We start from the raw sequence: 230,686 nt of genomic DNA, 5'->3' as shown, positions 1-230,686 counted from the left end.
ATTGCCGGCCTCGATGCGATGGATGGCGCTCTGGGAGGTGTTGAGCAGTTCTGCCAGCTGGTGCTGGGTGAGACCACGCTGCTTGCGGGCATCACGGATGAGGCGTCCAACGGATGCAGGGCTGACGTTGTCCACGGGAGATTCCTTTCGACGGATCGCGGGGACTCTCAGTAACCCCTCCACGATATATCACATGCGAGATGAACCAAGGTGACGCGCGGTACAAATGCGTCACCGCACAGCACAAACCAGCTCACAGCAGAACTGCACACAAGTGATACGAGTGACACATGAGTGGCCGATCTCACACTAAAGTTGTTCCCATGAGCTCACACTTTGACGTCGTCGTCCTCGGAGCCGGCCCTGGTGGCTATGTCGCCGCCATCCGCGCCGCACAGCTTGGCAAGAAGACCGCAATCATCGAGAAGGAGTACTGGGGCGGCGTGTGCCTCAACGTCGGGTGCATCCCCACCAAGTCGCTCCTGCGCAACGCCGAACTCGCCAACATCGTCACCAAGCAGGCCAGCACCTTCGGCATCTCAGGTGATGTCACCGTTGACTTCGGCAAGGCCTACTCCCGCTCCCGTGACGTGTCCGGCCGCATGGTGAATGGCATCCACTACCTCATGAAGAAGAACAAGGTCACCGAGTACCACGGCTGGGGCGAGTTCACTGGGCCCAGGGGGATCGTCGTCAAGGACGACGGGGGAGCGGTGAGTGAGGAACTCACCTTCGACAGCTGCATCATCGCCTCCGGCTCGTCGGTGAAGACGCTGCCGGGCACCCAGCTGTCCGAACGGGTCGTCACCTATCGCGAGCAGATCCTCTCCGACGAGGTCCCCGAGTCGATCATCATTGCCGGCTCCGGTGCCATCGGCACAGAGTTCGCCTACGTTCTGGCCAACTACGGAGCCAAGGTGACGATCGTGGAATACCTGGATCGCATGGTCCCCAACGAGGATCCCGAGGTCTCCAAGGAGCTCACCCGCGCCTACAAGAGGATGGGTGTGAAGGTCATGGCGTCCACCAAGGTGGACGCCATTGACGACTCCGGTGACAAGGTCAAGGTCACCGTCTCCCCGGCCAAGAGCGGCGATGCGCAGGTGCTGGAGGCCGACCGCGTCCTGCAGGCCGTCGGATTCGCCCCACGCACCGAGGGATTCGGGCTGGAGACCACCGGGGTCAAGCTCACCGAGCGCGGCGCCATCGCCGTGGACGACTTCATGCGCACCAATGTCGACGGCATCTATGCCATCGGTGACTGCACGGCAAAGCTCATGCTGGCCCACACTGCCGAGGCCCAGGGTGTCGTCGCCGCCGAGACCATCGCGGGTGCCGAGACCATGCCGATCAACTACGACATGATCCCGCGCGTCACCTACTGCCAGCCACAGATCGCGTCGTTCGGATACACCGAGCAGCAGGCCAGGGACAAGGGCTACGACGTCAAGGTCAACAAGTTCCCGTTCTCCGCCAACGGCAAGGCCTGGGGAGTGGGGGACGGATCGGGATTCGTCAAGGTCGTTGCCGACGCCCGCCACAACGAGCTGCTGGGCGCCACGATCATCGGTCACGACGTCTCCGACCTCATCCCGGTACTCACTCTGGCACAGATGTGGGACATCACCACCGAGGAGGTGGGACGCAACATCTTCCCGCACCCGTCGATGTCCGAGGCCATCAAGGACGCTGTCGAGGGCATTGCCGGTGAGATGATCAACATCTGATCCCCGGCCCCCCAAGCGACAATCGCCGGGGCAACAATCCCCGGGGACGACAATTGCGGCAATCCCGGAGCGGCAATCGTGGACGGCACACGCAGCCACCACGTGCCACGGTCTGCCTTGCGGTCCGGGCCTATACCAAGAGGTCTCGGAACCAACCGATCGTGATGGGTTGGACGAAATCGAGGGCCTACCCATACCAAGGGGTCTCGGACGTGCCGACAGACCCTCGTTCCCGCACTGGTCAGCGGTGCTCACCACTCGTCAGATGCGGTTCCCGCGAGCAGGGCCAGGGGGAGTGTCTTCCGGCGCCTGCCGTACGTTCCCGGGTCAAGGCCTGTCATGTGAGTTGTCCGCTCTGGCAACCTGGCCAACCCGAGGGCCTCATCCGGCTCGGCACCAGCTCAGACGGATTCGCGTTGCACCGCAGATCGTGCGGTGTCGGCAGGTAGGGGAACCAGGAACTCCTTCGGGTGACGTACTCGCCATGCCTGCACGATGAGCAGCATGAAGGGGGCACCGAGGTTGGTCTCGATGAGGGAGTCGATGACGAGTGGACGCCAGGACAACGGCCGGATGCCCGACATCATCAGCACGGCCTCCCAGGTGAGTTGGATGCCGACGCCGATGGCCAGTGCCGAGCGAATCGAATGACGCTCGTCCGGGTGGCGCAGGTTGTGCAACGCGAGCCATCCGTATCCCACGAGCACGAGAACGACCATGGCACCGTGATAACCGCTGACATGACGTGCAATCTGCACGCTGTGGGAGGAATCACCAAGTCCTTGGCTGACCAGAGCGCTGGTGAGCCAGCCGGTGGGGAAGAGGATCGACCACTCCCAACGGTTCTCCGGCTCGTCGAACCAGAGCCACATCCACGCCATGTTCGTGATGCCGTAGCTGAACGACAACCAGAACTCCAGCGGCAGGACCCCCATTCCGACCACGCTGCGGGTTCCAAGCATCCGGTAGAAAAACCCGTAGTCGACGATGAAGTAGAGCAGGCCACCGAGCAGCCCAACGACGAGAGCCGCACGTCGGCGTGTCCGCGCCAGTATGCAGAGGAAGGCCAGCAACAGTATGACGTCGATCCAGATGTAGAGAACGTTGAAGGATCGCGCGACCAGATAGTCACTCACCACGTGACCACAGGCCCTTGAAAGTCAAAATGCACCCCAACAATGTATCCCGATCGTCATCGAAACCGGTACTGCGGCATGGCCGGGATGCGTCCGGTCGCACGCTTCGACGCGCTCGATCCACATCTGCGTGCGTCGGTGCCGGGGCGATAGGAGTCACACGTCAAACCCACGTTGGCGCAGGTTCTGCCCCGAAACGCCCTGTCCTGGCCAGAAATGCCCTGTCCTGACCCGAAATACCCAGTCGCTCATAGAATGGGACAAGCCGTGGTCGTCATCGTCACCACGTCATGACGACCACGACCGACGGTCATCGGTTGGTTTGACCAGAGGCCGCCAGCGAGACCACACAGACCACCAACACAGGGGAGGAGCACATCATGGAGATTGTGGACAACGGACCCGAGCCCAACGTCTTCGATCTGGAGACTGCCACCGAGGAGAACACCAATTACCGCACGACGGCGTGGACCGGCAAGTACCTGCAGGTGACGCTCATGTCGATCCCGGTGGGGGAGTCCATCGGTTGGGAGGTGCACCCCGAGACCGATCAGTTCCTGCGTCTGGACGGCGGCACGGGCAAGTGCATTCTGGGCCCCAACGAGAACCAGGATGAGGCCACCGTCGTGCAGGACGTCAGCGACGGCTGGGCCGTGCAGGTGCCGGCCGGTACGTGGCACGACATCGTCAACACCGGCGACGAGCCGATGCAGGTCTATGCGGTGTACGCGCCGAGCCACCACGCCAAGGGCATCGTCCACGAGACCGCTGCCGACGCCGAGGCGGACGAGAAGTCCGGCAAGGACACCCCGCCGGAGTGGACCATCCAGCCCAAGTGAGTCATCTGGAGCCACCCCTGTGTCCCGGAAGGTAGCGGACAACAGGTGTGGAACCCGCAAGGCGGTGTCGTGCTGCAGCACGACACCGCCTTGCATCGCTCATACCAGGTAAGCGCTCCAGGACTCATCCGCAATCGCCGGTGGGACGCATGCCCCGGTGATCTGGAGTCATGGTTGACGATGCTCCGGCAATGGAGATGTTCTCCGCAGCCACATGGAGATCACGAATCCGACGGCGACCAACGCCCCGGTGAACTCGACGACCCGTGACCACCCTCCGGCCGACCATGCGATCCCGGCGATGAATCCGGCAACCGACGAGCCCAGGTAGTACATGAAGGTGTAGAGGGCCGATGCCTGACCGGCCCCCGGACCGCTTGCAGCTGCGCGCGTCACCACCCACCCGGTCGCGACACCGTGGCACCCGAAGAATCCCATCGTGAACAGGGCCAGTCCCACGATGACGAGGGCCAAGGGTCGGGCAAGGCTGATCAACAGCCCGGCGAGCATGAGGACGAGCGTCAACGGAACCACGGCACGGTGACCGTACCGGTCAGCGAATCGACCGGCTCGAGACGAGGACACCGAGCCCAGCAGATAGATGAGGAAGACCAGCCCGGCCGCCCCGGCCGACAGTTGGTACGGTGCGGCCGCGAGTCGGAAGCCCATGGCGTTGTAGACCGCGACGAAGGCACCCATCGACAGGAACGGAAGCACGTAGAGCGCCAGGAGCACCCGATCCGAGAGCACCCGCCGGGTCATGGTCCACAGCACTCGGTGATCCAACGGGACGGCGACGAAATGCCGCGAGGGCGGCAGGGTGGCACGCACGAAGATCGCACACACCAACCCGAGCACGCCGATGCCGGCAACGGCCAGACGCCATCCGCCGACGTCGGCCAGCGCTCCGGCCACCAGACGTCCACTCATCCCGCCCAGGGCGGTGCCACCGATGTACTGTCCGGTGGCTCGTGCCATGGCGCTGGGAGCGACTTCCTCACGCAGATACGCGACGGCCACCGCCGGGAGCCCGGCCACGGCGAACCCCAACAGACCACGCAAAGCCAACAGCGAACCCCATGTCGGTGCTGCGGCGCACGCGACGACCATCACCGAGGCCCCGAACAACGAGATCATCATGACCTTGGTGCGCCCGATGACCTCACTCATCGGGCCGACGAAGAGCAGCGCGATTCCCAGGGTGAGGGTCGTCACGCTCACCGACAGCGCAGCTGACCCGGCAGTGACACCGAAATGCGTACTGAGCAGGGGGAGCAGTGGTTGAGTCGTGTAGAGCTCGGCGAACGTCGCCAGACCGGCAGCGAACAGGGCCCACGTCACACGTCTGTATCCACGAGTACCTGGCTGGAACCGTTCGTCACTGCTCATGACGGGTCACGTTAGTACCCGCCGACCAGCAAGGACAACGGATCTTCTCCGGGAACGTCGAGTCACTTGGCCGCAGCCCGGAAATCTTCCCAGGTGGTACTGACGAAGTCGATGAACGCGTCGCGAATCTCGGGGCGTGCATAGTAGGCGTCGAAGAGTTGTGCATTGCGATTGCCACGGCTGGCAATGAGGTCGTCCACCTCGTCGGCCAGGGCAAGCCGGTAGTGTTCCCGGTCGTTGCCCTCGGCAATGATGCGCAGGTCCTCTCGACGCATGATATCCATGCGGGTCTGCTCGAAGACGAGTTTGTCGGACTCGTCGAGATCGGCACCAAATTTCTCGTTCATCACCTCGATGAGTGCCGAGAGCTTGTCGGTGACCGGTTCGGTCTTGCTGCCCAGCCCCTCACCCGGCAGGGCGGTGCCCGGTGTCTGGTCGCCAGCCTCGAGCTGGATGTCGGTTTCCCCAGTGACGCTCATGCGCAGGTGTGTGAGTAGCACCTCCTTGCTGAGCTGCGGCATCGGATCGTGCTCGCCAGTGGGAAGTTGGGTGAGCAGGAGCTTGCCGTAGAGGTAGAGCCTTTCCAGCGATGGGTCGATGAACGGCATCACCTGGGATAGGAAGCTGTAGGCGCGGCAGAAGTGGTTGAGTTTTGCTCGAAACTCCTCGGCTTCTTCATTATCGAGCTTCATCCAGCGGCCTTGGGCGAACTCGAGATTGCGGTACACCTCGCCCTGGCGTGCCGGATCGTCACTGAGTAGGGCGGTGACCGCAGCGTCCATCTCCGATTCGGAGAGCACCTGCGCGGCCCACAGATCGCCACTCAGGTTGTACAGAGCGTTTGGGTCGGTCTTCTCCGCCACGGTTTCCTCGTAGAAGGGCTGGAATGCCTTTTGAATCTCCTCGGCGGTGTTGGCGAAGTCGAGGACGAAGGTGTCTTCCTTGCCCGACGCGGTACGGTTGAGACGCGACAAGGTCTGGACAGACTTGACCCCGGCAAGCTTCTTGTCGACGTACATGGTGTGCAGCAGCGGTTCGTCGAATCCGGTCTGGTACTTCTCGGCCACCACGAGCACCTGGTAGTCATCACCGTGGAACTTCTCGGGAAGTTCTGACGCGGAGAACCCGTTGATCTCGGCCTCGGTCCACTGCTTCTCTGGCACGTCGGGATCGCTCACCGCGCCACTGAACGCCACCAGGGCACGAATCGGCCTTGGTCTTCACCGCGTGCAGTCTGCTACTCGCCTTGGTTGTCCGATAAGATACATTATGACATTTTACGCCTACGAACTGCGTGTCCGCTGACCATTGCTTCCCCGAACGCCCTTCCTTGGAGTCGCGGCACGAAATCTCCCATCAGCCACAATCTCCTCACAGACTCATCGGCGTCGTGCGCGTACCGTGAGGCCAGCAACCACGGCGTGGCCCCGAAAAGGCCGAGGGCTCAAGACCAGGAGCCTCGCCAACAGCTGCACCAGCACTGACTCATGGCCGGTACCGATCGACGCTCCACCGTGTCGATCGGCCATACCTCTTGAGCCGGTGTCGAGCCAGGCGTGACCACACCTGTTGCTGAAACTGCAGGGTGAGGTACCCGGCAAGGGTCATTCCCACCAGGCTGACGGCCAGCTGTACCAGTGAGCCGCGTATCTCGTCCCATTCCCCCAGTGCCAGCGCGACGCCGATGTTGGCTGCCGCCGGGATCGTCGTCACCGAGATGAACACACCACTCAACCCACCGGTACGTGACGACGTCAACGCCAGGACACCGACGATTCCCGCGATGAGAGCCACGGCCAGTGACCATCGATCCGGGTGGTAGATGAATGACGTGGCCTGCCGGTTCGCACGGATGGAGCTTGCCGAGAGCCACCCCATGACGGATCCGAGTTTGGTCACCAAAGCCGTCACGAGGGTGCTCACCACGAAACCCATCGCCAGAGCTCGTGCGGCCAGGGCAAACAGGTGTGGGCGGCGTCTCACCAGCGCCAGGGCGAGAGCCACCACGGCCCCGAACTCCGGGCCGAGCACCATGGCCCCCACGGTGAGAATCTGGGAGTCGGTGATGATCGCGATACCGGCAAGCAACGTCGACAGGATGAATGTACTGATGAACGTCCAGTTGAGTTCGGACTCGTCGTAGGCACGTTTGATGATCGTCGGCCAGACCATGGCGTCGGCCTCCGAGCCCGGTGTGGTGAGTTCAGCCACCAGACCTGGCTCTGAGATCCACGTCTCGGACTCATTGAGTGCAATGAGCCCGGTCTCCCCCACGCCAAGGTTGCGAATGGCGTCAATAACGGGATCAGCCGATTCTCGAGTGACCCCAGCCACGATGACGTTGCCAGGTGGCTCGACGACGACACCACGGTAGACCTGCGGAAAGGTGACCCCCTCGGCCTGCGACAGGAGGCGCAGTACATCATCGGTGTCTTCCTCGGTGGTGACCACCCGCAACTGCATCATGGCGTCATCTTGGCACAGATGTCACAGCCCACCACACAAGATCGCGACCAGAGCTGCATCCCACCACGTCCGCATCGTCGGATCGCCGACGCGCCCATCTGCCAAGCCTCCTTTTCATCAGGTGGCACATGACTTGAGACGTACCGATGAAAACTGATCCTCCGCTTCCTCCCCCACTTCGGAAACAGCATTCACCGTGACGCATCATCGTGCACGGATGATCTATGTACGCCTGTCACGAGACGAACGAATATTCACCCTCTGGTATGAAATGTATCCACCGGGATCGAAAAATATTCTCATCACCTCTTTCTGGCTAGGTGTTTCGCCATAGGAACCACTCCCCTGCCATTAATATGGCGACGTCATCACACACGAAGTCGTTCACCGGCACTGGCGCGAGCGACATGAGGAAGACAAGGAGAGAACGATGGCGTTCAACCTCAGGGACAGGGACCTGCTGTCACTCAACAACCACTCGGCACGCGAGGTGCACTACCTGCTCGACCTGGCTCGAGACCTCAAACGGGCCAAGTACGCCGGCATCGAGCAACCGCAGCTCACCGGCAAGAACATCGCCCTCATCTTCGAGAAGGCCTCCACCCGCACTCGTTGCGCCTTCGAGGTCGCCGCCCACGACCAGGGCGCCCACGTCACCTACCTGGGCCCCAGCGGATCACACATCGGCCACAAGGAGTCCATGAAGGACACCGCCCGTGTGCTCGGACGCATGTACGACGCCATCGAGTACCGTGGCTTCTCCCAGAAGGACGTGCAGACCCTCGCCGACCACTCCGGCGTACCGGTCTTCAACGGCCTCACCGACGAGTACCACCCCACCCAGATGCTCGCCGACATCCTCACCATCCAGGAACACACCTCCAAGCCCCTGCCCGAGGTGAAGTTCGCCTACCTCGGTGACGGCCGCAACAACATGGCCAACTCCCTGCTGCTCATCTGCAGCAAACTCGGTATGGACGTGCGCATCGTCACCCCCGACTCCCTGCGTCCCACCGATGAGATCCTCGCCATGGCCGCTGACAATGCCAAGGTCTCCGGTGCCCGGGTGAGTGTCACCGCCGATGTCGACGAAGGCGTCAAGGACGTCGACTTCGTGTGCACCGACGTGTGGGTGTCGATGGGTGAGCCCGTCGAGTCCTGGGCCGAGCGGATCGACATCCTACTGCCCTACCAGATCAACTCGAAGTTGCTGGAGCGCACCGGCAATCCAGACGTCCTGTTCATGCACTGCCTGCCGGCCTTCCACAACTGCGAGACCGAGGTCGGCCGCGAGGTCGCGGAGCGGTACCCGCAGCTGGCCAACGGCATCGAGGTCACCGAGGACGTCTTCGAGTCGTCTGCCAACATCGCCTTCGAGGAGGCCGAGAACCGCATGCACAGCATCAAGGCAGTCCTCGTCTCCTCCTTGTCCTGACGTGGAGATGCGAAGATGAGAATCACCCTTGCGCTGGGCGGCAACGCCCTGCTGCGTCGCGGCCAGACCCTCAGTGCAGACAATCAGCGCAGCAACGTCATCGTCGCTGCTGAACGTATTGCCCGGATCGCCGCCGCCAATGACCTCGTCATCACGCACGGAAACGGTCCACAGGTGGGTCTGCTCGCCCTGCAGAACAACGCCTACACCGACGTGCCCATGTATCCCATGGACGTGCTGGGCGCCGAAAGTCAGGCCATGGTCGGCTACATGGTCGTGCAGGAGCTGCGCAACAAGCTTCCCGACCGCGACTTCGTCTCCTTGGTGACGACCTCGCTCGTCAACGAGGACGACCCGGCCTTCGCCAATCCCACGAAGTTCATCGGCCCTGTGTACACCGAGCAGGAGGCCAGCGCCAAGGCCGAGGAGTTCGGGTGGACGGTCAAGCCGGACGGCGAGTACTGGCGTCGGGTCGTGGCCAGCCCCGATCCGCTCAAGATCGTCGAGGCGGAGTCGATCCGGGCAGTCGTCGACGCCGGGATCATCCCGGTCTGCTGCGGAGGCGGTGGCGTTCCGGTGATCCGGGATTCCTCGACCGGTCTGTACACCGGAGCGCAGGCCGTCATCGACAAGGATCTGTGTGCGGCGATCCTCGCCCGGGAAACCGGCGCCGAGCTGTTGGTCATCGCCACCGACGTGGACGGCGTCTACACCGACTGGGGAACGCCCCGGCAACGACGTATCGACCATGCGAAGCCGTCCGACCTCGAGAGGTCACGGTTTGCCGATGGCTCCATGGGGCCAAAGGTGCGCGCCGCCTGCCGGTTCGTCCGCAGGACCGGGCAGCGTGCCGTCATCGGCTCCCTGGAGGACATCGGCGACATCGTCGCTGGACGGGCCGGCACGCTCATCGAGCCCTGATTCTCCACATGAGTGAGCCCTGGTGGTTGAGCCCGGTGGTCCAGGGACGTGCAGCCAGCTGGATGCCGTCCTAGGGCCACCAGCCTCCCAGGCCACCTCGACCTGGGATCGTCATCCCCAGGCAACAGCCCGAAACGGACCCGAACACTACCGAATCCACCACCTTATAATTACTCAGTATTTGTATATCTCCGCCCTCACCACGGCGGAGACCACCGGTGGCATGCGTCACCAGCCAGACCGAAGGAACCGACGATGGAGTCGAGCACGACAGCTCCTCATGACGATCAGGATGCCTCTGCAGACACGATGACCAGCAGCAAGACGACACTCCTGAGCAGCCACCTGCAACAGCAAGACACTGCCAGCCTGCCGAAAGGATCCGGGGGACAGTCACCCGACACCGAGGTGCCCGCCCCCGCAGACCATCCGGAGGTCACTCATCACAGACGTGGTCTGCGCGTCCCCTCGGCATTCACCATCCTCTTCGTCCTGACGATCCTCGCCGTCATCGCCACCTGGCTGGTCCCAGCAGGCAGCTACTCCAAACTGGCCTATGAAACCGGTGCCTCCCAGCTGCAGATCACCGATCCACACGGCAGGACGAGTTCGGTGCCCGCAACCCAGGGGTCCTTGGACAGATTGCACGTGAGGATCCCCATCGAGTCCTTCACCAGCGGAGCCATCACCAAGCCGGTGTCCATCCCCGGCACCTACCAGCGTCTGGAGCAACACCCCGCTGGAGTCTCCGACATCGTCACGGGCATGGTCAACGGCACGATCGACGCCGTGGACATCATCGTCTTCATCCTCGTGCTCGGTGGCATGATTGGCGTCGTGCGCGCCACGGGGGCCTTCGAGACCGGTCTGCTGCGGCTGACGAAGGTGACCAAGGGGCACGAGTTCATCCTCGTACTGGCCGTGAGCCTGCTCATGATTCTCGGCGGGTCCACCTGCGGCCTGGAGGAGGAGGCGGTGGCCTTCTACCCCATCATCGCGCCGATATTCATCCTCATGGGTTATGACTCCATCGTCGTGGTCGGCGCCATCTTCCTCGCCGGGTCGGTGGGGACATGTTTCTCCACGATCAACCCGTTCTCCTCGGCCATCGCGACCAACTCCGCAGGCATCCCGCTCACCGACGGCATGAACTGGCGTCTCATCGGCTTGGCCGGAGGAGCCGTCGCCGTCGTGTGCTACCTGCGCTGGTACTGCCGCAGGGTGCAGGAGGATCCCACCTTCTCCTACACCTTGGAGGACCGGGAGAGCTTTGACAAGCAGTGGGGCATGGACGTCACCGACGAGACGGTTGGCAGGTTCACCTGGCGACGCAAGGTGAGCCTCATCCTCTTCATCGCCGCCTTCCCCCTCATGGTGGTCGGAGTCATCAACTGGGGCTGGTGGTTCCCCCAGATGGCAGCGTCCTTCCTGGCACTCACGATCATCATCATGCTGCTCAGCCGCACCGGCAGTGAGAAACTCAGTGAGAAACAGTTGGTCGACGCATTCTCCGACGGTTCGTCGAGCCTGGTCGCCGTCTCCCTCATCATCGGACTGGCTCGGGGCATCAACCTCATCCTGGAGCAGGGATTCATCTCTGACACCATGCTGCAAGCCTCGACGTCCTTGGTCACCGGCATGCCCGGCCCGGCCTTCGTCCTGACCCTGCTCGTGGTGTTCTTCGTGCTGGGATTCGTCGTGCCGTCCTCCTCGGGCCTGGCAGTACTTGCCATGCCGATCATGGCTCCTCTGGCCGACACCGTGAATCTGCCTCGCTCCATCGTCGTGTGTGCCTACCAGTGGGGCCAGTACGCCATGCTGTTCCTGGCACCGACCGGCCTGGTCATGGCAACCCTGCAGATGCTCGACATCAAGTACTCGCACTGGCTGCGATTCGTGTGGCCCATGGTCGTCTTTGTCCTGGTGTGGGGCGGTGGGTTGTTGGTTGCCCAGTCGCTCATGGTCTGACGCGTGGTTCGCAGGGGTCGTCGGTCACGACGATGCGGCAAGCCTCACAAAACTTCGACCAGCTGAGCCGGCAGGTACCATGACTGCATTGAGGGGTATGGAGGTGTCATGGCGCAGACGTCACGCAGGCAGCGTCACTACCAGATCGTCAACATACTGAGGCACCAGGATGTCCACTCCCAGACCGTCCTACGTGACATGCTTGCCAAGCAGGGGATCGACGTGAGTCAGGCGACTCTGTCCCGCGATCTGTTCCAACTGCAGGTGATGCGCACGGTGGACGCCGATGGGGCACTCACCTACCGGGTCCCCGAGCAGACCGGCTCCCGTCCCGGTCCCCACGACCCGTTCAACGGTGCCCCCGGAACCTTGGATCGGGTGTGTCGCAGTTTCCTGCTGCAGGTGACCCGCCCCTCCTGGCAGGTACTGCTCAAATGCACCGCTGGAGCAGGCAATCTGGTCGGTTCAGCACTTGACAGCACGGACATCCCCGGCGTGGTGGGGTGCGTGTCAGGAAACGACACCGTCGTCGTGTACTGCGATGACGAGATGGCAGCCCAGAACGTTGAGCAGTGGTTCACCTCCCTCATGACAAGTACTGGTGAACAGCTGTGAGGCATTCCACGTCGTGCCCGTCGCGGCGTGTCCCAGCGGGCCCGTGCCAATGCCGCCACCGGGCCTCGTTGAGCGATGTGGCAGGCTGGACACAGTCGTATGACGGCACCTGGCGTACAACGGCACTGGGGTCAGCTGGCGAGGCATCTGCGCCGTACCACCATGGCCCGCGGACAGGAGGCTGTCCCACCGGTGGGGAATGTCTCCACCGACAGGTACGTTGGGTCATCATGCGCCATGACTGTTCGGGAGGCTGCGTATGAATCTCAGTGATGATCTGTTCACGTGGAACCCTGGCATGCCCGATTCCGTCGAGCCTGCTGCCACCCTCGTCGTCGCCGTCACCGGCTTCAGCGACGTCGGTCACGTGCAGCACGTCCTGACGACGAATCTGGAGGCGGAGCTGCCTCATCAGGTTCTCGGCGAGTTCGACCTGGACGATCTGCTCGACCACCGCGACTCACGTGCTCCGATCATCTTCGACACCGATCATTTCGAGGGATATCAACGTCCTGGTCTGACTCTCAGTGAGTTCACCGACGAGAACGGGGAACGTTTCCTGCTCCTCACTGGACCGGAGCCGGCACTGCGCTGGGAGGGCCTCACTCGTCGCATCATCGATCTCATCGAGGAACTGGGCATTCGCCAGACGATCATCACCGATTCCATCCCCATGGCCACCCCTCACACGCGCCCGGTACAGATCACCCGGTGGGCCTCACGACCTGAGATGTTGGTCGGCAATGTCCCCAATTTCGGCAAGTACCAGATGCCTGCCTCATTCCCGGCCGTGCTGTCACAGCGGCTGGCCGAGACCGGTCACGACTACGTGGGTCTGGCCGCCAGTGTGCCCCACTACCTCAGTGAGATGGACTATCCAGATGCCACTCGCACCCTCATCGGGGCCATTCACCAGGTGACGGGTCTGTGCCTGCCGACCCACGGCCTGGCGGTGGCTGCCGGGGCGATTCGTGCCGAGCTTGCCAACCAGGTTGCCCAGTCCGAGGAACTCGGCCAGATGCTCTCCGCCCTGGAGCAGCAGTACGACTCAGCCACCGCGGAACAACCAGCACTCGAGTCCCGTCATGTCGACGTCCCCAGCGCCGATGCCATCGGAGCCGAGGTGGAGGACTTCCTGCGCTCCATCGACGATCCCTCCGACGAGTCTGACGAGACCGCCACCACTGCGGCCACCGACGATGCGGACTCCGATGGTGACGACAACTCGGCCGAGGACTCCCATGCCCACCCCACCCAGGGACCTGCTCCATCGCAGGTCCCGGATCGTCGCAGTGAGTCAGACGACGGTTCACAGATCGACAGGGACGTGGACGCGCAGGCACGTCGAGGCCGAATGACGTCGGACTCGGACAGCGACGACAGCACGTACCACCCACGTCGAGGTACCACGGAATGAGAAGGTTCCGCTGAATCGATGACATCGGGTCCACTGCCCAGCCACAACAGAGGACCAATGGCTCCTGCATCGGATGTCCGAGCCAACCGCCTTCCTTCTCATCCTTGGAGAGGACCGGTTGCCGACCCTGCCAAGGAGCTATCGTCAACGACATGGACGCAGTCATCGATCTGGGGATCGATTTCGGAACGACGAACACCGTCGTTGCTGCCGTGGAACACGGAAACTACCCCGTCCTGTCCTTCAGTGACTCCGACGGGGATCTCCACGTGCACTTGCCCAGCCTGACCGCCTGGGCCGGAGGACGACTGGTGCACGGCTACCAGGCACGAGAGGCCATGGCTGCCGGGGCTCCCGGCATCCGGTCGCTCAAGCGACTGCTCAGTTCTCCGACGACCACCGTGTCGTCCACGGTACGGATGGGCTCACGGCTGTTCCCCATCATGCAGGTACTCACCGACTACCTGTCGTTCGTGGTCGACGAGGTACGCCAGACGACGGGCGTGCACCACCTGCGTGCTGTCATCGGTGTACCGGCCCATGCCCACACCGGGCAACGATTCATGACCCTCGAGGCATTCCGCGAGGCGGGCGTGGAGGTCATGGGCATCGTCAACGAGCCATCGGCAGCCGGCTTGGAGTACGCCCTGCGCCAGGCCCGTACCCTCAAACTCCCGGCGTACCCAGGTACTCATCTTCGACCTGGGCGGCGGCACCTTCGACGCCTCGCTGGTGGACATGGCGGGGACCCACGGCAGGGTCATCGATTCGGTGGGCAGCAACGATCTCGGTGGTGACGACTTCGACCACGTCCTCGTCGATCTGGTACGTCCGATGCTGCACCATCCCGCTCCGCCCGAACCGGTTCTGGTGGAGGCATGCCGTCTGGCCAAGGAGGCGATTCGACCGCAGTCCCGCAACGTCATGGTCGATCTGCCGGACGAGGCGGTGCGCATCCCCGTGCGCGATTTCGAGTCGTCATGCCGTGGCCTCATCGACAAGGCCCTGGACGTCATGGAACCACTGACCCACGAACTCACCGAGGACCAGTCCCACAGCGAACTCGCTGGAATACATCTGGTCGGCGGCGGATCCTGCCTGCCGTTCGTCGCCAGACGGGTCCGAGAGGACTTCGGCCGACGGGTGCACCGGTCGGCCCAACCCACCGCGGCCACCGCCGTCGGTCTGGCGATGGCAGCCGACCCGAGCTCGCCCTACAGCATCCGGGATCGGCTCTCCCGCGGATTCGGGGTGTTTCGGGAGAGTCAGGACGGCGCCAAGGTGAGTTTCGACGTCCTGCTCGACCAGTCCACCCCGATCCATCACCCCGTCGTCATCCGCAGGCACTATCAGGCTCGCCACAATCTGGGGGTCTATCGTTTCGTGGAGTGCCAGCAGACCCATGGCGGCGCACCGGTGGGTGACATGACACCGTTCGCCACCATCATCGTTCCCCTGGACGCGCAGATGCAGTCCGGGGAACGTCCCCTGGACCCCACCGACGTGCACATCGTCGGTGACGGCCACTGGGTCGAGGAGGAGTACACCGTTGCACCCACTGGTATCGTTCAGGTGACAATTACCGACCTGGATACCCGGTGGTCCGTCACAACCTTCATGGGCGCCGACCGCCCGAATGTGAGTAGTCTGTGACCGATGCCCGAACTCGCCTGAGCAGATTCGGATCAAAACTCATCACCTTCCACCCCGCTCCGGGTGCCAACGTCAATGCCCTCATCGACGTCATCCCGGTCATCGCAGCGCTGGTGTCGGTGTCCGCCATCCACGGCCCTCGCCACGGCCTCATCGGAATGCTGGGGGCCATGGGTGGGCTGTCGGGAAAACAGTCTCCACCACGTACTCGGCTGAGGATCCTCCTGGGTGTCGGTGTCGCCCTCATGATCTCCCAGACGATCGGCATCAGTCTGAGCAGCTTTCCCGTCCTGTTGCCAGCAGCCCTGGGAATCTGGTCCTTCGTCATGATCTTCGTGTGGAATGCCCTGCACCTGGGGCCGCCCGGCCCGCTCAACGTGCTGTTCGCAGCTGCTCTGGCCTCGTACTATGCCGCCGAGGGAATGACATACGCCGACATCATGCCTGCCACTGCAGCAAGTTTCCTCCTCGCTGCGGCAACCTCGATGATCGTCATTCTCGTCAACCCGGTTCGGCCGGCCCGACGCGCCGTCAGCAAGGCTATGGAGGCCGTTGATCTCTATGCCAACCCGGAACAGGACGCCACTCCCGCCGATCTGGCACGGCTACGATCCGAGGCGCACAACTCGGTTCACGCAGCATGGTGGATCCTCAACGACGGCGTGTGGCCACAGGATCCCAGGGCACTTGGCAGGCCCTGGATGTACCGACTGTGGAAGCGAATGAGCATGGCATGGGAAGGACTGCGTGCGGACCTGCTCAGCGCACACATCACTTTGACGACGACCCTGCATGCCCAGTCGTTCCCCAGCGCCGAGGCCAGTGACATGCGTGCCAATGTGCGATACACCCCGATGGGTCGTCCGCCGTGGCGGTATCTGTTGCGCACCTCCCTGGAACGCGGGTCACGTCCACTCATGGTGGCCCTGCGCGCGGCCACCGGCGTCCTCGTCGCAGCGATGGCCATGGAGATCGTGCCGTTCGGCCGTCCCTACTGGGCAGTCCTGAGCGTGCTCATCATCGTCCAGATGGACTTCACCCGGGCCGACATGACGGTGCGCGCCGTGCTGCGCGTCATCGGCACGTCGATCGGCCTGCTGGGATACCTCGCCATCATGCTGGTCCAGCCCACGCCATGGATGCGCATCGGCATCGTCGCCGTCGCCCTGTGGACCATGAACGCCCTCATCCCGCGCCAGTACGGCATTGCATCGATATTCATCACGATCTTCGCCCTCATGATGTTGCCGATATCCGGCGAGCAGCAGGCACTGACGGTGGCCGTGGCGCGTATCGAGGAGACCATCGTGGGTCTGGTGACTGCCATAGGCGTCATCCACGTCGTGGGCAAACGAGCCCCGGTGCTGCTGGTGCGAAGTCAGTATCGACGCACCTTGCGTTCCCTCATGCCAGTACTGCGCGACCTCGAATCCGGTACGTCGACGACGGTCACCGGCATGGAGCACCGCAACGAGATGGTCCATGAGCTCATCCAGGCATCCGCCGTGCTCTCGGCCACCCGCCCCGACTCCCCCGAGATCCTCAAGAACTGGTCCATGGTCGACCGGGCCGTCACCGAGTTCGGCTACGACGTGTTGGCACACTGCTGGCATCTCGGCGATCGCCCGGTCCGATGGGCACGGCGGATCAGTTCCGAGATCACTCTGCTGCTGGCCAGTCTGCCGCCGGTGAACGACCAACGAGTCGACCCGGCAAGGGTGAAGTCCATGGTCGAGGAGATCCACCACCAGCTGCCGCCGATGAGGACGTGCTGAGGGCCGGACCCGATCGTCTTCGGCCCCGACAACTGGTCACCTCAGAATGGCCTGACGGCCAAGGGTGCCCTCCAGCATCTGGCGGTACTCCACTCGTCTTGCCCGGGCATTGATGGCTCGGATCTGCTCCATCCGGCCTTGCGCATCGATCTCCTTGCATGCCGCGGCATTGCGGGTATCGGCCATGAACTCCGACAACACCTCGATCCCCTGCCGTGAGCGACGAATGTCCTCCGCCTGCTTGGCATCCAGACGTGCTGCATACCACTCGGAGGAGACGACCGATTCACGGGTGAACCTCTCCCGCAGTCGTGGGTCATCGAGGGTGAGCCCCTCGGCGCTCTCACCGTGGGCCATGATCTCCAGCAGCGCCTTAAGCGGCGGGACCGCCAGACGTGCCGTGTCGTCGTCGAAGTAGGCCTGGGCAACCCTGGCATGCGTCGTGGCGATGGTACGCACCGAATCGGCGAAGATCTTCTCGTCCTGCAGCTCGGGACGCAGCATCTCGTCGGTGAAGATCGTGTCGGGATGCATGAAGATGCGCCCGAAGTAGCGCTTCATGAAGTGATCGGTCATCCGATAGCCCAGTCGCGAGGCAGGGATGAGGTCACCGTCGAGCTCATAGTCCTCGAGCTTCTCCAGATACCCACCAGCGATGAGCGTACCGGCATCGCGTTCTGCAGGTGTCATGCGGGCAAAGACCTCTGGCACGAGCAGTGAGATGTCATGGGCCACCCGAACGTTCGGCCCGATGAAACCGGCCGACGACAGCCACCCGTCATGTCCTCCCAGCACGAAGGAGAGGAACGACGCATTGAGGTCGTAGACCGCGGGCATCGCATTGAAGGGCGCCTTGGTGAGCGCTCCCTCCGAACCGGCTCCAGTGGTCGAGGGGCTCTTGCCGGTCATCGACGAGATGAACTCCATGAAGAGCTCGGGAAGTTCCATGTAGTGCAGTGGATTGTAGGCACACAGGGCCGGGATGCGCCCCTCCGGGGGATTGTTGCGACGCCCGGCTGCAACGACATCGACCGGCAGGGGCAGATCCTCATGCGTGGGCACCCGGTGGTGCAGGTGGCTCGCCAGGTCCGCCAGCTGCGTCTGACGCGGTTTGGCAATGTCGGGCCGTTTCTGCAGATAACGTGGATTGCGCGACGGCACCCCGTCGATGAGGCGCGGATTGGCACTCGACACGGCAAATGCCGGAGTCGATCCGGGCTCGGCGTGCGCGAAGTCCGACAGGAATGTCGCCATGGGATCGGTGAACTCGGAGAAATGGACGACGTCGTCGCACATCTGCCGAACCTCGTCACGAGTGAGAGGTTGATAGTTGGAGATGAAGAGGTCATCACCAGACATGTCCATCTCGGTCTGGGAGTCATAGCCACGAACGATGGCGTCATCGGGACGCTGGAACAGCAGCAGCTCACAATTCCTGACGAGTTTGCGTGACAATCCTGTCGGACCCGTGGTGAGTCCGGGTGGGGTGACCACGGAGGCAGTCATGTCATCCTCGGTCTGCACCTTGACAGCTGGTGCATAGTCGTGACGCAACGAGAACAGCCGCCATGCACCGTCGGCGTCGAACCCGACGCGCAACATGTTGACGTGAATCTTCTGGCCATCCAACCGCACCATGTTCCCGTGTCGGCCATTGGTAGGCGCCACCGAGAAGTGTGATCGCCAGTCCGATCCCCATTCGGGGCGGTAATAGCGTTTCACGGTGAAGACGAGTTCCTTGCGGAACGGCGGAATGGATTCGATCCACGAATTGTACTCATCGGTGAAGTCCGATGATGCCGTGAGCAGCTTGATGACCGAACCCACCGATCGCTCCGGTGAGAGGATGGGGCGATGATCCGTGCCACTGAGCTGGGGATCCTTGAACCTCATGGAGAAGTCGCGATGCAGGATCTCGTCAACGGCATCCATGTCGGCATCGAAATCGGGACAGTACGCATTGCCGGCAAGGAATGCGTCACGAATCTCCTTGGAGATCTCGGATTTTCCGCCACCGGAAACCGTGCACGGCTTGTGCAGACTCGTCGATCTCCCCTCGGTGGCGACGAGCGTCCACAGTCGCTCGGTTCGGTCGAACCTCATGCGGGTGCGAAAACCGGCTGGATCGATGTAATCGGTGCCGGCCCGAAGGGCGATGGAGTGTTCCTGCGCCGGCTCGCCATCAGCAGCATCATGGTGCCAGCTGACGTTGCCCGTGGCGAGGCTGAACCGAGCCCCAGCCGGGACCAGGATGACGTCGTCAATCGTCGTGCACCTGGCCCATCCGCCCTCCTGGGGCTCGAAGACACCCGGGTTGCTGGCGATGACATCGCTCACCGACACCTCGGAATCGCCACCGGGGGCGACGAATTCCTGACCCTCGTCGTAGGAGACGTAGGCACGAGCGCCTCCGGAGTGTTCCTCCTCCCCGGCCCCGAAAAGATTGGCCGAGTAGGAGATCTGGGTCTTGACCTCCTTCTTGCAGTAGCCGAAGTAGTTGTCGGCGATGATCGTGACGATGACACCGGACTCGTCGCGGGCGCACAGCTTGAACGGTTTGCCGTCGTTGTACAGCTGATCGGGATCGTGCCAGCACATTCCGTCACGACGCTGCCGGTCGGTGGCCTCGGACACGTGGGGCAGGCCGAGTTCCTTCATCGTCACACGATTCAGATGGGGTGCGAGGACGACGCAACCGGTGTGTCCGGTCCACGAGGAGGGGTGCAGGGCCGGGTCGTTGACGGGCAGCAGTGGGTCTCCGGCGTTGCCGAAGACCGTCTCGACGAAGTCGAGGTTCGAGACCAGGCCACCGGGGACGAAGAATCGGATCTCCATGCGCCGTTCGGTGACCATGCCGGGCACCTCGGGGACGACGAGTGGACGCAGGTACAGCGAGGCGTAGGCATGTGCCTGGTGCTCGGGGTCTTGATCGGCCGAGTAGGGCAGCAGAGTGTCCTCCTCGGGAGCCTGGAATGCCTTGCCGAGCAGCGCGGCGAAGACGTCAGCTGGAACGGCCTTCTTGTCATCCGGGATGGGCAGGCCTCCCTCGGCGATGTGGAAGACACCAGCAGTGGTACGTCGATCATTGCGAGGATTGTGCAGCACACCGTTAGCGACTCGGAAACTTTCCACCAGCTCGGAGTGGAACTCGTCGCCATCAACGGGCAGGCTCAGGGTACGTGCCAGGCCGGACTCATCGAGAACGAGGGTGGTGTCTGGGAGGCTCGGGTGTTCGGAACAGTCCCTGAGATATCGGTCGAGGAAGGCCTGAACGCGTCGATCTGCTGGGCACCGCTGCTCGGAGAGCTCCCGCCGCAGTTCACGTTGTCGGGCCAGAACCGGGGCGACCACCTTGATCTCCTCCGATGAGGTGTTCATCGGCAGGGGCAGGCCGATCAGGGCGAGTCGAAGATTTACCGAATCTGCCATCATCATTGTTGACATGACCAATTCATAGCGTATTTTCCTACTTGCCGGAGCTTTTTCATCATGGCAGGCATGATTCGTGATCGTTTCCCCACGATCCGTCAGGGAATCGACACGGCAGTCGGCTGGCCCTCTTCCCCGTTCATTGATGCCCTTACACAGTTGCGCGACGGGCCACCATATCGCACAGTGGGGAGAGTGAGTTACACCGTTCTGTCCCCCGATCACGTCGTCGAGTCGACCCTGGAGATCAAGAAATCGGTGTTCCTCACCACCGTGACCCGGGTGGAGACCGAGGAACAGGCACGGGAATTCATCGAACAACGGCGCCGCACCAATCGCACTGCCAGGCACCATGTCAGCGCGTTCGTCCTGGACCCGCTGCGCACCACCCAACGTTCCAGCGACGACGGCGAACCCGCCGGAACCGCAGGTGTGCCCACCCTGGAGGCCCTCACGAAATTCGTCGCCCCACAGCTCGGAAGTGATGGCCCAGCTGATCTGTCCGACGTCGTCGCGGTCACCACTCGCTGGTTCGGCGGCGTCAAATTGGGGGCGGGCGGGCTGGTACGCGCCTATTCCGATGCGATTTCCCGCGCTCTTGGCCAGGCCCAGCTGCTGCGGCGTCGTCAGGCTGATCTGTACGAGCTGAGCATCGATCTCGCCTCGGTCGGCTGGCAGGAGGCGGCCCTGCGCAACGCAGGTGTGAGTGTCGTCGACGTCACGTACCAGGCTGATGCGGCGCTCCTCACGGTTGCCGTGGCGGCAACACCCGACAGCCGAACGGCCTGTGAACAGGAAATGAGCGGAATCCTCTCCCAACAGGTGAGGTGTGAACCTGCCGGGTCACAGTGGCACGACCATCAGTTCTGAGTACCACCTTCTGGGACCACCTGTCCTGAACACCGAGGGCGACACCACGTGACGCTGCACCAGGCGGGGCATGATCGTGACCTCGCCACGTGTGGATCACCACTGGCCAGTTCCGTATCGCGACGTACTGGGGTGCGCCAACGTCCGTGCCGTATCGTGGGTTGCATGAACGAGCGCGCTCCCGTGGTGGCGATTGTCTACAATCCCACCAAGTTCAACGACAGCACGCAGTGGAAAAAGTCTGCCCACCAGATCTGTCAGCAGGAGGGGTGGGCCGATCCCCTTCTGCTGGCAACGACCCGGGACGATCCGGGGCAAGGCATGACTCGAGAAGCCGTACGGCAGGATGTGGATCTCGTCTGCGCTGCCGGTGGCGACGGAACGGTTCGGCAGGTCGCCACCGTCCTGGCCGGGACCAGAACGCCGATGGGGATCATCGGCATGGGCACTGGAAACATCCTGGCGCGCAACCTCGATCTTCCCATCAACGATTTCGACAAGGGGCTGCGCACGGCGCTACGCGGTCGCAGACGCACCATCGACCTGGGATGGGTGAGCTTCGATGGTGCCACCGAGCAATGCTTCACGGCCATCATCGGCATGGGATTCGATGCCGACACCATGGCGAACACATCGGAGGCCGGAAAGGCCGAGTACGGATGGATCGCCTACATCGTTGCTGCCCTGCGCTACCTGGTGCAGCCCGGTTTTCGAGCAACCGTCACCATTGACGGTGAGGTGTGTGAGGCGCAGCGCGCTCGCAGCATCCTGCTGTGCAACTGTGGGCTGTTGCCCGCCGGGATCCGTCTGGTTCCCAGCGCCCGCATCGACGACGCGCGCCTGGACTCCCTGGCCCTGGCACCACACGGAGTGGTTGGTTGGCTGGCAGTTGCGGCAAAGGTCATCACGCGCAGTCGTCTCGGGGGCCGCTTGGTGCGCCACCACCCCTGCCGCACAGCCGAGGTGCGCGCCTCCTCCCCGGTACTGGCCGAGGTGGATGGCGACACCTACGGCAAGGTACGCCGCATGTCGGTGCGAGTACAGCCCATGGCGCTCCAGGTGAGAGCAGCCGTGTGATCTCACCGCGACCGGGAGTCACCGCCTCCTGGCAAGCGTGCACCCTCACATGTGGCGAATTCACGCGTGGCGGATGGGTGTTCCCCGGGCAATGGTGCCCTCATGCGGCGGGCACGCCACCGGACAGTTCGGCAACGACGGCTCGGGCAAGGTCCCGATCATGGCGAGCAGCTTGGGCCAGGAATGCCGGGAAATCGGTGACGGCCGTACCATCGGCCCGATCCGAGAGCACCCGTACCACGGCAAAGGGCATGCGAAGATGGCTGGCAGCCTGTGCCAGTGCCGCCCCCTCCATCTCCACGGCAAGCGCATCGAAGGTGTCGTGGATCCAACGCACCTTGGCCGGATCACCGATGAATTGATCCCCACTGGCAATCGTCCCGGAAACCACCCGCCGACGAGCGTCGAAGACCCGTGCCGCACACCCCATGAGGACGGAGTGCAGCCGTTCGTCGGGCTGCCAGCTGCGGGGTTCCCCCGGTACCACACCGATGGGGTCGTCGAATGCCGTGCCATCGGCGTCATGCTGGACGAATCTGTTGCCCACGACGACGTCACCAATGTCCAGATCGGGGCCAGCCGCACCCGCGACGCCCGTGAAGATGATGCAGGAAGCACCATTCTGGGCCAAGGCACTGGCTGCCAGGGCAGCATTGACCTTGCCGACACCGCACTGTGCCAGTAGGACGTCGGTGCCATCCAGCCGGCCACCCACCAGTGGACAGGGCCCCTCGATGGGGTGGGCATCGACGAGACAGGACTGAATGAGTTCGACCTCCGACTCCATCGCTCCCATGAGCCCAATGGGCCCGGACAGTTTCCTCTGCCCGTCTGGTCCACTTCCCGTCACTTCAATCTCCATTCCTGCAGGAACATCTTCTCGCCAAGCCTTCACGGATCAGCCCTTGATCCACACACATTCCCCGGCTCAGCGAAATGGTTCGGGATCCCCGGCCCCTTCACGGGTGATGACAGCCGTACCGGAGCTGAAGTCAACCACGGTCGTCGGGTCGAGGCCACAGTCACCGGAGTCGAGTACCGAGTCGACCCGACCGTCCAGGGCCTCCTTCACCTGCCATCCGTCGGTCATCGGCAGTTCCTCATCCGGCAGGATGAGGGTGGATGAGACGATCGGCTCTCCCAGGATGTCCATGAGGGCCAGGGCAGTGACATGTTCGGGCACCCGCACACCAACCGTGTGTTTCTTGGGATGCAGCATCACCTTGGGGACGTCTCGGGTGGCCCGCAGAATGAACGTGTAGCGTCCCGGAACTGCTGCCTTGACGGCACGGAACACCCAGTTCTCCATCTGGACGTACTGGCCCACCTGAGCGAATTCGCTCATGACGAGGGTGAAGTGGTGCTTCTCGGACAGCTGACGAATCTCCCTGATGCGTTCCAGAGCAGCCTTGTTGCCCAATCGGCATCCAAAGGCATAGCCCGAATCGGTCGGGTAGGCGATGAGACCACCGTCCCGAAGGGTGTCGACCACTTGGTTCAGCGAGCGTCGTTGCGGGTTGTCCGGGTGCACCGGATAGTACTTGGCCATGAAGTCCATCCTAGGCAGATGCACGGTGTGCCGGAGTCCTTCCGGGATCAACTCCTCATCTGCGGGCGAACGAACACGTGGCATCCCCCCGACCCGTCACATGATCCATGCCGACCACGTTCAGTACGATCGTTTCCCGCGGTTCGTCCACGTGCACCGTGAGCCCGTCCCCGGAGGTGGTCACCGTCATCGTCGAATCAGGCTCGAGCATTCCCTGAGCGGTGCTGCGCGCGACCGAGCTGGCCAACTCACCGGCCGGATGACCCACCAGCATGGGTCCTGATGCTCGTTCACACCCGGCACGAGAGGCTGCCGATGCCACTGTCACGGCGTGTCTGGCTGCCCGGGCCTTGACCGCCCCGTCAACGGCCAGACCTCCCATGAGCAGCACCAGGGGCAGGATGAGTGTCATGGCCACCGAGAAGGAAGCGCCACGCGAGGAGTCACCACTGGTCATGGCACCAGCTCACACGCTCACGATGCAGCGACGGAAGATGCATTGCGGAAAATACTCCTACTGTTCACCTACAAGTAAAACCATGTGCAATTTTGTTCATCTGGATAGGCTGTGCATCACACGGTTCCAGGCCGTTGTATGTGCCGTACGAGAAAGGTCACGTCACCATGACCAAGGTCAAGAAGGTCGCCCTGCTCACTGCGGGTGGTTTCGCCCCCTGTCTGTCAACAGCCATCGCCGGACTCATCGAGGAATACACCCAGGTGGCCCCCGAGGCGGAGATCATCGCCTACCGTCACGGCTATGAGGGGCTCCTCAAGGGTGACTACCTGACCATCACCGAGGAGGTGCGTCGCAACGCCGACATCCTCACCCGGTTCGGCGGCTCCCCCATCGGAAGCTCGCGCGTCAAACTCACCAACACCGCCGATCTCGTCGACCGTGGTCTGGTCGACGAGGGGGACGATCCGCTCAAGGTGGCCTCCGAGCGCCTCATCGCCGACGGGGTGGACGTACTGCACACCATTGGCGGCGACGACACCAACACCACTGCCGCAGATCTTGCCGCATACCTCGCCGACAACGACCACGGGCTGACCGTTGTCGGACTTCCCAAGACGATCGACAACGACGTCGTACCGATCAAACAGTCCTTGGGCGCATGGACCGCCGCCGAGCAGGGATCCAGGTTTGCACAGAACATCGTCGGTGAGCACAACTCCGGCTCGCGAATGCTCATCATTCACGAGATCATGGGCCGCAACTGTGGTTGGCTCGCCGCGGCAACGGCTGCCGAGTACCACGCCTGGGTCGGTGAACAGCAGTGGCTCCCCGAGATCGGGCTGAGCAAGGAGGCTTGGGACGTCCACGCGGTGTACGTCCCGGAATCCCCACTCGACCTGGATGCCGAGGCCGAACGACTGGGCACGATCATGGACGAGGTCGGCAATGTGACGATCTTCCTGTCCGAAGGTGCCGGTCTGGAAGCCGTCGTCGGCGAAATGGAACGCCATGGCGAGGAGGTGCCACGCGACCCGTTCGGCCACGTCAAGATGGACGAGATCAATCCGGGCACCTGGTTCGCCAAGCAGTTCGCCGCCAAACTTGATGCCCGCAAGGTCATGGTGCAGAAGTCCGGGTACTTCTCCCGTTCGGCTGCGTCGAACCAGGCAGACATCGATCTCATCTTCCAGTGCACCAAGCTCGCCGTCGAGTGTGCCCTGAGCGGCCGGTCCGGCGTCATCGGCCAGGATGAGGAGAATGGCGACGAGCTCACCAGCATTGCCTTCGACCGGATCAAGGGTGGAAAACCCTTTGACACGAGCACCGAGTGGTTCACCACACTGTTGAGCGAGATCGGCCAGGCCTGACGCCCGCCCTCCGGGGTCCGTGCGTCGAAGGACCCCGGTTCGTGCGTTCTGCACGTCGGAACCGAACCGGGGGGCGTCGGCAGGTTCACCGATTGAAGATGCTCATGATGGCCGACGCCGCAGCAGCACCTGCACCGAGCACTCCCCCGACCTTCTTGGCCTTGCCCTCGTGTGTGGTCTGTTTGCGTGCAGCACCATGAAGTGTGATGTCGTAGCGAGGCAGCTCGGCGAACCAGATGGCGTCGTTCGCCTGCGTTCGCATGACGACGTTGGGGGCCACCATGATCTGCTGCGCCGCGCTACGGAGCTGATTCATCTGCGGTCGTGGCGCCGTACCAATCGTCACACGCACGGTCGACGCCAGTCCTGATTCACCGGCGACCATGCGTACGTCGGAGTGCAGGGCGGATCGGGTGACCGCCGAGGAGGTTGGCTCAGGCTTCTCCCCCCTCTGCTTGGCCTCCTCACGCAGTCGCTTCTCCTGCTGTTTCTGGGCGCGACTGATGAATGCTGCGTCCCAGTGGCCCGGGACCGTCCACACCTCCGGATCGCCCACCAGAGGCTGGTCACAGTCATTCCACTCCCATGCCACGGCTGGCTGATTGGACGTCGCCGTCCACGCCGAGATGAGCAGGATGAGCCGTGCCATGAGATTGAAGACCAACATGATGATGATGACTGATCCGAAGGCCTGCACGGCACGGTTGGAGGAGAAGGCCTTGACCAGGTACCCAGCGCCGATCTGGAGCAGGCCGAAGAGAAAACCAGCCACCAGGGAGCCGCGCATGATCGCCGGCCAGTTGCGTCTGCCCTTGGGCAGCGCCGTGAAGAGGAACATGAAGAGGATCCAGCCGGCGATCGTCGAGGCGACGATCGCCGCCAGGATCATGAACACCTCATGGCCCCTGATCGATCCGAGATGGGTCACTCCGGCGATCCATTCGGCAGCCAATGAACCGAACTGTGAGGTGGCAATCGTGAGGCCAAGGGTGATGAGCAGCCCGAAGAAGGTCAGCGCATCCTCCAGCTTCGACCAAAAGAACCCGCGATTGTCGTTGACCATGTCGAAATCGGGTTCCCACTCGGCGCGCACTCCGCGGCGCAGGTTGCCGATCCATCCTGTTCCGGCCCACAACGCAGTGATCATCGTCACGGCAAGCGTCCACCCAGAACCTGTGGTGGCCAGCGAGGTGTCGATGATCTCGGACACCGAGAGGTCTCCCCCACCAGGTGCCAAGGTCTGTTCGATCGCCTTCTTGACCGCATCGAGCAGATCGGGACGGGTGTGGGTGAGCAGGAGGGAGAGGATGGAGAAGGCCAGGGCAATGACCGGAATCATGGACAGAACCGTGAAGTACGTGATGGAGGCAGCGATGTGATTGCCCATCCGCCGGTTGAACCTGGTGATGGCACGCAGCACATGTGCCACCCATGGAGTGGCCTGGATCTTGGTTAGGTTCACGTCAACTCCCCTCGGAGCTGATCTTCTCATGACTCGATGGATTCGTCAGGTCACTTGTTCACCAACAGGTGAGCCACTGCAGTCACCTCGGCCCGGTGACCTCCTTGGTCAGGACGATCGGAGCGTTGGCGTTCAGGAGACTCGGCGCGCCTTGCGGCGCTGTGCCAACTCGTCAACGACGTGATCGGGGCACTCGCCGCCGACCCGCTCGACGGGGAGCTGGGAAAGACTGCCCTGCACGTCCCGCCACACTCCTCCCAGGGAGATGGCGAAGATGCCCTGTCCGCCCTGCAGCAGGTCAAGAACCTCACTGTCACTGGTGCATTCGTAGACCGACACGCCGTCACTCATGAGGGTGACCTCGGTGAGATCCTCCACTCCGTTGGAACGCAGATGATCGATGGCAATCCGAATCTGCTGCAGGGACACTCCCGCATCGAGCAGACGTTTGATGACCTTGAGCATGAGAATGTCGCGGAACGAGTAGAGACGCTGGGACCCCGATCCGCGCGCGCTCCTGATCTCCGGACGTACCAGGCCAGTACGAGCCCAGTAATCCAGCTGACGGTAGGTGATCCCAGCAGCTCCGGAGGCCACCGGGCCACGGAACCCGATCCCCTCGGGCACTGGTGAGAAGTCACCAGCGAAGAGCACGTCCTGGGTGCGCCGGGGAGCTGGCTCACACGATTCAGAAGCGCTCATGGTTGTCCATCCTCACTGGTTGCGCATCGACCACATGGATCGTTCCTGCACTGATGAACTTATGGTGTCGGCGTGTCCTGATCCTCAACGCCACGCCGTTCGGAGGAGGAGAAAAACAGGAAATCGCTCTGACTACGTATTATGGTGTACATGAAGGTCAACTACAGGTGGAGGGTTGGCACTGCGGCCGAACCGAACGGGGCATTGCACTTCAGTCGTCGAAATCGTCCGGGGAGACCTGGTCGAGGAACTGCCGAAACTCCTCGACCTCGTCCTGGGGATCGGCATCCAGGATGATCCCCACCTCGTCGATGAGCTCCTCGGGGCACTGAAGCTGCACCCCGATGCGCTGTGACAAGGCCACCAGATCGGATGGTCGGGCGTCGAAAACGGTGTCGCCGATCTGCATCTGTGCGAGCCACACTCCCTCATCGATTCCGGTGATGGTGAATGCCGGTGGATCGTCGACCATGTGCAGCAGCACACGTGCCATGAGGTCATGGGTGAGTGGTCTGTCAGGCTGTGTCTCATCAAGTCCCTGCGCTATGGCTCCGGCCTCCACGGCACCGATCCAGATCGGTAGGCACCGCGATCCTCCCTCCTCCCGGAGCAACAGGATTGGTGTGTTCGACACCTCGTCCAGCCGAATCCCCTCTATCAGCAGGCTCACCATGACTCCACCGTAGTTCACTGTGCCGACCAGTACTCCAGAAGGTCGTAGACCATTGCCGTGTGCGCGTGCATCATGAGTTGGGTGACCTCTGAGGCAGCCTTTGACGACTTCTTGGGTTGCCGGGCCAGTGGGATGAGGCTCTGCTCGATGAGCCCGGCTTCCTGTTCGGCAGCCTGTCGAACGGCACGCAGGTGACGGCTGTCCATTCCATAGGCGCTGAGTCGACGTGCAGCCACGCACACCACCAAGGCCTCCTGGCCGTACCAGCTCTGACCACGTTTGGGGCGTACGAGTTGATGACGCTCCAGCTCCAGCAGGAAGGCCTCGGTGATCCCACTGGCACGGATGAGCTGGCGTCGAGTCAACTGCACCGGACCCTTGGGGCGTTCGATCTTCACATTAGGAGCTGTGCTGCCCTCCAACGGGGTCGGCACGCTCGACGAGGGACTGGGTGGCTGCTTGCCGCGGTCGATGAGCTCGAGATTCTCCCGGATCACCTTGAGTGGGAGGAATCGGTCACGTTGGCAGGTGAGGATGTAACGCAACCGTTGAATGTCATCCTCGGAGTATTTGCGATATCCCGACGGCGCACGTTCCGGGCTGAGCAACCCCTCCGACTCCAGATATCGGATCTTGGAGATCGACAGGTCAGGATACTCCGGGGTGAGCAGGCGCATGACCTGCCCGATGGTCCGGACCTTCTCGACCATTACAGACGCCCATGCCCGCCAGTGTGGAAGATCATCCGGAACTTCCCGATCTGCACCTCGTCGCCGTCTCGCAAGGCAGCCGTGCCATCGACGAGCGTGCGATTGACGTAGGTGCCGTTGAGGCTGCTCTGGTCCTCGACGAAGACCTTGCCGTCCCGACGGATGAATTTCACGTGATGTCGGGAGACGGTGATGTCGTTGAGGAAGATGTCGGAATGGGTGGATCGCCCAGCCGTCGTCACGTCGTGATCCAGGAGGAATCGGGCGCCCAGGTTGGGGCCGCGTTCGACGACGAGCATGGCATTGCCCTCGGGCAGGGCGGCAATGGCATCCACGACGTCGGAAGGCAGTTCCTGATTGTCCGCACTGACCTCGTCGCCGATCATCGGGATGACGCCAGTGGCGTCACCACCCACCTCGGCGGGCACACCGAGCCGATGGCCACACCGGGAGCAGAAGTTGGCGTCGACGCTGTTGTCGTGTTGGCACACCGGACACACATTCGACATGGACTTGTCATGCTCGCTCATGGCTCACCTCTGGAGATCGTGCAGTGGTGACGCAACGGGAAATCCCTGATCGTCACTGAGGTATTCGAAAACTACTGTAGTGGTAACTACCGTACTGGAGTGGCAAAAGACATTGGTGTCGGCTTCACAACGGCAGAAATGGTCAGCGAATCCGACGGCGTGATGCTCACCGAACCACCGACCTGCGCAGATTCCACCTGGGACACCAGTCCACCACGAAACTTCGCGCCCTCGGTGAGTGCGTGTGGTTCACCGAGCACGGTGAGGGTCATGGGGCGTTTCACCTTTTTCCCCGACACGACGAGCCCATTGGCGTCCCGGCCAAACCATGTGTTGGCCACCACTCGAATGTCCGAGTTGACGGCAATGGCCTCGGCGCCGGCATCCCGCAGCTCCTCGACGGCGTTGAGGAGCAGGTCGGAGGTGACCTTGTCACGCGGATCATGAATGGTGATCGTCACCCCGGGACCACTCACCGGGGTCGTACCGGACATCACCTGCAACCGGTGCTGTTCCTCGGTGGCCTGTTTCTCGGCAATCTTGTGGGAGTCCGCGCCCGACTGCAGCTGACGTTTGGTCTCGCGCAGATCGGCGATTTCGGAGTCAAGCTGCCGCGAGGAGGTGGACAGTCGATCCAGCACCGTGATGAGGTCAGACCTGCTCATCGCGGCATACTCGTCCTGGGCACTACGATGGCGCACCTGCGTGACGAGCACCATGGAGAACAGGCACAGGATGAGGGCCACGGCGATCTGTCCCTTCGCCGGCCGGGCCAGATCGTGACGCAGCTGTTGCCAGGAGATGTGGTGCCGGTGCGGCTCAGGCATGGAACACCTCCCGTCGAATGGCTGCCGCATTGGTGAAGATCCGGATTCCCAGTACGACGACCACCGCGGTCGACAGTTGCGAACCCACCCCGATGAGGTCACCCACCCACACGATGAGTCCGGCAATGAGCACGTTGGAGATGAACGAGATGATGAACACCCGATCGGAGAACGTGTGGGCCAGGTAGGCGCGCAACGCGCCGAACAGTGCGTCCATGGCGGCGACGATCATGATGGGCAGGTACGGCTGCAAGGCCGGGGACAGATCTGGATGGAGCACCAGGCCAAGAATCACGCCCACAACCAGTCCTAGAATTGCGAGCATCGCGGTTCCTTTCGCCTGTCCATCACGTCACGACCCAATTGTGGCTCGTCAAAAACCTACCGCGGTTCACTGTAGGACACGGACACATTGTGCGATTCGGGAAGAGTCACCGCGTCGAGCGTCTCCATCTGGTAACGAACCCGGAAATTGTCGGAATGGTACTGCAGGATGGTTCCACCATCGGTCTGGGCGAACTGGCCCGGCAGGGTCTGCGCCGGACCAATGACCTTGATGACGTAGGGAGCCGAGATCGACGCGTAGTTGACGGTGATCGCCGATCCAGCGGTGCGGATGGCTGTCTTGCTCGACAGACGGCGGTCGTTGATGGCGATGGCCTCCGCCCCACTGCCCCACAAGCCATTGACCACCCGTCGCAGATCGGTGTCGGTGAGTCTCCCCTCCTCCGACGAGGCCTTGGAGTCATCCACCGTGATCTTCACCCCGGGACCGCTCACCCTGCTGACCGCCGCCGCATCGGCCTGCTTGGACTGGTGATCGGCAGCAGCAGACCACGTACCCGCCCGGACCCTCATGCGATGCACCTCACCCTCCAGCTCGGAGATCTGACGTTGCTGATCGGCCTGATGAGCCTGTGCCGCCTCCACCCGTCTCACCAGATCGCCACGTTCCGCCGCCGTGACCGGCTGCTGCAGGGCCGTGGTGCGCCATGCCGTGCCCAACCCCAGTCCGGCAATGAGCAGTACTGCGATGGTTCCCACGTGCAGACGGCGGCGACGTCTGCGATCAAGAGCGGCCGGGCCGGAGACGGTGGATCCGTTCTCCTGAGTGTGGGGGGCGGGCTTCCCATGGTCGTCCTGGTCGTGTCGTCGCTCGGCCTGGGCTGCTCGTGTCTCGGCCTGCGTCACAGCGGCATAGCTGGGATCGACGGCCTGCTCGCGAATCTCACGCAGCAGATCCATCGTCCAGTCCGCACGCCGACCCGATGTGGGGTCGATGGGTACCTGATCCTCCTCATCCGTCATGGCCGCCACATCACTTCCTGTGCACCGGGGTGGATCCGGACGTGGACGCAGGTTGTTGCGAGCTCAGCGGTGGCAGGGTCTGAACCAGGTGAATGGCTTGACGGACGTAGAGGATTCCAGCCCACCAGTACAGCCCGGTGCCCCACAGGGCGAAGGCCCAGCCGATGATCCGGGCAATCGTCCACCCACCTCCCATGTGGCCGAGCAGCACCAGGGGGAAGGAGTACAGCAGGCAGAACGTGGCTGCCTTGCCGACGAAGTGCACCGGCAGCGAGGTGAATCCACGGCTGTGCAGGCTTGGCACCAGACACAGCAGCATGAGGTCACGAGCTGCCAGGGCGACGACGATCCACAGCGGCACCACGCCACGCACCAGCAGGGCGACGACGATGGCGAAGATGTAGAGGCGATCCGCAATGGGGTCGAGCATCTGCCCCACCCGCGACACCTGATGCCACCGGCGGGCGATCTTGCCGTCAAGCAGATCGGTGAGCCCGGCAATTGCCAGCACGACCACTGCCCAGACGTCTGCTCGTGGCCCCACGATGAGCCAGATGAACAGCGGTACCCCCAGTAGTCGGATCACTGAGAGCACGTTGGGGACCGTCCAGAAGGCGTCCGTGTCGTAGGTCGCACCAGTCTGTTCGATCTCGTCGGTCACGTCTTCCACCCTAAGCGCTTTGTCCAGCTGGATCTGTGTTCGGAACGTTCGTGTCGCACGTCGATGGCACGCAGATACCGCGCAACGACCTGAGGTGCCACGACGTCCCAGTCGAAGTCCCGGGCCCGTCGCACCCCTGCCTGCTCCGCACCAAGCCCACGGGCACGTCGCTGCAACGCGGCACCAATCGCTGCGGCCAGGGCATCGGCGTCTCCCACCGGCACCAGGGCTCCGAGAACGCCGTCGCGAGTGGTGAGCACCTCACGGAACCCGGGCAGATCACTGGCCACCACGTCGGCCCCAGCTGCCAGGGCCTCCACGAGAACGATCCCGAACGACTCGCCCCCGGTGTTGGGGGCGACGTAGACATCGGCCCTGCCAAGCATCTTGTCACGTTCTGCATCGGGAAGTGGGCCGGTGAACCGTAGACCGGTGCCATGCGGAGGCACCCCCGGCCCCACGACAACGGGGTCGAGACGAGGAAACTCATGACGAACCTGGTCGATGGCGGCCGCGAAATGTTCGAATCCCTTGCGTGACTCGTCGAAGCGCCCCAGAAACATGACGGTGGGGCGTCCGCTGCGCCACGGTGACCCAGCTGGATCGTGTGACGTGCCCGCAGCAGAGGTGGACAGGCGGCGTATCCGTGACACATCGACCCCGTTGCCGATGATGGTGGGCTCCACCCCCCAACACCGACGTGCGGTGGCTGCAGCAGCTGCGGAGACGGCGATGGCATCGTCGATGCGTGCGATGGACGACGGGGCCACCTTGCGAGCAGCACGAATCATCGGGGTGTCGACGGTTGCGGCGTGAAAGGTCGCCACCAGAGGACAATCGGCATTCCACAAGGTCAGCAGCGAGCTCGACGGAGTCATCGGCTCGTGCACGTGCAGGACGTCGAAGCTGTGCGCGTCGAGCCAGGCACGCACACGCATGGCGGTCCTCACACCGAATCCCACTCGTGCCACCGACCCGTTGACCGTGACGGCAACCGTGCGTCCCGACGAGGTGAAGCACTCGGTCGGGAGCCCGAACCCCTCCAGACGATCCCGTCCAGGGTGTCCCGGTCCCAGGATGTGGACGATGTGGCCGTGGCTGCGCAACCAACCGGCCAGCCCCAGAACGTGATTCTGCACTCCCCCGGGGTAGGAGAAGTTGTAGGGGCAGACCAGACCGATCCGCAACCAGCTGTGAGCGTGCAGGCAGGGGGTGTCAGGAACCTGCCGGGAATCTGGACCGTGTCGCGCAGGTCTGGAATGGGTGCAGCGTGTGGGCTGGCGTCCCGAGGCCATCAAGCCCTCACCCCCGGGACGAACGGCTGCATCATGTGCCAGTCGACGACATGACGACGAATGTGGGGGGCGAACCAGTCGGCGAGCTGTTGCGTGGTGCGCCGAACCTGGTCATGAAGTGGCCGTGGCCCAAGATCCAGCGGGTCCGAGAGATCGATGTGCATCGTCGTGGTGCTGTCGTAGTGGCAGCACACCCCCACCAGGGCAGCCCCGGTCGTGGCAGCCAGCAGGGCCGGGCCAGCAGGCATGGTGGCAGGAACCGGACCATCCGGCGTCTGCCAGACGATCGGGACGCCGCGTCCAGTGAGATCGCGATCGGCGACCAGACAGACGGTGCGTCCCTCGGCGATGTCGTCACGCAGCAGATTGACGAGACCGTGCCGTTCATGTCCACGAATCCTCATCCCCAGCTGCTCCCGTGTGCGGCAGAACAACTCGAACTGTGCCCTCGGAAGATTCTCCGCGACGGAACTCGGGGAGAAGCCGCGTCTGGCCACCCAAGCCCCGGCCAAGTCCCAGGACCCCATGTGCGGCAGGGCCAGAACTGCCCCACGCGACAGGTACTCGCTGCGCAACCGGTCGAACTGCTCAGCATCGACATGGACCGAGCGGTCGATGTGATCGGTGGACCACCGTGGAAGTTGCATCGAGGTCATGAGGGTACGGATCCACGAGTCAACGGCCCGGGCCGTGCACCTGCTGCTCGGGATGGCTCCGGTCATGGCTTGGGCGTTGAGCTGCCACTGCCGTACACCGGTCACCGGATGGTGGGCGAGCACGGTGCCCACGACTCGCGAGAGTGGCTGCCACACCGGTGCTGGCACCGGGGCGAGCCCAGACATGAGCCTGGCTCGTACCGTCCGGTCCCCGTGCTGGGAGGACTCGCGATGCCGGATCCGCACGGCTGGCGTCATCTCATGACTCCGACTGCCGTTTCACGGCCGTCATGCGTTGTCCCACGGTGATGGCGCCGGCAACGGTGAGGTAGCACAGCCCCACCGGAAGTGCCCAGCAGAACCAGTGCGCAAGGACGCCGACTCGTGCCAGTCCAGTGATCTCCACGGCAACCAAGCTGATGAGCAGCCGATCCGCCCGGGTGGCGATGCCCATCTTGGCGTCCATGGACAATGATTCCGCCTTGGCTCGCACGTATGACGTGACCAAGCTGAGGATGAGCGCCGCCAGAGCCACCCCGCACCACAGCGTGCTGTGGCCGGGACCTGCGTAGTACAGCGCGATCCCGGCAAAGACCGCCCCGTCCCCGAACCGGTCGAGGGTGGAGTCGAGGAAGGAACCCCACTGGGAGGTACGACCGAGCTGACGAGCCATGTTGCCGTCAAGGGAGTCGGAGAAGATGAAGAGTGTGATGAGCAGGGCCCCCTGCCACAGCCACCCCTGCGGCAGGCAGACCAGTGCCATGACGACCGCACCGATGGTACCGATCCACGTGACCATGTCGGGGGTGACGTGCATGGCAAGCAGGCCGGAGGCCAGTGGTCGCATGACCTTCTGCCACCCCTGACGGAACCGCTCAAGCATACTTCTCCCAGGCGTCGGCAAGAAGATCGCGCCCGTCGGACAACAACTGTGGTACGGCACGTACACCGGCCACGATGGGCAGGAAGTTCGTGTCACCCACCCAGCGAGGCAGGACGTGCTGGTGCAGGTGCGCGGCGATTCCCGCTCCCCCGGCAGCTCCCTGGTTCATGCCGATGTTGAATCCCTGCGGATGGCTCACGTCGGTGAGCACCCGGATGGCCGTGCGCGTGAGCTCGGCCATCTCGGCAACCTCCTCGTCGGTGGCGTCGATGTAGCCGGAGATGTGCCGATACGGGCACACCAACATGTGCCCCGGACCGTACGGGTAGAGGTTCATGATGACGTAGCAGGTCGCACCGCGATGGATGATGAGGGCTTCGGCATCGTCACGCTGCGGCGAGGAGCAGAACGGGCAGGCCTTGCCGGCATCGGAGGTCTTGGGCTTGTTCTCCCCACCGATGTAGACCATCCGGTGCGGGGTCCAGAACCTGCCGAAGGCATCGGGAACCCCCACCATGTCCTCGGCGAATTCCACCATCACCTCGTCAGGTGTGCTGGGCTGGTGACCACTGGACCGATCACCATCCACGCGACGGTTGACCGGTGTTGCCCCTTCCTGTGATGTGTTCATCGTCATCACTCCTGGACGGTACGGACGTTCTCGGAGTCCGGCGAGTCGTTGCGGCGGGCCTGGTCCCATGCCTTGATGAGGTCCACTGCCTGGGCACGAGGCACACCGTTGAGCTGGGAACCGTCCCGGAATCGGAACGAGACCGTCCCCCCATCGCGATCCTCACCGCCGGCGATGACGATGAACGGCACCTTGGTCTGGGTGGCGTTGCGGATCTTCTTGCCGAATCGGTCGTTGGAGGTGTCGAGGTCGACGCGAATGCCGACCTGCCGCAGCTGGGCCGCAAAACCCTTGAGGTAGTCGTCGAACTCCTCGGCCACCGGTACGCCCAGCACCTGGGTCGGCGCGAGCCAGACCGGGAAGGCCCCGGCGTAGTGCTCCACGAGCACGCCGATGAACCGCTCGACCGAGCCCAGCTTGGCGGAGTGAACCATCACCGGGCGGCGGCGCGACCCATCCGGTGCGGTGTACTCCAGCTCGAACCGTTCTGGCTGGTTGAAGTCGTACTGCACCGTCGACATCTGCCAGGTGCGTCCGATGGCGTCCTTCACCTGCACCGAGACCTTGGGGCCGTAGAAGGCAGCACCGCCCGGATCGGGCACCAGCGGCAGCCCCGTCGACTCGGCCGCCTCGCGCAGGATCTGCGTGGCAGTCTGCCAGTCCTCGTCGGAACCGATGAACTTGTCGGCATGCTTGTCGTCGTCACGGGTGGACAACTCGAGGTAGAAGTCGTTGAGCCCGAAGTCACGCAGCACCGACAGGAAGAAGTTGATGAGCATCGTGATCTCATCGCCAGCCTGCTCAGGGGTGCAGTAGGTGTGCGAGTCGTCCTGGGTGAACCCACGCATACGAGTCAGCCCGTGCACGACTCCGGATTTCTCGTAGCGGTAGTCGTGGCCCAGTTCGTAGAACCGCAGCGGCAGGTCTCGGTAGGAGCGCCCCCGGGAGCGGAAGATGAGATTGTGCATCGGGCAGTTCATGGCCTTGAGGTAGTACTCCTGGCCGGCCTTGGTGACGTTGCCCTCGGCGTCACGCTCCTCGTCGGCGAGCATCGGGGGGAACATCGTGTCCGCGTAGTACGGCAGGTGCCCCGAGGTGTGGAAGAGACCGCCCTTGGTGATCTCGGGGGTGTGGACGAAGTCGAATCCGGCAGCCAGGTGGCGCTGGGTGACGTAGTCCTCGATGATGTGGCGCAGGATGCCACCCTTGGGGTGGAACAGGACGAGCCCCGGACCGACCTCCTCGGGGAAGGAGTAGAGATCGAGTTCGGCACCGAGCTTGCGGTGATCACGCCGGGCGGCCTCGGCCATGCGGGTCTGGTAGGCGACGAGATCCGTCTTGGATGCCCAGGCCGTGCCATAGATGCGCTGCAGCTGGTCGTTGGCCTGGTCGCCCTTCCAGTAGGCGGCCGACGACTTCGTCAGGGCGAAGCCGTTGCCCAGATACTTGGTGGAGGGCACGTGCGGGCCCCGGCAGAGATCCTTCCAGGCCGTCGTCCCGTCCCTCCGGACGTTGTCATAGATGGTGAGTTCGGCTCCCCCGACCTCCACCGACGCACTCTCGGCCTCATGGTTGCCCTTGGAGCCGACGAGTTCGAGTTTGTACGGCTGGTCGGCGAGCTCGACGCGGGCCTCCTCCTCGGTCGTCACACGACGCACGAAGCGCTGGTTCTCCTTGACGATGCTCTTCATGCGCTTCTCGAGATCCTTCATGATCTCTGGGGTGATTGCGCTGATGTTGCCGAAGTCATAGTAGAAACCGTCGGTGATGAACGGCCCGATACCCAGGTTGACGTCGGGGTACAGCTCCTGGACGGCCTGGGCCATGACGTGGGTGCAGGAATGTCGGATGATGTTGAGCCCGTCCTGACTGGTGGCGAGCACGGGTTCGACGACGTCACCGTCCTGGATCTCACGCTGCAGGTCGAGCAGGGTGCCCGCGATGCGCATGGCCACGACATCACGATTTCTTCCGAACAGGTCCAGACCAGTGGTTCCGGTGTCCACCACGTGTTGTTGCTGCTGGTCGTCCCGAATCACGGTGATGGAGATGGACACGTGGATCTTCCCTTCGTCAAGCCACGGGCATACCTGGTCCGCGGTGGGTCTCGTGGTGCGACTCGCCTCATTCGGGGGAGTCACTGGCAATCATGTCTGAACACAGAGTAGTGGTGAGTAGTGTCGAACTGTGAACCGGCAGCCCCAGTGCATGAAAGTGCAGCAGCAATCCATCCTGCATGGACATGTGCTCATCACCGGGACGTGCGCATTCCGCGACCGGCACCGGGTGACGTGGCTGCCACGGCCACGTCACCCGAGATCACGTCACGAACTCGGCGGTACGCGAATTCGTTGCCCGAGGCCGGCGATCAGGCCTCCAGTGGAGCGTCCTCGAAACCTGCGGTGTCGATGACGAAACGGGAACGCACGTCGCCGGCGACGACGCGATCGTAGGCGACGTCGACGTCATGGACGCCGATCTTCTCGATCCTGGCCCCGATGCCGTGCTCGGCACAGAAGTCAAGCATTTCCTGGGTCTGCGCGATGCCGCCGATGTTGGACCCGGCCAGCGCCTTGTCGCCAGCAATGAGATTCCTGGCACTGATCTCCAGACCCTCCGGGGGCAGCCCGACGAGCACCATGGCACCGAACGGCTTGAGAAGACCCAGGTAGCCGCGCAGGTCGATCGGAGCGCTGATGGTGTTGAGGATGAAGTCGAACTCGCCGCGGTGGTTCGTGAAGAAGTCGGGTTCGCTGGTGGCCAGGAGTCTGCTGGCGCCGAGCTCCTTGGCGTAGGCCTCCTTGTTGGTGGTACGCGACAGGACGGTGACGTTCGCCCCCATGGCAACGGCGATCTGCACTCCCATGTGTCCCAGTCCGCCCAGACCGAGCACCGCCACGTTCTGCCCCTCGTGCACGTTCCAGTTCGCCAACGGCGAATAGGTGGTGATGCCGGCACACAGCAGCGGGGCCGCGACGTCGAAGTCCAGGGAGTCCGGGATGCGGCACACGAAGTTCTCGTTGACGACGACCTTCTGTGAGTAGCCACCCTGGGTGATCGTGCCGTCAACGTCAGTGGAGTTGTAGGTGCCGACGTTGCCGTTGAGACAGGCCTGTTCCTGGTGGTTGCGGCACTGCTCGCACTCACCACAAGAGTTCACCAGGCAGCCGACACCCACACGATCGCCCACCTGGTACTTGGTGACGCCCTCCCCCACAGCCGAGACGACGCCGGCGATCTCATGACCGACGGCCAACGGAAAATGCGCCTGTCCCCACTCGTTGCGCACGGTGTGGATGTCCGAGTGGCACACCCCGGCAGCCTTGATGTCGATGACGACGTCGTCGGCGCGTGGATCACGACGTTCGATCTCCACGACCTTGAATGGTTCGTCCGCAGAAGCCTTCTGAAGGGCCTTGACAGTGAAGGGCATGATTTCTCGCCTCGATCTTCGTGGTTCGATCCAGCCTGGAGGACCACCAGGCTCGGCTCCAATCCTAGTGAGCAACAAAGCAGACAGCAGGGATGTATGGCACGCCGAACCCTCGAGGGAGCAGAGTGCGACCAAGAGCGTGGAGGGGCACCCCCGTGGCATGGGCCATTCCATACGACACGAAAAATGGGGCCACGGTTTCGTGACCCCATGTCTGGTGGGCGATGCGGGGTTCGAACCCGCGACCCCTTCGGTGTGAACGAAGTGCGCTACCACTGCGCCAACCGCCCAGCGAGGAAGCACTCTATCGAACTCGAAGCGATTCGTCCACATCGGGAGAAATGACAACCCGTGATTGCCACGATGTCCGGGATCCTCGGACCATGACCTCACGCCCGCCGCACCGCGCAACGGCGTGTGCACCATCGCAGAAAAAATTTTCTTCACTCTGACTAGGGATTTCACTCCATCGACAGGGATTTTGAGGGCAACTGGACAGATTCCGACTTGCATTGCCCATCAACCTGCTCTAGTGTTTTCTCTCGTCGCCCGGCGGGTCGCCCCAAAGGAAACGACATGCGGACGTGGCTCAGTTGGTAGAGCATCACCTTGCCAAGGTGAGGGTCGCGGGTTCGAGTCCCGTCGTCCGCTCGGAGAAGGTCTTTCGACCTATCCACACTTCCGGTGGAGTGGCCGAGAGGCGAGGCAGCGGACTGCAAATCCGTATACACGGGTTCAAATCCCGTCTCCACCTCGGGCGGTTGGCGCAGCGGTAGCGCGCTTCCCTGACACGGAAGAGGTCGCCAGTTCAAACCTGGCATCGCCCACCACATCCCTCAGCTGTCGACGAAGGATCAGCTGAGGGTCTTTTCATGTCTGCCGTACCGGCATCGACTGTTCCCCTTGCACTCCTGTGGACTGGTGACGTCCCCGTTGTCACTGCCCCTGACCATCTGCTGCCACACGATGCACCGGGCTCTTCCGCAGCCCAATGCTCCGCAGTCCGGGGCGAGTTGGCGGAACCGTTTTCCGACCCACTGGTCGAGGCGTATGCCGTACCGTGAGAAGATGTCCCCAATCGATCACAGCGAGAACTGAGGGGAGGACGAGGTCCATGAGCGCTCCCATTCTTGGTCTGGCTCTGCCCTCGGCTGCTGACGCCCGCGCCAAAATCGCAGCTCTACGAATGCGCCAACGCATCTCAGCACTGCATCCCCACATCACCACCACCGCTGCCTTCGTGTCGGCCACCGGAAAGGTCACCGCTCCCAAGATCCATCCGACGTGGGAGGAATTCGTCCTCGTCCCCATGGACCTCACCCATCTGCAGTCGACCAGTTCCCAGATCACCAACCTGGGTGAGCACATCAGTTCACACCACCCCGATCTCAAGGTGACGGTTGCCCAGCCCATCGGCCCGGCTCCAGCCCTGCTCAACATCGTCGACTCACGACTTCGTCTGGCGACCCACCGGGCGCACAGCCAGGAGATCGACGCTCTCGTCCTGTCGGCGCCCGATGGTGGTGACAAGCGTGGAGCTGCGATGCTCTCGCGCATGTCGCGACTGTGGTCCCAGCATCATCACCTGCCGGCCCGACTGGCGACCCACGGAGTGCAGACCCGCGGCATCGCCGACGTCGTCACCGACCTGCGCCGAGAGGGACGACGTCACATCGCCGTGGGATCGCTGTGGGTGTGCGAGGACTCCGCCACACGGGAACACGACCGACGAGCCCGGGCAGCCGGCGCAGAGGTGGTCGGGGCCCCCGTCGGGGACGATGCGCACTTGGCGGCCTGGGCATTCCAGCGTTACTGCTCAGCTGCCCTGGGCATGGTGGCGAGCCCCGAGGACTCAGTCCCCGAGTAGTTTGTGGCGCTGCTCGTCGACATCGAAGTCGACGGCGGGCCAGGTGATGTTCATCGATCGCAGCGTCTCCAGAAGGATCTGTGCCACCGCCCAGTTGCGATACCACTTGTGGTCGGCGGGAATGACGTACCAAGGCGCAATGTCTGGATTGCACCGCTCCAACACGTCGGTGTACGCCTGTTGGTAGTCGCCCCATTTTGCGCGCGCGGCGATGTCACTCGGATCGAATTTCCAGTGCTTCTCCGGATTGTCCAGACGGGCCACCAGACGTTCCTGCTGCACCTTGGGTGAGATGTGCAGGAAGAATTTGACGATGACGGTGCCGCTGGCCGCCAGCTCGGCTTCGAACCTGTTGATGCGGTCGTACCGCTTGCGCCACACCTCTGGTTCGACGAGCTCGTCCACCCTGGCCACGAGGACGTCCTCGTAGTGTGATCGGTCGAAGACGCCGATCATCCCGGCGTCGGGAAGCTCGCGGCGGATCCGCCACAGGAAGTCGTGGGACAGCTCCTCCTTGGTCGGTGCCTTGAAGGCCGCCAGCTGAATGCCCTGCGGGTCGAGCAGGCCGAAGGTGTGCCGCACCACCCCGCCCTTGCCGGCCGTATCCATGCCCTGCAGGATCACCAGGACGCGACGAGCCGAGTCGGCATTGACGCGTCCCCGGGCGAAGAGCCGCTCCTGCAGGGCAGACAGCTGCTCGCCCATCTGCACGGCGACGTCCTTGGTCGTCTTCTTGTCGCCGGGTGCCTTGGGGGTGGCACCGGTGTCGATCTCTGCAAGATCGACCTGGACCTGGGGGCAGCGCAGCACATCGCGCAACATGCGGTCGTCATCAATGTCATGAGCCATGCCTCAATGGTCACCACCCCTGATGTCGCATGCATCTCGGTGGTCGAACGTGCATGGCATTTTCGGCCCACAGCACATTCCATCCCTCCCGGCAGAGCCTCATTCGGTCGTAGTATCAATCCCTACCGTCAAGCAGGAGGGAGATCCGTCATGGCCAACCAGTCCAGTACCGAACCTGCACCTGAGACTCCGCACGTACACCTGACCGATCAGCAGTGGCGCGAGCGCCTCAATGCCGCCGAGTACCACGTCCTGCGCGAGGCAGGAACCGAGGCACCAGGAGTCGGCGAGTACACCGACACCACCACCGAGGGCATCTATCGATGCCGGGCCTGCGGCTGTGAGCTGTTCCGTAGCGACGAGAAATTCGCCTCGCACTGTGGCTGGCCGTCGTTCTTCGCACCGATGGCCGAGGGCCGCGTCACCTATCATCACGACACCTCCATACCGGGGCGACCTCGCACCGAGGTGAGGTGCCGCAACTGCGGGTCGCACCTGGGCCACGTCTTCGAGGGTGAGGGCTACGACACGCCCACGAACCAGCGCTACTGCATCAATTCCATCTGCCTGAGCCTGGAGCCCACGCAGAACTGATACGCAGCACACTGTCGTGATCAGGGCTGGGGCGTGGATCTGGGGCGTGAGTCCGAGCTGGACTGTTGCAGGGGGCACTCTCCGGCGAGCCTGCCTGTCAGGCCATGACCGGCCAACTAGCCTGTCAGCGTGTCCCTTCAGCCATTCGTCCCACCGTTCACACAGGTCTGTGACGTCATCAAACAGACGACGTGGCACCACGACCTCACCGTGCGCGAGATTCCTGCTCCGACACGGATCGCCAAGGACAGCATGGCCATTGAGGCCGTCGTCTCCCACGATGGCGAGGAAATTGGAAGTGGCCGACTCATCGTGCTCCACCAGTCGTTCTGGGAGGACGCCTGGGAGGGCGATTACCGGCTCGTGACGATGTCCCGGGCCGAGGTCGACCACCAGATCGCCACCGATCCGCTGCTGGGCGAGGTCGCATGGTCGTGGCTCACCGACGCCCTGGACCAGCGCAGGACCACCTACCGCGCGGCTGCAGGGACGACGACGGCGGTCCTGAGTCACTCCTTCGGGCAGATCGCGGGAGACCCCGAGGAGAACCGTGTCGAATTGCGCGCCTCATGGACCCCCGACATCGAGGAGACCCATGACATCGTCGATCATCTCATGGCGTGGCAGGACCTGCTGTGCCTCACCTGCGGAATCCAGCCCGTTCCAGACGGCGTCGTCTCCATCGCACCCCGACGAGCCAAGTGAGTGGGAGCAGGATGCAACACGTTTCTCGACGGGCCCGGCCATGACGCCGCATGACGTGCCTGGTCAGGACATCGACCCTGATTCCGGGCTGCCCATTCTCAGCGAACCCTCCGAACCCCTGGCACCCGTCGTCGACACCCCCGAGGCCCTGACACGTACCATCACGGCCCTGCGTCATGGCACCGGGCCCGTGGCCATCGACACCGAACGCGCCCACGGATTCCGGTACTGGCCGCGGGCCTACCTCATCCAGCTGAGACGCTCCGGCAGCGGGACCCACCTCGTCGACCCCACTGCCTTTGATGACGGCTCCGCCGGTGTCGGTCTGGATGGCCTGGCGCAGGCGCTGTCCGGCACCGAGTGGATACTGCATGCCGCCATCCAGGACATCCCGTGCCTCGCCCTGGAGGGTCTTCGCCCCACCATGCTCTTCGACACCGAGCTCGCCGGGCGTCTGCTGGGACTGCCCAAGGTGGGCCTGGGCCACATGGTGGAACGTTACTGCGGGGTGCATCTGCTCAAGGAACACTCCGCCTCCGACTGGTCGCAACGACCGCTGCCCGAGGACTTCCTCGCCTATGCGGCCCTTGACGTCGAGCTGCTCGACGAACTGAGGGTCACGGTGTGGCACGACCTGCAGAATGCCGGCAAACAGGAGTGGGCGCGCCAGGAATTCGGCCACCTGGTCCAGGTGGCCGCAGCGGCCCCGTCCACCATGAGCGCCACCGATCCGACCCGCTGGCGTCGCACCTCGGGAATCGGCGAGGTCACCACCCGTGCCGGGCTTCAGGTGGTCAAGGACCTCTGGCAGGCCCGGGACTCCGTGGCCCAGGAGCTTGACGTGGCACCGAGCAAGGTGCTGCACGACCGAGTCATCATCTCCCTGGCCCGTCAGGTGGGTGCGTGCGTCACCCTCACCGATGCAGACGTTCGGAGAACCCGCGGATTCCGCCATGGCAGGGCCAAGGCACATCTCGACGTGTGGACACAGGCCATTCGTCACGCCGCCAGAACCCCGGCCAAGGAATACCCACCCAAGCGCGCGCCACGTGATCCCCACCGCATTCCCCCACCACGGAACTGGGAGCGCCACCATCCCGAGGCGGCCCGTCGGTGGCAGGCCGTGCGCCCGGCTGTCAACGAGTTGGCGGAGTCGGCACACATCGATCCAGCGAATCTCATCGCCCCCGACGCGGTACGACAGGTGTGTTGGCGGCCGCCATGGGACCTCAGTCCCATCGGTGTGGACGCCTTCCTCGCCGATCTTGGCGCCAGACAGTGGCAACGAGACCTGGTGGCAGGACGTGTCTCCCGAGTGCTGCGCTCGGCACGGTGATTCCCAGATCGGCACCGGGTTCCCGCACACCTGGGGGACCCACAAGTCTCGTCCGCTGGCTCCTCAGATGTGCTGGAGGAACTGGTTGACCGACTCGGCGATACCTGGTGCATCCAGGCCGATCCGTTTCATGATCGACGAGCGGGACGCCTGGGCGAGGAACTGCTTGGGGACACCGAGTTCGCAGGTGGGCGTCCACACCGCGGATTCTCGGAGTCGTGCCGAGAGCTGACTGCCCAACCCCTGGCTCACCAATCCGTCCTCGACCGAGACGACGGCTCGTGACTGGCGGGCCATCGACACGAGGGTGGGATTGATCGGCAACGCCCACCGTGGGCTCACCACCGTGACCTCCTCGCCGAGTGAGGTCGCTGCCTCCACCGCGGCTCCACACAGCTGTCCATGGGCCACCATGAGCACTCCACCGGGGGCGCCTTCCTTGAGCACATCCACCTCGTCGATGGTCCTGAGAACCTCGACGGTCTCGGGCATGGGGTCCTTGGAGTAGCGAATGACGGTGGGGCGGTCATCGATGTCGATGGCCTGCCACAGCACCGATTCCAGGTGGGCACGATCGCGCGGAGCGGCCATCATGAGGCCAGGGACGATCCCGCAGATGGCAAGGTCCCACATGCCGTTGTGGCTGGCTCCATCCGTGCCGGTGATCCCGGCACGGTCCAGGACGACGGTGACTCCCTGCTCGTGCAGGCCGACATCCATGAGCAGCTGGTCGAAGGCTCGGTTGAGGAAGGTCGAGTACAGCGCAACGACGGGGTGCAGACCGGCGGTGGCCATACCTGCCGCAACGGTGAGTGCGTGCTGCTCGGCGATACCGACGTCCATGACGCGATCGGGGTGTCGGGCAGCGAAGGGTGCCAGACCCACCGGATAGAGCATTGCCGCAGTGATCCCGAAGACGTCGGGGCGTTTCTCACCGATCTCCACCATGCTCGCGGAGAACGCACCGCTCCAGGTGTGTGTACTGGTCCCACCCAAGGATTGTCCGGTGGTGGGATCGATCTTGCCGACCGCGTGGAAGGCGTCCTCCTTGTTGTTCTCGGCTGCTGCGAAGCCCTTGCCCTTGACGGTGATGGCATGGACGATGACGGGACGGCCAAACCGTTTGGCAAGCTCGAAGGCACGTTCCAGGTCGGCCACGTTGTGACCGTCGACCGGCCCCAGATACTTGATCCCGAGGTCGGAGAAGATTCCCGGCCCACCGACCAGGACGTCCTTGACACCAGCCTTGACACCGTGCATGAGCCCGTAGACCTGCTTGCCCAGGGGGGCACCGGTCACGGCCTTCTTCATGCGCACCAGGGCGTCCTCGTAGTGCGGGTCGGTACGGATGGCCGAGAGCCGATCGGCCAGGCCGCCCACCGTTGGGGTGTAGGAGCGTCCGTTGTCGTTGACGATGATGACGAGTGGGAGGTCTGGTTGGGCGGCAATGGAATTGAGTGCCTCCCACGCCATACCGCCGGTGAGTGCCCCGTCCCCGATGACAGCCACCACGGTGCGATCGTCATGTCCCTGGCGCTGGAAGGCCCTGGCCATCCCCTCGGCCCATGACAACGAGGTGGAGGCATGGGAATTCTCGACCCAGTCGTGCTCGGACTCCGCACGACTGGGATACCCGGACAGCCCGTCCTCCTGACGCATCCTGTCGAACTGGTCGGCACGCCCGGTGAGGATCTTGTGGACGTAACTCTGATGACCGGTGTCGAAGATGATCGGGTCCCGTGGGGAGTCGAATACCTGATGCAGGGCGATGGTGATCTCCACGACGCCGAGATTCGGGCCGAGATGGCCTCCGGTGCGACTCACATGCTCGATGAGGAAGTCACGGATCTCCCCCGCCAGCTCCTCTGACTCCTCCAAGGAGAGTTGTCGAAGATCATCTGGGCAGTGAACGCGGTCGAGTAGGGACATGGTCACAATCCTATGCTCAATGCATGGCCAGTCACGTCGGTCACCTCATCGGGATGATGGGTTGACACGTGCCATGCGGTTCCTGACGTGAGGTGCCCTGCGATACGCCCGTCTCAGCGTGTCGCGGGGCACCTCGTCAGACGTGATCGCAGGTCATGCGCAACTGAGGCGACCCGAGCCGAACGTGTCACCCCGCCATCCGACGCAGCACGTACTGCAGGATTCCACCGTTGAGGTAGTACTCGCGCTCCCCCGGGGTGTCGATACGCACGACGACGTCGAACTCGGTGGTTCGGCCGTCCCGGGTCGCGGTGACGTGAATGGTCGGCGGGATCGTCTCATTGATCTGCTCGATGCCCTCGAAGTCAAAGGTCTCCTCACCGCTCAGACCCAGCGAGTCTGCGCTGACCCCCTCGGGGAACTGCAGGGGCAGCACACCCATGCCAATGAGGTTGGAGCGGTGGATGCGCTCGTAGCTCTCGGCGATGACGACCTTGACGCCCAGCAGCATGGTGCCCTTGGCGGCCCAGTCGCGTGAGGATCCCGAGCCGTACTCCTTGCCGCCCAGGACGACGAGCGGGGTGTTGGCGGCTCGGTAGTTCACCGCGGCGTCGTAGATGGTGCTCACCGGGCCGTCTGCGACGGTGAAATCACGGGTGAAGCCACCCTCGGTGCCGGGGGCAAGCTGGTTGCGCAGCCGAATGTTGGCGAAGGTGCCACGCATCATGACCTCGTGGTTGCCACGGCGGGAACCATAGGAGTTGAAGTCCTTGCGCTGCACGCCCTGCTCGGCCAGCCACAGCCCGGCCGGGGAGTCGGGCTTGATGGCACCGGCCGGGGAGATGTGGTCGGTGGTCACCGAGTCGCCGAGCTTGAGCAGCACCCGGGCGTCATGGATGTCGTGCATGGGCTCGGGACTGGCGGCCATGCCGTCGAAGATCGGCAACTTGCGCACGTAGGTGGAGTCGGCATCCCAGGCGAAGGTGTCACCCTCGGGTGTCTCCAGCGACTTCCAGCGTTCTCCCCCGTCGAAGACGTCGGCGTAGCGCTCGGTGTACATCTGCGCCGAGATGGACGAGTTGACGATCTCGGCGATCTCGGCAGCCGAGGGCCACAGATCCGTGAGGAACACCTCCTTCCCGCCATCGGTGACGGCGACCGGCTCGGTGGCGAGATCGATGTCCATCGTCCCGGCCAGCGCATAGATGACGACCAGCGGCGGAGAGGCCAGATAGTTCATCTTGACATCGGGGCTGATGCGTCCTTCGAAGTTGCGATTGCCCGAGAGCACCGCAGTGACGGCCAGATCTTTGTCATTGATGGCCGTCGAGACCTCGGGGATGAGCGGTCCGGTGTTGCCGATGCAGGTGGTGCAGCCGTAACCGACGAGGTCGAACCCGACAGTGCTGAGGTGCTGCGCCAGTCCAGCACGATTGAAGTAGTCGGTGACGACCTGGGATCCGGGGGCCAGGGAGGTCTTGACCCATGGCTTGGGCTTCAGGCCGAGCTCGTGGGCCTTCTTGGCGACCAGACCGGCGGCGATCATGACACTCGGGTTGGAGGTGTTGGTGCACGAGGTGATCGCGGCCACGGTGACGGCGCCATTGGCCAGCTCGAAGGAACGTCCGTCGGACAACGTCACCGGAACCTTGACACCCGGGTTGGAGGTGTAGCTGGGCACGAGACCCTCGAAGGACTCCTTGGCCTCGGTGAGTTCAATACGATCCTGCGGACGTTTCGGACCAGCGATGGCGGGGGTGACGGTGGACAGATCGAGCTCCAGGTACTCGGAGTAACGAGCCTCGTGGCTGGGGTCGTGCCACATGCCCTGGGCCTTGGTGTAGGCCTCGATGAGCTTGATCTGGTGCTCGTCGCGTCCGGTGAGTCGCAGATAGTCCAGGGTGACGTCGTCGACCGGGAAGATCGCGACGGTCGAACCGTACTCGGGGCTCATGTTGCCCAGGGTGGCCCGGTTGGCCAGCGGAACGGCGGAGACGCCGGAACCGTAGAACTCGACGAACTTGCCGACGACCCTGTGCTCACGCAGCATCTGGGTGATACGCAGGACGAGGTCGGTGGCAGTGACTCCTTCGGGAAGCTCCCCGGAGAGCTTGAAGCCGACGACGCGCGGGACGAGCATGGAGACCGGCTGGCCGAGCATGGCAGCCTCGGCCTCGATGCCGCCGACCCCCCAGCCGACGACGCCCAGCCCGTTGACCATGGTGGTGTGGGAGTCGGTGCCCACGCAGGTGTCGGGGTAGGCGATCCTGGTGCCGTCCTCCTCACGCACGAAGGTGACGCGGGCCAGGTGTTCCAGATTCACCTGGTGGACGATGCCGGTGCCCGGCGGGACGACGCGGAAGTTCTCGAAGGCCGTCTGCCCCCACCGCAGGAACTGGTAGCGCTCCCGGTTGCGGTCGTACTCGATGCCCATGTTGGCCTGCAGGGCGTCGGGGACGCCGAACTTCTCGACGATGACGGAGTGGTCGATGACCATCTCCGCCGGGGAGAGCGGATTGACCTTGTTGGGGTCTCCGCCGAGGTCGGCGATGGCTTCTCGCATGGTGGCGAGGTCGACGATGCACGGCACCCCGGTGAAGTCCTGCATGATGACGCGCGCCGGGGTGAACTGGATCTCATGGGAGGGCTGAGCGGTGGCGTCCCACTGGCCAAGAGCCGTGATCTGGTCGGCAGTGATGTTGGCACCGTCCTCGGTACGCAGCAGATTCTCCAGCAGGACCTTCAAGCTGTACGGAAGGTCGGAGGAACCGGGAACGGCGTCGATGTCGTAGATCTCGTAGGACTGACCATCGACGTCGAGGCTACGCCGGGCGCCGAAACTGTTGATGCTCATCGAATGAACTCCAAGCTCTAGATGACCGTTGGCTCCATCATCGCGCGAGATCGCCACCGCGTCTCGATTCCGAAGGATATCTTGATGTCAAGATACCATGCGACCATCGGGAGCGCAGAGTTCCTGCGCCATGGATCGGTGAACATCGGATCCTCACACCGCGGAGGTGACCGCCCCCGTCTCGGCAGGGGAATCGAGGATCTTGTGGAGGAGCCGGTGCAACTCCTTCGCCTCCCCTTCACTCAGCGGGAGGCATGCCCCCACGGCCTGCGGGATGTCCTTCACCTCATCGCGCAGGGCCTGCCCCTCAGGAGTGAGTCGGATGTGTACACGCCGCTCGTCCCGAGTGCAGCGAGACCGTGTGATCCACCCCTTGGTGGCCATCTTCTTGAGCACCGGGGTGAGAGTTCCACTGTCCAGATGAAGCCGTCGCCCCAGGTCATTGACCGAGACGTCATCGTGCTCCCACAGCGCCAGAAGGACGATGTACTGGGTGTACGTCAGACCCAACTTGCGAAAGTACGGTGTGTAGACGCCAGTCACCTTCCGCGCACAGGCATACAGCGGGAAGCACAGTTGGCGATCGAGCAGCAGATCGTCCTGGCTCACAGCAGACCCTCGATGCAGTCCCGGACGTCCTTCATGTCGGCAGTGGGCTCGAAGCGCGCAACGACGTTGCCAGCCCGGTCGATGACGAACTTCGTGAAGTTCCACTTGATGTCGGGGTTCGACTTGTAGTTCCTGTCGATCCTCTTGAGCATGACGCCCATGGCGAACGCCTTGGCACCTCGCCCGAAGCCCTCGAAGGGCCGCTGACCCTTGAGGTAGGTGTAGAGATCCAGCGCATGCTCACCGTTGACGTCACTCTTGCGCATCTGCGGAAACTCCGTGTGGTACGTGAGGGTGCAGAACTCATGGATCTCCTCGTCGGTGCCCGGCGCCTGCCCCTTGAACTGGTTGCATGGTATGTCGATGATCTCCAGGCCCTTGTCGTGGCAGTCGTGATAGATCTGCTCGAGGTCCTCGTACTGCGGGGTGAAGCCACACCCGGTGGCAGTGTTGACGATCATGATCACCTTGCCTTCGTACTGCTTGAGATCGAGGTCGGTTCCATCGGGGGTGGGAACGCTGTAGTCGTAGATGCTCATCGCTGTATGCCTCCTAGGGCTCAAAATCAAGTGACAAATAAAATTGTACACAACTTAATTTGATGTCAAGCAGGTGCTTGGCCCCTGCGCGGTGGAGTTCTGCTGGGAGTCACACCTCTCGTTCGAGGATGGCGACTGCCTCCACGTGGTGGGTCATCGGGAACAGGTCAAAGGCCTGGATGGTTCTGGGGCGGTAGCCCTGCTCGGCAAAAAGTTTGAGATCGCGTGCCAGGGCTGCCGGATCGCAGGCCACATGGGCAATGGCGCGAGGTGACGTCGCAGCCACGGCCTCGACGACCTTGCGCCCGGCTCCCCGACGCGGCGGGTCCAGCACAACGACATTGGTGCGACGGGGCAGCCTGCCCAGGGATCGCTCCATACGCCCAGCAATGAATCGGGCTCCGGGCACGTTCCTTCTGGCCAGCCGTACAGCTCGTCTGGAGATCTCGATTCCCGTGACACGAGCTCCGGCATCGGCCAACAGGCCGGCGAAAAGTCCCACGCCGCAGTAGAGGTCCAGGGCAGTCTCACCGGGACGTGGTGCGAGTTCTTCCAGGACGACCGATCCGAGGGTCTGTGCAGCGTGCGGATGCACCTGCCAGAACCCGGAGGCATCCACCTTCCAGCGGCGATCACCCACCGACTCGGTGACGGGGGTGGCCCCGAGAACCAGCTCCCCGTCATTGATGACCGACACCTGTGGGTCATCGGTCGATGCCGCCGAGACGGTGACGAGAAGCAGGTCCTGGGTGTGGGGTGCTGCCACAGTCGCGGCAGCTCGGCCAGCAGGGTGGGCAAGGGGGCAGCCGTCGTCGGGAACCGCGACGAGGTTGTGGGATCGGTGGCCACGCAGGGCGGGAACGCCATCGAGGGATCTGTACTGCATACGAGTGCGCCAGCCCAGACCATCCTCGGATCCCGGGATCGGCTGCACCGTACCGTGCCAGTCGATTCCAGCGATGCGGTTGAGCTGCTCGGCAAGTACCGCACCCTTGAGTTCTCGCTGTTGACCCAACTCGACGTGCTGGAAGTCACAACCCCCACACAGCTGCGCCACGGGGCAGGGGGGCACGACGCGGTACGGGCTGGGGTGCCGAATCGAGACGACCTGGGCGAACCAGTGCGATGCGTGGGAATCGTCGGTGATCTCGATGCTCACGTCCTCACCTGGCAGTCCGCCTCGCACGAACACGACGCGACCGTCCACCCGTGCAACGCAGTACCCGCCGTGCGCAATGGGGCCAAGATGAGCATCACAAGTCATGTCTGGACCTCATCCCGATGTGTACCTTTCGAGCAATGGCGTGATCTGTTCGGCGTGACAACCTCGCATGGGCGCACACCGTGCCAGAAACGCCACCCACTGCGGGGGCATGAGTCTGGCGTCGCGCATGCCACATGGGGGCCGACGCGGTGCCCACGTCCTGCTCACCTCCGGTCGAGGGAGCAGCGACACGGCCTGTGGAACAATTCACAGCGCCCTACCCTAGCCGGTGTTGCCGTAACGCAGCACGTGCCGAGGCTGCAGATCAGCAGTAGTTGCATGCGGGCCGGTCCCCGTGTCTGTCGCTGGTGTGGTGCTCAGCCAGTCACGTGTGCGCCACCATGCAGGTCAGATGCACTGCCGTCAGGGGCGCCAGGACCACATGGGATCACTGCTGTTGCTGCTGTTCGTCGGCTCTCAACTGGTTGGGCACCTGCAAGGTGATGAGATCGCCCGGAACGCGTGGTGAGCCGTCACGGCGTACCACGAGATTGCAGAAGAACTCCAACAGCAGTTGACCCGTGGCGTTGAGATCCTCCTGGAACGCGGCCTCCCCCATGAGGACACCACGCAGCAGCCACCGCGGCCCCTGGACCAGCCAGGTACGCGAGACGTGGTAGCCCTCCTGACCTTCTGGCGTCTTGACTGGGACGATCCGACGCAATTCGGCTCCCAACGGACCGGGGCCAACATTCGCCTCGCCTCCCTCGGAGGCAGTACCACTCATCATGTCACGGTGGACGTCATCAATGATGAGGCCAGTGGATGGAGCAGCGAAGAGCGCCACTTCCAAGGCACTGCCGCCCTGCATGACGAGCAGGGACTGCACGGCGCCGCTCTGCTGGTCCAGCTGGATCTGCATCTGCATGTTCTCGAAGGGAGTGAGGATGAGGGATCCGAAGTCGATACGCTCGATCTCATCGGCGTCGAGATCGACCTCCTCGTAGTCGAACGGTCCGTCGACACGCTCGAGGTTGGGCCGGTACAGCTCAGCCACCTCGTCGTCATCCCGCGAGTCTTCCCGGTCAGCCTCTACCTCGTCCTCGTCACCGGGAGCGTGCGACTCCGTCTCGTCGTCGAGATCCTGTTGCTCATCCAGTTCTTCCTTCTTGGGCTGAAATGGGCTCGTCTCGTCGACGGCGTCATTCTTCTTCTTGCGACCGAACACGACTTGCGAATCCTTCCTACGGCGACGCCGCGTATTCTAGCTGGACGACGCCCAGGACCGCGAGACAGGTCTCCTGAGAGTTCATCGCAGGTTTGCGTCATGCGGCATGGCCGACAAAGGCGCCTCAGCCGCGGCCCGTGGATCCATGACCGCCCTGGCCACGTTCGGTGTCGTCCAGCTCGTCGACACGGACGAACTGGGCATGGACGAATGGGACGATGACGAGCTGCGCGACACGATCACCAACCTGGAGCTCAATGGGCTCGTGCTGATCCAGGTTGACCAGCGCCACCTTGATCTCGCCTCGGTACCCCGAGTCGATGGTTCCGGGAGCGTTGACGATGGACAGACCGGTGCGGATGGCAAGCCCCGACCTGGGGTTGACGAACCCCACATGCCCATCGGGGATGGCGACTCGAACGCCGGTGGGGACGAGTCTGCGCTCCCCCGGCCGGAGAATGACGTGTTCCCGACAACGCAGGTCGGCTCCCGCGTCTCCGGGCAGTGCGTAGCGCGGCAGCGACGAGTCATCGTCAACCACACTGGGAACGATCATGATGCCTCCTGTGACGAGTCCGCACGGCACCGCGAACAGAGTCGTCGCCGTGCCAAGCACATCTGCATGGTACTGGTGTAGCCCACGGGAAGCATGCCACAGCGATTCGGGGGGCAGGACCGGGCAAGCAGGTTTCTCGGCTGGAACCACATCACACGTCGATCGCCCATTAGGATTGGGGCCATGAAGCCCGAAAAAATCGCTTGGAAGATCTACGCCAGCGCCATCGGTGCCGTCACCACCCTCGTCTCCCAGAAGCTCGTCGAGGGGGCATGGCGCTACGTCACCGGAGATGACGAGCCGCCCAGTGCGGAGGACCCGGAGGAGACCACGGGGCGAGCACTGTCGTGGGCCGTGGCCAGTGGCCTGGGAGTTGCCGGGGCGCAGCTCATCGCGCGTCGGTTCACCAACCGTCGTTGGATGAAGTACAGCCTGGTGAACCCGGTCACCGGCAAGAAGGTGGGAGTGCGCAGGCAGGACGACAACGACTGAGCCTGTCGCACCCGCACGGGTACCCAATCGGTTGTGGAAAAATCGTGCCCACCCCCGGCGTTCACCGCTTGTGAGTCGATGCCCGTGCAGCATCCGTACTCATCGCGCACATCTGGGATATCTGGGGTAGAGAAGATGGCGAGACGCATGATGTCGCCTCGCCATCTCGACATTTGGGGAGGACGCCCGTCATCGAGGTCGTCAGCCACCAGATCCCCGCCCCACATTCTGCCGGGATGGGAGGCCGTCAGCCTTGGAAGGGTTGGTGCTCTCGCAGCTGTCGTCGAAGGCTCAGACGCAGTCGACGCAGTAGAACTTTCCGTCCCGCTCCTCGGCCAGCTGAGAGCGTCCTTTCACCAGGAAGCAGGAGGCGCAGGTGAATTCACCGTTCTGACGAGGCAGTACTCGCACCGTCAGCTCCTCGTGGGAGAGGTCGGCACCTGGTAGCTCGAAGGCTTCGGCAGCTTCGACCTCGTCCTGGTCCACCTTGCCGGAGTTCTGCTCGTTCCGATGGTTCTTGAGCTCCTCGATGGAGTCCTCGCGGACCTCTTCATCGGACTTGCGCGGGGCGTCGTAATCAGTTGCCATGGTTACCTTCCCTGACCTTGATGTTCGGCCATATGTGTATCACGCCTGTCAAATTGATCGGGGGACATGCATGTCAAGCCATGTGGTGACGCAACCATATACGGTTGGATGAGAATGCCCGGGTACCGGTTACCCTGCATGACAAAGAGAGGTTGACGATGGACAGTGCACTCAGCCCACGCGAGATTCAGGCGCGCATCCGCAGTGGCGCACGCGTGGCAGACGTCGCTGACGAGGCTGGTGTGTCCGTGGAGGATGTCGAACCCTTTGCCGTGCCAGTGCTCGCCGAGCTGGACCACGTCGTCAGCACTGCTCTGGACGGTCCGATTCGGCATCGCAACAATCCCTCGTCACGACGCAGTCTGCGCTCGGTCGTCGATCGAGTGGCCACCAAGGTCGGTTTCGATCCCGACGATCTCACCTGGAGTGCACGTCGTCTCGCGGATCGATCCTGGGAGGTCTGCGCTCGATGGCACGGAGAACAGGGCCCCGCCGATCCACTGTCCGACGACCCCCAGTCGCATGTGGCAACCTTCCGATTCGACCAGCACACTCGCCGCTCGCGCCCACTGGATGCTGGAGCCCGGTGGCTCACCGATGACCGGGTCTCGGCGTCCCGCACCCGCGAGACCGAGAACCCTGACGAGGAACCCACCGTCGATCTCAACGACGAGCTGGCAATCGTACGAGCGGTGAGTGAGTCGGCGGACCGACACTTCTTCGCCGGCCTGCTGGGCCAACCCGAGGCACCTGGCACGGGCGAAGCCGACCAGGTGGGCCAACCTGGCGGTGCAGCCGACACCCGCCGTGCAGCACAACGCCCCCGGACAACCACGGACCACGACCAGCACTCCGATGAGGCAGAGCAGGACATTGCCTCGAGCACCGAGCAGGCCGACGCCCCCACGTCGTCGAACCCGACGATCCCCGGCATGACGTCGACCAACGGGGTCTACGACTTCGTTCCCTCGACCGACAGCCAGATGGACGCCCTGTACGAGGCCGTGGCTGGTTTCCAGGAGGATTCGGTCAACATCTACGAAGGCCTCAACTCCCCCATGAGCGCCACCGCCACATCGGATCCCGACGACGACTCGAGCACGACCGCCGAACAGGTAACGAACGAGGACGACGCCGCAGACACCGGGTCCACCCAGGGGCAAGTAGCGGAACATGATGCATCGGGCAGCGACACAACCCCCGACAAGGACTCCGCGACCCCCGATGACGACAAGAATTCCACGAAGGGTCCCAAGCCAGGCCAGACCAGGAAGAAGCAGTCACGCAAACGCCGCAAGCGCGCCTCGATCCCCAGTTGGGACGAGATCATGTTTGGTGGCCCCGCCCCACACGCGTGAGCCCGCCCCGGGCCACGTCCGACCTCGAGTCGAGAAGTGCCAGCTGCCTCACACCTCGTCGAAGGGCAGGGTCTGTTCCGACAGGGTTGCCCGTGACCTTTCAGCGGTGATTCGCTGCCGATGATGGCGGCGGCACAGCACCTCGTAGTGCACCTCGTCACTGGTGTCGGTGTCACCGACGACGACCTGGTCACCCTGGGTGGTCATGACCCCGTTGACGACGCGGGCATTGTGGGTTGCTGGCCGGCCGCACCAGCACAACGGCATGACGGGCGGTTTGTCGAGACGGTCACACAGCTCCACCAGACGCCGAGACCCGGGGAAGAGCTCGGTTCGAAAATCGGCGAGAATGCCGAAACAAAAGACATCGATACCCAGATCGTCAACGACTCGTGACAATTGGTCGATCTGCTCGGGGCGATAAAACTGAGCTTCATCACATATCAGATAGTCAACCCGAGTGCCGGTCGTGAGGGTTGCCACCACGTCGTCATAGACATCGATGCCATTGACGTCACGGGCCGTGGCGGACAACCCGATCCGGGACGTGATCATCGTCTGGCCAGATGATCCGTTGTCTGGCGGATCGCTCCTCCGAGACGCCTCAGGACGTGACTCATCACCTTCTGAATCAATCTGGCCTAGGCTTTCTCGGTCCGGGGCGGCGTGCTCCGGGTCATCAGGTTGGCAACCGGCATGACCGGACCGGTCAAGCATGGTGTACCGCATCCCCTGACGGTCGTGGGCCGACTGGCTGTAGTCGAGCTGCAGCGCCAAGGTGGATTTCCCCGAATCCATCGGTCCAGTGTAGAAAACAAGCTCTGCCACGGGATCAGCCTTCACAGTACAGAAGAGGAATGAGCATTTCATCATCCGTGAGCGAACCGTGCATACCGATCAGGGACATCTCCCTGGGCATCTGACGGGTCATCACCGCCCACTGCCCCCTCATGAATGCCAGGACGTCTCCCAACCGATTGCGCATCGCCGGGTCCCACTTCCCCAGAAGCCCCATGTGCAGGGCCTGGTCGGCGGTGAAGACCATGGCTCGATCGGCGAGGATGGAACGCCACCGCTCGGCAACCTCATCTGGGTGATCGGTGTAGACGTGTCGGGTACGTGGCTCCCCGCCCAGCTCATCGACGTCGGCCAGCAACCCGGCCTGGTCCTCGGCGATGATCATGTGGTCATCCGGCACGTCGACCATGCCATGATCGGCGGTGACTACGAGTGCGCTGTCTGGCGTGAGCACCTCACCAATGGCCTCGACGAGCTCATCGGTCCACGTGAGACGACGTCGCCACTGCGCCGAATGGCATCCTGAGCCATGCCCGACGTGGTCGAGGGATCGTTCATAGACATAACTCACCGAGGCAGTCGTGCCGCGCAGGGTGTCGGCAACCAGTTCGGCACGCAGGTCGATGTCGTCCTCGTCACGAACCGAGAGGTACCGCGGACCGCGCAGCCCAGACTGGGTGAGTCCAGACGTGACGAATCCGGCAGGGCCAATGCTGAACGTCTCCACACCGTGCTCGGCGAGACGCTCGAAGGCGGTGGGACGGGCCTGCATGGTGAGCGGATCGGGGCCATTGGCCCAGCTCAGGGCATTCATGATCGGCCCCTCTGGGGAGCGGAAGGTGTAGCCCAGGGTGCCATGGTGCCCCGGCTCCATCCCGGTACCCAGGCAGGTGAGTGAGGTGGCCGTCGTGGAGGGTACGGCACAGGTCATGTCGGGTATCGAGTTCATCCGGGTGAGGAACGGTGCCAGGCTGGCATGTTCCTCCACCAGGTTCCTGCCCATCCCGTCCACGAGCATGACCACCCAGTGACGTGCCTGCGGCAGGGCAGCCATCGGATCGGCGGGTGCGCTGCGTCCGGACCATTCGCGATCGTCAAGGCCAAGGCTTCGAGCCACCGCTGGCATCACGTCAGCCAAGCAGCGACCGCCGTAGCGCGGCAGGACGAACTCGTCGGGAAGCTCGACGGGGTTGTCCGTGGCCGACGAGTTGACCGATGGCTCATCGAATCGATAGGTGGGGACGCTGGAACTCACCGCGCCATTTTCCCACGTCTTCAGGCAAATGGGCCAGCCCGCACAATCATGCGGTCTCTGCTGCACCCGAGGCGGTGAGTCGATGGGCACCCGCCTCTGCACCGAGGAAGGCTCTCGGGGAGTTCCCTCGCACACACGACAGGCTGGAGACGACTATCGTCTGTGTCATGTCCGACCGTCCGTTCATCGGAGCCCGCATCGAGGACGCCGTGCACCGGCGTCTGGGTGAGGTATTGACCAGACGCGAGTGGAAACCGCTGCTCATACCGTTTCGTGGCTACGGCTCACAGAACCACATCCGCATCCTGGCCCGCGTGATCCTGGCTCCACACGAGATCGCCGAGGACCCGTCGAGCTGGTACGACTCCGACATGCTCGTGCGACGTGGCTGGCGCAACTTCGGTGCCGTGCCAGCCCCCCAGGTGAGGATCGAGATCGAGACTGGTGGGGCCTGCATCATGGCACGCACCGACCGACTCGGGTACCTGGATGTCCGAGTGCGCAACGAAGGGCTCGCCCCCGGCTGGCACGATGTCCTGCTACGCACCGAGGAGGGACGCGAGACCAGCGCACCCATACTCGTCGTCGACTCGTCACAAACCTTCGGCATCGTCTCAGACATCGACGACACAGTGATCTCCACTTCACTGCCGCGCGGATTCATCGCAGCATGGAACACCTTCGTCCTCACCGAGCAGGCCAGACAGTCAATTCCCGGAATGGCTCGGATGTATCAGAAGCTGCTCGCCGAGCACCCCGCTGCTCCCGTGATCTACGTGTCCACCGGATCGTGGACCACATACCCGTTCCTCACGCGATTCCTCCGCAGACATGGGTATCCAACTGGCCCCATGCTGCTCACCGACTGGGGACCGACGAACACTGGCTGGTTCCGTTCTGGCCCCAACCACAAACGGCAGGCGCTGCGAGAACTTGCCCGCGACTTCCCCAACATCACGTGGCTGCTCGTCGGTGACGACGGTCAGCGCGACATCAGCCTGTACCAGGAGTTTGCCGAGCTGCAACCAGGTCACGTCCGGGCCATCGCCATTCGTCAGCTCTCCCCCACCCAGCAGGTGCTGGCACACGGCACGGCAGTCATCATGGAGGACGACGAGCATGCGCAGTGGGTTCCTGATCCCGCCCCCCTGGTACGGGCTCCCGATGGCGACAAACTCCACCTGCTGCTCAAGGACGTGTTGAGCTGAGCTGTCGTCGCGGAACCTTCCGACCGCCCGATTCGATGTCGCCCTGCGGCTGATTCCCCGGCCCAGGACTCACCAGTCACTGCCCCACCGGAGGTTTGCGTCCAGTCCATCTGGGATGTGGGGCCGGTGCACCGGGCAAAAATTTCTCCGATGAGCAAGAATGGAACCTTGCCAACCCCGAATCCATGCGGGGCGGATCGACATGGGCAGGAGTAGGAATGGCCAGGAGGACGGCCGGCGACGATCTCACCGAGAGCATCATCGATGTGGACGTCTCCAACGAGATGGAGAACAGTTTCCTCGAATATGCGTACTCGGTGATCTATTCACGTGCCCTGCCCGATGCACGCGATGGTCTCAAACCGGTGCAGCGACGCATCCTCTACTCGATGGACGACATGAACGTGCGTCCGGACCGTCCACACGTCAAGAGTGCCCGTGTCGTGGGACAGGTGATGGGCCAGCTGCACCCGCATGGGGACGCTGCCATCTATGACGCCCTGGTCCGGTTGGCGCAGCCGTGGTCGATGCGGCTGCCACTGGCCGATGGCCACGGCAATTTTGGTTCCCTCGACGCCGGCCCGGCCGCCATGCGTTACACCGAGTGCAGAATGGCTCCGGCCGCCATGGCCATGGTGGAGGGGCTGGGTGAGGACACCGTCGATTTCGTCCCCAACTACGACGGCAAGGCAACCGAGCCGGGGGTTCTTCCGGCCGCTTTCCCCAACCTCCTCGTCAATGGCGCTTCTGGCATCGCCGTGGGCATGGCGACGAACATTCCACCACACAACCTGGTGGAGGTCATCGCTGCACTGAAGTACCTGCTGAAGAACCCAGCTGCGGATCTGGACAAGATCATGCGCTACATCCCCGGACCAGACCTTCCCACCGGGGGGTCAATCATCGGACTGGACGGGGTGAAGAGCGCCTACACCTCCGGTCGGGGAACATTCCGGATCCGAGCACGGGCAACGATCGAGAAGGTCAGCCCCCGTCGTCAGGGGATCGTCGTCACCGAGCTTCCATACACCGTGGGCCCGGAGAAGATCATTGCCCAGATCAAGACACTGGTCCAGTCCAAGAAATTGACTGGCATTGCCGACGTCAAGGACCTCACCGATCTCAAGAATGGCACTCGTCTCGTCATCGAGATCAAGAATGGCTTCAACCCGGAGGCCGTCCTGGAACGTCTTTACAAGATGACGAAACTCCAGGACTCCTTCGCCATCAACACCGTGGCACTGGTCGAGGGGCAGCCACGCACCCTTGGCCTGCTCGAACTGCTCAACGTCTATCTCGACCACCGACTCGAGGTCACCCTACGGCGTACGAAATTTCGCCTGGGGAAGGCGGAGGAACGTCTGCACCTCATCGAAGGATTACTGCTGGCCATCGTCGACATCGACGAGGTCATCGCCATCATCCGATCCTCCGACGACACGGCGTCGGCTCGGGAGCGCCTCATGAAGGCCTTCGATCTGGACGAGCCCCAGGCCAATTACATCCTCGACATGCAGCTGCGTCGGCTCACCAAGTTCTCCCGCATCGAGTTGGAGTCGGAGAAGGACCAGCTCAGCAGCCAGATCGCCGAGTACACCAGGATCGTCACGTCCGACGACGAACTGCGCAAGGTCGTCGCCGACGAGCTCACGGCCGTCTCCAAGAAGTACGGCACCCCGCGACGGACGGTCCTGCTGGGGTCCACCGGCATCACCGCAACCGACGTCCCGTTGGAGGTACCCGATGAGCCGTGCTGGATCCTCATGTCGGCCACTGGACACTTGGCCCGTATCGACACCACCGATCCATTGCCATCGGACGGCCCACGCGCCGACCATGACGTCATCACCTCGGCAACACGTACCACGACTCGCGGCGAGTTCGGTGTCATCACCTCGGCAGGACGTCTGATCCGGGCGCGTGCAATCGACCTGGTGTCGCTTCCCGCCACGGCGACGGCACCCTCGACGTCTGGGGGATCTCCCCTCACCGATCTCATCGACCTGGACGCTGGAGAACGAGCGTTGGCAGTCGTGAGCTTGGACGGGGACGGCCCGGAACTGGCGCTGGGCACTCGTCATGGCGTGGTCAAGCGAGTGAATCCGGAGCTGCTCAGCAGGGATTGCTGGGAGATCATCACGCTCAAGGGCGACGACGAGGTGGTCGGTGCCGTACAGACACACGGCGATGCCGGGGAGTTGTGTCTCATCACCCGAGGAGCCGCATTGCTGCACTTCCCGTTGGCGTCGGTTCGGTCGCAGGGGCGCCTGGGTGGCGGAGTCACCGGTATGCGTTCTGCGGACCCGATCATCTGGGCCGGCGTCGTGGCCGATCCCGACTCGGTCGTCGTGACCGTGGCCGGGCACGATGCCACGTCCGGTGCGACTGGATCGGTGAAGGTCACCGCATTCGAGGCCTACCCGGGCAAGGGACGAGGAACCAAGGGCATGCGGTGTCATCGGTTCCTCAAAGGTGAGACGGCCTTGGTGCAGGCCTGGGCAGGGGCGAGGCCAGCAGTGGCCTGCAGTCCCAAGGGCAGACCGGTGGAGCTGCCGGAGGTCGACTCCCGACGTGACGGTTCGGGCACCAGCGTCGCGGCATCGATACTCGCGATCTCCACACGGTGCTGGTCACACCCGACTGCCTCTGATTCAGGTGCTGCCGAGAAGACCGCAGTGGAGGCACAGCCCCGTTCGACTGCGGGCAGCGCCATCAGCCCTGACAGCCCCAATAGCCCTGACACCGTCAGTAACCTCGGAAATGATGGCCCGATCCCGGGGCCGGGACGCGAGACCGAGCAGCCGGACCTGTTTGATGAGTGACCCGGTTTCCATCTTTGACGAGTGATCCGGTTTCCATCGTCATGCACGGTGGACCCCAGACACAGGGGCGTACAGCACAGGGGCGTCGTCGTTACTGTGAATGCTGATGGACCTGCAGGGGGCGTACGGGCCAGGATCGTCGTTGCTGCTGCGCATGGTGATGGAGCCCATGCACGAGGACGTCATGGCGGGGTGAGAACTGGGGGGCTGCTGCGCATGGTGATGGAACCATGCCCGGGGACGTACGGCACGACCATCGTGAGACGAGACCATCGTGGGAGGGCCCCTGTGAGGACGGACCGGTGCAGCACACGTTCTGCGGCACGAGTCGTTCCGGCCCCGCGACCCCATGCGTCGCCAGCCTCGCTACCGTATGCGTCTACCGTGCAGGAACCGCTCGGCAACCTACCCGGTACTCTCCTACTTGGTGGTACCCACGTGTCGTGTCCGTGCTGCCGTGCCGTGTCCGTGCTGCGGGATCCTGCTCACTGGCCCAGACCTTGGATCTCGACACGACACCCCCCGCACATGCTCAGGCATCGATCTGCTCGCTGTCCAGCCGATAGGCACCCTCGACGATGAACTTCTTGCGGGGGGCGACTTCCTGACCCATGAGCATTTCAAAGGTGTGCTCCGCCTCCACGACATCGTCGACGGTGATCCGCCGGAGCATTCGATGCCGCTTGTCCATCGTGGTCTCCTTGAGCTGATCGGCGTCCATCTCACCCAGGCCCTTGTAGCGCTGCGGTTCCTTGAACCGCACACCTCTCTTGGTCAGTCGAGCAGCAGTGCGCTGGTACTCAGCGTCGGTGTAGGTGTAGATGTACTTCTCCATACCCCGTTTGGGGTTGATGAGTTCGAACCGATGCAGTGGTGGCACTGCCGAGAAAACCCGTCCCGCCTCGACCATCGGTCGCATGTACTTGAAGAACAACGTCGCCAGCAACGTGCGGATGTGTGCACCATCGGAGTCGGCATCGGCCATGAAGATGACCTTGCCGTACCTGGCTTGGTCGATGTCGAAGGTCTTGCCGGAACCGGCACCGACCACCTGGATGATCGACGCACACTCGGCGTTCTTGAGCATGGCGCCAAGATCGGCCTTCTGCACGTTGAGGATCTTCCCACGAATGGGCAGCAGAGCCTGAAACTCCGAGTCACGTGCCACGTTGGCCGTCCCCAGGGCCGAATCACCCTCGACGATGAACAACTCGGTGAGGTCGGGATCGGAGGATCGGCAGTCCTTGAGCTTGGGAGGCAGGTGCGAGGACTCCAGGGCATTCTTGCGTCGCTGGTTCTCCTTGTGCGCCCGAGCGGCAACCCGGGCGCGCGAGGCATTGACGACCTTCTCCATGACGGTACGGGCCACCGGTTTGACGGCTGCCTTGCTCGACGTGAGGAATTTCGCCATCTCGGACTCGACGATCCGACTCACGATCCGACGCACCGGCGGGGTACCGAGCACTTCCTTGGTCTGCCCCTCGAACTGCGGCTCGGCCAAGCTCACGGTGACGACTGCCGTCAGCCCTTCCAGGACGTCGTCCTTGACGATGTCATCGGAACTCTTGAGCAGCCTGGTGCCCTCCAGGGATGAGGAGAAGGCCCGCAGCAGTCCCTGCTCGAATCCTTGGACGTGGGTGCCGCCCTTGGGAGTGGCGATGATGTTGACGAAGGAACGCACCGTCGTGTCATAGCCATCGCCCCACCGAAGAGCGATGTCCACCTCGAGGTCACGGTCGACGTCGGTGGGCGTCATGCCGCCATTCTCGTCCAGCATCGGGACGGTCTCGGTGAAGGAGGACTTCCCCTGCAACCTCATGACGTCATTGACCGGCTGGTCATTGGCGAGGTACTCGGCGAACTCCGAGATACCGCCGTCGAAACGCATCGTCTCGGAGACGGTCTCGAGGACATCGCCGGTCTGCGGATCAGTCTGGACGCCACGCTCGTCGGTGATGACGATCTCCAGCCCCGGGACGAGGAAGGCGGTCTGACGAGCACGGTCGGCAAGCTTGGACCACGACAGCTTGGCATCGGGCAGAAAGATCTGCGAATCCGGCCAGTAACGCACCCGGGTACCGGTGGCTCCCCGCTTGGCCTTGCCGATCTTGCGCACCCCGGACTCGGGGGTGAAGGGGGCATCGGGGCCGTCGCCGTCGAAGACGCCGGGGACACCGCGTCGGAAGCTCATTCCCCACACCGTGGACTTGCGGTCCACCTCTACGTCCAGACGAGAGGAGACGGCGTTGACGACCGAGGCGCCCACACCGTGAAGGCCACCTGAGACGTTGTAGGCGCCGCCGCCGAATTTTCCACCGGCATGGAGCTTGGTGTAGACGACCTCGACGCCACTCAGCCCAGTTCTCGGCTCAACGTCGACCGGAATACCGCGACCCTCGTCGGTGACGAGGATGGACCCGCCCTTTTCCAGGGTGACGGTGATACGGCGTCCGAACCCGGCCAGGGCCTCGTCCACACCGTTGTCGAAGATCTCCCACAGACAGTGCATGAGGCCGCGGGTGTCCGTCGACCCGATGTACATGGCGGGACGCTTTCGGACAGCCTCAAGACCTTCGAGAACAAGAATGTTTCTCGCCTCGTAGTCCCGGTCCGTCGCTCGTTTCGTTGCTGCCCGCGGTTTCGCTGTACTCGAAGCCGATCCACTCTGGGGCAATCCACTCTGGGTCGTCACAGTCCTCAATTCTATCGGGGTGGTGTTCCCACGTCGTTCTCGCGAACACGTCAAGTGTATCGAACTGGAATTCGATGTTCAAGTCCGCAATCGAACATATGTTCCGTCCTTCGTGGTTCTCATCCTTGATCGGGAGGCTCACTGGCTATGATGGAGAACATCAGATGTCACTCAGGTTGAGTTGGCATCCACAGCAAGCGTCAAGCGGTGCGGAACGCATGAGTGAATCATGCTTCCCACCGACAAGGACGAACCGTGGCTCAGGAATGTCAGGAGCGAATCGGGAACAAGCGATGGTGTCGTTGCGTTGCGACACCATATGCCAGCGTCAGAGGAGGAAGCCATGAGCACCATGATGATCGAGGACACCGCACTGACCACTGCGGATCGCTGCGACCGATGCGGAGCACAGGCTTACTACCGTGTCACGCTGAACAACGGCGGTGAACTGCTGTTCTGCGCTCACCATGCACACATGCATGAGGACAAGCTCAAGCAGGTTGCTCTTCACATCCAGGACGAGTCGGCCAAGCTTCACTGATCGGTCCAGCCGCACGATCAGGTCCCTGGGGCTGGATTCGCCGCTGCAGCCACCCACTCGCTGGGTCCGATGAGGTCAAACGCCCCGAACCATGCGTTGCAGCGGGATCCCGCCCAAGGTGTTGTCCAGGGATCCTGCGGTGTGGTCCAGACTGAAACCGTTCTTCTCGAAGAACCCGATGGCGTGCTCACTCGTGTTCAACACCCAGACGAATGCCGGCTCCTGTCCGATGGCTGAGCTCAGCAGCTCATCAGCCACTCCTCGCAGTCGTGCCCGCGGCATGACGTGGATGGTGGCAAGTTCCAAGGTGGTCGGCGCCTCTGCTGGTGGCATGCGTCGTGTCATGGCAACCCCAACGATCGCACCGTCGTCATCAAGCACCCAGAACTGAGCGCCCTCATCGTAGAGCTGCCGCCACTGCTCAACCGTTGACTCCACCGCATCCTCACTCGTGAGTGCAGCAAGGACGTCGGCATCGATGGACCCAGCACCTATCTCGGCCAAGCACTCGGACTGAACACGAGCTGCATCCGGAAGGTCCTCCCCGGTCGCCCTGCGCACCCGAGGATGTTGTGGCTGACGGTCGGCAACGCTGCTTGATGTGTCCATGCCAGAAGCCTAGCCACACAGAGGCATCGCCGAGGCCATGGAGTGAAAACATCTCGGTACCCAAGAATCGTCCACGGCAGAGAATCTGAGGACTGGTCCTATCGTGGACACATGGGCTCTACATCCCGATCCACCCGGCACCTGCTTGGAGTGACCACCAAGCTCCTCACTGCCACCGCCATACTCATGGGGAGCGTGCTGGTGCTGCTCACCATCATGGAACTGACCCCGAGCTTCAACAACGCTGGTCTGGCAGCATCAGTCCTCCTGTCATCCACAGCACCGTGGTGCGTCGTCGCCGCCCTTGTTGCACTGACAATGGCTTGGTTGGGCCGGCGCGCCGAGCGAGCCAGTCGTATCGCAGCCATACTCACCACGATCGGTCTCGTGCTGCCACTGACCGTATGCGTGACCACCCCGGTGACCGTGAGGCACGCTGGCGGGACGGTCAACCCTCTCAGCGCGCTGCACACAGCCTCGATGATCTCTCCACCAGATGAAGTCCTGCATGACACGCCCCGCAAGGGACAGTCGATTCAGGTCTACCGACCCCACTCCCCCGGGCCACATCCGGTGCTGGTCGACATTCACGGTGGCGGTTGGAACACCGACGCGAAAATGCCAGCGGTACTGCGTTCCCTGGCTGACACTGGCTGGGTCGTCGTACGCCCCAGCTATCCGCTGTCCACTCCAACCAGAGCAACATGGGAGAAGGCTCCCGAGGCAGTGGCATGTTCCTGGGCCTGGGCAGGAACCCATGCCGACCGGCTGCACGCCGACACCTCGTCAATGGTGATCATGGGGGACTCTGCTGGCGGGCAACTGGCCATCAACCTGAGCTACCAGATTGCCCAGGGCACGGCGTCCACGTCCTGCGGCAAACTGCATGAACCTGCTGCAGTCATCGGGCTCTACCCCGCCCTTGACCTCAGCCAATTGGCCTCGCTCAAGGCCCTGGGGATCAATCATGCGGCCACCGAGTACCTCGGTGGGACACCGGAGCAGCATCCTGACCGGTACCGCGACGCGAACAGTGTGACGTGGGTCTCACCCAAGGCACCGCGCACGTTTATTGTGCGTGGCGGACGCGACACCCTCGTCCCACCCCCCGGCACTGACAGGTTCGTCGCCAGAGCCCGTGCTGCCGGAGTTGGCGTCACCGATGTGAAGATTCCGCTGCTCGATCATGCCTTTGACTCACAGACTCGCAACTCACTGGGATACCAGTCAACTGTTTCGGTGCTGAGAGCATGCCTGGCACAGGTGCGTTGAGTCTTGCCCCCGACGGCGATGCCGTGGTCCGTCAGGCCATCTGCATCCCCCGACATCGAGTAGCTGCACGACATGTCGCTCGCGATCACGTACGATCACTCAGTGCCTCGATCGGGAACTCATCGGCAGGCGTTGCGGCGGGAGTGTCAGACAGAGTTCGTGTTCTGCTATTTCACCGGCCGATAGGTGAGGCATTCGTCACTGGGCAAGCAGGGTGAGTGCACGTTCCCACCGCTTGGTGGCAGCAGCACAACCACTCAGTACGTCGTCCATGTCGGCCACCTGACGTCCACTCGGGACGGCGACACGCCGTGGTCCGACACCGGCCGCCGTGCTCTGGGCAGAGTAAGCGCGACGCATGGAGTCATGTGTGATGGGTGAACTGCAATTCTCACCGGGAGCGCAATCACCACGTGCTTCCTGCCAAGGACGCTCACCGTGGCTCAACTCGCCAAGAGCAGTGCCCGGGTTGTCAGCATAGTGGGCAAGGACCGCGTCAATATTGGCCTTCTGTTGGTCAGTGAGACGCACGTCCTCGTCAGCCATGACCGTGGTGTGGCGCAGACTCGGAACCACCGGGCCGTTCTTCCACGCCTCAATCCTGTCATCGAAGAGAGGCACCCCGTCCCATGCCAAGGACTACGCCTGGGCATAGTACAAGAGCTTGTGCATCTGTATTTCCCAGAGAACTCATGCCTGGAACGGATGTACGAAGCAATCTCGTATGCAGTGGTCATTGTCGTCCTCCCCCCGTGACCTTGTCATGTTCAAGACCATTGTTCCTGATTGTATCTCACGGAGAATCTTCTCAGTGAACTGTCACGGACAGGCTGCTCACCCACGTCAAAGCAATGCAGATCGCCACCGGCAACCACGAAGTGGAACGTATCGCTGAACTCCGAATCCTCCTCAGGCCAGGACAGCTCGGAGAACCCATGACCAGCGGTGTCGTTCCAGCTCGGTCCACTCAGTCCAAGTAGTCGCGCAGCACCTGGGAGCGACTCGGGTGACGCAGCTTGCTCATCGTCTTGGCCTCGATCTGACGGATCCGCTCACGCGTGACGCCGTAGACCTTGCCGATCTCGTCAAGGGTCTTGGGCTGACCGTCAGTGAGGCCGAAGCGCATCGACACCACGCCCGCCTCACGCTCGGACAAGGTGTCGAGGACGTCGTGCAGCTGCTCCTGCAGCAGGGTGAAGTTCACGGCGTCTGCCGGGACGATCGCCTCGGAGTCCTCGATGAGATCGCCGAACTCGGAGTCGCCGTCCTCACCCAGCGGGGTGTGCAGCGAGATCGGCTCGCGGCCGTACTTCTGGACCTCGACGACCTTCTCGGGGGTCATGTCGAGTTCCTTGGCTAGTTCCTCGGGAGTGGGTTCCCGGCCAAGGTCCTGAAGCATCTGGCGCTGGACACGGGCAAGTTTGTTGATAACCTCGACCATGTGCACCGGGATGCGGATGGTGCGCGCCTGGTCGGCCATGGCACGGGTGATGGCCTGCTTGATCCACCATGTTGCATAGGTGGAGAACTTGTAGCCCTTGGTGTAGTCGAACTTCTCGACGGCGCGGATGAGGCCGAGGTTGCCTTCCTGGATGAGGTCGAGGAAGAGCATGCCGCGGCCGGTGTAGCGCTTGGCCAGCGAGACGACGAGACGCAGGTTCGCCTCGAGCAGGTGGTTCTTGGCCACCACTCCGTCCTCGGCAATCCACTCGTAGTCGGCGCGATCGGCGTCGGCCACGCTGGCATCCGGATCACTCAACTGCTCACCGGCGAACAGTCCGGCCTCGATACGTTTGGCCAGGTCAACCTCCTGGGCAGCGTTGAGGAGCGCCACCTTGCCAATCTGCTTGAGGTAGTCCTTGACGGGGTCGGCAGTCGCACCGGCAACCATGACCTGCTGCTCGGGCTCATCGGTGTCGTCGTTGTCGGAGACGACGAAACCTTGCGCCTCCTTGTTGAGCTCCGCCTCGTCCTTGGCAGCCTGCTTGGGGTCGTACTTGGAATCGTCGATGTCGTCGAGGCTGCGCTTCTTGCCGCCGATGGTGAGAACGATCTCGTCACCCTCGCGCTTGGCCTCCACATCCACCTGGCCGGAAGCGGCCTCGGCGATCGTTGGGTCCTTCTTCTTGGCCGGGCTCTTCTTGCCAGTGCTCTTTGTGGACCGCTTGCGCGTGGTCGTGGTGGATTTGGTGGAAGCCTTGGTCGACGCCGTCGACGCCTTCTTCTTCGTAGCAGTCTTCTTGGCGGTGGTCGTCTTCTTCGTTCCGGAGGTCTTGGCAGTGGTCGCCGAAGTCTTCTTCGTCCCCGATGTTCTGGACGTGGTCGACTTCGTTGTACCGGTCTTCGCGGTCGTCTTGGATCCACTGGCCTTACCTGCAGACCCAGACTTGGTGGCCGAAGCGGAAGACTTGGTCGTCCTTGACGCACTGCCACGACGTGTGGTTGACGACGTCGACGTGCGCTTCCTGGTCGTCTTGGTGGGCTTCGCCTCCTCGTCGACAGCGGACTTGCTGGTGCTGGACGTGGAACGAGACGTCACTGCGATCCTCTCGAAGGCGGACAGAACCTGTTAAGGGCACACGAAAGCCCCGAGGGCGTCAAGTGCCTTGTCACATTGTGGCACCACAACACCTGCATTGCCAAATGGGAGGTGGAACCTGCCCCAGTCGTAGCACACGCCCCAGGCAACTACGACTGTGGTCTTAACCTCCCGTACCTCGCACTACCAAGGGCTCTCATACCCGAGCAGGGAATGACGCGGACGTCATGACGCGTTTGTATGGATGTCGCAGGTTGAAAACTGCTGAAAGGCGGAACTCATGGACACCAAGACTCGCGTCCGTACCACTGACGGAATTGATGGCAAAGACGCTGTTGGCCTGTATCTGGAAGGAATCGCCAAGACCCCACTGTTGAGTGCTGCCGATGAGGTGATGCTCGCCAAGCGCATTGAGGCCGGACTGTTCGCCCAGGCCGTCCTGGACGGAACCGTGGAGACGAAGGTCGAAGCCAGCACCGAGGAACTCCAGCAGATCGCCGAGGACGGCGAGGCTGCGATGGCCCGGTTCGTGCGCGCCAACCTTCGTCTGGTCGTCTCCGTCGCCCGCAAGTACGGCCGCTCACGGATGCCGCTGCTGGACCTCGTCCAGGAGGGCAACACCGGTCTCATCCGCGCAGTCGAGAAGTTCGACTACGCCAAGGGCTTCAAGTTCTCCACCTATGCCACATGGTGGGTGCGTCAGGCGATCAGCCGTGGCATTGCCCAGCAGGGACGCGTCGTGCGGCTGCCAGTGCACGTTGCCGAACAGGTCAACCAGGTCTCGGCGGCACGACGTGACCTGGAACGCGAACTGGGTCGCGAACCCGAGCTCTTCGAGATCGCAGAAAAACTGGACCTCACCGAGGAGAAGGTTGCCGAGCTCGTCACCTTCGGCCGGGACCACGTCAGCCTCGACGCACCTGTGGAGGACGACGGTGACACCAGCCTTGGCGACCTCATTGCCCGTGAGACGGCACCCGGCCCGGACTCCATCGTGCTCGACGCCGAGGATCGCACCCGGCTCGAGGTGATGCTGCAGGATCTCGACCAGCGCTCCGCAGACGTCGTACGTCGTCGTTATGGACTGCTCGACGGACGTCAGGCCAAGCTCGCCGACATCGGCAAGGTGTGGGGCATCACCGCTGAGCGGGTGCGCCAGATCGAGCGGGCTGCCCTGGCGACGATGCGTGAGGCCAATCAGGAGGCCATGGCTGCCTGAGGCACCTCACGCAGCCTGAGCCCGGACATCCTGATGGATTCCGGGTTCAGGTCCTTGGACGTGTGACCATGACACCCTGAGCATCGATGTCATGGCACGGATCTGGATCATGACAGGGACAGGGCCGTGCCACATGAATGTGTCACTATCACCGCGTGGGAGCGCCGAAGGGTGAACCCTGATCGGCCACGTCCACGACACGTATGACCCCTTCCTGGGCACACGAGGCAATGAGTCGCCCATTCTGGATGAGCCGTCCCATGGAGAATCCGTGGGACCCCGAGGCACTCGGCGAGATCTGGTCGTAGAGCATCCACTGATCCGCGATGCCCTTGCGATGGAACCACATGGCGTGATCGATCGACGCCGGACTCACCGTGTGACCGGCTGGCAACGCTGGCAGGTGCGGCAGGATCGCCGCGGCCATGAGACTCATGTCCGACAGGTAGGCGAGGATCGCACGATGGGTGACGGCGTCATCGGGAAGCGTACTGCTCGCCTTGACCCACAACCGCATGTGGGTTGCATGGTTCTGATGGTGGTACGCGTTGCCGTCGCCGGCGTAACGCACGTCGAGGGCATCCCACTCGGTGACCATGGGCATGGCGCGTCCCATGGCTGCCGCCATGGCTTGGGCCAGGGTCGGGCACTCCTCGGGATCCGGGACGTGTGACGGTTTGCGATCACTGTGGTCCAGTCCTTCCTCGGAGGTCTTGAACGACACCTCCGAGGTGAAGATCACTCGGCCGTGCTGACGGGCGTCAACACGACGCGTCGACAAGGTCCGTCCATCCCGCAACCGCTTGACGTCGTAGATGATGGGCGCGTCGTTGCGTCCGCCATGCAGGAAGTACGCGTGCAGGGAGTGGACCTTGCGATCCTGCACGGTACGGCACCCAGCGACGAGGGACTGCGCCAGAACCTGACCACCAAAGGTACGTTGCCAGGTCGTCTCAGGGCGTGGCCCTCGGAAGAGGTTGGGCTCGAGCACCTCGAGATCGAGCAGGTCGAGTAGTTCTGCAGTCGTTGATGGCATGGATCAACTCTGCCACCACCCAGGCAATCGTGGTCAGGATTGGGACCGAACCTGCCCGATGGCCTGACGAATTCGCTTGGGAGAGACCGGGATGTGGGTGCGCAGCCGCTGGGCGAAGTACTGCACGCGAAGCTCCTCGATCATGAATCCCACCTCCTCCACCTGGGCAGGAAGCCGACCAGCAGGCTGTTCGGCGCAGAGCTCGTCGTACTCGCCGAGCAGGACGTCGATCTCATCCATCTGGGTGGCGTCCCTGCCCGGGTTGAGCAGCAGCGACTCCGCGCGCACGACGACGGCATCCATCCACCGCGACATGTAGCCGAACCACGGGTCCGGGGTGGCCGAGACGAAATTGCAGAACACCAGATCGTCGAGTTGGGAGGTCATGTCCGCACGTGCCGCCCCGTCGGGCAGGCTCAGCAGTGCTCGTCGCGCCCCGGCATGGGACTGGAGGATCCGCGATGTCTCCTCGACCACCTGGGCCATCCGCTCGGCCTGGTCCTGCCGCACCTGAAGTGCCAGGGAGTCGAAGGCCTTCTCGTCGCGGATGGTGGCGATCCCGTCACTGTGTTTCCTGGCCAGGGAGTCGACCGTCTTGAGTCGGCAGTCCGTCAACAGATCGGGCACCGAGGGGTACGGCGAGTCGGCCAGGGACAACTTGGTGGCGTTCGACATGTGTGCCATGACCCACTTGGTGGGGTCGGGAAGGCAGAGCATCAGCAGACGGACGACTCCTTGACCGTGACTCCGATCGGCGGCGGTGCGGGTCTCCTTGACTGCGGTGCCCACCCCGTCGCGCTCGTCTACCAGACACGGGTATCCGACGGCATCGACCCCAGCACGCCGCACGTCCACGTGTGACGGCACAGCACCGAACTGCCAGCTCGTCGCACCGTGAATCTGCTTGGTTCGGGCTGCCTTCGTCAACGTCTTGGCGACCTTGGGCGCCAGATCCACCTGCAGTTGACCAAGATCCTCCGAGTGAGCCATCTTTCGGGGCTGGGAGGTACGAGGCCGCTGGGACTTCTTGACGTTCTTCGATGCCGCTGTTCGGTGACCGGACCCGTCGAGCACCTCGAACCCCACCCGCAGGTGTGACGACAGATTTTCTGGATGCCAGTCGGAGTCCTTGATGGTGACACCGGTGAGAGCGGTGAGTGCTCGGGCGAGTTCGCAGGTGAAGTCCTTCGTGTGGTCGGCGCCGTTGTCGGCAAGCCAGAGCAAGGCCGCACGGGCACGATCAGGTGCTGGGACGAGCTGGGTGCGAATCTGTTTGGGCAGACCGCGTACCAGTTCGGTTGCCAGTTCCTGGCGCAGCCCGGGAACCTGCCAGGTGAACGGTTCCCGCGGCACCTGCCCCAGCAACGGCAGGGGGATCTGCACCGTCACTCCGTCGTGACCGGATCCCGGCTCGAAGACGTAACGCACCGGCAGGTCGAGGTCTCCCACCTGCCATGTGTCGGGAAACTGGTCGACCGCAACGGCTCCGGGCTCGATGAGGTCGTCCACGGTGAGGTCGAGCAGATGCTTGTCGTCCTGGCGACGCCACCACGCATTGAACTGGCTGCCCGAGACGATGTCGCTGGGGATCCGCTGATCGTAATGGTCGTACAGTGCCTGGTCATCAGCCATGAGTCCGCGCTGCCGAGAACGATCCTCCAGCTCCTGGGCCTGGGTCACCACGGCATCATTGTTCCTCAGGAAGTCATGCCGGGCTCGCCAGTCACGTTCGACCAGAGCCGATCGAATGAAGATCTGTCGTGCCACCTGGGCATCGATGCGTCCGTAATTGACGCGTCGATCCGTCCACAGCGGCACCCCGTACAAGGTGGCGCGTTCGTTGGCCACGACCGAGGCGCTCGAGGCGGCCCAGTGAGGTTCGGAGAAGGAACGCTTGAGCAGGTGCGAGCCCACCTGCTCCACCCACTCCGGACGAATTGCCGCCACATTGCGCGCCCACAGTCGGGAGGTCTCCACCAGCTCGACTGCCACGACGAGTTCTGGCGGATGCTTGGCCAGAACCGATCCGGGATTGATGGCGAAATTGGAGCCTCGCGTGCCCAGGTACTCTCGCGGACCGGGACGTGCTCCCCTGCGTCGTGCCGAGGTGCGGGTCTCCGACGTCTTGAGCAGACCGATGTGCGACAGCAGACCAGAGAGCAGGGCGGTGATGATGTCTCCCACCTCGGCTGGCTCATCGTTGCGCCTCAGTTTGAGGTCCTTGGCGATACGTTTGAGTTGGCTGTGCAGATCCTGCCACTCCCGGATTCTCAGGTAGTTGAGGTACTCCGCACGACACATCCGTCGGAATGCCGAGCTGCCCATCGCCTTGCGTTGGTGGCGCAGATAGTGCCACAGCCGCACGATGGACATGATGTCTCCGCCATCATCGATACCCTGCGATGGCGACGTGGACTCCTTGTCCCGTATGTGCTGGCCCCGTGTGCGTTGGCCCTGCGTGTGCTGGTCACGGCCGGCATCCCGATGGTTCTTCCCACGCGAGTTCGCACGCTGTGCGGGTTTCACCGGACGAGTCCCGGTGTGGACGGTGTGACGCAACGGTTGCCCGGCGGCGTCGGTGGCAGCGACGGCAGCTTGGGCCGTCTCGCGTTGCCGAATCGTCGACCAGTCGCCACTACGGTGATCGTCGGACCGATCGACCGCACTCAACGTCGTCTGCAGAGCAGCCTCGCTGGTGAACCGGCGATGAAAACCGTCCGCCTCGTCTCGCTTGTCACTGGGGCGTTCTCGCACGTCCGGGATGGACAGCGCGGAGACGATGATGAGGATTTCCCGCAGACATCTCCGTCTGGCTCCCTCCAGGATCATGCGTCCCATACGAGGATCGATGGGGATCTGGGCGAGCTGATGACCGACCCTGGTGAGTCGTGGGGTGTCGTGGTGGCCCGAACGCAGCGCTCCGAGCTCGTCGAGAAGTCGCAGACCATCATTGATCTGGGAACGATCCGGGGTCTCCACGAAGGGAAAGTCGTTGATCGCCCCCAGACGCGCCTGGGCCATCTGCAGGATGACCGAAGCAAGGTTGGTGCGCAGGATCTCCGGCTCGGTGAACTCGGGACGGATCTGGAAGTCCTGCTCGGAGTACAGCCGGATGCAGATTCCCGGAGCGACACGGCCACACCGTCCGGCGCGCTGGTTGGCACTGGCCTGGCTGATGGGCTCGATGGGCAGACGCTGCACCTTGGTCCGTGAGGAGTACCTGGAGATGCGGGCCGTCCCCGGATCGATGACGTAACGAATACCGGGCACGGTCAACGACGTCTCGGCAACGTTGGTGGCCAGGACGATGCGTCGCCCCTGGTGCGCCGTGAAGACCCGGTGCTGTTGGGCAGCGGAGAGCCGTGCGTACAACGGCAGGATCTCCGTGTTGACCAGGGCCAGGTCTGCCAGGGCATCGGCGGCATCTCGAATCTCGCGCTCCCCGGCCAGGAAGACGAGGATGTCACCCGCGCCCTCCCGGCTCAGCTCGGTGACGGCCTGACAGATTCCCGTGGGCTGGTCAATGGCCTCGACCGGTTCACCGGGGTCGTCGGGCTGGGTCTCCAGGGGGCGGTAGCGCACCTCGACCGGATAGGTGCGTCCGGAGACCTCGATGATGGGGGCGTCGTCGAAGTGTGCACTGAATCGTGCCGTGTCGATGGTGGCCGAGGTGATGATGACCTTGAGGTCGTCGCGCCTGCTCAGCAGCTGTTTGAGGTAGCCCAGCAGGAAGTCGATGTTGAGGCTGCGCTCGTGGGCCTCGTCGATGATGATGGTGTCCCAGGCTCGCAGGTCGCGGTCATGGGAGATCTGGGCGAGCAGGACACCATCGGTCATGACGGTGAGGGCGGTGTCACTGGTGGTGTGCCGGGTGAACCTCACCTGGTAACCGACCTGGTTGCCGAGTTCGACGTCCATCTCATCGGCAACTCGCTCGGCGACCGTGCGCGCAGCAATACGGCGCGGCTGGGTGTGGGCGATGCGGGTACGCCCCAGTCCCAGGCAGATCTTGGGCAGCTGGGTCGTCTTGCCAGAACCGGTTTCACCAGCGACGACGACCACCTGATGACTGGCGATGGCCTCAGCGATCTCGTCGGCATGCTCGCTGATGGGAAGGTCTGGGGGGAAATCGATCGTGCCGCCATCGGGCAACGTATTGCGCAGGGTAACAGCCATGACCGAACAAGTTTATCGCGTGACGGGGGCACATGGTTGAGAGCCATGTGCCCCGGTGCCACGACACAGCACATCTGGACGATGCACGAACGGCACCGATGAGGAGGTCCCTGGGGTGCCCGAATCGGTACCTGCTATAGGTCGGAGCGGTGCCTGCCGTAGGCGGAACGGGGACGGCGCCGTGGCGGCGGTGTGGATCCGACCGTCCCACACCGCCATCAGCATGTCATCAGTGAACGATCCCCAGTGGGCACTTGGCGTGCGCCATGATGCCGCGGGCCACTCCCCCAGCAGTCCAGCCGAGCAGTGGGTGCTTGTTGACGCCGATGATGAGTTGATCGACGGTCTCCGACAAGCTCACCAGTTCGTCGACAGGTTGCCCGGTGAGCACACGTCGATGGCACGACACCTCCGGGTAGGAGCTGACAACTGGATCGGCGATCTCGGCCAGACGTTGATCGAGTTCGCTGATCATGCGTTCCATGGACTCATCGGTGAGCTTGTAGCCACCGGTGGCACCAGCGGGCAGTGGTGGGGTCACGGTGACGACTTCCAGCTCGGCGTCATAGCGCTTGGCCTGGTCACAGGCAAATGTCAGGGTCTTGGTGTTCGAGGTCTGCGGCCCCACGGCGATGGCGACCTTGTGCTTGTCGCCCACGGGATGTGGTGTGGCGGCCTGGGAGATGACGATGACCGGGCAGGATGCCATTCCGGCGATGGCCACCGACGTCGAGCCGACGAACATGCGCTCCAACCCACTGGTGGCACGGCGTCCCACGACGATGAGCTCGACCTTCTCGGAGCGGTCGGCCAGCAGGGCTGCCGGGTTTCCGACGATGACCTCGCCATGAATGCGTTCCTTGTCGAGGCCCTGTTCCAAAGCAACCTTGATGGCGTCCTCGACGATGGCCTGCCCCACCTCCTCCAAGGCCTTGCGGTCATAGGCAAATCCCCATGCCCCGGCAACGCCATTGTCGTCCACAGCATGGATGATGAGCAGATCGGCACTGCGAGCCTTGGCTGATCCGGCAGCGAACTTCGTGGCTCGCAGGCCGTCCTCCGACCCGTCGACACCGGCAATGACGACACGTTGCGTCCTGTTCTCAGTCATCTTCGTCCTTCCTCGGCAGGTCAACCACAACCGATCATTGGTCGTCGGGCTCGTCGGAACTGACCGCCCGACCACTCAGGGAGGTTATCGAGATGGTCATCACATTACGCCGAACACCGGGCGCCCACGTGAGTTTCGGTGCTCCCGCCGCCACGGCAGCGGCATCATCGGAGTAGCTGTTCATGGACTGGACCGTCCCATGGGCAACGACGTCCCACCCGGTACGGGTGGCCTCGTCGAGTTCATCCACCTCGAAGGCGATCCGCTGCCCCACCTCGATGTGGGCCATGGGGGGCATTGGGGGCGATTCGCATCACCAGCGAATGGCCAACGACCTGGTGTGTCACTGGCATGAGTTCGATGTCGTCATCCAAGGTCCAGGCGAGTCTGCCGGCGGAGCGAGTCGACAGCAGTTCCAGACACTCCTCCTCACTGAGGGTGATGAAATGTCCGGTACCCAATCCTGGCTCCTCTCCTGTTGCTCACACAGTAGCGAAGTGCGATGACCGAATCGAACGGGCTTCTGTCCACAGTGATGTGCTCGCATGCGTTCTCGATGGAGAACAGCGGTCAGGCCCAGTCCTCGGTGTCCCTGTCGAACGTCGTGCGCCCGTGCAACTTGCGTGCGAGTTCGTCGTCGATGCCGTCGGACAGCTGCGACATGATGCGCACTGCCCGGTGCAAATGCTCTGGTACGAACGGTTTGGCCATGAGCGACATCGTGACGAGAACACGGTCCTGATGCAGGGCGAACCGCCCGTAGCGTGACTGAACGTTGAGGTCATTGAGTACTTCCACGGCCCGGGAACGTCCGTCGACGTCATGGACGATGACGGAGAACAGCAGGAGCTCCTCCCCATCGCTGGTGGCTCGGATGAACACCATCGTCGATCCCACACGGATTGCGAAGTCGCCCTCCTCGTCACGGAACGGTGGGTGGCCGAACATAGTCGTGAGTTCGTCGGCGACTTGCTGGGCCAACACTGGTCCGTCGAGCTCACTGTCGTCCTGTGGTTGCAGGACCTCAGCAAGCTGGTCTGGAGCGAGGAACACCGGGTGCTGGACGCTGAAAATCGTTCGCAGCGTGGTCACAGCGAGTTCTGCCACGTCGTAACAGTCGTTCTGCGAGCTGAGAACCCAGAAATCGCCATGTGCCAAGGCCTCCTCGTGCGCGGGATTCCCAGTGCGGTTGAGCCGCCCATCGTTGGGCAGTTCCTCCTCGTCGGGAAGCTGCCACCCCAGGCGGGTCATCTCCTCGACCTGCGGCTGGGTCAGCTGGGACGAGGGGCCCAGATGGGCGTTGCTGGAGGCCTGCAGCACGATTCGCGCATCGTCGCGAGGATCATCAGGATCGATCTGGACGAAGCGGACATAGGGAACCATCTCATCGCGCAACGACGGCGTGCCAATGGTGAGACTTCCGTTGTCGTCAATGACGGAAACCACCTCGGCAAGACGCTCGGTGAATTGTGCCCACGCTTGCTCGGTACTCCGATCAAGATCAAAATCAAAGTCCGCTGGCTCATCCATGCCTTCAACCTAGCAAGACTTCTTCCCCGGGATTCACCGGTGGTGGGAGAACTGCCCGTCTGGACGAACGACGACCTGCTCGACGTCCCAGCGCACCAGGAAAACCGGCGCACCCCGAAAATCCAGCGCACCCCGAAAATCCCTGCTTCCGATGGTGGGCCGTGGCAGTGGGGCCGCCTCCTGCGACCGGTGCTCCCCGTTCAGCTCGGAGATGCACATGCCCGAGACCGGGAAAGGGGCGACCCGAGCTGATCTCTCGCTGGGCCAGACACCCTGCACACGCACATGCATGGTCGAGCGTGGAATCGACCGTCACCAACCGCCGTGGCGATGGTTACCCTTGCGCAGGCCCAGAACAGGGCGAGATGGCCATGTACTGCTCTCCTGGGATGACGGCCACTTCGTGATGACAAGTCCTCGCACTGCAGACAAATGGGGTGCTGGAGTGATTCATCATCACCCCAGCACCCCGAAACCTCATCCTCTGAGCCACCTCAGCCAGAAGACGTCATGGCATGAGAGTTACTCGGAACATCAGCTGCATCCGCTGGTGGATCCGCAGCTCTCGCACACGTAGCAGGACCCGGATGGGCGCATCTTGGTACCGCAGGTCATGCACAACGGAGCATCAACAGCCATACCAGTCATCTCCTCGACCAGCTCAGCGCTGGTGTGAGCATTCTCGCCCTGGGCAGCTGCGCTGGGATCAGGATCGAACAGTCCGGGCTGATTTGCCCCATCCTCGTGCACCTGCACTCGATCGGCTGGGGTCGATTTCAACGACTCGGACTCGATGAGTTCGGCGTCCTCGTCCTCGAATTGGTACGACCCGGTCTCGACGTACTGCGCTCGTTCAGCGGCGGTGTAGATGCCCAACTCGGCACGCTCATCGAAGTCGAGGTAGTCAAGGGCGAGGCGTCGGGCAATGTAGTCGATGATCGACTGGGCAATTCGAATGTCCGGATCATCGGTCATGCCGGCTGGCTCGAACTTGAGGTTCGAGAATTTCTGCACGAAGCTCTCGAGCGGGACGCCGTACTGCAGACCGATGGACACGGAGATGGAGAGGGCATCCATGACTCCTGCCAGGGTCGATCCCTGCTTGCCCAGCTTGAGGAATATCTCACCGAGACGACCGTCGTCATAGGCTCCTGTTGTGAGGTAACCACCAGCACCAGCGACCTGGAAGCTCGTGGTGCGACCCGCACGGGACTTGGGAAGCCGTTGACGGCGCGGACGGTACTCGACACGCACCTCTGGCTCGGGAGTGGCGTCCTCCTCATCCTTCTTGTCGGAGAGTGGCTGGCTCACCTTGCAGTTGTCGCGGTAGACGGCCAATGCCTTGAGGCCGAGTTTCCAGCCCTGCATGTAAACATCGGCAATGTCCTCGACGGTTGAGCTCTCGGGAAGGTTCACCGTCTTGGAGATGGCACCGGACAGGAACGGCTGGACAGCGGCCATCATTCGCACGTGACCCATCGGGGCGATGAACCGAGCGCCCATGGCACAGTCGAAGACCTCGTAGTGTTCCTCGGCCAGGTGCGGGGCATCGATCACCGAGCCGTGCTCCCTGATGTGCTCCACGATCTCGGCAATCTGCTCGGGGGCATAGCCCAGATTTGTGAGTGCCCGCGGAACGGTCTGGTTGACGATCTGCATCGAGTCACCGTCAACCATTTTCTTGAACTTCACCAAGGAGAAATCTGGCTCGATACCGGTGGTGTCACAGTCCATCATGAAGCCGATGGTCCCGGTGGGCGCCAGCACCGAGGCCTGCGCATTGCGGTAACCGTTCCGGTCGCCAATCTCGATGACCTGATCCCACTCGGCCTTGGCAGCGGCGAGTACGGCCTTGTCATTGGTGTGCAGTGGCTGGACGTCGGCATTGGCATCACGGTGCTTGCGCATGACGGCCTTGTGAGGCTCGGTGTTGGCGGCATAGCCCTCATAGGGGCCGACAATGCCAGCGAGTTCAGCGCTACGCCGGTAGGCCACACCCGTCATGAGCGAGGTGATGGCAGCAGCCAGGGCTCGACCACCGTCGGAGTCGTAGCCCAATCCCTGGGCCATGAGCAACGCACCAAGATTGGCGTACCCGATACCGAGCTGCCGGAACTTCCGGGTGGTCTCGGCGATCGACTCGGTCGGGAAATCTGCGAAGCAGATGGAGATGTCCATGGCAGTGATGACCAGCTCGACTGCACGACGGAACTTGTCGATGTCAAAGACATCCTCATCCAGGAACCGCAGCAGGTTGAGGCTGGCCAGGTTGCACGAGGAGTTGTCCAGGCTCATGTACTCCGAGCACGGGTTGGACGCGTTGATGCGGCCGGTGTTGGCGCTGGTGTGCCACGAGTTGATGGTGTCATCGAACTGAATACCGGGATCGGCGCACTCCCAGGCGGCCTTGGCCACCTTGCCGAAGAGGTCGCGAGCGTCAACCTCCTCGATGATCTTGTCGGTGGTACGGGCCCGAAGCCCGAACTTCTCACCTTTCTCCACGGCATGCATGAAGTCATCACTGACGCGCACCGAGTTGTTGGCGTTCTGGTACTGCACCGAGTTGACGTCCTTGCCGCCAATCCCCATGTCGAAGCCAGCAGCGCTGAGGGCGCGGATCTTGTCCTCCTCGCGCGCCTTGGTCTCGATGAACTCCTCGATGTCGGGGTGATCGATGTCGAGGACGACCATCTTGGCAGCTCGGCGAGTGGCACCACCGGACTTGATGGTTCCGGCCGAGGCATCGGCACCCCGCATGAAGGAGACCGGCCCGGAGGCGGTCCCGCCACTGCTCAGCAGCTCCTTGGAGGAACGAATCCTGGAGATGTTGACTCCAGCGCCAGAACCGCCCTTGAAGATCATTCCCTCCTCGGTGTACCAGTGCAGGATCGACTCCATCGAGTCGTCCACCGAGAGGATGAAGCAGGCGCTGACCTGTTGTGGGCTGGCAGTACCGACGTTGAACCAGACCGGGGAGTTGAAGCTGAAGTACTGGTGCAGCAACAGCCACGTGAGTTCCTCGCCGAACACCGTGGCATCGGCATCGGTGACGAAGTAACCATTCTTCTTGCCGGTGCTCACGTAAACCGCAACGACACGGTCGATGAGCGTCTTGAGGCTGGCCTCGCGCTGCACCGTGCCCAAGGCACCACGGAAGTACTTGTTCGTCACGATCGTGGCGGCATTAGCGCTCCAGAAATCGGGGAACTCCACCCCACGCTGTTCGAAGACGACCTCATTGGTACGCCAGTTCGTCTGGACGACGTCGCGACGCTCCCAGGTGACCTCGTCGTAGGGATGAGTGCCCTCAGTACTGAAGAACCGCTCTATGTGCAGCCCCTTGCGTCGAGAATTCGACGTGCGCGACGTGGCTTTGGTTTCGGTCATGACTCCCTCTGCTGTCTGGTGGTGGGTGGGGGTGATCTGTCGATCGGGCAGTTGACGAACTGCCGTGGAACCGTCAGAAAAGTGGCTGATGGGAAGATGTCGAGTACCGGTCCTCCACCGGGGTCTCGGCATCGTCGGCATTGGCTGTCTCATCACGCAGCCGATCAATCTCGTCGGCGAAGTCGTCGATCGAGTCGTAGTTACGGTAGACGCTGGCAAATCTCAGGTATGCGATGGGATCAAGATCACGCAGCGGCTTGAGGATGGCCACCCCGATCTGGTCGGACGGAATGGCAGCCATGCCGCGGGCGCGAAGCCCATCCTCGACACGCTGCCCGAGCACCGCGAGATCAGAGTCGTCGACCGGCCTGCCCTTGCAAGCTTTCCGCACACCGGCAATGACCTTCTCTCGATTGAAGAGTTCCTCAGTCCCATTGCGTTTGAGGACGGTCAACTGCATGCGCTCGATCGTCGTGAACCTGCTGCTGCAGACCGGGCACTGTCTGCGACGACGGATCGCCGTACCGTCTTCGCAGACTCGTGAATCAAGAACTCGGGAATCATCATGCTGGCAGAATGGGCATCTCACGACTCATCCTCCTTCACACCCGACGTCTCCGACACTCGAGAACACTACCTGCAATTCGCCGTGCATCAAAACTACAACCACAAGTTGTAGTACTACATCACCAGATGTCCACTAGATATGGTGTTTGCATCATCACTGTCGCGACACGCGTCAGCAGTCATGATCCCTGGCTGTCCACCCCACTGTCATCACTGGACATCCAGAACGCTGACACCACACCTCGCCCATCTCGACCATCGGCAACAGCATCCAGCCGAACCACGGCCGTCACCGTACCAATGATCATGATCGCTGCGGCAAAAGCCATCAGGATGTCCCAGAACAACAATTCCCCTCGCCGGGGTCTTGCCTCCCCCACGGCAGCTGCCCTCGACACGACGATCGAGTCCACCGCGCCAGCGGATCGGTCTGCGACATCTGCATCGAAACCTGTCAGTGCAGCTGCCAGCTCCCTTCTGTCAAGACGGACGACCGGCTCGTACTCGATGTCACCCGCCTCGTCGTCCGGCCACGGGCCATGCACGACTCGGGATCCTTCCCTCCGCCGCGAACCCACAGTCAGACTGGAGGATGCACCAGCTCCATCACGTTCCTCTGCGAAACCCAGAACACCCCACTCACGGGTCACCACGCTCATTGCACACCTTCCTCGTTGCCACGAAAGCAGCTGTCACACGCCAACACGTCACTTCGGCACCATGCGCCACAGTCAATTCAGACGGGACATCCGACTCAGCATCGAACGTCTTTGCGATTGAAGATTAGAACATCTATTCGGCAGACGCAAGATGCGGCGACCTTGCATCTCTCGCCACCCCCCGGAACCAGCACCATTGGGTGGCGGAAACGATCTCCTGGGTTCGAAAGCAGGTTCACACTCCAGTGAGACATTCCGGGAAAGCACTCATGCGCAGGATCGAACACATGTTTGCTTTGCCGGGGGATGATCGATTACCCTTGATGTCATGGAGCAGCACGAGCACCCCCATCGACAACTGGCTGGGACGACACCTGTCCCGGCGCCCGGTGACGTCGTACCAGATCCGGCGATCCTCACACCGCGCCAGCGCAAGGTCTACGAGTTCATCGTCACCAACGTTGATGAGCGCGGGTACCCGCCGAGCGTGCGCGAGATCGCCGACCAGGTTGGCCTCTCCAGCACATCGTCAGTGCACTACCAGCTCAGGGCTCTGGAAGACAAGGGATTCATCCGGCGCGATCCCAGGCGACCACGGGCACTGGAGATCGTGGGGCACAACCGCCCCGCACCGATCACCACACATTCCATCCCCGTGAGCGACGGGGGTGATGCCGACTCGATCACCGTGCCGCTCGTCGGTCGAATTGCGGCTGGCGCCCCGATCCTTGCCGAGCAGAGCGTTGAGGACACCATGGCCGTACCCACCCAGTTGCTCGGTCACGGTACGCATTTCATGCTGGAGGTTCACGGTGACTCCATGATCGACGCAGCAATCTGCGACGGGGACTGGGTGATCGTGCGCCAACAGCAGCAAGCCGAGAACGGTGAGATCGTTGCAGCACTCATCGACGACGAGGCGACCGTCAAGATGCTCTCCCAACACTCTGGGCACACCTGGCTGCTGCCACGCAATCCCGCCTACTCTCCCATCGACGGTGACCATGCCAGCATCATGGGCAAGGTGGTCGCCGTCATGCGCCGGATCTGACCCGCGATCTGGCACCCAGTACCGGCAAGGCCACAACTGGGAGAGATCACGATACGAAGGGTGACCGAGACACTGGGGTTGACGGTTTGCCCGACCGAGTCGTGACCGTCCAAGCGATGACCGGCCAATGGTGTAGTTGGTGCAGCGTCACCATGTGCCGTTGATCTGCCGCCTACTGACCGAGTCGTCGCAAGGCTGCAAGTGTTGTCGACAGATCCGTCGTCATCCAGAACTGTGGCATCGACTTGCGCAGATATCCCGCGTATCGCGCCGTGGAAAGCCGGGGATCCAGAACTGCCACGACTCCCCGGTCGTCGGATCGACGAATGAGTCGTCCAGCCCCCTGAGCAAGCAGCAGTGCAGCTCGCCGCGCGGAAATCGCCATGAACCCGTTCCCGCCTGCCTCCTCGACAGCTTGACTACGCGCCAGCACCAACGGATCATCCGGACGCGGGAATGGAATCTTGTCGATGACCACCAGGCGACACGTGTCGCCGGGCACATCGACCCCCTGCCACAGTGACATCGTTCCAAACAGGCAGGTCTGCGGTTCAGCAATGAATCGGCGAGTCAATTCGGCGAGATGCCCCTCCCCTTGCCGCAGGATCGTCAGATCGTGCAAGTGCTCGCGAACATACTGTGCGGCTGCCTCGGCATTGCGCTGCGATGCGAACAGTCCGAGGGTCCGCCCTCCTGCTGCCTGGACGAGCTGCACCAGGGCATCCAGCACCTCATGGGGCATCTGGTCCCGCCCGGGTCTGGGCAGGGAGCGTCCCACGAACATGATCCCCTGCCGTGCGTAGTCGAATGGCGAACCCACGTCCAGGCCCCGCCACCCCAATTGGGTCTCCATGACCTCCGGGGCCTCGTCGGCAATGTACTCCTCCGAGCTGAGTCCCACATCACGCGCCGCCGGACCCAGCTCCCCACCGATCTTCAAGGTCGCCGATGTGAGAATCGTCGTCGCAGCCGTCAGGACGTGCTGCCTCAGCAGGCCGGACACACTCAACGGTGCCACGTGGACGCTGCGTTCACCTCGTTCGGACTCCGACACCCACACGACGTCCTCGGTTCGGAGAGCACAGACACGGTCCGTGATCTCGAAGATCTCCCGCATGGCGGCATGGGCCTGCACCCGATCCGGATCGGATTTCTCGTCCTCGTCCTGCGGATTCATCACCGACAGCGCCTGACGAGTCAGTCCTCGCAACGTCGTCGTGGCGATGAGCAACTGGGACCGTGGATCGGTGATACGTCCTGGCCGAGTGGCCTCCAACGCTTCGTGCAACACATCGACCTGATCAAGCAGATCGGCACCGAGATCATCGTCAAGCCAAGTGAGGCCTTGCCTTGCGACCGTCGAGAGGCGTCCCGGCCACAGATCGACCGAGGCAGCACCGGTGAACCGGTCAGCGACCTCATGCGCCTCGTCAATGACCACCACGTCGTGCTCGGGCAGCAGGGTGCCACCATTCATGGCGTCAATGGCGAGCATCGCGTGATTCGTGACGACGATGTCGGCATCACGGGCCCGTTCCCGGGCACGTTCAGCCAGGCACTGTGGCCCGAACGGGCAGTTCTGCGCCCCCAGGCACTCGTTGGCACGCATCGAGACCTGATCCCACGCCTGCTGACTGTGGGCGGGCGCGTCGTCCCGATCGCCCACCCCGTTCTCCTCCGCCTGCTGCTCGGCCCACTGCCGCAAGGCAACGACCTCGGCACCGAGTTCACTGGCCTGATCGGTGCCCTTGCCGGCTGATCCAGCTGCGGACGACCCGGCGTCGTCGAGCAGCATGTCCTGATCCGGACGAGAAGAACCACCACGCACCTTGTGCAGACACGCATGGTTGTGTCGGCCCTTGAGGACTGCGGTTCGCGGTCGACGTGGCAGGACCTTCTCGGCTGCGGTGAGGGCGGCCGGGATGTCCTTGTCCGCCAACTGAGCCTGCAGCGCCAAGGTTGCCGTCGCCACCACCACGGCCTCATCGTCCAACACGGCATGGGCAATGGTTGGGGCAAGGTAGCCCAACGATTTTCCAGTACCGGTACCGGCCTGCACGAGCAGGTGGATCTCCTCGTCAATTGCCCGATCCACGGCTTGGGCCATCTCCACCTGGCCAGAGCGCGGCGTTCCGCCGATGGCATCAACCGCCACCGACAGTATGCGGGCGGACTCCTCGTGAGCAGACATCACCGGCCCCCCACCGCACGAACCTCGGCTGCCAGCCCAGGATGCAGATCAGCAATGACGTGGGTTCCCTGCACACCATGCTCCAGCTCATGGATCGTGCCATGTTTGTGAATTCGATCGACGAGGTCCCCGCGGGAGTACGGGATGACGACGTCCACTCGTTCCTGGGGAGTGGGCAGGGCCTGCTCGATCTGGGAGATGAGCTCGTCCACACCCTCCCCGGTACGCGTGCTGATGAACCGCGCACGCGGGCGGCTGGCCCTCAGCCCTGCCAGGGTCACCTCATCGATAAGATCGATCTTGTTGAAGACGAGGATCTCCGGGACCTGAGAAATCTCGGAAGACTGTGGTTTGTCCTGCAGCGATCGCAACACGTCCCGTACCGCAATGATCTGTCCGACAGGATCGGGATCGGATGCATCGACGAGGTGGACGAGGACATCTGCTCCAGCGGTCTCCTCCAAGGTCGACTTGAACGCCTCGACGAGGTCGTGGGGAAGGTGCCGCACGAAACCCACCGTGTCGGTGAGGGTGTAGACCCGACCGTCCTGGGTGGTGGTGCGCCGCGTCGTCGGGTCCAAGGTGGCGAACAGGGCGTCCTCGACAAGGACACCGACTCCGGTGAGCCGATTGAGCAGGGACGACTTTCCAGCATTGGTGTAGCCCACGATGGCCACCGACGGAATGCGATCACGCTCGCGACGAGCTCGAGTGGTGGCTCGTGTGGAATCCATCTGCCGGAGACGTCGCCGCAGCACCGTGATCCGATGGCCGATCCGACGTCGATCGGTCTCGATACGCGTCTCACCCGGACCACGACCGCCGATACCGGCGCCGCCGGCAGCTCGACCACCAGCCTGACGGGAGAGACTCTGCCCCCAACCACGCAGCCGCTGTTTCAGATAGGTGAGTTGGGCAAGTTCCACCTGGGTCTTGCCCTCGGTACTGCGAGCATGTTGGGCGAAGATGTCGAGGATGAGGGCCGTGCGATCCACGACCTTGACTCCCACCCGGTCCTCGAGGTTGCGCAGCTGGGCTGCGGTGAGTTCGCCGTCACAGATGACGGTGTCGGCACCGGTGGCACGGACCAGGTCTGCCAATTCGCGTACCTTGCCACTGCCCAGGTAGGTGGCGGGATCGGGAACGTCCCGACGTTGGACGATCCCTTCCAGCACCTGTGATCCAGCGGTCTCGGCCAGCGCCTTGAGTTCGAGCATGGCGTTCTCGGCATCCTGAACGGTGCCGGTGGTCCACACCGACACCAGGACGACACGCTCCAGACGCAGCTGCCGGTACTCGACCTCGCTGATGTCGGACAGATCGGTCGACATGCCGGGAACTCGGGTGAGCGAGAGCCGTGCCGCAAGATCGAACTGGTCACCGTCCGGGTCCCGCTGGTCGTCTGGGGCAGCCACGTCACCGAAGGGGAAATCCGGTGACTCGTGCTGAGTGGTCATCGGCTCACCGCTTCATCGGGAATGTGCACCTCTCCCTGGGCCACCAGCACGGCAGGGCCCGTGAGACTCGCCAGCACCTCGCCGTTCTGCGATTGCGCAAGTTCGACGGTGATGCGCCCGCCGGGCACGTCGACGCGCCACGGACCGAGATCTCCAGTACGGCGGGCCATGACAGCGGCCACGGCGACAGTTCCCGTCCCACACGACAGCGTCTCCCCTACGCCACGCTCGAAGACTCGCATCTGGACATGTGTCGGCCCCACCTGGCGGACGAACTCGACGTTGACTCCTTCGGGAAAAGCCTCGGCAGGCGACCACGCCGGTGCTGAGGTGAGGTCCATCCCAGTCACCGATTCGTGGTCGTCAAGGACCACGACGGCATGGGGGTTGCCGACATCTGCCGGACGGGCTGGGCAGGAATGCCCGGTGGTGGAGATGCTCACCAGTTCATCGCCCACCTGCACCGGTCCCAGCTCGGCGCGTACCGTGCCGTCATCGAACAGCCGCACCCGTTTGACCCCGGACCGGGTCGCCACCTCGGCCTCGTCGCCGTCGATGAGTCCCTCGGTGCGCAGGAATCGTGCGAAGACCCGTAGCCCGTTACCGCACATCTGCGCCACCGAGCCGTCTGCGTTGTAGTAGTCCATGAACCACAGATCGGGGTCACCATCCCACTGGGGGACGTCGCCCGCAGGCAGGGCACGCAACAGCCCGTCCCCACCGATACCGAATCGACGGTCGCACAGCCAGCGAATCTCACGAGCACTGGGTGCGGCTGCCGACCGGTCATCGGGAAGTATGACGAAATCGTTGCCAGTTCCGTGCCCCTTGATGAATCGTGTCGTCACCATGAAGTCATCGTCTCCTCAAGATGGGTCAGCACGTCACCCACGGCATGGGGTGACAGTGCATCGACCCAGAAGATGCGGTCGTCCTTGCGGTACCACATGAGTTGTTTGCGGGCGAATCTACGCGTGCGCACAATCGTCTGCTCGAAAGCCTCGTCCTCGTTGATCTCACCGGCGAGGAATTGCAGGATCTGACGGTACCCCAACGCACGACTGGCGGTACGCCCGCACGGAAGATCAGGGAGTGCGCGCACCTCGTCAACGAACCCATCGCGCCACATCTGCTCCACACGCAGGGCGATGCGTCGGTCCATGTCCTCTCGTGGCAGGGTCAAACCGATCTGGATGACGGGGGCTACCTGCGCGTCGTAACGACCAGTGGGCATGGTGGCGGTGAAGGACCCAGTGAGTTCGACGACCTCCAGGGCCCGGACGAGACGCCGCCCATTGCCGGGAAGAATGGCCTTGGCAGCCTGGGGATCGAGGCGACCCAGCCGATCGTGAAGAGCATGTGGACCGGCCTCGACGAGTTCTGACTCAAGACGCGCCCGCACAGCAGGATCGGTGGGGGGAATGGTCATCTCGTCCAGGATCGCCCGTGAGTACAGCGCGGAGCCCCCGACGAGGATCGGTACGACGCCTCGACCACGAAGGTCGACAAAGGTCTGTCTGGCACGTGACTGCATGAGCGCAACGGATGAGCTCTGGGTCACGTCGAGAATGTCGACGAGATGGTGCGGTACGGTGGCCCGATCATCATGGCTGGGCTTGGCCGTGCCGATGTCCATCCCGCGATAGACCACCATCGAGTCACCATTGACGATCTCGGCAGGGTGGTCGTGCTGAGCAAGGGCCAGAGCGAGCTGGATGGCCAGAGCAGACTTTCCACTGGCCGTTGGCCCCACCAAGGCGATGACGGGAAGTGGCACTGGCAATTCCTCTGCACGGGTCGAGACGGGTACTTGGATTCGGTCCTCAGACAAATTTAGCGCCAACTGGTTGTGCACACCATGGCCACCTGCAAGGCTGGACACGTCAGCCCCAATCGGGGTAACCAACAGAAGGGAGTCACGGTATGGGACTGCTCGACAAGGCCAAGGATGCCATCAACGATCACAAGGACGACCTCAAGGACGCTGCCCACGACCATGAGGATCAGGTCAACGACGCCATCGACAAGGGTGGCGACGCCATCAACGACAAGACCGGTGGCAAGGCCTCCGATCAGATCGACAAGGGCGAGGACTTCCTCAAGGACAAGGCCAAGGACCTCTGAGGTTCATGAGACTTCACACCATCCCCGTCACTGGGTGACGACAGGCTCCGAATGGGGGCCATGGGGGGGTTGACACGGTGGTGACGAGCGAGACTCGTCACCACCGTTGTTTTTCACCAGTTCCGCCGTGTCCGTTCAAAACACACCGGACTCATGGTCATCGCGGCTCCCGCGTCACCGATTTTCATGACCGGGGAATCCTCGGCATGCCCAGGTCCACACCTGTGGGGGCACCATCCTGGCTGGCTTCCTGACGTGTCTGCCAGGCATCACCGCCAGGAGTGCGACGCAGGTCCAGCAATCCGTGGTCGGCGGTGAGGTGATGCGGATGCGCACCGGTGATGACGACATGTGCAAGGTCACCGGGACGGGGTACCTCGTCATGGGGCCCCAGACCGACGTGTACGAGCCGATTGTCGCGGCTACGACCCGTCATGCGATGGGTCTGGTTGTCCTTGCGCCCCTCCCCCTCGGCGAACATCACCTCGACGGTCCTGCCCTGCTGGGCTTGGTTCTCCTGCCAGGACATGTCGTCCACCAGGGCGACGAGCCGTTCGTAGCGTTCCTGGACGACCTCCTTGGGCACCTGATCGGTCATGACACCAGCCGGCGTGTTGGGGCGGATCGAGTATTGAAAGGTGTAGGCCGCCGAGAACCGTGACTGCTCGACGATGCGCATCGTCTCCTCGAACTCCTCGTCGGTCTCGCCGGGGAAGCCCACGATGATGTCCGTGGTGATGGCGGCCTCGGGGATTGCGGCACGCACTCGATCGAGAATACCGAGGAATTTTGAGGAACGGTACGAGCGGCGCATGCGTCGCAGCACCGCGTCCGATCCGGACTGCAGAGGCATGTGCAGGCTTGGCATGACGTTGGGAGTCTCGGCCATCGCCTCGATGACGTCGTCGGTGAAGGCCGCCGGATGGGGAGAGGTGAATCGCACCCGGTCCAACCCGTCGATCTCACCGCAGGCCCGCAACAACTTGGCAAATGCTCCCCGATCCCCGAACTGGGCCCCGTAGGAGTTGACGTTCTGGCCGAGCAGGGTGATCTCCTGCACACCTTCGTCGACCAAGGCCTGGATCTCGGCCAGAATCTCGCCGGGGCGTCGATCGGCCTCCTTGCCACGCAGCTGCGGCACGATGCAGAAGGTGCAGGTGTTGTTGCACCCCACGGAGATGGACACCCAGGCGGAGTAGGCACTGTCCCGATGCGTCGGCAGGTTGGAGGGAAAAGTCACGAGGGCGTCCTCGATCTCGATCGCGGCCTCATGGTTGGCACGAGCCCGCGACAGCAGCTCCGGCAGGGAGCCGACATTGTGGGTGCCGAAGACGACGTCCACCCACGGGGCTCTGGTCAGGACGGTGTCCTTGTCCTTCTGAGCCATGCACCCACCGACGGCCAGCTGCATGGCGGGGTGCTTGGCCTTGACGGCAGCCATGTGGCCGAGCGTTCCGTAGAGTCGGTTGTCGGCGTTCTCCCGGACGGCGCAGGTGTTGAAGACGACGACGTCGGCCGGGTCCAAGGTGTCCTGTCTGGGGTCGCGGACATAGCCGGCGTCCTCCAACAGACCGGCTATCCGTTCGGAGTCGTGGACATTCATCTGGCACCCGTAGGTGACCACCCGATAGGTCGGCGCAGCTTCACGTGTCATGGCGGCCCAACTCTACGACTCAGGTGAACCCATGTCACAATTGCAGACGCTAGGGTTGGTCCATGACCAGCAGTGATGCGCAGAATCACCCGACGCTGCCCACCGGCGAGCAGTATGAGATCTCGGGCGGAGGCTACTGCGCGGTCGTCACCGAGCAGGGGGCAACCCTGCGTGCTCTGAGCCATGACGGTGTCGATCTCATCGTCCCCACCGCAGTCGACGCAGTTCCCACGGATGCACGCGGTCAGCACCTGTTGCCCTGGCCCAACCGGGTGCGCGACGGGCGCTACGTCTTCGATGGTCAGCCCCAGCAGCTGGCCATCAATGAGGTGGAGCGTGGCAACGCCATCCACGGGCTGGCGAGGTGGTCCATGTGGCGCCTCGTCGAGCTGGGGCAGGACACGGTACGTCAGCGGCTGGTCATCGCTCCCCAGGACGGTTGGCCTGGAATGCTGGAGGCACTTCTCACCCATCATCTTGACGCCGGGGGCATGACGGTGCATCTGGCAGCACGCAACGTGGGCACCACTGCTGTGCCGTTCGGCTACGCCGCACACCCCTACCTCGTCATGACCGGCTCGATCGATCAGTGGCAGGTGAGCTCCCCGTTCCGCACGTGTGCCGTGGTCGATGAGCGTCTGCTCCCGGTGGAAGTTGCCACGGTGCAGGGCTCGACGGATCTGAGCGACACCACTCTTGGCGAGCGACATCTGGACACTGCCTTCACCGGAGGCCCTGGTGGATCATGGCAGATACAGCTGAGATGTGGGGACGAGCGTCGCGTTCTGTGGGCGGACGAACATTTCGGATGGGTACAGATCTACACCCCCGACGACCGCTCGAGCCTTGCCGTCGAGCCCATGACGTGCGGACCGGATGCCTTCAATGAGGGCCCCACCCATGATTCGATGTTGCGCCTGGAGCCTGGATCAGGCGTCGAGATGAGGTGGGGAATCCACCTCTGAGGGGAATCCACCTCTGGGGCGCCTACGACCTGTGATTCGGGACGCAGCAGTACGCCGAGGGCATGTACCACCGGGCCCGAGGGGCCAAGCAGCACACATGCGCTTCGACTGCTTCGCCCCCGCCGGCGTGGGATGACCCGGTGTGACACATGAGGGAAATCCCGCTTGTTCCCATCTGACAACAGCATGGTCACTGAGAGGCAGGCATCTCAGTCGCGCGGCCCGGATTGGCCGATGACCTCCACGGCACGAGTCTCCCGAATGACGATGACCCGTACCTGGCCCGGTACGACAACTCGATCCGCCACCTCGGCGACGATGGAGCGGGCCAGCTCTCGAGCTGCCAGATCGTCGATCTCCTCGGGATCGACCATGACACGCAGTTCTCGCCCCGCCTGGACGGCGACTGCCCGCTGTACCCCGCTGTGGGATTGCGCAAGGGTCTCCATCTCCTCCAGCCGGTTGACATGGGACTCCAGGGAATCGCGTCTGGCACCGGGGCGTGAGGCGGAGATGGCATCGGCGGCCTGGGTGATGAGATCGGTGACGGATTCCACGGGTATCTCGTCGTGGTGGGCCGCGATGGCGTGGACGACCTCGTCACTCTCCCCGTACCGACGCGCCAGTTCAGCGCCCACGGCCGCATGAGGTCCCTCGATACCGGGAGTGAGGGCCTTGCCGATGTCGTGCAGAAATGCCGCTCGGGTACACGCCTCGGCATCCGCCCCGATCTCGGCGGCAAGTTGGGCAGCCAGACGCCCACACTCGACACTGTGGGACAACACGTCCTGGCCGTAGGAGGTCCGGAACTTCAGCGACCCGACGATGGGGCGCAACGGATCGGGAAACTGGGTGATGCGGAGTTGGCCGAGGGCATCGTCGGCTGCCGACAGACACATGTTCTCGATCTGCTCCACGGCTCGTCGATGTGCCTGCTCGATACGTCCGGGATGGATCCGGCCATCGGCGACGAGACGCTCCAGCGTGGTCTTGGCGACTTCACGACGCATGGGGTCGAAACAGCTCACCAGGACGATGCCGGGGGTGTCGTCGACAATGATCGTGGCACCAGTCGTCTGCTCGATGGCGCGGATGTTGCGGCCCTCACGACCGATGATCCTGCCCTTCATGGCATCGGACGGCAGGTCGACGACGGCCACCACGGAATCAGCAGTCACCTCACCGGCATATCGCTCGATGGCCGTGGCGATGACGTCCCGGGCCTTGGCCTCGGCATTCATTCTGGCCTGGGCCAAGACGGATCGGGTCAGCTGTTCGGCCTCCAGGACGGCCTCCTCCCGCGCCCGAGTCATGATCTCCTCGCGAGCCTGTTCCGCAGTGAGAGCACCGATGTGCACAAGCTCGTCGTCAGCTTTCTTCAGCTCGACCTCCGCCTGCTCGATCTTCTCGTCGAGCAGCGCCATTCGATCCGCATGTGCAGTGTCGAGGGACTGTCGGTGCCCCTCGATATCGGCCTCGAGATCGCAACGGCGTTGGGCCATCTGCCGTTCCAACCTGGTGCGATCCCGTTCCAGTTCGTCACGACCGGCTTCGACGACCGATCCGGCCCTGCGTCGCGAGAGAAATCCACCGACGATGGTGGCGGTCAGCGCAACGGCCAGAACGATCGAGACGACCGGCCAGGGATTCCATGACACGAGGGTCCCGATCTGAGCGATCATTTCGTCCCCTTCGTCAGCAGATGGTGCACGCAACGCACCATGCGTTCTTTGATAATTGTAGGGTTCAACCTTGCCACAATCGATCGCACAGCGGCTCACTGGGGTATGAGCACCTCACCACTCATCGTCGCCCAGTTCCTCCTTGACTTGGCGTACCGCCTGCCAGGTGATGTCTGGACCGTAACCCTTGCGCGCCAGTGCAGCGGCAACCCTGCGAGTGAGTCTGGGCTCGGGCACCGAGGCGCTTGTTCGAAACTTCTTCCGGGCAAGTTCCACGGCTGCCCGGGCCTCGTCATCATCGGAGATGTGGTTGACGGCCTCATCGATGACGTCCGGGGCCACGCCCTTGCGGGACAGCTCCATGGCCACAGCTCGCCGGGACAGTCCACGCGCGCCACGGCGTGACTCCACCCATTGCATGGCGAAGTTGCCATCGTCGATCAGACCGAGTTCCTCGAACCGATCCAGAACCTGGTGCTGGACCTGCTCAGGCACCCCGTTGCGGGACATGGCGATGCCAAGTTCACCGCGTGTGTGCGCCCGTGAGTCAAGTTTGGTGAGCACGACCTCTCGTCCTCGCTCATACCATTCATCGTCACTGAGCTCGTCAGGGTCGGGGATCCTCGCTCTTCTCCGAGACCCCCTCCCCCGTCGTGATGAGGAACCGACCGTAGCGGCACCTGTTTCCGGGCGCGTGTGCTCACCCCTGGTCACGGTCAGGATTCCGCCTCGTCAGACTTCACCTCGCCAGTGTGGGGATCGACTCCCTCGGGCACCTCCTCCTCGTCGAGTCCAAGCTTCGTCCTGATCCGTGCCTCCAGGGAATCAGTGACGTCAGGGTTGGCCCGCAGGAAGGTTCGCACGTTCTCCTTGCCCTGCCCCAGCTGCTCCCCGTCACAGCTGAACCACGACCCGGACTTGGTGATGATGCCGGTGTCCACACCGAGATCAATGATGCTGCCCTCCCGGGAGATTCCCCTGCCGTAGAGGATGTCGAACTCGGCCTGCTTGAACGGCGGAGCCACCTTGTTCTTGACGACCTTGACCCGGGTACGGTTGCCCACCATGTCCCCACCGTCCTTGAGCGTCTCGATGCGTCGCACGTCAAGACGAACCGAGGAGTAGAACTTCAGGGCCCGACCACCAGTGGTGGTTTCCGGGGAGCCGAACATGACGCCGATCTTCTCGCGCAACTGGTTGATGAAGATTGCCGTGGTACCAGCGGCATTGAGAGCTCCGGCCATCTTGCGCAGCGCCTGACTCATCAACCTGGCCTGCAGACCCACGTGGGAGTCGCCCATCTCACCCTCGATCTCCGCCTTGGGAGTGAGAGCAGCCACCGAGTCGACGACGATCAGTTCCAAGGCCCCCGACCGCACCAGGGTGTCGGCAATTTCCAGGGCCTGCTCACCGTTGTCGGGCTGACTGACCAGCAGCGCATCGGTGTCAACACCCAACTTCTCCGCGTACTCGGGATCCAGTGCATGCTCGGCGTCGATGAAAGCGCAGATGCCCCCCTCGGCCTGGGCATTGGCGATTGCGTGCAGGGCAACCGTGGTCTTACCGCTGGACTCCGGTCCGTAGATCTCGACGATCCGGCCACGTGGGAGTCCACCAACGCCCAGAGCGATGTCGAGAGCGACCGATCCAGTGGGGATCGCCGCAATCTTGACTGCTTCGCGTTCCCCCAGTCGCATGACCGAACCCTTGCCATGCTGCTTCTCAATCTGACTGAGAGCAGCCTTGAGCGCCTTTTCCCGATCCGCCGCAGCTACCATCCTTGACACCTTTCATCAGGGCAGGTCGGACCTGCCATCGTCAACCGGATCATCCGGCAGTCACTCAAACCGTAGGCGCTGGCAGTGACAATCCGGCAGAGGCGAAAGACATCTGTGGATCATCGACGCCGCGCAGCGTGGCCCTGTGGACAACACAGTAACGAACATGTGTTCGATTTTCAACCAAGGGAGTCCCCGGTCAACGCAGCGAGTCGGGCAGTTCCAGCAAGGTCCAACACGCACGCCAGATCGTCTTCGGTGACTCGCCCTGTTCCAGGGCCTCGAGGACGGTGCGCGAACCCAGTTCGGGAATGGCCTGGGAGCCAGCCCAACTGCGCACATATCCATCACCAAGCACCTCGGTCAAGCGTCGCCACAGCTCAGATTCACGCACGAGGCCAGAGTATGGCACCTGGGGAGCACGTAGAATGGATACCCGTGGTGGTTCGCTCACAGCCGCGAGGACCGTGGAGCATCCAATCGGGAACCCACCACATCGTCGAGCACGCGTCGCCCCCGAAGCACGATGGTTGACGCCAGGCATCGCTCCACTGCAAGGAGGCACCATGGTCAGGACGAGCGAACCCGCCACGTCCAGCAGACGCAGCGAACGCATGGTCACTCTCCTGGCAATTCTCAGGGAGCATGGTGAGGTTCAACTTCGAGACATTGCGACAACATTGGGGACCAGCGTTGCGACCATCCGGCGTGATGTCGCAGTCCTGGCGGAACAGGGCCTCCTGATACGCACCCACGGTGGGGCTCGCAGCACTGGACCAGATGGGGAGCTGCCCGTCAACCTTCGCGATGGCCGTCACCACCAGGCCAAGCAGGCCATCGCCAGAACCGCCGTGGCCGAGTTGCCGCGCGGACGTCACGCCATCGCGCTCACCGGAGGTACGACCACCGCCGAAGTGGTGCGGGCCCTGCACCACCGTCACGATCTCACCATCGTCACGAACTCGGTGAGCATCGCCCTGGAGGCTGCTCGTCACGGTCAACAGCGGGTGCTCATCACCGGCGGTGTCCTGCGCAGCTCCTCGTTGGAACTGGTCGGCCTCCTGGCGGAGAACACGTTCAAGCTCGCCAACATCGGTACGGCCATCGTCGGGTGCGATGGCCTGAGCGTTGCGGGCGGGTTGACGACCCATGACCCCATCGAGGCGGCCACGAACCACACCATGATCCGGCAGGCGCCCCGCGTGATTGCCGTCGTCGACGGCTCAAAGATCGGCCAGGTGACACTCGCCAAAATGGCCGAGACCAAGGACATTGACGTCCTCATCACGGACGACACGGCAGACGCTCGCGAGATCTCGCGCATACGCAGTCTCGGAGTCACCGTGCGCATCGTCACCGATCCCGACTGCCCACCGGACCCCAAGGCCAAGACATCGTGAATCAGGCTGCCAGGGCAGCCTTGCGGGAGCTACCGTCCTCGAGCTCACGGAACTTGGCAGAGACCAGCAGCATGAGATCGGACTGGTCGAGGTCCAAGGCGTGGCAGATCGAGGAGATGAGTTCGCTGGACGCCTCCTTCTGCCCCCGCTCGACCTCGGAGAGATATCCCAGGGACACGCGGGCATCAGAAGAGACTTCGCGCAGGGTACGACACTGCGCGAAACGCTGTTCCCGGAGTGCCTCGCCCAGAAGTTCACGTAACAGACCTGGTTTCATGCTGATCCTCCTTGTTCGTTCACGAGGTACAACACGCAGCAGGATCAGTTCATTCCCGAAAATCAAGGAATGCCTTTGATCTTTTCTCGTATTACGTGACATGTGAATTCGAGGAGAGCGGAAACAGTGCCAAGACGAACTGCCTCACGCTCCCCGGAAAGACTGAGCTGACGGGTGAACACCTGGGCATCGTGCGCCACGGCAATGTGCACCGTTCCGGGTCGCTGCCCGTCCTGACGGTCGGGCCCGGCAACACCGGTACATGCCAGCCCGAGGTCGGCCTGACAGGCATGTGCGCACCCCGTGGCCATCTGACGGGCAGTCATGGCGTTGATGACGCCGTGCTCGTCGATCCAGTCGGCGTCCACCCCTGCCAGAACGGTCTTGAGATCGCTCGCATAGGTGATGAGTCCACCACGGAAAATGGCTGAGGAACCGGGTACCGAGGTGATCGTCGCCCCGACCAGTCCACCGGTAAGGGATTCACAGGTGGCCGCGGTGAGCTCGGCATCGGCGAGCAGGTGCACGAGACGGTGAGCCGATGCATGGGACTGCTCGAGCATGGTGTTGCTCCTCATGATTCATTCCCCTCAATCCGATTGATTCCAAACCCGGCCATTGCACGAATACGTCCCGGAGGAATCATTGCCGGTGATCCACGGCATCACGTCGGATTCGCCAGGCATCACACAGATAGAACAGACCGGTGAGAATCGTCAGGACGAAGGCCACGATCATGACGCTCCAGGCGATGACGACAACCCAAGTGGGCACGCGCCACAGACCAAGACAGAACATGATGATGGCGAGGGCCTGGGTGGCCGTCTTGAGTTTGCCGCCCCGGTTGGCAGCCATCACCTGGTACTTGAGCATGAACACCCGCATGAGGGTGATCCCCCACTCCCGCAACAGGATGAGAATCGTCATCCACCACGGCAGTTCACCGAGGATCGACAGCCCAATGAACGCCATACCGGTGAGGGCCTTGTCGGCCACCGAGTCCCAGATCTTGCCGAAATTGGTGACGAGGCCGTACTTGCGCGCGACCTTCCCATCAACGAAATCGGTGAGGATGGCGACGATGAAGACGATCGTCGATGCGCTGCGCCAACCGCCCTCGTGGGCATGGGCAAGCAACATCCATCCGAAAACCGGCACCAGGACGATCCTGAGGACCGTCAACGCGTTCGGGACGTTGATGTTGCTGGGTCTGGTCTCGTCGTCACTCATCGGCATCCTCGCATGGTTACAGTATGTCGTTTCTGGCAGTACCTCGGGCCACGGACGGCACGGACGACCACCGGAAATGACGTGCGAATCAGGCCAGCTCCCCGGTGAGGTCGATCCCCTCGCAACCAGTGATCGTGACGTCCACCAGATCTCCGACGTGCAGCCCCATCGCATCGGGGAGGCACACCGTTCCATCCACCTCGGGGCCCTGGTGCGGGGCTCGGCCCGTCGCCGTCTGTGCGTCGACGTCCTCGATGAGCACCCGAGTGCGCTCCCCGATCCGCTCCTCGGCACGCTGGGCCATGAGTTCGTCGACGAGATCGGCCAGTGCGGAACGACGTTCCTCGATGACCTCGTCGGGAACATGTCCGTCGAGGGTGGCAGCCTCGGTGTCCTCCTCATCGGAGTAGGCGAAGACTCCGGCGACGTCCAGTCGGGCCTGGGCGAGGAAGTCGTGCAGGACGGCGACGTCCTCGTCGGTCTCACCGGGGAAACCGGTGATGAAGTTGGATCGGAACCCCGCCTCGGGGCAGCGTTGCCGAATGTCGTCGATGATCCCCAGGAACGACTCGGCGTCACCGAACCGACGCATCCGCCGCAGCAAGGGGCCGGAGGCGTGCTGGAAGGACAGGTCGAAGTACGGGACGACCTTTGGTGTGGTGAGCATGACGTCGACGAGGCTGGGGCGCAACTCGGCCGGCTGCAGGTACGACACACGCACCCAGTCCAATCCGGCTACCCGGTCCAGGTCGACCAGGAGTTTTTCGAGCATGCGCAGATCCCCGAGGTCCTTGCCGAACGAGCTGGAGTTCTCCGAGACGAGGAACACCTCACGCACACCGTGGTCGACGAGCCAACGGGCCTCCTCGACGATTTCCTGCCGAGGCCGGGAGAGGTACGATCCGCGAAACCGCGGGATCGCGCAGAAGGCACACCGGCGATCACAGCCCGAGGCCATCTTGAGTGGGGCGTATGGGCCAGAACCCAGGCGGCGTCGTCGTGCTCGTGGTCCGGAGGCCGGTGCCAGTCCAGCGGGAAGATCGGGGGCGTTCTCAGCGGGATTGAGAGTCGCCGCGGGCGAACCTGAAGATGCCTGACCTTCCTCGGTTCGAGCAGGGGCAGCTGCACGGTCACTCGAGGCGGTGTGCTGATCCGCAGCAGGAGCAGTGTGGTGGCCTGGTGCTGCGACCTCGTCGGCAGCGGCCTGACGTGCCACTGGCGAGAGTGGCAGCAGGGTACGACGATCCCGGGGGACGTGGGCCTCGATGGATCCGCCGGACAGAATCGTCTGGAGTCGACCAGCGATGTCGTCGTAGTCGTCGAAGCCGAGCACTGCGTCCGCCTCGGGCAGGGCCTGGGCGAGTTCTCGTCCATACCGTTCAGCCATGCATCCCACGGCGACGACGGCCTTGGTCGAGCCAGTCTCCTTGAGGTCAGCTGCAGCCAGCAGGGTGTCCACCGAGTCCTTCTTGGCCTGTTCGATGAACCCACAGGTGTTGACGACGACCGTCTCAGCCTGCTCGGGATCGTCCACCAGACGAAATCCCCCGGTCTCCAGTCGGGCCGCCAATTCCTCGGAATCGACGTCGTTGCGCGCGCACCCCATCGAGACGAGGTGGACGGTCATGAGTTTGTCGGTGCCGGACACGAGACTCCATTCACGGTCGATGCTGATCTCCGATGTTACGTCCTCACGGGTCTGCGAAGCATCCCGGCCGAGTCATGCAGGCCGACCTGGTGTGACGAACGACGCCCACATTTTCGTCACACGTCGAGCAATTTGACACACGTCCATTTTTGTCACATCTCGAGCTCTGGTACGTATGTGGTACGAGCGTCCCGGCCCCGCCACACGCGACGAGCCCCCTGCCACACGGAATGAGCCCAACGTGACACACAGTCATCTGCACAGCCACACCTCGGCACATCATCAGTCCCATGCCGTACCACATCCGAGCGATCCCGATCCGGCTGGCTCCCGACCACTTGGGCCAGGACAGATCGCGCTGATCGTCGTCCTCGTCATCGTCGGTGCCCTCACCGCCCTGGGCCTGGTACGACTGTGGCCACACGGCAACATCCACGACCACGTGGCTGCTGGCCAGGGAGCCACCTATGCCGACGGTGTCACCGTGCACGAGGCCACGGTGCAAAAGGCCACGGCGATCTCGTGTCAGGATGCTGGCCTGGAGACTCCCGCACAGGATCCGTCCAACAAGTGTGGCTCCCTCAGTGTGCGTATCGACACAGATGCCGGCGCAGGCAAGGTCGTCGATCTCACCGTCAACCACGCCGTGTGGGACTCGGGAATCAGCCCCGGGCAAAACGTCGTCGTCTATCACGTGCCAGATCCATCCGGTGGGGACGGCACCTACCAGTTCCGTGACTTCGACCGGAACCACTCGATGATTGCCTTTGCCCTCATCTTTCTCGTCGTCGTCATCGCCGTGGCCAGGTGGCGAGGGGTACGTGCCGTCGTCGCCCTGGGGTTCGCATTGTGGCTCATCTGGACGTTCATGATCCCCGCCCTCGTCATGGGCCGTGACCCGCTGCTCATCGGTGTGGTGACCAGCCTGGCGATCATGTTCCTCGTGCTGTATCTCACCCACGGCGTCAACATGCGCACCACAACTGCTCTGGTCGGCACGATTTTCGGCATCCTGGTGTGCGCCGGACTGGGGATGTGGGCAGCGACCTGGTCACATTTCACCGGTGTGAGCGGTGAGGACGACCTTCTGCTGGGAGCCATCGCGCCGCAAATGCACATGTCGGTCCTCGTCACCTGCGCCATCGTCGTCGCCGGACTGGGTGTGCTCAACGACGTCACCATCACCCAGGCCTCGGCGGTGTGGGAACTTGCCGACATCTGGGAGGGAGGACTGGACCGGCGACGGTTGTTCACCAGTGCCATGCGTATTGGACGCGATCACATCGCCTCGACGATCTACACGACCGCCTTCGCCGCCACGGGTGCCGCACTGCCGGTGCTCGTTCTCATGCACCTGGACAACCAACCGTTGCAGCAGGTGCTCACCAGCGAGCAGTTCGCCGCGGAGATCATCCGAACACTCGTCGGGTCGATCGGTCTGGTGCTGGCCGTTCCGTTGACGACGGCGGTGGCGGTGGCCAGTGTGCCGAGGCACGTGGTCAAATCCCGCGATGTGGTGTAGTCGTTGGTGATCCTGTGGGGTGAGGTCAGCTGGCGAAAGGACTGGCCCTGAATTGCTTGGTGCTCGGAGTGGTTGGTGGTGGAGTTGGGCGGTTCGTGGTGATGAGTTTCGAGACCAAGGTAGTGGCTTTCTTCGACCTATTCGTCGTTCTGCTCGGCCAGGACGGCACCGGTAAGACGAACGACCACGTCCCGGTTCAGCCATCTGATGGGATTGTTCGACCAGATCTCAGGCGAAAACTGGATGAACGCGAGGATGTCTGCCTTGCGGCATTGGGATGATCGGTGACCTCGCGCTGCAGGACCACTGACTACTGCCTGTCGCCCACACCACTGGTCGCATCAAAGTAGTGCGGTCGGATCGTCCGCCCGAACGTGGCCGTGTGGTGGATGTGGGGACGCATCGCCGTGGTGGTGGTTTCGTAGGTACACAGCGTTGCGACAGGGAAAGTCCATACGGTCGGAGCGAGTTGTTGGTGGCTCCAGGTGACGAGGTTTTCGGGGTGTTCGACGGGGCCGCGGAAGTGGAGCAGGGACACGTACCAGAGATCCCGGGGACTGAGGATACCTTCCCGGTAGGCGTCCGGCCCGAGTTCCTGGCCGAGCGTGTGGGTGCGGAATTCGTCGGCGTCTGGGCTGGTGGGGTGCAGGAGCGCAAGAACACCCCCGGGGGCTACGAGAAGGCGCTCGAGTTTCATGGACAAGGGTGCGTGACGGGCACAGGCTCGGTCGAGCGCGCTCGCGCATCTGGTCGCGAACGGATCTTGCTGCGGTACCGGCCGCCGGTTTTCCAGCGCTCGGACGGTGACGTGTGCACAGTCCGTAGCCCCGCTGTGCAGGTGGTCTGTCCCGGCGAGGCCGACGGCTTCCTGTGTCAGGGCGGCCAGCACGTTCTCTGCTGGCGGTGGGGGCAGCAGGATGATGCTCAGTGGCCAGCGTGCCGCCCCGTCGCGGGCTGACGGTTCGATGATGTTGGTTCTGGTGGCCACCGCTTGCTCGCCCTGAGTTTGCAAGGTCGTGACGTTCACGGTTGTCTGCCCTCTCGATTGGGCTACGCGGAACGCATCTGGACGAGCAGGCGGTGCAGGTCGACAAGGTCGTGACACACGATGTCAGCATCACTGCGTCCTCCCACGGCAACGACCACAGTGCCGGCGCTGCGTGCAGCTGCGAGGCCGGACGCAGAGTCCTCCACGGCCAGTGTTCGGGCGGGCGTGGCACCGCAGGAGCGGACTGCGTGGAGGTAACCATCGGGCGCTGGCTTGCCATGCGCGATGTCCTCGAGGGTGACCAAGAGCGGTGGATCGATGGTGGCAGCGCTTAGCCGGGCGAGCGCGAGTCGTCGCGGCGCGTTGGTGACGACGCCCCACGGGATGTGGTGGGTGTCAAGCCAGATGAGGAGTTCCGGGCCACCGGTCGCAGGCTTGATGCTTTCGAGCCGTGTGCACTCCTGGTCCAGTTGGACACTCACCATGCTCTGGAGGTTTTCCGGGGTGATGTGAGGCAGGAAGTGGGTGATGGTCGCAGCCACCTGCCGACCATGACACCAAGCCAGTACATCAGCGGTGGGAATACTGTTCTGCTCAGCCCAAGTGGACCAAATGGATTCGACCGCTGCGGTAGAGTCCACCAACGTTCCGTCCATGTCGAACAGGACCGCCTGGATGTCAGCCAGTCGCGGATCAGTGTGTGTCATCGTCGCCTCCGTCTTGCCCAGCCACCTGGCGGGACACGCTTGCGGTGACGACTAGGCCCTCGGTACTGAGGATGGCCCAAATTTGCTGCCACGTATGAAACATGCAACTAGCATGTATGATTGAATAATCATATGCAACGATTATTTCGTCAGAAAATGATCATCAACTCTCTCGGAGCCTCACCGACTTCGGTGAATGCACTCGTAGAGCTTACCGGCGCCTCGCCGGCGACGATCCGCCGCGATTTGACCGAGCTCGAAGGCCACGGACAGTTACGCAAGGTGCATGGCGGGGCGGTGGCGGTGAACCTGCGCGGTATGCCTATGCCCTACTCCTTGCGGTCGGCCGAGAACGCTGCCGGCAAGGCGGCCATAGCCCAGCTGGTCTCCCGCCTCGTGACCGACGACATGTCCGTGATCATCGACAATGGCTCGACCATGGTCGCCGTGGCACAGGCTCTTCAGGAACGTCCCATCACGGCCTTGTGTCTCTCGTTGCGTGCCGCGCTGTCCCTGGGCGAAGGCGGCGTGGCCACCGTGAGCACGCCGGACGGAACGCTCATGCCCGAAAGCCTGCGCTACGAGGCTGCTTCATGCCTACGCGCGTTAGGTGCGTTCCGGGCCGATGTCGCCATCATCGGCACATGTTCTGCCTCTCCTGCCATGGGCCTGACGGTCACGACGCATCAAGACGCCCAGGTGAAACGCGCCATCCTCGCATCCTCGGCCCGTGTTGTTCTGGCTGCTACGAGCGACAAGCTTTCACGGACCTCGAGTTTTCGCTTCGGAGGCATCGACGACATCGACGACTTGGTCACCATGCAAGATGCGCCTCAGGCAACGCTTGACGCCTTCCGGGCCGCCGGAAGCAGGGTTCATATCGCCGACTGATCAACCCCGAGGAACGCACGACTCTCGGCAACTCAGAGAATCCGGCCAGCTAGGTAGACTTGATGTCCACGACGAGGATTCCCGACGCGAATGGCGGGTTTCATCGCGGGTGATACGGGATGTCTGGGAACGCCTGGCTGAAACACCTAGGCTCGAGACGTGAGCGCATCGCAGACCTTCCGCAAGACCGATTCCCGTCCCGGGGCCATCGACTACGAGGTGGCAGGGTTGACGTGGCTGGCGCAGGCCGGCCCCCAGGCTGCACCGATCGTCCCGGTTCTCGACCACGGCTCGACCTGGCTCACCGAACCACGCCTGCGGTCGGTGGCCCCGACCGCCGAAGCTGCCGAGGAGTTCGGGCGTGCCCTGGCCCACACCCATGCCGCCGGGGCCGAGTACCTTGGTGCTCCCCCGCCGGGGTCACCGTCCCACCGTTGGATCGGGCAGGCCAACCTCAGCTTTCCCACAGAACCCACTGGTGGCTCGTGGGGTGAGTTCTACGCGACCTACCGCATCGCGCCATATCTGGATGTCCCGGCCTTCGACCACGACGACCGCCGGATCATGGACAAACTGTGCTCCACCCTGGCCAGTGGAGCACTGGACCATGACCAACCTGAGCTGGTGCGACGCGATGGCGTGGCGGCACGCATCCACGGCGACATGTGGAGCGGTAACATCATGTGGACCCCAGACGGCGCCACCCTCATCGATCCGGCAGCCCAGGGCGGGCACGCCGAGGAGGACCTCGCCTCCCTCAGCGTCTTCGGAGCACCGTTCACCGAGCGCATCCGCGCCGCCTACGACGAGGAGTCCCCCTTGGCCCCAGGATGGCAGGAGCGCATCGAACTGCACCAGGTGCACATGCTCGTCATGCACTGTGCCGTGTTCGGACGCTCCTACGTGGGCCCGACGGTGTCCATCGCACGCCGCTGGGCGTGAGATCTGGTGGGACTGGTGTGAGACACGGTGGGGTGAGTCCCGGCTCACACCACCGATGGATCCGCTGCACATGCCCCACCGACATGTGCAGCGGATGACCGGAACTGCACTCAGTGGGCGTCCGACCAGGCCTGCGGATCCGCCGACCAGGTCTTGAGGGCTGCCAGCTGGTCCGGCGTGATGGCCTGATTCGCCGCCGCGACCTCGATGAGGGTCGGATAGTTCGACAGGGTGAACAGCGGCCAGCCGGTCTGCACAAAGGCCTGGTGGCCGCGTTCCAGCTCGTAGGAGAAGATCGCCAACACACCGACGACGGTGCTGCCAGCCCGCTCCACGGCCTTGGCCGCCTCGATCACCGAGCCACCGGTGGAGATGAGATCCTCGACCATGACGACCGAGGAACCCAGCTCGATCCGACCCTCGATCTGGTTGCCCTTGCCGTGATCCTTGGGGGCCGAACGCACGTAGGCCATCGATGTGCCGAGCCGGTCGGCGGCCAGCGCTGCATGGGCGATACCCGCCGTCGCGGTGCCGGCAACGACGTCGACGTGTGTGAAGTTCTCGGTGACGAGGGTGGCCAGACCCTCGGCGATGAGTCCGCGGGTGCGGGGGTCGGACAGGGTGATGCGGTTGTCGCAGTAGATCGGCGAGTGCAGCCCCGAGGCCCAGGTGAAGGGCTGGTCCGGGCTCAGGGAGACCGCCTTGATGCTCAGCAGGGCGCTGGCCACGTCACGGGCGAGGTCTGGGTGGGAAATCGTCATGGCTGATCCTTCGAAAATCGTGTGGGGTGGGTCGTCGGGATGATCGCTCAGGTGTCCTGACCACTCTGCCAGGCAGCACGAATGGTGTGGTAGGCGGCCACCGGATCGTCGGCCTGGGTGATCGGACGACCGACGACGATCGCGGACGATCCCATCGACGCGGCCGTACCGGGGGTGGCCACCCGGGCCTGGTCACCCACGGCGCTGCCCGCCGGGCGGATTCCCGGTGTGACCCGCAGGAAGTCCTCCGCCGTGGCGTCGGCGATGGCTCGGGCCTCCAGGGCGGAGCACACCACACCGGCCAGCCCGGCCTGCCGGGCCAGGTCGGCGTAGTGGCACACCGACTCGATGAGCGGGGCCTCGACGAGCTGCTCGTCGCGCAGGGCCTGCTGCGAGGTCGAGGTGAGCTGGGTGATGGCGATGACGTTGGACGTCGATCCGCCGTCGTGCAGGCCTTCCAGGGCCGCCTCCATCATGGCCCGGCCCCCGGCGGCATGGACGGTGAGCAGGTCTGCCCCCAGCCGGGACAGGCTGCGTGCTGCGCCACGTACCGTGTTGGGGATGTCGTGCAGCTTGAGGTCACAGAAGACGTCGTGACCGGCGTCCTTGAGCTCGGTGACGATCTGCGGCCCGGCAGCGTAGAACAGCTCCATGCCCACCTTGACGAAGAGTTTCTCCTCGGTGAACTTCGAGACGAAGCCCAGGGCGTGCCCGGCGGATGGAAGGTCAAGGGCGATGATCGGTCTGCTGGTGTCCATGCGTTCTCCTGTGTGGGTGGGCTGTGTGGATGGTGTCTGGGCGAAGGATGACGAGTTGGCGAAACCACTGTGGTGTGGCGGGCGAGACGTGGAGGATCCCGACGAGTCGCGGTGCAGCCGTCAGGTCGTGCGGGATGAACGAACCTCGGCACGCAGGCTCTCGAGGGTGTCGATGCCCAACTCGTCCATCAGGGGTTCCAAACCGTCGACGATCCTCGGGCAGGCCAGCGGATCGGTGAAGTTGGCAGTTCCCACCCCGACCGCGCTGGCTCCGGCCATCATGAGTTCCAGGGCGTCTGCTGCCGTGGTGACCCCGCCCATCCCGATGACCGGCAGGTCCACCGCACGGGTGACGGCGTCGATCATGCGCACTGCAATGGGCAGCACGGCTGGCCCGGACAGCCCTCCGGTGCGATTGGCGATGATCGGACGACGCCGGTGCAGGTCCAACCGCATCCCGGTGAGGGTGTTGATGAGGGTGAGGCCATCGGCCCCGGCGTCGGCCACGGCTCGGGCGATCTCGGTGATGTCGGTGACGTTCGGGGAGAGCTTGACGTAGACCGGCACCGACGACACGGCCATGATCGCCGCCGTCAGGTCGTGGGCGGCCTGCGGTTGGGTTCCGAAGGTGATTCCGCCCTGCGTGACGTTGGGGCAGGAGATGTTGATCTCCAGGGCTGCGACGTTCGGCGCGGTGGAGATGCGCTCGGCAACCGCCACGTAGTCCGATGTCGTCGTGCCGGCGACATTGGCGATGATCGGCAGGCCGGGAGCGTGCTGTTCCAACCACGGCAGTCGTTCGGCCAGGACGACGTCCAGGCCGGGGTTCTGCAGTCCGATGGCGTTGAGCATGCCCGAGGGACTCTCGGCCACTCTTGGCACCGGGTTTCCCATGCGCGGTTCCAGGGTCGTCGCCTTGATCATGATCGACCCCAGCCGGGTGAGGTCGAAGTACTGGGCGTACTCCCGGCCGAATCCGAAGCATCCGGAGGCCGGCATGATCGGATTGGCGAGGTCAAGGCCGGGAAGATGTACTGCCAGTCTTTCGTTCACAGGATCACCTTCCCCGCATCGAGAACGGGCCCGTCGTAACAGATCCGCCACTGGTGGTCCGTGCGCTCGGCGTCCGGAATGACGCAGGCGTAGCAGGCTCCCACCCCGCAGGCCATGCGCTCCTCCAGCGAGAGCTGGGTGGGAAGATCGGCGGCAAAGCTCTGCTGGACGTGTCGCAGCATCGGGATGGGGCCACAAGCGTACACCGCCTCGGGAGAAAATTTCCTGGCCGGGTCGGTGCCCTGCAGATCGGCGACCGTGCCACGGGTACCGACCGAACCGTCGTCGGTGGAGACGAGCACCTCACCAAGCTGGGCGAACCGATCGGCCCAGAAGACGTCTGCTGCGTCACGGAAGCCCAACCGGAACTGGATCTGCACGCCACGCTCGGCCAACCGACGACCCAGCAGGTACATCGGGGGCACCCCCACTCCCCCGCCGAACAGCAATGCCCGGTGCCTGGCCACGGTGAGGTCGAAACCGTGGCCCAGCGGCCCGGCACAGTCGATCTCGGCGCCGACCGGCAATTCGCTGAGCACCTTGGTGCCAGCGCCGACGACCCGGAAGATGAGGGTGATGAGCTGGCCGTCGTCGGACACGTCGGCGATGGACAGCGGGCGGCGCAGCACCATCGAGGTGACGCGAGTGCCGCACAGCACGTTGAGGAACTGACCAGCGGCAACTGGGGTGGCGGGGTCGTCGCGTCGCACCACGATGGCCCACACCCCGGCGGCGATCTGCTCGCGAGACTCCAGCCTCATGAGCTGGCCCACCTCAGATCACCTCCGTGGAGAAGACCCGCGACTCCATGACACGGCAGATGGCACGGGCAGTGTCCAGGGAGGTGAACAGCGGGATGGCCCGGCTGATCGCTGCACGTCGAATCTGCTTGCCATCGATGATGGTGCTCTGCCCCTTGCTCATGACATTGATGACGGCGTCGCACCCGGAACTGTTGATGAGGTCGAGCACGGATTGGCTCGACTCGTCCTGCGTGGCCCCGATCTTGAGGGCGGTGGCGACGCTCAACCCGTTGTCACGCAAGTACTGTGCCGTGCCCGAGGTGCCGATGAGCTGGAACCCGATCCGGTCGAACCGGCGGGCGATCTCCAGCGCCTCCTCCTTGGCGCCGTCAGCCACCGTGAAGAGGATACGGCCATACTCGGGCACGTGCAGCCCGGCAGCTTCGAAGGCCTTGTACAACGCCTTCTCCAGGGTGGAATCGGACCCCATGACCTCACCGGTCGACTTCATCTCCGGGCCAAGGTGGGAGTCGACGAGGTCAAGCTTGGAGAAGCTGAACACCGGGGACTTCACGTGGATGCGTTCGGGCTCGGCAAGCAGTCCGGGAGCCAAGCCCAGGTCGGAGAGCTTCTCGCCCAGGATCACCCTGGTGGCCGCCTCAGCCATTGACACCCCGGTCACCTTGGACAGGAACGGCACGGTACGCGAGGCGCGTGGATTGGCCTCGATGACGTTGACCTGCCCCTCGTAGACGACGAACTGGATGTTGAGGATGCCCTTGGTGTTGAGCCCCAGGGCCAATTTGGTCGTGACGTCGACGATGCGGTCCTTGACAGCCTGCTGCATGCCGACCGGCGGGTAGACGGCCATCGAGTCACCAGAGTGCACCCCGGCTCGCTCGATGTGACGCATGACGCCGGGAATGAGCACATCGGTGCCGTCACAAATGGCGTCCACCTCGCACTCGATGCCCTCAAGATATCGGTCGATGAGCACGGGCCGGTCCGGGCTGGCATGCACGGCATCGGACATGTAGGTGCGCAGCTCGTCGGTGCTGTTGACGATGGCCATGGCCCGCCCACCGATGACGTAGGACGGGCGCACCAGCACCGGGAATCCGAGGTCCTCGGCAACGGCCAGGGCCTCCTCGGCAGAACGAGCCGTGCCACCGGGAGCCTGTGGAATGTCCAGTTCGGCCAGCAGCGACTCGAATCCCTCCCGGTCCTCGGCCCGGTCCAGGTCCGCCAGCTGGGTGCCGAGGATTCGCACCCCGTGCTCCGACAGCGGGCCAGCGAGGTTGATGGCCGTCTGACCGCCGAACTGGACGATGACTCCCTCCGGCTGTTCCAGGTCGACGACGTCCAGGACGTCCTCGACGGTGAGCGGCTGGAAGTACAGCTTGTCGGAGACGGAGAAGTCGGTGGAGACCGTCTCCGGGTTCGAGTTCATGATGATGGCCTCGTAGCCAGCAGCCTGGATCGCCTTGACGCAGTGGACGGTGGCGTAGTCGAACTCGATGCCCTGCCCGATGCGGATCGGGCCGGATCCCAGTACGAGGATGCTGGGACGATCGCTGCGCGTCGACTCGTTCTCCAGCTCGTAGCTGGAGTAGAAGTACGGGGTCTGCGACTCGAACTCACCGGCGCAGGTGTCCACCATCTTGTAGACCGGGACGAGTCCGTTGTCGTGGCGAGTCTCGCGAATCTCATCGGGGGTGCACTGCCAGGCCCGCGCGATGGCCGGATCGGAGAATCCGTTGCGCTTGGCGGTGCGCAGCAGGTCGACGTTGCCCGGACTGGCGGCCAGGGCATCCTCGAGCTCGATGATGTGGGCGAGTTTGTCGAGGAAGAAGAGGTCGATGCGGGTGAGTTCGTGCAACTCGCCAATGGTGCGGCCGCGACGCAGGGCCTCGGCAAGGCAGAACAGTCGATCGTCCCGAGCTGTGGTGATCCGCTGGACGAGGACGTCATCGGGCAGCTGGGTGATGGCCGGGGAGGACACATGGTCGACGCCGATCTCCAAGGAGCGCACCGCCTTGAGCAGGGACTCCTCGATGGTGCGTCCCAGCGCCATGACCTCACCGGTCGCCTTCATCTGGGTGCCCAGGCTGCGATCGGCACGAGCGAACTTGTCGAACGGCCAGCGCGGAATCTTGGCGACGACGTAGTCGAGCATCGGCTCGAACATGGACCACGTCGTGCCGGTGACCGGATTGCGTATCTCGTCGAGGGTGAGACCGACGGCGATCTTGGCGGCGATCTTGGCGATCGGGTAGCCGGTGGCCTTGGAGGCCAGCGCCGAGGACCGCGACACCCGCGGGTTGACCTCGATGACGTAGTAGTTGAACGAGGCGGGGTCCAGGGCGAGTTGGACATTGCACCCACCCTCGATACCCAGTGCGTCGACGATGGTGATCGCCGCGTCACGCAGCATCTCGTGCTCGACGTCGGTGAGTGTCTGGGTGGGAGCGAGGACGATGGAGTCGCCGGTGTGCACGCCCACCGGGTCGAAGTTCTCCATGGTGCACACCACCATGGTGTTCCCGGCACCGTCTCGCATCATCTCGTACTCGATCTCCTTGAATCCGGCGATCGACTGTTCGACGAGACACTCATTGACCGGGGAGAGCTCCAGACCCTTGCTCACCACGCGCACCAGATCGGCTTCGTCATCGCAGATTCCGCCACCGGTACCGCCCAGGGTGTAGGCGGGACGCACGATGAGTGGGTAGCCGAGTCGGGCGCCGACCTCGACGGCCTCCACCACCGTGTGGACGATGTCGGAGGACGGGATCGGCTGGCCGAGATCTTCCATGAGCTTCTTGAAGAGGTCGCGATCCTCGGCCTGCTCGATGGCAGACAGGTCGGTGCCGAGAAGTTCGATGCCTAGCTCGTCGAGGATCCCGCACTCGGCGAGGTCACGGGCCATGTTGAGACCGGTCTGGCCGCCCAGGGTGGGCACGATGGCCTCGGGGCGCTCCCGGCGCAGGATCTGGCAGACGAACTCCAGGGTGATCGGCTCGATGTAGACCCGGTCGGCGATCTCACGGTCGGTCATGATGGTGGCCGGGTTGGAGTTGACGAGGATGACCTCGTAACCCTCCTCACGCAGGGCCAGGCAGGCCTGGGTTCCGGCGTAGTCGAACTCTGCGGCCTGACCGATGACGATCGGGCCGGATCCGATGACGAGGATGCGGTGGATGTCGGTGCGGCGTGGCATCAGCACTTTCCTTCCGCCCGTGCGCTGCGATGGGAGCGCATCAGGTCGATGAAATCGTCGAAGAGGTGGACGGCGTCGTGGGGGCCGGCAGCAGCATCGGGGTGGTACTGCACCGAGAACGATCCGGTGCGTCGGTTGCGCACACCCTCGACGGTCTCGTCGTTGATCTCGATGTGGGTGACCTCCAGATCGGTGCCCGTCAGCGACTGGGGGTCGACGGCGTACCCGTGATTCTGGCTGGTGAACTCGATGCGTCCAGTGCGCAGGTCGCGTACCGGGTGGTTGAACCCGCGATGGCCGAACCGCAGCTTGTAGGTGTCGGCCCCATTGGCCAAGCTGAGCAACTGGTGTCCCATGCAAATACCGAAGATGGGGTATTCCTCCTGGAGATCCCGGATGACGTCAATCACCTGGGGAATGCTCTTGGGGTCGCCGGGGCCGTTGGACAGCATGATCCCGTCAGGTGAGAGGGTGCGTACCCGATTCGCGGTGAAGTCGTGCGGGACGACGGTGACGGCGCAGCCACGTCTGTCGAGTTCCCGCAGGATCGAGTGTTTGAGACCGAAGTCGAAGAGGACGACGTTGTACTTGCCCAGGGGGCTGGGATACGCGGTACGTGTGGACACCTGACTGATCTGGTCGGTGGGCAGCTGCCGAGCACGCAAACCCTCCAGTGCGGCATCGAGGTCGGCATCGGGGCCGAGCAGCGTCCCCTTCATGACGCCGTGGTCCCGCAACCGACGCACCAGGGCCCGGGTGTCGATCCCGGCCAGACCGGGAATGTCGTGGGCCCGGAGGAACTCGTCCAGACTCATCTGGTTGCGCCAGTTGGATGCCACCCGAGGTACCTCACGGCACACGACCCCCGCCGTCGTCGGGAACAACGACTCCATGTCGTCGCGGTTGATGCCGGTGTTGCCGATGAGCGGGTAGGTGAAGGTGACGATCTGACCGTTGTAGGACTGATCGGTCAAGGTCTCCTGGTAGCCGGTCATACCAGTGGTGAAGACGACCTCGGCGCTCACCTCGGTGTCGGCCCCGAAAGCCTCCCCGGGGAACGTCGTACCGTCCTCGAGCAGCAGGGTTCGTGTCGTCATGACAGATCCTTTCGATTTGAGTGGACCACGGCTCCGTCAACGAGGGTCAGGATGCAGTCACCGTGCACCTCACGGCCAGCGAATGGCGTGTTGCGCCCCTTGCCAGCGAAGTGCTCTGGGTCGATGACGGTCTGTCCGACGAGGTCGAAGGCAGCGAGATCAGCTGGTCCCCCGACCCGCAAACGCCCGGCCTCCGGCATACCGTACAGATCGGCCGGGCCAGAGGTGAGCCATCCGACGAGCTGGTCGAGTCGGAACCGTCCGGGCAGGACGAAGGCGGTGTAGAGCAGGGCGAAGGTGTGCTCATTGGTGATGACGCCGAAGGCAGCATCCCGCATCGAACAGTTCTTCTCCGCAGCGGTGTGCGGGGCATTGTCGGTGGCGATGGCATCGATCGTGCCGTCACACAGACCCGCGACGATGGCGTCGACGTCGGCTCGAGTACGCAGCGGCGGGTTCATCTTGTAATTGCCGTCGTCTGAGGGGATGTCCTCATCGGCCAGCAGCAAGTGGTGGGGCTCGGCCTCGGCGGTGGCATGCACCCCGTCGGCACGGGCGCGACGCACGGCACGGATGGATTCGCCGGTCGAGGCGTGACACAGGTGGTAGTGGACACCGGTCTCCTCGGCGATGGCAAGGTCACGCACCACCTGGACGGTCTCGGCGAGTCGGGTGGTGCCGGGCAGCCCCAGCTGCGCACTGCGCCACCCCTGATTAATGACACCGCCACGAACCAGGGAGTTGTCCTCGGCATGCGCGGCAACCGGCAGGTCCAGCCTGGCGGCGGCAGTCATCGCGTCATACATGACGCCGGCACTCTGCACCCCCTTGCCGTCGTTGGAGAACCCGATGGCGCCGGCACGAGCCTGGGCGTCGAAGTCCACGAGCTCCTCACTGGTCAACCCGGCAGTGATCGGTGAGTACGGCAGGGTCTTGACGACGGCGTCGCGGGCGAACCGCTCACGCAGCTCGGTCAGCAGCTCCGGGGTGTGGGGATCGGGTGAGGTGTTGGGCATGGCGCAGATCGTCGTCCATCCGCCCCGGGCGGCAGCTGCCGTACCCGAGGCAATGGTCTCCTTGGCCTCCTGGCCCGGTTCACGCAGGTGATCGTGCAGATCCACCAGCCCCGGCGTGACGAGGGCACCGTCCAGGCTCCTCACCTGGGCATCGGCACCGTCGAGCTGGTGGGCCCTGCCGATTGACAGGGCCTCGATCCGGCCTGCGTCCACGAGGATCTGGGAGGGCACCGGCGTGCCCCCCTGAAGCATCACCAGGTCGGTCAGCAGGGTGCGCGTCATGCCTGCTCCGCTGCATCGAGAACGGATTCGAGGATCGCCATGCGCACCATGACGCCGTTGTGCATCTGTGCGAAGATGCGCGACTGCGGAGCCTCGACCAGTTTGGAGGAGATCTCGGTGCCACGGTTGACCGGGGCCGGATGCATGATGATGGCGTCCGGGCGCATCTGCGCAGCACGTTCATCGGTGAGACCGTAGGCGTGCAGGTAGTCCTCGGCGGAGAAGTCTGGGCCGGCATCGAACCGTTCGTGCTGCACACGCAGCATCATGGCGACGTCCACGTCCTCGATGACCTCATCGAGGGTGGAGATCTCCCCCAGCCGAGTCACCTCGTGATCCATCCACTCACGTGGCCCGGTGAAGATGACGCGAGCACCCAGTCTGTTGAGGATCTGGGCGTCGGAGCGAGCAACCCGGGAATGGGCGATGTCTCCACTGATCGCGATGGTGAGGTCGTCGAAGTGGCCGAACTCCTCGGCAATCGTCATGAGGTCCAGCATGCACTGGCTGGGATGCTGGCCTGACCCGTCACCGGCGTTGACCAGGCTCAGTTCCAGACGTCCGGGAGCCAGCAGCTGATCGTAGTAGGCGTTGCGGGAATGACGGATGACGGCCACGTCGGCACCAATGGCGTCCACCGTGCGCACCGAGTCGTAGAGGCTCTCCCCCTTGGTCACCGAGGAGTGCTTGGGGTCGAAGTCCAGCACCTTCATGCCCAGACGGTGCTCGGCCATCTGGAAACTCGTCATGGTGCGGGTCGAGTCCTCGAAGAACATGTTGATGGCGACGCGGTCGGGCCCCAGACGAGGACGGGCGCCAGCCTTGAAGGCACGACCGCGTTCGACGATCGCCAGGACGGCGTCATTGGGAAGATCCTCCACCGACAGGAAGTGCTGGGAGGCATAGCGGGATGGGATGGTGAAACCGGTGGCGCTGCTCATGCGTTGACCTTTCGGATCGAGACGAGATCCTCACCGTCAACCTCTGAGACGTTCACGTCGACGGCCTCGTCGAGGGAGGTGGGCAGGTTCTTGCCGACGAAATCGGCGCGAATCGGCAGCTCCCGGTGGCCACGGTCGACCAGCACGGCGAGCAGAATGCGATCGGGACGCGAGTCGTCCATGATGGCGTCCAGGGCAGCACGGGTGGTGCGTCCGGTGAAGAGCACGTCATCGACGAGGACGACCGTGCTACCGGCCAGGGACTCCGGAAGGTTGGTTCCGTGCACGACGGGCCCCTTCGCCGGGGTGGGCTGTTCATTGGGATCGAGGTCGTCGCGGTACAAGGTGATGTCGAGCTCACCGCACGGAACTCGTGTGCCCTCGATCTCAGAGAGGCGGGCAGCGATGCGTTGGGCCAGATGTGCCCCACGGGTTCGGATTCCGACGACGACGAGGTTGCCGAGCCCCTCATTGCGCTCGATGATCTCGTAACAGATACGAGCCAGTGCCCGATTGACGGCGCCTGCGTCCATGACGGTCACGGCACCACTGGTGGTGGACATGTCAGTACTCCTCCTCTTCATGACGCCGCTTCAAACGGCGCGATGGGCCGGTGAGGCGGAAGGAGGTAGCACCTAGGGAGCCATCAGGGGACCGTGCACCACGGGCTCCGACAGCTTCACATCGTGAGCCGGCTGATACCCCGGCTCCGTGCCAACGACCTTCGCGACCTCACGGGATCGCTCTTAAAGGGCGTTGGACAGAGCATAGCAGGCATGGGAACGTCGAGGTCAATGGCATCAGATGATGAGATGCCACCAGCGGTCTGAATCGCGGTCGATGGCGTCCAGCGGCAACCAATCAGGCTGCCCGGGTGCACAACGCACGTGGCGAGGACGTCCCCCAGGACCGCAGCCGATCAGGACAGCGCACCCTTGACCAGGGCAGCGGTGGTCTTGCCATCGAACCTGCCCATGACTCGCGCCTGAACGGCCTTCATCACCGATCCCATGAGTTTCATCGTCGCCGGGCCACCATCGGCGGCCTTGGCGATCTCCTCGTCGATGATGGTCCGCACCTCGGACTCCTCGAGCTGCGCAGGCAGGTACTTCTGCAGAATGGCGAGTTCGGCCTCCTCGGCCTCGGCCAACTCGTCACGGCCAGCGTCCCGGTAGGCCTGGGCGGAGTCCTTGCGAACGTTGACCTGTTTGGTGATGATGGCCTGCTCCTGGTCATCGGTGAGTTCCCGGGCGGAGTCGCCGGCAACCTCCTCCGCTGAAATGGCCGAGATGGCCATGCGGATGGCGGACTTGGCCATGTCGTCGTGGGCCTTCATGGCCGCCACGAGATCGGACTTCAGTTGACTCTTCACAGCTGCCAAGGCAGGCTCCTTCTTCCGTCGAGTGTTGATGGGATGGGGGCGTCTGGCACACGTGTCACGGCATGCCACGCCACGAGGATTCTTTCATGGGACGATTTTCATGGATCGCCGCGCAATTCAGAGCTGGTGCTCGGCAAGCACCGTCTCGATACGAATGAGGTCGTCATCGGTGAGCTGGTTGCCCGACAGGGCGTCGATGTCGGCATCAAGCTGGGTGACATTGGATGCCCCCACGAGCACCGAGGTGATGCGTTCCTCACGCAGGATCCACGACAGGGCGAGTTGGGCCAGGGACTGGTCCCGGTCCATCGCAATCTCGTTGAGGGCACGCACGGTGTCCATCGTCTGCTCGTCGAGGTTCTCCGGGCGCAGGTGACGAGAGCCCATCCCGACGCGAGAATTGCGTGGGATCCCGGAAAGATACCTCGTCGTCAGCAACCCCTGTGCCAGCGGGGAGAAGCAGATAACGCCCATCCCCTCCTGCTCACAGGTGTCGAGCAGGTCGTCCTCGATCCACCGGTCGAACATGTTGTAGCGCGGCTGGTGAATGAGCAGTGGGGTTCCGAGCTCACGGGCGATGGCGGCAGCACGGACCGTCTGCTCATGGTCGTAGGACGATATACCGATGTAGAGGGCGCGTCCGGATCGCACGATGTGGTCCAGCGCCCCCATCGTCTCCTCCAACGGGGTGTCCGGGTCGAATCGGTGGGAGTAGAAGATGTCGACGTAGTCCAGCCCCATGCGTTTGAGGGACTGGTCGCAGGAGGCGATGAGGTACTTGCGACTGCCCCCACCTTGCCCGTAGGGACCGGGCCACATGTCATAGCCAGCCTTGGTGGAGATGATGAGTTCATCACGATGGGGCTTGAGGTCGGAGGCGAAGATGCGTCCGAAGTTGGTTTCGGCCTGGCCGTAGGGCGGGCCGTAGTTGTTGGCGAGGTCGAAATGTGTCACCCCGCGGTCGAAGGCGCGTCGCAGGACGGCGCGTTGGGTGCCCCCGGGATGCAGATCTCCAAAGTTGTGCCAGAGTCCGAGAGACACCGCCGGAAGCATGAGACCGCTGGTGCCACAACGGCGATACTGCATGTCGTCGTACCGGTTCTCAGCTGCGACGTAGGAACTCACTGCCATGGGCACAGGCTACCAAGGGCACGACGGTCGGAAGGATTGTCCCACTGACGGGATGTGAGGTGCGTACCCCCGAAACAGGGGCATGCCGTGCCAGCGCATCGGAACTGGTCGAATCCAACGACCCCCCATTCCCAGAGGCAGCGGGCCAGGAATCACATCATCGCCGTACGCCGCGCGGACGCACCACCTTGTGGGCCTGCCAGTCGGAGTCGAGGTTGTGGGTGGAGGTCAGCGTCATACCGGCCGTCTCCGCCCCCTCGTTGAGATCGGAGGCATCGATGGCGCCTGGACGTCCCACCTTGGGGGTGACCAGGACGATGAAACCATCATCGGAGAGGTCTCGCATGGCGTCGACGAGGGCATCGGCAACCTCGTCATCATCGCTGCGCAACCACAACCACACAGCATCCACAGCGTCCAGGGAGTCCTCGACGAGGTCACCGTCAACCGTGTCCATGAGCAGCTGACGCAGCTCCTCATCGACGTCCTCGTCCCAGCCCAGTTCCTGGACGATTTGTCCGGCCTCAAAACCAATTCTGTCGAAACCGGTCCCGTTACTCACTGATCCTTCGCTTTCCTTCGTTCGTGACCTCCCCGCAAGGGGCGATCGGCGGTGCAGGTGGAGTACCTGTCAGTCATAGCGTGCCAGACCCGCCCCGTCGAAGCCAGCGAATCCCCGGGAAGAGAGGTTCGAGTGAGTCACACCGCCCCTTCGCTGTTTTCCGCAAAACATCAGCGTTGACGTCCGGGCAGATGGTGGCGCTCCGCTGTCTGGAGCGAGACGTCACCGTCCACCGCCCCCTCTACGCCCTCGGAGGTACCACAGCCGGTCAGACGACCATGAGTAGGATCAATCATTGGCACACCTTTGCACGGTGGCGACCACCAGCAACGACCAATGACCAAGGAGGACCATGGCACGTTCGTCCGACACCGAGAAACGATCTCGGCCCGCAACGACAGGCCGCGACATCGTCCCCTCCGATCGCACCCGCAAGGCCATCACCAAGCGCCTGGCCTCCCACACCTCCGCCATGACGACGGCGACCCTGGCGACGATGAGTTCACGGCACTCGTGGTTCCGCCGCCTGTCCGCCGAGGAACGATCCTGGATCTCCATCGTCGCCCGATCCGGCATCGACGGTTTCGTCACCTGGTTCTCCGACGACCAGACCAAGCCCTACCGACCCACCAACATCTTCGGAGTGGCCCCGGCGTCCACGACGCGCAAGATCTCACTGCGTCAGACAGTGGATCTGGTGCGCACGACGATTGACGTCGTGGAGGATCAGATACGCACCACCATGTCGCGCTCCGACCGGCAGGTGCTGCTCAATGCCATCGTCCACTACTCCCGCGAGGTCGCCTTCGCCGCAGCCGAGGTGTACGCCCGCGCAGCGGAACGACGTGGCACCTGGGACGAGCGACTGGAATCACTGGTCATCGACGCGGTGGTGCGCTCCGAACCCGATGACGAGCTGATCTCCAGAGCCTCGACACTGGGATGGCGCTCCGGGCTCAACCTGTGCGTCGTCGTGGGACGCGGGGCCGGCTCGGGGGTCGGCGTCCGCGCACTGCGCCGAGCCGGGGAGCAGAAGGGGCTGACCATTCTTGCCGCAACCCAGGCTCACCGTCTGGTGGCCGTCGTGGCCGGGGAACAGATCGTCGACGACGCCTCTGCCGTCAAGGTGGTGGCCGCCCTGGCCGATCATTTCTCCGAAGGTCCCATCGTCGTGGGCCCGGTGGTTGACGAACTGACCAATGCACCGACCTCGGCACGAGCCGCCATGGCGGGGGCCCGGGTGGCCAGTGGCTGGCCGGAGGGCCCACGAGTGCTGTCCTCGACCGATCTGCTCCCCGAGCGTGCGCTGACCGGTGATGAGCAGGCCATTGCCTGGCTCGTCGAACAGATCTACGAGCCACTGTCCAGATCGACCGGCAACCTCATGGAGACCTGTGTCGCCTTTCTGGACCATGGCGGTTCGGTCGAGGGCACTGGACGTGCGCTCTACATCCACCCCAACACGGTGCGCTACCGCCTCAAGAAGATTCAGGAGACCACGGGATACTCCCCCAACGATCCCCGGGAGGCGTACGTCATGCGTCTGGCGATCACCTTCGGTCGACTGCACACGACAGACCAGAACGACCAGCACCGCCCTGATCTGCCTCGTTTCCCATTCCCTGCTCTAGGGTGAGACCATGACGATGAACTTCATGATCCCGGTACACGACGACGGATCCGTCGAACCACGATTCGGCCGAGCACCCAAGGTTGCGGTGGCCACCGTCGACGACTCCGGATCCATCACCGGATGGCAGACCTTCGACGTGCAGTGGGACCGTCTGCACGACGAGGGCCCGGAGGGATCCCACCACGCCCGTATCGTCCGTTTCCTACGCGAGCACGAGGTGGCTGCGGTCGTGTCCACCCACATCGGGGCAGGTATGCAGCACACCATCATGAAGATGGGGCTCGCCATGCTGCCAGCCACCGATCCGGATGCCCGAGCCAGCGTTGCGGCCGTGGCGGAGCAGGTCGCCCGATGATGGATCGTCTCAGGGTTGCCGTCGTCGGCGCAGGTGCCATTGGAACATTCTACGGAATGATGCTCGAACAAGCCGGAGCCGACGTGAGTTTTGTCGCCCGAGGCGCCACCTTGGCGGCCATCCGACGCGACGGGCTGCGCATCACGGGAAAACGTACGAGAACGATCCACCCTCTGGTCACCGACGATCCAGCCCAGATCGACGTGGTCGACGCAGTACTCGTGTGCACCAAGACATTCCAAGTCGCACCGGCCCTGGAGGACTACTCGTCATCCCTCATCGGCCCGGACACCGTGGTCGTGACCACTCAGAACGGGGTGGCAACTCCTCAGGTGGTGGCCGACATCGTGGGACGACGACGCACCTGTCCAGGTGTGTGCCGGGAGTGGGTGAAGATCGTCGAGCCGGGAGTCGTGGACGACATGGGCGGCCCGGCCAGTATCCACATCGGCATGCTGGATGGCTCGCAGAACCCCATCGTGGATGAGATCCGGTCCAGGTTCGAGTCGGTGGGTGTCACCTGTCCCCCGGTCGCCGACATCATCACCGAGCTGTGGTTCAAGGCCGTCAACGTCTGTGCCCAGGGAGCCATCGGTGCCGCCCTGGAGGCCACCCTGGGCGAGTTGCTCACCTGTCATCGTGACCTCTTCGTCCGATGTGTGCGTGAGTGGATCGCCGTGGGTGAGGCGCACGGTGCGGACTTCTCCCCAGACGTCCTCGCGGCGGTTTTCGCATATTTCGAGTCGCAGGAGGGCCACCTCACCACCTCTTTCCAGCGTGACATCACGGCTGGGCGGGCCAGTGAGTTGGAGGCCCAGGTGGGTGCCCTGCCCGGGTTGGGCGACGAGGTCGGCGTCGACACACCACTCAACGATGCATTTGCTGCCGTGTTGCGAGCCAAGGCAGCACGAGCCGGGCACTGAGTACCTGCCTCTGCGGCCCGCACCTGTCGACTCCACGGCATTGTGGGATGTCCACAAACCATTGTGGGGTACCCACAAAGAGTGGGAGATCGAATTAGCTGGCCCGTCGGTGACACAACGCTGTGACAGGAGGCACAGTGGGAACATGCTTGCACTTGTCTCACCGGGCCAAGGTGCCCAGAAACCTGGTTTTCTCGGGCCTTGGCTGGAGGACGCATCCTTCGCCGCACACCTGAACTGGCTCTCCGCAGTGGCGAACATGGATCTGGCCGAACATGGCACGGTGTCCGACGAGGCCACCATCAAGGACACTGCCGTGGCCCAACCACTGCTGGTGGCCGCCGCACTGGCCACCGGGTGGGCCGTCAAGGACGACTTCTTCCCCCAGGCAGACATGATCGCCGGCCACAGCGTCGGTGAGATCGCCGCAGGAGCTGGGGCGGGGGCATTCAGCCCCGAGGCCGCGATGGTGCTGGTACGTGAACGTGGTCGGGCCATGGCCGAGGCCGCCGCCGTCACCAAGACGTCGATGACCGCCGTCATCGGTGGCCAGCCCGACGAGGTGCTCGCAGCCATCGAAAAGCACGGACTCACCCCCGCCAACCACAATGGCAAGGGTCAGATCGTCGCAGCTGGCACCGTCGAGCAGCTCGAAGCATTTGCTGCCGAACCCCCGGCCCGCACCCGACTGTTCCCGTTGAGTGTAGCCGGTGCCTTCCACTCGGTGCACATGGAACCAGCCGTTGACCACCTTCGTTCGGTTGCCGCAGCCATGCCGACCTCCTCGTCGCTGAGCACCACTCTGCTCAGCGATCTGGACGGCGCGGTCGTGACCGACGGACGCGACTTCGCCGACCGCCTGGTTGCCCAGGTTGCCCAACCGGTACGCTGGGACCTGGTCATGCAGACCATGGCCAGCCGTGGCATCACCGGTATGATCGAGCTCGCTCCGGCGGGTACCCTCACCGGTATCGCCAAGCGCAATCTCAAGGGCGTCGAGCTGTTCAACCTCAACACCCCCGACCAGTTGGAGGACGCCCGCGCCTTCGCTGCTGCACACAGTCACAAGACCCCGGAGACCGCATGAACAACCCGACCCTGTCGGCAAGCACCGGAGCATCCTACGCCCGGATCCTCGGAACCGGCTCAGTACGTGGTGACCGCGTCGTCACCAATGAAGAGATGTGCACCATGATCGACTCCACCCCGGAGTGGATCGAACAGCGCACCGGAATTCGTGAACGGCGTTGGGCCACCCCCGAGCAGACCGTCATTGCGATGGCCTCCCAGGCGGCTCGTCAGGCCATCGAGGACGCCGGGCTCACTCCCGACCAGATCGACACCGTCATCATCGCCTCGGTCTCACACCACCGTCCCTCCCCCTCGCTGGCCACCTATGTGGCCCGTGAGATCGGCGCCACGTCTGCTGCCGCCCTGGACATCAACGCCGCATGTGCTGGATTCTGCTACGCGACAACCCTCTCGGAGTCGCTCATCCGCTCCGGGGCGAGCACCCACGTCGTGTCCATCGGGGTGGAGCGTCTCTCCGACATGATCAACATGAAGGACCGTTCCACGGCATTCCTGTTCTCCGACGGTGCCGGTGCGGCTGTCTTCGGCCCGTCCGAGGAGCCTGCCATCGCCCCGACGCAGTGGGGATCGCGCGCCGACCAGGTCGAGGTCATCGAGATCGAGGACTGGACGCAGGCAGCCAGCCATCCGGACGTCAACTACCCGCTCATCGCCATGGAGGGCCGGAAGGTCTTCAAGTGGGCGCTGACCGAGGTGGCCGCCAAGGCCAAGGAGGCCATCGCAGCTGCCGGCATCACTGCAGACGACCTGGACGTCTTCATCCCTCACCAGGCCAATGACCGTATCGTCGACGTCATCGTGCGCCATCTCGGACTCCCAGATTCCGTGACGGTGTGCCATGACATCGCCGGGATGGGCAACACCTCTGCTGCCTCCATTCCCATTGCCATGGATCGGATGCGTCGGCGCGGTGACGCGCACAGCGGCGATCTGGCACTTATCATCGGATTCGGGGCCGGGCTGGTCTATGCCGGCCAGGTCGTGCGTCTACCCTGACGTCGACCGGGCCCCACCCAGACGCGTCATCTCCCGATGGCGTTTCCACCACCGCGTCACCGCTGGGTGATGCGATCTACAGATGAGGAACACCAATGGCTGACAAAGCCCAGATTCTGGCCGATCTCGCAGACATCGTCAACGACATCACCGGTGTCGAGCAGTCCGAGGTGACCGAGGAGAAGGCCTTCACCGACGATCTCGACGTCGACTCCCTGTCCATGGTCGAGATCATCTACTCCTGCGAGGAGAAGTTCGGCGTCGAGATCCCCGACGAGGAGTCCAAGAACCTCCGCACCGTCGGTGACGCCGTGAAGTACATCGAAGATCACCAGTCCTGATCCAGCACCCATCTGCCGAGGAGAGTACATGACCGACGTCGTCATCACCGGATTCGGAGCCACCACACCCCTGGGGGCGGATGCCCCGAGCACGTGGCAGGGGCTTGTCGAAGGACGTAACGGCGTCCACACCCTTGACCACGAGTGGGCCGAGAATCTTCCGGTCACCTTCGCCGCTGAGGTTGTTGACGAACCCGGTAACCACATCCCCCGCCCGCGGGCCCGTCGGCTGGACCGTTCCAGCCAGCTGGCGCTCGTCGCGGCATGGGAGGCGTGGGCCGATGCCGGACTGTCGCTGCCGCACGATGAGGACGGCAACCCAGTGGACAACGGTGTCGACCCGGACCGGCTCATCGTCTCGGTGGCCACTGGGATCGGTGGTCTGCACTCTCTGCTCGGACAGTGGGACGTCCAGAAGGACAAGGGATTTCGACGGGTGAGCCCGTTCACCATCCCCATGCTCATGGCCAACGCCCCGGCTGCGAACATTGGTCTTGAGTTCCATGCGACCGGTGGCATCCACACCCCGGTGTCAGCGTGTGCCTCCTCCTCGGAGGCCATCTCCCTGGGGCTGGACCAGATTCGCCTGGGACGCGCCGACATCGTCGTCGCCGGCGGTACGGAAGCCGTCATCCATCCCCTACCACTGGCCGCCTTCTCCCAGATGAAGGCGTTGTCGTCGCGCAATGACGACCCGGAACACGCATCCCGTCCCTGGGACGTGGACCGCAATGGTTTCGTCCTCGGTGAGGGCGCGGCCATCCTCGTGCTGGAGACCCTCGAGCACGCCCAGGCCCGCGGCGCCACGATCTATGGCACCTTGGCTGGCTCGGGTATTTCGGCCGATGCCCACGACATCGTCCAACCCGATCCGTCCGGGTACGGTCAGGCCTCGGCGATGCGCAAGGCCTTGGCTTCGGCAGATCTGAAGCCCAGCGACATCAAGCACATCAATGCCCATGCCACCTCGACGCCGCAGGGTGACACGGCGGAGGCCATGTCGATCCGCGAGGCCCTTGACACGGCAGCAGAGGACGTTCTCGTCACCGGCACCAAGTCGATGACTGGTCATCTGCTTGGCGGAGCGGGTGCCTTGGAGTCCTTCGCGACGGTCATGGCGTTGCTACGCCACAAGGTTCCCGGCACGATCAACACCGAGCATCTCGAGGAAGGGCTGCCGGTACGGATCGCCACCGAGACGACGGATCTTGCTGACGGCGATCTTGCCGCCCTCAACAATTCCTTCGGTTTCGGCGGACACAACGTCACCCTGGCGTTCACCAATCAGCACGCCACTCGCTGACTGCCCAGCCGACAACCTCGGCTGGTGGGCATTGCTGGTCGAGGTTCGCGGTCGTCTGCCACGCGGCGTCGCCCGAAAAAGTGGCCAACCGCACATGTGACCGCCATCTACATGGCATCGCAAATCCGGAACCACGTGCGCCAACCGCACATGTGACCGCCATCCTGCGCCCGACTCCCGGGTGAGCCGGGTCTGGCGGCCCTTGCGGGAAGTCGCTCAGCCGACCTGGGCGGCGAACCAACTCACGTCGATGGTGGGATCGCCAGCGCGATACGCCTCCAACTCAACGTCCCACGGTTCGCCGAGCAGATCGGAGATCTGGGTGGCGAGATCCGTTCCCATCCGGCGCGACTCCATGACGGCGGTCCGCAGCCGCACCTCGTCGACGCGGATGGATCCGGCGTCGTCGGTGGCGCAGTGGAACACTCCGAGATCGGGGGTGTACGACCATCGCTGAGTGGGGGCACCCGACTCGACCGTCACCTCGAATCGCAGTTTCCGCCAGGCACACAGTGTGGAGACGAGACCGACGACCTGCTGCATGTCACCACTCCACGCAACCTCGGCGCGCCAACTTCCCGGACAGACCGGTTGGGGCCTCCACTGCCACATGGGCGCGACAACAGCGGCATTGACCATCCACTCGATGTGGTCGCGCAATGCCGTCGGCGCCGAGTGGATGAAGATCATGCCCTCGGCATGCAGGTGTGAACTGCTCATGTGACCGTCCTCTCGGTACCACGTGCCTTCCCCTGCAGGGTCCCGAAGCGGTCAGGCTCCATTGTGCCGTTCCGGGTCCGAGCACACAAGTACGAAGAAAAATCAATGCGACATCACGAGCGCACCAGAAAAACTCAGGTGTCGGGCGAGCACCTGAGCACATGCTGCGTGCGGCAATTGCCACCCTCGTTCACTTCAGGGCACAGCCCTGGGCCATGCCTCACCGTCCCATGGGCGGCCTGCTACCGAAGATCGCCTGGCCGACCCGCACCGTCGTCGCGCCATGTGCAATGGCAATCTCGAAATCTCCCGACATTCCCATGGAAAGGTCGTTCCAGGAACTCACCTCGGAGGCCTCGTTGCGCAGCTGCTCCTGGACCACCCGCATCCGTTGGAAGCAGGCAGCCACCTGGGACTCGTCATCGCTGTGGAGCGCGACCGTCATCAGGCCCTTGACGCGCAGCGCGTCGAAGGCACTCAGCTGTCGCGCAAAGTCGACTGCCTCGGATGGGGTCACACCAGACTTCTGGGGTTCATCGGAGGAATTGACCTCCACGAGCACGTCGAGTTGGCGTCCCTGGGCATGGAGTCTCTTGTCGAGTTCCCGGGCCAGCCGCAGGGAGTCCAACGCCTGGAACTCGGAGGCAAATCTTGCGACGTCCCGCGCCTTGTTGGTCTGCAGATGACCGATGATCGCCCACTCGATCTGTGGATGGTCGTCGGAAAGCTCCTGCCACTTGCCCATCGCCTCCTGGACACGATTCTCACCGAACCGCCTCACACCCGCCTGGGCAGCCTCGACGACGTCACTGGCCGGCTTGGTCTTGCTCACCGGCAGCAGCCGCACCGATGCCGGGTCACGATCCACCTGGCGACATGCCTGGGCGATACGACTGTGAATCATCTCAAGGTTCTCTGCGATGGTCATGTATCCACTCAACCACTAGGGCCAGCGAGCGGCCAGCATCACCGCGCCACCTGCCGCGACAAGGGCCAGAATCACCGATATTCCCACGTAGACGTCCGTGATCTCGGCATAAACCTTGTCCGATCCCACGGAGTGCGAGATCTCTCGGTACACCTTCTTGAGTTCGCCCAGGGATTGCGCCGAGAACTTCTCACCGCCAGAGGCCTTGGCCACGGCAGCCAACTCGCTGCGATTCACCGGCACCCGTTGCCTCACCCCGTCCTCGACGAGATACCCACGCGCCGTTCCGTAGGCAATGGTGTACACCGGAACTCCCTTGCCACCGGAGTCCCGACCTGCCTGCAGGGAGGGGCGCCCCATGTTCGTCGAACCATCGGAGAGCAGGACGATCGCAGCAGGAGCCACCTCCTTGGGATGTCTGGGGTCGGGCGGAGCCAGCTTGATGGCGTCCAGGCTGGTGTAGATGCCCTCCCCGATGGCCGTGGATGGCAGCACCTTGAGGTTGTCAATGGCACGGTCCACGGTTCCCCGGTCCGTCGTCGGGGGGACGACGACCTGCGCAGTGCCGGCGAACCTCACCAGGGCCACGTTGAATCGTGGCGGCAATGACCCCACGAACTCCTTCGCCGCGTCCTGGGCAGCCGTGAGGCGATTGGGTTCGACGTCATTGGCCTCCATGGATCGTGACACGTCGATGGCCACGGCAATGGTGGCGCGGTCCCTGGGCACTGATCGGTACGACTGGGGCTGGGCAAAGGCTAGGACCAGGCATGCCGTGGAGGCCACCGATGACATCACGGCGAGCCACCGTTTCCAACCGCGTTGGTGTGGCAACACGCGCCGCAGCCGGTCGTCGGGGCTGCGCACCGAACGGCGTCGGATGTCCAGCACCAGCCAGGCCAGGAACAGCAGCACCGGGACGATGAGCCACCACAGCCGTCCGGGATGAGCGAAATGTATGAGCATCGCCATACCTACCGCCTCACTGCCATCGTCAACACACCAACTCCTGCGAGTACTGCGAACCCCATCGCGTAGAAAGCCCACGTGGCGGTGACTTCCTTCTTGACGTCCTCGTAGCCCACCGAGGAGTGCACGTCCTGGTACACCTTGTCGAGCCGGGGAGCCGAGTCAGCCTCCCAGCTCTGCCCTCGCGACGACGAGGCGATCTGCTTCATGACCTGCGTGTCGGGAGCGACTCGTTCCCGACGCCCGTCCAGGTCGACATAGCCGGTCTGGGTGCCGAAGGCGATGGTGTAGATCGGAACCTTTGCCCTACCAGCCTTGGTGGCTAGGGGGACCGGGTCCGGCCCATGGTTGTTGCCCCCGTCGGAGAGCAGGACGATCGCTGCCGGGGCGGGGGTGCCGTCCTCGGACTTGGGAGCCTGCCTGATGGAGTCCATGCTCTCGATGATGGTGTCACCCAGGGCCGTTCCGTCGCTGGGTTCGATGTTGTCGATCGCGCGTCGCACGACGGCCCGGTCCTTGCTGGGAGGCACGAGCACGGTCGGGCTGCCCGACACACGCACGACGGAGACGTTGAATCCCTCAGGCATGGTGTCGATGAATCTGGTGGCAGCCTGTTTGGCGGCGTCCATCCGGGTGGGGTCGACGTCCTTGGCCCCCATGGATTGGGAGGCGTCGATGGCCACGACGATGGTGGCCCGCTCCCGTGGAACCTTCTCGATCCCCAATGGTCGGCACCAGGCAACGACGGCGGCCTCCAGGGCCAGCAGTGACATGGCCACCGAGAAATGTCGTTTCCACTGCGGTTGGCCCCGCATGACGGCAGCAACCATGCCGGCATTGGGGGTACGCACCGGGGAACTTGCGGATCTGCGCAACGCCACCAGGTAGAAGGTGAGCAGCGCAGGAACGGCGAGCAGGGCCCACAGATGGTGCGGTGATCTCAACTCGGGCAGGCCCAGGACCATGCTTGGCAGGGTCTTCGGCAGGATCGTCAAGGTCTGTGCCGTCATGGGTTCATCACCTGGCCGGTGTTGTGCAGCACGGGTGCCACCTTGCGGTACCCGATGACGAATCGGGCGATGTCGCGCACCCAGTCGGAGTCGGTACGCAGCTGGACGTGGGCGGCTCCGGAACGTCGAATGGCGGCTGCGACCCGGCGGCGTTGGGCTGCAGCTGCCGCGTTCATGCGCACCCGGGCCTGCTCGTCGGAGGTGTCGACGAGCTGTGCGGCCGATGTCTCCGGATCTGCGATGAGCACCTCACCCATGTCGGGAAAGTTGGTCTCTGCCGGGTCGACGATCTCCATGCACACCACTTGATTGCGACTGGCCAGGCGGCGCAACGCCCGTTCCCACTCGGTGGGCACGGCAGGGTCGAGTTCAAGATCTCCCGGGGTGACGAAGTCGGAGACGACGATACGCATGCCCCGACGCCGCTCCACCCGGAGCACATGCTCAATACTCTCTGACAAGGGCATTGACGGCGATGAACTGTCCGGGACGATGGGCTCGGTGAGCATGGAACGCAACAGCGCGTACAAGGCGGTGCGTCCGGATCGGGCCGGGAACCGTCGTACCGAGTCGTGTCGCATGATGACCCCGCCGAACCGGTCACCCATCTTCTGGGTGAGGAACCCCATGGTGGCGATCCCTGCGATGCCAAGGTCGCGTTTGGTCATGGTCCGGGTGCCCCAGTTCATCGAGGCGGTGGCGTCGAGCAGGGCCCACACCTCGAGTTCCCGATCGGCAATGGTGTCGCGCACGTGCGGCTCGGTGGTACGAGCTGTGACGGCCCAGTCCATCCGTCGTACATCGTCCAGGCCGGGCTGGTAGGGACGCGCATCACTGGCCTCGGTGCCCACCGCAGGAATGAGTCCGCGATGGTCGCCGTGCAGGAAGCCCTCCAACCGACGCACGATCGTCAGTTCCAGGCGCTGCAGTGCAGCTTCGGGGGCCAGCTGGTGCAGGGCCACCGATGCCCCGGTCGGCTGGTGGACGATGGTGTCGACCACCCCGTCCGTCGTACTCGTTCGGCGTCGATTCGTGGTAGCCATGGCCACCTCAGTTGTCGTAGGACGCGTCGTAGCGATGCTGCTGGTGGGACGTCTCACGTTGCTGCTTGTTCCACACCGGGGTGGGCGGGGGAACCATGGCGAGGATGCGATCGATCACCTGGGCCGGGGCGATGTTGTCGGCCACCGCGTCGAAGGAGAGCATGATGCGGTGTGCCATGACGTCCTTGGCAATGGCCTGGACGTCGGTGGGCAGGACGTAGTCGCGACCGTGGATGAGGGCCAGGGCGCGGGAGGCGGCCACCAGTCCCAGGGTGGCACGCGGGGAACACCCGATCTGGATGACGGGTTCCAGGTCGGGCATGTCGAAATCACCGGGGCTCCGGGTGGCCAGGACGAGACGCACGATGTACTCGGCAACCAGGTTGTGGACGAAGACGTCGGAGGCCATGTCCTGCAGCTCGATGATCATGTCGGTGGTGAGTACCTGGGTGGGCTGGGGAGCCTTGACGCTCATACGCCGCAGGATCTCGAACTCCTCGTTGCCCCGCGGATAGGGCACGTCGACCTTGAGCAGGAACCGGTCTCGCTGGGCCTCGGGCAGTGGGTAGACTCCCTCGGACTCCACTGGGTTCTGAGTGGCGATGACGCTGAACGGCTTGCGGGCCGGGAAGGTTCTCCCGGCGATGGACACCTGTTTCTCCGCCATGAGCTCGAGCATTGCCGACTGCACCTTGGCAGGGGCACGGTTGATCTCGTCGGCCAGGACGAAATTGACGAAGACCGGGCCGAGTTCGATGTCGAACTGCTCGCGTGACGCGGAGTAGATCCTGGTGCCGATGATGTCGGAGGGCACGAGGTCGGGGGTGAACTGCACACGGGCGAAGTCCCCGCCCAGGACCGTCGCGAACGAGCGTACTGCCAAGGTCTTGGCCACACCGGGCACGCCTTCGAGCAGAATGTGTCCCTTGGCGAGCACCCCCACCATGAGCTGTTCGACCATGTGCTCCTGACCGACGATGACCCTCTGCACCTGTCCGATCGCCTCGCCGAGCAGTCGGGCGGCCTCGGCATTGCTCATCGAGGCATTCGCATTCCCGGTGCCGATGTTCTGGCCACCGGAAATCTCGAAGGGCGCTCGACCACCATGCTGGTCTGCCGGGTTCGTCGACGGTGTGCTCACAAAATCTCCTGCCTGAATCGTCGTTCCCACCTGCGAGGACGCCGACCTGGATGGCCTGCCGAAGCAACGATACCTGCACTGGAAAAGGTATCCAGTCGTGTGCGGCTGGGAACGATCTCGCCGATGTGGTGAGATAGACGACGATGTCTACCACACCACCAGCAGATGCTCCCCAGCCTGCACCGCTGCTCCCCCAGGATCCCCCAAGGTGGGAGAGTTCTGGCTCGATGCCCGGGCTGCGGATTCTGCTGCCGGTGTGGCATATCTTGCCCACCGGAGCACCCAGCGGGTGATCCTCGTCATGTTGTGTGCGGGGGCGGCATCCGATGGTGGCGCCCGAGACCGCCTGGCCGGCCAGGTGAACCTGTTGCCGGCACGCATGGTCCTTGCCCGTGGCGGGCAGGGGCAGGACTCCGGACGGTTGGGGCATCTCTTCCAGGAAGTCGCGGATTGCCCCGCCCCCGTCGACCAGACCCCACCAGCACCGTGGGTGGCGCTGGTGGACGACGAAACCCCCTACGCACTCCAGGAAGCCCGACGAATCCTCGGCGAGGTGGAGTTGGCCCACACCAGTCAGCTCGGGAGAGTGGCCGGCCCCTCCTTCCAGGTGCACTGGGCGAAGGATCGTGCCCCGGGGACCTCCCGGTCGTGGCCACTTCCCTGGCCCGGACGTCATGACCAGGCCGGCTGGTCGACGACGGTGGTGGCCTGGCTGCTCACCCTCGTCATTGCTGGGTTGGGGCTGCTCATCGCCGTTCTGCTGTTCCAGAATGTTCCGCCAACTCCCCCACCGCCGCCGGTTCCCACGTCGAACAGTTCCAGCTCGTCGACGTCCTCGCCATCGAGTTCGCAGCAGTCGCCGTCGTCCGGTGGCAGTGGTTCGTCCTCGCCGAGTCCGCAACCCAGTGATGCGCAGAGCTCACGACCCGAATCGAGTTCCTCCCCCAGCGAGGGGTCGGCCTCCCCCACCCCCACCTCCAGTGGTGAGCCACACGACGGGCGGCCCAGCTCGTCCGGCAGCCCCGACGAACACCCCAATGGAAGGCTCTGATGACCCCTCTCACGCTTGTCGCCACTGACTTGGACCACACCTTCCTGGGAGCCGATCAGCGGCCCTCGGAGCTCAACACCCACTCCATGTTCGCCGCCGCCGACCATGGGACGGCCGTCGTCTTCGCCACCGGACGACCACTGCGCTGGCTCGATCTGCTGGAGGTCTTCACCGATGTCAACCCGACGGTGATCGCCTCCAATGGTGCCGTCACCTACGATCTGCGCAATCATCGGGTGATCTCGGACACACCATTTCCCGTTGACCTCATCACGGACGTGGTGAACGACATTTCCTCTGAACTACCCGAGGCCAAGTTCAGCCTCGAGGAGGCGCGAAGCTGCTACGTGGAACCGGGGTTCGATCGGGTGGACCACGGCCGGCCCGTCACCCATCGGGGGCCGATACGCGAGTTCCTCACGCCAGATTCACGGCCGGTGAAGATGCTGGTACGCGCCTTCGGCATCCCCACCGAGGAGCTCTTCGAGATCGTGGACGGTCTCGTCGACGGCAGGGTGTCCACCACATTCTCGGTGCAGCTGGACGACGGGCTCATCGAACTCGCCCCGATCGGGGTGTCCAAGGGGGCAGCCCTGAGCGCTACGGCCGAGCAGCTCGGTGTCGATCTGGCTGACGCTGCTGCCTTCGGCGACATGCCCAACGATCTGTCGATGCTGCGACTGGTGGGCCACCCGTTCGTCGTGTCCAATGCACACCGCCGCGTCCTGCAGGAGGGTTTCCCCGTCATCGGGCACCACGACACCTCAGCGGTGGGACATGCGATCCTCGATCTGCTCGATGGACGACAACCCGCTACAGTGTCCTGAGACACACAAGACCTTCGAGGCAGCCCACTGCCTTGAGGACTGTCGGGGGCGTTAGCTCAGCAGGTCAGAGCAGGGGACTCATAATCCCTGGGTCGCGGGTTCGAGCCCCGCACGCCCCACCTTTTACTGCGACTCGGTCGGCGCGGGCTGCGATGTGATCGGCATGGGGGCCGACGCCTGCCCCTCTGCGACAGTCATCACCGTGGATCCCTCCGAAAGGAACACGTCCACCAGTTCCCAAGGATTGAGACGTGGAGTGGTCTCCCATGCCACTCAGCTGCAGAGACAGCATGGAACGTGTGGGGCCGCACCATTGACCAAGCCACGCCGGTGGTCGTTGAGTTTTCCATGGTCTATAGTGGGACGTAGGAAAAACGGAGTGGGAGTCTGCGGATTGCCCACACGGCCCCCGGTGGGATGTCTAGCGGATGCGGACCGAAGCCGGGGGATTCCTTGTATCTGGACGGTGACGGTGTGGTCACCGTGTACGTCCCCTGTCTTGCCCATGGTCGCGACAGGGCGGCTGGGGTGCGTGGCTGCGGTAACTGTGGGGCTGCCGGCCTGCCATGACGGCAAGCGACTGGCAGATTGTCGCGGGGCGGTGGCCCGCTTTTGGATGCCGAGGTTGGCCAGGAACGGGGCGCGTTGAAGTTGGCTTACCCCACGTGCTCCGTGGTGCCCTAAAAGCCCAGGTCGGCATGGAGTCCTGTGGTGAATGTCTGGTGGCCGATGTGCGTCCTCGTCGGTGAAAGCGGTGTCACTGACACTGTCTTCCTCTCGGCCCTCAGCAGAGCGATGGCCTTCCGCTTGCGTGCGGCCGCGTGCGTGCTCCAGTGCCTTGCGGGCGTGGCACTCTTCCCTTGCACCTTTTCTCACATGCGTTACGCTCCAGCCTCGCCATCCAAACGAACCTGGACTGTGACCGAATCCTCATCGGGTCCGTCCTCATTCCAAGCAGCAATGATCCCGCGGGCCTCGTCTGCGACCTGACCCAATTCCGCTGCCTGCCCGACAACCCCGAGGGCCGGAATCTCGAACACCCAGAAATTCGCCTCAGCCGAGACCTCACGATGGGTGACCACTTCATAGGTCGTCCCACTTTCCACGGTCGTGTCCATCACTTCCACTCCTTCGGAGGTGAAGTAGCGAGTGAGGGCTTCCTGGATGATCCCCAACTCACTGCGCCCCTCAGCATGAGCCCGCTCGGCGAGCTGCCTGTTCAACCACACCGGTAGCCCATCAGACACCGCAGGACCCCAAGCACGCCGAGCAGCCGCAATACGCTCACCCGACCACCCCTGCTCGAAATCAGCAGCAGCCGCCTCATCACGGGCATCCATGTCCGTCATCACAGGCCTCCCCTCAGATCGCATCGGTGCAGCGCTTACGTGCAGGCATCGTCTGAAACACGATTACCGGAAATGAAGAAGCAGGAGCGGAATGAGGCTTGGGCGGAGTGTCTTGTTCTGGTTGTCGTCTGCAGCGTGTTCTCCAAGTGATGTCGCGTGCGTATTCTGCTGTGTGCGTCAGTGGTTCACCCGAATGCGTTGAAACACGGGTCAAGTGTAGGCAGGTTCGGCAGGCGTATGAGACGGGTTCGAGTGGTGCTCGGGTACGTCGGGGTGCTGAGGATGTTGAGCCGGCGCGATGGGCCACAATCGGATTTGATAGTTCAGGGCGGCCAATCGAGATGGTGTTTGTCCGTGGCACTGGCAGGTCAGTATTGGTGATCCACGCGAACTGGTTGACAAAAGGGTTTCTGGCTCAGATGAGGAGGTTGAGATGAGTGAGTTTGTTGCCGACAACGGTGTTCGTGTCACCGACGAGATGGTGCGGCAGTGGGCACGTGAAGCCAGCTGAGGACCCCAAGAACCGGGGGTCTTGGAGTCGTTCTGAGATCGTGGTTTCCGTAGACGTGTTCCCCGACCGCTTGTGGTAGGAGGGCGTCGAGCGTTCGATGATCGCGGTCGGTACCGAGTCGGGGCTTGAAATGGTGGGTGTCGAGGGTGGCCAGGACACGGAGCGAGAGTGTCCGATTCTTTGTGTGCGGGGGGTTGGTTTACAAGTAGTCCGCGAATCGGTCGAGGTAAGCCACGGCTAGTTGGTTGATGGCTTGTTTCCACCCGGTGGCTTTCGCTCCTTCAATATAGCCGTTGCACTCAACGTCGCGCTTTGCTTTCTTCGCTCGCTGCGCAGCGCGCTTGTCTTCGATGTTGCAGATCATCAGCCAAAGCGTCTTCAGCGCCGCGGTATCGTTCGGGAACTGGCCCCTGTTGCGGGTAGCTTTACGCAGTTCAGCGTTGAGCGACTCGATTGAATTGGTGGTGTAGAGCACCCGGCGTGCCGCCGGCGGAAACTGTAGAAACGGCACGAACCGCTCCCAAGCGTCGCGCCAGACTTTGACCAACTGCGGGTATTTCCGGCCCAGTTCACTGGCTTCGAACGCATCCAAGGCGGCACGGGCGGTGTCCTCGTTTGCGGCCGTGTAGACCTCACGCAGCGCCCGGGAGACGGGTTTGCGGTCCTGGTAGGACACCCACCGGTTCGCAGCCCGAATCAGGTGCACAATGCAGGTCTGCACCATGGAATTCGGCCAGGTGGCTTCCACGGCTTCCGGCAAGCCTTTGAGCCCGTCGCAGCACACGATGAACACGTCCTGGACACCGCGGTTGGCCAGATCCGCGCACACCGATGCCCAGAATGCAGCGCCTTCGTTGTCGGCGATCCACAATCCCAGGATGTGCTTGATGCCGTCCATGTCGACACCAACCGCCATGTAGCAGGCTTTGTTGACCACGCGGTGGCCGTCACGGATCTTGACGCGTAGCGCGTCGAGGAAGATCACCGGGTAAAACTCGTCGAGCTGGCGGTTTTGCCAGATCATGACCTCGTCTAACACCGCATCGGTAATGGTGCTGATCGTATCCGGGCTCATATCCACCCCGAGCGTGGTCGCGAGGTGATGCTGGATATCGCGCACTGTCATCCCGCCGGCGTATAGCGAGACGATCATGTCGTCGAGTTCTGTGAGCCGGCGTGCGCCCTTGGGCACCATCCGGGGCGTAAACGTGCCGGCACGATCCCTGGGCACGGTCACTTCCACCGCGCCGTAGCCAGAATTGACGGTCTTGGTGTACGACCCATTGCGGTGATTGTTCGCCTGTGCGGTTTCCACTTGGGCTTTGGTCTTGCGGTCAGAATGGCTATAGCCCAAATGCGCATCCATCTCTGCCTGCAGACCAGCGTTGATCGATGCCTGCAGCAGGCCTTTGACCAGCTCGCTGGCATCATCAGCGGAGGTCGACAGCTCGCTGATCAAGCTGGCGAGCTCAGGATTTTCCATCAGCTTCTCGCTGATCTCGTTGACCCTCGCCGGGTCATGGTTTTTCTTCGGTGACACCGAAGTCATTATCGGTGAAACTCCTTCTAGATCAGAGCCTCACACACAAACTTCCTGACACCCTCCAGCGGTCATGACGGTGCGTCTTTTCACGGTACTTCTCCTCGCATTGTGTTCTCACTCGGAGTTGTGCCAACGGCTGGTCCTAACCCGGCTAAGCAGGTACCCCCGCAGTGATACGGTCAGTGATGTCTCCCTAGCGAGGCAACCAACGGCGATCACACCGGTGCGATCCGCCCATGGCAATTGTGTGTGCGACCTCGTCACGACCATCGTGCCACAACAACATCACACCGAGAATGCATCTGGGGGAACTAAACGATGTACGACAACAGCAGCACTGCCGCAGCCATGACGATCAAGCTCGACGCCGAGTTCCCACCCGACCCGGTCTTCCAGCCCGGAATCCGACGAGCACCCTCACGTGGATTCCACCTCACCCCGGATCAGACCAAGATCGCGCTGCGCAATGCCCTGCGTTACCTTCCCCCGGAACTGCACGAGAAGGCCGCACCAGAGTTCCTCGAGGAACTTCGCACCTTCGGCCGCATCTACGCCTACCGCTGGCGTCCGGCTGGTCATCTCAAGGGCCGTCCCATCGACGAGTACGAAGGCCGCTGCACCGAGGGCAAGGCCTTCCAGGTGCAGATCGACAACAACCTCGACTTCGACGTCGCGCTGTATCCCTACGAACTCGTCACCTATGGCGAAACCGGCAGCGTCTGCCAGAACTGGCTGCAGTACCGACTCATCAAGAAATACCTCGAGCAGCTCACCGAGGACACCACCCTGGTCGTCATGAGCGGTCACCCGCTGGGCCTGTTCCCGTCGCGCCCGGAGGCCCCACGCGTCATCATCACCAATGGGCTCATGGTCGGCCGCTTCGACAACCAGAGGGACTGGGAGATCTGTGAGGAGATGGGAGTCGCCAACTACGGCCAGATGACCGCCGGCGGATGGATGTACATCGGCCCGCAGGGCATCGTCCACGGCACCTTCAACACCATCCTCAACGCCGGGCGCATCCGTCTCGGGATCCCCGCTGACGGTGACCTCTCAGGAGTGCTCTTCGTGTCGTCGGGACTGGGCGGAATGTCCGGGGCCCAACCCAAGGCTGCCGAGATCGCCCACGCCGTCGGAATCATCGCCGAGGTCGACATGTCGCGCATCCAGACCCGTCTCGACCAGGGCTGGGTGGGGCACGTCTCCGAGGACCTCGACGAGGTCTTCGCCCTGGCGCAGAAACACATCGCCGAGCGCACCCCGATCTCCATCGCCTACCACGGCAACATCGTCGACCTGCTGCAGTACGCCGTCGACCACGACATCGACATCCCGCTACTGTCCGACCAGACAAGCTGCCATGCAGCCTATGACGGCGGCTACTGCCCCCAGGGGCTGAGTTTCGAACAACGCACCGAGCTGCTGGCCACCGACCGTGACGAGTACCGCCGCCGGGTCGACGCCACCCTGCGCAAGCACTTCGAGCTGGTGCGCACCCTCACCGAGCGCGGCACGTACTTCTTCGACTACGGCAACGCCTTCATGAACGCCATCTACGAGTCCGGTGTCACCGAGATCGCCAAGGACGGGGACTCCCGAAATGGGTTCATCTGGCCCTCCTACGTCGAGGACATCATGGGCCCCGAGCTCTTCGACTACGGCTACGGCCCCTTCCGCTGGGTGTGCCTGTCGGGCCGTCACGAGGACCTCGTCGCCACCGACCAGGCTGCAATGAGCTGCATCGACCCGAATCGCCGCGGTCAGGATCGCGACAACTACATCTGGATTCGGGACGCCGAGGCCAACGACCTCGTCGTCGGCACCCAGGCCCGAATCCTCTACCAGGACGCCAAGGGCCGTAGGGACATCGCGTTGCGGTTCAACGAGATGGTGCGCAACGGCGAGATCGGCCCGGTCATGCTGGGCCGCGACCACCACGACGTGTCCGGCACCGACTCCCCCTTCCGCGAGACCGCGAACATCAAGGACGGTTCCAACGTCATGGCGGACATGGCCACCCAGTGCTTCGCCGGCAATGCCGCTCGCGGCATGAGCCTGGTGACCCTGCACAATGGCGGCGGCACGGGAATCGGCAATGCCATCAATGGTGGTTTCGGGCTGGTCCTGGACGGCTCCGAGCGGGTCGACGCCGTCATCCGCAGTGGGTTGCTGTGGGACGTCATGTGCGGTGTGGCCCGACGCGGCTGGGCCCGCAACGACCACTCCATCGAGACGGCCACCGAGTTCAACCAGGAACACGACGACGCCCAGATCACCCTGCCCTACCTGGTCGATGACGCCCTCATCGACGGATTGGTGAAGTGATGACGACCTAGACAGCGGCAGCCCTGCTCGACGAGATCGCCGGGATCGGACGCAACGAGGACGGCTCCTACTCGCGGTTCTGCTTCCGCCCTGACGAGGTGGCCTTGCGGGAATGGTTCGTCACGAAGGCCACCGAGTTGGCTCTGACGATCGTCACGGACATGAATGCCAACATCTGGGCGTGGTGGGGAATGCCGGGCCCGGAGGCCGTCCTGACGGGGTCCCACCTGGACTCAGTCCCTGGCGGCGGTGCCTACGACGGGCCGCTCGGCGTCGTCTCCTCCCTCGTGGCCGTGGCGAAGATGAAGGAAGCCGGGGTCGAGCCGTCGAAACCCTTTGCCGTCGTCGCCATGGCTGATGAGGAGGGCGCACGATTCGGCATGCCCTGTCTGGGGTCACGCTTGGCCTCGGGCAAGCTCAGCAAGGACGACGCCCGCAGGCTCGTCGCCCGGGACGGACAGAGTCTGCCGGACGCCTGGCGGGAGGCCGGCCTGGACCCTGATCTCATCGAGCCTGACGATGTCCTGCTCGATGCCTCCTGCTTCATCGAGTTGCACGTCGAGCAAGGGCGCGGGCTGGCCGACCTCGACCACCCGGTCGCGATTGCCACAGCGGTGCGGCCGCACGGCCGCTGGCGTGCCGAGTTCACCGGGCAGGGGAACCATGCCGGGACCACCCTCATCCCCGATCGCCACGACCCCGTCATCCCAGTGGCCGAAACCATCCTGGCGTCCCGTGAGGCCGCTGAGCGGGAGGGCTGTGTGACGACGGTTGGGCGGATCAACGTCGAGCCAGGCGGGACGAATGTCATCGCCTCGGCCACGACGATGTGGCTGGATTGCCGAGCCGAGGACCCCGGCACCGTCACCAAGGTCGTCGAGGAGATCCAGAAGATCTCAGCAGAGGCTGCTGACAAGCAGGGGTGCCAGGTCGTCTGGGCCCGTGAGTCATGGACCGACCGCACCGCCTTCGACGACGACCTGCGTCATCGGATGCTGCAGGTCCTCGGTGAGGAGACCCCGCAGCTGTCGACGGGAGCGGGTCACGACGCTGCCACCTTGGCCGCGACGCTGCCCACCGGGATGCTCTTCGTCCGCAATCCCACCGGAGCGTCCCACTGCCCGGCCGAATCAGCCAGCGACGAGGACTGCGAGGCGGGAGCGGAGGCTCTGCGAGCCGTGTTGGAGGAGCTGGTCAAGTGAGTGAGTGGTTCTTCCCGAAGGCCCTCGTCGAGGGACGGGTTGCGCACAATGTGCGCGTTTCGAGTGATGCTGGCGTCATCACCGAAGTCACGGTTGACGCCCAGCACGATCGCCACAGCTTCAGCGGCGTCGCTGTTCCCGGATTCGCCAACACGCACTCCCACGTCTTCCACCGCGGACTCGAGGAGCCGGGGAAGGTGAGGACTTCTGGTCCTGGCGGACCGAGATGTACCGGCTGGCCAACCGCCTCGACCCGGACTCCTACCACCGCCTGGCACGAGCGGCCTTCGCCGAGATGGTGGCTGCCGGGTACACCAGCGTGGGCGAGTTCCACTATGTCCACCACCGGCCCGACGGCACCCCCTACCCGCACCACGACATGGAGTTGGCCGTTGTCAACGCTGCCGTCGACGCGGGTATCCGGATCACCCTGCTCGACACCTGCTACCTGCACGCCGGACCGGGAGCTCCACTCGGCGAGGACCAGACGAGGTTTGGTGACGGCAGTGTCAAGGGATGGTTGGAGCGCTGGAACGCTCTCACTGATGCCCTGCCGGATTCCCCCTTGGTGACGCCGGGAGCGGCCCTGCACTCGGTGCGAGCCGTCAGTCCTGACGAGATGGCCACAGCTATCTCGGGCTTGCCGGACCGCACCCCGATCCACGTCCATGTCTCCGAGCAGCCCCGTGAGAACGAGGAGTGTCTGGCCGCCCACGGACTGACGCCCACCGCCGTCCTGGAACGTGCTGGAGTGCTCTCCGATCGCACCACCGTCGTCCATGCCACGCACCTGAGCGACGACGACATCGCCATGATTGCTCGCACGGACACCATCGTCTCGCTGTGCCCGACCACCGAGGCCGATCTGGGGGACGGCATCGCGCGGGTCAAGGATCTGCTCGACGCCGAGGTGCGTCTGACGATCGGCACCGACGAGGACGTCGTCACCGACCCCTTCGCCGAGTTGCGCATGCTCGAGTCCACCACTCGGCTGGCCACCGGGACCCGAGGAGTCATCGGCTGCAACTCCCTGTGGAAGATCGGTTTTCGATACGGGGTGGCGAGCCTGCGCCCGGCAGCGGGACCACGCCCGCACCAAGTTTCCACACCCGCTTCCGACCTCGCCGGGCTGAGCGTGGGTGATCCTGCTGACGTCGTCGTCGTCGATCCGTCGTCGGCTCGCTTGGCCGGGGTGGACCCGACACGCTGGCCGCTGACGGCAACCGCCGAGGACGTCACCGCCACCATCATTGCGGGCGAGTGGATCCGACGCGACGACGCCACCGCCGAGGATCTGCGCCATGTACTGAACGAGCTGAGAGGTCGTGACTCGTGAGCGTCGTCATCAACAACATCGGTCTGCTGGTCACCAACGATCCATCCGTCGGCGGTGATGGCCTCGGACAGATCCGTGACGCAGCCGTCGTCATCGACGGAGATCGAATCGTCTGGGTGGGGCGCTGTGCCGAGGCTCCCGCAGCCGATTACCAGGCTGACATGACGGGAGCCTGCATCATCCCCGGCTTCGTCGATTCCCACAGCCATCCGGTCTTCGCAGGGGATCGTAGTGACGAGTTCGACGCACGGATGAACGGTCAGAAGTACGAGGCCGGCGGAATCCTGCGCACCGTTCGACGCACCCGGGAGGCGTCCGTCGGGCTGCTCGATGCCGTCATGACCGGGATCCTCGACGAAATGGCGCTCGGTGGAACGACGACTGTTGAGGCCAAGACGGGGTACGGGCTCGACATTGAGACGGAGGTCAAGCTGGCGCGAGTGGCCAGTTCTCACACCGACGAGGTGCCTTCCTGGGCGCCCACGTCGTCGGGCCCGAGTACGAGCCGGACGAGTACGTCCGTCTGGTGTGCGGGGAGATGCTGCAAGCCGTACGTCCCTATGTGCACTGGATAGACGCCTTCTGCGAGACCGGCGCCTTCGACCCCGACCAAACCATGGAGATCCTGCGCGCAGGCAAGGATGCCGGGTTGGGGCTTCGTCTCCATGCCGCTCAGTTGGGGCCCTCCGAGGTCATTCCGCAGGCCTGCGAGCTGGGTCTGGCTTCAGTAGACCACTGCACGTTTTTGAGCGATGAGGACATCGACGCCATGAAGGCCACCGACACTGTGGCTACTCTGCTTCCGGCCGCCGAGTTCAGCACCAAACAGCCCTACCCCGACACCAGACGACTCCTCGACGCCGGAGTGACGGTGGCGCTGGCCACCGACTGCAATCCGGGCACCGCCTTCACCTCGTCCATGCCGTTCTGCCTTGCCATCGCGGTGCGGGAGATGGGCATGACGCCGGAGCAGGCCCTCTGGTCGGCGACGGCGGGAGGCGCAGCCGCCCTTCACCGTGACGACGTCGGCGTCATCAAGCCGGGAGCCCGTGCGGATCTGGTGGGTTTGGCGGCCCCGTCGTGGCTGCACCTCATGTACCGCCCAGGAGTCCCTCTCATCGACAAGGTTTGCCGGAGCGGACGACTGCTCACGTTGACCCAACCACGGCTGAGACTCGACGGTTGACTGGCACGACCACCGTCGCCCCTGACCCCATTCGTGCTCAACACGAGGTCAGCCATGGCGACTGCCCAGAAGACATACCCGAATACACGCGATCGCCACGACACCGTGGCACTCACGACAAGGAAGGACGACCATGAATCCAGCCACCATTGACGTCGGTGCCCCGCTCACTCCCCACGACATCATCGCCGTCGCCCGATCAGGAGCCCAGGTGACGGTCGGAGACGACGCGATGGAGCGGGTGAAGCGAGCCTCCGACCTCGTCGAGAGCCTGGCCGACGACCCCCAGCCCCACTACGGCATCTCCACCGGCTTCGGCGCCTTGGCCTCCACCCGAGTGCCCCGTGACCATCGCGTGGCCCTGCAGCACTCCCTCATCCGTTCCCACGCCGCCTCGACCGGGCCACGGGTGGAGACCGAAGTCATCCGCGCCATGATGACTCTGCGTCTCAAGACCATGGCATCTGGCCACACCGGAGTGCGCCCGGAGGTCGTCACTGCCTACGCTGACCTGCTGAACTCAGGACTCGTCCCGGTCGTCGGGGAGTACGGGTCGCTGGGGTGCTCGGGAGATCTTGCACCGCTGGCCCACTGTGCCCTCGTCCTCACCGGGGAAGGGACTGTCCTGACCCCCGACGGTGGTGAGGTCGACGCCGCCACTGGTCTTGCCCAGGCCGGACTGACCCCGATCGCGCTGCGTGAGAAGGAGGGGCTGGCCCTCATCAACGGGACCGACGGTATGCTCGGCCAGCTGATCATGGCCCTCGCCGACCTCGACGTCCTCGTCCCGACGGCTGACCTGGCCACCGCCATGACTGTCCAGGCTCTCTGCGGCATCGACCGAGTTTTCGCCCCCGACCTGCAGGCCTTGCGTCCCCACCCCGGACAGGGGGTTTCAGCTGCCAACATCCTCGCCCTGCTGGAGGGGTCCGACCTCATCCAGGCTGGTCGTGAAGGTGCGGCCAAGCACGTCCAGGATGCTTACTCGCTGCGGTGCGCCCCGCAGGTTCACGGAGCCGTGCGCGACACCATGGCCCACGCCCTTCAGGTGGCGAAGGCCGAGTTGGCCTCGGCCGTCGACAACCCGGTCATCACCGACGACATGCGCGTGGAGTCCAATGGCAACTTCCACGGTGCGCCGGTGGCATATGTGCTCGATTTCCTGGCGATTGCCGCAGCCGACCTCGCGTCGATGAGCGAGCGCCGCACTGACCGCATGCTCGATCCGGCACGCAACCGCGACCTTCACCCCTTCCTCGCCGACGACCCCGGTGTCGACTCCGGTCACATGATTGCTCAATACACCCAGGCCGGCATCGTCTCGGAGATGAAGCGGCTGGCCGTCCCGGCGTCGGTGGACTCCATTCCAACCTCAGCCATGCAGGAGGACCACGTCTCGATGGGTTGGTCGGCCGCCCGCAAGCTGCGCCGCGGGATTGACGGCATGGGAGCCGTCATTGGCATCGAGATCCTGACCGCCGCGAGGGCTATTCAGATGCGAGGTCTGGAGCCGTCGAAACCGGTAGCCGACGTCATCGCCCGGATGCGCCAGACCATTCCCGGTCCCGGACCGGACCGCTTCCTTGCCCCCGAAATCGACGAAGCGCACCGCTTGGTAACTTCCGGTGAGCTCCTCGAGGTCGTGCGTCAGCAGGTGGAGGTGAGTTGACCACGCACGATTCGTGTACATGGCTCCTGTAGCGTGGGGTGTGCTCTGCCCATGCAGAGGTGAGCCATTGTTGAGTTGCGTGTCGTCCGCATCTCGGATGTCCTTCCCCGCCGTTGCGGGGGTGCGCGGGCGTAGGGCAGGACGTGCTTCTGGCCCGATCCTCCCCGCCGTTGCGGGGGTCGGTGATCAACTGTGGGCGTCCTGCAGTTATTTTCCAACTTGTTCAGTTGCGTCACATTCTTATGTTAAGGTTCTTGTCAACATCAACCGCAAGGAAGCGACAATGCTCAACACCTGGTCCCCACCGGCACAGTCCTGCTGGGGCAAGACAAACGAGGCAGGAGACTGGCTCCCGGTCGTCCAACACCTCGAGGACGCCGCCGGTGTCATGGCCGAGATATGGAGCCTCCAACCGCGATCCATCCGATCACTCCTAGCCGACAGCCTTGGCGGAGAACGCGCCGCCCAAACGTTCGAATGCTTTCTAGCGGGGATCCATGACGTCGGAAAGGTCAGCGCCGACTTCGCACACAAAGCGCGGTTCCCCCGCACCAACGGAACATCAACGAGCTACCTGTGCGATCAGATGGAACGGCAGGGGTTTGTCATTGAGAAGCCGGACGCTTCCATCCCCCACGGCGCCCTGGGACAGGCTCACGTCACTAGCTGGTTGGTGAATCGCTACCCTGATGCACCCAAGGCACGCCGTCACGCTCGCAACATCGCCTCCATCATCGGAGGACACCACGGGTCAAATCCCACGGCCGCGGACATGGAGAAATTCAAGCTGTCCCTGGATCGCGAGGACCGCCTCTGGAAGACCACCCGCGACGAGATCCTCGACGCTATTGCCGCGCATACCGGTGCCGAGAAATTCTTACCCAGCTGGATGAGCACCCCGATCCCCATCCAGACGCAGGTGATCTCCGAGGCGCTCGTCATCGTCGCTGACTGGATCGCCAGTTCGGAATCACTGTTTCCCTACGATCTCACGACACCAACACCGGATCGAGTCCGACGAGCTATCGCCAGGCTGCAGCTCCCTCGCCCCTGGCAGCCCTACCCCTGCCCCAACTCCGTGAACGAGCTGTTCCACACCAGCTTCCCTTCCCTCGTCCACGGAGAACCCAACGCCATGCAGCGTGCAGCAGTCGAAGCCGCATCCTCGATGGTGGAGCCCGGCCTGCTCATCATCGAAGCCCCCATGGGGCAGGGCAAGACTGAAGCAGCTCTCATGTGCGCCCATGTACTCGCCGACAAATTCGGGCTCGGCGGCATCTTCTTTGGTCTGCCGACGATGGCCACATCCAATCCCATGTTCGGTCGCGTCCGGGAATGGCTGGACGCCGTACCAGCTGAGGACCAATCCAGCATCACTTTGGCCCACTCGAAGGCCGGGCTCAACGATGACTACCAGCAGCTCATGCCCTGGAATGCGTCGATGGCCGTCTATGACGAGGGCACCTCACAGCGCGAAGCCTCGGCGATCGTCCACGAGTGGTTCCTCGGCCGAAAACGCGCGATCCTGGCCGATCACGTCATCGGCACCATCGACCAGGCGTTGTTCACCGGACTCAAGGCCAAGCACGTCGTCCTGCGCCACCTCGGTCTGGCGAGCAAGGTCGTCATCATCGATGAGGTTCACGCAGCTGACGTCTACATGCGCGAGTACCTCAAGGTTGTCCTCGAATGGCTCGGCGTTTACCGCGCCCCCGTCATCCTCATGTCCGCGACGCTGCCGCCAGCTCAACGCCATGAACTTGCGCTGGCGTATGCCAAGGGCCGGAACGGAAGAGACGCAAACGTAGCCCTAACAACAACCGACGAGTACCCGCTCATGACCTCGGTGTCCGACGGTATCGCTCAACGAGGCACCTCAGCGTCGGCCACGGCACGCCAGGTTACGCTGCAGTTCATGGACGACTCCCTCGATGAGCTTATCGAGCTTATCAAGGACCGGATGTCCGACGGCGGGTGCGTCGGCATCATTCGCGACACCGTCGCTCGGGCCCAGGAGACCTTCGATATCCTCAACAGCCAACTCAACTGTGAGGTCATGCTCGTCCATTCCCGCTTCTTGGCCCCGCAACGGGCCCGACGCGAAGCCGATTTGGTCCGGCGTCTCGGACGCTCAGGGGGCGACCGACCCAACCGGATCGTGGTCGTCGGGACGCAGGTACTAGAACAGTCGCTCGACGTCGACTTTGACCTGCTCATCAGCGACATCGCGCCGATGGACCTGCTACTCCAGCGTATCGGTCGCCTTCACCGGCACGACCGGCAACGCCCGCTACCCATGCGCGAGGCAACCTGCCTGGTTACCGGGGTCGATGCCTGGCAGGAGGATGGCCCTCAGTTCAGTCAGGGCGTCGACCTGGTTTATGAACCCAGCGCTCTGCTCTGTACGGCGGCTATTCTCCAGGCCCTCGACGACGGCAATGTCACCTTGCCTCACGACATTCCTCGGCTGGTTCGAACCGCCTACGATGAGAGCTTCACCTGGCCTGAACCATGGCTAAGCCGCGGAGAAGAGGCGACCCTCGAATCTCGATCGCTCCACAAAGCGGCCATGTCCCGAGCGATGACATACCGCCTTTCCGACCCCTTCTCTGCCTCAAGCCTCATGAAGGGGCTCACCGATATGAAGACCGTCGATCCGGAGAATACGCGCGGTCAGGCCTCGGTCCGCGACTCCGAAGACTCTATCGAGGTCATTGTTGTGCAGCAGAACGAGTCCGGCGGGTACCGCCTTATGGACGGCATCGGAAAGTTTTCGGGAGCTAACCTTCCGCTCTTCGGCGCCCCTGACGGCGACCTCGCTCGGGCAGTCGCATCGTGCACAGTCACTCTGCCCCGGTCGCTGTCGAGTCCGTGGGACATCGACCAGACAATTGCCGAACTCGAGAACGCACCAATCGATCTGAGTTCATGGCAGTCGTCACCATGGCTGCGTGGACAACTCGTCCTTGTCCTTGACTCCGATGGCAATACGACCCTTCTTGACCGTCCGATCCACTACGATCCTCATCGGGGACTCACGGTCGAACCCCGTCCCCAGAATGGAGTACCGGCATGACGAGCGCATTCAACCTTGTGGATGAGCCATGGATATCCGTAAGAACGCCGGACAACGACGTCACCGAGGTCTCGATCCGAGACGCCTTTCACCGAGGGACCGAGTTCCGCGGGCTCGCCGGCGAGATTCCCACCCAGGAAGCTGCGATCCTGCGTCTCCTCCTAGCTATTGCCATTCGAGCGACGGCTCGATTCCGCAGTGACGACGAGAAGGTCGACGACTGGGGCGAGTGGTGGCAGTCTGGGTTACCGCTCGACGAGATCGACACTTATCTGGACCGCTGGCATGATAAGTTCAACCTCGTCGACAACAAAACCCCGTTCATGCAGGTCGCTGATCTCCGCACCGCCAAAGGCGGATATTCCGGTCTCACGAAGATCATCAGCGAGGTGCCTGCAAACGACAGATTCTTCACGACGCGGGATGGGGCCGGTACCTCTTCGCTGGATTTCGCTGAAGCAGCGCGCTGGCTCATCCATGCTCACGCCTTCGACGTCTCTGGCATCAAGTCAGGCGCTATCGGAGATCCCCGAGTCAAGGGAGGCAGGGGCTACCCGATTGGCACCGGCATTAGCGGTCCGATGGGAATCGTCATCGTCGAGGGCGCGTCGTTAGCCGAGACCTTATTGCTCAACCTTTTCCTCGAAAACGACCCTCAAGATGACTTGCCCGTCTGGGAGCGTCCTCCGCAAGTTGCCGCGCCCGATCGGGAGCACCCAGTGCCTACCGGATGTGCTGACCTATTCACCTGGCAAAGCCGGCGAGCGCGCCTCATCACCGATGGTAATCGGGTCGTCGATGTCTTGCTGTGCAATGGCGACAAGGTCGAATGGAAATACCTCCTCCACAACGACTCAATGACCGCCTGGCGCTTCAGTGCCCCCCAGACGAAGGCGGCGGGTGAAACCGTGTACATGCCTCGAAGCCACGATTCCACGAAGGCCATGTGGCGGGGGCTTGAGCCGCTGCTGGTACGTGAACCAGCCCCAGACGACCGCCGCCGGAGAAAGGCGGGGGAACCGGACGACCTATGGTTACGACCTGAGATTTTCGAGCAACTCGCAACCCTTTCCAGCGATGGAGCCTTACCTGGCGATCACGTGACTCGAATTCGAACGATCGGTATGGAGTATGGATCGCAGAGTTCGATGGTAACGACAACGATCGACGACGCCATGCCCGCCTCGGTAGCCGTCATCACCGATGAACAGCTCGGTCGACTGGCCGTCGACTCCGCACGAACGGCGGACTCCCTGGTCTTCGCGCTCCAGAACCTCGCCACCGACCTAGCAGCAGCCACCGGAAGTGAATCGGAAGGCATACGACCACGCGCCTCGGAGATGGGCTACGCAGCGCTCGACCCCGCCTATCGCGAGTGGTTCAGCCTCTTGTCGACAGCTACCGATATCGGCGCCGCAACGCTGTCATGGCGGCGACGGGCGCGACAGGTAATGCACACAGTCGGTGAGCAGCTATGCCGGGATGCCGGCCCTGCAGCCCTTACGGGTCGCATGGTTCCGGTTCCCAACACCGCACGAGAAGACCTCATGGATCTCGCCCGCGCCTGGCAGCGCTTCGCGGCTCGCTTACGCACCTCGGCCCCGCTGCCAGAAGACCCGCAACGTGAGACCAAGACATCCCGGAAGGAGCAGTGATGCCAGAACCTTGGAACGACGTCACCAAGGCGACGCTGGACGTCGTCAATCATCTACAACGGGGGTACTTAGAGGCTCCCCGTGATGCATGGTCAGTGCGCACCATGGCGGCGCTGCGCCATGCCGACGCCGCGACGCCAGGAGCCGACCCCGAGGTGTGGGAGGTCACCTTAAGACATCTCCCTGACGATCTGTTGGGCCGCGGCGCTGCTCCGGCGACCGCCGCTGAACGAGCGGTCCATGCCGCAGTCGTCCTGTATGCCATCCATCAACAATCCCGATCTGAGCCCATGCACGTGCCGGGCATCGGCTTAGGTCAGGCCGTCCGCACCCTATCTGCCCGTCGTTCCGGGGGCCCAGAGTGGGACCCTGGCACGATCTCACGGTTCCAACACCTGTGTCGCGCCCAGCAATGGGGCATTCGCATCGAGAACCTTCGCGGCCTCATCGCCTTCATGAGATCGGAGGGCGTACCCCTCGACCACGGACGGTTGGCTGCCGATCTGTGGCGCATCCAAACCTCGGCGTCCGATGACGTCCTCCTGGACTGGGGACGCCAGCTTCACCGCATTCCACCCACCGACCCCACTACAACAGACCAAGGAGAAGCCCAATGAGCTCGTACTACGTCGACATCCACGTCATCCAGAGCGTTCCGCCGTCTAACGTCAACCGCGACGACACCGGCTCGCCGAAATCGGCACTCTACGGCGGTGTGCGGCGAGCACGAGTGAGTTCCCAGGCGTGGAAGAAAGCCGTGCGGACCTCCTTCAAAGAGTTCCTGCCTGCGGACCAGACTGGTTCGCGGACCCTGCGGGTCGTCGAGCTGCTCATGAATCGGTTGACTGCGGCCCCGTATGAACTCTCCACGGAAAACGCTCAGCAACGGGCTCTCGCGGTCGTCAAGGCGCTCGGACTCAAAACCAAGAAGCCCCGCAAGAAGGACGAATCGGGGGCTGAAGGAGTCGAGCGCACGCAGTACCTCGTGTTCTATTCGAACCAGCAGCTCGATCGGCTCGCGGAACTCGCCGCGACGACTGATGGCAAGATCAGCGCAACTGACGCCAAGAAGGTGGCCGATTCTGACCACGGGATCGAGGTGGCGCTGTTCGGGCGCATGGTAGCCGACTCGAAGGATCTCAACGTCGACTCCGCCGTGCAAGTTGCTCACGCGCTGAGCACGCACGCTGTCGAGATCGAGTCTGACTACTTCACTGCCGTCGACGACTACAAACTCGACGAGGACGACGCCGGAGCCGGCATGATCGGCACCGTCGAGTTCACTTCCGAGACACTGTACCGGTTCGCGACTGTTGCAGTGTCCACGCTTGAGAACAACCTTGGTGATGTCGACCTGACAGCCCAGGCCGCCTCAGCCTTCGTCCGTGGGTTCCTCATGTCTATGCCCACTGGCAAGCAAAATACTTTCGCCAACAATACGATCCCGGATGCCGTCGTCGTCCAGATCCGTAAGGGGCGGTCCGCAAGCTTCATCGGGGCATTCGAGAACGCCGTCAAGCCCGCAGATGGGGGCTATGTTGAGCCGTCGTGTCGCGCTCTCTCCGACTATGCGCATGAGTGCGAGCAAGCATTCCTCGGTGAACCCGTGGCATCCTTTGTCACCCGCATCGGGGCACGCACCGAGGCCGTAGCATCAATGGGCACTGAGATGCGCGTCGATGACCTTGTCTCGTCTGTTCGTGAGCAGGTCGCGTCACTGTTGCGGGACGAGTCGTGAGTGTCCTACTCCTACGCTTAGCCGGACCCTTACAGTCCTGGGGAGACTCCAGTCGGTTCACCACCCGGGCGACGCGAAGAGAACCGACGAAATCTGGTGTTATCGGTCTTTTAGCGGCCGCGCAGGGGCGACGTCGCACCGACAGTATTGAGGATCTCCTCACGCTGCGATTTGGCGTGCGCACCGACCAGCCGGGGTCAGTTGTCCGGGACTTTCAGACGGCTATGGATTGGGCTCACCCTAAAAAAGACGGCAGCGTCAACGCCATGCCCCTGTCGAACCGCTACTACCTCGCTGATGCTGTTTTCATCGCAGCTGTTGAGGGCGATCCATCCTTGCTCGAGGCGCTAGACGAAGCGATCAACGACCCACAGTTCCCGCTCTACCTCGGCCGAAGGTCCTGCCCCACAGAAGGGCAGGTGTCCCTAGGTATCCGGGAGGGTGAGCTGATGACGGTTTTGGAAGCTGAGCCGTGGCATGGCAAGCCATGGCACCAGCGCCGGTTAGGACGATCTGTCCGGCTTCCCATCGCATATGACGCCGCGCCAGGACAACCCGGCGACACCGTCCGCGACATCCCGCTGAGCTTCAACCCGGAGCGGCGCGAATACGGCTGGCGTGACGTCGCGACGACGACAATCATCGTCGACAATCCCAACGGAAACGACGAGCCCGACTGGTTCGCAGGTCTGGAAGGAGCTTGATGTTTCTCACCCAGTTCGACATCAACGTGGCCCGGCGCGACGCCATGCGCCTGCTGGCGTCACCGGAACGGCTCCACGCCGCGGTGCTCAGCGCCTTTCCCCCTGGTCAATCCACATCCGACGACACACGTACCCTGTGGCGGCTGGATCGGGGGCCAGCTAAGCATGATGCGCGCCTTATGATCGTCAGCCCGTTACAACCAGATCTGACGACTCTCAATGAGCAGGCAGGATGGTCTACGGGTGTTCCCGGCCGGTCCGCCGACTACGATCCCTTTCTGAGGGGTCTGCAGCCCGGATCAACGTGGCAATTCCGGTGTACCGTCAATCCCACCACCGCCATTCGTACAGCTTCCGGATCGCGAGGTAAACGGGTCGCCGAGGTCACCGCAGAGCAACAGTTGGCCTGGTTCATCGGCCGCGCAGAGCGCCACGGTTTCGCTGTGCCAGTCAAGGACCAAGCCAGGGTGACCCGACGCGAGGTCCTGCGGTTCCGTCGTCGGGGGTCCATTGTGACGCTGGCGGTGACACAGGTGGACGGCGTCATCCATGTGGCTGACGCCGATGCCGCCCGTGTGGCGCTGACCTGCGGGATTGGTCCGGCCAAGGGATACGGCTGTGGCCTCATGACCCTGGCACCGGTCGTGAGTTGAGCGATGGGCAAATCGATCCCGGGCGCGAGACCTGCCGAGGTCCAGGAGTTGGCGCGCGCCCAGGATCGGCTCAGCTTCATCTACATGGAGCATTGCATCGTCAACCGCGACTCGAATGCCATCACGGCGTCGAATCAGCAGGGCACCGTGCATGTTCCGGCGTCCATGATCGGAGCGCTGTTGTTGGGCCCGGGAACGAACGTCACCCACCAGGCGATGGTGCTGCTGGCCGAGTCCGGCGCGACGACGCTGTGGGTCGGCGAACAAGGCGTCCGTTACTATGCCCACGGGCGTCCTCTCGCCCGAACCACCCGGCTACTCCAGCTCCAGGCCGAGGCCGTCACCGACCGCAAGAAGCGGTTGGCGGTTGCGCGGCGCATGTACGAGATGAGGTTTCCCGACGATGTTGCCACGGGACTAACGCTGCAGGAACTCCGAGGCCATGAGGGAGCTCGAGTCCGTCAGGCGTATCGGGACGCAGCGGTCAAGTTCGGCGTCGACTGGGACAAACGCAGCTATAAGGTGGAGGATTTCGAGTCATCCGACCCGGCGAACCAGGCTCTCACCGCAGCGACGACCTGCCTCTACGGAGTCGTCCATTCCGTCATCGCGGCGCTGGGGCTGTCCCCCGGGCTCGGGTTTGTGCACACGGGCCATGATCGGTCGCTCGTCTATGACGTCGCCGATCTGTACAAGACGTCGCTGGCGGTACCAGTCGCGTTCGAATGTGCAGCGAACGGGGACGTTGACGACATCCCTGGCGCGACGCGACGAGCCATGCGCGACGCCATTCACGAGTCGAAGCTCCTGAGCAGGTGCGTGGAAGACATCCATACCCTTCTCGACGCTCCGGGAGATCCCGATGACGGATACGGGTGGGACGTCGTCGACCTGTGGGACGACCGCGTGGGTACGGTCGCCTCAGGGAGATCGTGGGCATAGCCGTGGTCGTGCTCGTCCTCACTGCCTGCCCTGCAGGGCTGCGCGGTCATCTCACGCGGTGGCTGCTCGAGATCAGTCCCGGCGTGTTCGTCGGGCATGTTCCTGCACGGATCAGGGATGCCCTCTGGAGCCGAGTCGTTGAAATGTGCCACGACGGGCGGGCGATCCTCGTGTATTCGGTGCGCGGCGAGCAGCACTTCGAGTTCCGCGTGCATCGACATGACTGGGACGTCGTCGACTTCGACGGGCTGAAACTCATGCAGAGGCCAAACAATAGGGCACACACCTCGACACTGCGGCCAGGATGGAGCTCAGCCGCGCGGCGACGTAGGACGACCAAGCGCTAGATCGAGTACACTTGTATCTAGGCAAAGCTCCTGCATCAGCCGTAGTCGGCTGGTGTCTTCCCCGCCTACGCGGGGGTGAGCCCCGTAAGATCATCCGTCATTACTGGAATCAGGAGTCTTCCCCGCCTACGCGGGGGTGAGCCCAGAAAAGGATATCGAAAACATGCACGCAGCAAGTCTTCCCCGCCTACGCGGGGGTGAGCCCCGTGGTGAGGTTGTCGCTGGCCTCATGGGCAAGTCTTCCCCGCCTACGCGGGGGTGAGCCCTCGTGCACGCTCGTTCGATGAATACGGATTCAGTCTTCCCCGCCTACGCGGGGGTGAGCCCACCTCGACCGCTGGACAGGTCCACGCCGGGATGTCTTCCCCGCCTACGCGGGGGTGAGCCCATGGTGCCGTGTGGATGACGCATGTTCGGTGCGTCTTCCCCGCCTACGCGGGGGTGAGCCCCCCTTCGGCTTCCCGACGTTCACGACCCGACGGTCTTCCCCGCCTACGCGGGGGTGAGCCCCGGTACAGGCGTCCCGCCTCCATGTCCGCAGCCGTCTTCCCCGCCTACGCGGGGGTGAGCCCCCAGACCGCATCGTCTGCACCAGAAACTCGGAGTCTTCCCCGCCTACGCGGGGGTGAGCCCGAATACAAGGATCATTGGACCGCCGAATACATGTCTTCCCCGCCTACGCGGGGGTGAGCCCGTCGTCTCCTCCTGTTCCTGTTGGGCATCCAGGTCTTCCCCGCCTACGCGGGGGTGAGCCCTCGTCCAGACTCCAGCGGTTCCGAGTGAGTTCGTCTTCCCCGCCTACGCGGGGGTGAGCCCTTGTGTCCACCAAGCTTGACAATGACCTGTATGTCTTCCCCGCCTACGCGGGGGTGAGCCCCATTCCAACCACGCTCGAGATGAGCCAGATTCGTCTTCCCCGCCTACGCGGGGGTGAGCCCGACACCGAGGCAGCCGAACTACTGGCAGGGCTGTCTTCCCCGCCTACGCGGGGGTGAGCCCGTGCCGTCATTGGGCACATACCAATTGTCCCAGTCTTCCCCGCCTACGCGGGGGTGAGCCCTCCGGTGTGGTGAAAATCACCAGATCCTCGGGGTCTTCCTCGCCTACGCGGGGGTGAGCCCCGCGTCCAGGTCGAAATCGGCGGCATAATCTCGTCTTCCCCGCCTACGCGGGGGTGAGCCCATCAGATCGCCTGCCGAGGGGGTGTGTCAACGTCTTCCCCGCCTACGCGGGGGTGAGCCCCCGGGCCACCGGGCCAGCCGTCGACATTCACCGTCTTCCCCGCCTACGCGGGGGTGAGCCCTCGGGGTCGGTTCCTAAGCTGCTGCGCCTGTCGTCTTCCCCGCCTACGCGGGGGTGAGCCCGTTCCCGTGCGATAAACCCTGTTGAGACCCACGTCTTCCCCGCCTACGCGGGGGTGAGCCCGCCCGATCCGACGACATGATGCATGCCGGTGAGTCTTCCCCGCCTACGCGGGGGTGAGCCCGGTGTCATCACCGACATGGGGCGTTCGCGTTTGTCTTCCCCGCCTACGCGGGGGTGAGCCCGCATCGCCGCTAAGTTCGTCATCGTGGCCAACGTCTTCCCCGCCTACGCGGGGGTGAGCCCGACCACACCGATCCCGGAGCCTTTCCGATCGCGTCTTCCCCGCCTACGCGGGGGTGAGCCCCACCGTCGGCGTATCGCGTCATCGTCACCAAAGTCTTCCCCGCCTACGCGGGGGTGAGCCCTGGAAGCAAAATACAACCACGGCGAGCCATTCGTCTTCCCCGCCTACGCGGGGGTGAGCCCCTTCGCCGAACGCAGCTGGTCCACCAGCCACGGTCTTCCCCGCCTACGCGGGGGGGTGAGCCCGGACCGGCGATCGCCTACGACGTCCTGGTGAGGTCTTCCCCGCCTACGCGGGGGTGAGCCCTTCTGTCCGGCCTGCCACCGGAACGCCTCGCAGTCTTCCCCGCCTACGCGGGGGTGAGCCGGTCGGCGCACTGGCGACCGCTGCCGCTGAGCTGGCCATTCATCATGACTCCCATCGGATACGAGGCCCGTTGTTGATCGTCATGGTCGTTGCGGTCGCTATCGGAGGGATCACTCAACTGGTTAGCGCACTGCTGTAACTCATCATCTATAGGAGAAGGACAGGCACAATGAACAGACTTCGGATCATTGGCAGACTCATGGCAGGTATGTGCCTCTTGACCGGATGCTCGCATACGCAGTCCACCCCGGCACCCTCTCCACGCGACCCAGGGCGATCAGCGGCCAGCACTCCCGCTACGGCGGCGAGCAGAAACACCGCGCAGAAGGCGGCACCGTTCAGTGGCGCATGTGTCAAGACCGACAAGATCGACCTCAAACGAGTCGATACAGCTCCCAAGGTTCAGTGGATCAAGGACGGCAAGACAGGAATACCTCTGACGAGCCAAGGCCCGTTCGAGGTATCCGGCGATGACCAGCGCTGCTTCTCTCCGTCACTGGCTGGTGCCGCAGCGGCAGCCAGTAACTTCTTGGCTCGGGAGGCTGCTACCAGTGACACGAGGACGTCGGTCTACACGCACAATGCTCAGCCGGCACAAACCCCAGCCGAGATTGCCACGGCCAAAAGAGGCCCGTGGGTGCAGGTGATGGGATTCAATTTCGCGCAAGTATCAGACGATGGGAAGCACGTCACCGTGCATCTACACATCGCGTGTCCTGATCCGCGAGACCGCAGTCGCGTCGTGGGTCTGACTGATCCTGTCGCGGTGGTATGGGTCGGCAACGACTGGAAGCTCGACATGCCCGCCTATGAGAAGACGACTCCAGTTCTGAATTCAAATGAGGACTTCACGCCATGGCACCAGTAATGAATACAGTGCTGGCTCCTATGAGCGGTTGGGGAGGTGCATGGGACTGGGCGTCGGGTCACGCGGCGTATCTCGACCCTGTCCATGATGTCGGGTTGCTGTGGGGTGCCGCGAAAAATAGCGCCGGTAAAGCGGCGTCTGCTGCCGTTTTACCCGCCTACGCGGGGGTGAGCCGGAGTTACTCACTCAGATGAGGAGGGCGAGATGAGTGAGTTTGTTCCCGACAATGGTGTTCGAGTGACCGACGAGATGGTTCGCCAATGGGCGAGTGAGGCCGAGTCCGGTTTTGAGGGGTTGCAGGTCGAGCCGTTCGAGGGCCGAGCTTGGGAGGAAGTGGAGACTGAGCCCCTGGAGCCTCGCACGATCCGGGTGAGTGCCAGCGTGTGGAGGCTGATCGAACGGGACGCGTCTCGGCAGGGCATGACCGTATCCGCGTGGACCCGTCAAGCGCTGACCCGCGAGGTCACCCAGACTCTCAAAGCCAGCTGAGCCCTAAACTGCCGCGCGGCCCTCGGGGCCGCATGCCCTCTAAAAGCCTCTGGGCGTCCTTCCTCACGTGAGCTGGTCGCGGAGGGCGCGTTGGGAGGGCGTCAGTAGTGCCTCGGGCATATAGGTGACCTTGAGGGCGTCCAGGGCGGCGCGGTCGTCGGCGCTGATGTGGGTCTGTGCGTGGTTGCGTCCGGCAGTCGTAGCGAGTCGGCTGCTGGTCACGTTGGTGCCGACGGCGCCACACACGGGGCATTCCCCCGCACGCCAGTGCGGGAGGGTAGAACCACAGCGTCGAGCACTTTACCATCGAGATATTCGCGGCGGAGGCGAGTCCACTCTCGAGCCCACGCTTTCTTCAGATCGCCGTAGGTGCTCATTCAAATCCTGGCAGCATAGGGCCGCGGGGCTTCCTCGGTTTCCCTCGCCCAATCCTTGCGGGCACGTCTTCCCCGCCTACGCGGCGTGGTCGTGGGCCCCTTAGCCTCGGGTGACGTCTTCGTGCCGGGCGACCGACTCGATGCCATGCTGACCGATTGCCCCGATGCGGTCGCCGTCGACATGGAGTCGACGGCGATCGCTCAGGTCTGCCGCTCCTTCGATGTCGGCTTCGTATCGACCCGCGGCATCTCCGACCTGTGCGGGCCGGCTGCCAACGAGGAGCACCCTGAACGCGTCGAGGGTGCGAGTGAGCGCGCCGCCAGCATTGTGGTGGAGCTCTTGGAGACCGAGTCCTGACAGGAGGACGCAGCCAGGGCCGACGGCACCACGAGAGCCGCGCACCTGGCGGCACGCGGCTCTCGCCCTCCTGGCGCCTCAGCCCTGCTGGGTGAGCTGCTTCACCCACTGGTGGACGTTGGCGATGTCCTCGGCATCGCCCCCGTCTGCACCGGCGATGCCGAGGAAGCCGACGACCTCGTCACCACGCATGAGCGGGGCACCGGCGTCGGACTTCTGCAACTCCATGCCCTGGGGCGCGGAGAACCAACTGATCCAGTGACCATTGGCCCTCGACGGTGGCCTCGGCACGGCCCACTGATGCCAAGTGGCCCGCACCACGCGGGCCATTGATGGCGACGACGCTGAGCTTCTCACCCTCGCGCGGGGCCTGTGGGCTGAGCTTCGCCACCGGAGTGTCCTTGACCGGGGTGGCCAAGTGAATCAACATGGCCTGGCTCTTGGACGGATCATTGGGGGTGAAGTAGTGGCGCTCGGTGATCGCGGTCCGATGACCGGATCCGTCAACGACCTCGGTGCTCTTCCCACACCGAGCGCTGTCGGACCAGGTCAGCGCCCATTCGGGGCAACCAGGACCGCGCTGCAGCGATGCTCACCATCGGGCGCACTCAGCGCGACGATGCCCGGGTTGGTAGTGGACTCACCGCCGGTCGCCGCCTGGGCCACCCCACCACCCAGGGGCAGCGAGAGGGCACCGACGACGGGGAGGAACTTACGCATGGACAGACATCCTTTCTGTTTGAGAATGATTCTCGGTAGTATTCAGCTATGGATCCCCAGCCAAGTCAAGGCCCAGCACGTGCTCTGGACAGGTCCTCAGAGCTTCAGGTTGTCCGACAGTTCCAGCGCGTAGCGCACCAGCTCAACCGGATGCCCGACCCGCCTTGGCGATCTCGTACTTCTCCTTCTTGAGGCCATAGGCGCCCGCGGTGCCCCAGTAGCCACTGGACGAGCGCAGTGGCATCCTCGGTGATGACGAGCAGACCCAGAATGGTGTCACTCACCCGGTTGCGGGAATCGACCTAGTGCACTCCCGGCTCTCGCCGATAGTGACAGCGTTGATGGGAGCGTGAACACGGAGATGTGCGGGCTCATCGTGGCACACGTAGTACACTGTGGTCTGACGTCATTCCACCTCATTCATCCAGTCACAGGAGACCGTCATGGCGCCGACCGCCGCTGCCGCCGATGAACTCGTCAAGACTTACGGAACCGGAGATGCCGTCGTCAAGGCCCTCGACGGGGTGAGCGTCACCGTCGAGGTCGGTGCCCTCACCGCGGTCATGGGTCCGTCGGGATCGGGCAAATCGACGCTCATGCACTGCATGGCCGGGCTCGACCGCCCCACCTCAGGCCGCGCCTTCATCGGCCAGACCGATGTCGCCACCCTCACCGACAGGAAGCTGACGCTGCTGCGACGTGAACGGGTCGGATTCATCTTCCAGCAGTTCAACCTCGTGCCAACCCTCACGGCCCGCGAGAACATCCTTCTTCCCCTGGCCATCGCCGGACGCAAGCCCAACCCGCAGTGGTGGGACACCGTCATCGACGTCGTCGGACTGGCCGACCGGCTCGACCACAAGCCCTCCGAGCTGTCAGGTGGGCAGCAGCAGCGCGTCGCCTGTGCGCGCGCCCTCGTGGGCCGACCCGAGATCATCTTCGCCGACGAGCCCACCGGCAATCTGGACTCCATGAGTGCCACCGAGGTGCTCGGCTTCCTGCGCCGGTCGGTCGACGAGTTCGGCCAGACCATCGTCATGGTCACCCACGACCCCGTCTCGGCCTCGTATGCCGACCGGGCGCTGTTCCTTGCCGACGGGCGCATCGTCGACGACATCTGTCATCCCACCCATGACGCCGTGCTCACGACGATGAGCCGCCTGGACCCGCGCCGCCACCCGTCGATCGACTCCGGGCCGGACGACGGCCCGTCCCCGCACCGGGCGAAGACAACCGGTGGCGAGCACGTGCCGGCCGCCCGCCGTGTCGAAAGGCCCTGAACCACCATGTGGAAGGCCACCTTCACCTCCCTGTGGAGCCGCAAGCTTCGGCTGTTCATGTCCACCTTGGCCATCGTCTTTGGCGTCGCCTTCGTCTCGGGATCGTTCGTCTTCGGCGACATGCTCCGGTCCACCTTCAACTCCATCGTCTCGGGGTCCGTCTCGGACGTCGAGGTGTCCAAGAACACCGAGGACGCGGTGCAGGGCGACGCGACGAAACCGTACCCGTTGACACCGGCCGTCGTCGACAGGATTCGCACGATCGACGGTGTCAAGGACGCCCAGGGCACCGTCACCGAGACGGGAACCGTCCTCATCGACCGCGACGGCAAGGCCATCACCAGTTTCGGGCCGCCCCAACTGGGCTTCAGCTGGCAGACGACCCCGGCCCTCGGCGGCCAGCAGGGCGTCCACGTCGTGTCGGGCCACGAACCGCGTGCCGACGACGAGGTGGTCGTCGATCCGCAAACCCTCGACAAATCCGGCCACCATGTCGGCGACAGGGTCAAGGTCATCACGAGCCGAGCCGGCACCGTCCAGGCGAAGCTCGTGGGCACCGCCACCGTCGGTCAGAGTGGGTCCGCCGGGGCCAGCTACGTGTTCTTCACAACGCACCGCGCCCAGCAGCTCTTCCTCAAGGGCCACGACGCGTTCACCGGTGTGGCCACGGTCGTCGAACCGGGCGCCGACCGGGCGACCGTCGCCAAGGCCGTCCAGAAGGTCCTGCCGAAGGGATACCAGGCCAAGGACGGCAAGGTCGTCGCCGATGAGCAGATGAGCGTCATCGGCAAGGCCCTCGGCTTCGTCGACATCTTCCTGCTCGTCTTCGCGGGCATCTCCCTGCTCGTCGCGAGCTTCCTCATCGTCAACACCTTCACCATTCTCGTCGCCCAACGCTCCTCCGAGCTGGCGCTGTACCGGGCCATGGGGGCCAGTCGCGGTCAGATCAGGGCGACCGTCCTGGTCGAGGCCCTCGTCGTGGGCGCCGTCGGGTCAGTGCTGGGTCTGTTCGGCGGCCTCGGTCTGGCCGTGGCCATCAAGGCGATCATGGCCGCAACCGGATGGGACATCGGGCAGACGACGCTCACCCTGGGCGTCAAGGCCATCGTGGCCTCGCTCGTCACCGGCATCCTCGTCACGCTCGTCGCCGCCCTGCTTCCGGCTGCCCGGGCCACCCGCATCTCTCCGGTCCAGGCCATGACCTCGGCCCGAACCGAGTCCGAGGTCGGATTGGGCAAACGGGCCGTCATCGGCTCCGTCATGGCCGCCGTGGGCGTCGTGGGGATCGTTCTGGGGGTGCTCGACGTCGTGGGCAAGCCAGTGGCCTGGGCCGGGGCCGGCATGGCCCTGACGATGATCGGCGTCGCCCTGGCCTCGCCCCTGCTCGGCCGTCCGGTCATCTGGATCGTCGGCAAGGTGTACCGAGCGACCTTCGGCGAGGTCGGCAAATTGGCCGAACTCAACTCGATCCGTCAGCCCCGACGCACTGCCGCGACCGCATCGGCCCTCATGATCGGGCTCACCCTGGTCTCCCTCATGGCCGTCTTCGGGGCCTCCTCGACGCGCTCGGTGACCAGCCAGGTCACCGACACGCTCCGTGGCGACTTCATGGTCGGCCGACAGGGATTCGAGGGGTTTCCCAACCAAGTCCGCACCAAGGTGGCCGCCGTCCCGCAGGTCAAGGACGTCCACGCCATGAAGATGGCGCAGATGCTCGAGATCCCCGCCGGCCACACGACCCCGCCCAAGGAGTACTTCACCGACGCCACGGGACGTCACATGCGCGGCATCGCGGGCATGGAGGCGACCTCGCTGGACAAGATGTCCCCCCAGAAGGTGACGAAGGGACGCATGTTCCGCACCGACGGCGAGATGATCGTCGACGAGAAGGCGGCAGAGAAGAATCACCTGAAGGTGGGGTCGTCCTACCGGTTGTGGTCAGTGGATGCCCAGCGTCCCATGACGCTCACCGTCGTCGGCATCTACACGACCGGCAAGGGACAGCCCATCGCCACCATGTGGGTCTCGACGAGCACCCTCACCTCGGCCGGTCTGGGCGACAAGGACACCTTCCTGTCGATTTACCTCAAGCCGGGCACCGACCACGAGCAGGCCCACAGGGCCCTCGACGCGGCATTGGCCGATATGCCGTTGGTGAGCGTCATGGACGTTGGCCAGTACACCGACCAGATCCTCGTCAACGTCAACCGGACCATGGCACTGCTCTACGCACTGCTGGGACTCAGCATCGTCATCGCCGTGCTCGGCATCGTCAACACCCTGGGTCTGAGCATCATCGAGCGCACCCGGGAACTGGGCCTGTTGCGTGCTATCGCCCTCACCCGCCCGCAGGTGCGCCGGATGATCACCCTGGAGTCGGTCGTCATCGCCTTGCTGGGTGCGGTGGTCGGGGTCGGTCTGGGAACCGTCTTCGGCATGGTGCTGCAACGTCTGCTCGCCGACCAGGGCATCGACAAACTCTCGATCCCGTGGCTGCAACTCGTGGCCTTCCTCGTGGCCGCGGCGCTCGTCGGGGTGCTCGCCGCGCTGTGGCCGGCGCACCGGGCGGCCCGCACGAACATCCTCAAGGCCATCGCCACCGAGTGAGGTCTGCCGGCGGGTCCTCCACACACCTGGCGGCGGTCGCCAGCGGCCCTGTCATCGGCGAGCTTGCCTCAGCAGGGTGCGGACGCGGTCGGGATCGTCGGCCATATCAAGGGTGGCGAAGACGTTGGAGACATCCACCTCGGGACGCTGCCAGCCGATGGTCGCGGCGTGGGCGGCCAGGGCGACGCAAATTTCCTGACAACCGTCGATGATCCACTCGGGGTCGACGTCCGGGTTGACGTGACGGGAGAACTCGGCGGCGTCGTGCTGCTGTGCCGCCAGGATCGCCGACAAACCACTGCGCAGCTGCTCAACGGCCTCCTCCCCCATGGTGGAGACGACGACGGGGTCGGCCATGTCACGACGAACCCGCTCAACCAGCAGGCCGGGGACCTCGTCGGAGGTGAGCCCCTCGTGGTCGAAGAGCCAGTCGGGCAGGTACACCTCGACGGTGTCATCGTCGACCTGTTCGACCCGCTTGACCACGGCGTCGAGCAGGCTGACGCCGAGCATGATCGCGCCCTCGAGCTGACAGAGCGGGGTGAGGGCGATGGCGATCGCGGCTCGTCCGGACTCGAGTGGGTCGATCTGTTCACCCCGCTCCTGGGCTCGCAGCTCCTCTTCGCTGGCCCGGCGCAACACCTCGAAGGACTCGGCCGGCGGAATCTGCACGGATTGCGGATCGGCCTCGACGTCGTCGGTCTCCGGGAGCTCGGCACCGACGGAGTCAGGATCGCACCAGTTGACCGGGAGATCCGGGATGTCGTTCATGGTCATTCGCCTTTCCTGTCATAGACCGATCCGATGACGCGCGCCGGATTGCCGACGGCGATGGATCCGGCCGGGATGTCCTTGGTGACGACCGCTCCGGCTCCGATGACGCTGTCCTCACCGATGGTGACACCGGGGCAGACGATCGCGCCTCCGCCGAGCCAGACATTATTGCCGATCGTGATGGGTTTGGCAGCCTCCAGGCGATCCCGACGCAGGTCCGGGTCGATGGGGTGGGTGGGAGTCAGCAACTGGACGTTCGGGCCGATCTGACAGTCGGTGCCGATGCGAATCTCGGCGACGTCGAGAGCCGTCAGGTTGTAGTTGGCGAAGCTGCGCGCGCCGAAGTGGATGTTCTCACCGTAGTCGACGTATAGCGGCGGCTTGATGACGGCATCCTCTCCGAGTTCTCCGAGGAGTTCGGCCAGCAGAGGGATGGCGCTGTCCGGATCGTTGAGGAAGGCCCGGTAGTAGGCGTCAGCCAGCCTGGCCCCGCGCTCGGCGATCCGGGAGCTCTCCGGGTCGTCGGCGATGTAGAGGTCCCCGGCGAGCATCCGTTCCCGGTTCGTGCGGGGGTCCCCTGCGAAGTGGTCAGTCATGGGGTCAACGGTATCGGGAGGGCATGAAGGCATCCCCTGAACCTCGAATACCGGCTAGTACTACACGGAGCTGCCAGAAAACCTGGATGGTGACGTTGCCATCGGGTTTTCGGAGCGTTTTTTGGCAGCTCCGTGTAGTGGAAGGCCGTGCAGCGAGGCTGTGAGAGGAATGCGCCCCTGGGATCACCCAGTTGGGCCACCTGGGCCAATCCCCGCCCTGCCACGTCCACCTGTACCAGTTGTGTCCCCTGCGCCAGCAGATCTTGACGGGGGACACAGCTGGCGCAGCTGAAAATGAAGGTCACGGGAAAAAGGGGCGCCCGGTACCCCGGACGCCCCGCAACCTCACCTGACGAGCTCTCCCTTGACGAGCTTGATGAGACGGTCGAGAACCGCACCGCCTGAGGCATTCGACCCATTGTGCTCATATTCAGTCGTCACCCAGGCATGCATCTGCGGCAGTAAGGCTGCCGTTTCGACGGAAAACTGGCGCGGCACATAGGCGTCGTCGTGGTACACCGCCGCAGCACAGGGCACCTCGGCAGCCCGGAGGGCGTCAGCGTCATACAGCTTCGGCCACGGATGGTTCGCAATGAGATTGGCAACCTCCTTCCACGGCCGCAGCTCCTGGTCGGTGTCGAACCACTCCGGCATGACGTGCTCACCGGTCAACAGGGTCGGATCCTGCTGGAAGTCCTCGGGCAACATCCGCGCGGCCGACCAGTCGGTGACCACACCGTCGGCATAGGATGACTCGTGGATGACGGCGTACAGCGGGTTGCGTCCGCCAAAAGGCAGCAGCCCGGCAAGATCATGGCGGAACGACCGTGAGGTGTGCGGATACTCCAGCAGGTAGTGCAGCTTCTCAGCCCCACCCGAGGCGCCCAGCAGGTGTCCCAACGACCGCAGCCGTGACGGCGTCACGATGTCACCGTTCGGAATGGTGATCTCGCCCTTCTCAGCCAGCGCCATGAGCTCTGCGAACCGCACCCGATCCTCCGGGAATCGCTTGTAGTACTCCAGCGACTTTGCGCGCAGCTGGTCGTAACAGGCGGTGTAGACCTCGTCAGCAGAACGCCCGACTGCCGACAGACCACCCGTGAAGTAACCAGCCGACAGCGACTCCGGGTAGGTGGACAGGTACCTCAGCAGGGTGAATCCGCCGAAGGACTGGCCCAACACCGCCCATTTCTGAACACCAAGGTGACGACGGATGTCCTCACAGTCTTCGACGATCTCGTCGGCACGCAGGTGGGTGAGGTACTCCGCCTGGCTGGCCGGGTCCCCCACTGGCTCACTCACCGGCGAGGACAGTCCAGTGCCGCGCTGGTCCAGCAGCACGAGCTGGTAGTCCTGCAGAGCCCGGGCCAGCCAGCCCGGGAATCCGGGATCCCGCAGCGTCGGACGCGGAGACTCGCACCCCGGGCCACCCTGCAGAAAGACGAGGTACGGCTTGTCGGTGCCGTCAGGAGCAGCGACCAGACGCGCATAAATCTCGACGGTGCGCAGGTCCTCGGGGTTGTTGTGGTCCAACGGGACCCTGAGGCGAATGTCGTCGGTCAGCAGGCCAGGAATGTTGCGGTTCCACGTCATGGCATCAGCCTACGAGGTCCGGAGGCAGACCGAGTCGACTCCGTCGCTCCTCGTCCAGACCCACACCCTCGACACCAAGTTGTATGTGTGACGATGGATTCGTCGCGTCCACGAGAGAGTGTCCGATCAGTGACCAGTACAGGTCGTACATGTCCTCGTCCTCCTCCGGGTCGGGTTCTTCCTCGATCCACGGCAGGAGGTAGTAGTTGACCCCCGTCGACCACGATTCCGCTGCCTCGCGATCGTCCAGCAGGTCGTCGTTGTCGTCCTCCATCAGGTCGGCTGGTGGACGACACATCTCGACGATCACCTGCTCGCGGGCTGCGTTCGTCGCCTGCTGGATCCGTCCTGCCTTGGCCATCGTCGATTCCCCTGGCTTGTCCGGGCCTTGCATCGCTGCTGCCAGTTGGCTCTCCTGTTCCTGGGCCCGCTCCCCCAGTCTCGAAAAGAACGTCCTGAGGTCCCGAAGCATCCCGAATGCTGTCGGGGCGTACTCCTCCCATTCTTCCCAGGCGATCCGCGCCAGCTGACTCAACCCCTCCATGTCGTCGGGCGTCTCCTGCCAACCTTGTCGTGTCCCGTTGATCTCCGCCACAGGAAACCTCCCCTGCCCAGACTGGTTCTGCTCCTGAACCCACCAATTCTCCAAGCTTGGCTGCCACATGTTGTCGTCATGGCTGTGCCGCATGATCCGATGCTAAAGCGGGGGTGAGACACTCCCGAGACGCGATGAGGTCTCCCCTCACTGGCGAGGGCGTCGAGACCGTTCCACATATGACCCACCATGACGCTGGAGTGGAGCGACACTGGTAGTCACATGGCGCTGGGAGGAACTGAGCCCAGGCCAACACGGTATTCTTGTCGTCCTATCCTCGCCCTTGACCTCCAGGAGAACCGATGCCTGGCACGAATCAGCAGCCGTGGGACACCCGCCCCCATCCCCAACCCGGCAGCCTCCCTGCCTCCCAGCAGCCATCCGGTTCACCTGAGCCGGACCCACATCGGCCACCTCGGATGAAGGCGTGGGTGGGGATTGCAGTCCTCGTCATCCTCTTCGGATGGCCGTTCCTGGCCGGCAGGACGTCCTTGGGGCTCATCCTGTGCGCCCTGTTCCTGCTGGGCTCGACCCTGTGGCACCTGGCCTTCGGGCACTCCTGGATCACGCCGTTGTTCGACGCCACTCGCAAGCAGTCGTTGTGGGGTCTGCTCGTCTCCTTCGTCCTGCTTGTCACCGGCGGGGCCATCGCCCCGGCCGACGAGTCGGAGTCGACCGCTCCACAGACACCCTCATCTGCGTCGTCCCCGGCTGGGGATGCCGAGGACCCAATCGCCACACCGAAGCCACATGCCGTGGACAGGCCGAGTGCCACCTCTCACCCCAGTGTCTCTGCGCACCCTTCGACAAGCTCATCGGCCTCCCCGAGGCCACGTGCCAGGACGTCCGGAGCCACCGCTGGCAGCGCACTGGAGATGCTTGCCGCCCTGCCGGTGAAAGGGCGAGCGCCGAAGACGGGGTACTCCCGCCAGCAGTTCGGGGACGCCTGGTTGGACGTCGACCGCAATGGGTGCGACACGCGCAACGACATTCTGCGCCGAGACCTCGTCAACAAGACGTACAAGTCCGGAACCGGCGAGTGTGTCGTCGCCTCCGGGGATCTCCCCGATCCCTACACCGGACGAGTGATTACCTTTCACCGCGGGCAGAAAACCTCGTCGGCAGTGCAGATCGACCATGTCATCGCCCTGTCGAATGCCTGGCAGACTGGCGCCCAGAAGATCCCGCTGCAGCAGCGGGTGGCCCTAGCCAACGACCCGCTCAACCTCCTGGCAGTCGACGGTCCGGCCAATCAACAGAAGTCCGATGCGGACGCCGCAACCTGGCTACCGGCGAACACGTCGTTCCGTTGCGCCTATGTGGCTCGTCAGGTGAGTGTGAAGAAGAAGTACCGGCTGTGGGTGACGCCGACGGAGAAGGACGGCATGACCCGAGTGCTGCGCGGCTGCCCGAACCAGCCCGTGCCCGACGTGGCGAACGCACCGATCGTCAAGGCTCCGACAGGGATGACGAAGACCCCAGCCACCAAGCCCAAGACGTCCAAGCCCAAGACACCCCGGAACAGGACGACTCCAAAGACACGCCACACCACCAAACCCAGGCCAGCCAGTGGCGGCGCGTACTACGCAAGGTGCAAGGACGCCTGGGCTGCAGGAGCAGCCCCACTCCACCGCGGTGAGCCCGGGTACCGAACCGGGCTGGACCGCGACGGGGATGGAATCGCCTGCGAAAAACCACCACGCTGAGGGATGAGTGGGTTCCGTCACGGTGCCACGCCTGGGCCATGAGCCGCGCCTCACCAACGAAAAACACCACTGTAGTGCCGCCAGAAGAACGGCCATCTGTGCAGAATCGCTGTCCCAGCCACACGTGTGCTCCACCAGATGGCGCCGGTTCGGGGAAACTGCACCAGGCGGTCGTCAAGACCCCCATGACCGGGAAGTCCCGATGCCGATCCACGAGGACCCTTCGGAGGTGACCCATCCGCTACAGTTGATCCACCCAGGTGGAGGATGAGGCGGAGATGGAGCGGCAGCTTCGTGTTCATCGCCGCCTCAAGGACGAAGGCCTGCTCTGAGCTCCGCTGACCTGCCTCCCAAGGATTTTACTTGGTGAGGGGATCCCAACTTGGTCCGTGACGAACGCGAAGGGCGAGGTGAGCAAGACCACTACCGTGATGTTTTCTGCAGCCGCACTGCATGCGCAAGGCTACCAGGCTCGTGTTGCCGATGCGTCCTTGCATAGCTCGGCAGCGTCGTGTGCAGCCAAAGCGGCCGCTTCGGAATCATCGGGCCTGCCAGTGGCGATGGTTTTTGGGGTTGGGACCACGCCCCAACCACGCTCACAATCCTGCGTGACTAACCCTGACCCCGGTCTTGTCCAGACGGGGCGTCCTGCCACGGCTGTGTGCACTGCCCAGGCTCACCACCATCTGCATCACCCACACCACTCCTTTGGATCCGCCGTTTCTGACGTGCCCCATCGACAACCGCAGTGAGCCCTCCTATGCCAGCACCAACAAGAGCAGCGGGAATGACACCAACTCCATGGCGAGCGAGAGCGGGGATGATCACCACCATGAGGATGATCGACACAACCCGACCTATCTTTGACATGAAACTCCTTCTTGACCGTGAAGTGGAGCGACGCCCCTATGGAGCTGTCTGCAAGATCACGAACACAGAGCGTGTCATCTGTATTAGCCCCGTGCGATCAAACAAAACCTGATCACATCATATCAACACCTCATCGCGGTTCATCGGATGCCCGCGGTACTCATCCAGTCGGGGTTCGAACCCCGACTGGGAATGCGTCATGGGGTGCACAATGTGTCAGGGCCATGGACGTTCATCGGAGAGTCATCTCCCTCGTTGAGCGCTGCACCGACTGATACTTCATCGTTCTACAACTGCGTCACCCAGGTGCGGTGAATCGTGAGATCCTCGTTCTGCTCAGGGTGAAACGCCAATGCCGTGATCCGACCCTGCTGGACGCCGACCACACTGCCATCACCCACGGTCGCGATGGCCTGGACGCCAGGCCCGAGTTCCACCACTCGAGGCGCGCGAATGAAGGTGGCCGGCACCGATCCGTATCCCTTGACGTCGAGGGTGGTCTCGAAGGAGTCCACCTGGCTTCCGAACGCATTGCGTCCCACGACGACGTCGAGTACTCCGAGGGTCTGCTGGCCGACAGCGGCGTCTCGAACCTCACGTGCGCAGTAGATGAGTCCGGCACAGGTCGCCAAGGTGGGCAGACCACCGGCGATCGCGTCACGCAACGGCTGGTCGAGGTGAAAAGTGCGCGCCAGCTTGTCGAACACCGTCGACTCCCCGCCTGGCAGGACGATTCCGTCCAGTCCGTCAAGATCGGCTGGTCGCCGCACCTTCCTCACCTGCACATCGAGTTGCCGAAGCTTGGCGGCGTGCTCGTCCACTCCTCCCTGCAGGGCAAGGATGCCGACCCTCACCATCCGCGTTCGGCAAGTCGGTGGGGCGCGGGCACGTCGGCGACGTTGATGCCAACCATGGCCTCTCCCAGGCAGCGGGACACGTCGGCGATGGCCTGGGGATCGTCGAACATCGTCGTGGCCTTGACGATCGCCGCAGCACGTTTGGCAGGATTTCCGGACTTGAAGATGCCCGATCCTACGAAGACGCCCTCGGCTCCCATCTGCATGACGAGCGCGGCGTCCGCCGGGGTGGCGACTCCACCGGCGACGAACATGACGACTGGAAGCTTGCCGGTGTGGGCCACCTCGGCGACGAGATCGTAGGGGGCCTGGAGCTCCTTGGCTGCGACGTAGAGTTCGTCGTCGTCCATGCTGGTGAGTTTGTTGATCTGGCCGCGGATGGTGCGCAGGTGCTTGACGGCCTCGGAGACGTCCCCGGTGCCCGCTTCCCCCTTGGACCGAATCATGGCTGCACCCTCGGTGATGCGCCGCAGAGCCTCGCCCAGGTTGGTCGCGCCGCACACGAAGGGGACGTCGAAGTCCCACTTGTTGATGTGATTGGCGTAGTCAGCCGGGCTGAGCACCTCGGACTCGTCGATGTAGTCCACCTTGAGTGCCTGCAGCACCTGTGCCTCGACGAAGTGGCCGATGCGGGCCTTGGCCATCACCGGGATGGACACGGCGTCCTTGATGGCCTCGATGAGCTCGGGGTCGCTCATCCGTGCCACGCCGCCCTGGGCGCGAATGTCTGCTGGCACGCGCTCCAGGGCCATGACGGCCGACGCCCCGGAATCCTCGGCGATCCTCGCCTGGTCGGGGGTGACGACGTCCATGATGACGCCTCCCTTGAGCATGTCGGCGAGTCCTCGCTTGACTCGGGTCGTGCCGGTGTGTGAGGTCCGAACCTCTGTGTTCTCAGTCATGGGCTCCATCCAAGCCGGGCAAGTGGTCCATCACAAGATCCATATCACACGAGTTGCAATGGACCACTTTTGGGGAGTTCACTGAGTGAGGTCCAGTTCTCGCCCCATTTCCCAGGAGGTGCCCGTGCGATCGGATCTCGTCGTCGATCTGCCCGTGACGCTGGATCGCACCGATGACACTGCACTCCCCCAGCAGCTGGCCCAGCAGATCCGCGCTCTCATCGGACGTGGGGTGCTCAATCCCGGCGATCAACTTCCCAGCGGACGCGCTCTGGCCGGCGAACTGTCGGTGGCCCGTGGCACGGTCGTCACCGCCTACGAGGAGCTGTGCGCCGAGGGATATCTGGTCGCCCGTCACGGTTCTGGGACGATGGTCAATCCGAACCTTGCCCACCTGCACCCGCAGGGAACCACCACCCCACTACGCACCCCGGTGCGTCACAGTCGTCTCGTCGAACTGACCCCGGGCGTCCCCGACACCTCCGACCTGGCCGATCCGTCCTGGCGCGCGGCATGGCGGCAGGCCGCAGCCCATCCAGGAATCACCAACACCGATCCGCTGGGGCTGCCAGAATTGCGCTGGCAGATTTGCGAACACCTGCGTCAGATGCGCAGTCTGGTGTGTGACCCGGGCCAGGTCGTCGTCACGTCTGGAGCCCGGGAAGGTCTTGCCCTGCTACTGCATGTTGCACGGGGTTCCCGGCAGACCATCGGTGTCGAATCGCCGGGATACCCGAGCCTGCGCAAGGTGCCGCCCGCGCTGGGGCACCACACCGTCAACCTGGCCACCGACGAGCACGGTCTGCTCACCGATGAGTTGCCGGAGCAGGAGCTGGACGCCGTCCTGGTGACCCCAGGGCACCAGTACCCCGATGGCGGGAGCCTGTCGACACCGCGTCGAGTCGAGTTGGCCGCTTGGGCAGCACGTACCCACAGCTGGATCATCGAGGACGACTTCGACTCCGAGCTGCGTCACGTCGGCCAACCGCTTCCAGCCCTGGCAACCCTGCAGCCCTCCCACACCGTCCTGTTGGGAACGTTCTCCTCGGTGATGACGTCGGCCCTGGCCTGCGGGTACCTCATCGTCCCGCCCCGTCTCGTCCCGGTGATTCGAGATCATCGGCGGGCCACCAGTCAGCCGGTCGGAGCCCTGGTGCAACATGCCCTGGCCAGTTATCTGGAGACCGGGGCACTGCGGCGGCGAACCCAACGGCTACGCCAGGTGTATCGCCGTCGCCGTCAACTCGTCATCGACACCTTGGCAGACGTCGACGGCACCGAACTCCTGCCGATCAATGGCGGGTTGCACGCGGTACTCGTCATCGATCCCACCAGCCATGCCTCCTTCTGTGGGGCAGCGGACCCGCATGCAACCAGTTCAGAACTGGAAGCCTCCCTGGTCCGTTCCTGCGCTGCCCATGGGATCGGGGTACGTGCCCTGTCCCGGTACTGGGGTGGCGAAGGCGCCAAGCATGGCATCGTCCTGGGGTTCGGAAGGCTGAGCGACGAGGTCCTCACCGCTGCCCTGGAGCAGGTGGCGAGGATCATTCGGGCAGAGGAACGATGAGATGCGTCCTCATCACTCCGAAGTCGTAGCCACACGTCGGGCGATCTCGTCAAGGAATGCGGCAACTCCTTCCGGGCCATCACAGAGGATGTCTGCGTGGGAGGCGAGTTGTGGTTGCTCGACGGAGTACGACACCACACGAGCTCCCGATCCGCCGTGCCGGATCCATTCGTCGACGGCGCCGAAGGCCGGCACGTCTCCCAGGTCGTCGCCGCACATGACGATGATCCTGGCATGCGTCTGCTCCTGCAGTTCGCGCAAGGCATCATCCTTGCCGATGCTCTCGGCCTTGAGCTCGATGACCTCGCGACCTTCCTCGGCGTGCAGATCGTGCTGGTCGGCCACCTCGTGACACAGTGGGGCGAAGATACGCCATGCCGCCCTGCTGTCGCGTGCCCGCCGGGTGTGAACCGCAACGGCACGCCCCTTGTCCTCGACATGTGTACCAGCGAGCCGGGAGTCGGCCACGCACATCTGATCGATGCGCTCTGTGAGTTCGGACACCGCTCGACGCACCTGTGGCGGGTCGTCTGGGACGATCAGTTTCCCACTGGCGACGTCGTAGCGTTCCACCCCGTACTGGCCCAGGACGACGAGATGATGCAGCTGGGGATCGGTGTCGAGTCCAGCCATCTCGCGCACGGCCTGCACCGGACGTCCGGTGATGATCGCGCAGCCGCCCAGCGCTGCCCCAATGTGGCCGATGGCGTCTCGGCTCGCCGGGAGAATACGACTCTGGGTGGGATCGGAGACGATGGGCGCCAGCGTCCCGTCAAAGTCCATGGCAAGCAGGGTGGTCTGCGGTTCGGCAGCGATCGCATCCACGACGTCCTGGCCGGCACTGGTCGTGGCGACCCACGAGCGCGGTCCGAGCCGCACCCCGTCCGGCAAGGTGATGACGTCCGCAGACTCAGCTGAGCGCAAATGTTGTGCATCATCCATGCCTTCATCGTCACACACGGAGCAACGCACCGTTGGTATCCTTCACACAAAGGAGGAGATTCTCATGACCTCTACATCAGATGACCTGGCGACATTCATCGTCGTCGCCAACAGACTCCCAGTGGACCGTGTTGTCAATGAGGACGGAAGCATCGACTGGACGACGTCACCTGGTGGCCTCGTCACGGCACTTGAACCCGTCATGCAGCGCAAGGGTGGTGCGTGGATCGGTTGGCACGGTGCCCCGGACGAAACCGTCGAGCCCTTCCACCACGAGGGGTACGACATCGTCCCAATACCGTTGAGCGCCCAGGAAGTCACCGAGTACTACGAGGGCTTCTCCAACGCGAGCCTGTGGCCGCTCTACCACGACTGTGTCGTCGATCCCGAGTTCCACCGTGAGTGGTGGGACTCCTATCGCACGGTCAACACCCGATTCGCCGAGGAGGTCGCCAAGCGGGCGGCGAAGAATGCCACGGTGTGGGTGCAGGACTACCAGCTGCAGCTGGTCCCCCGGATGCTGCGTGAGGCCCGCCCGGACCTCAAGATCGGTTTCTTCCTGCACATCCCCTTCCCCCCGATCGAGTTGTACCAGCACATCCCGTGGCGTGGTGAGCTCGTCGACGGCCTGCTTGGCGCCGACCTCATCGGTTTCCAGACGCCGGGAGCGGCCCACAATTTCGCCCGGTTGGCCCATCACCGCAACGGTGTCACTAGCCCAGACGACTCAGACGACATCGCCACCCTGTCCGATGGTCGCGTCGTGAAGATCAAGGACTTCCCCATCTCCATCGACGCCCGGGGATTCCACGAGCTGGCGTCGTCTCCCCAGGTGCACCAAGAGGCCGAGGAGATGCGCAAGGAGCTCGGCAACCCATCGACAATCATCTTTGGTGTGGATCGACTGGACTACACCAAGGGGCTTCGGCAGCGCATTCGAGCCATCGGCGAGCTCTTCGACGAGGGCAAACTCGACCAGGACGACTGCGTCTTCCTGCAGCTGGCCACCCCGTCCAGGGAGCGAGTCGAGGAGTACAAGATTCTGCGCAACGACATCGACCTGCTGGTGGGACGCATCAATTCGGCCTCCGACACCCTGGCCCGTCCCCGCATCGCCTACCGCCACACCTCGGTGCCGCGCAGCACCCTGGCGGCCATGTACCAGATCGCCGACATCATGATCGTCACCCCGTTGCGCGACGGCATGAACCTCGTCGCCAAGGAGTACTTGGCCTGCCGCGATGACGACAACTCCGCCCTCATCCTCTCCGAGTTCGCCGGAGCAGCTCTGGAGCTTGACGAGGCATACATGGTCAACCCGTATGACATCGACGGCATGAAGGCAACGATCATGAAGGCCATCAATGACTCCCCGCAGGCCCGCGCACAGAAGATGCGTGCCATGCGAGAGCAGGTCTTCGCCCACACGATTGACGACTGGGCGGATTCCTTCCTCACCGAGCTGGGTGAGTGATCGTCCTGCCCGTCTGAGCGCACACCCGTGTGGGGAGAAGCTGGCCCAATCAGCCTCTGAAATCCAAATCCTCCTCTGACAACTGAACACAGCTGTGGGCCCGTCGTTGACGGGCCCCACAGCTGCATTATGGCTTTCAGCACCGCATCAGACGTCCAGACCATGCCAGCTCGGGAATCATGAGTTGGTTGGCCATGAATCGCTCTGACGAATTGCAGATGTGCATCACGGATTCCTCAGATCTGCCCGGAGTGGGAGCTTCGGAACGATGAGCGCCTCACTGGCCGCAGCATTGTCGGGGGCTATGAGCAACAGTCCCAGCCCATTGCGTGGTGCAGCCTTGAATGCTGCCGGGACGAACGGCACTGTGAGCTCGGCGTCCTGCTGCCCTGCCCCGATGGTCAAGGTCTGCCCATCGGCGAAGACCTTGTGGTTCGGGTCATAGGTGGCCTTGAGAGTGCGGTCGTGATGTTCGTCGTCGACACCGGAGGTGGTCTCCACCCGGTAGGTGAACCTGCCGTTGATCCCGACCGTGGAGGCATCGACCGGCAGTATGACAGTGCTGGAATCGGTGGGCGCAATGGCGAGGTGACCAGCAGGCGTGATCTCCTCGGTGGCGAGGTCGGCAATGAACACCTCGGCCACACCGTTGGCGTACCCCTCGTTGACCAGCCCGGAATCCGTCGCGAAGACAGCCTTGTCCGGCTTGCCGTTGTTGTCGGTGTCGAGGATGACGGCGTACTCGTTCAACGCGGCATTGGAGTGGTTGGAGTAGGTGTTGATGGCGAATTGCAGCGTCGTGTCCGAACCATTCTGGACCGAGGCCACCCCGATGGCTCGTACGTCCCATCCGCGATCGGACGCAGTCTCCTTGTGGCCTCTCGCGTCCACAGTTCCCAGGGTGAATGTCTGGACCGTGGCTGGGACGGCTGGTGCCTGCTTGGTCAGTTTGATGGTGTTGCTGGCCTTGTTGAGTACGGGTTTGCCGACCATCGTGACACCAGCGTCGGCACGAGGCACGAGCAGGTACGGCACATGTGTTTTCTCACTGCCGCTGGTGGCGGTGACGATTCCTTCGATCGCATGGAAGCTGGACTGGTCGTCCTTGTCACTGGAGGTGCCGATCTTGTCGACGCTGGTGGACAGATACACCTGCGCGCTCTTGCTCGCACCAGGGCCGATGGTGAGGGTGGACGGGCTCACGGTGACCTCGGCCGCATCGGAGTTGGCTGACGCCTGGGTGGTGAGCCGGTAGGTCTTGGCGCTCGTGGAGTGGTTGGTGAGCTTCACCGTTCGAGCGCTGGAGTACGCATCCGTGATCTCGACGAACCCATAGCTCAACGAGGGGTCTGCGACCGAACCGAGTTTGGTGGTGGTCACGTCTCCATGAGCGGACGTGGTGGCCTTCACCAAGGCCACCGGGTCGACGAGTCCCGCTCCGGTGAGATGCGTGTCGGTGCCCTTGATGCCGTCATGGTCTGCCGTGGTGACGATGGCCTGGCCGATCTGCTGATGGGTCCAGTCCGGATGCGCCTGGACACCCAGGGCAGCCACCCCGGCGACATGTGGGGTGGCCATCGACGTGCCAGACATGGTCGTGCCATCGCTACCCGAGCCCACTGCCACGGATGTGATGGACACGCCGGGAGCGCCCACCGATGGGTGCGCAGCGGATGTTCCCGTGACGGGGCCCGAAGAAGTGAAGTCAGCCGGGTGACGGTACTCGGAATTCGCAGCGGAATTGCCCTGCAGGGTGATGGTGGTTCCGTCGGCTCCGTGCAAGGTGTCCCCGTCGGATTTCGCACCGAGTGGTCCACGAATCCCCAGGAAGGGGATGGTGACCTCGTACTCCTCGCCGGTGTCCGGGTTCCCGGTGATCGGGCCCTCGAAGGACGGCAGGGTGTCATCGGTGTTGATCATGGCTGCAGCGGCGGCACCAGCCTTCTGGGCATGGACGGCACGGGCTATTCGAGCACATCTGCCACGGGTGCTCACCGCGAGTTGGTTGGCTCCGGATGTGATGCCGTTGGATCGGTAGGCCTGTTCGGAGCAGCCGAGCGACTCGTCCTCCTCGGTCGCGGGATCGTCCTTGAGGATGACGACGTCATAGGTGCTGGCGAGCTTGGCATCGTTGGCATTGATGGCTTGGATACGGTGACCGTCAGCGGTGGTGAGGACCGCTCCCGGGAAGGTCTCAGCATGATCGACGGCTGCCACCGAGATGACGCCGTGACCGGTGGAGGGAGAACCGACCAGGTACGGATTGTGTCCTTCGTTGCCGGCAGCCACCACCATGATGACGCCGCTGGCGACGGCATTGCGGGCAGCCACGGCATCTGGGGCGTCAGCCGTGCCATAGGTGCCTCCCAACGAGAGGTTGGCGACGTCCATCTGATTGGCGACCGCCCAGTCGATGGCCTCGGTCGTCACGTCGGTGGTACCTGCGCATCCGAAGACGCGCACCGCGTAGAGATCGGCATGTGGGGCAACACCGGGGCCAACCTTGAACTTCTTGTCTGCCGTGGTGCCGTCGTAGGGTCCGTGGTACGTGTCGCCACTGGTGGTGACGCCGAGGCCTGCGATGGTGCCTGCCACGTGTGAACCATGCCCGGCAGCGGCGCAGTCCAATGGGTTGGGATCTGGATGAGGCTTGCTCTTGGGATCAGATGCGTCGTACTTGTCGCCAACGAGGTCGACGCCACCCTTGACCTTGGCGGCCTTGGTACCGAAGAGAGCAGGGTCGGCAATCCGGTCGGATTTCCTGGACGCTGCTGTGAATGCGTCGGGAGTGCCCGGACCACCGAAATCGGCATGGGTGTAGTCGATCCCGGTGTCCAGCACGGCAACCTTGACGTTCTTGCCGGTGTATCCGACGTCCTGCCACACCTTGTCAGCTCCCAGGAAGGGTACCGAGGTGTCATTCGTCGGTCGGGCCTTGTAGCGAGGTGCACCGTGGATCGCGACAACTTCGGGGAGGGCTTCGATCTTCTTGAGCTCGCTACCGCGCACTCGTGCGTGCACCCCGTTGTAGGCAGATGCCATCTGACTGACGACGTGTCCGCCGGATGAATTGATCTGTGAGATCACGGACTTCTGGGATCCCTTGATCCTTTCTCTCAGTTGGCTGCGTTGTTTGGACGACATCGTGGTGCCTGATCTCGCCTCGATGACCGCCACTGGATCTTTCCTGAGTTCCACGATGACATTTGTCTCGGCCTCGGAATTCATGACGTGCGGTGTGAAGTCAGTACCAATGACGCCACCCTTCGAGGCGGGGCGTGGGGTGATGCGATCTGTCTGGGTGCTAGCGGCTGAAGCCATCTGAGGGGTGCCGAGGAGTAGAACTCCAACCAGCATCAGCGCGGTGAGCCGTTTCATGTGACTCCCTTCGATCCTGTGTCAACTGATTGTGTTGATCGAGGATCATATGGGCACAGGTGTGGATCACAGCGCTTTCTCGTCCTTTCCCATCACTTCTTGACCAAATCGTGATGATGAAACCCGAATCTGCTCAAACTCTGGATGACTTATTTCCTTGGGGAAGCTTTCATGAGACATTTGAGGATTGTGGGCGGAATGGAGTCATGAGAGGCATCTCGGGGCCTCGTCGTGGCTGGATCCGATGGCTCGGCAGAAGCTTTGGATGGGAGCGTGGCTGTCTGGCAGAGCAGCTGACTTGCCAGACCTGTCGAAAAATTCGGGCAGTTGAGTTACCGGAAGGTGACCACCACTCCACCTAACTGACCAGTTGAGGAAACCTTGTCGTCATCCCCAGGTGGCACACTTGTCAATGTGACCGAAGAGTGCTGCATCGAGTTCACATCCAGCTCGCGACATCACTGCCCGACCTACGTCAGTGACACCGCCGGTCGAGCACGCTCTCGGATCAGCCGCTGGAGCGTCTTCAAACGCATCGACCTGGGATTCTCCATTGCCGCAACTGCGGCGGTGCTCTGGTTGACCTGGGTGGTTCTGCGATCGAGTTTCGACACCCATCCGGCACACATTGCGAATCTGTTGATTTTCTGGCTGGTTCTCACCTATCTCGCGCTGCCGCGGATCCACCAGGTACTCACCTCGTTCTACGTCCCGGACTACTTCATCGGACGCACCCGCAATGGTGACGGGCTGCTCGGTGATCCGGTCAACCTGGCGCTTCTGGGTTCGCAGCAACAGATCTGTGAGGTGATGACCCAAGCTGGTTGGTGCACTGCTGATCCGATCACTCCTCGCACGGCCTGGCACACCATTGCCGCAACGCTGGGACGTCACTCCTACCCCACTTCGCCGGTGTCGAACCTGTACCTCTTCGGCCGCGAACAGGATCTGGTCTTTCAGAAGGAGTCGGACGGCAATCCAGCCAACCGGCACCATGTGCGGTTCTGGCATGTGCCAGAAGGCTGGTGCCTGCCCGGTGGACACCACGTTGAATGGGTCGCCGCGGGGACCTTTGACCGCTCGGTCGGGTTGTCTGCATTCACCTGGCAGATCACGCACAAAATTGATGAGAACGTCGACACTGAACGCGACTACATCGTCGAGGACGTGCAGTGGGCATGCCCCGAGGCGCGGCACCGGGTCATCGAAGGTTTCTCGACCTCATACCGTTCGCGCAACGGTGGTGGCGACAACATCGTCACTGACGGTCATCTGCCAGTCATCGACCTGCGTGAGGTGCCCAGCCACACCACTCGGATGACGTCTGACACGCCAGCGACCGGCAGACCCCGTCCGGCCAGCTTGGTCTTCGGAGTGATACTTCCCTTGGTGTGGACGCTGTGCGCTGGGACGTCATGGATGTGGCATCACGTCGTGACCGGCGACACCTCCGGAGCGCAGTTGTCCTGGCTGCCATGGTTGGGCAGTGCGTCATTGCCCATTGCGTGGGTTCTGGGCACCGTGATGATGGGTGTCCTCATCTGCTCCGCAGTGGCGACGTGGCGCGGACATCCGCGCGGGCGAGTGATCTTCGAGGCAGCTCTCCTGGCACACATCATCATCACCGGCATGCAGATCGAGGCCAGCACCAGTCACACGATGACGTCGATGCTCACCATGATGTGCTCGGTACTGGCCCTGGTTGCCGTCACCTCCCAACGATCCAGGCAGTGGAGCGCGCAGACGAAAGCAGCAGCGCTGAAACTGCAGGAATCCGAATCATGTAAGAGCGAGACGGCCGGGATCAAGTCATCCGATGACGGTTACCTCGCTGCCGAGCAGGTTGATGTTGGAACACGCAGAGTTCTTGCGCCGGTCCTGACGCAATCTACCAATGGGACACGGAGACAAACCGTCGCACACAAGACCGGGGCACCAGCGCTACGACAATTCAGGGACGGTCAACGACACATCGTGTCCTGAGTTGGTGTGACCTCCCCAGACCAGGATCGTGGAGTCGCTGAGCCTGTCACGACGTTGTTGAGGAAACCAGTCACCGACTGGTTGGAGGGCATTGGAGCCACTGTGTGGGAATCTGCCTGCACCACGAACCTCATCGGCCCCAATAGGTAAGTTGCCGCGCTGATGACTCACTGAGCCACAATGATTCGTGTTTACTATGATTCTTTTTATGCAAAAACGTGACGAAATTTGCACCGACACGCTCATCGATGGGATACGCCATGAAATTCGTGAACATGGATGTCAGAAATCGCTGAAATCCTCTGATTGAAAGAAGCCATCGATGGTGGCGTTGACTATGCAGGTCATATCAGTTGCGGACAGCGGGAGGTACAGGCCAGTACCTTGCCATGAAAGATAAGCATATATGATATCACGGCCAAGTTGACGTGGACATCATTGGTGTACTCGACCCACCCAACCGACCCAACTCACAGGACGTGAAATTAAACTGTCGACCATGGTAGAAGAACAACCCTCATGCATCATCGGCAACGTAGCCATCAGCACAACGCTCCACCTCGCACCCAATGACATCGGAGCATTCACCGACACCGATGAGCTACGCATCCTCATGGAATCAGCCCGATCCCATGGCTACTTCAGCCCACCCCCACTAGAAAACCGGGAATACCTCATAGAAGAACCCATCGGAGTAGCCGTATCCGACACAAGCCAACCCGAATACCTCACCTTACGTCTCGACTGCCACCCGGAACACCACATCATCGGACGACCCGGCATGAAAATCATGCTCGTCCTCGCCGACGCCCTCCGACTCATAGGGTTATCCACCCCCAAAGCATCGACGTCGAATGCGTCTATTTCAACCCCCACGACTGGGACCTCCTCAATCCAGACCCCGATGACCACATGCATATGATCGGGACCCTAAGCAACGAGATCTGCCGGTGGATGTCTCCCCACCTCACCCACACCTGGCACGCCACCACCACACATCTCGCCCTCGACCCTCACCTCATGCGCACCACCATCGGCCGCTGGTTCCCACCAGACCCTGAATATCCTTGGCCAGGACACACACCCCGCGTCAACAAAGAAACCCTCAACTGGCACATGCCTGACGACATCACAGCCCTGGGCTGGCTGTTTGATCTCATCACCCTTCTTCAGGGCCAACCACCACAACACATCCACGCCACCCCAGGTGAACAAAAAATCCGACCCTGGTGAATCCATCACAAACACCGAAATCGCCATTGGGGGCCAGGAGTTCGCTGCTCATAATCACCCTCTGATGGGTTCATTCACCTCCTCGGATAGGCCACGAGTCAAACATTTGTTCATATACAGGTATGCTCAGAGTGAAGCTCTTTCCGGTCCCCTGGTTCTGCGCGTCATGGCAGTAGGGGATCCAACTCAGTGACGCGCCGATTGCCGAACGGCGATGGCGACCAGGGTTGTCGCAAAGAGAAATATCTCCCCATCCACTACGTCAAGATGAACCACCCGAAGTAGTGAGATACGGGCGGGGCTTGATAGACATCCAACGATGAATGCTAGGTAGTAACACTCCAGATGCATACTTGGAGTTTCAGCACGATCAGTGTCTGCCATGGCGCAACACAACGGAACAAGCGCTCATGGACGCCCGCCAAGATAATGGGCTCACCCCGATGACGGCGTCTCCTCGATGCGTGTCACCATCACCAGTGGGCTAAATGCAAGGATGACAGGCCCCATGGAGCCGCCCGATCTATCCGGGTTGACACCTTTTCCAAAGCCAAATCCGCCACAAATGTTCTACAACTTTTTCGGTGACCGGTGTTTGCCCTAGTCAAACGGACATTAACAAGCTCCCCCGACTGGACTCGAACCAGTAACCCTCTGATTAACAGTCAGATGCTCTGCCAATTGAGCTACAGGGGATCAGCACTGCAAGCGCGAAACATCACTATAGACCCCTCCCCGGGTTCAATGCAAAACGAGGTCCATGAACCTGCCTCTGCCCTTGTCATGACGCAGTTTTCAACGGCTCTCCCACCGTCCTTTGAGATCCTCGGAATGTTCCAGGACCAATTGTTTGGTTTCGGGGTCGCTCAGGTCGGCCTCCCCCACGGCCATGGCCGTCCACAGGATCGAGGGATCCCGTCGGCCCAGTGCTCCGGCGCGGCGGCGCCCAGCAACAACGACTCGCCCGCCGGGGACATCCACCCCCTCCTGACACAGGATGGTGGCGTTGACCTGACTCTGGAAAACCCCGGGGATGTCGCCAGGTTGATCCATGATGATCCTGACCTCACTCTGGTCGAGAACCATCCACCACAGCGCCGACTTCTCCTTGTGCCAGCCACCACGGATGATCTCGTGCCAGGCCACCGCCCCAGGCTCAGCCTGCTCGGGCACGACGACCAGCCCTTCCTCAACGGCAATGACGGTGACAGGGCCGTCCATCCGACCGTGGCCCCACGCAAGCACCTTCACCATCGACTGGCCGAGAACCTGCCTGACCGCCGCCATGACGTCGTCGCCGGGGCGTGACTTCCTGAATAGTCCCATGGACCCATTGTGGCTCATGCCACCTCAGCCAGTCCTCGCCCCAGCTGGGTGCGCAGCCGCGAGTGTGCCTGCTTCTGAATGCGCCGCACAGATCGTTCCGAGCACCCCAACTGGCATGCCACCTGGTCCAGGCCCATGGGTGCTCCCTCGAAACCGTGCCGCAACCGCACCACCGACCGATGTGGCTCGGGGAGCGTCTCGACCAGTTTCCGGACGTCATCCAGTCCGTCGTCGGTGATGTCGTGAGTCATCATGCGCATGTCGGCGAACAACGCAATGCCCTCCAGTGGAACGTCCTTGTCGATCTGCCAGCGCTGCCGCACCCACTCCTTGGGACGGCCGAGTTCAGCCGCCACTTCGGCGACGGTTGCTGCGTGGCCACGCAGCGTCGACAAATTCTCCGCCGTCCTGGCGACGACCATCTCGGTACGTCGACGCCACATGGTGCGACTCGTGCCGTCGCACAGGGATTCCTCGGAGACGTATCGGCGTATCCACGTCCATGCCAGCGTGGAGAACCTGGTGCCCCGACTCGGATCGTAGCGACGGATCGCCTCGGCGAGTCCGATGCAGCCAGCCCCGACAAGATCGTCCAGACTTGTCCTTCCTCGTGCATGCGGTCTGGCCATGGACCACACCATGGGCAGAAAGAGGGTCCACACCTGAACGGTTGCCTGCTGACCCTCGGCAATGATGACGGCCAACTCCTCGGAGCTGGCATCCGTGTCCAGATGTCCGTCGACAGCAGCTTGGGCGATGACGCCCAGTTCGATGGCAGCAAAAAGACGCTGCTCCCGTTCTCGGGACTGGTTCTCGGTCCGAAGCGGATCGTGGATGGGGGTGATGCTCATGGCTCAATCCTGCGAAACCCTCCCGGGAACGGACCAGTGGTTCTCGACAACTGTGGACAACTTTCTGGTTGTCCACACCCGTTGATCGTGCAGTTGCCAAAATGAATCATGTAAGCAGGAACACGAGCTGACGCGTTTCTCGAGAGGCGAGGGGAGAACTCATCACCGTGACGCTGCAACCACACTCACCCCCAGATCGACCGCTTCAACGTCATACGTATCGATTCACGCATGGCGCAGAGCCATGAACCACGCCGACGTCAGTCCTCATCCCACGGCGCTGCGGCCTGTGCTGCGATGAGTTCCTTGCGTAGGGATTCCAAGGTCACCAGATCGGCAAACATGGCGTTGTAGGCCTTGGGGTCCTGTTGCGGGTTGGTGCGCTGCAGGCGTGACTTCAGGTTTGCGATGTCGTCGACGACGGAGAGCAGACGTACTCGTGCCGCGTAGGCCCGTGCATAGGAGGCTGTCGGATCATCGTGCAGAACAGCCTCCACGAGCAGGGCGACGACGAGCTGTTGGACGACGTCGTCGTGGGTGGCTTCCTGTATGCGCTGTTGCCAACCGTCACCCGGCTGCGTCGTGCGCACGAGGTCGAAAACGGTGCGGTAGGTGGGATGCCGGAAATCCTCCGGCTCCACCAGGGCCCACTGGGCGTCGAAGAGTTGCGGGTACTGCAGCATGAGCTTGAGCAGTCCCCGTTCGGCCATGAGCTTGGGGTCGCGCGGATCTGGCCACGGAGTGGACGGGACCGACTCACCCGCCCCGGTGGCTTCGACCAGCGACTCATCCGAATCGACTGTTCGTGGCGAGACGGGGGAACCGGTGGGAGCACCTGCACCCTGACCATCGATCACCCGTAATGCGGGTGCTCCTCCCCCGCGGGACGCGATGGGGCTCACATCACCATCTGGATGTCGCTGGGCCCCGCCATGCAGACCGGTCGGGGCCTGTCCTTGGTACGTGCCGTAGCCGTGCGTGCCCTCGCCGCGGGTGGCTCCGTAGTGCCCTGCCGATCCTCGTGGATTTGTTGGGGCTCCGCCAGAGTTGCCGCCGTGCGGGTGCCGACGGGCAGCCACCACTTCACGACGCACGTCGTCGACGTCCATCCCGATGATCTGGGCAAGTTCGCGGGTGAACTCGCTGACCAGTGCGGCGTCGCGAATGCTCGTCACCAGTGGTGCCGCAGCCCGTGCCGCGGCGAGTCGCCCGTCAGCCCGATCGAGGTCGAACCTGCCGACGGTGTTCTCCATGACGAATCGGTACAACGGCACCCGCCGTGCCACGAGTTCCCGAACTGCCGCGTCCCCCTCCTGCATGCGCAGGTCGCACGGATCCAACCCGTTGGGTTCGACGGCCACATAGGTCTGGCTGGTGAACTCCTCGTCGTCCCGGTAGGCCTTGAGCGCTGCCGATCGACCGGCCGCATCGCCGTCAAAGGTGAAGATCACCTCACCGTTGAGGGCACCGCGATTGCCCATGAGCCGCTGCACCAGGTGCGCATGCTCCGGACCAAATGCCGTACCACACGACGCCACGGCGGTGTCGATCCCGGCGACGTGCATGGCCATGACGTCGGTGTAGCCCTCCACGACGACGACCTGGTTCTTCTTGCCGATGTTGGTGCGAGCCAGGTCAAGCCCGTAGAGAACATGGGACTTCTTGTAGACCGGGGTCTCGGGGGTGTTGACGTACTTCGCCGGCATGCGGTCGTCGTCCCACACCCGCCTGGCGCCGAATCCCAATACCGACGCCGCGGAGCCCTTGATCGGCCAGAGCACCCGCCCCTGGAAGAAGTCCCATCCCGAGTCGCGGACCAACCCCGAGGTCACCAGCACCTGGGGCGTGAACCCCTGGGCGAGCAGATGATCGCGCAGAACATGGCCCCCTTTGGGGGCATACCCCATGCCGAAGTACTCGGCATGCTCGCGAGTGAATCCCCGTCCGGTGACGAAATCGCGTGCAATGGCCCCCTCGTCGGAGAGCATCCGGCGGCGGAAGAACTCGGCTGCCGCATCATTGGCGGCCAGAATCTGGGTACGCATCCCCGGCGGGGTGGACGGGGTGCCGTCGTCAATGATCCTCAGCTGCACGCCGGTGCGGTCGGCAAGACGCTGGACTGCCTCGACGAAGGTGAGGTTCTCGATGAGCTGGAGAAAGGTGATGGTGTCGCCGCCGGTCTGGCAGCCGAAGCAGTAGAACAGGCCGCGCGACGGCGTCACCTGGAAACTTGGTGTCCTCTCATCGTGGAACGGGCACAGCCCCTTGAGCGAGCCGCCCCCAGCATTGCGCAGTTGCACATAGTCCCGGACGACCTCGTCGATCCGAGCCCGTTCGCGGACCAGAGCAATGTCTTCCTCATTGATCCGTCCAGCCATGTGACGATCCTATTCACTCATCTGAGAGACTGACAGTTGTGTCAATCAATCCAACATGGCAGTTAGCACTGAGTCTCGTCCTACTCGTCGCACTCACCGTGGCCTTCTCGGCGTGGGGACGGCTGGGAATCGGCAAGGCCTCGGTGTGGGCAGCAGCACGCGCCATCATCCAGCTGGGTGTGGTCTCGATGGTGCTGGTCTACGCCCTCAAGCATCTGTGGGCTGCCGCACTGTTCACGTTGCTCATGTTTGCCGTGGCAGTACGCACGACGGCCAAGAGGACCGAGATCGGAAGGGCCTGGCCCTGGGCGGCAGCCGCGATGGCCTGTGGCACCCTTCCCGTGCTGCTCATCGTCTTCGGGACGGGTTGCTCACCGTTCACGGCAGCTTCCCTCATCCCCCTGGCCGGAATCATCATTGGCAACATGATGAACGGTCACACCCTGGCCGGACGGCGACTGTTCCCCACCCTGCGTGACAATCTCGGCACCTACGAGGCGGCCCTGTCGATGGGTGTGCTGCGCCCGGAGGCGATCCGGATGGTGACCCAGCGCTCGGTGGCCGAGGCCATCATCCCGACCGTCGACAACACCCGTACCGTGGGGCTGGTGACCTTGCCGGGAGCCTTCGTCGGTGTGCTGCTGGGTGGCGGGTCGGCTCTGCAGGCCGGTGCCTCCCAGGTGCTCGTCCTGCTGGGAATCCTCGCCGGGCAGGCCGTGACGATCGTCGTGGCCCACCGATTCATGATGCAGGGCCGTCTGCTGCCGAGCGACCTCAAGGAGAAACTGCACGACTGAGGCGTCAGTACCCGCGCCCCAGCCCCTTGGGCACGCGCGCCTTGTCCCAGCCCAGATGGATCTGTGCCTGATCGAAGGCGAAGGAGTCCGTCATACCGGCGACGTAGGCGACGACTTGATGCACCCGGTCCGTCGGCCGAGCCAGAAACTCCTGCGGCACCAGGTCGAGATGCTCCAGGTAGTACTCGACGAGCTGCTGCAACACCTTGACGACGACCTCGGCCTGGGCCAGGGACTCCTCACGAGTGTAGATCCTCGTGTAGTTGAAGGACCGCAACGTGGCCAATGACTGCGCAGTCTGGGAGTCCATGCCGACTCCTCCGGTACGGCATGTGGTGGCGATGACCGAGCGGATGAATCGGGACAGCTGGGTTCGCCGATCCTCCCCCGCCACCTCGCGCACCACCGAGGGCAGATCGTCAACGGTGACGATTCCCGCATGGATGGCGTCCTCCAAGTCGTGGGCACAGTAGGCGATCCGGTCGGAGAACGACACGATCTCACCCTCCACGGTGGATGGTGTGGGGCGTGACCAGGAGTGGTTGCGAATCCCGTCCAGGGTCTCGGCACACAGGTTGAGCGGTTCCAGGCTGACGTCGGAGCCCCATGGCCCGTGATCGAATCCCTCGGGGAGAAAGGCGTCGAAGGCCTGTTCGGAGGCATGCCCACCAGGGCCGTGGCCGCAGTCGTGCCCCAATGCCATCGCATCGGCGAGGGTGACGTTGGCGCCGATTCCGGCAGCAATGGATCGTGCCACCTGCGCCACCTCCAGAGCATGGGTGAGTCGGGTGCGCTGGTGATCCGTGGGGTGGACGACGACCTGGGTCTTGCCGGCCAGGCGTCGAAACGCCGTCGAGTGGACGATACGGTCCCGGTCGCGTTCGAAACAGGTGCGTTCCGGATCCGGCTCCTCCGGACGAGCTCGGTGCCCGGCACCACTGGCCAGGGTCGCGCCCGGGCGCAGCATCTCGCGCTCCCGCTCCTCACGCTGCAGGCGCCCCACGGTGTCACCGGCAGCGATACGTGGTCCGGCGTCACGATGGGAGTGGATGACACCGCCCGTACCGTGTCCAGCCATCGTGGTGGCCCACTGACGAGCGCGATTGGAGATCTCAGGCATGGTTCCATCCTCGCACGGTCCCGGCACCTGCAGCGGACGGTAGGTCACGAGACGGCAGGGCTGGAAGCGATCACGTACCTGCCCCAAGTTCACGTACCTGCCCCCCAGGGCAGTCATGAGCGTGTTCAGCCCCCACACAACGCTCCGCCGCAGCCGGGGGAGGGCCGGGGTGCACATCAACAGCAGGCGAAGTCGGCACGATGCCGCACTGCCCCCGCACACACCCACTCGGCGTCTTCGGCCGGTCAGCCGCCGGAGATGCCCAACTCGGCCTCGGAGAGGTCGTGATCGTCCAAGGTGCGCGAGTCCAGCCAACCCATCGGCATGACGACCTTGCGCCGCGGGGTGCCTTGTCGCCCCCGTGCCTTGCCCAGCTCCTTGACGGGGAATGGGGCGTCATGATCGAGCGAGGTAAGCAGCTCGTCGAGCTCGTCAAAATTGGATATCTTTCCCAGTGCATGACGAGTTTCCCCACCCACCGGAAAGCCTTTGAAGTACCAGGCCATGTGTTTGCGCATGTCGACCAGACCGTGCATTCCCTGGTATTTCACAAGCAGTTCGGCATGCCGACGAACCATCTCACACACCTCTCCCAGGGTGGGCAGGGTCTGGGTCTGGCATCCGCAGAAGGCGTCTGCAAGGTCTCGGAACAGCCACGGACGGCCCAAGCAGCCGCGTCCGACCTCCACCCCGGCGCATCCGGTCTGTTCCACCATGTCAACGGCGTCACGGGCTTCCCAGATGTCACCATTGCCGATCACCGGGATGTTCACGGCACTGACGAGCTCGGCGATGGCCTGCCAGTGCGAGTGACCGGAATAGGCCTCGGCAACACTGCGAGCATGCAGACACACGGCGGCGGCGCCAGCATCCTCGGCAGCCTTGGCGGAGTCGATGAAGGTGACATGGTCGTCGTCGATGCCGATACGCGTCTTGACACTCACCGGTACGTCGAACTCGTCGGCGGCCTGCACCACAGCAGCGACGACGGAGCGGAATCGATCCCGTTTCCAGGGCAGTACACCCCCACCGCCCTTACGCGTCACCTTGGGTACCGGGCATCCGAAATTGAGGTCGACGTGATCGACGTGATACTCGGTACACAGAATACGGGTGGCATCGGCCATCATCTGTGGATCCACACCGTACAATTGCACGGAACGAATCTTCTCGTTGTCGGCGAAGGCCAGCATGTCCTTGGTTTTGTGGTCGCCGTACACCAGACCGCGCGAGGTGATCATCTCGCACACGTACAGCCCTGCCCCCTGCTCAGCGCACAGTTGACGGAAGGCAGCATTCGTCACCCCTGCCATCGGGGCCAGGACGACCGGGACGCGCGCCGTCACACACCCACCGGAGGGGGCGCGCAGTGTCAGGGGGGCAACATTCACCCGCGCAACGATACGTCGCGCAGACGACAGCTCCCAAAAAGACTGTGGGCACCGCCGAAGCGGTGCCCACAGTGCGGATCAACGTGTCTCAGATGACTCAGTTGTCCCTGGTCCTGCCACGGAACCCGGCACGCATGCGTTCCTTGTTCACGGTGGCAACGGCGGCCAGCGGAATGCCCACCGGGCAGGCCTTGGCGCACTCACCGTACAGCGAGCAGGGCCCGAAGTAGGTGTCCAGGGCGTCAACCATGCGACGGGCACGGCGGCTGCGCTCATGGCTGCCCTGAGGCATCTTGGACAGGTGAGCGAGCTTGGCACCGGCGAAGAGCATTGCCGAGCCGTTCGGGCAGGCAGCCACACAGGCACCACAACCGATGCAGGAGGCGAAGTCGAGAGCCTGCTCGGCCTGCTCCTTGGGCTGAGGAACGGTGTCGGCATCCGGAGCGGTGCCGGTCATGACGTCCACCGTGCCACCGGCGCGGATGAGCGCGTCGAGCGGGCCACGGTCCACGGTGAGGTCGCGCACCACACGGAAGGCGGTGGAACGCCACGGCTCCAGCTTGAAGTGGGTCACACCGGGGAAGGCACGCAGGTGCTGACGGCAGGCCGGAGTGTTGTCCAGCGGGCCGTGCGGCACGCCGTTGACCATGAACCCGCAGGCGCCACACACACCCTCGCGGCAGTCGGACTCGAAGACCACCGGGTCGCCGCCATCCTCGACGATCTGGTCATTGAGGCGATCGAGCAGCTCGAGGATGCTCCACTCGGCCTCGGCATCGTTGACGACGTAGTTCTGGAAGTGCCCAGTGGCCTTCGGGCCGTCCTGACGCCAGATTTCAAGAGTTACTTTCATCGGTAATCCCTCACCTGCAGATCGATCAGCGAGAACTCAAGAGGCTCGGCGTGACGCACGTGGACGCCGTCGGGGCGAGTCTGCCACGCCGACACACATGCCCACTCGTCGTCATTGCGCTTGGCCTCACCCTCGGGGGTGGAGTACTCGGTGCGGAAGTGGGCCCCGGCGGACTCGCGACGGTCCAGGGCGTCGAGCACCATGACCTCGGCGAGTTCGATGAAGTCGGCGACACGACCGGCCTTCTCCAGCTCCTGGTTGATGCGGTTGGGGCCACCGACGACCTTGACGTCGTTCCAGAACTCCTCGCGCAGGGCACGCACCTCGGCCAGGGCCTTGGACAGGCCCTCCTCGTCACGGCTCACACCACAGCCCTCGTAGAGGATGTCACCGAGCTTGCGGTGGAACCACTCCGGACGGTGGGTGCCGTTGATGGTCAGCAGCTTGTCGACACGCTTGTTGACCCGGTTCAACGCGGCCTTGACCTCGGGAGCGTCCAGAGGAAGCACCGGAGCCTTGATGTAGTCGGCCAGGTAGTTCGGGATCGACAGCGGCAGGGTGAACCATCCGTCGACCGAGGCCGACAGCAGCGAGTTCGCACCCAGACGGTTGGCACCGTGGTAGTTGTTCGACGCCTCGCCACCCACGAACAGGCCGGGGATGGTGCTCATGTGGTCGTAGTTGACCCACAGGCCACCCATGGTGAAGTGAGCACCCGGGGCGATGCGCATTGGCACCTCGTAGGGGTTCTCACCGGTGGCGTCGAGGTACATGTCGAAGAGGTTGCCGTAGCGCTCCTTGATGACGTCCTTGCCGAGACGCTCGATGGCGTCGCGGAAGTCCAGGTACACGGAGTTCTTCAGCGGTCCGACACCACGACCGGAGTCGATCTGGGTACGGGCGTTGCGCGAGGCGACGTCACGCGGGGTGAGGTTGCCGAATGCCGGGTACTTGCGTTCCAGGTAGTAGTCACGCTCGTTCTCCGGGATGTCGTTGGCGGCACGCGGATCACCGGGCTTCTTGGGCACCCAGATACGTCCATCGTTGCGCAGCGACTCCGACATGAGGGTCGTCTTGGACTGCCAGTGCGAGCTCACCGGCAGGGCCGTCGGGTGGAACTGCACGAAGCAGGGGCTGGCGAAGTAGGCACCCTGACGGTGGGCACGCCACGTGGCGGTGGCGTTGGATCCCTTGGCCAGCGTGGACCAGTGGTACACCGAGCCGTAGCCACCGGTGCACAGGGCCACGACGTGGGCGGTCCAAGGCCGAATTTCACCGGTGAGCAGGTCACGGGTGACGATGCCCTGGGCGCGTCCGTCGGCGACGATGAGATCGAGCATCTCGGTGCGGGTGTGCATCGTGACGTTGCCGGCGTCGATCTGGGCCTGCAGGGCCTGCGAGCAGGCAACCTCGAGCTGCTGACCGGTCTCGCCACGGGTGTAGTAGGTACGCGAGACCTGCACACCACCGAACGAACGGGTGGCGAGCTGGCCGCCGTACTCACGGGCGAACGGGGCACCGATGGAGTACATGTGATCGATGACGCGCACCGACTCGGTACCCAGACGCACCACGTCGGCCTCACGGCCGCGGTAGTCGCCACCCTTGACGGTGTCCTTGACGAACCGCTTGAGCGAGTCGCCGTCCACCTTGCGGGCACGAGCGGCGTTGATACCGCCCTGGGCAGCCACCGAGTGGGCGCGACGCGGGGAGTCGTGGAAGACGAAGCAGTCCACCTTGTACCCCAGCTGACCCAAGGTGGCAGCCACACCCGAACCAGCAAGTCCGGCGCCGACGACGATGACGTGCATCTTGCGACGGTTGGCCGGGTTGACGAGCTTGTACTCGGTCTGACGACGGGTCCACGCGGTCAACGGATCTCCGGCGGGGGCGCCACCATCGAGCTCGTCACCGATCTCGTAGCCGGCAGCCTTCTGCGCCGGGCCCATGATGTCGCGCGGCAGCTTGCCGTGTCGTTTCGGAGCTTCCGAGGCCGAGGCGGGTTCCGGGGCCTTGGGAGCTGGCACCGACTCGACCTTGGTCTCGGTGTCGGTGTGTGGGAGCTTGTCGTGCAGGAAGTCCTTCAACCCGCTCATGAGATCACCCCAGCAAGAATCAGCATTGGAAGTGCGCCATTGCACACGGCGATGGCGAGGGCAATGAGGATGGCCACGATGAGCCACACCTTGCGCAGACGCGGACCGGTACCACCGAGGTCATTGATGGCGTTCCAACCGCCCTGGCACAGGTGCAGGCAGACCACCAGCATGACGATGGTGTAGAAGATCGCCATACCCGGACGCGAGAGGCTCGCGACGAGGTTCTCGTAGGCGCTCATCTGGACATCCGGGCCCGGGTTCTGCGGTCCGGAGAAGCTGGACGACGCGACACCGGCGCCAATCGTGAGGTCCAGAATGTGGACGATGATGAAGGCCAGGATCAGCAGGCCACTGAGAATCATCGTGCGGGATCCGAAGGTCAGACTGCGCATGCTCTTGCGACGGTACGACCCACGTCCCTTGCGACCACGGATCCAGATCGTCAGACCTGCCCAGACGTGCAGGACCAGACAGGTGAGGAGCACGATGCGGAAGATCCACAACGCCCCCTCGTAGGGCAGCAGCGGGTAGAACAGTGTCCGCAGCAGCTTGGCATAGCCGTTGTAGTCCTCAGGGCCCATCAGGGCCTTGAGATTTCCAATCATGTGTACGAAGACGAACAGGCCCAGGATCGTACCGGTCACTGCCATCGTCACTTTCAGTGTGACGTGAGACGGCCGGACCTTCGTCCGGTCGAGCTCTGGCAGCTGATCCCCTCGCTGTTGCGTCCGTGTTGCGACGCTCATGGAGCAACTCCCTCGTGAAGCTTGACGCTAGAAGCTTTAGCCGGAGACTAGCAAATAAGTAGCTCAGTCCAGTAACCGGGGGCCAGCACTGCACAATGATCCATGACGGCCTAGTCACAGCCGCTTGGTGATCGACTCCCGGCGCACGGAGGGGGCCATACGGGACGCCTTGCCACACGTGACCCAGAAGTGATCAGCCCTGGCCTGCGTACCGCGGGAGGGTACCCGGCATGTGACATGGGCTGTTCTCAAACTATTCTGCAGGTCGTGGTTCACGCATCATGCGAAAGACGCTCACACGACATCCCCCATCGCTGCACGAAAGACCACGACAACCGGAAGATCTCATGACCACACTCACTCTTGACGATGTCTGCCACTCATACGAAAGACACCGCGCCTTGGACCATGTCTCGTCCACGATCGGCACCGGTGTGTGCGGACTCATCGGGGAGAATGGTGCCGGCAAGTCGACGTTGCTGGGTGTCTGTTCGGGTGCGCAGGTACCCACCAGCGGTCACGTGTTGATCGACGGTGTGGAGCTGACCGCTCGCCCTTCCCGTCGAGAGGCGCTTCGCCGCATTGCCTTCATGCCCCAGTCGGCGTCCGCGCCCGGGAATCTGTCGGTGCTCGAGACGGTGACCTATCTCACCTGGATGCGCGGCACACCGTGGTCACGCGCTCGTCAACAGGCTCGTCAGGCGCTGGCACTGGTCGATCTGGAGAAGATGTCTGACACTCGTTGCAAGGCCCTGTCGGGTGGTATGCAGCGACGGGTCTGGCTGGCACAGGCACTGGCATCCGAGGCGGACGTGCTGCTGCTCGACGAGCCGAGCACCGGTCTGGACCCCCGACAGCGTCAACTCATGCTCACCGCCCTGCATCGCGCAGCCGAGACGGGGGCCACCATCGTGTTGTCGAGTCACGTCCTGGAGGACGTCGCCGATCTGGCAGACCATCTCGTCGTCCTCACGCATGGCACGGTCGCCTTCGACGCAGCGATGCCGGAGTCGTTGGACTCCACGTGGTTCCTCGACGTCACCGATGGAGTCCGTCCATGAACGCAGTTCTCATGTGGATGCGACGCACCTGGATGCTGGGCATCGTCTTCATCATCATCCAATGCCTCACTTGGTTCAGGTACCAGGAGGCCTACCGGGACTGGTCGTGGACGATCTCGCTTGTGCAGGGTGCGACGATGCTGGGCTCTCCGTTCATCGCCGGGGTGTGCGCCTACATGGTTCACCGACAGTGGCCACGCACGACGCGCCGTGACCTTGCCGGGACCGGCCGCTCCCACCACCTCGTCTCGGACATGACATGGGCAGTCATCGCCTGGGGATGGGCGGCCCAGGCCGTGTTCCTCGTCATCGGGTGTGTCTCCTGCGTGGTGCATCATGCCGATTCAAGCGGTCTCACCCTGCCGTGGCAGCTGCTCACCGGACCGATCGCCCTGGGAGCGTCGGCGTGGCTGGGAACGCTGGCGGCATGTCTGTGGGACTCGGTGATGACGATTCCGGTCATGGTGCTCGCCGTGTTCTTGGCCCATCAGATGTTCTGGGACATGCATCTGCCTCAGCTCCTGTCGCCGGATTTCGCCACCGTCCCGATGTCTCCCATGCGTCCGAACCCGGTCCACATGGCGCTGAGCATTCTTGGCAATGCCGGCATCCTCGTCGCCGCCAAAGCTGGATGTCGTTGGCAACAGTCACCGGCTGGGGCGAGATCTCACGGTGCACTCGCGACGTCGATCACCGGGATGGTGGCGCTGGTCGTCAGCTGTGTGCTCGTGGCGACACATCCGTCGGCCGACCTCATCTTCATCTGATCGCCATGCACGTCATCACCATTGCACGAGCACGCCAGTGGGTCATCACCGCTCTGGTGGTGGTAGCCGTTCTGGTCATCGCCGCCCTGACGACCCGCGTGACGGTTGGCGTACCGATCGCCGACGGCACCAGGACCGTGGCCCTCATCCTGGCTGCGCTCCTGCCAGCGGTGTCAGGAGTCGTCCTCGTCGACCGTTTTCCGCGACTTTCCCCAACGTTCTTGCATGAACGGCGCCTGCGCACTGTTGAGTTGACGGGATTCTGGATCGCCAATGTCCTCGGTATCGTCATCACAGGTCAGGGCAGCGTGCCCTACCGGCTCTACACGGTGACCTCTGGACTGCTGCTGGCCGACATCAGCCTCGTGCTCGTCTCCTGGCTCGGAATGACCGGTGTGCTGGGATCGTGCCTAGCCGGAGTTGTCTGGATCATCGGGGCAGGAGGCCTGGCGCAGGTGCTCGGGTACCCGCCCGATCTCCTCACCGACCCGAACAGTCAGGTATTGGCCATGTGGGTGCGTCCGCTGTACTACTACGAGTTGGGTGGCGTCGTGACGCTGGGGCTTGCCGCGAGTCTGCGACACGTCCTGCGGCGAGGAGACAATCGACCGGACGCGTGAGCGAAGGGTGGCCGCATCCCGGCAAGCGACCGCTCTCCATCGTGACGAGCACCACCGACCTGGGACTCCACCGGCACGAAAGCACCACAGCATCTTCGCCAAGCGTGTCTTCTTGGCTCGTCGCAGACCTCACGTCTGGAACTCGGGGGCTGTTCAGTTGCCGGGGGCCAGCACCGCAAAAGGGTCCGTGACGACGTAGCGACGATCAATGAACCGCCAGGTCGACGCCGGACGGCCACCCCGCTCCCCCGGCGCCGCCACATCACCGGTCTTCTCGATCTGGCCACGTCTGCGCAGCACCCGACCCAGGTTCGTGACGTCCACCTCGTGGCCAAGAACGGCCTGGTAGATCGCGCGCAGTCGGGCCATCGTGAACTCCTCGGGAGCCAGGGCGTAGACGATGTTGGTGTAGGAGGTCTTGCTGCGCAACCGTCGCGCGGCCGCGGAGACGATCTGCGCATGGTCGAAGGCCATGTTCGGCAGGTCATCGACGGGCAACCAGCTGTTCCCGACCACCTCGGGAAGCCCGTCGGGCGGGGTGAGTGCGAGATATGCGGTGGCGATGGTGCGCTCGAACGGGTCACGTGCCGGGTCGGAGACGGTGCTCACCTGCTCCACGTGCACCGGCCGAGCCCCGCCCAGCTGACCGGTCATGTGCCGAGCGATCGCCTGCTCCATCGTCTCGTCGACCTCCACCGGTCCGCCTATCAACGCCGACTGCCCCGCGAAGGGGTCTCGGGAGCGGGGGGTGGCGAGCACCTCGAGCCGCTCGTTGACGCGCAGGATGGCGGCCAGCACCTCATGACGGTACTTGGCGACGCCACGGTGGTCACGGTAGGGCCTGTTCCTCACGGGTAGAGCCTATCCGACGACAGTTTTCGTCTCCTCGTCGAAAAAGTTATAGACTACCGGTCAATAACCGTCGGAAGGAGAGGTTCCGTGACCACGACGACGTCGATGTCCTGGGCGCAACAGGTGCGCAGGGAGGCAGACCGGCAGGATGCCGTCATCCTTGCCCACAACTATCAGGATCCCCAGATCCAGGACGTCGCCGATCACGTCGGCGATTCCCTGGCGCTGTCCCGGATCGCCGCCACGTCGGACGCCTCGACGATTGTCTTCGCCGGGGTGCACTTCATGGCCGAGACCGCCAAGTTGCTCTCCCCCGACAAGCGGGTGCTCATTCCGGACGCCTCCGCCGGTTGCTCCCTGGCCGACTGCATCACCGCCGACCAGCTGCGAGCGTGGAAGGCCGAGCACCCCGGTGCGGTCGTGGTGAGCTACGTCAACACCACGGCTGCCGTCAAGGCGGAGACCGATGTGTGCTGCACGAGTTCCAATGCGGTCGACGTCGTCAACTCCATCTCCCCCGATCAGGAGATCCTCTTCTGCCCCGACCAGTTCCTCGGGGCCCATGTGCGTCGGGTGACCGGACGCCGCAACATCCACGTGTGGATGGGCGAGTGCCACGTCCACGCCGACATCTCACCGTCGGACCTCGTCGACCAAGTACGCGCCGACCACGATGCCGAGCTGTTCGTCCACCCGGAGTGTGGATGCACGACATCGGCCCTGTGGTTGGCTGGGCAGGGCGAGCTCCCCGAGGAGCGCACCCATGTCCTGTCCACCGGTGGCATGCTCGATGCCGCCCGTGCCACCAGCGCCGATCGAGTGCTGGTGGCCACCGAGGTCGGGATGCTGCACCAGCTGCGCGCCGCGAACCCCGACACCACCTTCGACCCGGTGAACCCGCACGCGATCTGCCCATTCATGAAGCAGACCACCCCCGACAAGCTGCTCACCTGCCTGCGCGAGGGAACCGACGAGGTGACGGTGGACCCGGCAATTGCCAGCCGGGCGCGCCGGGCCGTGGAGCGCATGATCGAGATTGGATCGGGCCGTGACCACTGACCTCATGGGTGAAACCCAACTCATCTGCCCTCCGGTGCAGGACCATCTGACCACGCAGGTCGTGATCGTCGGATCGGGAGCCGCCGGGATGCGCACCGCCCTGGATCTTGCCGCCGCCGGTGTGCCAACCCTGCTGGTGACACGCGGCGAACTCACCGATTCGGCCACCGACTGGGCCCAGGGTGGTCTGGCGGCGGTGTGGCGTGCGGACGACTCGGTGGACCTGCATGTCGCAGACACCCTGACCGCTGGTGCCGGCCTGTGTGACGAGCAGGCGGTACGCACCTTGGTGACGCGAGCACCCGGTGCCCTGCGCCGGCTCATGGCCGATGGTGCATCCTTCGACACCGACGACGCAGGCGACATCGATCTGCACCTGGAAGGCGGCCACCATGCACGGCGAATCCTGCACGCCGGGGGCGACCAGTCCGGTCACGAGGTGGAGGTGACGCTGGCCCGTCGGGCAGGAGCGCTCAACGTGTGTGACCATGCGCGCCTCATCGACATCTGCACGGACTGCCGCGGTGCGACATGTGGTGTGCTCGTGGCCCGGGGCGGGACGACCGTCGAGATCTCCTGCGACCATGTCGTGCTGGCCACCGGGGGCATCGGGCAGTTGTGGTCGACCACGACCAATCCCACGGTGTCCACCGGCGACGGACTGGCAGCAGGTCTGCGCGCCGGAGCAGTGGCCCGTGACGTCGAGTTCATGCAGTTCCACCCGACGATCCTCGTCGTGCCACCAGCCCACCGCATTCCCGATGATCGCGGGGTGCTCATCTCCGAGGCGGTACGTGGTGAGGGGGCATTTCTCGTCGACGCCCACGGTGGGCGCGTCATGACCGGGGTGCATCCGCTTGCCGATCTGGCCCCGCGCGACGTCGTCTCCGCGGCCGAGTGGGCGCACATGATGCGTATTGGCGCCGATCATCTCTTCCTGGATGCCACGGCGTTCGGGGTGCACACGTGGGAGACGATGTTCCCGTCGATCCTGCAGATGTGCCGGAAGCGCGGCATCGACCCGGTGGCGGAACCCATTCCGGTGCGGCCAGGAGCGCACTACCACTGCGGGGGTCTGGTGGCCGACATGGCTGGCCGCACCAGTGTACCGGGGTTGTGGGCGGTCGGTGAGGTCGCGTGCACGGGGGTGCAGGGGGCCAATAGGCTTGCCTCGAACTCCTTGACCGAGGGACTCGTCATGGGCGAGCTCGCGGCACGCGCCATTGCAGAACAGGTGCTGGGAGCAGATCCCCAAAAGGATCTGGCACCCCATGTGGACCCTGACACTTCGGCTGTGCGGCGAAACCACATGAGTCATGGGATCAGGGATCAAGCGATCCCAGAGCATCCGGTCCCGGAGCGCCTCACCGCCCGTCGTGACGTTTCCCGACGCACGGTGGCCCCGGTGGCAGCCAGTCAGCTCAGCGAGTTGCATGCGCTCATGGACCGTCACATGTCGGTGCTGCGGCAGGAGGCAGGAATGCACGACGTCCTCGACTTCCTCGACCGTCTGGAACCAGGATCGTCACTGACCGACGACACCCTCACGACGACGAATCTGTGCACGGTGGCCTGGGCAGCGACGACGTCGGCCCTGGCACGTACCGAGTCCCGTGGCTGCCATCGTCGTTCCGACCATCCAGATCGTGACGCACGGTGGCAACGCCATCTCGACGTGTGTGCCTCCAGTGGCATGGTGAGGGCAGCATGATGGGCAGCGCGAGCAGTACGCACGACGACATCGTTGCAACCCTGAAGGACGCCGGTCTGGACCCAGCTCAGGTGCGTACCCTCATCGAGGCGACCTTTGCCGAAGACCTGCGCTGGGGGCCGGACGTCACCACCGAAGCGATCTTCGGCGACGAACGTGCCACCGCCCAGGTGGTGAGCAGAGCGCACGGCACGCTGGCCGGAGTGCCGGTCGGGGCGTACGCACTGCAGTTCATGGCGCCGTACTCACCCGCCCACCGCCTCACAAGTCAGGGGAGTCACGAAACACAGGTACACGTCCAGATGCGGATGGCCGATGGTGAGCGGGTGCAGCCGGGTGCCGTCGTCCTCACGGTTGAGGGGCCGGTGCGCACCCTGCTCACGGCTGAGCGCACCATGCTGAACCTCGTCTCACAGCTCTCCGGGGTGGCAACGGCCACCGCCGCCTGGGTGGATGCTCTGGCTGGCAGCCCCACCAAGGTGCGTGACACCCGCAAGACCGTTCCAGGGCTGCGGGTGCTGCAGAAGTACGCGGTGCGTTGTGGCGGGGGCGTCAATCATCGGATGGGACTGGGTGACGCCGCGCTCGTCAAGGACAACCACATCGCCGCGGCGGGATCGGTGGCAGCGGCACTGGCTGCCGTGCATCGCCATGCCCCCGAGGTGGACTGTGAGGTGGAATGTGACCGGCTCGATCAGGTGAGCGAGGCCATCGAGGCAGGTGCGCAACTGGTGCTGCTGGACAACATGAGTCCCGATCTCATGGCGCAGGCCGTGGCCCTGGCCCGTCCGGCCGGAGTGCGCACCGAGGCGTCCGGTGGGTTGCGGCTGGACGACGCCCCGGCCGTGGCTGCCACCGGAGTCGACTTCGTCGCAGTGGGGGCGTTGACACACTCAGCGCCGGTGCTGGACCTGGGCCTCGACCTGCTCGGCTGAGGCAGCCGCCCTGCCTGACCCCAGGTGGAGCCAGGCAGGGCGGGCATGTCTGAAAAGGCGTTGCCTCAGAAGCGCGGAAGCCGCTCGGCGAGGTAGTCCTCCACCTTGTCCAGCGCGATGCGCTCCTGACCCATGGTGTCGCGGTCCCGCACCGTCACGGCATTGTCGTCAAGGGTGTCGAAGTCCACGGTGACGCAGAACGGGGTGCCGATCTCGTCCTGGCGACGGTAACGCTTGCCGATGGCCTGGGCATCGTCGAAGTCGACGTTCCACCGCTGGCGCAGCTGCGCGGCAAGGTCACGAGCCTTGGGCGAGAGGTCGGAGTTGCGGCTCAGCGGCAGGACGGCGGCCTTCACCGGGGCAAGACGCGGATCGAGCTTGAGGACGGTGCGCTTGTCGACACCACCCTTGGCGTTGGGGGCCTCGTCCTCGGTGTAGGCGTCGACCATGAACGCCATGAGGGAACGCGTGAGACCGGCTGCCGGCTCGATGACGTAAGGCAGGTAGCGCTTGTTCTGCGCCTGGTCGAAGTACGACAGGTCACGTCCAGAATGCTTGGTGTGGGTGCCCAGATCGAAATCGGTGCGGTTGGCGATACCCTCCAGCTCGCCCCAGTCCGAACCGGCGAAACCGAATTTGTACTCAATGTCGACGGTGCGCTTGGAATAGTGGGAGAGCTTTTCCTTGGGATGCTCGTAGTGGCGAAGATTGTCGGGATTGATTCCCAGGTCGGTGTACCAGTTGGTGCGCTCGTCAATCCAGTACTGGTGCCACTTCTCGTCGGTTCCTGGTTCGACGAAGAACTCCATCTCCATCTGCTCGAACTCGCGGGTACGGAAGATGAAGTTGCCGGGCGTGATCTCGTTGCGGAACGACTTTCCGGTCTGGGCGATGCCGAACGGCGGCTTCTTGCGTGCCGAGGTGACGACGTTCTGGAAGTTGATGAAGATGCCCTGCGCGGTCTCGGGGCGCAGGTAGTGCAGTCCGGACTCGTCCTCGATGACGCCCAGGTAGGTCTTGAGCATCATGTTGAAGTCGCGCGGCTCGGTCCACTGGCCCTTGTTGCCACAGTTGGGGCAGTTGATCTCTGCGAGGTCGACGGAATCGGGGTTGTCAAGGCCGTGCTTCTCGGCGTAGGCCTCCTGCAGGTGGTCAGCGCGCATACGTTTGTGACAGGAGAGGCACTCGGTGAGCGGGTCGTTGAAGACGCCGACGTGACCCGAGGCGACCCACACGTCCTTGGGAAGGATCACCGAGGAGTCCAGACCGACGACATCGTCGCGAGTGGTGACCATGTGGCGCCACCACTGCTTCTTGATGTTCTCCTTGAGCTCGACACCGAAGGGGCCGTAGTCCCAGGCTGCTCGGGTGCCGCCGTAGATCTCTCCGCACGGGAAGACGAATCCGCGTCGTTTGCACAGGTTGATGACGTTGTCCAGGGTACTCGTGGGGGCCATGGCCGTCCTTTCTTCCAAGTCCTCATTGGCATAGCCGTCCGGATGACGGCTAGGTGAATTCGGCTGAGCCGCTGAGCGCGATTGTAGCGGGTCAGACGCAGGGCAGGGTGACGGAGTCTGTCGCGATCTGTTCCAAGCCATGGTTTGTCTTGGTCTTGGGGCCCGCCCAGGCGCACTGCCGGCCACAAACGTGGGGATGGCGAATGGCTGCAATGAGAAATATGTACCATGTAGCTACAACAACCTATTTCCCCGGCTGAATACGACAGAGAGCTCCTGCATTCCCATGAGAGAACAATTCACAGCTTCCGTTACGTCGACGTCTCAAGTCCTCAGCCTCGTCGGAGTGCATCATCGGTTCAGCTCAGGGACCGAGGTCCTCAAGGGTATCGATCTCGATTTCGCACCGGCCACGACGACCGCGATCATGGGACCATCGGGGTCGGGCAAGACAACCCTGCTCAACTGCCTGTCCGGCATGATCCGTCCCAGCTCCGGTCAGGTCCTCTACCGCGGTCAGGATCTTGCGAAGATGAGCCAGTCCAAACTCGACTCGCTCCGGCGCAAGGCGTGGGGCTTCATCTTCCAGCAGTACAACCTCATTGATGCCCTCACGGCCATCGAGAATGTCAAGCTGCCGGCCCTCTTCGACGGGACCCGCATGGCTGACGACGTCGCCACCGAGTCGCTGACCCGCGTCGGGCTGGCTGAGTTGACTCACCGCTACCCCGACAAGATGTCAGGTGGTCAGCAGCAGCGGGTCGCGATCGCCCGAGCCATCGCGACGCACCGGGATATCCTCTTCGCCGACGAACCGACTGGGGCCCTCGACTCCGAGTCGCGCCGCGAAGTCATGGACAATCTCGTCGCGCTGCCCGAGGTGGGAACCACCCTCGTCATGGTGACCCACGACCCAGTCGTAGCCTCACAAGCCCAGCGAGTCATCTTCCTATACGACGGCCACATCGTTGACGACACGACGGGGTTAAGCCCCCGAGAGATCTCGGACCGCCTGGTGCAGATGGAGGCGCACGCATGATCGCCACGACGCAACTGGCTACTCGTCTCGTGCGGCGTCACCGGGATCTGTATGCAGGCGTCATCGTCACCGTCGTGCTGACGATGCTCATCGGTGGCGCCGAAGTGACACTGGCCTCCGACTTCTCCGACCCCTCCCGGGTGAACGTTCCCGGCGTCAGTGCCGACGAACTCGCCGTGCAGCTGGACAACGTCAGCTGGATCCTGTGGTTCATCGCCATCCTCGCGGTGACGATCTGCGGTTTCATGCTCATATCCATCGTCACCCAAGTCGTCTCCTACCGTCAGCGCGAGTTGGCGATGATGCGCCTGGCCGGCGCGACTCGCCGGCGCCTGGGGTGGCTCATGTTCCTCGAGTGTTTCTTCGTCTCACTCGTGGCCGGCGTGCCCTCGGTGATCGTCGGGGCGCTCCTCGCCCCGGCGTTCCTGCGCGGACTGCAGGCCATCAAGTTCTTCGGGCCCAACGTGTCGGTGAGGACCGGGGTCAGCGTCCGGCCACTGCTCATCCTTCTGGTGGTCATGGCTCTGCTGGCAGGGCTGGCCGGTCGCAGAGCCCTGCGACGGATTCCCGATCGCGAGCTCGTCGATTCCCACGACAACACCGTCTCCTCGATGTCGAAGTGGTCCGTCACCCTGCGCTTGGTCATCGGTGTGGGCGGGATCCTCGCCATCATCTTCCTGGATCCACAGACCCTCGGCGCCTGGGGCATGCTGGCCCTGCCCTTCCTCGCCATCATCCCGGCCATTGCACTCGCCCCCCTGCTCGTGCCGGCGGGAGCGTGGCTCGTGGGTCACCTCGTCGGCCTCGTGGCACCGGGATCGGGGCTCCTGGCCGCCAAGCGCTCCTCCAAGGACCGTCTGCGTTACGCACGTCTGGCGACTCCGGTGATCGTGGGGGTGGGCATGATCGGTGGCTTCATGGTCGCGAACGTCCCCGACGAACAGGTGCAGGCTGCCAACTTTCGCAAGGCCGCCCAGTCACAGACCGTCTCCGAGGCGATCGGTCTGGACCAGACTGATCGTGCCGCCCAGGCATGGTCGAGGCATGGTGGGAAGGTCGCACGATTCGCGATCCTCCCCCGGCTCGACGACAGCTATTCCTTCGCCGACGTGAAGACCATGGAAAAGCTGACGGGACTGAAGATCATCTCCGGTGACGCGAGCAAGGTCCACGGCACCGACGTCGCGGCCCTCGCGAAGGGTTACAACGTCGGCGACACCATGGACGTGACGGACGTGCAGGGACACAAGTTGACGGCTCACGTCGTAGCGACGTACACGCACCCGTTCCTCGAAACCCCGATCATGAACTGGGACCAGGTGGGCCGCTTCACCAAGGAACCCGACAAGCTCCACACGACGACGTATCTCAACGGCTTGGACGCCTCGGCGGCCGAGCAGGTTGCGAACTCCGCCGGCGCGAGTGTGACAGCCATGTCCAAGGAGCAGTGGGTCAGCAAAGCCATCGCCGAACGCAAGGCGAACGCCTACCAAGGCAATGTGGGCATCTTCGGTACGGTCTACGTCATGTGCCTCGTCTCCGTGATCCAGATGGCCGTGAGCGGAGCCATGGCACGACACCGTGAGTTCCACGTCCTCCACTCGTTGGGGATCGGGATGCGTCGCCTACTCAACGTCGTAGGTGCCGAGACCCTCATCGTCCAGCTGGCAGCCGGCGTACTCATCGCGGTGAGCATCACGGCACTGGGGATCGAGTTCGCCACGACCAACGGGACCTCAGCCGGCTCGGCGCTGGCAGAGGTGGCTCCGCTCAGCCTCGAGACGTTCGGATCGATCGTCTTGCTGACCCTCATCGCCCAACTGGGTGGCGCCTGGGTCGTCGGAAGCCGCGCCCGCAACCCCGAGTGACCTCGATGGCGCCACCGGCGGGTCGTGTCATCACAGCGCTGGCAGCGTGAACGACTCGTCGGCGGCGTCGGAGTAGGCCGTGGGCTCGTCAAGGAGCCAGGCCATGACGGGCAGGAACGCAGCCCGGCCAGCCGCTCCGGTGAAGGCGCTGCGCCACGACTTGGGAAGGTCCCACGTGGTGACCACGGTGTGCAGCTCATCGTCGTCGACCGCCGTGCCGACATGCAGCGACTCCAGGCCGGAGCAGCCCCGCAGATGACGCTCCAGATGCCTCAGGGCAGCGGCGAAACCGGAGCGAGCGGCAGTGGGGACACGGAAACGCAGCACGACGAGCATGACGAAAGCCTACCGAACACAAAAACTCACCACCTGAGCTCAAAAATGACATACGAGGTATGTTTGGCGGAGCAAGGCGGCAGCGACCGAGTATCCTTGACAAGGTCATGTCGATCAAACCTCATGGAAGGACGAATCGTGGCCACACCTCGCACTGGACGTCGCACCACCAAACAGCGGCTGGCCATCAGTGCCGTGTTCCAGGATGAGTCGTCATTCATGACTGCCCAGCAGGTGTTCGACGCACTGCGCGACGGGGACGTCTCCGTCGGCCTGGCCACCGTCTACCGCAATCTGCAGGCCATGGCCGATGGCGGCGAGCTCGACGCCATCCGCACCCCCGAGGGTGAGATGACGTACCGTCGCTGCTCCCCCACCCACCATCATCACCTAGTGTGCAGCCAGTGCGGGACAGCCGTGGAAATCGAGGCTGACTCCACCATCGAGCAGTGGGCTCGTAACATCGCCACCGATCATGGATTCACCCTTACCGGCCACGACATCGAGCTGTACGGGACGTGCGGAAAATGCACGGCCAAGGCCCAGCCGGCGGCTCATCAGGAGTAGGCCACGACTGGACCCCATGGGTCCTCATCGGACTCATACCCAGGACACGAATCGATCATTTCGATGGCGACCTTCTGACGCCGTACCTCCTGAGACCAGCAACATCTTTCCCATGTCTCGTTGTGCCGTTGTGGCAACTGGGTGTCCCCCGCTCCATCCAAGAATCTGGCTGCCTGACCACCTGGTGACACGTGGATGAATTCCTGTCCACTCACAGATGAAATGTGACGATCAACCCTGTCACCGCGATGAGTGGCCCGCATATGACAGAAGTGTCCACACAGACCTCATTCACATCCCCATTTTCTCAGGTGAGGACCCATGACACTTCGACATGCCACTGCTGTCACCGCAGCACTTGCCACAGTGCTGGTTGCCTGCACTGCCTGCGGCCACAACACAGACACCCCTGCTCCTCCCCCGACTCCCAGCCATCGGCCAAGCCTAGACCTCAGTCATGCCGAAGGGGCACCCGTGCCCTATGACGAGGCCGTCGCCACTTTCAAAGCTGTTACAGAAAACTCCTACCAGCTTCACAAATCCGGTAAATATGATCCTCAGTCACCTGCACCCACATCATTGACTGCCTATGCCAAGGGACAGGCCTTAGATGCTCATCTGAAATCCTTAAAGAAAGTTTCACAGGACCACGTGACATGGCATTCAGGAACCTACAAAATCCTATCAATAAGGCAAGTTCCCACACCCAAAGACCATCCCAAAGGGATCACTCTTGAGACCTGTGAGGATTGGAGAGGAATCAAAAACACACTGAGTGACGGCACTTTGGACCAAGGAATTCTGGTCATCCACCACAGCACCTACCAATATTCTGACGACAGATCTGTCAAGCAAGTCTTTTGGGATGGGAAGATGGTCGAATCATGTCATTAATGATAATTTCAGCAACCATATTCTATTCTCTACCTTCTACGCCTCTCTCTCGAGAAGATTCCCCGGTAGATTTTTCCTATCATGCCTCCACCAACACCCCTGACGCCGACGCGAAAATCACTGTGGATGTCACCCGAACCCGCCCAGGTGGTTCGGGTACCAGAAACCGTGGTTCCGGTGCCAAGAGTCCCCACGCCCACACCACGATCAATGGCCACTCGACAGCCAAGGAATCTGCCGAGGTCGCACGTCGGGAACGCGAACGCATTGCCAAATGCAAGGAGATTGCCCGGATGCTCACCGACACCATTGATGGTGCCCCCAACCACAGCCAGGCCGACGCTCGCGACAAGGCCGTGCACAGTTGCATCGTTGGCGACCCCGCCACGGCAAAGCCATCGAAACCGGGTAAGCCTGCTGCCGTCGCGCCGGCTCCAGATCCTGAGCTGCTGGCTCGTCGAGCCGTGTTGGGGCTCAACCTGCCCCAGCCCACGCCCATCGTCGAGCCCAGCCCGAACCTCAACAAGTGGCACACCCTGGCCATCGGACAGCCCTTGTGGCTACGCACCCGTGACAATGCCACCGCGATGACTCGCACCATGACCGTCGAGGGATATCCGGTCCGCCTCACTGCCACCCGACGTCCCATCTCCTTCGCCATGGGTGACGGCCACACGGTGACCTGCACCAGGACCACACCTTGGAATCCGCACGTCGATCCCGACGCCGATTCACCGACCTGCGGCTACCGCTATGCCACGCTCCCCAAGGGCGGCCACAGCTACACCGTCACCGCCACGACACCCTGGACCATCACTTGGAGCGTGCTGGGCAAGAGCGGCACGACCACCCTCACCAAGTCCGACGCGACCACCATCCCCATTCATGAGATCCTCAGCGTTCTCGTCCCCAACCGTGGTCGAGCACGCTGAAACCAGCCGGCGTCACAGGCACAGTGTCATGACGAGCCAGCCCACCGGGGCGGAGAACAGCAGAGAGTCGAGCCGGTCCATCACTCCCCCGTGACCGGGGATGAAATTCGACATGTCCTTGAGGCCCACGTCGCGTTTGACCATGGACTCGACGAGATCGCCAGCGGTGCCGAACACCGCCAGCAGCACGCCAAGGACGAGCCCGATCCACCAGTGGCCGTGCAGCAACCACACCGTGAGTCCGATCCCCACCAGGGCTGCTGTGGCCACTGATCCGACGAACCCCTCCCAACTCTTCTTCGGGCTGATCCTCGGGGCCATGGGGTGACGTCCGAGCAGCACCCCGACGGCATACCCGCCGGTGTCGGAGCCGACGATGCACAGCATCCACGTGATGATGCGTCGAGGCCCTTGATCGTCGCCCATCATGAGCGGGATGAAGCTGCCCAGCAGCGGGACGTAGGCGATCGTCAACAGACTGGCGGCGACGTCACCGACGAATCCCCGTGCCCCGCGCGGCAGTCGCCACAGCATGGCCAGCCCCGTCGTCAGACCAAGTGCAGCAATGAGAAAGGTGTTGGGCGGGATCGGCACCGTCCGGATCGACGCGGCATAGGCACCGATCACCATGACGACCACCCCGATGCAGATCGGCACGACGGCCGACGTCATGTCGATACGGTTCATGGCCCGGTGTAGCTCGACCGTCGCGGCACACAGGACAGCCGCGAGCAGGAAGACGAATCCCCAGTGCCACCATCCCACCGTGACGATGACGGCTCCGGCCAGGATGACACCGGAGACGATCGCCGCTGGCAGATCACGACCGGCGCGACCCGCTGACGGCTTCTGCTGCTCCGAGCCATTCCGGCCGGTTGAGGACTTCTTCTCGCTCACTGGCAACCCCGTCAGATTTCGAGCAGTTCCTGCTCCTTGACCTTAAGCAGGGAGTCGATCTGCTCGACGTGACGCTTGGTCACCTGATCGAGTTCCTTCTCCAGCCGAGCCAGGTCGTCCTCGGAGATCTCCTTCTCCTTCTCCTGCTTCTTGAAGAGATCGTTGGTGGAGCGACGGATGGCGCGGATGGCGATTCGGCCCTCCTCAGCCTTGGCCTTGGCCATCTTGGTGTACTCCTTGCGGCGCTCCTCCGTCAGCTGTGGCAGCACGCAGCGCACCACATTGCCGTCACTGGACGGATTGACCCCTAGGTCGGAATCGCGCACGGCCTTCTCGACCTCGTTGATGCAGCCCTTGTCGAACGGGGCGATGAGGATGGTGCGAGCCTCGGGCACCTGGAAGGTGGCCAGCTGCTGCAGCGGGGTGGGAGTGCCGTAGTACTCGACCATCAGCGTGTCGAACATCTTGGGATTGGCACGGCCGGTTCGAATCGTCGCGAACTCCTCGCGAGTGTGGTCCACGCTGGCCTCCATCTTGCGGCCAGCTTCCTTGATTGCGTCGTCAGTCATGGTGAGGTCCTTCCGTAGGTCGTGAGTGAGGGTGCGGGTCTCAGTGGACCGTCGTCCCAATGGGTTCTCCATTGACGACCCGGCCGATGTTGCCCGGGGTCTCAAGATTGAAGAAGATCATGCGCAAGTCGTTGTCCCGCGCCATGGCGACGGCGGTGGCGTCGGCAACCTTGAGGTCACGAGCCAGGAACTCGTCATAGGTGAGGTCGTCGAACTTCGTGGCGGACGAGTCCTTGGCAGGGTCACGGTCGTAGACGCCGTCCACCCCCTGCTTGCCCATGAGGAGTGCATCGGCGCCAATCTCCAAGGCACGCTGGGCGGCCACCGTGTCGGTGGAGAAGTACGGCATACCGGAGCCAGCACCGAAGATGACGACTCGCCCCTTCTCCATGTGACGCTCGGCGCGACGCGGGATGTAGGGTTCGGCCACCTGAGCCATGTGGATGGCGGTCTGCACACGAGTTGGAGTGCCGGTCTTCTCCAGGAAGTCCTGCAGGGCAAGGCAGTTCATGACGGTGCCGAGCATGCCCATGTAGTCGGCACGATCTCGATCCATGCCGCTCTGCTGCAGTTCGGCACCACGGAAGAAGTTGCCCCCGCCAACGACGATGGACACCTGAGTGCCCCCGGCGACGACCTCGGCGATCTCCTTGGCCTTGGTGTCGACGACATGCGGATCAACACCGACCCCTCCACCGCCGAAAACCTCGCCGGAAAGTTTCAGCAGAACACGATGATAAGGGGTTGACATCTCTCTCCTTGGTCGCTGGTGCGTCACCCAAAGCCTATCGCGACACGTAGGAGCGAGCGACTTGGCGGCACGACGTGCAGAGGACATCGCGGATCAGATGCCCGCATCGACGGACAACAGGGCCCCGCCACCGAGGTGGCAGGGCCCTGCAGAAACCGTGGGATGTGACTCACTCGCCAGCGGACAGGCGCACGAAACGCTTCACGGTGACACCAGCAGCCTTGAGCAGGTCGCCGACGGACTTCTTGTCGTCGGAGACGGCCGGCTGCTCGAGCAGGCAGTTCTCCTTGTAGAAGCCGCCCAGACGACCCTCGACGATGCGGTCGATGATCTTCTCAGGCTTGCCCTCCTCGCGAGCCATGTCGGCGGCGACGGTGCGCTCGTGATCGACGACGTCAGCGGGCACCTCGTCACGGTTGACCCAACGCGGGTTCATCGCGGCAATCTGCAGGCAGACGCCGTGAACGGCCTCGGTGTCCTCACCGGTGTACTCCACCATGACACCCACCTGAGGCGGCAGGTCCTGGGAGCGGCGGTGCAGGTAGATGTGGGTGTTGCCCTCGAAGTAGGCGGCGTCGGCCAGCTCGATCTTCTCGCCGATGGTGCCGGCCAGGTCCTCAAGGGTCTGGGCAACGGTCTTGCCGTCATCGAGCTGCACCTGGGCGGCAGCATCCTTGGAATCGGCCTTGGCGACGTCAACAGCCTTGGCGATCTTGTCGGCGGTGGCGACGAAGTCGGCGTTCTTGGCGACGAAGTCGGTCTCCGAACCAATCTGGACCAGGGCATTGCCGGCGCCGACGACCAGCCCGTTGGCAGCCTCACGGTCGGAGCGCTTGGCGGCCTTGGCCTGGCCAGCGACACGCAGCAGGTCAACGGCCTTGTCGAAATCACCGTCAGCCTCGGTGAGAGCCTTCTTGGCGTCCATCATGCCCGCGCCGGTGGCGTCGCGCAGCTTCTTCACATCAGCAGCCTTGATGGCCATGGATGTCATCCTCTCGGTGGTGCTTGTACCTCAGTTGGACTTCTCGGCGGACTCGGACTTCTCAGCAGCCTCGGCCTTCGGAGCCGCGGTCTCGGCAGACTCAGGCTTCTCAGTGGCCTCGGCGGACTCCTCCTTGGGGGCCTTGGTTTCCTTCGCAGCCTTGGGGGCTTCGGCCTGGGCGGCAGGCTTGTCCTTGCCCTCCAGGAGTTCACGCTCCCAGTCAGGCATGGGCTCGGCCTGGGCGGACTCCTCACCGGACTTGCCCTGGGAACGAGCCATGAGGCCCTCGGCAGCGGCGTCGGCGATGATGCGGGTCAGCAGCGAGACGGAGCGGATGGCGTCGTCGTTACCGGGGATGGGGTGATCGACCTCGTCGGGGTCGCAGTTGGTGTCGAGGATGGCGACCACCGGGATGCGCAGCTTGCGGGCCTCGTCGATGGCGAGGTGCTCCTTCTTGGTGTCGACGATCCAGACGGCCTGGGGAAGCTTGCCCATGTCACGGATACCGCCGAGGTCCTTGGCCAGCTTGTCCTTCTCGCGAGAGAGCATGAGCAGCTCTTTCTTGGTCAGGCCGGTGCCGCCGGACTTGTCGAAGTCCATGGCCTCGAGTTCCTTGAGGCGGGCGATGCGCTTGGAGATGGTCTGGAAGTTGGTGAGCATGCCACCGAGCCAACGCTGGTTGACGTAGGGCATGCCGACCCGGCTCGCCTGCTCGGCGATGGACTCCTGGGCCTGCTTCTTCGTGCCGACGAAGAGGATCTGACCACCCTTGGCCACGGTCTCCTTGACGAAGGCGTAGGCCTTGTCGATGTAGGTCAGCGACTGGTGCAGGTCGATGATGTAGATGCCATTGCGCTCGGTGAAGATGAAACGCTTCATCTTCGGGTTCCAGCGACGGGTCTGGTGTCCGAAGTGGACTCCGCTCTCGAGCAGTTGACGAGTGGTGACGACGGCCATGACCGTGTCCTTCCATGATCAGGGTGCACCCGAAAGGTGGCACCGAACGGTTGACCGATGACGCCCGATGCGTCATCGCCTGACGCGCCTGCCTGACACCGCTCGTCCGTGGACGAGACCAAGGCGACAGGCCCCTTCACGGGACAGACGCATGCGAAGTCAGTCCAAGATGACCCCAGACTGCACCAGCAGTCTACGTCATGAGCCCCACCAGACTCCATTCGAGGACCGACCTGCCGTCCCCGACAGGCCCGACTCCTGAGATCTGCAGCCGGTCACGCTGTCCACAGGCAGGTGTCACACGGTGACGACGTTGTCCACAGGCGTCGGAAAAACTGCCGGATGACGGCCCGGCTCTCAATGATTCTCATCGTGAGAACCCTGACACTGCCCAGATCATGGCGTCGCCGTTGCCGTGACATGCCACCGTCGCGCGCCAAGTCCCCCTGCCCCGCCCACACCTGTGTCGTGCCGACCGACCCAGCCCCGACGTCCCGGACAGGGTCATGCCGCGACAGGCCCAGATCGATGCCGGAGCGCCCGACGTCGTCCTCGACATCATCCCGTTTGTCGCATCCTCGTGCCTTGGTCACTGGGTGGTTGGTGACGATCGTGTGCGCCGTACTGCTCATGAAACCGATGGCGACAACGGCACTGGCCGTGGGAGCGCGCACGACACCCGCGCATGCACAGCCCCCAGTTCCCGGAGCGGTGGTCAGAGGATTCGACCCACCCGACCAGCCGTGGTTGTCCGGACATCGTGGTGTGGACCTACAGGCCCCGGTGGGTGCACCAGTACGCTCTGCGGTGGCCGGTGTCGTCGTGGTCGCCGGTCAGGTGGCGACCAACCGTGTCGTCGTCATCCTCATGCCCGACGGGCGACGCCTCACGCACATGCCGGTGGAGCCGTCGGTACAGGTGGGAGACGTCGTACACGCCGGTCAGGTGATCGGACATGTGCTGCCGAACACCCACTGCCAGACGTCGTGCCTGCACTGGGGGCTGAAGAAGGATGGGGTCTACGAGAACCCATTGTCCCTGATCGGGCAGGTACCGGTTCGACTCCTGCCAACGGGAAGCAGACCCGATCCGGATCCGGCTCCGACCGAGGTGTTCGATCCTGCGGGTCTTCCCTCGGTCTCGGGGGCGGGAGGTTCCTCGGCACTGCTGAGACCGGTTACCGGGCCGGTGTCCTCACCGTTCGGGTATCGGGTGCACCCGGTCACCCATGTGCGCAAGCTGCATGACGGCGTGGATCTGGCTTCCGGATGTGGCACGCCGGTACACGCGGCGTACACCGGACGGGTGGTGTGGGTGGGCAGCACCCGGGCCTGGGGAAACCGCGTCATCGTCGATCACGGCACGGTGGGATCGACCCATCTGCGCACCACGTACAACCATCTGGAGAGCATCGGGGTGAGTCAGGGATCGGTCGTGCTGCGTGGCCAGGTGCTGGGACGCGTCGGCTCCACCGGATTCTCGACCGGGTGCCACCTGCACCTGGGGCTGGAACGAGACGGCCACCTCGTCGATCCGCTGCCCTACCTGGCAACACGCTGAGTGAGGCACGGATGGGAGCAGGTCATGAGGTCACACCGGGCCACGTCGTCATCAGGACGCGAGCGAGCCGGGCCTCCGGCCGTGCGTCCCCGTCGCACGGTCAGGCACGCGGATGGGCCAGGTGGAAGGCGGCCTGCAGGCGTTCATTGGACACGTGGGTGTAGATCTGCGTGGTTGCCAGCGATTCATGGCCAAGCATTTCCTGGACCGATCGAAGATCTGCTCCGCCCTCGAGCAGATGGGTTGCCATGGCGTGTCGCAGACCATGCGGGCCAAGGTCGGGGGCGTCCTCATCGAGTCGGAGGTGGGTGTGGACGACGCGGCGCACCACCCGGGGATCGATCCGCCCACCACGCACCCCCAGTATGACGGCCTGGCCGGAAGCCACGGTGACCCACTCCCCTCGTCGTGCCAGCCACCGGTCCAAGGCCTGCCATGCCGGATCACCCAGTGGGACCGTGCGCTGCTTGTTGCCCTTGCCAAGCACCCGTACCGTCGCACGGCCACGATCCAGATCGGCCAGATCCAACCCACACAACTCGGAGACTCGGATGCCGCTGCCGTAGAGCACCTCGAGTATGGCGGCATCGCGACAACCTCGGGGGGAGTCGTCGTCCTGAGCAGCTGCGACGGCCTGGTCCATGATGCGAGCAGCCTGTTCGGCACCGAGCACCTGCGGCAGCCGCTTGGGAACCTTGGCGGAGCGCACTCCGGCAGAAGGATCGGCCTCGATGAAACCATGTGTCCTGGCCCAGCGGAAGAAGCTGCGCGCAGCTGCCCAGTGACGTTGAATCGTCGCTGGGGATTTTCCGTCGTCATGCAGACTGGCCAGCCAGGTTCGCACATCGGTGACGGTGATGTCCGGCAGGGCGTCCACCCCGCAATCATGAACACATGTCATCAACGAGGTGAGGTCGCGTCGGTAGGCACGAATGGTGTTGTCGGATCGCCGGGCAAGCTCCATGTCTGCACAGAAGTCGTCCACCGGCACGCGCAGGGCGGACGGCAGGTCACCGACATCATGCTGGTTGGTCATCGCCTCCACTGTGGCACGTCCACCAGAATCGATCGAGCAGCCACGGCGAATCCCCTAAGCTCTACCCATGTCGACCACTCCGGTACTCGCCAGTTCTGCCAACACCCGCGCCCCAGAAGGATCTGGAGCAACGACACCAGGTGGCCTGACCACCTGGCTCGTCACGAACGAGGGGGACGAGCCTGCCGCCACACCAACCGTGCAGCAGACCGGCTGGGTCGAGTTGGGCGATGCCAGCTGGGTGAGTCCGATGGGCAACCATCTGGCGGTGCTCGGAGAACACGACCACCACCTCTGGGTGATGAGCCCAAGCCTGAGGATCGTTAGTGAGTGCGATCTTGGCGGTGGACAGCCGTGTCACTGTGCCATCGATCCCACCGGGCGGCTCCTGGCCGTGGCCCACTACGAGTCCGGTGAGGTCAGCATGGTGCAGGTCGACCAGTGGGGAGCCGATCCGCAGATCATCGCCCGTACCCATGTCGAGGGAAATGGACCGGTTGCAGGACGGCAGGACTCGGCACATCCGCACCACATCCTGTGGCTGGACCGCACGCATTTTGCCGTCACCGATCTGGGAGCTGATGCGGTGCGGTTCCTCAGGCTGTCGGGTCTGGGGCTGGAACAGATCGGTGAACTTGCTGCTCCCGCTGGCCTGGGGCCATGTCACGCCCTGCTCACCCGGGATCGTTCCAAACAGATCCTCACGGTCTCCGGTGAATTGTCGGCCTCGGTGCAGAGCTGGTCCCGACGAGCCAGTGAGGACGCCTGGTCACGGGGTTGGCGTCTGGTGGACCAGACGCCGAGTTCGTCAGATGCGACTGCCATGCCCTCGGCAATCGTTCCGGGCCCCGAAAGCCAACTGTTGGTGGCCAATCGAGGTGTCGGAACGTGTGGCGTGCTGTCGGGACCACTGGGCCACCACAAGCTCATCGATGAGTTCCCGCTGGGCGGCGTCCAGCCACGTGACGTCACCAGCGACGGAGACCAACTGTGGGTTGCCGAACAGGCTGACGGAGCTGTGCTGTGCCTGCACAGATCCAGCGAGGGGTGGAGGCAACGACTGCGGCTCGATCTTCCGGGAGCGAGCAGGGTCCTCATCGGTCCAACGCTAGGGTGAGGTGGAAACGGCCACTCACTGTGAAACCGGCCGAACACCGCGGATTCGACCGATCAACTCGGTACTTCACAAGGAGAAAACCATCGGTGGGAATCTCACCTGGTGCCCGAGCAGCGAGCCCACCCTTGCGGGGCCTGTCATTGGCAGAAGATCCATTCACTCGTGCGGTGGAACGAGCCAGCTCCTGCGTGGGCCACACTCGGAGGCCGATGCCTCCAACCGAATTGTCTCCAGCGAACCCACCCCTGAGTGAGCCATGCCATTTGCAGAAGAGCCCTTCCCGCGTGAGCTGGAACGAGCCAGCTCCCGCGTGGGCCACGCACGGTGGGAGACCCCACGATCATGGGGCCGTCATGCATGGGGCCGTCATGCTTCGACGTGGAACCACGAACGACGCAGCGGGGCGAAGGTGGCACAATGAGTCGATGAGTTCGCATGGCCCCAGGGGACGGCACCGCACCCGTCAGCACCGGGGCTCACGTCATGACCAACTGGCCGACGACCTGCAGGAGTTTTCATGAAGAAGCACACCCCGACTGACGATCCCCGTTGGGAAGATCTGTTCACCGGTGGTTCCCTGCGCCGGGTGACGAGGTGGGGCGAGCCCGTCCTACATGCCCGGACCGAACCGGTCACCGACTTCGACACCGACCTGCACGACCTCATCCGTGACATGTTCACCACGATGGATGCTGCCGACGGTGTGGGGCTCGCAGCCACCCAGGTTGGCCTGGGAATTGCGCTGTTCGTGTACGTCTGCCCCGACGACGACAATGTCATGCACCACGGAGCCGTCTGCAACCCCGTCGTCACGCTGCCCGAGGGCAGGGATCGTCGCCTCGTCTCCTCCGAGGAGGGGTGCCTGTCGTGGCCCGGCGGTTTCAGCCCGTTGGCACGTCCCGACCATGCCACCTGCGAGGGGCAGGATCCGTGGGGCAATCCGCTCACGGTCACCGGCACCGGATTCTTCGCGCGGTGTCTGCAGCACGAGACCGATCACTGCAATGGCATCGTCTTCGGGGATCGCCTCTCCAAGCGTTCGCGTCGCAAGCTTGACGAGCAGCACGAGGGACGAGCCCACCTCTACCCCGACGACTGGCCGATCCATCCCAAGGGTTGATGCCACGGCGCGCTACCCACACTCTTCCTGGCGCCCCACCCTCGTTGGCTCCGGCGCCGCGAAGTGGCAAAGAATTCACCCCCGGACTGAGGGGTCACTCTGTGGCGGGCATGTCGGCAACGGCGCAGCCGTGGTTCGTCCCCAGACTGAAAAGGGTCACTCCCCCGGACCCATCGCGTAGCAGGCCACGGCAGCGGCGGCTGCGACGTTGAGGGAGTCGACCTGACGTACCATCGGGATGGTGACGACGACATCGGCCTGGTCGATCCATCGCGAGGACAGCCCCGACCCCTCGGTGCCCATGAGCAGCGCGATCCGGTGTGGTTCGCGGGCCTGCTCCCGGACGAATTGTGGCAGGGGGACGGCATCGTCCGACAGGGCCATGGCAACCACCGTGAATCCGCGCTCCTTGAGCTCGTCAAGCCCACCCCTCCAGTCCTCCATACGGGCCCACGGCAGCGAGAAGACCGTCCCCATCGACGTCTTGACGGCACGCCGGTACAGCGGGTCGGCAGCCCGAGGAGCCAGCAGCACACCGTCCCAACCCAATCCAGCCGCGCACCGAATGATGGCCCCGACGTTGGTGTGATCGACGATGTCCTCGCACACGACGAGCCGGTCGACGTCCATCAAGTCTGCCATCTGCCAGCGGGTCTCCCGCCGCATCGATGCCAGAGCCCCACGATGGACGTGGAATCCGGTGATCTGCTCGGCCAGGGCCTCGCTCACCACGTAGACCGGCACGTCGACGGCGTCCAGGATGTCGCGCAACCCGTCAATCCAGCGCGGTGCGAGCAGGAACGATCGTGGCTGGTACCCGGCCTCCCCCGCCCGTCGGATGATCTTGGCCCCCTCGGCGATGAACAGTCCATGCTCGACCTCCAGGCTGCGCCGCAGGTTGACGTCGCGCAATTGGACGTAGTCGGCCAGTCGCTCGTCGGATGAATCGTTGATCTCAATGAAGCAAGCCACGCAGACAACCTACCCACACCTGGGGCACCACACATGGCCCGGACGGTCTCCGGTGCAGAAATCACCCATCGTCCTGCCATAAAGTGGCGGCCATGAGCACCAAGCGCCATCTGCCCATCGACGGATTCGTCACCGCAATCGTGGTGACGGCCGTCATCGCCTGCCTGTTACCGGCACGGGGATTCATGGTTCCGGTTCTCGACTGGGCGGTGAAGGTTCTGGTCTTCGCACTGTTCTTCCTCTACGGCGCACGCCTGCATCCCTCCGAAACTCTCGAGGGCCTGAAGAACTGGCGGATGCACGGGCTCATCATGGCATTCACCTTCATCGCCTTTCCCCTCATCGGTCTGGCGCTGAGGGTCCTCGTACCCTGGGCGCTGACTCCGGCCCTCTACACCGGCGTCATGTGGCTGTGTCTGGTGCCCTCCACGGTGCAGTCGTCAATCAACTTCACCTCGATCGCCCACGGCAACATAGCCGGAGCCATCGTCGCCGCCACGACGTCCAACCTGCTGGGCACATTCATCACGCCAGTCCTGGCGATGCTGCTCATGTCGACCAGTGGCGGGCTGCAGATCCAGGCCTCGTCCCTGCTCGACGTCGCCATCCAACTGCTGCTTCCCTTCATCCTGGGTCAACTGTCCCGCCGGTGGACGGCCGCCTTCGTCACGGAGCACAAGAAGCAGCTGAAGTTCGTGGACCAAGGAGTCATCATCGTTGTCGTGTACTCGGCGTTCTCGGAGGGAATGCGTGAGCACATGTGGTCGCTGGTGACCACACGGTCGTTGGCGGCGGTGATCGTCGTGTGCCTAGCGGTTCTCGGGTTCATGCTGTGGTTCACCTGGGCGGTGCCGGGCTGGCTGGGATTCACTCGCGAGGATCGGATCGCCGTACAGTTCTGCGGCACCAAGAAGTCCTTGGCAACCGGTCTGCCGATGGCCACCGTGCTGTTCGCAGGACAACCGGTCGGTCTCATCGTCCTACCGCTCATGATCTTCCACATGGCTCAGCTCATCGCCTGTGGCAGCCTTGCCGGCCGTTACGCACGCCGGTGGGAGGCTGCCCAGAACCATGTGGCGTGATCCTTGGCCACGCCGCCCTCCCGCGCCCGACGTCCTTGGCCGCAGCAGTCAGCACACAGAGCTGACGCGATTCGTCACTGCACGGGACTGACGGGTTCATTTGCTGCACGGGGCTGATCGGGCTGTCGAACGGACAGCCGCCGATCGGTGGGGATCCACAGTTGTCACACCGTTGCCCGGCGTGCCGCATGTTCGCAGCAGTGACCAGGGCTTCCGGGGAGACACGTCCCCCGGGAACGCCCCGACGTCTCATCCCTGCTCCGGGTCGTCACCCTCCTGGCCCCGGGACTGCTGCCGAGGTTCATCGGATTCGTCATCATGAGCAGGATGGTTGGTGCCGTGGCCGGAATCTGAGTTGCCGTGGGCGGAGGCGAAGTCGTCACCGCGAGCAGATGGCAACCCCTCATCGGGAGTCGTGGTCAGCTGCGTGTTGCTGCCTTGCCGATCACTGCCGGGACCGACCTGCTGCGGTTGAGCACGTCGGGTCATGCGGGGACGGTTCCCGGGCGATTCCAGTTTGGCCGCCTCGTCTATGGCCTTCTGCACGGTGGCGTCGGACGACTTCTTCTCGTCGGCCTTCTGGGCCTCGATCTCGGAAAAGACGTCGATCTTCTCCGGGGGCTGGAAATGCGTCGGATCGGCAGGGCGGTACGACCCCGTCTCCTCCGACTCACCGTGGCCAACCATCGAGCCCAGCCCGCGCAGGGCATCGGTGAGCTCGGATGGTACGACCCACACCTTGTTGGAGTCGCCGTGAGCCAAGTCTGGCAACATCTGCATGTACTGGTAGGCCAGCAGCCCTTGATCGGGTTGTCCGGCATGAATGGCGTTGAACACGGTCGTGATGGCCTGGGCCTCGCCCTCGGCACGCAGCATCTGGGCCTGACGGTCTGCCTGGGCCTGCAGGACGGCCGCCTCTCGCTCACCCTGGGCACGCAGGATGGCCGACTCCCGGTCACCGCCGGCAGCAAGGATCTGTGACTGCCGCTGTCCCTCGGCCAACAGGATCGAGGCCCGCTTGTCGCGTTCGGCACGGGCGCCCTTCTCCATGGCGTCGCGAATGGTGGGCGGCGGCTCGATGGCACGCAGCTCAACGCGATTGACCTTGATGCCCCACTTGCCGGTGGCCTCGTCGAGGACGAGACGTAGCTTCTGGTTGATCTCCTCACGGCTGGTGAGAGCGGCCTCCATGTCCATACCGCCGATGATGTTGCGCAAGGTGGTCATTGTCAGCTGTTCGATGGCCGTCTTGTACGACTGGGCCTCGTAGGCTGCGCGCTCCGGGTCGACGATCTGGAAGTAGATCACCGAGTCGATGTTGACCATGAGGTTGTCCTCGGTGATGACGCCCTGCGGCGGGAACGGGACGACCTGCTCGCGCATGTCAAGGGTGTACCTGACTCGGTCGATGAAGGGGAGCATGAGGTGTGGTCCGGGATTGAGACGACGATGGTACTTTCCGAGCCGTTCCACCAGCCCGATCTGTTGTTGACTGATGATCTTGATGGTCGATCCAATGGCCACCAGGACGACGACCAGAATGATAACGGCGACGATGGTTCCTCCGGGCACAACCGCTTCCTCTCTGCAACACCATGTGAGGCGAATACTTCAGGTGTCACCTCTCCCACCCAAAATCATGCATGGCCCATTCTGCCACTGGCAATACCTCCGTCGGGTGAGGGGAAGCAGACGTCAGCGATCAAGCTGGCCAGTACTCGGATAGACGAGCAACGTCGTCCCCTCCACGGCGTACACCTCAACACGGTCCCCGTCCTCGACTGGGCCTGCCGCATCCACGAGTCGTGCCGTCCACGTGTCTCCGTTGACGTGCACCGTCCCGGAATGGTCGGTGACCTCGCCGAGGGCATATCCCGTCGATCCGACCAGAATGTCCAAGGAGGAGCGGTAGCCCACCGAGTCACGCACCCTGCGCAGCAGGGTGGGGCGTAGCAGGGCGAGCAACAGTCCGGCGACCAGGGCAGCCACCACGACCTGTACCACCCACATACCGGGAGCAATTGCAGCGGCAGCTGCTCCAGCCGCAGCCCCGACCGCCAGCATGAGCAGGGTGAAGTCTGCCGTGAGCATCTCGAGGCAACCGAGCACAGCTGCGGCCATCAACCAGCCGATCCAGGCGTTGTCGTCAAACAGGCTCATGACTCACCGCACCGCCCGAGCGCTCCATCGCCCGTCATCATGGCTCACCACCAGCGGCAACCCGAATGCCGTGCCGAGCACCTCGGCGGTGAGGGTCTGCTCGATCGGGCCAGCCTGCACGATCCGTCCCTCGTCCAGGACCAGGGCATGGGTGATCCCAGCCGGGATCTCCTCCAGATGGTGGGTGACGAGCACCGTGGCGGGAGCCGCTGGATCGGTGCACAGTTCCCCGAGTACCGAGACCAACTGTTCTCGTCCGGCAAGGTCCAGCCCCGCTGCGGGTTCGTCGAGCAGCAGCAGTTCCGGGTCGGTCATGAGGGCCCGAGCAATCTCCACCCGTTTGCGTTCCCCCTCGCTGAGGGTCCCGTAACGGCGCGTCTGCTTGCCGGCCAGCCCCATTCGGGCGATGAGTTCATCGGCGCGGGCCTCGTCGGTGGGGTCGTAGGTCTCGCCACGGCGGCCGAGCACCGCCCAGGCAGCCGACACGATGAGGTCATGCACGGTTTCCTCGTCGGGGATGCGGTGTGCCAGCGCAGACGAACACATGCCGATCCGGGGACGCAGGTCGAAGACGTCGACCGCGCCGAGGATCTCGTCCAGGATCCCCACCAGACCAGTGGTGGGAAACGTCTGGGCGGCGAGGATCTGCAGCAGGGTCGTCTTGCCAGCACCGTTGGGGCCGACGATCACCCAGCACTCGTCGTCCATGACGGTCCAGTCGAGGTCGTTGAGGATCACATTGTTCCCGCGCCGCACGGTGACATCGGCCAGCTGCACCACTGCACTCATGACAGCGAACCTACCTCACCACGAGCTGCCTCAACCAGTGCCGCGCGCATATCCTCGTGGGGTGCTCGAGATTTCGTTGCGTCTGACCTGTCTGCTCAATGCGCTGGCGGCTGGCACCACGACGGCGGCCCACGCCGAGGAACACCTCAACCGGTGGGCGGTGGCCCACCACGTCAACGATCCGGATGAGTTGTTGGCGCTGCCCGACCACGATCCCATCGCCTCCCTGCCCATCCGTCAGGCCTTGGCACGGCTGGAGCACGGAGGAGTCGGTCACACACGTGCGCCGGAAAGCGCAGCAGCCGGCATCGTACGCACGGACCCCGAGGCACCGACCGCCTGGGAGCTGGTGCTGCCCACTCCCGGCAACTACGCCGGGCTGCGTGGCCCGGCACGGATCGTCTCCGAGGCTCTCGATACCGGGACAGCGGTGATCTGTCACCAAGGTGCGTGGGCAGGAACGATGTGGATCGGCACCAGGGTGGGGCACGGTGTCCACTGGCGGATCCTACGGGCCAATCCCCCACTGCCCCCGATGTCACCTCTGGAGGCGCTGCAGGAACTGCGCGCCCAGATGCGTCATACGGCCGACCTGCTGGAGGGTCTGGGGCTGAGCGCCGGTGAGCGTCCGGACACCGTGGCTCCCCGGCTCGGCAGCGGATACTCCAGCGGGGACCAGGCCGTGCTGGAGACGGCCTGGACGGTGTGGCACGCATGCCAGGCCGGGCTGGACTCGGCGCACGAGGTACTCACCGCCCACGGCGTGCGAACCAGGCTGGATGCGCTGTACCACCTGCGCCACGCCGCAGGACAGGCCATCACTGCCGCAACGGCGTGGCCCAGAACCGCCCGTCCACCACACTGATCCCCTCCCCGACCCTCAGGGGCCGGGTTCTCAGGGGCCGAGGGCACGGAACGTGAGTGCGTCGGGCGGTGCAGATCTTCGCCAGTGCCGAGGGAGGTGGTTTCTCAGGCCCCGGTGGAGTGCAGACCGCCGTCGACGTGGATCATCTCGCCGGTGGTGGCGGGGAACCAGTCCGAGAGCAGGGAGACGATCGCCCTGGCCACGGCCGTGCTGTCCTTGGGGTCCCAGCCCAGCGGGGCACGTTCGGACCAGACGTCGTTGAACTGCGAGGCCCCCGGGATGGCCTTCTTGGCAACGGTGTCCAGCGGGCCGGCTGCCACGAGGTTGCAGCGAATGCCGTCCTTGCCGAGGTATCGGGCGAGGTAGCGGTTGGCCGACTCCAGACCTGCCTTGGCCACCCCCATCCAGTCGTAGAACGGCCAGCTGACGGTGGCGTCGAAGGTGAGTCCGACGACCGAGGCGTCCTGCGTCAGCATCGGTGCCAGGGCGCGAGCCAGCGCCACGTAGGAGTAGGTCGAGGTGTGCAGCGCGACATCGACGTCGTCCCACTCGGTGCTCAGGAAGGCACCACCCAGGGCACGTTCCGGGTTGGCGAAGGCGATTGCATGGACGACACCGTCGAGCTTGTCCACACCAAGATCGTTGAGCACCGACGGCAGGGCCGTCAGCTGATCGGCATCGGTGACGTCGAGCTCGATGACGTCTGGTTCGACGTCGAGTCGGCGCACTGCCCGTCGGGTGGCGCCGATGGCCCGCTCCAGATTGGAGACGATGACCCGGGCACCCTCCTGCTGGGCGAGCTGGGCGGCGCGGAACGCGATGGAGGTGGGCATCGTCACACCGGTGACGAGGATGGTGCGTCCGTCAAGGAGTCCCATGAACATTCCTTTCAGAGAATTGTGATCGTGAATTGTCGGCCTCAGTCGTGACTGGCCTCGGTCATGACTGCTGGGTGCCACGCAAGCTGTTGGCTGAGCTGTGGTCAGTGCCCCATGACCAGGCCACCGTCGACGGGCAGCACGGTTCCGTTGATGTAGCCGGCCTCGTCGCTGACGAGGAACTTCACAGCGGCGACGACGTCGTCCACCTCACCCAGCCGCTTGGCGGGGATGCGTTCGAGATAGCTCGCGACGGTCTTCTCCGGCAGCCCGGCGGTCATGTCGGTGTTGATGAATCCGGGAGCGACGAGGTTCGCGGTGACGCCACGTGACCCCAGTTCCCGGGCCACCGAGCGGGCCAGACCGATCATTGCGGACTTGGAGGCGGCGTAGTTCACCTGACCGGCGGAACCCAGCAGCCCCACCACCGAGGAGATCGCGACGATTCGGCCGAACCGGGCTCGTGTCATGCCACGGGCGGCTCGACGCACGACCCGGTAGGTGCCGGTGAGATTCGTGTCGACGACCGAGGTGAAGTCGTCCTCCTTCATGCGTGCCAGCAGCCCATCGCGGGTAACCCCGGCGTTGGCGACGAGCACCTCGACCGGTCCGAGCTGCTCCTCGACGGTGGTGAAGGCGTGGTCCACGGATTCGGAGTCGGTGACGTCACACACCACCGGAAGCACACCGTCGGGGGCCTTCCCAGATCGGCTGGTGGCGGCAACTCGGTAGCCTGCCTGGGCCAGTGCAGCGGCGATGGCAGCGCCGATTCCTCGGGATCCGCCAGTGACCAGGGCGACACGGCCTGCATTGACTTGCTGTTCGCTCATACCGTAAACCTAGCGCGCTGGGCGCTCTGACGCCCATTGCTGGGTCAAAAGTCGCGACGGGCTGAAATCCGGACGGGTTGAAATCAGTTGGTGCCGAATTCTCCCTGCAGTTGCGTGTCGGTGCTGCTCCCCCGGTGCTCGCACTCCTGTTGCTCACCCTTCGGCCCTGTTACCAGACTTCGGCACAGAAACCTCACGGATGGCGTTGACGCCAGACCGCCGTGTGCTGGGGGCAGGGTACAGTCGCTGTACATGCCCACCGAGGAGAGACATGGTCGCACACATTGAGCGTCTGCAACCGGTCATCGACTGGTTGGCCTGCCCCGTGTGTGCCCGGCAAGGCTGCTGGCAGCGACTCACGGCGGACGGCACCAGCCTTGTCTGCCCGCACCGCCACACCATTGACGTGGCCAGGCAGGGATATGCCACCATGACGGCTGGTCCGGCCGGCGTCAATGCCGACACCGCCGCGATGCTTGACGCCCGCACCCGAGTGCTGTCCAGCGGGTTGCTCGACCCGGTGGACGATCTGCTGGCTCGTCGTCTGCACGGCGCACGCCGCATTCTTGAGGTGGGTGCCGGAACCGGGTTTCATCTGGCAGCGGTGCTGGACCGGCTGGGCGCACCGGCACAGGGATTGGCGACCGACATCTCCCCCGCTGCGGTGCGACGCGCTGCCGTGGCCCATCCCCGGATGTCTGCCGTGGTGGCCGACACCTGGCAGCAGATCCCGCTGCGCGACGGCCAGGTGGACGCGATCATGTGCATCTTCGCGCCACGCAACCGTGCCGAGTTCGCTCGCGTCCTCCCCGACGGGGGAACCCTCGTCGTCGTCACCCCCATGGCGGACCACCTGATGCAGTTGAGGGACCTCACAAGGATGATCTCGGTCGCACCACACAAGCAGTCCACCCTGCTCGCGTCATTGTCCGGATCCTTCGAACCGGTGGCTCGCGATCACATTCGCAGGACGGTGACACTCGAACCAGACCTGGCTGCCGACGTCGTGGCCATGGGACCGAGCGCCCACCATGCCGCTGCTGCGCACCTGGATGACTCGGTGGATGTCACCGTTGCCCTGGAGGTGACCACACTGCACAGGACGGCATCACATGCGGCGATGGAAGTCGATGGGTGAATGCTGAGGACGCCACGTCCCACCCCGGCAAGGGTCATTCTCCGGCATCGGCCGCCGGACGGCTCCTCGCCGCGTGCCGGGCCCGTTCCAGCGCCGACTCGGCCTGTTCGAACACTCGCTGCGCCTTCTCAGCCTTGCGAGCCTTGCGCTTGGCCTTCTTGACCGCTGCCTTGCGCTTGGCCTTCGAGGCACCGTTCTTCTTCTTGATCTTCCTGGCCTTGCGACGAGCCTTGTCAGCCTTGTGTCGCGCAGCCTTGGCGTGTTTCCTGGCCTTCTTGAGGTCAGACTTGAGTTCGGACGTCGAGGGAGCGTCGGAATCCTCCCGGGACTCCGACGGGTCGGGAGGAATGACACCCTTCTCGTCATGGGGATGCTCACGGGCCTCGTCATGGGACTGCTCACGGGCAGGGGAATCCGGGCCAGTCATTGGGCCGTGGCTGGGGCCTTCTGAACGATGGGCCTGTTGGGCCCGAACCTGTGGCGATGCTGGATTGGCCCCACCACGAGCCCGAAACTGCACCCCGGCCTCCGTCAGCAACCTCTGACACAGACCGTAGGATCGTCCAATCTCTCGGGCCAGAGCCCGGATCGACGCGCCCTGTTCGTAGCGATGGGCAAGCTCACGCGCCATGGCCTGACGTTCGGCCCCGACGAGACGGGGTGGACGGGTGGGCATGAAACCTCCTGATGGCCATGGGCACAAGGGTGACATCGCAGAACACGAGTGTGTGACATTTTATGACGTCACGCTCATCACCGCTGGTAGTCACGACAACGAGATGAGCTCGGCGTAGTCGTCCCCCCACATGTCCTCCACCCCGTCGGGCAGCATGAGGACGCGATCGGGCTCGAGAGCTCGCACTGCTCCCTCGTCGTGGGTGACGAGGACGATGGCCCCGCCGAAGTTGGCGATGGCACCCAGCACCTGCTCCCGGCTGGCTGGATCAAGGTTGTTGGTGGGTTCGTCGAGCAGCAGGACGTTGGCCGAGGACACCACCAAGGTGGCCAGGGCCACTCGGGTCTTCTCACCACCGGAAAGTACCCGCACCGGCTTGTCGACGTCGTCACCGGTGAAGAGGAACGAGCCGAGGATCTTGCGCATCTCGGTCTCGTTGAGGTCCTGGGCGGCCGAGGCCATGTTCTCCAAGATCGTGCGGTCCATGTCGAGCAGATCGTGCTCCTGGGCGAAGTAGCCGATCCTGAGCCCGTGCCCCGCAATGACCTCTCCGGTGTCGGGCTGCTCGGCACCGGCCAGGATGCGCAGCAGGGTCGTCTTGCCGGCACCATTGAGCCCCAGGATGACGACCTGACTGCCACGATCGATCGCCAGGTCCACCCCGGTGAAGACCTCCAGGGAACCGTAGGTCTTGGTGAGGTTCCTGGCCATGAGAGGCGTCTTGCCGCATGGTGCGGGCTCCGGGAACCGGATGGCGGCCACCTTGTCGGCGGCTCGCTCCCCCTCCACGGCGTCGAGCATGCGTTCTGCTCGTCGTGCCATGTTCTTGGCAGCGACGGCCTTGGTGGCCTTGGCCCCCATCTTCTCGGCCTGGGCCTGTAGGGCCGAGGCCTTGCGTTCGGCGTTGATGCGCTCCTTGTGGCGACGTTTCTCGTCGGCAGCGCGCTGGCGCAGGTAGAGCTTCCACCCCATGGAGTAGATGTCGATCGTCGAGCGGTTGGCGTCCAGGTGGAACACCTTGTTGACGGTGGCCTCCACCAGATCCGTGTCGTGGCTGATCATGAGGACGCCACCGGAGTATGACTGCAGGAAACTCCGCAGCCAGACGATGGAGTCGGCGTCCAGGTGGTTGGTGGGCTCGTCGAGCAGCAGGGTGTCGGCCCCGGAGAAGAGGATGCGGGCAAGTTCCACCCGGCGCCGCTGACCGCCGGAGAGATTCCTCAACGGTTGGGAGAGCACCCGGTCGGGCAGCGCCAGGTTGGACGAGATACGTGCCGCCTCAGCCTCGGCCCCGTAGCCACCAGCTGCGACCAGACGGGCCTCGGCCTTGGTGTACTTGTCCATGGCACGGTCGCGTTCCTCGCCGGTGGCCGTCGCCATGGTCTGTTCCAGGTCGTGCATACGGTCCAGCAGATGGTCCAGCCCACGGGCCTGGAGGATCCGGTCCCGAGCCAGGGTGTCCATGTCCGGGTCGCGTGGATCCTGCGGCAGGTAGCCCAACGTACCGGTGCGTCGTACCGTACCCGACGTCGGGAGACCTTCACCGGCAAGGATGCGGGTGAGCGTCGTCTTGCCGGCGCCATTTCGGCCCACCAGACCAATCTTGTCGCCAGCAATGACCTGAAAACTCACGGGCTTGAGCAGCAACCGGGCACCGACTCGAACCTCAACATCATTGACCTGCAGCACCCGCATATATTGCCCCGCTGCCGGGGCATAACCCAAACCGTCTCTGGTGGATCAACCGCTTCCACACCTCGAATGTCGGTGGCACAACGCCCTCACACCTGCGAAGACCGCACGACACGAACTGGTGTGCCGATTCCCACCTCGCAGTGACCACTGCCGGACATCCTTGACCAACCCTGTCAGAATGGGCCCATGGCTTCTCCGCGGCACGCTGCACCTGCTCCTGATGACGAACCGGATCTCGCCGAGCTCAACCGGGCCTGGCGCCGTTATCTTGCATGGATCATCGCAGGACTCGTCGTTGCCGTCCTTGGCCTGGTGATCTTCGGATACCTCGGCTGGTGGAGCATGTGCGGAGTGGTCTCCGGCACGTGCGGACACACCGAACCTGCCATCTACTGGGGGTCGACGATCAGCGCAGGACTGTTGGGCGGCCTCATCGGTCTGCTGCTGCAGGGCTGGCTGGACAAGCGCACGAGCACGATCATCGCGATCAGCGCAGGGGCTGGGATCATCGTGCTCATGAGCATCTTCTGGTTGCTCGTCTGAGGGATCAGACGTTGAACCCGATCGCCTGCAGCTGGGTCCGTCCATCATCGGTGATACGCTCCAGCCCCCACGGTGGCAGCCACACCCAGTTGATGCGCACCGAGTTGACGATTCCCTCCAGAACGGTCTGGGTGTCGTACTCCAGTCGGTCGGTGAGCGGACAGGCAGGGCTGGTGAGCGTCATGTCGATGACGACATTGCCGTCGTCGTCGATGTCGACGCCGTAGACGAGCCCGAGATCCACGACGTTGACCATGAGCTCGGGGTCGATGACATCCTTCATGGCCTCGATGACGTCGTCGACGCTGGGCTTGACCGAACTGCGGGCAGCAGCGGCCTGTTCCGAGAAAGACTCCGAGTTCTGCGTGGACTCGGGGGTCTTGGGCCCCGATCCGTCCGGCAGCACGTCGTCAACAAGGTCCGAGGGTTTGGTCTCAGGGTTGTCCGTCATCTCAGTGTCCCCTTTCCTCAGGACGCGTCGGTGGTCTGGGTGGCGTGGGTACCAGCGTCGCCCAGGACGTCGCTCTCGACGAGGGCGTCCTCCAGGGCTGACCAGCCGAGCATGGCGCACTTCACCCGCGCCATGAGCTGGGCCACCCCCTGGAAGGCCACGGCATCCTCATAGGCCTCCTCGTCCAGGCTGATGGTGCCGCGTGAGCGCATCATCTCCTGAAAACCCCGGTACAGCTGCTGGGCCTGTTCGGCGGTTTTCCCGATGACGAGATCGGTCATCACCGAGGTGGAGGCCTGCGAGATGGAACAGCCCACCGAGTCGTAGGAGACGTCGGTGATGGTGTCACCGTCCAGGTGCAGACGTAGCTTGAGCTCGTCACCGCACGACGGGTTGACCTGACTCACCTCGGCGGCGTAGCCGTCCCGCAGTCCGCTGTGGTGCTTCTCCTTGTAGTGGTCAAGGATGATCTGCTGATACATCTCCTCGACGTTCATGACCGCGTCCCTCCGACGAAGAAATTGCGTGCGTGGTCAACGGACTCGACAAGCCGGTCGATCTCAGCCTCCGTGGTGTACAGGTATGACGACGCACGCAGCGACGACTGTATTCCCAGTCGCTCGTGCAACGGCCGGGCACAGTGGTGACCACCGCGCACGGCGACACCGCGACCGTCCATGATGCTCATGGCGTCGTGCGGGTGCACACCGTCGACGGTGAACGAGACGGTGCCGGTACGAGCCGTGGCATCCGTGGGGCCGAGGATGTGCACCCCGGGCACCGACCCCAGCCCCTCGAGCATGAGTGCAGCCAGCCGATGTTCTCGCTGGACGATGGCAGCCATTCCGACCTCGTCCAGGTAGTCGGCAGCGACCGCGAGGGCCGTGAGCTGGGCGATCGGCGGGGTGCCTGCCTCGAAGCGGTGCGGGGGCTTGGCATAGGTGGAGCCCGTCATCCGCACGACCTCGATCATCTCCCCGCCACCAAGGAAGGGTGGCAGGTCGTTGAGCAGGTCGTAACGCCCCCACAGGATGCCGATGCCGGTGGGACCGAGCATCTTGTGGCCGGTGAAGGCGAGCAGGTCCGCCCCGAGTTCGGTGACGTCCACTGGCATCTGTGGCACGGCCTGGGAGGCATCGACGACGACGACCGCGCCCACCTGATGCGCCCACTGGGCGATGCGCTGCACCGGGTTGATCGTGCCCAGCACGTTGGAGGCCAGGGCCAGTGAGACGACCTTGGTGTGCTCATTGATGAGCCCCTCGCGCTCGGCCTTGTCAAGATCGAGTTGGCCGTCGTCGGTGATGTCGAACCAGCGCAGTTTCGCCCCAGTACGTTCACACACCAGCTGCCAGGGCACCAGATTGGAGTGGTGCTCCATGATGGTGATGACGACCTCGTCGCGGGGGCCGAGTCGGGTTCCGAGGGTGTTCGCGGCAAGGTTCAGTGCCTCGGAGGCATTGGACAGGGCGACGACCTCCTCGGGTCGACTCGCCCCGAGGAACTGGGCGATACGCTCACGTCCACCCTCGAATGCCTGGGTGGCCTCCAGACCCAGCCGGTGCATCGCCCGGGCGACATTGGCGTTGTGCTGGCCGTAGTGCTCGGCGATGGCATCGATGACCACCTGGGGTTTCTGGGAGGTGTTGGCCGAGTCGAGATAGGTCAGCGGGTGGCCGCCCACCTCCCGACCGAGAATCGGGAAATCGGCCCTGATGGCTGCGACATCGGCCTCGGAAAGACTGGCCGTGGCATCGACGTTGCCAGCCATCAGGCGTTGGCCTTTGCAGCCTCGACGTACTTCTCGTAGCCGGTGGCCTCGAGTTCCTCACCCAGCTCCGGTCCACCAGTGGTGATGACACGTCCGTCGACGAAGACGTGCACCTGGGAGGCCTTCACGTATCGCAGGATGCGGGTGTAGTGGGTGATGAGCATGAGCCCCCTGGAGGAGTCCTCCAGGTAGTGGTTGACGGCTTTGGAGACAACCTTGAGGGCGTCGATGTCCAGTCCAGAGTCGGTCTCGTCGAGAATGGCGACCTTGGGGTGCAGCAGCTCGAGCTGGGCCATCTCGGAGCGCTTCTTCTCGCCACCGGAGAATCCCTCGTTGACCGAACGCTCGGCGAAGTCGGGGTCGAGCTCCTGACGGGTCAGGGCGTCATTGACCTCCTTGACCCAGGTGCGCAGCTTGGGGGCCTGTCCGTCCACGGCAGTGCGCGCGGTGCGCAGGAAGTTCGACATGGAGACACCCGGCACCTCGACCGGGTACTGCATGGACAGGAACAGTCCGGCGCGAGCCCGTTCGTCGACGCTCATGGCGAGCAGGTCCTCACCGTCGAGGGTCACCGAGCCGCCGGTGACGGTGTACTTGGGGTGGCCTGCCAAGGTGTAGGCCAGGGTGGACTTGCCGGAGCCGTTGGGGCCCATGATGGCGTGCACCTCACCGGAGTTGATGGTGAGGTCGACGCCCTTGAGGATCTCCTTGGGGCCGGCTTCGGTCTCGACATTGGCGTGAAGATCGGTGATCTGCAGGGTAGCCATGGGTTCAGGACTCCTTCATGGGGTTGTCGACGTCGACGAGGACGTCGTCGCCGTCAATGGTCACGGGGTAGACGGGGACCGGCTCGGTGGCCGGGAGGCTCAAGGGTTTTCCGGTGTGCAGGTCGAACATCGCGCCGTGCATGTAACACTCCAAGGCGCATTTCTCGACGTCACCGTCCACGAGGGGGACGGCGGCATGTGAGCACAGGGCGGAGATGGCGAACACGTCGCCCTCGGTACGTACCAGCACGACGTCGGTGCCGT

General features: G+C 63.7%; 200 protein-coding genes, 6 tRNA genes, 9 pseudogenes and 1 CRISPR repeat array (2 of these 216 running past the window's edge). Of the genes and pseudogenes, 88 read left to right on the top strand and 127 right to left on the bottom strand.

Annotated features, from left to right (window positions below; all coding sequences use genetic code 11):
* On the bottom strand, positions 1 to 135 hold the 5' portion of the coding sequence (locus CKV91_RS06415; RefSeq protein ID WP_021105556.1) for a helix-turn-helix domain-containing protein. It extends 1,404 nt beyond the left edge of the window; 135 of the gene's 1,539 nt are visible here — the first part of the coding sequence; it begins with the start codon at positions 133 to 135; the stop codon falls past the left edge of the window.
* A 188-nt stretch (positions 136 to 323) separates the two neighbouring features.
* Here CKV91_RS06415 and lpdA point away from each other — a divergent pair, with 188 nt between their 5' ends.
* On the top strand, positions 324 to 1,727 hold the full coding sequence (lpdA, locus tag CKV91_RS06410; protein WP_021105555.1) for a dihydrolipoyl dehydrogenase: 1,404 nt from the start codon (positions 324 to 326) through the stop codon (positions 1,725 to 1,727).
* Between the two features lie 401 nt (positions 1,728 to 2,128).
* Here the strand turns inward: lpdA and CKV91_RS06405 are convergent, their stop codons facing one another.
* On the bottom strand, positions 2,129 to 2,866 hold the full coding sequence (locus CKV91_RS06405) for a hypothetical protein (RefSeq protein ID WP_021105554.1): 738 nt from the start codon (positions 2,864 to 2,866) through the stop codon (positions 2,129 to 2,131).
* 377 nt (positions 2,867 to 3,243) lie between these two features.
* On the opposite strand from CKV91_RS06405, the gene CKV91_RS06400 reads away from it, so the two are divergent.
* Positions 3,244 to 3,702 (top strand): cupin domain-containing protein, encoded by a 459-nt coding sequence (locus tag CKV91_RS06400; protein WP_021103296.1) that lies wholly within the window; start codon positions 3,244 to 3,246, stop codon positions 3,700 to 3,702.
* Between the two features lie 168 nt (positions 3,703 to 3,870).
* Here the strand turns inward: CKV91_RS06400 and CKV91_RS06395 are convergent, their stop codons facing one another.
* From CKV91_RS06395 to CKV91_RS06385, 3 genes are all read right to left on the bottom strand, one after another.
* Complete coding sequence (locus tag CKV91_RS06395) at positions 3,871 to 5,091, bottom strand: MFS transporter (RefSeq protein ID WP_036957360.1); 1,221 nt, start codon at positions 5,089 to 5,091, stop codon at positions 3,871 to 3,873.
* Positions 5,092 to 5,153: 62 nt separating this feature from the next.
* A complete protein-coding gene (locus CKV91_RS09815) occupies positions 5,154 to 6,269 on the bottom strand; it encodes a type I restriction enzyme subunit R domain-containing protein (RefSeq protein ID WP_051254855.1) in 1,116 nt (371 codons plus the stop codon).
* 307 nt (positions 6,270 to 6,576) lie between these two features.
* Positions 6,577 to 7,557, bottom strand: a complete 981-nt coding sequence (locus CKV91_RS06385; RefSeq protein WP_021103294.1) for a DUF389 domain-containing protein — start codon at positions 7,555 to 7,557, stop codon at positions 6,577 to 6,579.
* 430 nt (positions 7,558 to 7,987) lie between these two features.
* Between CKV91_RS06385 and CKV91_RS06380 the strand changes: the two genes are divergently transcribed.
* The 8 genes from CKV91_RS06380 (at position 7,988) to CKV91_RS06350 (ending at position 17,341) form a co-directional block, all read left to right on the top strand.
* Positions 7,988 to 8,992: an ornithine carbamoyltransferase gene (locus CKV91_RS06380; RefSeq protein WP_021105551.1), complete on the top strand. Its 1,005-nt coding sequence runs from the start codon at positions 7,988 to 7,990 to the stop codon at positions 8,990 to 8,992.
* Between the two features lie 15 nt (positions 8,993 to 9,007).
* A complete protein-coding gene (gene arcC, locus CKV91_RS06375) occupies positions 9,008 to 9,913 on the top strand; it encodes a carbamate kinase (protein ID WP_021105550.1) in 906 nt (301 codons plus the stop codon).
* A 255-nt stretch (positions 9,914 to 10,168) separates the two neighbouring features.
* Positions 10,169 to 11,881 carry a YfcC family protein gene (locus CKV91_RS06370; protein WP_021105549.1) on the top strand — a complete coding sequence of 571 codons (1,713 nt, stop codon included), beginning with the start codon at positions 10,169 to 10,171 and terminating at the stop codon, positions 11,879 to 11,881.
* A 108-nt stretch (positions 11,882 to 11,989) separates the two neighbouring features.
* A complete protein-coding gene (locus tag CKV91_RS06365) occupies positions 11,990 to 12,496 on the top strand; it encodes an arginine repressor (RefSeq protein WP_021105548.1) in 507 nt (168 codons plus the stop codon).
* Positions 12,497 to 12,755: 259 nt separating this feature from the next.
* Positions 12,756 to 13,913, top strand: coding sequence for a PAC2 family protein (locus tag CKV91_RS06360; RefSeq protein ID WP_021105547.1), 1,158 nt, complete (start codon positions 12,756 to 12,758; stop codon positions 13,911 to 13,913).
* A 152-nt stretch (positions 13,914 to 14,065) separates the two neighbouring features.
* Positions 14,066 to 14,710: an Hsp70 family protein gene (locus CKV91_RS09935; RefSeq protein ID WP_065860673.1), complete on the top strand. Its 645-nt coding sequence runs from the start codon at positions 14,066 to 14,068 to the stop codon at positions 14,708 to 14,710.
* Positions 14,652 to 15,566, top strand: coding sequence for an Hsp70 family protein (locus CKV91_RS09930; RefSeq protein ID WP_267911573.1), 915 nt, complete (start codon positions 14,652 to 14,654; stop codon positions 15,564 to 15,566). Before CKV91_RS09935 ends, CKV91_RS09930 begins: the two co-directional genes overlap by 59 nt.
* Complete coding sequence (locus tag CKV91_RS06350; RefSeq protein WP_021105545.1) at positions 15,563 to 17,341, top strand: FUSC family protein; 1,779 nt, start codon at positions 15,563 to 15,565, stop codon at positions 17,339 to 17,341. Before CKV91_RS09930 ends, CKV91_RS06350 begins: the two co-directional genes overlap by 4 nt.
* Before the next feature lie 36 nt (positions 17,342 to 17,377).
* On the opposite strand, the gene CKV91_RS06345 is transcribed toward CKV91_RS06350, so the two are convergent.
* Complete coding sequence (locus CKV91_RS06345) at positions 17,378 to 20,785, bottom strand: hypothetical protein (protein ID WP_065860694.1); 3,408 nt, start codon at positions 20,783 to 20,785, stop codon at positions 17,378 to 17,380.
* Between the two features lie 180 nt (positions 20,786 to 20,965).
* On the opposite strand from CKV91_RS06345, the gene CKV91_RS06340 reads away from it, so the two are divergent.
* Both CKV91_RS06340 and CKV91_RS06335 read left to right on the top strand, forming a co-directional pair.
* Complete coding sequence (locus CKV91_RS06340) at positions 20,966 to 21,640, top strand: IMPACT family protein (protein WP_021103284.1); 675 nt, start codon at positions 20,966 to 20,968, stop codon at positions 21,638 to 21,640.
* A gap of 165 nt (positions 21,641 to 21,805) precedes the next feature.
* Complete coding sequence (locus CKV91_RS06335; protein ID WP_036957359.1) at positions 21,806 to 22,717, top strand: diacylglycerol/lipid kinase family protein; 912 nt, start codon at positions 21,806 to 21,808, stop codon at positions 22,715 to 22,717.
* Between the two features lie 100 nt (positions 22,718 to 22,817).
* Here the strand turns inward: CKV91_RS06335 and CKV91_RS06330 are convergent, their stop codons facing one another.
* The 3 genes from CKV91_RS06330 to CKV91_RS06320 all read right to left on the bottom strand — a co-directional run bounded on the left by CKV91_RS06330 (position 22,818) and on the right by CKV91_RS06320 (position 24,723).
* On the bottom strand, positions 22,818 to 23,513 hold the full coding sequence (locus CKV91_RS06330) for a 5'-methylthioadenosine/adenosylhomocysteine nucleosidase (protein WP_036957358.1): 696 nt from the start codon (positions 23,511 to 23,513) through the stop codon (positions 22,818 to 22,820).
* Positions 23,514 to 23,645: 132 nt separating this feature from the next.
* Positions 23,646 to 24,266, bottom strand: coding sequence for an L-threonylcarbamoyladenylate synthase (locus CKV91_RS06325; protein ID WP_021105541.1), 621 nt, complete (start codon positions 24,264 to 24,266; stop codon positions 23,646 to 23,648).
* 55 nt (positions 24,267 to 24,321) lie between these two features.
* Positions 24,322 to 24,723 (bottom strand): hypothetical protein, encoded by a 402-nt coding sequence (locus CKV91_RS06320; RefSeq protein ID WP_021103279.1) that lies wholly within the window; start codon positions 24,721 to 24,723, stop codon positions 24,322 to 24,324.
* A 167-nt stretch (positions 24,724 to 24,890) separates the two neighbouring features.
* Here CKV91_RS06320 and CKV91_RS06315 point away from each other — a divergent pair, with 167 nt between their 5' ends.
* Positions 24,891 to 26,093: a pyrophosphate--fructose-6-phosphate 1-phosphotransferase gene (locus CKV91_RS06315; RefSeq protein ID WP_021103278.1), complete on the top strand. Its 1,203-nt coding sequence runs from the start codon at positions 24,891 to 24,893 to the stop codon at positions 26,091 to 26,093.
* A gap of 85 nt (positions 26,094 to 26,178) precedes the next feature.
* Here the strand turns inward: CKV91_RS06315 and CKV91_RS06310 are convergent, their stop codons facing one another.
* The 16 genes from CKV91_RS06310 to CKV91_RS06235 form a co-directional block, all read right to left on the bottom strand.
* Positions 26,179 to 27,555, bottom strand: a complete 1,377-nt coding sequence (locus CKV91_RS06310) for a YihY/virulence factor BrkB family protein (RefSeq protein WP_021105540.1) — start codon at positions 27,553 to 27,555, stop codon at positions 26,179 to 26,181.
* Between the two features lie 132 nt (positions 27,556 to 27,687).
* A complete protein-coding gene (locus tag CKV91_RS06305; RefSeq protein ID WP_021103276.1) occupies positions 27,688 to 28,257 on the bottom strand; it encodes a MerR family transcriptional regulator in 570 nt (189 codons plus the stop codon).
* 211 nt (positions 28,258 to 28,468) lie between these two features.
* The gene (locus CKV91_RS06300; protein ID WP_036904234.1) at positions 28,469 to 28,930 is read right to left on the bottom strand and encodes a bifunctional nuclease family protein; all 462 of its coding nucleotides are present in this window, start codon (positions 28,928 to 28,930) and stop codon (positions 28,469 to 28,471) included.
* Between the two features lie 14 nt (positions 28,931 to 28,944).
* Positions 28,945 to 29,640: a transcriptional regulator FtsR gene (gene ftsR / locus CKV91_RS06295; RefSeq protein ID WP_021103273.1), complete on the bottom strand. Its 696-nt coding sequence runs from the start codon at positions 29,638 to 29,640 to the stop codon at positions 28,945 to 28,947.
* Positions 29,640 to 30,170 (bottom strand): FHA domain-containing protein, encoded by a 531-nt coding sequence (locus tag CKV91_RS06290; protein WP_021103272.1) that lies wholly within the window; start codon positions 30,168 to 30,170, stop codon positions 29,640 to 29,642. The genes ftsR and CKV91_RS06290 overlap by 1 nt, the downstream gene beginning before the upstream one ends.
* Positions 30,171 to 30,256: 86 nt before the next feature.
* Positions 30,257 to 30,997, bottom strand: coding sequence for a DUF881 domain-containing protein (locus CKV91_RS06285; protein ID WP_021103271.1), 741 nt, complete (start codon positions 30,995 to 30,997; stop codon positions 30,257 to 30,259).
* On the bottom strand, positions 30,990 to 31,322 hold the full coding sequence (locus CKV91_RS06280) for a small basic family protein (RefSeq protein WP_021103270.1): 333 nt from the start codon (positions 31,320 to 31,322) through the stop codon (positions 30,990 to 30,992). The genes CKV91_RS06285 and CKV91_RS06280 overlap by 8 nt, the downstream gene beginning before the upstream one ends.
* Positions 31,323 to 31,378: 56 nt before the next feature.
* Positions 31,379 to 32,305 (bottom strand): DUF881 domain-containing protein, encoded by a 927-nt coding sequence (locus CKV91_RS06275; protein ID WP_021105538.1) that lies wholly within the window; start codon positions 32,303 to 32,305, stop codon positions 31,379 to 31,381.
* 10 nt (positions 32,306 to 32,315) lie between these two features.
* A complete protein-coding gene (locus CKV91_RS06270) occupies positions 32,316 to 32,975 on the bottom strand; it encodes a CDP-alcohol phosphatidyltransferase family protein (RefSeq protein ID WP_410172388.1) in 660 nt (219 codons plus the stop codon).
* Entirely contained in the window at positions 32,963 to 34,153 is a 1,191-nt protein-coding gene (locus CKV91_RS06265; protein ID WP_021105536.1) for a glycosyltransferase family 4 protein, read from the bottom strand. Before CKV91_RS06265 ends, CKV91_RS06270 begins: the two co-directional genes overlap by 13 nt.
* A gap of 107 nt (positions 34,154 to 34,260) precedes the next feature.
* On the bottom strand, positions 34,261 to 35,175 hold the full coding sequence (locus tag CKV91_RS06260) for an LpxL/LpxP family acyltransferase (RefSeq protein ID WP_051254851.1): 915 nt from the start codon (positions 35,173 to 35,175) through the stop codon (positions 34,261 to 34,263).
* Position 35,176: 1 nt separating this feature from the next.
* The gene (pgsA, locus tag CKV91_RS06255; RefSeq protein ID WP_021105534.1) at positions 35,177 to 35,800 is read right to left on the bottom strand and encodes a phosphatidylinositol phosphate synthase; all 624 of its coding nucleotides are present in this window, start codon (positions 35,798 to 35,800) and stop codon (positions 35,177 to 35,179) included.
* Positions 35,793 to 36,338, bottom strand: coding sequence for an HIT family protein (locus CKV91_RS06250; protein WP_036957377.1), 546 nt, complete (start codon positions 36,336 to 36,338; stop codon positions 35,793 to 35,795). The genes pgsA (CKV91_RS06255) and CKV91_RS06250 overlap by 8 nt, the downstream gene beginning before the upstream one ends.
* A gap of 98 nt (positions 36,339 to 36,436) precedes the next feature.
* Positions 36,437 to 38,488: a threonine--tRNA ligase gene (gene thrS / locus CKV91_RS06245; RefSeq protein WP_021105532.1), complete on the bottom strand. Its 2,052-nt coding sequence runs from the start codon at positions 38,486 to 38,488 to the stop codon at positions 36,437 to 36,439.
* A 311-nt stretch (positions 38,489 to 38,799) separates the two neighbouring features.
* On the bottom strand, positions 38,800 to 39,864 hold the full coding sequence (locus CKV91_RS06240; protein ID WP_021105531.1) for an NAD(P)-dependent alcohol dehydrogenase: 1,065 nt from the start codon (positions 39,862 to 39,864) through the stop codon (positions 38,800 to 38,802).
* 215 nt (positions 39,865 to 40,079) lie between these two features.
* Positions 40,080 to 40,154 (bottom strand) — tRNA-Val (locus CKV91_RS06235).
* Positions 40,155 to 40,442: 288 nt separating this feature from the next.
* On the opposite strand from CKV91_RS06235, the gene CKV91_RS06230 reads away from it, so the two are divergent.
* The 4 genes from CKV91_RS06230 (at position 40,443) to CKV91_RS06215 (ending at position 41,731) form a co-directional block, all read left to right on the top strand.
* Positions 40,443 to 40,515: transfer RNA gene (locus CKV91_RS06230), tRNA-Gly, on the top strand.
* 32 nt (positions 40,516 to 40,547) lie between these two features.
* Positions 40,548 to 40,618 (top strand) — tRNA-Cys (locus CKV91_RS06225).
* A 1-nt stretch (position 40,619) separates the two neighbouring features.
* Positions 40,620 to 40,694 (top strand) — tRNA-Val (locus CKV91_RS06220).
* Positions 40,695 to 40,978: 284 nt separating this feature from the next.
* Positions 40,979 to 41,731, top strand: coding sequence for a sirohydrochlorin chelatase (locus CKV91_RS06215; protein WP_021105530.1), 753 nt, complete (start codon positions 40,979 to 40,981; stop codon positions 41,729 to 41,731).
* On the opposite strand, the gene CKV91_RS06210 is transcribed toward CKV91_RS06215, so the two are convergent.
* Positions 41,717 to 42,580 carry a PPK2 family polyphosphate kinase gene (locus CKV91_RS06210; RefSeq protein WP_065860674.1) on the bottom strand — a complete coding sequence of 288 codons (864 nt, stop codon included), beginning with the start codon at positions 42,578 to 42,580 and terminating at the stop codon, positions 41,717 to 41,719. The genes CKV91_RS06215 and CKV91_RS06210 overlap by 15 nt on opposite strands.
* 150 nt (positions 42,581 to 42,730) lie before the next feature.
* Between CKV91_RS06210 and msrB the strand changes: the two genes are divergently transcribed.
* The 3 genes from msrB (at position 42,731) to CKV91_RS06195 (ending at position 45,215) form a co-directional block, all read left to right on the top strand.
* A complete protein-coding gene (gene msrB, locus CKV91_RS06205; RefSeq protein ID WP_021103262.1) occupies positions 42,731 to 43,174 on the top strand; it encodes a peptide-methionine (R)-S-oxide reductase MsrB in 444 nt (147 codons plus the stop codon).
* Between the two features lie 129 nt (positions 43,175 to 43,303).
* Entirely contained in the window at positions 43,304 to 43,879 is a 576-nt protein-coding gene (locus tag CKV91_RS06200) for a DUF3000 family protein (RefSeq protein ID WP_021103261.1), read from the top strand.
* 40 nt (positions 43,880 to 43,919) lie between these two features.
* Complete coding sequence (locus CKV91_RS06195; RefSeq protein WP_021103260.1) at positions 43,920 to 45,215, top strand: HRDC domain-containing protein; 1,296 nt, start codon at positions 43,920 to 43,922, stop codon at positions 45,213 to 45,215.
* Between the two features lie 63 nt (positions 45,216 to 45,278).
* Here CKV91_RS06195 and dxs read toward each other — a convergent pair whose 3' ends face one another.
* The 7 genes from dxs to dut form a co-directional block, all read right to left on the bottom strand.
* Positions 45,279 to 47,144, bottom strand: a complete 1,866-nt coding sequence (gene dxs / locus CKV91_RS06190) for a 1-deoxy-D-xylulose-5-phosphate synthase (protein WP_021105529.1) — start codon at positions 47,142 to 47,144, stop codon at positions 45,279 to 45,281.
* A 187-nt stretch (positions 47,145 to 47,331) separates the two neighbouring features.
* Positions 47,332 to 49,998: an aconitate hydratase AcnA gene (gene acnA, locus CKV91_RS06185; protein WP_021103258.1), complete on the bottom strand. Its 2,667-nt coding sequence runs from the start codon at positions 49,996 to 49,998 to the stop codon at positions 47,332 to 47,334.
* A gap of 153 nt (positions 49,999 to 50,151) precedes the next feature.
* Entirely contained in the window at positions 50,152 to 50,607 is a 456-nt protein-coding gene (locus tag CKV91_RS06180; RefSeq protein ID WP_021103257.1) for a MarR family winged helix-turn-helix transcriptional regulator, read from the bottom strand.
* Positions 50,604 to 51,146 carry a glutathione peroxidase gene (locus CKV91_RS06175; RefSeq protein ID WP_021105526.1) on the bottom strand — a complete coding sequence of 181 codons (543 nt, stop codon included), beginning with the start codon at positions 51,144 to 51,146 and terminating at the stop codon, positions 50,604 to 50,606. The genes CKV91_RS06180 and CKV91_RS06175 overlap by 4 nt, the downstream gene beginning before the upstream one ends.
* A gap of 109 nt (positions 51,147 to 51,255) precedes the next feature.
* Positions 51,256 to 52,410, bottom strand: coding sequence for a class I SAM-dependent RNA methyltransferase (locus CKV91_RS06170; RefSeq protein ID WP_021103255.1), 1,155 nt, complete (start codon positions 52,408 to 52,410; stop codon positions 51,256 to 51,258).
* Positions 52,411 to 52,798: 388 nt separating this feature from the next.
* Positions 52,799 to 53,578 (bottom strand): DUF3710 domain-containing protein, encoded by a 780-nt coding sequence (locus CKV91_RS06165; protein ID WP_021103254.1) that lies wholly within the window; start codon positions 53,576 to 53,578, stop codon positions 52,799 to 52,801.
* Positions 53,579 to 53,702: 124 nt separating this feature from the next.
* The gene (dut, locus tag CKV91_RS06160; protein ID WP_021103253.1) at positions 53,703 to 54,134 is read right to left on the bottom strand and encodes a dUTP diphosphatase; all 432 of its coding nucleotides are present in this window, start codon (positions 54,132 to 54,134) and stop codon (positions 53,703 to 53,705) included.
* 183 nt (positions 54,135 to 54,317) lie between these two features.
* On the opposite strand from dut, the gene CKV91_RS06155 reads away from it, so the two are divergent.
* Entirely contained in the window at positions 54,318 to 54,626 is a 309-nt protein-coding gene (locus CKV91_RS06155; protein WP_021103252.1) for a DUF4235 domain-containing protein, read from the top strand.
* Positions 54,627 to 54,917: 291 nt separating this feature from the next.
* On the opposite strand, the gene CKV91_RS06150 is transcribed toward CKV91_RS06155, so the two are convergent.
* Positions 54,918 to 55,214, bottom strand: a complete 297-nt coding sequence (locus CKV91_RS06150; RefSeq protein ID WP_021103251.1) for a DUF4193 domain-containing protein — start codon at positions 55,212 to 55,214, stop codon at positions 54,918 to 54,920.
* Positions 55,215 to 55,372: 158 nt separating this feature from the next.
* Between CKV91_RS06150 and sepH the strand changes: the two genes are divergently transcribed.
* The gene (sepH, locus tag CKV91_RS06145) at positions 55,373 to 56,572 is read left to right on the top strand and encodes a septation protein SepH (protein ID WP_065860675.1); all 1,200 of its coding nucleotides are present in this window, start codon (positions 55,373 to 55,375) and stop codon (positions 56,570 to 56,572) included.
* 48 nt (positions 56,573 to 56,620) lie between these two features.
* On the opposite strand, the pseudogene CKV91_RS06140 reads toward sepH, so the two are convergent.
* Together CKV91_RS06140 and CKV91_RS06135 are read right to left on the bottom strand one after the other, a co-directional pair.
* Positions 56,621 to 57,127 (bottom strand): annotated as a pseudogene (locus CKV91_RS06140) (thymidine kinase); the annotation flags it as partial.
* A gap of 277 nt (positions 57,128 to 57,404) precedes the next feature.
* Entirely contained in the window at positions 57,405 to 58,496 is a 1,092-nt protein-coding gene (locus CKV91_RS06135; protein ID WP_095141091.1) for an alkaline phosphatase family protein, read from the bottom strand.
* A gap of 500 nt (positions 58,497 to 58,996) precedes the next feature.
* Here CKV91_RS06135 and CKV91_RS06130 point away from each other — a divergent pair, with 500 nt between their 5' ends.
* Entirely contained in the window at positions 58,997 to 59,833 is an 837-nt protein-coding gene (locus tag CKV91_RS06130; RefSeq protein ID WP_036977102.1) for an App1 family protein, read from the top strand.
* Positions 59,834 to 60,051: 218 nt separating this feature from the next.
* Positions 60,052 to 62,655: a DNA gyrase/topoisomerase IV subunit A gene (locus CKV91_RS06125; protein ID WP_095140993.1), complete on the top strand. Its 2,604-nt coding sequence runs from the start codon at positions 60,052 to 60,054 to the stop codon at positions 62,653 to 62,655.
* Between the two features lie 532 nt (positions 62,656 to 63,187).
* Here CKV91_RS06125 and CKV91_RS06120 read toward each other — a convergent pair.
* Entirely contained in the window at positions 63,188 to 65,329 is a 2,142-nt protein-coding gene (locus CKV91_RS06120) for a DNA gyrase/topoisomerase IV subunit B (RefSeq protein WP_065860911.1), read from the bottom strand.
* 337 nt (positions 65,330 to 65,666) lie between these two features.
* Here CKV91_RS06120 and CKV91_RS06115 point away from each other — a divergent pair, with 337 nt between their 5' ends.
* Positions 65,667 to 65,888 (top strand): DUF7455 domain-containing protein, encoded by a 222-nt coding sequence (locus CKV91_RS06115; RefSeq protein WP_036904271.1) that lies wholly within the window; start codon positions 65,667 to 65,669, stop codon positions 65,886 to 65,888.
* Between the two features lie 75 nt (positions 65,889 to 65,963).
* Here the strand turns inward: CKV91_RS06115 and CKV91_RS06110 are convergent, their stop codons facing one another.
* A complete protein-coding gene (locus CKV91_RS06110) occupies positions 65,964 to 66,497 on the bottom strand; it encodes a GNAT family N-acetyltransferase (RefSeq protein WP_021103243.1) in 534 nt (177 codons plus the stop codon).
* Between the two features lie 111 nt (positions 66,498 to 66,608).
* On the opposite strand from CKV91_RS06110, the gene CKV91_RS06105 reads away from it, so the two are divergent.
* A complete protein-coding gene (locus CKV91_RS06105; protein ID WP_065860906.1) occupies positions 66,609 to 67,769 on the top strand; it encodes an alpha/beta hydrolase in 1,161 nt (386 codons plus the stop codon).
* 198 nt (positions 67,770 to 67,967) lie between these two features.
* On the opposite strand, the gene CKV91_RS06100 is transcribed toward CKV91_RS06105, so the two are convergent.
* Entirely contained in the window at positions 67,968 to 68,390 is a 423-nt protein-coding gene (locus CKV91_RS06100) for a Panacea domain-containing protein (protein WP_157738752.1), read from the bottom strand.
* Between the two features lie 346 nt (positions 68,391 to 68,736).
* Positions 68,737 to 70,332 (bottom strand): RNA polymerase sigma factor, encoded by a 1,596-nt coding sequence (locus CKV91_RS06095; protein WP_065860905.1) that lies wholly within the window; start codon positions 70,330 to 70,332, stop codon positions 68,737 to 68,739.
* Positions 70,333 to 70,588: 256 nt separating this feature from the next.
* On the opposite strand from CKV91_RS06095, the gene CKV91_RS06090 reads away from it, so the two are divergent.
* Positions 70,589 to 71,527 carry a sigma-70 family RNA polymerase sigma factor gene (locus CKV91_RS06090; RefSeq protein WP_021103238.1) on the top strand — a complete coding sequence of 313 codons (939 nt, stop codon included), beginning with the start codon at positions 70,589 to 70,591 and terminating at the stop codon, positions 71,525 to 71,527.
* Positions 71,528 to 71,675: 148 nt separating this feature from the next.
* On the opposite strand, the gene CKV91_RS06085 is transcribed toward CKV91_RS06090, so the two are convergent.
* The 9 genes from CKV91_RS06085 to CKV91_RS06040 form a co-directional block, all read right to left on the bottom strand.
* Positions 71,676 to 72,563, bottom strand: a complete 888-nt coding sequence (locus CKV91_RS06085) for an acyl-CoA thioesterase (RefSeq protein ID WP_065860904.1) — start codon at positions 72,561 to 72,563, stop codon at positions 71,676 to 71,678.
* 33 nt (positions 72,564 to 72,596) lie between these two features.
* A complete protein-coding gene (gene hrpA / locus CKV91_RS10095; protein WP_065860903.1) occupies positions 72,597 to 76,739 on the bottom strand; it encodes an ATP-dependent RNA helicase HrpA in 4,143 nt (1,380 codons plus the stop codon).
* A 229-nt stretch (positions 76,740 to 76,968) separates the two neighbouring features.
* Entirely contained in the window at positions 76,969 to 77,850 is an 882-nt protein-coding gene (locus CKV91_RS06075) for a universal stress protein (protein WP_065860902.1), read from the bottom strand.
* Between the two features lie 34 nt (positions 77,851 to 77,884).
* The gene (locus tag CKV91_RS06070; RefSeq protein ID WP_157738750.1) at positions 77,885 to 78,139 is read right to left on the bottom strand and encodes a hypothetical protein; all 255 of its coding nucleotides are present in this window, start codon (positions 78,137 to 78,139) and stop codon (positions 77,885 to 77,887) included.
* Positions 78,093 to 78,224 (bottom strand): hypothetical protein, encoded by a 132-nt coding sequence (locus tag CKV91_RS10090; RefSeq protein ID WP_414836116.1) that lies wholly within the window; start codon positions 78,222 to 78,224, stop codon positions 78,093 to 78,095. The genes CKV91_RS06070 and CKV91_RS10090 overlap by 47 nt, the downstream gene beginning before the upstream one ends.
* Positions 78,225 to 78,420: 196 nt before the next feature.
* Complete coding sequence (locus tag CKV91_RS06060; RefSeq protein WP_065860899.1) at positions 78,421 to 79,380, bottom strand: T3SS (YopN, CesT) and YbjN peptide-binding chaperone 1; 960 nt, start codon at positions 79,378 to 79,380, stop codon at positions 78,421 to 78,423.
* A 534-nt stretch (positions 79,381 to 79,914) separates the two neighbouring features.
* Positions 79,915 to 82,767 (bottom strand): vitamin B12-dependent ribonucleotide reductase, encoded by a 2,853-nt coding sequence (locus tag CKV91_RS06050; RefSeq protein ID WP_021103230.1) that lies wholly within the window; start codon positions 82,765 to 82,767, stop codon positions 79,915 to 79,917.
* A 73-nt stretch (positions 82,768 to 82,840) separates the two neighbouring features.
* Positions 82,841 to 83,356, bottom strand: coding sequence for a transcriptional regulator NrdR (gene nrdR / locus CKV91_RS06045; protein ID WP_081672420.1), 516 nt, complete (start codon positions 83,354 to 83,356; stop codon positions 82,841 to 82,843).
* A gap of 157 nt (positions 83,357 to 83,513) precedes the next feature.
* Positions 83,514 to 83,879, bottom strand: a complete 366-nt coding sequence (locus CKV91_RS06040) for a hypothetical protein (protein WP_021103228.1) — start codon at positions 83,877 to 83,879, stop codon at positions 83,514 to 83,516.
* A 442-nt stretch (positions 83,880 to 84,321) separates the two neighbouring features.
* Here CKV91_RS06040 and lexA point away from each other — a divergent pair, with 442 nt between their 5' ends.
* Entirely contained in the window at positions 84,322 to 85,044 is a 723-nt protein-coding gene (gene lexA, locus CKV91_RS06035) for a transcriptional repressor LexA (protein WP_021105512.1), read from the top strand.
* 172 nt (positions 85,045 to 85,216) lie between these two features.
* Here lexA and CKV91_RS06030 read toward each other — a convergent pair whose 3' ends face one another.
* From CKV91_RS06030 to miaA, 4 genes are read right to left on the bottom strand one after another with little or no spacing between them, the layout of a single operon-like run.
* The gene (locus tag CKV91_RS06030) at positions 85,217 to 87,235 is read right to left on the bottom strand and encodes an ATP-dependent DNA helicase (protein WP_021105511.1); all 2,019 of its coding nucleotides are present in this window, start codon (positions 87,233 to 87,235) and stop codon (positions 85,217 to 85,219) included.
* The gene (gene hflX / locus CKV91_RS06025; protein WP_021105510.1) at positions 87,235 to 88,692 is read right to left on the bottom strand and encodes a GTPase HflX; all 1,458 of its coding nucleotides are present in this window, start codon (positions 88,690 to 88,692) and stop codon (positions 87,235 to 87,237) included. Before hflX ends, CKV91_RS06030 begins: the two co-directional genes overlap by 1 nt.
* On the bottom strand, positions 88,689 to 89,543 hold the full coding sequence (gene dapF, locus CKV91_RS06020; protein WP_021105509.1) for a diaminopimelate epimerase: 855 nt from the start codon (positions 89,541 to 89,543) through the stop codon (positions 88,689 to 88,691). The genes hflX and dapF overlap by 4 nt, the downstream gene beginning before the upstream one ends.
* Positions 89,537 to 90,409, bottom strand: a complete 873-nt coding sequence (miaA, locus tag CKV91_RS06015; RefSeq protein WP_371415861.1) for a tRNA (adenosine(37)-N6)-dimethylallyltransferase MiaA — start codon at positions 90,407 to 90,409, stop codon at positions 89,537 to 89,539. The genes dapF and miaA overlap by 7 nt, the downstream gene beginning before the upstream one ends.
* A 206-nt stretch (positions 90,410 to 90,615) precedes the next feature.
* On the opposite strand from miaA, the gene CKV91_RS06010 reads away from it, so the two are divergent.
* The gene (locus CKV91_RS06010; protein ID WP_021103221.1) at positions 90,616 to 90,816 is read left to right on the top strand and encodes an antitoxin; all 201 of its coding nucleotides are present in this window, start codon (positions 90,616 to 90,618) and stop codon (positions 90,814 to 90,816) included.
* 184 nt (positions 90,817 to 91,000) lie between these two features.
* On the opposite strand, the gene miaB is transcribed toward CKV91_RS06010, so the two are convergent.
* The gene (miaB, locus tag CKV91_RS06005) at positions 91,001 to 92,470 is read right to left on the bottom strand and encodes a tRNA (N6-isopentenyl adenosine(37)-C2)-methylthiotransferase MiaB (RefSeq protein ID WP_021105508.1); all 1,470 of its coding nucleotides are present in this window, start codon (positions 92,468 to 92,470) and stop codon (positions 91,001 to 91,003) included.
* 62 nt (positions 92,471 to 92,532) lie between these two features.
* Between miaB and CKV91_RS06000 the strand changes: the two genes are divergently transcribed.
* Positions 92,533 to 93,435, top strand: a complete 903-nt coding sequence (locus CKV91_RS06000; protein ID WP_065860897.1) for an aldose 1-epimerase family protein — start codon at positions 92,533 to 92,535, stop codon at positions 93,433 to 93,435.
* 209 nt (positions 93,436 to 93,644) lie between these two features.
* Here CKV91_RS06000 and rny read toward each other — a convergent pair whose 3' ends face one another.
* The 4 genes from rny to CKV91_RS05980 all read right to left on the bottom strand — a co-directional run bounded on the left by rny (position 93,645) and on the right by CKV91_RS05980 (position 97,289).
* Complete coding sequence (rny, locus tag CKV91_RS05995) at positions 93,645 to 95,117, bottom strand: ribonuclease Y (RefSeq protein WP_021105506.1); 1,473 nt, start codon at positions 95,115 to 95,117, stop codon at positions 93,645 to 93,647.
* 114 nt (positions 95,118 to 95,231) lie between these two features.
* The gene (locus CKV91_RS05990) at positions 95,232 to 95,681 is read right to left on the bottom strand and encodes a regulatory protein RecX (RefSeq protein ID WP_021105505.1); all 450 of its coding nucleotides are present in this window, start codon (positions 95,679 to 95,681) and stop codon (positions 95,232 to 95,234) included.
* 152 nt (positions 95,682 to 95,833) lie between these two features.
* Positions 95,834 to 96,895, bottom strand: coding sequence for a recombinase RecA (recA, locus tag CKV91_RS05985; RefSeq protein WP_021103216.1), 1,062 nt, complete (start codon positions 96,893 to 96,895; stop codon positions 95,834 to 95,836).
* A gap of 199 nt (positions 96,896 to 97,094) precedes the next feature.
* Complete coding sequence (locus CKV91_RS05980) at positions 97,095 to 97,289, bottom strand: DUF3046 domain-containing protein (RefSeq protein WP_036904290.1); 195 nt, start codon at positions 97,287 to 97,289, stop codon at positions 97,095 to 97,097.
* 220 nt (positions 97,290 to 97,509) lie between these two features.
* Here CKV91_RS05980 and CKV91_RS05975 point away from each other — a divergent pair, with 220 nt between their 5' ends.
* Positions 97,510 to 98,295, top strand: a complete 786-nt coding sequence (locus tag CKV91_RS05975) for a DeoR/GlpR family DNA-binding transcription regulator (protein WP_021105504.1) — start codon at positions 97,510 to 97,512, stop codon at positions 98,293 to 98,295.
* Position 98,296: 1 nt separating this feature from the next.
* Here CKV91_RS05975 and CKV91_RS05970 read toward each other — a convergent pair whose 3' ends face one another.
* The 4 genes from CKV91_RS05970 to rimO all read right to left on the bottom strand — a co-directional run bounded on the left by CKV91_RS05970 (position 98,297) and on the right by rimO (position 101,408).
* Entirely contained in the window at positions 98,297 to 98,572 is a 276-nt protein-coding gene (locus tag CKV91_RS05970) for a helix-turn-helix domain-containing protein (RefSeq protein ID WP_021103213.1), read from the bottom strand.
* Between the two features lie 62 nt (positions 98,573 to 98,634).
* Positions 98,635 to 99,150 (bottom strand): CinA family protein, encoded by a 516-nt coding sequence (locus CKV91_RS05965; protein WP_231933703.1) that lies wholly within the window; start codon positions 99,148 to 99,150, stop codon positions 98,635 to 98,637.
* A 64-nt stretch (positions 99,151 to 99,214) separates the two neighbouring features.
* The gene (pgsA, locus tag CKV91_RS05960) at positions 99,215 to 99,802 is read right to left on the bottom strand and encodes a CDP-diacylglycerol--glycerol-3-phosphate 3-phosphatidyltransferase (RefSeq protein WP_021105502.1); all 588 of its coding nucleotides are present in this window, start codon (positions 99,800 to 99,802) and stop codon (positions 99,215 to 99,217) included.
* An 88-nt stretch (positions 99,803 to 99,890) separates the two neighbouring features.
* Positions 99,891 to 101,408: a 30S ribosomal protein S12 methylthiotransferase RimO gene (gene rimO, locus CKV91_RS05955; RefSeq protein ID WP_331712748.1), complete on the bottom strand. Its 1,518-nt coding sequence runs from the start codon at positions 101,406 to 101,408 to the stop codon at positions 99,891 to 99,893.
* A gap of 283 nt (positions 101,409 to 101,691) precedes the next feature.
* Between rimO and CKV91_RS05950 the strand changes: the two genes are divergently transcribed.
* Together CKV91_RS05950 and CKV91_RS09490 are read left to right on the top strand one after the other, a co-directional pair.
* Positions 101,692 to 102,972: a YibE/F family protein gene (locus CKV91_RS05950; protein ID WP_051254849.1), complete on the top strand. Its 1,281-nt coding sequence runs from the start codon at positions 101,692 to 101,694 to the stop codon at positions 102,970 to 102,972.
* A gap of 101 nt (positions 102,973 to 103,073) precedes the next feature.
* Positions 103,074 to 103,253 carry a hypothetical protein gene (locus tag CKV91_RS09490; RefSeq protein ID WP_155942603.1) on the top strand — a complete coding sequence of 60 codons (180 nt, stop codon included), beginning with the start codon at positions 103,074 to 103,076 and terminating at the stop codon, positions 103,251 to 103,253.
* A gap of 29 nt (positions 103,254 to 103,282) precedes the next feature.
* Here CKV91_RS09490 and CKV91_RS09485 read toward each other — a convergent pair whose 3' ends face one another.
* Positions 103,283 to 103,669 (bottom strand): hypothetical protein, encoded by a 387-nt coding sequence (locus CKV91_RS09485; protein ID WP_051167141.1) that lies wholly within the window; start codon positions 103,667 to 103,669, stop codon positions 103,283 to 103,285.
* Positions 103,670 to 104,022: 353 nt separating this feature from the next.
* Positions 104,023 to 104,667 (bottom strand): HAD family hydrolase, encoded by a 645-nt coding sequence (locus CKV91_RS05935; RefSeq protein ID WP_021103206.1) that lies wholly within the window; start codon positions 104,665 to 104,667, stop codon positions 104,023 to 104,025.
* Positions 104,668 to 104,799: 132 nt separating this feature from the next.
* Between CKV91_RS05935 and CKV91_RS05930 the strand changes: the two genes are divergently transcribed.
* Positions 104,800 to 105,558: a DeoR/GlpR family DNA-binding transcription regulator gene (locus tag CKV91_RS05930; protein WP_036977080.1), complete on the top strand. Its 759-nt coding sequence runs from the start codon at positions 104,800 to 104,802 to the stop codon at positions 105,556 to 105,558.
* 159 nt (positions 105,559 to 105,717) lie between these two features.
* On the top strand, positions 105,718 to 106,500 hold the full coding sequence (locus CKV91_RS05925; protein WP_021105497.1) for a fructosamine kinase family protein: 783 nt from the start codon (positions 105,718 to 105,720) through the stop codon (positions 106,498 to 106,500).
* Positions 106,501 to 106,610: 110 nt separating this feature from the next.
* Here CKV91_RS05925 and pyrE read toward each other — a convergent pair whose 3' ends face one another.
* From pyrE to CKV91_RS05865, 12 genes are all read right to left on the bottom strand, one after another.
* Positions 106,611 to 107,261, bottom strand: coding sequence for an orotate phosphoribosyltransferase (gene pyrE / locus CKV91_RS05920; RefSeq protein ID WP_021103203.1), 651 nt, complete (start codon positions 107,259 to 107,261; stop codon positions 106,611 to 106,613).
* 47 nt (positions 107,262 to 107,308) lie between these two features.
* Positions 107,309 to 108,019, bottom strand: coding sequence for an orotidine-5'-phosphate decarboxylase (gene pyrF / locus CKV91_RS05915; RefSeq protein ID WP_021105496.1), 711 nt, complete (start codon positions 108,017 to 108,019; stop codon positions 107,309 to 107,311).
* 120 nt (positions 108,020 to 108,139) lie between these two features.
* Complete coding sequence (locus CKV91_RS05910; protein ID WP_051254857.1) at positions 108,140 to 109,018, bottom strand: dihydroorotate dehydrogenase; 879 nt, start codon at positions 109,016 to 109,018, stop codon at positions 108,140 to 108,142.
* Between the two features lie 50 nt (positions 109,019 to 109,068).
* Positions 109,069 to 109,833: a dihydroorotate dehydrogenase electron transfer subunit gene (locus tag CKV91_RS05905; protein ID WP_065860910.1), complete on the bottom strand. Its 765-nt coding sequence runs from the start codon at positions 109,831 to 109,833 to the stop codon at positions 109,069 to 109,071.
* A 13-nt stretch (positions 109,834 to 109,846) separates the two neighbouring features.
* Entirely contained in the window at positions 109,847 to 113,035 is a 3,189-nt protein-coding gene (gene carB / locus CKV91_RS05900; protein ID WP_021105493.1) for a carbamoyl-phosphate synthase large subunit, read from the bottom strand.
* Complete coding sequence (locus tag CKV91_RS05895; RefSeq protein ID WP_021105492.1) at positions 113,035 to 114,132, bottom strand: carbamoyl phosphate synthase small subunit; 1,098 nt, start codon at positions 114,130 to 114,132, stop codon at positions 113,035 to 113,037. Before CKV91_RS05895 ends, carB begins: the two co-directional genes overlap by 1 nt.
* Positions 114,129 to 115,430 (bottom strand): dihydroorotase, encoded by a 1,302-nt coding sequence (locus CKV91_RS05890; RefSeq protein WP_065860895.1) that lies wholly within the window; start codon positions 115,428 to 115,430, stop codon positions 114,129 to 114,131. The genes CKV91_RS05895 and CKV91_RS05890 overlap by 4 nt, the downstream gene beginning before the upstream one ends.
* Positions 115,427 to 116,371, bottom strand: coding sequence for an aspartate carbamoyltransferase catalytic subunit (locus CKV91_RS05885; protein WP_021105490.1), 945 nt, complete (start codon positions 116,369 to 116,371; stop codon positions 115,427 to 115,429). Before CKV91_RS05885 ends, CKV91_RS05890 begins: the two co-directional genes overlap by 4 nt.
* Positions 116,368 to 116,934 (bottom strand): bifunctional pyr operon transcriptional regulator/uracil phosphoribosyltransferase PyrR, encoded by a 567-nt coding sequence (gene pyrR / locus CKV91_RS05880; RefSeq protein ID WP_021103193.1) that lies wholly within the window; start codon positions 116,932 to 116,934, stop codon positions 116,368 to 116,370. Before pyrR ends, CKV91_RS05885 begins: the two co-directional genes overlap by 4 nt.
* Positions 116,935 to 117,290: 356 nt before the next feature.
* Entirely contained in the window at positions 117,291 to 117,743 is a 453-nt protein-coding gene (locus CKV91_RS05875; RefSeq protein WP_021105489.1) for a GatB/YqeY domain-containing protein, read from the bottom strand.
* Between the two features lie 126 nt (positions 117,744 to 117,869).
* Positions 117,870 to 118,883 carry an L-glyceraldehyde 3-phosphate reductase gene (mgrA, locus tag CKV91_RS05870; RefSeq protein ID WP_065860894.1) on the bottom strand — a complete coding sequence of 338 codons (1,014 nt, stop codon included), beginning with the start codon at positions 118,881 to 118,883 and terminating at the stop codon, positions 117,870 to 117,872.
* A gap of 157 nt (positions 118,884 to 119,040) precedes the next feature.
* Complete coding sequence (locus CKV91_RS05865) at positions 119,041 to 119,445, bottom strand: DUF3052 domain-containing protein (protein ID WP_021103189.1); 405 nt, start codon at positions 119,443 to 119,445, stop codon at positions 119,041 to 119,043.
* 472 nt (positions 119,446 to 119,917) lie between these two features.
* On the opposite strand from CKV91_RS05865, the pseudogene CKV91_RS05860 reads away from it, so the two are divergent.
* The 7 genes and pseudogenes from CKV91_RS05860 to CKV91_RS05830 form a co-directional block, all read left to right on the top strand.
* A pseudogene (locus CKV91_RS05860) lies at positions 119,918 to 121,012 on the top strand (PucR family transcriptional regulator); the annotation flags it as partial.
* A gap of 79 nt (positions 121,013 to 121,091) precedes the next feature.
* Entirely contained in the window at positions 121,092 to 121,433 is a 342-nt protein-coding gene (locus tag CKV91_RS05855) for a NifB/NifX family molybdenum-iron cluster-binding protein (RefSeq protein ID WP_065860893.1), read from the top strand.
* Complete coding sequence (locus CKV91_RS05850; RefSeq protein WP_231933701.1) at positions 121,430 to 122,356, top strand: 2-dehydropantoate 2-reductase; 927 nt, start codon at positions 121,430 to 121,432, stop codon at positions 122,354 to 122,356. Before CKV91_RS05855 ends, CKV91_RS05850 begins: the two co-directional genes overlap by 4 nt.
* A 205-nt stretch (positions 122,357 to 122,561) precedes the next feature.
* Complete coding sequence (locus CKV91_RS05845; RefSeq protein WP_065860908.1) at positions 122,562 to 123,443, top strand: ACP S-malonyltransferase; 882 nt, start codon at positions 122,562 to 122,564, stop codon at positions 123,441 to 123,443.
* Positions 123,440 to 124,444, top strand: coding sequence for a beta-ketoacyl-ACP synthase III (locus CKV91_RS05840; protein ID WP_021103184.1), 1,005 nt, complete (start codon positions 123,440 to 123,442; stop codon positions 124,442 to 124,444). The genes CKV91_RS05845 and CKV91_RS05840 overlap by 4 nt, the downstream gene beginning before the upstream one ends.
* Positions 124,445 to 124,539: 95 nt before the next feature.
* Complete coding sequence (locus tag CKV91_RS05835; protein WP_021103183.1) at positions 124,540 to 124,785, top strand: acyl carrier protein; 246 nt, start codon at positions 124,540 to 124,542, stop codon at positions 124,783 to 124,785.
* Positions 124,786 to 124,813: 28 nt separating this feature from the next.
* Positions 124,814 to 126,088, top strand: coding sequence for a beta-ketoacyl-[acyl-carrier-protein] synthase family protein (locus CKV91_RS05830; RefSeq protein ID WP_065860892.1), 1,275 nt, complete (start codon positions 124,814 to 124,816; stop codon positions 126,086 to 126,088).
* A gap of 216 nt (positions 126,089 to 126,304) precedes the next feature.
* Here CKV91_RS05830 and CKV91_RS05825 read toward each other — a convergent pair whose 3' ends face one another.
* The 6 genes from CKV91_RS05825 to CKV91_RS05800 all read right to left on the bottom strand — a co-directional run bounded on the left by CKV91_RS05825 (position 126,305) and on the right by CKV91_RS05800 (position 131,797).
* Positions 126,305 to 126,808 (bottom strand): DUF3145 family protein, encoded by a 504-nt coding sequence (locus CKV91_RS05825; RefSeq protein ID WP_023035470.1) that lies wholly within the window; start codon positions 126,806 to 126,808, stop codon positions 126,305 to 126,307.
* A gap of 220 nt (positions 126,809 to 127,028) precedes the next feature.
* Positions 127,029 to 127,736, bottom strand: coding sequence for a YggS family pyridoxal phosphate-dependent enzyme (locus CKV91_RS05820; protein ID WP_023035471.1), 708 nt, complete (start codon positions 127,734 to 127,736; stop codon positions 127,029 to 127,031).
* Positions 127,737 to 127,751: 15 nt separating this feature from the next.
* Positions 127,752 to 128,708: a VWA domain-containing protein gene (locus CKV91_RS05815; RefSeq protein WP_065860891.1), complete on the bottom strand. Its 957-nt coding sequence runs from the start codon at positions 128,706 to 128,708 to the stop codon at positions 127,752 to 127,754.
* 2 nt (positions 128,709 to 128,710) lie between these two features.
* Positions 128,711 to 129,679: a VWA domain-containing protein gene (locus tag CKV91_RS05810; protein WP_095141089.1), complete on the bottom strand. Its 969-nt coding sequence runs from the start codon at positions 129,677 to 129,679 to the stop codon at positions 128,711 to 128,713.
* A 32-nt stretch (positions 129,680 to 129,711) separates the two neighbouring features.
* Positions 129,712 to 130,716: a DUF58 domain-containing protein gene (locus CKV91_RS05805; protein ID WP_197691383.1), complete on the bottom strand. Its 1,005-nt coding sequence runs from the start codon at positions 130,714 to 130,716 to the stop codon at positions 129,712 to 129,714.
* Positions 130,717 to 130,765: 49 nt separating this feature from the next.
* Positions 130,766 to 131,797 carry an AAA family ATPase gene (locus CKV91_RS05800; RefSeq protein ID WP_081672418.1) on the bottom strand — a complete coding sequence of 344 codons (1,032 nt, stop codon included), beginning with the start codon at positions 131,795 to 131,797 and terminating at the stop codon, positions 130,766 to 130,768.
* Positions 131,798 to 132,042: 245 nt separating this feature from the next.
* On the opposite strand from CKV91_RS05800, the pseudogene CKV91_RS05795 reads away from it, so the two are divergent.
* The 3 genes and pseudogenes from CKV91_RS05795 to CKV91_RS05785 all read left to right on the top strand — a co-directional run bounded on the left by CKV91_RS05795 (position 132,043) and on the right by CKV91_RS05785 (position 133,896).
* A pseudogene (locus CKV91_RS05795) lies at positions 132,043 to 132,950 on the top strand (hypothetical protein).
* Entirely contained in the window at positions 132,950 to 133,777 is an 828-nt protein-coding gene (locus tag CKV91_RS05790; protein ID WP_021103174.1) for an HAD-IIB family hydrolase, read from the top strand. Before CKV91_RS05795 ends, CKV91_RS05790 begins: the two are co-directional and overlap by 1 nt.
* Before the next feature lie 45 nt (positions 133,778 to 133,822).
* Positions 133,823 to 133,896: transfer RNA gene (locus CKV91_RS05785), tRNA-Ile, on the top strand.
* Positions 133,897 to 134,547: 651 nt separating this feature from the next.
* On the opposite strand, the pseudogene CKV91_RS05780 reads toward CKV91_RS05785, so the two are convergent.
* Positions 134,548 to 134,895 (bottom strand): annotated as a pseudogene (locus tag CKV91_RS05780) (XRE family transcriptional regulator); the annotation flags it as partial.
* Positions 134,896 to 135,434: 539 nt separating this feature from the next.
* Between CKV91_RS05780 and CKV91_RS09395 the strand changes: the two are divergent.
* A complete protein-coding gene (locus CKV91_RS09395) occupies positions 135,435 to 135,563 on the top strand; it encodes a toxin-antitoxin system toxin subunit (RefSeq protein WP_155942601.1) in 129 nt (42 codons plus the stop codon).
* A 273-nt stretch (positions 135,564 to 135,836) separates the two neighbouring features.
* Here CKV91_RS09395 and CKV91_RS05770 read toward each other — a convergent pair whose 3' ends face one another.
* On the bottom strand, positions 135,837 to 137,186 hold the full coding sequence (locus tag CKV91_RS05770) for an IS256 family transposase (protein WP_021105473.1): 1,350 nt from the start codon (positions 137,184 to 137,186) through the stop codon (positions 135,837 to 135,839).
* Between the two features lie 312 nt (positions 137,187 to 137,498).
* Here CKV91_RS05770 and CKV91_RS05760 point away from each other — a divergent pair, with 312 nt between their 5' ends.
* The 14 genes and pseudogenes from CKV91_RS05760 to CKV91_RS05690 all read left to right on the top strand — a co-directional run bounded on the left by CKV91_RS05760 (position 137,499) and on the right by CKV91_RS05690 (position 157,345).
* The gene (locus tag CKV91_RS05760; RefSeq protein WP_095140988.1) at positions 137,499 to 139,505 is read left to right on the top strand and encodes a urocanate hydratase; all 2,007 of its coding nucleotides are present in this window, start codon (positions 137,499 to 137,501) and stop codon (positions 139,503 to 139,505) included.
* Positions 139,506 to 139,528: 23 nt separating this feature from the next.
* On the top strand, positions 139,529 to 140,707 hold the full coding sequence (locus tag CKV91_RS05755; protein ID WP_169712419.1) for an allantoate amidohydrolase: 1,179 nt from the start codon (positions 139,529 to 139,531) through the stop codon (positions 140,705 to 140,707).
* Positions 140,704 to 142,043 (top strand): annotated as a pseudogene (locus CKV91_RS05750) (formimidoylglutamate deiminase). Before CKV91_RS05755 ends, CKV91_RS05750 begins: the two are co-directional and overlap by 4 nt.
* Positions 142,040 to 143,229 (top strand): annotated as a pseudogene (gene hutI / locus CKV91_RS05745) (imidazolonepropionase). Before CKV91_RS05750 ends, hutI begins: the two co-directional pseudogenes overlap by 4 nt.
* A gap of 133 nt (positions 143,230 to 143,362) precedes the next feature.
* Positions 143,363 to 144,898 (top strand): histidine ammonia-lyase, encoded by a 1,536-nt coding sequence (gene hutH, locus CKV91_RS05740; protein WP_065860749.1) that lies wholly within the window; start codon positions 143,363 to 143,365, stop codon positions 144,896 to 144,898.
* Positions 144,899 to 145,181: 283 nt separating this feature from the next.
* Entirely contained in the window at positions 145,182 to 147,974 is a 2,793-nt protein-coding gene (locus CKV91_RS05735) for a CRISPR-associated helicase/endonuclease Cas3 (protein WP_065860748.1), read from the top strand.
* A complete protein-coding gene (gene casA / locus CKV91_RS05730; protein WP_065860747.1) occupies positions 147,971 to 149,629 on the top strand; it encodes a type I-E CRISPR-associated protein Cse1/CasA in 1,659 nt (552 codons plus the stop codon). Before CKV91_RS05735 ends, casA begins: the two co-directional genes overlap by 4 nt.
* Entirely contained in the window at positions 149,629 to 150,246 is a 618-nt protein-coding gene (gene casB / locus CKV91_RS05725) for a type I-E CRISPR-associated protein Cse2/CasB (RefSeq protein ID WP_065860746.1), read from the top strand. Before casA ends, casB begins: the two co-directional genes overlap by 1 nt.
* Positions 150,243 to 151,367 (top strand): type I-E CRISPR-associated protein Cas7/Cse4/CasC, encoded by a 1,125-nt coding sequence (gene cas7e / locus CKV91_RS05720; RefSeq protein WP_065860745.1) that lies wholly within the window; start codon positions 150,243 to 150,245, stop codon positions 151,365 to 151,367. The genes casB and cas7e overlap by 4 nt, the downstream gene beginning before the upstream one ends.
* Complete coding sequence (gene cas5e, locus CKV91_RS05715) at positions 151,364 to 152,071, top strand: type I-E CRISPR-associated protein Cas5/CasD (RefSeq protein WP_036957341.1); 708 nt, start codon at positions 151,364 to 151,366, stop codon at positions 152,069 to 152,071. The genes cas7e and cas5e overlap by 4 nt, the downstream gene beginning before the upstream one ends.
* Positions 152,071 to 152,724: a type I-E CRISPR-associated protein Cas6/Cse3/CasE gene (gene cas6e / locus CKV91_RS05710; RefSeq protein ID WP_021105459.1), complete on the top strand. Its 654-nt coding sequence runs from the start codon at positions 152,071 to 152,073 to the stop codon at positions 152,722 to 152,724. Before cas5e ends, cas6e begins: the two co-directional genes overlap by 1 nt.
* Positions 152,725 to 152,727: 3 nt before the next feature.
* Positions 152,728 to 153,666 (top strand): type I-E CRISPR-associated endonuclease Cas1e, encoded by a 939-nt coding sequence (gene cas1e, locus CKV91_RS05705; protein WP_021105458.1) that lies wholly within the window; start codon positions 152,728 to 152,730, stop codon positions 153,664 to 153,666.
* Positions 153,667 to 153,668: 2 nt separating this feature from the next.
* Positions 153,669 to 154,013, top strand: coding sequence for a type I-E CRISPR-associated endoribonuclease Cas2e (gene cas2e, locus CKV91_RS05700; RefSeq protein WP_036957345.1), 345 nt, complete (start codon positions 153,669 to 153,671; stop codon positions 154,011 to 154,013).
* A gap of 54 nt (positions 154,014 to 154,067) precedes the next feature.
* Positions 154,068 to 155,989: a CRISPR direct-repeat array (repeat unit 29 nt; unit sequence GTCTTCCCCGCCTACGCGGGGGTGAGCCC).
* Positions 155,990 to 157,105: 1,116 nt separating this feature from the next.
* Entirely contained in the window at positions 157,106 to 157,345 is a 240-nt protein-coding gene (locus CKV91_RS05690; RefSeq protein ID WP_036957343.1) for a hypothetical protein, read from the top strand.
* Between the two features lie 63 nt (positions 157,346 to 157,408).
* On the opposite strand, the gene CKV91_RS05685 is transcribed toward CKV91_RS05690, so the two are convergent.
* Entirely contained in the window at positions 157,409 to 157,567 is a 159-nt protein-coding gene (locus CKV91_RS05685) for a hypothetical protein (RefSeq protein WP_157738748.1), read from the bottom strand.
* A 240-nt stretch (positions 157,568 to 157,807) separates the two neighbouring features.
* Between CKV91_RS05685 and CKV91_RS05680 the strand changes: the two genes are divergently transcribed.
* Complete coding sequence (locus tag CKV91_RS05680) at positions 157,808 to 158,080, top strand: 5'-methylthioadenosine/S-adenosylhomocysteine nucleosidase family protein (protein WP_065860742.1); 273 nt, start codon at positions 157,808 to 157,810, stop codon at positions 158,078 to 158,080.
* Positions 158,081 to 158,158: 78 nt separating this feature from the next.
* Here CKV91_RS05680 and CKV91_RS09390 read toward each other — a convergent pair whose 3' ends face one another.
* Both CKV91_RS09390 and CKV91_RS09385 read right to left on the bottom strand, forming a co-directional pair.
* Positions 158,159 to 158,371 carry a hypothetical protein gene (locus CKV91_RS09390; protein WP_157738746.1) on the bottom strand — a complete coding sequence of 71 codons (213 nt, stop codon included), beginning with the start codon at positions 158,369 to 158,371 and terminating at the stop codon, positions 158,159 to 158,161.
* Between the two features lie 258 nt (positions 158,372 to 158,629).
* Positions 158,630 to 158,800 (bottom strand): hypothetical protein, encoded by a 171-nt coding sequence (locus tag CKV91_RS09385; RefSeq protein WP_021105452.1) that lies wholly within the window; start codon positions 158,798 to 158,800, stop codon positions 158,630 to 158,632.
* Between the two features lie 443 nt (positions 158,801 to 159,243).
* Here CKV91_RS09385 and CKV91_RS05675 point away from each other — a divergent pair, with 443 nt between their 5' ends.
* Both CKV91_RS05675 and CKV91_RS05670 read left to right on the top strand, forming a co-directional pair.
* The gene (locus CKV91_RS05675) at positions 159,244 to 160,080 is read left to right on the top strand and encodes an ABC transporter ATP-binding protein (RefSeq protein WP_065860741.1); all 837 of its coding nucleotides are present in this window, start codon (positions 159,244 to 159,246) and stop codon (positions 160,078 to 160,080) included.
* Between the two features lie 6 nt (positions 160,081 to 160,086).
* Positions 160,087 to 162,687 (top strand): ABC transporter permease, encoded by a 2,601-nt coding sequence (locus CKV91_RS05670; RefSeq protein WP_065860740.1) that lies wholly within the window; start codon positions 160,087 to 160,089, stop codon positions 162,685 to 162,687.
* A gap of 51 nt (positions 162,688 to 162,738) precedes the next feature.
* Here the strand turns inward: CKV91_RS05670 and CKV91_RS05665 are convergent, their stop codons facing one another.
* From CKV91_RS05665 to CKV91_RS05650, 4 genes are all read right to left on the bottom strand, one after another.
* Positions 162,739 to 163,464 carry a hypothetical protein gene (locus CKV91_RS05665; RefSeq protein ID WP_063284291.1) on the bottom strand — a complete coding sequence of 242 codons (726 nt, stop codon included), beginning with the start codon at positions 163,462 to 163,464 and terminating at the stop codon, positions 162,739 to 162,741.
* Positions 163,461 to 164,057, bottom strand: a complete 597-nt coding sequence (locus CKV91_RS05660; RefSeq protein ID WP_197691348.1) for a sugar O-acetyltransferase — start codon at positions 164,055 to 164,057, stop codon at positions 163,461 to 163,463. The genes CKV91_RS05665 and CKV91_RS05660 overlap by 4 nt, the downstream gene beginning before the upstream one ends.
* 345 nt (positions 164,058 to 164,402) lie before the next feature.
* Positions 164,403 to 165,650: an alpha/beta fold hydrolase gene (locus tag CKV91_RS05655; protein ID WP_063284293.1), complete on the bottom strand. Its 1,248-nt coding sequence runs from the start codon at positions 165,648 to 165,650 to the stop codon at positions 164,403 to 164,405.
* 4 nt (positions 165,651 to 165,654) lie between these two features.
* Positions 165,655 to 166,338 (bottom strand): hypothetical protein, encoded by a 684-nt coding sequence (locus CKV91_RS05650; protein WP_157738744.1) that lies wholly within the window; start codon positions 166,336 to 166,338, stop codon positions 165,655 to 165,657.
* 662 nt (positions 166,339 to 167,000) lie between these two features.
* Between CKV91_RS05650 and CKV91_RS05645 the strand changes: the two are divergent.
* Both CKV91_RS05645 and CKV91_RS09810 read left to right on the top strand, forming a co-directional pair.
* Positions 167,001 to 167,672: pseudogene (locus CKV91_RS05645) on the top strand (HNH endonuclease family protein); the annotation flags it as partial.
* A gap of 39 nt (positions 167,673 to 167,711) precedes the next feature.
* A complete protein-coding gene (locus CKV91_RS09810; protein WP_231933849.1) occupies positions 167,712 to 167,951 on the top strand; it encodes an excalibur calcium-binding domain-containing protein in 240 nt (79 codons plus the stop codon).
* A 1,157-nt stretch (positions 167,952 to 169,108) separates the two neighbouring features.
* On the opposite strand, the gene pdxT is transcribed toward CKV91_RS09810, so the two are convergent.
* Positions 169,109 to 169,678 (bottom strand): pyridoxal 5'-phosphate synthase glutaminase subunit PdxT, encoded by a 570-nt coding sequence (pdxT, locus tag CKV91_RS05635; RefSeq protein ID WP_065860737.1) that lies wholly within the window; start codon positions 169,676 to 169,678, stop codon positions 169,109 to 169,111.
* Positions 169,672 to 170,511 carry a pyridoxal 5'-phosphate synthase lyase subunit PdxS gene (gene pdxS / locus CKV91_RS05630; RefSeq protein ID WP_231933848.1) on the bottom strand — a complete coding sequence of 280 codons (840 nt, stop codon included), beginning with the start codon at positions 170,509 to 170,511 and terminating at the stop codon, positions 169,672 to 169,674. The genes pdxT and pdxS overlap by 7 nt, the downstream gene beginning before the upstream one ends.
* A gap of 193 nt (positions 170,512 to 170,704) precedes the next feature.
* Here pdxS and pdxR point away from each other — a divergent pair, with 193 nt between their 5' ends.
* Positions 170,705 to 172,147 (top strand): MocR-like pyridoxine biosynthesis transcription factor PdxR, encoded by a 1,443-nt coding sequence (pdxR, locus tag CKV91_RS05625; RefSeq protein WP_065860736.1) that lies wholly within the window; start codon positions 170,705 to 170,707, stop codon positions 172,145 to 172,147.
* A gap of 12 nt (positions 172,148 to 172,159) precedes the next feature.
* On the opposite strand, the gene otsB is transcribed toward pdxR, so the two are convergent.
* Positions 172,160 to 173,089: a trehalose-phosphatase gene (gene otsB, locus CKV91_RS05620; RefSeq protein ID WP_095140985.1), complete on the bottom strand. Its 930-nt coding sequence runs from the start codon at positions 173,087 to 173,089 to the stop codon at positions 172,160 to 172,162.
* A gap of 64 nt (positions 173,090 to 173,153) precedes the next feature.
* Between otsB and CKV91_RS05615 the strand changes: the two genes are divergently transcribed.
* Entirely contained in the window at positions 173,154 to 174,563 is a 1,410-nt protein-coding gene (locus tag CKV91_RS05615) for an alpha,alpha-trehalose-phosphate synthase (UDP-forming) (protein WP_065860735.1), read from the top strand.
* Positions 174,564 to 174,788: 225 nt separating this feature from the next.
* Here the strand turns inward: CKV91_RS05615 and CKV91_RS05610 are convergent, their stop codons facing one another.
* On the bottom strand, positions 174,789 to 177,941 hold the full coding sequence (locus tag CKV91_RS05610) for a S8 family peptidase (RefSeq protein ID WP_065860734.1): 3,153 nt from the start codon (positions 177,939 to 177,941) through the stop codon (positions 174,789 to 174,791).
* Positions 177,942 to 178,355: 414 nt separating this feature from the next.
* Between CKV91_RS05610 and CKV91_RS05605 the strand changes: the two genes are divergently transcribed.
* Positions 178,356 to 179,924 (top strand): LssY C-terminal domain-containing protein, encoded by a 1,569-nt coding sequence (locus tag CKV91_RS05605; RefSeq protein WP_021105439.1) that lies wholly within the window; start codon positions 178,356 to 178,358, stop codon positions 179,922 to 179,924.
* A 499-nt stretch (positions 179,925 to 180,423) separates the two neighbouring features.
* A pseudogene (locus CKV91_RS09570) lies at positions 180,424 to 181,157 on the top strand (hypothetical protein).
* A gap of 623 nt (positions 181,158 to 181,780) precedes the next feature.
* Here the strand turns inward: CKV91_RS09570 and CKV91_RS05590 are convergent.
* The 5 genes and pseudogenes from CKV91_RS05590 to dnaG all read right to left on the bottom strand — a co-directional run.
* A tRNA-Asn gene (locus CKV91_RS05590) sits at positions 181,781 to 181,853 on the bottom strand.
* Between the two features lie 99 nt (positions 181,854 to 181,952).
* The gene (locus tag CKV91_RS05585; protein WP_036977020.1) at positions 181,953 to 182,483 is read right to left on the bottom strand and encodes a hypothetical protein; all 531 of its coding nucleotides are present in this window, start codon (positions 182,481 to 182,483) and stop codon (positions 181,953 to 181,955) included.
* A 14-nt stretch (positions 182,484 to 182,497) separates the two neighbouring features.
* The gene (locus CKV91_RS05580; RefSeq protein ID WP_021105436.1) at positions 182,498 to 183,334 is read right to left on the bottom strand and encodes a sigma-70 family RNA polymerase sigma factor; all 837 of its coding nucleotides are present in this window, start codon (positions 183,332 to 183,334) and stop codon (positions 182,498 to 182,500) included.
* A gap of 260 nt (positions 183,335 to 183,594) precedes the next feature.
* On the bottom strand, positions 183,595 to 184,017 hold the full coding sequence (locus tag CKV91_RS10000; RefSeq protein WP_414836115.1) for a hypothetical protein: 423 nt from the start codon (positions 184,015 to 184,017) through the stop codon (positions 183,595 to 183,597).
* Positions 184,018 to 184,398: 381 nt separating this feature from the next.
* Positions 184,399 to 185,712: pseudogene (dnaG, locus tag CKV91_RS09995) on the bottom strand (DNA primase); the annotation flags it as partial.
* 38 nt (positions 185,713 to 185,750) lie between these two features.
* Between dnaG and CKV91_RS05570 the strand changes: the two are divergent.
* Positions 185,751 to 186,509: an ABC transporter permease gene (locus CKV91_RS05570; protein ID WP_051167135.1), complete on the top strand. Its 759-nt coding sequence runs from the start codon at positions 185,751 to 185,753 to the stop codon at positions 186,507 to 186,509.
* Between the two features lie 4 nt (positions 186,510 to 186,513).
* Here CKV91_RS05570 and CKV91_RS05565 read toward each other — a convergent pair whose 3' ends face one another.
* From CKV91_RS05565 to CKV91_RS05545, 5 genes are all read right to left on the bottom strand, one after another.
* Positions 186,514 to 187,629 (bottom strand): HD domain-containing protein, encoded by a 1,116-nt coding sequence (locus CKV91_RS05565; protein WP_036957333.1) that lies wholly within the window; start codon positions 187,627 to 187,629, stop codon positions 186,514 to 186,516.
* A gap of 245 nt (positions 187,630 to 187,874) precedes the next feature.
* Positions 187,875 to 188,942 (bottom strand): tRNA dihydrouridine synthase DusB, encoded by a 1,068-nt coding sequence (dusB, locus tag CKV91_RS05560; protein WP_021103123.1) that lies wholly within the window; start codon positions 188,940 to 188,942, stop codon positions 187,875 to 187,877.
* 175 nt (positions 188,943 to 189,117) lie between these two features.
* Positions 189,118 to 189,873 (bottom strand): succinate dehydrogenase/fumarate reductase iron-sulfur subunit, encoded by a 756-nt coding sequence (locus tag CKV91_RS05555; RefSeq protein WP_021105432.1) that lies wholly within the window; start codon positions 189,871 to 189,873, stop codon positions 189,118 to 189,120.
* A complete protein-coding gene (locus tag CKV91_RS05550) occupies positions 189,870 to 191,822 on the bottom strand; it encodes a fumarate reductase/succinate dehydrogenase flavoprotein subunit (RefSeq protein ID WP_231933847.1) in 1,953 nt (650 codons plus the stop codon). The genes CKV91_RS05555 and CKV91_RS05550 overlap by 4 nt, the downstream gene beginning before the upstream one ends.
* A 143-nt stretch (positions 191,823 to 191,965) precedes the next feature.
* Positions 191,966 to 192,622 carry a succinate dehydrogenase cytochrome b subunit gene (locus CKV91_RS05545; RefSeq protein ID WP_036957322.1) on the bottom strand — a complete coding sequence of 219 codons (657 nt, stop codon included), beginning with the start codon at positions 192,620 to 192,622 and terminating at the stop codon, positions 191,966 to 191,968.
* 443 nt (positions 192,623 to 193,065) lie between these two features.
* Here CKV91_RS05545 and CKV91_RS05540 point away from each other — a divergent pair, with 443 nt between their 5' ends.
* The 3 genes from CKV91_RS05540 to CKV91_RS05530 are packed head-to-tail and all read left to right on the top strand — an operon-like array spanning position 193,066 to position 195,166.
* Positions 193,066 to 193,779 carry an ABC transporter ATP-binding protein gene (locus CKV91_RS05540; protein ID WP_065860732.1) on the top strand — a complete coding sequence of 238 codons (714 nt, stop codon included), beginning with the start codon at positions 193,066 to 193,068 and terminating at the stop codon, positions 193,777 to 193,779.
* Positions 193,776 to 194,546, top strand: coding sequence for a hypothetical protein (locus CKV91_RS05535; RefSeq protein ID WP_021105429.1), 771 nt, complete (start codon positions 193,776 to 193,778; stop codon positions 194,544 to 194,546). The genes CKV91_RS05540 and CKV91_RS05535 overlap by 4 nt, the downstream gene beginning before the upstream one ends.
* A 5-nt stretch (positions 194,547 to 194,551) precedes the next feature.
* Positions 194,552 to 195,166: a hypothetical protein gene (locus CKV91_RS05530; RefSeq protein WP_021105428.1), complete on the top strand. Its 615-nt coding sequence runs from the start codon at positions 194,552 to 194,554 to the stop codon at positions 195,164 to 195,166.
* A 153-nt stretch (positions 195,167 to 195,319) separates the two neighbouring features.
* On the opposite strand, the gene CKV91_RS05525 is transcribed toward CKV91_RS05530, so the two are convergent.
* Positions 195,320 to 196,018 carry an NUDIX hydrolase gene (locus CKV91_RS05525; RefSeq protein WP_021105427.1) on the bottom strand — a complete coding sequence of 233 codons (699 nt, stop codon included), beginning with the start codon at positions 196,016 to 196,018 and terminating at the stop codon, positions 195,320 to 195,322.
* A gap of 87 nt (positions 196,019 to 196,105) precedes the next feature.
* On the opposite strand from CKV91_RS05525, the gene nadA reads away from it, so the two are divergent.
* Genes nadA through nadC form a run of 3 tightly spaced genes read left to right on the top strand, consistent with a single transcriptional unit; the run spans position 196,106 to position 199,723 of the window.
* Positions 196,106 to 197,077: a quinolinate synthase NadA gene (gene nadA / locus CKV91_RS05520; protein WP_021105426.1), complete on the top strand. Its 972-nt coding sequence runs from the start codon at positions 196,106 to 196,108 to the stop codon at positions 197,075 to 197,077.
* Positions 197,067 to 198,788: an L-aspartate oxidase gene (locus tag CKV91_RS05515; RefSeq protein WP_021105425.1), complete on the top strand. Its 1,722-nt coding sequence runs from the start codon at positions 197,067 to 197,069 to the stop codon at positions 198,786 to 198,788. The genes nadA and CKV91_RS05515 overlap by 11 nt, the downstream gene beginning before the upstream one ends.
* Positions 198,788 to 199,723, top strand: coding sequence for a carboxylating nicotinate-nucleotide diphosphorylase (gene nadC / locus CKV91_RS05510; protein WP_065860760.1), 936 nt, complete (start codon positions 198,788 to 198,790; stop codon positions 199,721 to 199,723). The genes CKV91_RS05515 and nadC overlap by 1 nt, the downstream gene beginning before the upstream one ends.
* Before the next feature lie 65 nt (positions 199,724 to 199,788).
* Here the strand turns inward: nadC and CKV91_RS05505 are convergent, their stop codons facing one another.
* Positions 199,789 to 201,180, bottom strand: coding sequence for a glycine--tRNA ligase (locus CKV91_RS05505; protein ID WP_021105423.1), 1,392 nt, complete (start codon positions 201,178 to 201,180; stop codon positions 199,789 to 199,791).
* Positions 201,181 to 201,466: 286 nt separating this feature from the next.
* Here CKV91_RS05505 and CKV91_RS05500 point away from each other — a divergent pair, with 286 nt between their 5' ends.
* Complete coding sequence (locus CKV91_RS05500) at positions 201,467 to 202,219, top strand: ABC transporter ATP-binding protein (RefSeq protein WP_036957276.1); 753 nt, start codon at positions 201,467 to 201,469, stop codon at positions 202,217 to 202,219.
* Complete coding sequence (locus tag CKV91_RS05495) at positions 202,216 to 204,087, top strand: ABC transporter permease (RefSeq protein WP_021103107.1); 1,872 nt, start codon at positions 202,216 to 202,218, stop codon at positions 204,085 to 204,087. The genes CKV91_RS05500 and CKV91_RS05495 overlap by 4 nt, the downstream gene beginning before the upstream one ends.
* A 30-nt stretch (positions 204,088 to 204,117) precedes the next feature.
* On the opposite strand, the gene CKV91_RS05490 is transcribed toward CKV91_RS05495, so the two are convergent.
* The gene (locus CKV91_RS05490; protein ID WP_021103106.1) at positions 204,118 to 204,423 is read right to left on the bottom strand and encodes an antibiotic biosynthesis monooxygenase family protein; all 306 of its coding nucleotides are present in this window, start codon (positions 204,421 to 204,423) and stop codon (positions 204,118 to 204,120) included.
* Positions 204,424 to 204,561: 138 nt separating this feature from the next.
* On the opposite strand from CKV91_RS05490, the gene CKV91_RS05485 reads away from it, so the two are divergent.
* The 3 genes from CKV91_RS05485 (at position 204,562) to CKV91_RS05480 (ending at position 206,816) form a co-directional block, all read left to right on the top strand.
* Entirely contained in the window at positions 204,562 to 204,990 is a 429-nt protein-coding gene (locus tag CKV91_RS05485) for a Fur family transcriptional regulator (protein ID WP_231933696.1), read from the top strand.
* Positions 204,991 to 205,311: 321 nt separating this feature from the next.
* Positions 205,312 to 205,884, top strand: coding sequence for a hypothetical protein (locus CKV91_RS09380; protein ID WP_155944878.1), 573 nt, complete (start codon positions 205,312 to 205,314; stop codon positions 205,882 to 205,884).
* Between the two features lie 122 nt (positions 205,885 to 206,006).
* Positions 206,007 to 206,816 (top strand): hypothetical protein, encoded by an 810-nt coding sequence (locus CKV91_RS05480; RefSeq protein WP_021105421.1) that lies wholly within the window; start codon positions 206,007 to 206,009, stop codon positions 206,814 to 206,816.
* Positions 206,817 to 206,828: 12 nt separating this feature from the next.
* On the opposite strand, the gene CKV91_RS05475 is transcribed toward CKV91_RS05480, so the two are convergent.
* The 5 genes from CKV91_RS05475 to rpsB form a co-directional block, all read right to left on the bottom strand.
* Entirely contained in the window at positions 206,829 to 207,635 is an 807-nt protein-coding gene (locus CKV91_RS05475; RefSeq protein ID WP_411430987.1) for a phosphatidate cytidylyltransferase, read from the bottom strand.
* 89 nt (positions 207,636 to 207,724) lie between these two features.
* Complete coding sequence (gene frr / locus CKV91_RS05470) at positions 207,725 to 208,282, bottom strand: ribosome recycling factor (RefSeq protein WP_021103101.1); 558 nt, start codon at positions 208,280 to 208,282, stop codon at positions 207,725 to 207,727.
* A gap of 40 nt (positions 208,283 to 208,322) precedes the next feature.
* A complete protein-coding gene (gene pyrH / locus CKV91_RS05465; protein WP_021103100.1) occupies positions 208,323 to 209,033 on the bottom strand; it encodes a UMP kinase in 711 nt (236 codons plus the stop codon).
* 169 nt (positions 209,034 to 209,202) lie between these two features.
* Entirely contained in the window at positions 209,203 to 210,015 is an 813-nt protein-coding gene (tsf, locus tag CKV91_RS05460; protein ID WP_021103099.1) for a translation elongation factor Ts, read from the bottom strand.
* A gap of 30 nt (positions 210,016 to 210,045) precedes the next feature.
* Complete coding sequence (rpsB, locus tag CKV91_RS05455) at positions 210,046 to 210,972, bottom strand: 30S ribosomal protein S2 (protein WP_021103098.1); 927 nt, start codon at positions 210,970 to 210,972, stop codon at positions 210,046 to 210,048.
* Between the two features lie 585 nt (positions 210,973 to 211,557).
* Between rpsB and CKV91_RS05445 the strand changes: the two genes are divergently transcribed.
* A complete protein-coding gene (locus tag CKV91_RS05445) occupies positions 211,558 to 212,532 on the top strand; it encodes a M23 family metallopeptidase (RefSeq protein ID WP_155942598.1) in 975 nt (324 codons plus the stop codon).
* 100 nt (positions 212,533 to 212,632) lie between these two features.
* On the opposite strand, the gene CKV91_RS05440 is transcribed toward CKV91_RS05445, so the two are convergent.
* Positions 212,633 to 213,568, bottom strand: coding sequence for a tyrosine recombinase XerC (locus CKV91_RS05440; RefSeq protein ID WP_021103095.1), 936 nt, complete (start codon positions 213,566 to 213,568; stop codon positions 212,633 to 212,635).
* Between the two features lie 67 nt (positions 213,569 to 213,635).
* Between CKV91_RS05440 and CKV91_RS05435 the strand changes: the two genes are divergently transcribed.
* Positions 213,636 to 214,685 carry a lactonase family protein gene (locus tag CKV91_RS05435; RefSeq protein WP_021103094.1) on the top strand — a complete coding sequence of 350 codons (1,050 nt, stop codon included), beginning with the start codon at positions 213,636 to 213,638 and terminating at the stop codon, positions 214,683 to 214,685.
* 517 nt (positions 214,686 to 215,202) lie between these two features.
* Positions 215,203 to 215,805: a peptide deformylase gene (def, locus tag CKV91_RS05430; protein ID WP_021103093.1), complete on the top strand. Its 603-nt coding sequence runs from the start codon at positions 215,203 to 215,205 to the stop codon at positions 215,803 to 215,805.
* Positions 215,806 to 215,961: 156 nt separating this feature from the next.
* On the opposite strand, the gene CKV91_RS05425 is transcribed toward def, so the two are convergent.
* Positions 215,962 to 216,777 carry a TrmH family RNA methyltransferase gene (locus CKV91_RS05425; protein WP_065860730.1) on the bottom strand — a complete coding sequence of 272 codons (816 nt, stop codon included), beginning with the start codon at positions 216,775 to 216,777 and terminating at the stop codon, positions 215,962 to 215,964.
* A 92-nt stretch (positions 216,778 to 216,869) separates the two neighbouring features.
* Between CKV91_RS05425 and CKV91_RS05420 the strand changes: the two genes are divergently transcribed.
* Complete coding sequence (locus CKV91_RS05420) at positions 216,870 to 217,859, top strand: bile acid:sodium symporter family protein (RefSeq protein ID WP_410172685.1); 990 nt, start codon at positions 216,870 to 216,872, stop codon at positions 217,857 to 217,859.
* Positions 217,860 to 218,108: 249 nt separating this feature from the next.
* On the opposite strand, the gene CKV91_RS05415 is transcribed toward CKV91_RS05420, so the two are convergent.
* The 3 genes from CKV91_RS05415 to CKV91_RS05405 form a co-directional block, all read right to left on the bottom strand.
* Positions 218,109 to 219,416 carry an SPFH domain-containing protein gene (locus tag CKV91_RS05415; RefSeq protein ID WP_169712418.1) on the bottom strand — a complete coding sequence of 436 codons (1,308 nt, stop codon included), beginning with the start codon at positions 219,414 to 219,416 and terminating at the stop codon, positions 218,109 to 218,111.
* Between the two features lie 138 nt (positions 219,417 to 219,554).
* Entirely contained in the window at positions 219,555 to 220,019 is a 465-nt protein-coding gene (locus tag CKV91_RS05410; protein WP_065860728.1) for an NfeD family protein, read from the bottom strand.
* A gap of 3 nt (positions 220,020 to 220,022) precedes the next feature.
* A complete protein-coding gene (locus tag CKV91_RS05405; RefSeq protein ID WP_065860727.1) occupies positions 220,023 to 220,808 on the bottom strand; it encodes an ABC transporter ATP-binding protein in 786 nt (261 codons plus the stop codon).
* Between the two features lie 61 nt (positions 220,809 to 220,869).
* Here CKV91_RS05405 and CKV91_RS05400 point away from each other — a divergent pair, with 61 nt between their 5' ends.
* Complete coding sequence (locus CKV91_RS05400; protein ID WP_065860726.1) at positions 220,870 to 221,673, top strand: hypothetical protein; 804 nt, start codon at positions 220,870 to 220,872, stop codon at positions 221,671 to 221,673.
* Positions 221,674 to 221,777: 104 nt separating this feature from the next.
* Here the strand turns inward: CKV91_RS05400 and fabI are convergent, their stop codons facing one another.
* A complete protein-coding gene (gene fabI / locus CKV91_RS05395) occupies positions 221,778 to 222,551 on the bottom strand; it encodes an enoyl-ACP reductase FabI (protein ID WP_023035527.1) in 774 nt (257 codons plus the stop codon).
* A gap of 104 nt (positions 222,552 to 222,655) precedes the next feature.
* A complete protein-coding gene (gene fabG, locus CKV91_RS05390) occupies positions 222,656 to 223,381 on the bottom strand; it encodes a 3-oxoacyl-ACP reductase FabG (protein WP_021103086.1) in 726 nt (241 codons plus the stop codon).
* A 430-nt stretch (positions 223,382 to 223,811) separates the two neighbouring features.
* On the opposite strand from fabG, the gene CKV91_RS05385 reads away from it, so the two are divergent.
* Positions 223,812 to 224,519 (top strand): methyltransferase domain-containing protein, encoded by a 708-nt coding sequence (locus CKV91_RS05385; protein ID WP_065860759.1) that lies wholly within the window; start codon positions 223,812 to 223,814, stop codon positions 224,517 to 224,519.
* Positions 224,520 to 224,553: 34 nt separating this feature from the next.
* On the opposite strand, the gene CKV91_RS09805 is transcribed toward CKV91_RS05385, so the two are convergent.
* Entirely contained in the window at positions 224,554 to 225,195 is a 642-nt protein-coding gene (locus tag CKV91_RS09805) for a helix-turn-helix domain-containing protein (RefSeq protein WP_065860725.1), read from the bottom strand.
* A gap of 90 nt (positions 225,196 to 225,285) precedes the next feature.
* Positions 225,286 to 226,884 carry an ABC-F family ATP-binding cassette domain-containing protein gene (locus CKV91_RS05375; protein WP_065860758.1) on the bottom strand — a complete coding sequence of 533 codons (1,599 nt, stop codon included), beginning with the start codon at positions 226,882 to 226,884 and terminating at the stop codon, positions 225,286 to 225,288.
* 192 nt (positions 226,885 to 227,076) lie between these two features.
* Here CKV91_RS05375 and CKV91_RS05370 point away from each other — a divergent pair, with 192 nt between their 5' ends.
* On the top strand, positions 227,077 to 227,433 hold the full coding sequence (locus tag CKV91_RS05370; RefSeq protein ID WP_065860724.1) for a hypothetical protein: 357 nt from the start codon (positions 227,077 to 227,079) through the stop codon (positions 227,431 to 227,433).
* A gap of 4 nt (positions 227,434 to 227,437) precedes the next feature.
* Here the strand turns inward: CKV91_RS05370 and CKV91_RS05365 are convergent, their stop codons facing one another.
* The 5 genes in view from CKV91_RS05365 to CKV91_RS05345 are tightly spaced (at most 17 nt apart) and all read right to left on the bottom strand, a layout consistent with a single transcriptional unit that may run on beyond the window.
* The gene (locus CKV91_RS05365) at positions 227,438 to 227,884 is read right to left on the bottom strand and encodes a metal-sulfur cluster assembly factor (RefSeq protein WP_095140981.1); all 447 of its coding nucleotides are present in this window, start codon (positions 227,882 to 227,884) and stop codon (positions 227,438 to 227,440) included.
* 17 nt (positions 227,885 to 227,901) lie between these two features.
* On the bottom strand, positions 227,902 to 228,381 hold the full coding sequence (gene sufU / locus CKV91_RS05360) for a Fe-S cluster assembly sulfur transfer protein SufU (RefSeq protein WP_021103079.1): 480 nt from the start codon (positions 228,379 to 228,381) through the stop codon (positions 227,902 to 227,904).
* The gene (locus CKV91_RS05355) at positions 228,378 to 229,655 is read right to left on the bottom strand and encodes an aminotransferase class V-fold PLP-dependent enzyme (protein ID WP_065860723.1); all 1,278 of its coding nucleotides are present in this window, start codon (positions 229,653 to 229,655) and stop codon (positions 228,378 to 228,380) included. The genes sufU and CKV91_RS05355 overlap by 4 nt, the downstream gene beginning before the upstream one ends.
* Positions 229,655 to 230,422, bottom strand: coding sequence for a Fe-S cluster assembly ATPase SufC (gene sufC, locus CKV91_RS05350; protein ID WP_021103076.1), 768 nt, complete (start codon positions 230,420 to 230,422; stop codon positions 229,655 to 229,657). Before sufC ends, CKV91_RS05355 begins: the two co-directional genes overlap by 1 nt.
* A gap of 4 nt (positions 230,423 to 230,426) precedes the next feature.
* On the bottom strand, positions 230,427 to 230,686 hold the 3' portion of the coding sequence (locus CKV91_RS05345; RefSeq protein WP_231933846.1) for a non-heme iron oxygenase ferredoxin subunit. Its footprint extends 58 nt past the window's final position; the window shows 260 of its 318 coding nt (coding positions 59-318); its start codon lies off the right edge, out of view — the gene reads right to left on this strand; the stop codon is at positions 230,427 to 230,429.

The organism is Cutibacterium granulosum (assembly GCF_900186975.1).
Taxonomy (GTDB): Bacteria; Actinomycetota; Actinomycetes; order Propionibacteriales; family Propionibacteriaceae; genus Cutibacterium; species Cutibacterium granulosum.
This window is presented reverse-complemented; position numbering and strand designations above follow the sequence as displayed.

What these genes read in the sequence shown, in the direction of transcription:
- CKV91_RS06315 (WP_021103278.1), top strand. Translation starts at nt 24,891, where the DNA reads ATGACCAAGGTCAAGAAGGTCGCCCTGCTCACTGCGGGTGGTTTCGCC.
- CKV91_RS05585 (WP_036977020.1), bottom strand. Translation starts at nt 182,483, where the DNA reads ATGGGACTATTCAGGAAGTCACGCCCCGGCGACGACGTCATGGCGGCG.
- CKV91_RS06370 (WP_021105549.1), top strand. Translation starts at nt 10,169, where the DNA reads ATGGAGTCGAGCACGACAGCTCCTCATGACGATCAGGATGCCTCTGCA.
- CKV91_RS06395 (WP_036957360.1), bottom strand. Translation starts at nt 5,091, where the DNA reads ATGAGCAGTGACGAACGGTTCCAGCCAGGTACTCGTGGATACAGACGT.
- CKV91_RS05500 (WP_036957276.1), top strand. Translation starts at nt 201,467, where the DNA reads ATGAGAGAACAATTCACAGCTTCCGTTACGTCGACGTCTCAAGTCCTC.
- CKV91_RS05610 (WP_065860734.1), bottom strand. Translation starts at nt 177,941, where the DNA reads ATGAAACGGCTCACCGCGCTGATGCTGGTTGGAGTTCTACTCCTCGGC.
- sepH (WP_065860675.1), top strand. Translation starts at nt 55,373, where the DNA reads ATGGACAGTGCACTCAGCCCACGCGAGATTCAGGCGCGCATCCGCAGT.
- CKV91_RS06285 (WP_021103271.1), bottom strand. Translation starts at nt 30,997, where the DNA reads ATGCCTGAGCCGCACCGGCACCACATCTCCTGGCAACAGCTGCGTCAC.
- CKV91_RS06090 (WP_021103238.1), top strand. Translation starts at nt 70,589, where the DNA reads ATGGACACCAAGACTCGCGTCCGTACCACTGACGGAATTGATGGCAAA.
- cas1e (WP_021105458.1), top strand. Translation starts at nt 152,728, where the DNA reads ATGGGCAAATCGATCCCGGGCGCGAGACCTGCCGAGGTCCAGGAGTTG.
- CKV91_RS06260 (WP_051254851.1), bottom strand. Translation starts at nt 35,175, where the DNA reads ATGACGCCAGCCGTGCGGATCCGGCATCGCGAGTCCTCCCAGCACGGG.
- msrB (WP_021103262.1), top strand. Translation starts at nt 42,731, where the DNA reads ATGGCCAACCAGTCCAGTACCGAACCTGCACCTGAGACTCCGCACGTA.
- CKV91_RS06000 (WP_065860897.1), top strand. Translation starts at nt 92,533, where the DNA reads ATGACCAGCAGTGATGCGCAGAATCACCCGACGCTGCCCACCGGCGAG.
- CKV91_RS05975 (WP_021105504.1), top strand. Translation starts at nt 97,510, where the DNA reads ATGGTCACTCTCCTGGCAATTCTCAGGGAGCATGGTGAGGTTCAACTT.
- CKV91_RS06030 (WP_021105511.1), bottom strand. Translation starts at nt 87,235, where the DNA reads ATGTCTGCTCACGAGGAGTCCGCCCGCATACTGTCGGTGGCGGTTGAT.
- dxs (WP_021105529.1), bottom strand. Translation starts at nt 47,144, where the DNA reads ATGTCCCTACTCGACCGCGTTCACTGCCCAGATGATCTTCGACAACTC.
- CKV91_RS05615 (WP_065860735.1), top strand. Translation starts at nt 173,154, where the DNA reads ATGACCTCTACATCAGATGACCTGGCGACATTCATCGTCGTCGCCAAC.
- CKV91_RS05565 (WP_036957333.1), bottom strand. Translation starts at nt 187,629, where the DNA reads ATGCCTGAGATCTCCAATCGCGCTCGTCAGTGGGCCACCACGATGGCT.
- CKV91_RS05505 (WP_021105423.1), bottom strand. Translation starts at nt 201,180, where the DNA reads ATGGCCCCCACGAGTACCCTGGACAACGTCATCAACCTGTGCAAACGA.
- tsf (WP_021103099.1), bottom strand. Translation starts at nt 210,015, where the DNA reads ATGGCCATCAAGGCTGCTGATGTGAAGAAGCTGCGCGACGCCACCGGC.
- CKV91_RS06135 (WP_095141091.1), bottom strand. Translation starts at nt 58,496, where the DNA reads ATGCCAGCGGTGGCTCGAAGCCTTGGCCTTGACGATCGCGAATGGTCC.
- CKV91_RS06010 (WP_021103221.1), top strand. Translation starts at nt 90,616, where the DNA reads ATGGGACTGCTCGACAAGGCCAAGGATGCCATCAACGATCACAAGGAC.
- CKV91_RS06125 (WP_095140993.1), top strand. Translation starts at nt 60,052, where the DNA reads ATGGCCAGGAGGACGGCCGGCGACGATCTCACCGAGAGCATCATCGAT.
- CKV91_RS09385 (WP_021105452.1), bottom strand. Translation starts at nt 158,800, where the DNA reads ATGCGTAAGTTCCTCCCCGTCGTCGGTGCCCTCTCGCTGCCCCTGGGT.
- CKV91_RS05935 (WP_021103206.1), bottom strand. Translation starts at nt 104,667, where the DNA reads ATGACACACACTGATCCGCGACTGGCTGACATCCAGGCGGTCCTGTTC.
- CKV91_RS05535 (WP_021105429.1), top strand. Translation starts at nt 193,776, where the DNA reads ATGAACGCAGTTCTCATGTGGATGCGACGCACCTGGATGCTGGGCATC.
- CKV91_RS05965 (WP_231933703.1), bottom strand. Translation starts at nt 99,150, where the DNA reads ATGAGGAGCAACACCATGCTCGAGCAGTCCCATGCATCGGCTCACCGT.
- CKV91_RS05735 (WP_065860748.1), top strand. Translation starts at nt 145,182, where the DNA reads ATGCTCAACACCTGGTCCCCACCGGCACAGTCCTGCTGGGGCAAGACA.
- casB (WP_065860746.1), top strand. Translation starts at nt 149,629, where the DNA reads ATGCCAGAACCTTGGAACGACGTCACCAAGGCGACGCTGGACGTCGTC.
- pdxT (WP_065860737.1), bottom strand. Translation starts at nt 169,678, where the DNA reads ATGGTGAGGGTCGGCATCCTTGCCCTGCAGGGAGGAGTGGACGAGCAC.
- CKV91_RS05770 (WP_021105473.1), bottom strand. Translation starts at nt 137,186, where the DNA reads ATGACTTCGGTGTCACCGAAGAAAAACCATGACCCGGCGAGGGTCAAC.
- CKV91_RS05855 (WP_065860893.1), top strand. Translation starts at nt 121,092, where the DNA reads ATGAACTTCATGATCCCGGTACACGACGACGGATCCGTCGAACCACGA.
- CKV91_RS05410 (WP_065860728.1), bottom strand. Translation starts at nt 220,019, where the DNA reads ATGAGCCTGTTTGACGACAACGCCTGGATCGGCTGGTTGATGGCCGCA.
- CKV91_RS06075 (WP_065860902.1), bottom strand. Translation starts at nt 77,850, where the DNA reads ATGACTGAGAACAGGACGCAACGTGTCGTCATTGCCGGTGTCGACGGG.
- casA (WP_065860747.1), top strand. Translation starts at nt 147,971, where the DNA reads ATGACGAGCGCATTCAACCTTGTGGATGAGCCATGGATATCCGTAAGA.
- cas7e (WP_065860745.1), top strand. Translation starts at nt 150,243, where the DNA reads ATGAGCTCGTACTACGTCGACATCCACGTCATCCAGAGCGTTCCGCCG.
- CKV91_RS06305 (WP_021103276.1), bottom strand. Translation starts at nt 28,257, where the DNA reads ATGAGCGCTTCTGAATCGTGTGAGCCAGCTCCCCGGCGCACCCAGGAC.
- CKV91_RS06360 (WP_021105547.1), top strand. Translation starts at nt 12,756, where the DNA reads ATGAATCTCAGTGATGATCTGTTCACGTGGAACCCTGGCATGCCCGAT.
- pgsA (WP_021105502.1), bottom strand. Translation starts at nt 99,802, where the DNA reads ATGAGTGACGACGAGACCAGACCCAGCAACATCAACGTCCCGAACGCG.
- CKV91_RS05655 (WP_063284293.1), bottom strand. Translation starts at nt 165,650, where the DNA reads ATGACGTGGAACCGCAACATTCCTGGCCTGCTGACCGACGACATTCGC.
- CKV91_RS06130 (WP_036977102.1), top strand. Translation starts at nt 58,997, where the DNA reads ATGCTCGTGCGACGTGGCTGGCGCAACTTCGGTGCCGTGCCAGCCCCC.
- CKV91_RS05800 (WP_081672418.1), bottom strand. Translation starts at nt 131,797, where the DNA reads ATGAGCAATGCCGAGGCCGCCCGACTGCTCGGCGAGGCGATCGGACAG.
- lexA (WP_021105512.1), top strand. Translation starts at nt 84,322, where the DNA reads ATGGAGCAGCACGAGCACCCCCATCGACAACTGGCTGGGACGACACCT.
- pgsA (WP_021105534.1), bottom strand. Translation starts at nt 35,800, where the DNA reads ATGCTTGAGCGGTTCCGTCAGGGGTGGCAGAAGGTCATGCGACCACTG.
- CKV91_RS06060 (WP_065860899.1), bottom strand. Translation starts at nt 79,380, where the DNA reads ATGGATGAGCCAGCGGACTTTGATTTTGATCTTGATCGGAGTACCGAG.
- lpdA (WP_021105555.1), top strand. Translation starts at nt 324, where the DNA reads ATGAGCTCACACTTTGACGTCGTCGTCCTCGGAGCCGGCCCTGGTGGC.
- CKV91_RS05890 (WP_065860895.1), bottom strand. Translation starts at nt 115,430, where the DNA reads ATGACGCGCACCCTGCTGACCGACCTGGTGATGCTTCAGGGGGGCACG.
- CKV91_RS09490 (WP_155942603.1), top strand. Translation starts at nt 103,074, where the DNA reads ATGAGTTTCGAGACCAAGGTAGTGGCTTTCTTCGACCTATTCGTCGTT.
- CKV91_RS06215 (WP_021105530.1), top strand. Translation starts at nt 40,979, where the DNA reads ATGAGCGCTCCCATTCTTGGTCTGGCTCTGCCCTCGGCTGCTGACGCC.
- cas6e (WP_021105459.1), top strand. Translation starts at nt 152,071, where the DNA reads ATGTTTCTCACCCAGTTCGACATCAACGTGGCCCGGCGCGACGCCATG.
- CKV91_RS06325 (WP_021105541.1), bottom strand. Translation starts at nt 24,266, where the DNA reads ATGGCCAAGTACTATCCGGTGCACCCGGACAACCCGCAACGACGCTCG.
- CKV91_RS05365 (WP_095140981.1), bottom strand. Translation starts at nt 227,884, where the DNA reads ATGACGGACAACCCTGAGACCAAACCCTCGGACCTTGTTGACGACGTG.
- CKV91_RS06385 (WP_021103294.1), bottom strand. Translation starts at nt 7,557, where the DNA reads ATGATGCAGTTGCGGGTGGTCACCACCGAGGAAGACACCGATGATGTA.
- CKV91_RS05555 (WP_021105432.1), bottom strand. Translation starts at nt 189,873, where the DNA reads ATGAAAGTAACTCTTGAAATCTGGCGTCAGGACGGCCCGAAGGCCACT.
- ftsR (WP_021103273.1), bottom strand. Translation starts at nt 29,640, where the DNA reads ATGGTCGAGAAGGTCCGGACCATCGGGCAGGTCATGCGCCTGCTCACC.
- CKV91_RS06210 (WP_065860674.1), bottom strand. Translation starts at nt 42,580, where the DNA reads ATGGCTCATGACATTGATGACGACCGCATGTTGCGCGATGTGCTGCGC.
- recA (WP_021103216.1), bottom strand. Translation starts at nt 96,895, where the DNA reads ATGGTAGCTGCGGCGGATCGGGAAAAGGCGCTCAAGGCTGCTCTCAGT.
- fabI (WP_023035527.1), bottom strand. Translation starts at nt 222,551, where the DNA reads ATGGGACTCCTTGACGGACGCACCATCCTCGTCACCGGTGTGACGATG.
- rpsB (WP_021103098.1), bottom strand. Translation starts at nt 210,972, where the DNA reads ATGGCCGTCGTCACCACTCGTCAACTGCTCGAGAGCGGAGTCCACTTC.
- carB (WP_021105493.1), bottom strand. Translation starts at nt 113,035, where the DNA reads ATGCCACGCCGCACCGACATCCACCGCATCCTCGTCATCGGATCCGGC.
- CKV91_RS06290 (WP_021103272.1), bottom strand. Translation starts at nt 30,170, where the DNA reads ATGAGCGAGCATGACAAGTCCATGTCGAATGTGTGTCCGGTGTGCCAA.
- CKV91_RS05970 (WP_021103213.1), bottom strand. Translation starts at nt 98,572, where the DNA reads ATGAAACCAGGTCTGTTACGTGAACTTCTGGGCGAGGCACTCCGGGAA.
- CKV91_RS05895 (WP_021105492.1), bottom strand. Translation starts at nt 114,132, where the DNA reads ATGACGACACGAACCCTGCTGCTCGAGGACGGTACGACGTTCCCCGGG.
- CKV91_RS06380 (WP_021105551.1), top strand. Translation starts at nt 7,988, where the DNA reads ATGGCGTTCAACCTCAGGGACAGGGACCTGCTGTCACTCAACAACCAC.
- CKV91_RS05420 (WP_410172685.1), top strand. Translation starts at nt 216,870, where the DNA reads ATGAGCACCAAGCGCCATCTGCCCATCGACGGATTCGTCACCGCAATC.
- otsB (WP_095140985.1), bottom strand. Translation starts at nt 173,089, where the DNA reads ATGGATGATGCACAACATTTGCGCTCAGCTGAGTCTGCGGACGTCATC.
- CKV91_RS05405 (WP_065860727.1), bottom strand. Translation starts at nt 220,808, where the DNA reads ATGAGTGCAGTGGTGCAGCTGGCCGATGTCACCGTGCGGCGCGGGAAC.
- CKV91_RS05670 (WP_065860740.1), top strand. Translation starts at nt 160,087, where the DNA reads ATGTGGAAGGCCACCTTCACCTCCCTGTGGAGCCGCAAGCTTCGGCTG.
- hutH (WP_065860749.1), top strand. Translation starts at nt 143,363, where the DNA reads ATGAATCCAGCCACCATTGACGTCGGTGCCCCGCTCACTCCCCACGAC.
- CKV91_RS06110 (WP_021103243.1), bottom strand. Translation starts at nt 66,497, where the DNA reads ATGGACACATCAAGCAGCGTTGCCGACCGTCAGCCACAACATCCTCGG.
- frr (WP_021103101.1), bottom strand. Translation starts at nt 208,282, where the DNA reads ATGACTGACGACGCAATCAAGGAAGCTGGCCGCAAGATGGAGGCCAGC.
- CKV91_RS05580 (WP_021105436.1), bottom strand. Translation starts at nt 183,334, where the DNA reads ATGAGCATCACCCCCATCCACGATCCGCTTCGGACCGAGAACCAGTCC.
- CKV91_RS05885 (WP_021105490.1), bottom strand. Translation starts at nt 116,371, where the DNA reads ATGAGCAGCGCCACCGGTTTCACCATCCCATCCCGCTATGCCTCCCAG.
- CKV91_RS05435 (WP_021103094.1), top strand. Translation starts at nt 213,636, where the DNA reads ATGTCGACCACTCCGGTACTCGCCAGTTCTGCCAACACCCGCGCCCCA.
- CKV91_RS05835 (WP_021103183.1), top strand. Translation starts at nt 124,540, where the DNA reads ATGGCTGACAAAGCCCAGATTCTGGCCGATCTCGCAGACATCGTCAAC.
- CKV91_RS06155 (WP_021103252.1), top strand. Translation starts at nt 54,318, where the DNA reads ATGAAGCCCGAAAAAATCGCTTGGAAGATCTACGCCAGCGCCATCGGT.
- CKV91_RS05545 (WP_036957322.1), bottom strand. Translation starts at nt 192,622, where the DNA reads ATGGCAGTGACCGGTACGATCCTGGGCCTGTTCGTCTTCGTACACATG.
- CKV91_RS05660 (WP_197691348.1), bottom strand. Translation starts at nt 164,057, where the DNA reads ATGACTGACCACTTCGCAGGGGACCCCCGCACGAACCGGGAACGGATG.
- CKV91_RS06275 (WP_021105538.1), bottom strand. Translation starts at nt 32,305, where the DNA reads ATGACGGATGAGGAGGATCAGGTACCCATCGACCCCACATCGGGTCGG.
- sufC (WP_021103076.1), bottom strand. Translation starts at nt 230,422, where the DNA reads ATGGCTACCCTGCAGATCACCGATCTTCACGCCAATGTCGAGACCGAA.
- CKV91_RS06280 (WP_021103270.1), bottom strand. Translation starts at nt 31,322, where the DNA reads ATGCTCGCAATTCTAGGACTGGTTGTGGGCGTGATTCTTGGCCTGGTG.
- CKV91_RS05355 (WP_065860723.1), bottom strand. Translation starts at nt 229,655, where the DNA reads ATGGCTGGCAACGTCGATGCCACGGCCAGTCTTTCCGAGGCCGATGTC.
- CKV91_RS05760 (WP_095140988.1), top strand. Translation starts at nt 137,499, where the DNA reads ATGTACGACAACAGCAGCACTGCCGCAGCCATGACGATCAAGCTCGAC.
- hrpA (WP_065860903.1), bottom strand. Translation starts at nt 76,739, where the DNA reads ATGGCTGTTACCCTGCGCAATACGTTGCCCGATGGCGGCACGATCGAT.
- dusB (WP_021103123.1), bottom strand. Translation starts at nt 188,942, where the DNA reads ATGGCAGGGGTGACGAATGCTGCCTTCCGTCAACTGTGCGCTGAGCAG.
- CKV91_RS06365 (WP_021105548.1), top strand. Translation starts at nt 11,990, where the DNA reads ATGGCGCAGACGTCACGCAGGCAGCGTCACTACCAGATCGTCAACATA.
- CKV91_RS09805 (WP_065860725.1), bottom strand. Translation starts at nt 225,195, where the DNA reads ATGCCCACCCGTCCACCCCGTCTCGTCGGGGCCGAACGTCAGGCCATG.
- CKV91_RS06150 (WP_021103251.1), bottom strand. Translation starts at nt 55,214, where the DNA reads ATGGCAACTGATTACGACGCCCCGCGCAAGTCCGATGAAGAGGTCCGC.
- CKV91_RS06250 (WP_036957377.1), bottom strand. Translation starts at nt 36,338, where the DNA reads ATGGTGGAATTCGCCGAGGACATGGTGGGGGTTCCCGATGCCTTCGGC.
- CKV91_RS06115 (WP_036904271.1), top strand. Translation starts at nt 65,667, where the DNA reads ATGCCAGCGTCAGAGGAGGAAGCCATGAGCACCATGATGATCGAGGAC.
- pyrH (WP_021103100.1), bottom strand. Translation starts at nt 209,033, where the DNA reads ATGTCAACCCCTTATCATCGTGTTCTGCTGAAACTTTCCGGCGAGGTT.
- CKV91_RS05815 (WP_065860891.1), bottom strand. Translation starts at nt 128,708, where the DNA reads ATGGCGATGCTCATACATTTCGCTCATCCCGGACGGCTGTGGTGGCTC.
- CKV91_RS05370 (WP_065860724.1), top strand. Translation starts at nt 227,077, where the DNA reads ATGGCTTCTCCGCGGCACGCTGCACCTGCTCCTGATGACGAACCGGAT.
- CKV91_RS05490 (WP_021103106.1), bottom strand. Translation starts at nt 204,423, where the DNA reads ATGCTCGTCGTGCTGCGTTTCCGTGTCCCCACTGCCGCTCGCTCCGGT.
- miaB (WP_021105508.1), bottom strand. Translation starts at nt 92,470, where the DNA reads ATGACACGTGAAGCTGCGCCGACCTATCGGGTGGTCACCTACGGGTGC.
- CKV91_RS06345 (WP_065860694.1), bottom strand. Translation starts at nt 20,785, where the DNA reads ATGTCAACAATGATGATGGCAGATTCGGTAAATCTTCGACTCGCCCTG.
- CKV91_RS06050 (WP_021103230.1), bottom strand. Translation starts at nt 82,767, where the DNA reads ATGACCGAAACCAAAGCCACGTCGCGCACGTCGAATTCTCGACGCAAG.
- nadC (WP_065860760.1), top strand. Translation starts at nt 198,788, where the DNA reads ATGGGCAGCGCGAGCAGTACGCACGACGACATCGTTGCAACCCTGAAG.
- CKV91_RS05540 (WP_065860732.1), top strand. Translation starts at nt 193,066, where the DNA reads ATGACCACACTCACTCTTGACGATGTCTGCCACTCATACGAAAGACAC.
- dut (WP_021103253.1), bottom strand. Translation starts at nt 54,134, where the DNA reads ATGATCGTTCCCAGTGTGGTTGACGATGACTCGTCGCTGCCGCGCTAC.
- CKV91_RS05840 (WP_021103184.1), top strand. Translation starts at nt 123,440, where the DNA reads ATGAACAACCCGACCCTGTCGGCAAGCACCGGAGCATCCTACGCCCGG.
- pyrF (WP_021105496.1), bottom strand. Translation starts at nt 108,019, where the DNA reads ATGGACACCAGCAGACCGATCATCGCCCTTGACCTTCCATCCGCCGGG.
- CKV91_RS05385 (WP_065860759.1), top strand. Translation starts at nt 223,812, where the DNA reads ATGACGGCTGGTCCGGCCGGCGTCAATGCCGACACCGCCGCGATGCTT.
- CKV91_RS05665 (WP_063284291.1), bottom strand. Translation starts at nt 163,464, where the DNA reads ATGACCATGAACGACATCCCGGATCTCCCGGTCAACTGGTGCGATCCT.
- CKV91_RS05820 (WP_023035471.1), bottom strand. Translation starts at nt 127,736, where the DNA reads ATGACCATCGCAGAGAACCTTGAGATGATTCACAGTCGTATCGCCCAG.
- CKV91_RS09930 (WP_267911573.1), top strand. Translation starts at nt 14,652, where the DNA reads ATGGCGGGGACCCACGGCAGGGTCATCGATTCGGTGGGCAGCAACGAT.
- pdxS (WP_231933848.1), bottom strand. Translation starts at nt 170,511, where the DNA reads ATGCTCAAGGGAGGCGTCATCATGGACGTCGTCACCCCCGACCAGGCG.
- CKV91_RS10000 (WP_414836115.1), bottom strand. Translation starts at nt 184,017, where the DNA reads ATGCTGCAGTACCCGCAACTCTTCGACGCCCAGTGGGCCCTGGTGGAG.
- CKV91_RS09485 (WP_051167141.1), bottom strand. Translation starts at nt 103,669, where the DNA reads ATGAAACTCGAGCGCCTTCTCGTAGCCCCCGGGGGTGTTCTTGCGCTC.
- CKV91_RS05910 (WP_051254857.1), bottom strand. Translation starts at nt 109,018, where the DNA reads ATGCCGGCCTCCGGATGCTTCGGATTCGGCCGGGAGTACGCCCAGTAC.
- CKV91_RS05440 (WP_021103095.1), bottom strand. Translation starts at nt 213,568, where the DNA reads ATGACCAACCAGCATGATGTCGGTGACCTGCCGTCCGCCCTGCGCGTG.
- fabG (WP_021103086.1), bottom strand. Translation starts at nt 223,381, where the DNA reads ATGAGCGAACAGCAAGTCAATGCAGGCCGTGTCGCCCTGGTCACTGGC.
- CKV91_RS06170 (WP_021103255.1), bottom strand. Translation starts at nt 52,410, where the DNA reads ATGACTTGTGATGCTCATCTTGGCCCCATTGCGCACGGCGGGTACTGC.
- sufU (WP_021103079.1), bottom strand. Translation starts at nt 228,381, where the DNA reads ATGAACGTCGAGGAGATGTATCAGCAGATCATCCTTGACCACTACAAG.
- CKV91_RS05530 (WP_021105428.1), top strand. Translation starts at nt 194,552, where the DNA reads ATGCACGTCATCACCATTGCACGAGCACGCCAGTGGGTCATCACCGCT.
- pyrR (WP_021103193.1), bottom strand. Translation starts at nt 116,934, where the DNA reads ATGTCCACCACCAGTGGTGCCGTGACCGTCATGGACGCAGGCGCCGTC.
- CKV91_RS05550 (WP_231933847.1), bottom strand. Translation starts at nt 191,822, where the DNA reads ATGGGCCCGGCGCAGAAGGCTGCCGGCTACGAGATCGGTGACGAGCTC.
- CKV91_RS06300 (WP_036904234.1), bottom strand. Translation starts at nt 28,930, where the DNA reads ATGGTGAGCCTGCTGATAGAGGGGATTCGGCTGGACGAGGTGTCGAAC.
- CKV91_RS06240 (WP_021105531.1), bottom strand. Translation starts at nt 39,864, where the DNA reads ATGCCCTTCACTGTCAAGGCCCTTCAGAAGGCTTCTGCGGACGAACCA.
- CKV91_RS09380 (WP_155944878.1), top strand. Translation starts at nt 205,312, where the DNA reads ATGACACTTCGACATGCCACTGCTGTCACCGCAGCACTTGCCACAGTG.
- CKV91_RS06335 (WP_036957359.1), top strand. Translation starts at nt 21,806, where the DNA reads ATGAACGAGCGCGCTCCCGTGGTGGCGATTGTCTACAATCCCACCAAG.
- CKV91_RS05675 (WP_065860741.1), top strand. Translation starts at nt 159,244, where the DNA reads ATGGCGCCGACCGCCGCTGCCGCCGATGAACTCGTCAAGACTTACGGA.
- CKV91_RS09935 (WP_065860673.1), top strand. Translation starts at nt 14,066, where the DNA reads ATGGACGCAGTCATCGATCTGGGGATCGATTTCGGAACGACGAACACC.
- CKV91_RS06330 (WP_036957358.1), bottom strand. Translation starts at nt 23,513, where the DNA reads ATGGGAGCGATGGAGTCGGAGGTCGAACTCATTCAGTCCTGTCTCGTC.
- dapF (WP_021105509.1), bottom strand. Translation starts at nt 89,543, where the DNA reads ATGGTGACGACACGATTCATCAAGGGGCACGGAACTGGCAACGATTTC.
- CKV91_RS06400 (WP_021103296.1), top strand. Translation starts at nt 3,244, where the DNA reads ATGGAGATTGTGGACAACGGACCCGAGCCCAACGTCTTCGATCTGGAG.
- rimO (WP_331712748.1), bottom strand. Translation starts at nt 101,408, where the DNA reads ATGGGGTGCGCGCGCAACGACGTCGATTCCGAGGAATTGGCGGCCCGA.
- mgrA (WP_065860894.1), bottom strand. Translation starts at nt 118,883, where the DNA reads ATGGCAGTGAGTTCCTACGTCGCAGCTGAGAACCGGTACGACGACATG.
- def (WP_021103093.1), top strand. Translation starts at nt 215,203, where the DNA reads ATGAAGAAGCACACCCCGACTGACGATCCCCGTTGGGAAGATCTGTTC.
- CKV91_RS05830 (WP_065860892.1), top strand. Translation starts at nt 124,814, where the DNA reads ATGACCGACGTCGTCATCACCGGATTCGGAGCCACCACACCCCTGGGG.
- CKV91_RS06320 (WP_021103279.1), bottom strand. Translation starts at nt 24,723, where the DNA reads ATGACCAGTGGTGACTCCTCGCGTGGCGCTTCCTTCTCGGTGGCCATG.
- CKV91_RS09810 (WP_231933849.1), top strand. Translation starts at nt 167,712, where the DNA reads ATGACGAAGACCCCAGCCACCAAGCCCAAGACGTCCAAGCCCAAGACA.
- CKV91_RS05825 (WP_023035470.1), bottom strand. Translation starts at nt 126,808, where the DNA reads ATGAGCAGTTCACACCTGCATGCCGAGGGCATGATCTTCATCCACTCG.
- CKV91_RS05905 (WP_065860910.1), bottom strand. Translation starts at nt 109,833, where the DNA reads ATGAGGCTGGAGTCTCGCGAGCAGATCGCCGCCGGGGTGTGGGCCATC.
- CKV91_RS06085 (WP_065860904.1), bottom strand. Translation starts at nt 72,563, where the DNA reads ATGCCATCAACGACTGCAGAACTACTCGACCTGCTCGATCTCGAGGTG.
- acnA (WP_021103258.1), bottom strand. Translation starts at nt 49,998, where the DNA reads ATGAGCATCAACAGTTTCGGCGCCCGGCGTAGCCTCGACGTCGATGGT.
- rny (WP_021105506.1), bottom strand. Translation starts at nt 95,117, where the DNA reads ATGATCGCTCAGATCGGGACCCTCGTGTCATGGAATCCCTGGCCGGTC.
- CKV91_RS05790 (WP_021103174.1), top strand. Translation starts at nt 132,950, where the DNA reads ATGACCCCTCTCACGCTTGTCGCCACTGACTTGGACCACACCTTCCTG.
- arcC (WP_021105550.1), top strand. Translation starts at nt 9,008, where the DNA reads ATGAGAATCACCCTTGCGCTGGGCGGCAACGCCCTGCTGCGTCGCGGC.
- CKV91_RS05930 (WP_036977080.1), top strand. Translation starts at nt 104,800, where the DNA reads ATGCAACGATTATTTCGTCAGAAAATGATCATCAACTCTCTCGGAGCC.
- CKV91_RS06195 (WP_021103260.1), top strand. Translation starts at nt 43,920, where the DNA reads ATGACGCCGCATGACGTGCCTGGTCAGGACATCGACCCTGATTCCGGG.
- hflX (WP_021105510.1), bottom strand. Translation starts at nt 88,692, where the DNA reads ATGACCACTCAGCACGAGTCACCGGATTTCCCCTTCGGTGACGTGGCT.
- CKV91_RS05690 (WP_036957343.1), top strand. Translation starts at nt 157,106, where the DNA reads ATGGTTCGCCAATGGGCGAGTGAGGCCGAGTCCGGTTTTGAGGGGTTG.
- pyrE (WP_021103203.1), bottom strand. Translation starts at nt 107,261, where the DNA reads ATGACGATTTCCCACCCAGACCTCGCCCGTGACGTGGCCAGCGCCCTG.
- CKV91_RS06175 (WP_021105526.1), bottom strand. Translation starts at nt 51,146, where the DNA reads ATGAGCATCTACGACTACAGCGTTCCCACCCCCGATGGAACCGACCTC.
- CKV91_RS05850 (WP_231933701.1), top strand. Translation starts at nt 121,430, where the DNA reads ATGATGGATCGTCTCAGGGTTGCCGTCGTCGGCGCAGGTGCCATTGGA.
- CKV91_RS05495 (WP_021103107.1), top strand. Translation starts at nt 202,216, where the DNA reads ATGATCGCCACGACGCAACTGGCTACTCGTCTCGTGCGGCGTCACCGG.
- CKV91_RS06105 (WP_065860906.1), top strand. Translation starts at nt 66,609, where the DNA reads ATGGGCTCTACATCCCGATCCACCCGGCACCTGCTTGGAGTGACCACC.
- CKV91_RS05650 (WP_157738744.1), bottom strand. Translation starts at nt 166,338, where the DNA reads ATGCGGCACAGCCATGACGACAACATGTGGCAGCCAAGCTTGGAGAAT.
- CKV91_RS06070 (WP_157738750.1), bottom strand. Translation starts at nt 78,139, where the DNA reads ATGGCCCACATCGAGGTGGGGCAGCGGATCGCCTTCGAGGTGGATGAA.